This window comes from Exiguobacterium sp. s143, from assembly GCF_018618895.1.
Classification (GTDB): domain Bacteria; phylum Bacillota; class Bacilli; order Exiguobacteriales; family Exiguobacteriaceae; genus Exiguobacterium_A; species Exiguobacterium_A abrahamii.
This window is the reverse complement of the sequence record NZ_JACSMX010000002.1, coordinates 344943-575628: the sequence shown is the minus strand read 5'-3', so window position 1 is coordinate 575628 and position 230686 is coordinate 344943. Positions and strand designations below refer to the sequence as shown.

Annotated in this window: 233 protein-coding genes, 1 riboswitch and 1 other annotated feature (2 of these 235 only partly in view); of the genes, 60 read left to right on the top strand and 173 right to left on the bottom strand. The window is 48.1% G+C overall.

Annotation, left to right across the window (positions count from 1 at the left end; translation table 11 throughout):
• The 8 genes from KNQ03_RS11170 to KNQ03_RS11135 all read right to left on the bottom strand — a co-directional run.
• Positions 1 to 549: the 5' end (the start) of a glycoside hydrolase family 31 protein gene (locus tag KNQ03_RS11170; RefSeq protein WP_214724707.1), read on the bottom strand. 1827 nt of this gene lie to the left of the window's left edge; only the first 549 of its 2376 coding nucleotides appear in the window; it begins with the start codon at positions 547 to 549; the stop codon falls past the left edge of the window.
• Positions 550 to 702: 153 nt separating this feature from the next.
• Entirely contained in the window at positions 703 to 2226 is a 1524-nt protein-coding gene (locus tag KNQ03_RS11165) for a cardiolipin synthase (protein WP_214724705.1), read from the bottom strand.
• A gap of 111 nt (positions 2227 to 2337) precedes the next feature.
• Positions 2338 to 3459, bottom strand: coding sequence for a GTP-binding protein (locus tag KNQ03_RS11160; RefSeq protein ID WP_214724765.1), 1122 nt, complete (start codon positions 3457 to 3459; stop codon positions 2338 to 2340).
• A gap of 476 nt (positions 3460 to 3935) precedes the next feature.
• Positions 3936 to 4820 (bottom strand): alpha/beta fold hydrolase, encoded by an 885-nt coding sequence (locus KNQ03_RS11155; protein WP_214724703.1) that lies wholly within the window; start codon positions 4818 to 4820, stop codon positions 3936 to 3938.
• Positions 4821 to 4839: 19 nt separating this feature from the next.
• Positions 4840 to 5286 carry a DinB family protein gene (locus KNQ03_RS11150; RefSeq protein ID WP_214724701.1) on the bottom strand — a complete coding sequence of 149 codons (447 nt, stop codon included), beginning with the start codon at positions 5284 to 5286 and terminating at the stop codon, positions 4840 to 4842.
• Positions 5279 to 5797: a GrpB family protein gene (locus KNQ03_RS11145; protein ID WP_214724699.1), complete on the bottom strand. Its 519-nt coding sequence runs from the start codon at positions 5795 to 5797 to the stop codon at positions 5279 to 5281. Before KNQ03_RS11145 ends, KNQ03_RS11150 begins: the two co-directional genes overlap by 8 nt.
• Positions 5798 to 5887: 90 nt before the next feature.
• Positions 5888 to 6625: an acetoacetate decarboxylase gene (locus KNQ03_RS11140; protein ID WP_133208109.1), complete on the bottom strand. Its 738-nt coding sequence runs from the start codon at positions 6623 to 6625 to the stop codon at positions 5888 to 5890.
• 13 nt (positions 6626 to 6638) lie between these two features.
• The gene (locus KNQ03_RS11135; protein ID WP_214724697.1) at positions 6639 to 7658 is read right to left on the bottom strand and encodes a ketopantoate reductase family protein; all 1020 of its coding nucleotides are present in this window, start codon (positions 7656 to 7658) and stop codon (positions 6639 to 6641) included.
• Between the two features lie 101 nt (positions 7659 to 7759).
• On the opposite strand from KNQ03_RS11135, the gene KNQ03_RS11130 reads away from it, so the two are divergent.
• Complete coding sequence (locus KNQ03_RS11130) at positions 7760 to 8641, top strand: LysR family transcriptional regulator (protein WP_133208107.1); 882 nt, start codon at positions 7760 to 7762, stop codon at positions 8639 to 8641.
• Between the two features lie 38 nt (positions 8642 to 8679).
• Here KNQ03_RS11130 and KNQ03_RS11125 read toward each other — a convergent pair whose 3' ends face one another.
• From KNQ03_RS11125 to KNQ03_RS11110, 4 genes are all read right to left on the bottom strand, one after another.
• Complete coding sequence (locus KNQ03_RS11125) at positions 8680 to 11394, bottom strand: bifunctional 2',3'-cyclic-nucleotide 2'-phosphodiesterase/3'-nucleotidase (protein WP_214724695.1); 2715 nt, start codon at positions 11392 to 11394, stop codon at positions 8680 to 8682.
• A gap of 473 nt (positions 11395 to 11867) precedes the next feature.
• A complete protein-coding gene (locus KNQ03_RS11120; RefSeq protein WP_214724693.1) occupies positions 11868 to 13268 on the bottom strand; it encodes a hypothetical protein in 1401 nt (466 codons plus the stop codon).
• 191 nt (positions 13269 to 13459) lie between these two features.
• Positions 13460 to 16054 carry a bifunctional acetaldehyde-CoA/alcohol dehydrogenase gene (gene adhE / locus KNQ03_RS11115; protein WP_214724691.1) on the bottom strand — a complete coding sequence of 865 codons (2595 nt, stop codon included), beginning with the start codon at positions 16052 to 16054 and terminating at the stop codon, positions 13460 to 13462.
• A 97-nt stretch (positions 16055 to 16151) separates the two neighbouring features.
• Positions 16152 to 16334, bottom strand: coding sequence for a hypothetical protein (locus KNQ03_RS11110; RefSeq protein ID WP_214724689.1), 183 nt, complete (start codon positions 16332 to 16334; stop codon positions 16152 to 16154).
• Positions 16335 to 16390: 56 nt separating this feature from the next.
• Here KNQ03_RS11110 and KNQ03_RS11105 point away from each other — a divergent pair, with 56 nt between their 5' ends.
• From KNQ03_RS11105 to KNQ03_RS11070, 8 genes are all read left to right on the top strand, one after another.
• Positions 16391 to 16942: a beta-class carbonic anhydrase gene (locus KNQ03_RS11105; RefSeq protein ID WP_035397969.1), complete on the top strand. Its 552-nt coding sequence runs from the start codon at positions 16391 to 16393 to the stop codon at positions 16940 to 16942.
• A 314-nt stretch (positions 16943 to 17256) separates the two neighbouring features.
• A complete protein-coding gene (locus KNQ03_RS11100; protein ID WP_214724763.1) occupies positions 17257 to 18576 on the top strand; it encodes a Na+/H+ antiporter family protein in 1320 nt (439 codons plus the stop codon).
• Between the two features lie 123 nt (positions 18577 to 18699).
• The gene (gene uptA, locus KNQ03_RS11095) at positions 18700 to 19293 is read left to right on the top strand and encodes an undecaprenyl phosphate transporter UptA (RefSeq protein WP_214724688.1); all 594 of its coding nucleotides are present in this window, start codon (positions 18700 to 18702) and stop codon (positions 19291 to 19293) included.
• Positions 19294 to 19351: 58 nt separating this feature from the next.
• The gene (locus KNQ03_RS11090; protein ID WP_214724687.1) at positions 19352 to 20236 is read left to right on the top strand and encodes a hypothetical protein; all 885 of its coding nucleotides are present in this window, start codon (positions 19352 to 19354) and stop codon (positions 20234 to 20236) included.
• A gap of 163 nt (positions 20237 to 20399) precedes the next feature.
• Positions 20400 to 21770: an amino acid permease gene (locus KNQ03_RS11085; RefSeq protein WP_214724686.1), complete on the top strand. Its 1371-nt coding sequence runs from the start codon at positions 20400 to 20402 to the stop codon at positions 21768 to 21770.
• A 336-nt stretch (positions 21771 to 22106) separates the two neighbouring features.
• Positions 22107 to 22649 (top strand): alkaline shock response membrane anchor protein AmaP, encoded by a 543-nt coding sequence (amaP, locus tag KNQ03_RS11080; RefSeq protein WP_214724685.1) that lies wholly within the window; start codon positions 22107 to 22109, stop codon positions 22647 to 22649.
• A 20-nt stretch (positions 22650 to 22669) separates the two neighbouring features.
• Positions 22670 to 22876: a DUF2273 domain-containing protein gene (locus KNQ03_RS11075; protein ID WP_023467890.1), complete on the top strand. Its 207-nt coding sequence runs from the start codon at positions 22670 to 22672 to the stop codon at positions 22874 to 22876.
• Between the two features lie 52 nt (positions 22877 to 22928).
• Complete coding sequence (locus KNQ03_RS11070; protein WP_214724684.1) at positions 22929 to 23366, top strand: Asp23/Gls24 family envelope stress response protein; 438 nt, start codon at positions 22929 to 22931, stop codon at positions 23364 to 23366.
• 56 nt (positions 23367 to 23422) lie between these two features.
• On the opposite strand, the gene KNQ03_RS11065 is transcribed toward KNQ03_RS11070, so the two are convergent.
• From KNQ03_RS11065 to KNQ03_RS11045, 5 genes are all read right to left on the bottom strand, one after another.
• Positions 23423 to 24190 (bottom strand): ABC transporter permease, encoded by a 768-nt coding sequence (locus tag KNQ03_RS11065; protein ID WP_023467885.1) that lies wholly within the window; start codon positions 24188 to 24190, stop codon positions 23423 to 23425.
• 1 nt (position 24191) lies between these two features.
• Positions 24192 to 25115, bottom strand: coding sequence for an ATP-binding cassette domain-containing protein (locus KNQ03_RS11060; RefSeq protein WP_251140287.1), 924 nt, complete (start codon positions 25113 to 25115; stop codon positions 24192 to 24194).
• Positions 25116 to 25222: 107 nt separating this feature from the next.
• On the bottom strand, positions 25223 to 25504 hold the full coding sequence (locus tag KNQ03_RS11055) for a hypothetical protein (RefSeq protein WP_214724683.1): 282 nt from the start codon (positions 25502 to 25504) through the stop codon (positions 25223 to 25225).
• A gap of 102 nt (positions 25505 to 25606) precedes the next feature.
• Positions 25607 to 26404, bottom strand: coding sequence for a transporter substrate-binding domain-containing protein (locus KNQ03_RS11050; protein ID WP_023467882.1), 798 nt, complete (start codon positions 26402 to 26404; stop codon positions 25607 to 25609).
• The gene (locus KNQ03_RS11045) at positions 26397 to 27227 is read right to left on the bottom strand and encodes a transporter substrate-binding domain-containing protein (protein WP_214724682.1); all 831 of its coding nucleotides are present in this window, start codon (positions 27225 to 27227) and stop codon (positions 26397 to 26399) included. The genes KNQ03_RS11050 and KNQ03_RS11045 overlap by 8 nt, the downstream gene beginning before the upstream one ends.
• Positions 27228 to 27491: 264 nt before the next feature.
• Between KNQ03_RS11045 and KNQ03_RS11040 the strand changes: the two genes are divergently transcribed.
• Positions 27492 to 28130, top strand: coding sequence for an SDR family oxidoreductase (locus KNQ03_RS11040; RefSeq protein ID WP_214724681.1), 639 nt, complete (start codon positions 27492 to 27494; stop codon positions 28128 to 28130).
• A 53-nt stretch (positions 28131 to 28183) separates the two neighbouring features.
• Here the strand turns inward: KNQ03_RS11040 and KNQ03_RS11035 are convergent, their stop codons facing one another.
• The 14 genes from KNQ03_RS11035 to KNQ03_RS10970 all read right to left on the bottom strand — a co-directional run bounded on the left by KNQ03_RS11035 (position 28184) and on the right by KNQ03_RS10970 (position 40029).
• Positions 28184 to 28801, bottom strand: a complete 618-nt coding sequence (locus tag KNQ03_RS11035) for a hypothetical protein (protein ID WP_214724680.1) — start codon at positions 28799 to 28801, stop codon at positions 28184 to 28186.
• A gap of 18 nt (positions 28802 to 28819) precedes the next feature.
• Entirely contained in the window at positions 28820 to 29953 is a 1134-nt protein-coding gene (locus KNQ03_RS11030; protein WP_214724679.1) for a hypothetical protein, read from the bottom strand.
• Between the two features lie 284 nt (positions 29954 to 30237).
• Positions 30238 to 30765 carry a DUF2812 domain-containing protein gene (locus KNQ03_RS11025; RefSeq protein ID WP_214724678.1) on the bottom strand — a complete coding sequence of 176 codons (528 nt, stop codon included), beginning with the start codon at positions 30763 to 30765 and terminating at the stop codon, positions 30238 to 30240.
• A complete protein-coding gene (locus KNQ03_RS11020) occupies positions 30758 to 31087 on the bottom strand; it encodes a PadR family transcriptional regulator (RefSeq protein ID WP_214724677.1) in 330 nt (109 codons plus the stop codon). Before KNQ03_RS11020 ends, KNQ03_RS11025 begins: the two co-directional genes overlap by 8 nt.
• 134 nt (positions 31088 to 31221) lie before the next feature.
• A complete protein-coding gene (locus tag KNQ03_RS11015; protein WP_214724676.1) occupies positions 31222 to 32880 on the bottom strand; it encodes an FAD-dependent oxidoreductase in 1659 nt (552 codons plus the stop codon).
• A 19-nt stretch (positions 32881 to 32899) separates the two neighbouring features.
• On the bottom strand, positions 32900 to 34204 hold the full coding sequence (locus KNQ03_RS11010) for an arsenic transporter (RefSeq protein ID WP_064300132.1): 1305 nt from the start codon (positions 34202 to 34204) through the stop codon (positions 32900 to 32902).
• A 32-nt stretch (positions 34205 to 34236) separates the two neighbouring features.
• The gene (locus KNQ03_RS11005; RefSeq protein WP_058705128.1) at positions 34237 to 34515 is read right to left on the bottom strand and encodes a hypothetical protein; all 279 of its coding nucleotides are present in this window, start codon (positions 34513 to 34515) and stop codon (positions 34237 to 34239) included.
• A gap of 5 nt (positions 34516 to 34520) precedes the next feature.
• Positions 34521 to 36278 carry an arsenical pump-driving ATPase gene (arsA, locus tag KNQ03_RS11000; protein ID WP_214724675.1) on the bottom strand — a complete coding sequence of 586 codons (1758 nt, stop codon included), beginning with the start codon at positions 36276 to 36278 and terminating at the stop codon, positions 34521 to 34523.
• Positions 36279 to 36291: 13 nt separating this feature from the next.
• Positions 36292 to 36651, bottom strand: coding sequence for an arsenite efflux transporter metallochaperone ArsD (gene arsD / locus KNQ03_RS10995; RefSeq protein ID WP_058705163.1), 360 nt, complete (start codon positions 36649 to 36651; stop codon positions 36292 to 36294).
• Between the two features lie 106 nt (positions 36652 to 36757).
• Positions 36758 to 37072: an ArsR/SmtB family transcription factor gene (locus KNQ03_RS10990; protein ID WP_214724673.1), complete on the bottom strand. Its 315-nt coding sequence runs from the start codon at positions 37070 to 37072 to the stop codon at positions 36758 to 36760.
• Between the two features lie 20 nt (positions 37073 to 37092).
• Positions 37093 to 37515 carry an arsenate reductase (thioredoxin) gene (gene arsC / locus KNQ03_RS10985; protein ID WP_214724671.1) on the bottom strand — a complete coding sequence of 141 codons (423 nt, stop codon included), beginning with the start codon at positions 37513 to 37515 and terminating at the stop codon, positions 37093 to 37095.
• A 193-nt stretch (positions 37516 to 37708) separates the two neighbouring features.
• The gene (locus KNQ03_RS10980; protein WP_214724669.1) at positions 37709 to 38728 is read right to left on the bottom strand and encodes an ABC-2 transporter permease; all 1020 of its coding nucleotides are present in this window, start codon (positions 38726 to 38728) and stop codon (positions 37709 to 37711) included.
• A 68-nt stretch (positions 38729 to 38796) separates the two neighbouring features.
• On the bottom strand, positions 38797 to 39219 hold the full coding sequence (locus KNQ03_RS10975; RefSeq protein WP_023467873.1) for a MarR family winged helix-turn-helix transcriptional regulator: 423 nt from the start codon (positions 39217 to 39219) through the stop codon (positions 38797 to 38799).
• Positions 39220 to 39294: 75 nt separating this feature from the next.
• On the bottom strand, positions 39295 to 40029 hold the full coding sequence (locus tag KNQ03_RS10970; RefSeq protein ID WP_035398000.1) for a nuclease-related domain-containing protein: 735 nt from the start codon (positions 40027 to 40029) through the stop codon (positions 39295 to 39297).
• 130 nt (positions 40030 to 40159) lie between these two features.
• On the opposite strand from KNQ03_RS10970, the gene KNQ03_RS10965 reads away from it, so the two are divergent.
• Positions 40160 to 40465 carry a hypothetical protein gene (locus KNQ03_RS10965; protein ID WP_035398001.1) on the top strand — a complete coding sequence of 102 codons (306 nt, stop codon included), beginning with the start codon at positions 40160 to 40162 and terminating at the stop codon, positions 40463 to 40465.
• Positions 40466 to 40615: 150 nt separating this feature from the next.
• Here the strand turns inward: KNQ03_RS10965 and KNQ03_RS10960 are convergent, their stop codons facing one another.
• Entirely contained in the window at positions 40616 to 41476 is an 861-nt protein-coding gene (locus KNQ03_RS10960; protein WP_251140286.1) for a MerR family transcriptional regulator, read from the bottom strand.
• A gap of 136 nt (positions 41477 to 41612) precedes the next feature.
• Between KNQ03_RS10960 and pssA the strand changes: the two genes are divergently transcribed.
• From pssA to KNQ03_RS10945, 3 genes are read left to right on the top strand one after another with little or no spacing between them, the layout of a single operon-like run.
• Positions 41613 to 42143, top strand: a complete 531-nt coding sequence (gene pssA / locus KNQ03_RS10955) for a CDP-diacylglycerol--serine O-phosphatidyltransferase (RefSeq protein WP_214724667.1) — start codon at positions 41613 to 41615, stop codon at positions 42141 to 42143.
• Between the two features lie 17 nt (positions 42144 to 42160).
• Positions 42161 to 42616, top strand: coding sequence for a DedA family protein (locus KNQ03_RS10950; protein WP_251140285.1), 456 nt, complete (start codon positions 42161 to 42163; stop codon positions 42614 to 42616).
• A gap of 25 nt (positions 42617 to 42641) precedes the next feature.
• Positions 42642 to 43184 carry a GNAT family N-acetyltransferase gene (locus KNQ03_RS10945; protein ID WP_214724663.1) on the top strand — a complete coding sequence of 181 codons (543 nt, stop codon included), beginning with the start codon at positions 42642 to 42644 and terminating at the stop codon, positions 43182 to 43184.
• Positions 43185 to 43226: 42 nt separating this feature from the next.
• Here KNQ03_RS10945 and KNQ03_RS10940 read toward each other — a convergent pair whose 3' ends face one another.
• The 12 genes from KNQ03_RS10940 to KNQ03_RS10885 all read right to left on the bottom strand — a co-directional run bounded on the left by KNQ03_RS10940 (position 43227) and on the right by KNQ03_RS10885 (position 54936).
• A complete protein-coding gene (locus KNQ03_RS10940) occupies positions 43227 to 43964 on the bottom strand; it encodes a Bax inhibitor-1/YccA family protein (RefSeq protein ID WP_214724661.1) in 738 nt (245 codons plus the stop codon).
• A 57-nt stretch (positions 43965 to 44021) separates the two neighbouring features.
• Positions 44022 to 44813: an AAC(3) family N-acetyltransferase gene (locus tag KNQ03_RS10935; protein WP_214724659.1), complete on the bottom strand. Its 792-nt coding sequence runs from the start codon at positions 44811 to 44813 to the stop codon at positions 44022 to 44024.
• Positions 44814 to 44826: 13 nt separating this feature from the next.
• The gene (locus KNQ03_RS10930; RefSeq protein WP_214724657.1) at positions 44827 to 47832 is read right to left on the bottom strand and encodes an AAA family ATPase; all 3006 of its coding nucleotides are present in this window, start codon (positions 47830 to 47832) and stop codon (positions 44827 to 44829) included.
• Positions 47814 to 48935: an exonuclease SbcCD subunit D gene (locus tag KNQ03_RS10925; protein ID WP_149427098.1), complete on the bottom strand. Its 1122-nt coding sequence runs from the start codon at positions 48933 to 48935 to the stop codon at positions 47814 to 47816. Before KNQ03_RS10925 ends, KNQ03_RS10930 begins: the two co-directional genes overlap by 19 nt.
• Before the next feature lie 136 nt (positions 48936 to 49071).
• The gene (locus KNQ03_RS10920; RefSeq protein ID WP_050677014.1) at positions 49072 to 49428 is read right to left on the bottom strand and encodes a hypothetical protein; all 357 of its coding nucleotides are present in this window, start codon (positions 49426 to 49428) and stop codon (positions 49072 to 49074) included.
• Between the two features lie 121 nt (positions 49429 to 49549).
• Positions 49550 to 50557, bottom strand: a complete 1008-nt coding sequence (locus tag KNQ03_RS10915) for a ThiF family adenylyltransferase (RefSeq protein WP_214724655.1) — start codon at positions 50555 to 50557, stop codon at positions 49550 to 49552.
• A complete protein-coding gene (locus KNQ03_RS10910) occupies positions 50554 to 51318 on the bottom strand; it encodes a thiazole synthase (RefSeq protein ID WP_133208085.1) in 765 nt (254 codons plus the stop codon). Before KNQ03_RS10910 ends, KNQ03_RS10915 begins: the two co-directional genes overlap by 4 nt.
• 2 nt (positions 51319 to 51320) lie before the next feature.
• Positions 51321 to 51521, bottom strand: a complete 201-nt coding sequence (gene thiS, locus KNQ03_RS10905; RefSeq protein WP_214724653.1) for a sulfur carrier protein ThiS — start codon at positions 51519 to 51521, stop codon at positions 51321 to 51323.
• The gene (locus KNQ03_RS10900) at positions 51518 to 52462 is read right to left on the bottom strand and encodes an FAD-dependent oxidoreductase (protein WP_214724651.1); all 945 of its coding nucleotides are present in this window, start codon (positions 52460 to 52462) and stop codon (positions 51518 to 51520) included. The genes thiS and KNQ03_RS10900 overlap by 4 nt, the downstream gene beginning before the upstream one ends.
• Positions 52459 to 53052 carry a thiamine phosphate synthase gene (locus tag KNQ03_RS10895; RefSeq protein WP_214724649.1) on the bottom strand — a complete coding sequence of 198 codons (594 nt, stop codon included), beginning with the start codon at positions 53050 to 53052 and terminating at the stop codon, positions 52459 to 52461. Before KNQ03_RS10895 ends, KNQ03_RS10900 begins: the two co-directional genes overlap by 4 nt.
• Positions 53053 to 53134: 82 nt before the next feature.
• Positions 53135 to 53237, bottom strand: a riboswitch (TPP riboswitch).
• A 56-nt stretch (positions 53238 to 53293) separates the two neighbouring features.
• On the bottom strand, positions 53294 to 54514 hold the full coding sequence (gene nagZ, locus KNQ03_RS10890; protein ID WP_214724647.1) for a beta-N-acetylhexosaminidase: 1221 nt from the start codon (positions 54512 to 54514) through the stop codon (positions 53294 to 53296).
• Positions 54511 to 54936 (bottom strand): OsmC family protein, encoded by a 426-nt coding sequence (locus KNQ03_RS10885; protein WP_133208080.1) that lies wholly within the window; start codon positions 54934 to 54936, stop codon positions 54511 to 54513. Before KNQ03_RS10885 ends, nagZ begins: the two co-directional genes overlap by 4 nt.
• Positions 54937 to 55126: 190 nt before the next feature.
• Between KNQ03_RS10885 and KNQ03_RS10880 the strand changes: the two genes are divergently transcribed.
• A complete protein-coding gene (locus tag KNQ03_RS10880; protein ID WP_214724645.1) occupies positions 55127 to 56311 on the top strand; it encodes an MFS transporter in 1185 nt (394 codons plus the stop codon).
• Between the two features lie 127 nt (positions 56312 to 56438).
• Positions 56439 to 56927: a DoxX family membrane protein gene (locus KNQ03_RS10875; protein ID WP_214724643.1), complete on the top strand. Its 489-nt coding sequence runs from the start codon at positions 56439 to 56441 to the stop codon at positions 56925 to 56927.
• 29 nt (positions 56928 to 56956) lie between these two features.
• Here KNQ03_RS10875 and KNQ03_RS10870 read toward each other — a convergent pair whose 3' ends face one another.
• From KNQ03_RS10870 to KNQ03_RS10835, 8 genes are all read right to left on the bottom strand, one after another.
• Positions 56957 to 57250 (bottom strand): hypothetical protein, encoded by a 294-nt coding sequence (locus KNQ03_RS10870; RefSeq protein ID WP_214724641.1) that lies wholly within the window; start codon positions 57248 to 57250, stop codon positions 56957 to 56959.
• A gap of 82 nt (positions 57251 to 57332) precedes the next feature.
• The gene (locus KNQ03_RS10865) at positions 57333 to 58427 is read right to left on the bottom strand and encodes a hypothetical protein (RefSeq protein ID WP_214724639.1); all 1095 of its coding nucleotides are present in this window, start codon (positions 58425 to 58427) and stop codon (positions 57333 to 57335) included.
• Between the two features lie 10 nt (positions 58428 to 58437).
• Positions 58438 to 59253, bottom strand: a complete 816-nt coding sequence (locus KNQ03_RS10860; protein ID WP_214724636.1) for a hypothetical protein — start codon at positions 59251 to 59253, stop codon at positions 58438 to 58440.
• Positions 59250 to 59927, bottom strand: a complete 678-nt coding sequence (locus KNQ03_RS10855) for an ATP-binding cassette domain-containing protein (RefSeq protein ID WP_050677003.1) — start codon at positions 59925 to 59927, stop codon at positions 59250 to 59252. The genes KNQ03_RS10860 and KNQ03_RS10855 overlap by 4 nt, the downstream gene beginning before the upstream one ends.
• The gene (locus tag KNQ03_RS10850) at positions 59920 to 60300 is read right to left on the bottom strand and encodes a GntR family transcriptional regulator (protein WP_029341325.1); all 381 of its coding nucleotides are present in this window, start codon (positions 60298 to 60300) and stop codon (positions 59920 to 59922) included. The genes KNQ03_RS10855 and KNQ03_RS10850 overlap by 8 nt, the downstream gene beginning before the upstream one ends.
• Positions 60301 to 60452: 152 nt before the next feature.
• Positions 60453 to 60641 (bottom strand): hypothetical protein, encoded by a 189-nt coding sequence (locus tag KNQ03_RS10845; RefSeq protein WP_029341324.1) that lies wholly within the window; start codon positions 60639 to 60641, stop codon positions 60453 to 60455.
• A gap of 13 nt (positions 60642 to 60654) precedes the next feature.
• Positions 60655 to 61530 carry an SDR family oxidoreductase gene (locus KNQ03_RS10840; RefSeq protein WP_029341323.1) on the bottom strand — a complete coding sequence of 292 codons (876 nt, stop codon included), beginning with the start codon at positions 61528 to 61530 and terminating at the stop codon, positions 60655 to 60657.
• Positions 61531 to 61618: 88 nt separating this feature from the next.
• Complete coding sequence (locus tag KNQ03_RS10835) at positions 61619 to 62098, bottom strand: NUDIX hydrolase (RefSeq protein WP_251140283.1); 480 nt, start codon at positions 62096 to 62098, stop codon at positions 61619 to 61621.
• 308 nt (positions 62099 to 62406) lie between these two features.
• Here KNQ03_RS10835 and KNQ03_RS10830 point away from each other — a divergent pair, with 308 nt between their 5' ends.
• On the top strand, positions 62407 to 63144 hold the full coding sequence (locus KNQ03_RS10830; RefSeq protein ID WP_214724634.1) for a peptidoglycan DD-metalloendopeptidase family protein: 738 nt from the start codon (positions 62407 to 62409) through the stop codon (positions 63142 to 63144).
• Between the two features lie 258 nt (positions 63145 to 63402).
• Positions 63403 to 64347, top strand: coding sequence for a peptidoglycan DD-metalloendopeptidase family protein (locus tag KNQ03_RS10825; RefSeq protein ID WP_214724632.1), 945 nt, complete (start codon positions 63403 to 63405; stop codon positions 64345 to 64347).
• A gap of 61 nt (positions 64348 to 64408) precedes the next feature.
• On the opposite strand, the gene KNQ03_RS10820 is transcribed toward KNQ03_RS10825, so the two are convergent.
• The 10 genes from KNQ03_RS10820 to brnQ form a co-directional block, all read right to left on the bottom strand.
• A complete protein-coding gene (locus KNQ03_RS10820; RefSeq protein ID WP_214724630.1) occupies positions 64409 to 65560 on the bottom strand; it encodes an FAD/NAD(P)-binding protein in 1152 nt (383 codons plus the stop codon).
• Positions 65561 to 65707: 147 nt separating this feature from the next.
• A complete protein-coding gene (locus KNQ03_RS10815) occupies positions 65708 to 66820 on the bottom strand; it encodes a glycerol dehydrogenase (RefSeq protein ID WP_214724628.1) in 1113 nt (370 codons plus the stop codon).
• 94 nt (positions 66821 to 66914) lie between these two features.
• The gene (locus KNQ03_RS10810) at positions 66915 to 67742 is read right to left on the bottom strand and encodes a sugar phosphate isomerase/epimerase family protein (RefSeq protein ID WP_214724626.1); all 828 of its coding nucleotides are present in this window, start codon (positions 67740 to 67742) and stop codon (positions 66915 to 66917) included.
• Positions 67690 to 68688 (bottom strand): DUF6005 family protein, encoded by a 999-nt coding sequence (locus tag KNQ03_RS10805; protein WP_214724624.1) that lies wholly within the window; start codon positions 68686 to 68688, stop codon positions 67690 to 67692. Before KNQ03_RS10805 ends, KNQ03_RS10810 begins: the two co-directional genes overlap by 53 nt.
• Entirely contained in the window at positions 68681 to 68932 is a 252-nt protein-coding gene (locus tag KNQ03_RS10800) for a phosphopantetheine-binding protein (protein WP_064300160.1), read from the bottom strand. The genes KNQ03_RS10805 and KNQ03_RS10800 overlap by 8 nt, the downstream gene beginning before the upstream one ends.
• Entirely contained in the window at positions 68920 to 70116 is a 1197-nt protein-coding gene (locus KNQ03_RS10795; RefSeq protein ID WP_064300161.1) for an AMP-binding protein, read from the bottom strand. Before KNQ03_RS10795 ends, KNQ03_RS10800 begins: the two co-directional genes overlap by 13 nt.
• Positions 70103 to 71728, bottom strand: a complete 1626-nt coding sequence (locus KNQ03_RS10790) for an IucA/IucC family protein (protein WP_064300162.1) — start codon at positions 71726 to 71728, stop codon at positions 70103 to 70105. Before KNQ03_RS10790 ends, KNQ03_RS10795 begins: the two co-directional genes overlap by 14 nt.
• The gene (locus tag KNQ03_RS10780; RefSeq protein ID WP_214724622.1) at positions 71685 to 73379 is read right to left on the bottom strand and encodes an IucA/IucC family protein; all 1695 of its coding nucleotides are present in this window, start codon (positions 73377 to 73379) and stop codon (positions 71685 to 71687) included. The genes KNQ03_RS10790 and KNQ03_RS10780 overlap by 44 nt, the downstream gene beginning before the upstream one ends.
• Positions 73380 to 73706: 327 nt before the next feature.
• Complete coding sequence (locus KNQ03_RS10775) at positions 73707 to 75185, bottom strand: AraC family transcriptional regulator (protein ID WP_214724620.1); 1479 nt, start codon at positions 75183 to 75185, stop codon at positions 73707 to 73709.
• 237 nt (positions 75186 to 75422) lie between these two features.
• Positions 75423 to 76763: a branched-chain amino acid transport system II carrier protein gene (brnQ, locus tag KNQ03_RS10770; protein ID WP_058705093.1), complete on the bottom strand. Its 1341-nt coding sequence runs from the start codon at positions 76761 to 76763 to the stop codon at positions 75423 to 75425.
• A 368-nt stretch (positions 76764 to 77131) separates the two neighbouring features.
• Between brnQ and KNQ03_RS10765 the strand changes: the two genes are divergently transcribed.
• Positions 77132 to 78010 carry an AraC family transcriptional regulator gene (locus KNQ03_RS10765; protein ID WP_149427073.1) on the top strand — a complete coding sequence of 293 codons (879 nt, stop codon included), beginning with the start codon at positions 77132 to 77134 and terminating at the stop codon, positions 78008 to 78010.
• A 147-nt stretch (positions 78011 to 78157) separates the two neighbouring features.
• Here the strand turns inward: KNQ03_RS10765 and KNQ03_RS10760 are convergent, their stop codons facing one another.
• From KNQ03_RS10760 to KNQ03_RS10740, 5 genes are read right to left on the bottom strand one after another with little or no spacing between them, the layout of a single operon-like run.
• Complete coding sequence (locus KNQ03_RS10760; protein ID WP_214724618.1) at positions 78158 to 79348, bottom strand: acetyl-CoA C-acetyltransferase; 1191 nt, start codon at positions 79346 to 79348, stop codon at positions 78158 to 78160.
• 13 nt (positions 79349 to 79361) lie between these two features.
• Positions 79362 to 80138 carry a 3-hydroxybutyrate dehydrogenase gene (locus tag KNQ03_RS10755; protein ID WP_214724616.1) on the bottom strand — a complete coding sequence of 259 codons (777 nt, stop codon included), beginning with the start codon at positions 80136 to 80138 and terminating at the stop codon, positions 79362 to 79364.
• A gap of 5 nt (positions 80139 to 80143) precedes the next feature.
• A complete protein-coding gene (locus tag KNQ03_RS10750) occupies positions 80144 to 80806 on the bottom strand; it encodes a 3-oxoacid CoA-transferase subunit B (protein ID WP_064300169.1) in 663 nt (220 codons plus the stop codon).
• Between the two features lie 13 nt (positions 80807 to 80819).
• Complete coding sequence (locus KNQ03_RS10745; RefSeq protein WP_029341303.1) at positions 80820 to 81521, bottom strand: CoA transferase subunit A; 702 nt, start codon at positions 81519 to 81521, stop codon at positions 80820 to 80822.
• Between the two features lie 25 nt (positions 81522 to 81546).
• A complete protein-coding gene (locus KNQ03_RS10740) occupies positions 81547 to 82986 on the bottom strand; it encodes a GntP family permease (RefSeq protein ID WP_035398062.1) in 1440 nt (479 codons plus the stop codon).
• Between the two features lie 240 nt (positions 82987 to 83226).
• Here KNQ03_RS10740 and KNQ03_RS10735 point away from each other — a divergent pair, with 240 nt between their 5' ends.
• The 6 genes from KNQ03_RS10735 (at position 83227) to KNQ03_RS10710 (ending at position 89119) form a co-directional block, all read left to right on the top strand.
• On the top strand, positions 83227 to 84342 hold the full coding sequence (locus KNQ03_RS10735) for a GGDEF domain-containing protein (protein WP_214724614.1): 1116 nt from the start codon (positions 83227 to 83229) through the stop codon (positions 84340 to 84342).
• A gap of 55 nt (positions 84343 to 84397) precedes the next feature.
• Positions 84398 to 84565 (top strand): hypothetical protein, encoded by a 168-nt coding sequence (locus KNQ03_RS10730; protein WP_023467823.1) that lies wholly within the window; start codon positions 84398 to 84400, stop codon positions 84563 to 84565.
• A gap of 13 nt (positions 84566 to 84578) precedes the next feature.
• On the top strand, positions 84579 to 84983 hold the full coding sequence (locus KNQ03_RS10725) for a DUF350 domain-containing protein (protein WP_023467822.1): 405 nt from the start codon (positions 84579 to 84581) through the stop codon (positions 84981 to 84983).
• An 801-nt stretch (positions 84984 to 85784) separates the two neighbouring features.
• A complete protein-coding gene (locus tag KNQ03_RS10720; protein WP_214724612.1) occupies positions 85785 to 87617 on the top strand; it encodes a hypothetical protein in 1833 nt (610 codons plus the stop codon).
• A 21-nt stretch (positions 87618 to 87638) separates the two neighbouring features.
• Positions 87639 to 88499, top strand: a complete 861-nt coding sequence (locus KNQ03_RS10715) for an ATP-binding cassette domain-containing protein (RefSeq protein WP_214724610.1) — start codon at positions 87639 to 87641, stop codon at positions 88497 to 88499.
• Entirely contained in the window at positions 88496 to 89119 is a 624-nt protein-coding gene (locus tag KNQ03_RS10710; RefSeq protein WP_214724608.1) for a hypothetical protein, read from the top strand. The genes KNQ03_RS10715 and KNQ03_RS10710 overlap by 4 nt, the downstream gene beginning before the upstream one ends.
• Positions 89120 to 89243: 124 nt before the next feature.
• Here KNQ03_RS10710 and KNQ03_RS10705 read toward each other — a convergent pair whose 3' ends face one another.
• From KNQ03_RS10705 to trhA, 4 genes are all read right to left on the bottom strand, one after another.
• On the bottom strand, positions 89244 to 89504 hold the full coding sequence (locus KNQ03_RS10705; protein WP_064300174.1) for a hypothetical protein: 261 nt from the start codon (positions 89502 to 89504) through the stop codon (positions 89244 to 89246).
• Positions 89505 to 89524: 20 nt separating this feature from the next.
• A complete protein-coding gene (rpiA, locus tag KNQ03_RS10700) occupies positions 89525 to 90223 on the bottom strand; it encodes a ribose-5-phosphate isomerase RpiA (protein WP_064300175.1) in 699 nt (232 codons plus the stop codon).
• A 42-nt stretch (positions 90224 to 90265) separates the two neighbouring features.
• Positions 90266 to 91990: a M3 family oligoendopeptidase gene (locus KNQ03_RS10695; RefSeq protein WP_214724606.1), complete on the bottom strand. Its 1725-nt coding sequence runs from the start codon at positions 91988 to 91990 to the stop codon at positions 90266 to 90268.
• Between the two features lie 118 nt (positions 91991 to 92108).
• Complete coding sequence (gene trhA / locus KNQ03_RS10690) at positions 92109 to 92756, bottom strand: PAQR family membrane homeostasis protein TrhA (RefSeq protein ID WP_023467814.1); 648 nt, start codon at positions 92754 to 92756, stop codon at positions 92109 to 92111.
• A 112-nt stretch (positions 92757 to 92868) separates the two neighbouring features.
• On the opposite strand from trhA, the gene KNQ03_RS10685 reads away from it, so the two are divergent.
• Positions 92869 to 93384, top strand: coding sequence for a DUF1836 domain-containing protein (locus KNQ03_RS10685; protein ID WP_064300176.1), 516 nt, complete (start codon positions 92869 to 92871; stop codon positions 93382 to 93384).
• A 54-nt stretch (positions 93385 to 93438) separates the two neighbouring features.
• A complete protein-coding gene (locus KNQ03_RS10680; protein ID WP_064300177.1) occupies positions 93439 to 94404 on the top strand; it encodes a DUF4003 family protein in 966 nt (321 codons plus the stop codon).
• Positions 94405 to 94480: 76 nt separating this feature from the next.
• Here KNQ03_RS10680 and KNQ03_RS10675 read toward each other — a convergent pair whose 3' ends face one another.
• The 4 genes from KNQ03_RS10675 to KNQ03_RS10660 form a co-directional block, all read right to left on the bottom strand.
• A complete protein-coding gene (locus tag KNQ03_RS10675) occupies positions 94481 to 94747 on the bottom strand; it encodes a hypothetical protein (protein WP_214724604.1) in 267 nt (88 codons plus the stop codon).
• Positions 94748 to 94808: 61 nt separating this feature from the next.
• The gene (locus KNQ03_RS10670; protein ID WP_371743254.1) at positions 94809 to 96563 is read right to left on the bottom strand and encodes an EAL domain-containing protein; all 1755 of its coding nucleotides are present in this window, start codon (positions 96561 to 96563) and stop codon (positions 94809 to 94811) included.
• 32 nt (positions 96564 to 96595) lie between these two features.
• A complete protein-coding gene (locus KNQ03_RS10665) occupies positions 96596 to 98230 on the bottom strand; it encodes an ATP-binding protein (RefSeq protein WP_251133333.1) in 1635 nt (544 codons plus the stop codon).
• A gap of 83 nt (positions 98231 to 98313) precedes the next feature.
• Entirely contained in the window at positions 98314 to 98745 is a 432-nt protein-coding gene (locus tag KNQ03_RS10660) for a YaiI/YqxD family protein (protein WP_050678315.1), read from the bottom strand.
• Positions 98746 to 98869: 124 nt separating this feature from the next.
• On the opposite strand from KNQ03_RS10660, the gene KNQ03_RS10655 reads away from it, so the two are divergent.
• Together KNQ03_RS10655 and KNQ03_RS10650 are read left to right on the top strand one after the other, a co-directional pair.
• Positions 98870 to 100615: an ABC transporter ATP-binding protein gene (locus KNQ03_RS10655; protein WP_214724602.1), complete on the top strand. Its 1746-nt coding sequence runs from the start codon at positions 98870 to 98872 to the stop codon at positions 100613 to 100615.
• Positions 100612 to 101493: an NAD(P)-dependent oxidoreductase gene (locus KNQ03_RS10650; protein ID WP_023467807.1), complete on the top strand. Its 882-nt coding sequence runs from the start codon at positions 100612 to 100614 to the stop codon at positions 101491 to 101493. Before KNQ03_RS10655 ends, KNQ03_RS10650 begins: the two co-directional genes overlap by 4 nt.
• 52 nt (positions 101494 to 101545) lie before the next feature.
• Here the strand turns inward: KNQ03_RS10650 and KNQ03_RS10645 are convergent, their stop codons facing one another.
• The 10 genes from KNQ03_RS10645 to acnA all read right to left on the bottom strand — a co-directional run bounded on the left by KNQ03_RS10645 (position 101546) and on the right by acnA (position 112830).
• Positions 101546 to 102181: a DUF975 family protein gene (locus tag KNQ03_RS10645; RefSeq protein ID WP_050678317.1), complete on the bottom strand. Its 636-nt coding sequence runs from the start codon at positions 102179 to 102181 to the stop codon at positions 101546 to 101548.
• Between the two features lie 186 nt (positions 102182 to 102367).
• Complete coding sequence (locus tag KNQ03_RS10640; protein WP_214724600.1) at positions 102368 to 103030, bottom strand: copper homeostasis protein CutC; 663 nt, start codon at positions 103028 to 103030, stop codon at positions 102368 to 102370.
• A gap of 25 nt (positions 103031 to 103055) precedes the next feature.
• Positions 103056 to 103820 (bottom strand): DeoR/GlpR family DNA-binding transcription regulator, encoded by a 765-nt coding sequence (locus KNQ03_RS10635; RefSeq protein WP_047391234.1) that lies wholly within the window; start codon positions 103818 to 103820, stop codon positions 103056 to 103058.
• 191 nt (positions 103821 to 104011) lie between these two features.
• Complete coding sequence (gene plsY / locus KNQ03_RS10630) at positions 104012 to 104626, bottom strand: glycerol-3-phosphate 1-O-acyltransferase PlsY (RefSeq protein ID WP_214724598.1); 615 nt, start codon at positions 104624 to 104626, stop codon at positions 104012 to 104014.
• A gap of 17 nt (positions 104627 to 104643) precedes the next feature.
• On the bottom strand, positions 104644 to 105675 hold the full coding sequence (locus KNQ03_RS10625; protein ID WP_149427060.1) for a M15 family metallopeptidase: 1032 nt from the start codon (positions 105673 to 105675) through the stop codon (positions 104644 to 104646).
• A gap of 238 nt (positions 105676 to 105913) precedes the next feature.
• Entirely contained in the window at positions 105914 to 106351 is a 438-nt protein-coding gene (locus KNQ03_RS10620) for an acyl-CoA thioesterase (RefSeq protein ID WP_023467801.1), read from the bottom strand.
• A 12-nt stretch (positions 106352 to 106363) separates the two neighbouring features.
• The gene (locus tag KNQ03_RS10615) at positions 106364 to 108607 is read right to left on the bottom strand and encodes an AAA family ATPase (protein WP_023467800.1); all 2244 of its coding nucleotides are present in this window, start codon (positions 108605 to 108607) and stop codon (positions 106364 to 106366) included.
• Positions 108608 to 108683: 76 nt separating this feature from the next.
• A complete protein-coding gene (locus KNQ03_RS10610) occupies positions 108684 to 109391 on the bottom strand; it encodes a hypothetical protein (protein WP_214724596.1) in 708 nt (235 codons plus the stop codon).
• Between the two features lie 190 nt (positions 109392 to 109581).
• On the bottom strand, positions 109582 to 110046 hold the full coding sequence (locus KNQ03_RS10605) for a DUF3939 domain-containing protein (RefSeq protein ID WP_064300184.1): 465 nt from the start codon (positions 110044 to 110046) through the stop codon (positions 109582 to 109584).
• Positions 110047 to 110103: 57 nt separating this feature from the next.
• On the bottom strand, positions 110104 to 112830 hold the full coding sequence (acnA, locus tag KNQ03_RS10600; RefSeq protein ID WP_023467797.1) for an aconitate hydratase AcnA: 2727 nt from the start codon (positions 112828 to 112830) through the stop codon (positions 110104 to 110106).
• A gap of 257 nt (positions 112831 to 113087) precedes the next feature.
• Here acnA and KNQ03_RS10595 point away from each other — a divergent pair, with 257 nt between their 5' ends.
• Entirely contained in the window at positions 113088 to 113582 is a 495-nt protein-coding gene (locus KNQ03_RS10595; RefSeq protein ID WP_133208051.1) for a hypothetical protein, read from the top strand.
• A gap of 33 nt (positions 113583 to 113615) precedes the next feature.
• Here KNQ03_RS10595 and KNQ03_RS10590 read toward each other — a convergent pair whose 3' ends face one another.
• Genes KNQ03_RS10590 through KNQ03_RS10580 form a run of 3 tightly spaced genes read right to left on the bottom strand, consistent with a single transcriptional unit; the run spans position 113616 to position 116268 of the window.
• Positions 113616 to 114197 carry a hypothetical protein gene (locus KNQ03_RS10590; protein WP_214724594.1) on the bottom strand — a complete coding sequence of 194 codons (582 nt, stop codon included), beginning with the start codon at positions 114195 to 114197 and terminating at the stop codon, positions 113616 to 113618.
• Positions 114198 to 114230: 33 nt separating this feature from the next.
• Positions 114231 to 115415 carry an RtcB family protein gene (locus tag KNQ03_RS10585; RefSeq protein ID WP_214724593.1) on the bottom strand — a complete coding sequence of 395 codons (1185 nt, stop codon included), beginning with the start codon at positions 115413 to 115415 and terminating at the stop codon, positions 114231 to 114233.
• 31 nt (positions 115416 to 115446) lie between these two features.
• Positions 115447 to 116268: a LysR family transcriptional regulator gene (locus tag KNQ03_RS10580; protein WP_214724591.1), complete on the bottom strand. Its 822-nt coding sequence runs from the start codon at positions 116266 to 116268 to the stop codon at positions 115447 to 115449.
• Positions 116269 to 116375: 107 nt separating this feature from the next.
• Between KNQ03_RS10580 and KNQ03_RS10575 the strand changes: the two genes are divergently transcribed.
• Positions 116376 to 117614, top strand: coding sequence for a purine/pyrimidine permease (locus KNQ03_RS10575; protein ID WP_214724589.1), 1239 nt, complete (start codon positions 116376 to 116378; stop codon positions 117612 to 117614).
• 142 nt (positions 117615 to 117756) lie between these two features.
• On the opposite strand, the gene KNQ03_RS10570 is transcribed toward KNQ03_RS10575, so the two are convergent.
• The 4 genes from KNQ03_RS10570 to KNQ03_RS10555 all read right to left on the bottom strand — a co-directional run bounded on the left by KNQ03_RS10570 (position 117757) and on the right by KNQ03_RS10555 (position 121888).
• Positions 117757 to 118410: a hypothetical protein gene (locus tag KNQ03_RS10570; protein ID WP_214724587.1), complete on the bottom strand. Its 654-nt coding sequence runs from the start codon at positions 118408 to 118410 to the stop codon at positions 117757 to 117759.
• A gap of 94 nt (positions 118411 to 118504) precedes the next feature.
• A complete protein-coding gene (locus tag KNQ03_RS10565) occupies positions 118505 to 119593 on the bottom strand; it encodes an MBL fold metallo-hydrolase (protein ID WP_214724584.1) in 1089 nt (362 codons plus the stop codon).
• A gap of 122 nt (positions 119594 to 119715) precedes the next feature.
• The gene (locus KNQ03_RS10560) at positions 119716 to 120183 is read right to left on the bottom strand and encodes a YflT domain-containing protein (RefSeq protein ID WP_214724582.1); all 468 of its coding nucleotides are present in this window, start codon (positions 120181 to 120183) and stop codon (positions 119716 to 119718) included.
• Positions 120184 to 120307: 124 nt separating this feature from the next.
• Entirely contained in the window at positions 120308 to 121888 is a 1581-nt protein-coding gene (locus KNQ03_RS10555) for a peptide chain release factor 3 (protein ID WP_035408673.1), read from the bottom strand.
• A 402-nt stretch (positions 121889 to 122290) separates the two neighbouring features.
• On the opposite strand from KNQ03_RS10555, the gene KNQ03_RS10550 reads away from it, so the two are divergent.
• Positions 122291 to 123535 (top strand): MDR family MFS transporter, encoded by a 1245-nt coding sequence (locus KNQ03_RS10550; RefSeq protein WP_214724580.1) that lies wholly within the window; start codon positions 122291 to 122293, stop codon positions 123533 to 123535.
• Positions 123536 to 123595: 60 nt separating this feature from the next.
• On the opposite strand, the gene KNQ03_RS10545 is transcribed toward KNQ03_RS10550, so the two are convergent.
• On the bottom strand, positions 123596 to 124393 hold the full coding sequence (locus KNQ03_RS10545) for a hypothetical protein (protein WP_214724578.1): 798 nt from the start codon (positions 124391 to 124393) through the stop codon (positions 123596 to 123598).
• Between the two features lie 140 nt (positions 124394 to 124533).
• On the opposite strand from KNQ03_RS10545, the gene KNQ03_RS10540 reads away from it, so the two are divergent.
• The 3 genes from KNQ03_RS10540 (at position 124534) to KNQ03_RS10530 (ending at position 127411) form a co-directional block, all read left to right on the top strand.
• Positions 124534 to 124974, top strand: coding sequence for an RrF2 family transcriptional regulator (locus KNQ03_RS10540; RefSeq protein ID WP_023467786.1), 441 nt, complete (start codon positions 124534 to 124536; stop codon positions 124972 to 124974).
• Between the two features lie 92 nt (positions 124975 to 125066).
• Positions 125067 to 126080 (top strand): hypothetical protein, encoded by a 1014-nt coding sequence (locus KNQ03_RS10535; RefSeq protein WP_023467785.1) that lies wholly within the window; start codon positions 125067 to 125069, stop codon positions 126078 to 126080.
• A gap of 26 nt (positions 126081 to 126106) precedes the next feature.
• The gene (locus KNQ03_RS10530; protein ID WP_149427052.1) at positions 126107 to 127411 is read left to right on the top strand and encodes a VOC family protein; all 1305 of its coding nucleotides are present in this window, start codon (positions 126107 to 126109) and stop codon (positions 127409 to 127411) included.
• A 43-nt stretch (positions 127412 to 127454) separates the two neighbouring features.
• Here the strand turns inward: KNQ03_RS10530 and KNQ03_RS10525 are convergent, their stop codons facing one another.
• Complete coding sequence (locus tag KNQ03_RS10525) at positions 127455 to 127778, bottom strand: hypothetical protein (protein WP_023467783.1); 324 nt, start codon at positions 127776 to 127778, stop codon at positions 127455 to 127457.
• 91 nt (positions 127779 to 127869) lie between these two features.
• Between KNQ03_RS10525 and KNQ03_RS10520 the strand changes: the two genes are divergently transcribed.
• On the top strand, positions 127870 to 128295 hold the full coding sequence (locus KNQ03_RS10520; protein WP_023467782.1) for a DUF2621 family protein: 426 nt from the start codon (positions 127870 to 127872) through the stop codon (positions 128293 to 128295).
• 41 nt (positions 128296 to 128336) lie between these two features.
• Here the strand turns inward: KNQ03_RS10520 and KNQ03_RS10515 are convergent, their stop codons facing one another.
• Together KNQ03_RS10515 and KNQ03_RS10510 are read right to left on the bottom strand one after the other, a co-directional pair.
• On the bottom strand, positions 128337 to 128816 hold the full coding sequence (locus KNQ03_RS10515; RefSeq protein WP_149427051.1) for a CcdC family protein: 480 nt from the start codon (positions 128814 to 128816) through the stop codon (positions 128337 to 128339).
• 16 nt (positions 128817 to 128832) lie between these two features.
• Positions 128833 to 129531: a cytochrome c biogenesis CcdA family protein gene (locus KNQ03_RS10510; RefSeq protein ID WP_064300421.1), complete on the bottom strand. Its 699-nt coding sequence runs from the start codon at positions 129529 to 129531 to the stop codon at positions 128833 to 128835.
• A 222-nt stretch (positions 129532 to 129753) separates the two neighbouring features.
• Between KNQ03_RS10510 and KNQ03_RS10505 the strand changes: the two genes are divergently transcribed.
• The 3 genes from KNQ03_RS10505 to KNQ03_RS10495 all read left to right on the top strand — a co-directional run bounded on the left by KNQ03_RS10505 (position 129754) and on the right by KNQ03_RS10495 (position 131642).
• A complete protein-coding gene (locus KNQ03_RS10505; protein ID WP_029341257.1) occupies positions 129754 to 129948 on the top strand; it encodes an aspartyl-phosphate phosphatase Spo0E family protein in 195 nt (64 codons plus the stop codon).
• A gap of 196 nt (positions 129949 to 130144) precedes the next feature.
• Positions 130145 to 130441 (top strand): hypothetical protein, encoded by a 297-nt coding sequence (locus tag KNQ03_RS10500; RefSeq protein WP_133208041.1) that lies wholly within the window; start codon positions 130145 to 130147, stop codon positions 130439 to 130441.
• Between the two features lie 304 nt (positions 130442 to 130745).
• Entirely contained in the window at positions 130746 to 131642 is an 897-nt protein-coding gene (locus KNQ03_RS10495; protein WP_029341255.1) for an SH3 domain-containing protein, read from the top strand.
• Between the two features lie 57 nt (positions 131643 to 131699).
• On the opposite strand, the gene KNQ03_RS10490 is transcribed toward KNQ03_RS10495, so the two are convergent.
• The 7 genes from KNQ03_RS10490 to yneA all read right to left on the bottom strand — a co-directional run bounded on the left by KNQ03_RS10490 (position 131700) and on the right by yneA (position 139266).
• The gene (locus KNQ03_RS10490; protein ID WP_214724576.1) at positions 131700 to 133463 is read right to left on the bottom strand and encodes an ABC transporter ATP-binding protein; all 1764 of its coding nucleotides are present in this window, start codon (positions 133461 to 133463) and stop codon (positions 131700 to 131702) included.
• Positions 133460 to 135211 carry an ABC transporter transmembrane domain-containing protein gene (locus KNQ03_RS10485; RefSeq protein WP_214724574.1) on the bottom strand — a complete coding sequence of 584 codons (1752 nt, stop codon included), beginning with the start codon at positions 135209 to 135211 and terminating at the stop codon, positions 133460 to 133462. Before KNQ03_RS10485 ends, KNQ03_RS10490 begins: the two co-directional genes overlap by 4 nt.
• 120 nt (positions 135212 to 135331) lie before the next feature.
• Positions 135332 to 135562, bottom strand: coding sequence for a YneF family protein (locus tag KNQ03_RS10480; RefSeq protein WP_012370001.1), 231 nt, complete (start codon positions 135560 to 135562; stop codon positions 135332 to 135334).
• Positions 135563 to 135685: 123 nt separating this feature from the next.
• Positions 135686 to 137656 (bottom strand): transketolase, encoded by a 1971-nt coding sequence (gene tkt / locus KNQ03_RS10475; protein WP_241492656.1) that lies wholly within the window; start codon positions 137654 to 137656, stop codon positions 135686 to 135688.
• A 273-nt stretch (positions 137657 to 137929) separates the two neighbouring features.
• Positions 137930 to 138166 (bottom strand): DUF896 domain-containing protein, encoded by a 237-nt coding sequence (locus tag KNQ03_RS10470; protein WP_035398122.1) that lies wholly within the window; start codon positions 138164 to 138166, stop codon positions 137930 to 137932.
• A gap of 113 nt (positions 138167 to 138279) precedes the next feature.
• Complete coding sequence (locus KNQ03_RS10465; protein WP_029341251.1) at positions 138280 to 138933, bottom strand: YneB family resolvase-like protein; 654 nt, start codon at positions 138931 to 138933, stop codon at positions 138280 to 138282.
• Positions 138934 to 138978: 45 nt separating this feature from the next.
• Entirely contained in the window at positions 138979 to 139266 is a 288-nt protein-coding gene (gene yneA, locus KNQ03_RS10460) for a cell division suppressor protein YneA (protein ID WP_023467771.1), read from the bottom strand.
• A gap of 211 nt (positions 139267 to 139477) precedes the next feature.
• On the opposite strand from yneA, the gene lexA reads away from it, so the two are divergent.
• From lexA to KNQ03_RS10435, 5 genes are all read left to right on the top strand, one after another.
• Entirely contained in the window at positions 139478 to 140092 is a 615-nt protein-coding gene (gene lexA, locus KNQ03_RS10455) for a transcriptional repressor LexA (protein WP_023467770.1), read from the top strand.
• A 31-nt stretch (positions 140093 to 140123) separates the two neighbouring features.
• Positions 140124 to 140594, top strand: coding sequence for a metal-binding protein (locus tag KNQ03_RS10450; RefSeq protein ID WP_047391185.1), 471 nt, complete (start codon positions 140124 to 140126; stop codon positions 140592 to 140594).
• Between the two features lie 186 nt (positions 140595 to 140780).
• Positions 140781 to 141482 carry an MIP/aquaporin family protein gene (locus tag KNQ03_RS10445; protein WP_023467768.1) on the top strand — a complete coding sequence of 234 codons (702 nt, stop codon included), beginning with the start codon at positions 140781 to 140783 and terminating at the stop codon, positions 141480 to 141482.
• Between the two features lie 43 nt (positions 141483 to 141525).
• The gene (gene glpK, locus KNQ03_RS10440; protein WP_035398125.1) at positions 141526 to 143028 is read left to right on the top strand and encodes a glycerol kinase GlpK; all 1503 of its coding nucleotides are present in this window, start codon (positions 141526 to 141528) and stop codon (positions 143026 to 143028) included.
• Between the two features lie 74 nt (positions 143029 to 143102).
• Complete coding sequence (locus KNQ03_RS10435) at positions 143103 to 143423, top strand: hypothetical protein (protein WP_214724572.1); 321 nt, start codon at positions 143103 to 143105, stop codon at positions 143421 to 143423.
• A 78-nt stretch (positions 143424 to 143501) separates the two neighbouring features.
• Here the strand turns inward: KNQ03_RS10435 and dhaM are convergent, their stop codons facing one another.
• Genes dhaM through dhaK form a run of 3 tightly spaced genes read right to left on the bottom strand, consistent with a single transcriptional unit; the run spans position 143502 to position 145458 of the window.
• Positions 143502 to 143870, bottom strand: a complete 369-nt coding sequence (dhaM, locus tag KNQ03_RS10430; RefSeq protein ID WP_029341248.1) for a dihydroxyacetone kinase phosphoryl donor subunit DhaM — start codon at positions 143868 to 143870, stop codon at positions 143502 to 143504.
• Positions 143863 to 144465 (bottom strand): dihydroxyacetone kinase subunit DhaL, encoded by a 603-nt coding sequence (dhaL, locus tag KNQ03_RS10425; protein ID WP_214724570.1) that lies wholly within the window; start codon positions 144463 to 144465, stop codon positions 143863 to 143865. Before dhaL ends, dhaM begins: the two co-directional genes overlap by 8 nt.
• 24 nt (positions 144466 to 144489) lie before the next feature.
• Positions 144490 to 145458, bottom strand: coding sequence for a dihydroxyacetone kinase subunit DhaK (dhaK, locus tag KNQ03_RS10420; protein ID WP_023467763.1), 969 nt, complete (start codon positions 145456 to 145458; stop codon positions 144490 to 144492).
• Positions 145459 to 145613: 155 nt separating this feature from the next.
• Here dhaK and KNQ03_RS10415 point away from each other — a divergent pair, with 155 nt between their 5' ends.
• Positions 145614 to 146315, top strand: coding sequence for an AzlC family ABC transporter permease (locus KNQ03_RS10415; protein ID WP_214724568.1), 702 nt, complete (start codon positions 145614 to 145616; stop codon positions 146313 to 146315).
• Entirely contained in the window at positions 146294 to 146620 is a 327-nt protein-coding gene (locus tag KNQ03_RS10410) for an AzlD domain-containing protein (RefSeq protein ID WP_214724566.1), read from the top strand. The genes KNQ03_RS10415 and KNQ03_RS10410 overlap by 22 nt, the downstream gene beginning before the upstream one ends.
• A 313-nt stretch (positions 146621 to 146933) precedes the next feature.
• On the opposite strand, the gene KNQ03_RS10405 is transcribed toward KNQ03_RS10410, so the two are convergent.
• From KNQ03_RS10405 to hflX, 6 genes are all read right to left on the bottom strand, one after another.
• On the bottom strand, positions 146934 to 147209 hold the full coding sequence (locus KNQ03_RS10405; RefSeq protein WP_149427043.1) for a GNAT family N-acetyltransferase: 276 nt from the start codon (positions 147207 to 147209) through the stop codon (positions 146934 to 146936).
• On the bottom strand, positions 147184 to 147420 hold the full coding sequence (locus KNQ03_RS10400) for a (4Fe-4S)-binding protein (protein ID WP_058713286.1): 237 nt from the start codon (positions 147418 to 147420) through the stop codon (positions 147184 to 147186). Before KNQ03_RS10400 ends, KNQ03_RS10405 begins: the two co-directional genes overlap by 26 nt.
• Before the next feature lie 116 nt (positions 147421 to 147536).
• Positions 147537 to 148883: a type I glutamate--ammonia ligase gene (gene glnA, locus KNQ03_RS10395; RefSeq protein ID WP_023467759.1), complete on the bottom strand. Its 1347-nt coding sequence runs from the start codon at positions 148881 to 148883 to the stop codon at positions 147537 to 147539.
• A 45-nt stretch (positions 148884 to 148928) separates the two neighbouring features.
• Complete coding sequence (locus KNQ03_RS10390) at positions 148929 to 149327, bottom strand: MerR family transcriptional regulator (RefSeq protein WP_023467758.1); 399 nt, start codon at positions 149325 to 149327, stop codon at positions 148929 to 148931.
• A gap of 140 nt (positions 149328 to 149467) precedes the next feature.
• Positions 149468 to 150745: a methionine gamma-lyase family protein gene (locus tag KNQ03_RS10385; RefSeq protein ID WP_029341241.1), complete on the bottom strand. Its 1278-nt coding sequence runs from the start codon at positions 150743 to 150745 to the stop codon at positions 149468 to 149470.
• A gap of 2 nt (positions 150746 to 150747) precedes the next feature.
• Positions 150748 to 151989, bottom strand: coding sequence for a GTPase HflX (gene hflX, locus KNQ03_RS10380; RefSeq protein ID WP_034785946.1), 1242 nt, complete (start codon positions 151987 to 151989; stop codon positions 150748 to 150750).
• 138 nt (positions 151990 to 152127) lie between these two features.
• Between hflX and KNQ03_RS10375 the strand changes: the two genes are divergently transcribed.
• Positions 152128 to 153099: a site-specific integrase gene (locus KNQ03_RS10375; protein WP_214724564.1), complete on the top strand. Its 972-nt coding sequence runs from the start codon at positions 152128 to 152130 to the stop codon at positions 153097 to 153099.
• A 29-nt stretch (positions 153100 to 153128) separates the two neighbouring features.
• Entirely contained in the window at positions 153129 to 153536 is a 408-nt protein-coding gene (locus tag KNQ03_RS10370; RefSeq protein ID WP_214724562.1) for a DUF2283 domain-containing protein, read from the top strand.
• A gap of 43 nt (positions 153537 to 153579) precedes the next feature.
• Here KNQ03_RS10370 and hfq read toward each other — a convergent pair whose 3' ends face one another.
• Together hfq and miaA are read right to left on the bottom strand one after the other, a co-directional pair.
• Positions 153580 to 153828, bottom strand: coding sequence for an RNA chaperone Hfq (gene hfq, locus KNQ03_RS10365; protein WP_023467753.1), 249 nt, complete (start codon positions 153826 to 153828; stop codon positions 153580 to 153582).
• 48 nt (positions 153829 to 153876) lie between these two features.
• Positions 153877 to 154803 carry a tRNA (adenosine(37)-N6)-dimethylallyltransferase MiaA gene (miaA, locus tag KNQ03_RS10360; protein ID WP_214724560.1) on the bottom strand — a complete coding sequence of 309 codons (927 nt, stop codon included), beginning with the start codon at positions 154801 to 154803 and terminating at the stop codon, positions 153877 to 153879.
• A 506-nt stretch (positions 154804 to 155309) separates the two neighbouring features.
• On the opposite strand from miaA, the gene KNQ03_RS10355 reads away from it, so the two are divergent.
• The gene (locus KNQ03_RS10355; RefSeq protein WP_214724558.1) at positions 155310 to 155837 is read left to right on the top strand and encodes a P-loop NTPase family protein; all 528 of its coding nucleotides are present in this window, start codon (positions 155310 to 155312) and stop codon (positions 155835 to 155837) included.
• 36 nt (positions 155838 to 155873) lie between these two features.
• Here KNQ03_RS10355 and KNQ03_RS10350 read toward each other — a convergent pair whose 3' ends face one another.
• Both KNQ03_RS10350 and KNQ03_RS10345 read right to left on the bottom strand, forming a co-directional pair.
• A complete protein-coding gene (locus tag KNQ03_RS10350; protein WP_023467749.1) occupies positions 155874 to 156872 on the bottom strand; it encodes an ABC transporter permease in 999 nt (332 codons plus the stop codon).
• Positions 156865 to 157785, bottom strand: a complete 921-nt coding sequence (locus tag KNQ03_RS10345) for an ABC transporter ATP-binding protein (RefSeq protein ID WP_058704288.1) — start codon at positions 157783 to 157785, stop codon at positions 156865 to 156867. The genes KNQ03_RS10350 and KNQ03_RS10345 overlap by 8 nt, the downstream gene beginning before the upstream one ends.
• Positions 157786 to 157911: 126 nt before the next feature.
• Between KNQ03_RS10345 and KNQ03_RS10340 the strand changes: the two genes are divergently transcribed.
• A complete protein-coding gene (locus KNQ03_RS10340; RefSeq protein WP_214724556.1) occupies positions 157912 to 158676 on the top strand; it encodes an SGNH/GDSL hydrolase family protein in 765 nt (254 codons plus the stop codon).
• A gap of 38 nt (positions 158677 to 158714) precedes the next feature.
• Here the strand turns inward: KNQ03_RS10340 and KNQ03_RS10335 are convergent, their stop codons facing one another.
• Complete coding sequence (locus tag KNQ03_RS10335; protein ID WP_029341233.1) at positions 158715 to 159065, bottom strand: DoxX family protein; 351 nt, start codon at positions 159063 to 159065, stop codon at positions 158715 to 158717.
• Positions 159066 to 159272: 207 nt separating this feature from the next.
• Here KNQ03_RS10335 and KNQ03_RS10330 point away from each other — a divergent pair, with 207 nt between their 5' ends.
• Positions 159273 to 160403, top strand: a complete 1131-nt coding sequence (locus KNQ03_RS10330; protein ID WP_214724554.1) for a S1C family serine protease — start codon at positions 159273 to 159275, stop codon at positions 160401 to 160403.
• Positions 160404 to 160480: 77 nt separating this feature from the next.
• The gene (locus KNQ03_RS10325; protein WP_047391148.1) at positions 160481 to 161728 is read left to right on the top strand and encodes a lysine N(6)-hydroxylase/L-ornithine N(5)-oxygenase family protein; all 1248 of its coding nucleotides are present in this window, start codon (positions 160481 to 160483) and stop codon (positions 161726 to 161728) included.
• Positions 161729 to 161785: 57 nt separating this feature from the next.
• Here the strand turns inward: KNQ03_RS10325 and KNQ03_RS10320 are convergent, their stop codons facing one another.
• Together KNQ03_RS10320 and KNQ03_RS10315 are read right to left on the bottom strand one after the other, a co-directional pair.
• Entirely contained in the window at positions 161786 to 162646 is an 861-nt protein-coding gene (locus tag KNQ03_RS10320) for a DUF4003 family protein (protein ID WP_064300209.1), read from the bottom strand.
• Positions 162647 to 162770: 124 nt separating this feature from the next.
• Positions 162771 to 164483, bottom strand: coding sequence for an ABC transporter ATP-binding protein (locus KNQ03_RS10315; RefSeq protein ID WP_214724552.1), 1713 nt, complete (start codon positions 164481 to 164483; stop codon positions 162771 to 162773).
• 194 nt (positions 164484 to 164677) lie between these two features.
• Here KNQ03_RS10315 and KNQ03_RS10310 point away from each other — a divergent pair, with 194 nt between their 5' ends.
• Together KNQ03_RS10310 and KNQ03_RS10305 are read left to right on the top strand one after the other, a co-directional pair.
• The gene (locus KNQ03_RS10310; protein ID WP_214724550.1) at positions 164678 to 166111 is read left to right on the top strand and encodes an SH3 domain-containing protein; all 1434 of its coding nucleotides are present in this window, start codon (positions 164678 to 164680) and stop codon (positions 166109 to 166111) included.
• A gap of 88 nt (positions 166112 to 166199) precedes the next feature.
• A complete protein-coding gene (locus tag KNQ03_RS10305; protein WP_029341228.1) occupies positions 166200 to 166379 on the top strand; it encodes a hypothetical protein in 180 nt (59 codons plus the stop codon).
• 29 nt (positions 166380 to 166408) lie between these two features.
• Here the strand turns inward: KNQ03_RS10305 and KNQ03_RS10300 are convergent, their stop codons facing one another.
• A complete protein-coding gene (locus KNQ03_RS10300) occupies positions 166409 to 167599 on the bottom strand; it encodes a helix-turn-helix domain-containing protein (protein WP_167507531.1) in 1191 nt (396 codons plus the stop codon).
• Between the two features lie 120 nt (positions 167600 to 167719).
• Here KNQ03_RS10300 and KNQ03_RS10295 point away from each other — a divergent pair, with 120 nt between their 5' ends.
• Positions 167720 to 168988 carry an MFS transporter gene (locus KNQ03_RS10295; RefSeq protein ID WP_214724548.1) on the top strand — a complete coding sequence of 423 codons (1269 nt, stop codon included), beginning with the start codon at positions 167720 to 167722 and terminating at the stop codon, positions 168986 to 168988.
• Positions 168989 to 169007: 19 nt separating this feature from the next.
• Here the strand turns inward: KNQ03_RS10295 and KNQ03_RS10290 are convergent, their stop codons facing one another.
• The gene (locus tag KNQ03_RS10290) at positions 169008 to 170018 is read right to left on the bottom strand and encodes an LLM class flavin-dependent oxidoreductase (RefSeq protein WP_149427036.1); all 1011 of its coding nucleotides are present in this window, start codon (positions 170016 to 170018) and stop codon (positions 169008 to 169010) included.
• Positions 170019 to 170181: 163 nt separating this feature from the next.
• Between KNQ03_RS10290 and KNQ03_RS10285 the strand changes: the two genes are divergently transcribed.
• The 3 genes from KNQ03_RS10285 (at position 170182) to KNQ03_RS10275 (ending at position 172046) form a co-directional block, all read left to right on the top strand.
• Complete coding sequence (locus KNQ03_RS10285; protein WP_058265183.1) at positions 170182 to 170667, top strand: pyridoxamine 5'-phosphate oxidase family protein; 486 nt, start codon at positions 170182 to 170184, stop codon at positions 170665 to 170667.
• Positions 170668 to 170784: 117 nt separating this feature from the next.
• Entirely contained in the window at positions 170785 to 171753 is a 969-nt protein-coding gene (locus tag KNQ03_RS10280) for a cation diffusion facilitator family transporter (RefSeq protein WP_149427035.1), read from the top strand.
• Positions 171750 to 172046: an MGMT family protein gene (locus KNQ03_RS10275; RefSeq protein ID WP_149427034.1), complete on the top strand. Its 297-nt coding sequence runs from the start codon at positions 171750 to 171752 to the stop codon at positions 172044 to 172046. The genes KNQ03_RS10280 and KNQ03_RS10275 overlap by 4 nt, the downstream gene beginning before the upstream one ends.
• 63 nt (positions 172047 to 172109) lie before the next feature.
• Here the strand turns inward: KNQ03_RS10275 and KNQ03_RS10270 are convergent, their stop codons facing one another.
• From KNQ03_RS10270 to KNQ03_RS10230, 9 genes are all read right to left on the bottom strand, one after another.
• Complete coding sequence (locus tag KNQ03_RS10270; protein WP_064300216.1) at positions 172110 to 172631, bottom strand: pyrophosphohydrolase domain-containing protein; 522 nt, start codon at positions 172629 to 172631, stop codon at positions 172110 to 172112.
• A 61-nt stretch (positions 172632 to 172692) separates the two neighbouring features.
• Entirely contained in the window at positions 172693 to 174342 is a 1650-nt protein-coding gene (locus KNQ03_RS10265) for an aromatic amino acid hydroxylase (protein WP_214724546.1), read from the bottom strand.
• A gap of 60 nt (positions 174343 to 174402) precedes the next feature.
• Positions 174403 to 174607: a binding site (T-box leader), on the bottom strand.
• A gap of 70 nt (positions 174608 to 174677) precedes the next feature.
• Entirely contained in the window at positions 174678 to 175823 is a 1146-nt protein-coding gene (locus KNQ03_RS10260; RefSeq protein ID WP_023467731.1) for an FUSC family protein, read from the bottom strand.
• A gap of 105 nt (positions 175824 to 175928) precedes the next feature.
• Positions 175929 to 177863 carry a PTS fructose transporter subunit IIABC gene (locus KNQ03_RS10255; protein WP_214724544.1) on the bottom strand — a complete coding sequence of 645 codons (1935 nt, stop codon included), beginning with the start codon at positions 177861 to 177863 and terminating at the stop codon, positions 175929 to 175931.
• Positions 177864 to 177880: 17 nt separating this feature from the next.
• Positions 177881 to 178801, bottom strand: a complete 921-nt coding sequence (pfkB, locus tag KNQ03_RS10250) for a 1-phosphofructokinase (protein WP_149427031.1) — start codon at positions 178799 to 178801, stop codon at positions 177881 to 177883.
• Positions 178798 to 179544 carry a DeoR/GlpR family DNA-binding transcription regulator gene (locus tag KNQ03_RS10245; RefSeq protein WP_023467728.1) on the bottom strand — a complete coding sequence of 249 codons (747 nt, stop codon included), beginning with the start codon at positions 179542 to 179544 and terminating at the stop codon, positions 178798 to 178800. Before KNQ03_RS10245 ends, pfkB begins: the two co-directional genes overlap by 4 nt.
• Positions 179545 to 179831: 287 nt before the next feature.
• On the bottom strand, positions 179832 to 180656 hold the full coding sequence (locus tag KNQ03_RS10240; protein ID WP_214724542.1) for a fumarylacetoacetate hydrolase family protein: 825 nt from the start codon (positions 180654 to 180656) through the stop codon (positions 179832 to 179834).
• 132 nt (positions 180657 to 180788) lie between these two features.
• Entirely contained in the window at positions 180789 to 182231 is a 1443-nt protein-coding gene (locus KNQ03_RS10235) for a SulP family inorganic anion transporter (protein ID WP_149427029.1), read from the bottom strand.
• Between the two features lie 72 nt (positions 182232 to 182303).
• Positions 182304 to 183212, bottom strand: coding sequence for a TetR/AcrR family transcriptional regulator (locus tag KNQ03_RS10230; RefSeq protein ID WP_035398167.1), 909 nt, complete (start codon positions 183210 to 183212; stop codon positions 182304 to 182306).
• 169 nt (positions 183213 to 183381) lie between these two features.
• On the opposite strand from KNQ03_RS10230, the gene KNQ03_RS10225 reads away from it, so the two are divergent.
• The gene (locus tag KNQ03_RS10225; protein WP_029341214.1) at positions 183382 to 184854 is read left to right on the top strand and encodes a DHA2 family efflux MFS transporter permease subunit; all 1473 of its coding nucleotides are present in this window, start codon (positions 183382 to 183384) and stop codon (positions 184852 to 184854) included.
• A 20-nt stretch (positions 184855 to 184874) separates the two neighbouring features.
• Here the strand turns inward: KNQ03_RS10225 and KNQ03_RS10220 are convergent, their stop codons facing one another.
• The 38 genes from KNQ03_RS10220 to KNQ03_RS10035 all read right to left on the bottom strand — a co-directional run bounded on the left by KNQ03_RS10220 (position 184875) and on the right by KNQ03_RS10035 (position 227210).
• A complete protein-coding gene (locus tag KNQ03_RS10220; RefSeq protein ID WP_214724539.1) occupies positions 184875 to 185363 on the bottom strand; it encodes a 4Fe-4S single cluster domain-containing protein in 489 nt (162 codons plus the stop codon).
• Positions 185335 to 187164, bottom strand: a complete 1830-nt coding sequence (locus KNQ03_RS10215) for an anaerobic ribonucleoside triphosphate reductase (protein ID WP_214724537.1) — start codon at positions 187162 to 187164, stop codon at positions 185335 to 185337. Before KNQ03_RS10215 ends, KNQ03_RS10220 begins: the two co-directional genes overlap by 29 nt.
• 240 nt (positions 187165 to 187404) lie before the next feature.
• Positions 187405 to 189444, bottom strand: coding sequence for an ATP-binding protein (locus tag KNQ03_RS10210; protein WP_214724535.1), 2040 nt, complete (start codon positions 189442 to 189444; stop codon positions 187405 to 187407).
• 101 nt (positions 189445 to 189545) lie between these two features.
• Positions 189546 to 190070, bottom strand: coding sequence for an AAA family ATPase (locus KNQ03_RS10205; RefSeq protein ID WP_149427024.1), 525 nt, complete (start codon positions 190068 to 190070; stop codon positions 189546 to 189548).
• A gap of 101 nt (positions 190071 to 190171) precedes the next feature.
• Positions 190172 to 190855, bottom strand: a complete 684-nt coding sequence (locus tag KNQ03_RS10200; protein WP_055967125.1) for an LrgB family protein — start codon at positions 190853 to 190855, stop codon at positions 190172 to 190174.
• A complete protein-coding gene (locus KNQ03_RS10195) occupies positions 190848 to 191237 on the bottom strand; it encodes a CidA/LrgA family protein (protein ID WP_214724533.1) in 390 nt (129 codons plus the stop codon). Before KNQ03_RS10195 ends, KNQ03_RS10200 begins: the two co-directional genes overlap by 8 nt.
• A 260-nt stretch (positions 191238 to 191497) precedes the next feature.
• The gene (gene mutL / locus KNQ03_RS10190) at positions 191498 to 193330 is read right to left on the bottom strand and encodes a DNA mismatch repair endonuclease MutL (protein WP_149427022.1); all 1833 of its coding nucleotides are present in this window, start codon (positions 193328 to 193330) and stop codon (positions 191498 to 191500) included.
• A 10-nt stretch (positions 193331 to 193340) separates the two neighbouring features.
• Positions 193341 to 195872, bottom strand: coding sequence for a DNA mismatch repair protein MutS (gene mutS / locus KNQ03_RS10185; protein ID WP_149427021.1), 2532 nt, complete (start codon positions 195870 to 195872; stop codon positions 193341 to 193343).
• Between the two features lie 62 nt (positions 195873 to 195934).
• Complete coding sequence (locus KNQ03_RS10180; protein ID WP_023467714.1) at positions 195935 to 196372, bottom strand: YlbF/YmcA family competence regulator; 438 nt, start codon at positions 196370 to 196372, stop codon at positions 195935 to 195937.
• Between the two features lie 111 nt (positions 196373 to 196483).
• Positions 196484 to 197311 carry a DNA-3-methyladenine glycosylase family protein gene (locus KNQ03_RS10175; RefSeq protein WP_149427020.1) on the bottom strand — a complete coding sequence of 276 codons (828 nt, stop codon included), beginning with the start codon at positions 197309 to 197311 and terminating at the stop codon, positions 196484 to 196486.
• Complete coding sequence (locus tag KNQ03_RS10170; protein ID WP_371743253.1) at positions 197308 to 198576, bottom strand: DUF445 domain-containing protein; 1269 nt, start codon at positions 198574 to 198576, stop codon at positions 197308 to 197310. Before KNQ03_RS10170 ends, KNQ03_RS10175 begins: the two co-directional genes overlap by 4 nt.
• 105 nt (positions 198577 to 198681) lie before the next feature.
• The gene (locus KNQ03_RS10165; protein ID WP_029341204.1) at positions 198682 to 198969 is read right to left on the bottom strand and encodes a hypothetical protein; all 288 of its coding nucleotides are present in this window, start codon (positions 198967 to 198969) and stop codon (positions 198682 to 198684) included.
• Between the two features lie 124 nt (positions 198970 to 199093).
• On the bottom strand, positions 199094 to 200548 hold the full coding sequence (locus KNQ03_RS10160) for a phytoene desaturase family protein (protein WP_214724531.1): 1455 nt from the start codon (positions 200546 to 200548) through the stop codon (positions 199094 to 199096).
• Positions 200545 to 202161 (bottom strand): alpha/beta hydrolase, encoded by a 1617-nt coding sequence (locus KNQ03_RS10155; RefSeq protein WP_214724749.1) that lies wholly within the window; start codon positions 202159 to 202161, stop codon positions 200545 to 200547. Before KNQ03_RS10155 ends, KNQ03_RS10160 begins: the two co-directional genes overlap by 4 nt.
• Positions 202162 to 202307: 146 nt before the next feature.
• On the bottom strand, positions 202308 to 203483 hold the full coding sequence (locus KNQ03_RS10150) for a glycine C-acetyltransferase (protein WP_023467709.1): 1176 nt from the start codon (positions 203481 to 203483) through the stop codon (positions 202308 to 202310).
• Positions 203483 to 204571, bottom strand: a complete 1089-nt coding sequence (gene tdh, locus KNQ03_RS10145) for an L-threonine 3-dehydrogenase (RefSeq protein ID WP_149427018.1) — start codon at positions 204569 to 204571, stop codon at positions 203483 to 203485. The genes KNQ03_RS10150 and tdh overlap by 1 nt, the downstream gene beginning before the upstream one ends.
• A gap of 98 nt (positions 204572 to 204669) precedes the next feature.
• A complete protein-coding gene (locus tag KNQ03_RS10140; protein WP_023467707.1) occupies positions 204670 to 205536 on the bottom strand; it encodes a 2-oxoacid:ferredoxin oxidoreductase subunit beta in 867 nt (288 codons plus the stop codon).
• Complete coding sequence (locus KNQ03_RS10135) at positions 205523 to 207271, bottom strand: 2-oxoacid:acceptor oxidoreductase subunit alpha (protein ID WP_035398188.1); 1749 nt, start codon at positions 207269 to 207271, stop codon at positions 205523 to 205525. The genes KNQ03_RS10140 and KNQ03_RS10135 overlap by 14 nt, the downstream gene beginning before the upstream one ends.
• Positions 207272 to 207460: 189 nt before the next feature.
• Positions 207461 to 207721 carry a stage V sporulation protein S gene (locus KNQ03_RS10130; protein WP_023467705.1) on the bottom strand — a complete coding sequence of 87 codons (261 nt, stop codon included), beginning with the start codon at positions 207719 to 207721 and terminating at the stop codon, positions 207461 to 207463.
• A gap of 29 nt (positions 207722 to 207750) precedes the next feature.
• On the bottom strand, positions 207751 to 208545 hold the full coding sequence (locus tag KNQ03_RS10125) for a TIGR00282 family metallophosphoesterase (protein ID WP_023467704.1): 795 nt from the start codon (positions 208543 to 208545) through the stop codon (positions 207751 to 207753).
• Between the two features lie 49 nt (positions 208546 to 208594).
• Positions 208595 to 210157, bottom strand: coding sequence for a ribonuclease Y (gene rny / locus KNQ03_RS10120; protein WP_023467703.1), 1563 nt, complete (start codon positions 210155 to 210157; stop codon positions 208595 to 208597).
• Between the two features lie 194 nt (positions 210158 to 210351).
• On the bottom strand, positions 210352 to 211395 hold the full coding sequence (gene recA, locus KNQ03_RS10115; protein ID WP_023467702.1) for a recombinase RecA: 1044 nt from the start codon (positions 211393 to 211395) through the stop codon (positions 210352 to 210354).
• A gap of 111 nt (positions 211396 to 211506) precedes the next feature.
• Positions 211507 to 212739, bottom strand: coding sequence for a competence/damage-inducible protein A (locus KNQ03_RS10110; RefSeq protein WP_214724529.1), 1233 nt, complete (start codon positions 212737 to 212739; stop codon positions 211507 to 211509).
• 71 nt (positions 212740 to 212810) lie between these two features.
• The gene (gene pgsA, locus KNQ03_RS10105) at positions 212811 to 213389 is read right to left on the bottom strand and encodes a CDP-diacylglycerol--glycerol-3-phosphate 3-phosphatidyltransferase (RefSeq protein ID WP_023467700.1); all 579 of its coding nucleotides are present in this window, start codon (positions 213387 to 213389) and stop codon (positions 212811 to 212813) included.
• 63 nt (positions 213390 to 213452) lie between these two features.
• Positions 213453 to 214370 carry a helix-turn-helix domain-containing protein gene (locus KNQ03_RS10100; protein WP_244290109.1) on the bottom strand — a complete coding sequence of 306 codons (918 nt, stop codon included), beginning with the start codon at positions 214368 to 214370 and terminating at the stop codon, positions 213453 to 213455.
• Positions 214371 to 214379: 9 nt separating this feature from the next.
• Entirely contained in the window at positions 214380 to 215162 is a 783-nt protein-coding gene (locus KNQ03_RS10095; protein ID WP_023467698.1) for a DUF3388 domain-containing protein, read from the bottom strand.
• A 94-nt stretch (positions 215163 to 215256) separates the two neighbouring features.
• Positions 215257 to 215961, bottom strand: a complete 705-nt coding sequence (gene ymfI, locus KNQ03_RS10090) for an elongation factor P 5-aminopentanone reductase (RefSeq protein ID WP_149427016.1) — start codon at positions 215959 to 215961, stop codon at positions 215257 to 215259.
• Positions 215961 to 217232, bottom strand: coding sequence for an EF-P 5-aminopentanol modification-associated protein YfmH (gene yfmH / locus KNQ03_RS10085; RefSeq protein WP_235147631.1), 1272 nt, complete (start codon positions 217230 to 217232; stop codon positions 215961 to 215963). Before yfmH ends, ymfI begins: the two co-directional genes overlap by 1 nt.
• Positions 217229 to 218482, bottom strand: a complete 1254-nt coding sequence (gene yfmF / locus KNQ03_RS10080; protein WP_023467695.1) for an EF-P 5-aminopentanol modification-associated protein YfmF — start codon at positions 218480 to 218482, stop codon at positions 217229 to 217231. Before yfmF ends, yfmH begins: the two co-directional genes overlap by 4 nt.
• Positions 218479 to 219030: a cob(I)yrinic acid a,c-diamide adenosyltransferase gene (locus KNQ03_RS10075; protein ID WP_029341191.1), complete on the bottom strand. Its 552-nt coding sequence runs from the start codon at positions 219028 to 219030 to the stop codon at positions 218479 to 218481. The genes yfmF and KNQ03_RS10075 overlap by 4 nt, the downstream gene beginning before the upstream one ends.
• Positions 219031 to 219063: 33 nt before the next feature.
• Entirely contained in the window at positions 219064 to 220791 is a 1728-nt protein-coding gene (locus KNQ03_RS10070; RefSeq protein WP_023467693.1) for an ATP-binding protein, read from the bottom strand.
• Positions 220792 to 220793: 2 nt separating this feature from the next.
• Positions 220794 to 221510 carry a response regulator transcription factor gene (locus KNQ03_RS10065; protein WP_023467692.1) on the bottom strand — a complete coding sequence of 239 codons (717 nt, stop codon included), beginning with the start codon at positions 221508 to 221510 and terminating at the stop codon, positions 220794 to 220796.
• A 171-nt stretch (positions 221511 to 221681) separates the two neighbouring features.
• Positions 221682 to 222848, bottom strand: coding sequence for a c-type cytochrome biogenesis protein CcsB (gene ccsB / locus KNQ03_RS10060; RefSeq protein ID WP_029341189.1), 1167 nt, complete (start codon positions 222846 to 222848; stop codon positions 221682 to 221684).
• The gene (resB, locus tag KNQ03_RS10055) at positions 222845 to 224392 is read right to left on the bottom strand and encodes a cytochrome c biogenesis protein ResB (RefSeq protein WP_149427015.1); all 1548 of its coding nucleotides are present in this window, start codon (positions 224390 to 224392) and stop codon (positions 222845 to 222847) included. The genes ccsB and resB overlap by 4 nt, the downstream gene beginning before the upstream one ends.
• A gap of 22 nt (positions 224393 to 224414) precedes the next feature.
• Complete coding sequence (gene resA, locus KNQ03_RS10050) at positions 224415 to 225005, bottom strand: thiol-disulfide oxidoreductase ResA (RefSeq protein ID WP_023467689.1); 591 nt, start codon at positions 225003 to 225005, stop codon at positions 224415 to 224417.
• 126 nt (positions 225006 to 225131) lie between these two features.
• Positions 225132 to 225893 (bottom strand): pseudouridine synthase, encoded by a 762-nt coding sequence (locus KNQ03_RS10045; protein ID WP_023467688.1) that lies wholly within the window; start codon positions 225891 to 225893, stop codon positions 225132 to 225134.
• On the bottom strand, positions 225893 to 226465 hold the full coding sequence (gene scpB, locus KNQ03_RS10040; protein ID WP_023467687.1) for an SMC-Scp complex subunit ScpB: 573 nt from the start codon (positions 226463 to 226465) through the stop codon (positions 225893 to 225895). Before scpB ends, KNQ03_RS10045 begins: the two co-directional genes overlap by 1 nt.
• On the bottom strand, positions 226455 to 227210 hold the full coding sequence (locus KNQ03_RS10035; RefSeq protein WP_023467686.1) for a segregation/condensation protein A: 756 nt from the start codon (positions 227208 to 227210) through the stop codon (positions 226455 to 226457). Before KNQ03_RS10035 ends, scpB begins: the two co-directional genes overlap by 11 nt.
• A gap of 92 nt (positions 227211 to 227302) precedes the next feature.
• Between KNQ03_RS10035 and KNQ03_RS10030 the strand changes: the two genes are divergently transcribed.
• On the top strand, positions 227303 to 227767 hold the full coding sequence (locus KNQ03_RS10030; protein ID WP_133208018.1) for a DUF309 domain-containing protein: 465 nt from the start codon (positions 227303 to 227305) through the stop codon (positions 227765 to 227767).
• A 17-nt stretch (positions 227768 to 227784) separates the two neighbouring features.
• On the opposite strand, the gene KNQ03_RS10025 is transcribed toward KNQ03_RS10030, so the two are convergent.
• From KNQ03_RS10025 to KNQ03_RS10005, 5 genes are all read right to left on the bottom strand, one after another.
• Positions 227785 to 228132 carry a GNAT family N-acetyltransferase gene (locus KNQ03_RS10025; protein WP_023467684.1) on the bottom strand — a complete coding sequence of 116 codons (348 nt, stop codon included), beginning with the start codon at positions 228130 to 228132 and terminating at the stop codon, positions 227785 to 227787.
• 151 nt (positions 228133 to 228283) lie between these two features.
• The gene (locus tag KNQ03_RS10020) at positions 228284 to 228811 is read right to left on the bottom strand and encodes a type 1 glutamine amidotransferase domain-containing protein (RefSeq protein WP_035398198.1); all 528 of its coding nucleotides are present in this window, start codon (positions 228809 to 228811) and stop codon (positions 228284 to 228286) included.
• A gap of 98 nt (positions 228812 to 228909) precedes the next feature.
• The gene (locus KNQ03_RS10015) at positions 228910 to 229347 is read right to left on the bottom strand and encodes a peptidylprolyl isomerase (protein ID WP_149427014.1); all 438 of its coding nucleotides are present in this window, start codon (positions 229345 to 229347) and stop codon (positions 228910 to 228912) included.
• Between the two features lie 103 nt (positions 229348 to 229450).
• On the bottom strand, positions 229451 to 230455 hold the full coding sequence (locus KNQ03_RS10010; protein ID WP_149427013.1) for a S66 family peptidase: 1005 nt from the start codon (positions 230453 to 230455) through the stop codon (positions 229451 to 229453).
• An 83-nt stretch (positions 230456 to 230538) separates the two neighbouring features.
• Positions 230539 to 230686: the final stretch of a hypothetical protein gene (locus KNQ03_RS10005; RefSeq protein ID WP_064300236.1), read on the bottom strand. Its footprint extends 497 nt past the window's final position; the window shows 148 of its 645 coding nt (coding positions 498-645); its start codon lies beyond the right edge, outside the window; its stop codon occupies positions 230539 to 230541.

Below are 230686 nucleotides of genomic sequence, written 5' to 3'. Positions count from 1 at the left end.
GTAGTCGTGACCGTATCCGAAGTAATAGATGTCATGCGTACCGGAGCGTCGCGGTTCGACGAAGTGGTCTTCCGTCAGGACGAAAGCGTTCGAGTCGTCGATCGCCGCGTATCCTTGTCGTGAAAGAATCCCTTCTTCGAGTGGGATGACGCCGTCCGCATGGTCAAGCGTCCGTGCCGTTCCTTTTAACGTCCGGAGCGGTCCGCCGAACGTATAGCGGCTGTAGTAGGTACTGAAGTTCCCTAAGACATCGATATAGAGTGTGTTCGCAGCGAACGGTCCCTTCGTATAATGCAGATGGACGTGCTCGGTGATGATTTGCAATTCTTCCTCGTTTTCGACGATACGGTAAGCAGGTACCGGAAAATCACGATTGAAGACCGTTTGGGTCGGTCGATCCTCGAACTGTCCATCCGCCGCGTACTCGAGTCGAATCATGCGACTCGTCAAGACCGTGAAACGGTAGACATCTCCTTGGATGATGGCGTCTGGTCGTGCTTGTGGTTTCATGTCGCGCGTGTAGAAATGGGATTCATCAATTGTTCGCATACGGGTTCGGGACTTACGCCCCTTTCACTTCCTTCCAGGCTAAGTAGTGTGCAACCGATTACACATCTAGTGTATAAGAGTTCATGTTCCCACTTCAAGGAAGAATGAACCAAAAAAACGTCCCACACCTGAAAATCGATGCGGGACGTTGCGTCATAATAAGGGTGAAATCAAGCGTGAGAGCGACTCAAAAATGCGGAAGCGGAGCGGACGTTTGACGTAATCATTCGATGATAACTGAATTGAGACATCGAAATCAGCGATGAAGTCACGCTCGAGCTGTTCCGTACTTTCTGTGTCATACAGGAACGCCATTAGTTCATAATTGAGAACAAAACTGCGAATGTCCATGTTTGCTGTTCCGACGGCACCGATCTTCCCGTCGACGAGAAACAGTTTCGCATGGATGAAGTGACGGTTGTACGTGTAAATCTTGACGCCGTCCTTCAGAAGTGGTCCGAAGTAGGACCGGGTCCCGTAATAAGACGTAAAACTATCGCCTTTACCCGGTGTCAGGATGCGGACGTCGAGTCCGGCACGTGCCGCGAGTCGGAGTAGCGTCATCGTCTCATTGTCCGGAATCAAGTACGGTGTCGCAATCCAGATCGAACGTTGCGCTGCGATGATCGCGGCAATCAACGCATTGCGAATCGCGGGATCCTTCGAGGTCGGTCCGCTCGTGACGATTTGAATCGCCCCGTCTGACGCCACATCATGTTTCGGGAAGTACTGGTGGATTGACTCATCCCCCGCAAACGTCTCCCATGTGTCATCCGATTCGATTTGGGCATAGATCCAGTCGTCGAGGAACGTCGCTTGTAATTCCTTGACGGCCCGTCCTTCGAGCCGCAAATGCGTATCACGCCAAAATCCGAACTTCTTACTCTTGCCGTCGTACTCATCACCGACATTTAGTCCACCGGTGAAGCCAACTCTTCCATCAACGACGACGATTTTTCGGTGATTGCGGAAGTTCGCCGTGAAGATGAACAAGGGACTCGAGATCGGATCATAGGCTGCGATATGCGCTCCAGCGTCGCGTAGCGGATGCAGGAAGTTCTCACCGAGCATATAGCTTCCGAGTCCGTCATACATGAACCGCACCGTTACTCCGGCTTCGAGTCGCTCCATCAACGCTTCACGAATTGCCTTGCCTGTCTCATCGTTCCGATAAATGTAGTACTGGATGTGGACATGATGCTGCGCTTGACGAATCGCGTCCAAAATCGCCGGGAACGTCTCTTCCCCGTTCGTCAGGATGTCACTTGCTGTATGAACGTCCACCCCGCCGCCACCGAAGTTACGAATCGTGTTCGCAAGCTTCAAGTGATTCGGTGGCAACTCACTGACAGCAAGCGACCGAACTGGACGAATCGCTTGCTTGAGCAATTTCCGTTCGTCATGCGAACGACGATTCCGACGGCGACGCCGTGGATTCCGACCGAACATCAACCAGATGATGACTCCGAGAATTGGTAAGAAAATCAGAACGAGGAACCAAGCGATCGTTGATTCTGCCGTCCGGTTTTCGATGAAAATGATCATGATGACGGCGAGCGGCACGACCGTCGCTGAAATCGTTAAGACATAAAATAAATAGCCGAGTTGATATAGTCCCCAAATGATGCCACCGGCGACTAAAAATACGAGTGCGAATTGTAAAATCCGGTTGCGCACATATTTTCCTCCTTCAATTAACATACCTTCACTAGTATTCTTTCCCCATTCACTATGAAAATATAACAAAAAAGAGAAACCGCAGATACGGTTTCTCGAAAGATTGACCTCTTATAAAAATGTTTCTTCGTACATCTCGCGACCAGGAATTGGATCATTCAATGACGCCCAGTCCGTTTCGTCTGCTTGGACGAGACACGCATCGAATAGCGCTTCGAGCTTCTCTTGTTCTAGTCCGATGCCGATCAAGACGAGTTCGGTCCGTCGATCCTCATCTGATGCAAAACGACCAGCGTATTCCATGTTCGACGCATATCCTGCCTGATGGAACAGCAATGCCATCTCGGGACGTGTCGCAAGGAACAAGAATCCCTTCGCCCGGACGACTTCTTGCGGCCAGTCTTCGATCAAGGCAAGCAAACGCTCCGGGTGGAACGGCACCTCGCGCTTGTAGACGAACGAGCTGATCCCATACTCTTCCGTTTCCGGAATATGTTCTTCCGCATTCAACTCACGGATCCAACCAGCACTCGCTGCCGCTTGTTCAAAATCAAATAGATCAACATCTAAGATGTCTGCCGGATCGACTTGACCATACGTCGTCTCGATCAAACGGCCAACTGGATTTAATGCCTTTAGATAACCGATGACGGTATGGCGCTCTTCCGGTGTCAGGCGATCGACTTTGTTCAAGACGATGATGTCCGCGAACTCGACTTGATCGACGAGTAGATCGACGACTTCGCGCACGTCTGTTTCATCGACTGCCTGTTTCCGTTCAATCAACGATTCACCGGATTCAAAGTCCTTCAGGAAGCGATACCCATCGATGACCGTGACCATCGCATTGATTTTCGTGACTTGTGATAAGTCGATTGCACTGTCCGGATCTTCGTACGTGAAAGTCTGGGCGACCGGAATTGGTTCCGAGATACCACTCGATTCGATGACGATACCGTCAATATCTCCTTGGTCGACGAGGCGTTTGACTTCAAGCAAAAGATCATCGCGTAACGTGCAGCAAATGCAGCCGTTCGAAAGCGTGACGAACGACTCTTCCGTTCGCGAGAATCCGCCTTGCTCAATCAATGCCGCGTCAATGTTGACCTCACTCATGTCGTTGACGATGATCGCGAGGCGGCGCCCTTCGCGATTATGTAGTAAATGGTTCAATAGTGTCGTTTTACCGGATCCAAGATATCCAGATAAAACGGTGATCGATATCGGTTGCATCATCATTCATCTCCTAAAACGTAATCGTTACGTTTTATAGAGTAACCGACTTTTTACCTGACGTCAATCGTAATGATTTCGATTTATTTTGTTCCCTAAAAAAGCCGATAAGCATCGACTCAAGGAGTAGACCAGGCTGACTCCAAAAAAATGACGCATCTTCTCACGCCCTTTCCTCAGGTGAGACACAAGCCAGTTTTCCTGCTTCCTTCAAGCAGGAAAGCGGGTCTTGTTTGTCTCTGACAGCGCATAATGCGCTTTTTCCTGTAGGAGTGGCGTGTGACGCGTCATTCTTTGTAGATACTGGCTTTAGAGTCAGCTCCGTCAGATATTCCGAAGCACAAGAAAAGAAACTTTTTTTCGCTCGGAATCTCTTCTTAGGGAAATACAAGCAGGAGCGACCCTACAACAAAGTGAAGCGGCGCGATGCTTGTCCCAAGAAAACGATTCGAGCGAAACGAAAAAACGTAACCTTACTACTGACTTTGAATCGGTAAATCCCATGTTGCCCCGATCAAATCCGTGATCCGCTCCGCCGCCTCGTGCGAAAACCCGGCAATCGTGTAATGATTCGTATCCGCAATCACATGATACATCCCGTTCGGTAAACTGTCGGCGAACGCAGCGTGAGCCGCATTGATTTGTTCGGTCAATGCCGGGTTCAACCAACTTTCCGGCATGCCCCCTGCCCAGTTCGAAGCGGACAGGACGAGGACCGGCTGTGTCACGTCTTCAAGCAACGAAAGAATCATCTGATTGTTCTCTTCGACCGATTGCCATTCATCGAGCGTCCCCCGCCAATGCCCGGGTGCTGCAAAATGCCGCCACATCGGTAATTGATCAGCTTCCGGTAAGACACTGAACATCTTTTTGCCCAGATGGTCAGGAATCATCCAGGCGATCGGTCGGACGTGACTAAGGAAATAGAGGAATCGATTCCACTCCTCTTGTGTTCGTTCGTACCAGTTCGGTAATGCTGCGTCGACATCCGGATGCGACGGATCAAGCAAGACGATGCCGCGTGTCTCGTCTGCAAACAATCGTCCACTTGCGAGCGAGATATAGGCGCCGAGCGAGTGCCCGATGAAGACGTACGGTCCTTCGACACGAAGCATCCGTAAGACGTCCGCGAGCTCATCTGCTTGATGCGTAAAGAGTCGTTTGTTTTTACCACGACTCGACCGACCATACCCGAGACGTGAATATTCAAAGACCCGTCCCCGCTTCAACAATTCGGTCCGTAGCCAGCCCCACTGGTGTCGGTTCGACATCATCCCGTGGTCGAGGACGAATGTGACGTCCCCACTTCCTGTCAGCCGGGTATCAAAGCGACCGGCTGATGTTTCAACGATATATTCCATACACTACCCCTACTTCCATTCATTCAAATAACGAAATCTCTAGCTCGTACCCAAGGATGTTCAAGTAATCAAATAACTGGGATCGATGATGATAGAGATGCACGGCTGCTTCGATTGCCCAGCCGTTCATCGAGTCGGTAACGCCCCAGTACGTCGGACGGGTCGTAAATCCGGTCGTGACTTTCTTCTGATAGATAGAAAACGCACGATTGATTCGTTCATTTAACTGATCGCGCGGGACCGGTTCCGTATAAAACGCCTGCATCGCTTCAGCCGTCGCCCCTTCTGCCAGCATCAAATCGGCTTCGAGTAACACAGCGAGATGGACGGCGACTTCACCGACGGTCCGTTTCCCGGGGATTGGCCGCGCGTCCCAGTCCTGCACCTCGATCTTCTCAAACAACGATTTCGCCGTCTTTACACCAACACCGACATGGCGAATGAGGGCATGTTCCCACTCAGTCATGCGCATTCCCCCAAGCGATTGCGCGGTGTTCGAGTTCCTTGACGAACGCATCCTTGCCGGCGATATAGGCTTCGATATCAAGCGGATATGTCGCCGCTAATTGTTCCTTTAATGCTCCGTAAGCAGTGGCTTCTTCTGGATGCGCACGCAAATAGTCCCGAAAGACGAGATGACGCTTGATTTCTGGATTTCCCGCCGCATAGAGATGGATGTGATGCGTCCGTTCGTCGCCGCCTTTTCGATAATAGCGGCGTCCCGGCATCCCGAACTCACCCTTCGCTTCGTAACCGAGCGCTTCCATCTGTGCGTCAAACTGCTCGATTCCCTCGAGTGTATCGACGACGGGTAAGATATCGATGATCGGTTTTGCTGCGAGTCCCGGAACTGATGTACTCCCCATATGATGGATCTGCTTAAGACGTGCTCCGAACACCTCTCGTAAACGGTCCGCTTCTCGTGAGTATGCACTCGCCCATTCTGATTGATACGGTAACACATTGACTTGTCGCATGGTCGTTTCCCCCTCTCAATTCAGTATGCCAGTTTTTGGGGTAAAACAAAACGACCATCCATTTTGGAGGTCGTTAATGTTAGAGAGTCTTTAATCCGTTAAATAATCATACAGTTTCGCAGGTCCACCAAGTCGAAGATCAGCGATGATATGCTGGGCATCGACGATCTTCCGAACAGGGAAGTCAGCGAGTGGTGCCATGACATGTTCGAATAACTGAAGTCGCGCCGGTCCACGGTATGCTTCTTTAATCTCAAGATCCGTGATTTGACTCCGCGTCAGCTCGGAGATGATCAACTCGCCTTGATAACCGCGATGCTGTTTGAGCATGAACTGCGGCGCACCGATGATCGATTGTGCTTCTTCGACCGCCATCGGAACATACTTGTATCCCATCGTCGCTTGGGCGACACGGAGTGAATGGTAGTCAAGCGTTCCAACGAGTACATCATTGTCGAGATAAAGCCGGGGTGAACCATACTTCTTCGGAAACGCAGCCACTTCACGACCAGAGGCGATCGCCGGCTGATTGTTGACATACATCGAGAGGTAAAACTCACCGACCTCTCCTTGATACCGAACCGGAATGACTTGCCCGCACTCGAGATAACTCCCAAGACCTGTGCTATCCGGCATGTTGATGATCTCAAACTTGATCTGATTACTCAGCACCTCGAGCGGTTCCGGAACGACTGCTTGTAACGCTTCGATGTCCGTCTCATAGATGATGTTCAAGTATTCCCGATTCCGAAAGAAGATATCGACCGCCGGAAAGACCGGTGCATTGATCGGTGTCGCGACGATATTTTTTACATCTTCCTGTCTCATCTGAATCCCTCCTTTATGCGTTTAACAATGCGGCAAAGCGTGCGACACTTGTTTCAAAATCTGGAACCGTCTTCGCTGCTTGCGCTTCTTCGACGATTTCTTGAATGAGTGAGTTGAACGGCGTTTTGATATCGTACGTGTTGCCGTACATCGTGACGATCCCATTAATGAAACGAATTTCGGTCGGTTGCCCTTTTTGTAAGTCCTGCAACATGCTCGCTTCTAAGTCACGCGACCCGTGCATCAATTGTGGCACGGTGATCAGTTTTTCATCGATATCGTCTAGTGTTGCGTAGGCTACCGGCTCAAACGTACTCATCGGCGCGAATGTGATGCCGTGGGCGTGACCGACTTCAACGACTTCCTGCATCGTATGGATCGCTGCCCGTAGCAAGACCGGATGATCGAGAACGTCGCCATACGTACCGTTACACGCAGCGGATAACCCACTGAACGTACTATTGATGACGAGTTTTGACCATTTCGTTCCCGGTAGATTATCAGAGATTTCCGTCCCACCGATGTGATCAAGGATTTCCTTCAAGTGAATGATCCGGTCCGTCTTCTTACCGTCCAGTTCACCGATTTGCATCGCATATGTCTTGAAGTGCTCGTAATCCGATGTCAGACGTGACTCACCTGGTCCGACGTACGTCGCTCCGAACTCGACGGATCCCGCGATGATACGTTCGCGCGGAATCTGTTGTTGAATGAATTCTTCTGGTACACCGTTCTGCAAGGAGACGAGAATACCGTCTTCCTTCAAGATCGTCCGGACTTTCGCCAGAACCGGTTCATTGTAGACCTGTTTCGTCAGCAACAATACGATATCGTACATCTCCGTGATGTCATCCGGATGCATCGCATGGACGGCTTGCGTCAAATCTGGTCCAATGACATGCGCGCCTGTTGTGTTTAGCGCTTCGATATGTGCGCGATTCGTATCGATCAGATCGACACCCGCATACTGTTGACTCAAATAAGCTCCCATGATGGTTCCTAGTGATCCTGCTCCGTAAATTCCGATTTTCATATCTATCACCTCTGGTATTTACGATATACTGGTTTCATCATAAACAGAAATATATATATTTATATATTTTAATAACCTATAGGTTATGTTAGGAGGATATCATGGAACTCTTACATTTGAATTATTTTCGTCACGTCGCGGAGGAATTGAACGTGACGCGTGCTGCCGAACGATTATTCATCAGCCAACCCGCCCTCAGTGCGACGATCAAAAAACTAGAACGTGAATTGAACACGACGTTGTTTCATCGAAAAGGCAGAACGATCAGCTTGACCGACAATGGACGACTTCTGTTGCAATCAGTCGAAAAAATCGAACACGAGCTGACACGGGTCCAGGAACGCATGGCGCGAAATGATGCCTCTACCGAAACACCACTCAGTCTTGCCAGTTCGCACGGTCGCTTCATCCAATTAATCCTACGGGAATTTCTCTTGCCGCAGACTGCGCCTTTGTTCAACTCGGACATCCTCTCAAATCGCGACATTTTAAGCGGCTTACTCCATCAAGAATTCCATTTCTCGATCAGCTTCATGGAACTCAAGCATCCGCTCATTACGAGCGAACCGATCGTGGAAGAGGAGATTGTCATCACCTATCCTGCTTCCTATTCAGAGAAAGAAGCGATCACGGCGCTCTATGCGGACGCAACGGAGACTGCCTTTTTATTTCCCTCTCACAATAAGGATTACAACCGCTTCATCCAATTGAAGATGGCGGAACTGAACATTTATGCCGATACCACGCACTATATTGATGACGTCTCGCTGCAACTCGCCTTACGTCAGCAACGGTATTTCAGCTTCGTTCCCGTCTCCGTCTGCCGCGAGATGGGACTCCCTTTCATCACAGACGATGTGTTTACCGTTACGTCACGACTCTACATGTCGCACGCGACGGATCAATTGACGGTCGAGCAAGCAATCATCTACGAACGCATTAAACGGTTTCTGCTCTCGCAACGCACGTATCTAATCAAATAAAAACGGATGTCTGCATGTGCAGACATCCGTGTGACATATTACTTCGTGATGAAGTAGCGTGACTGATCGAGATGATCTTTCGCTGTATAGATGTTGAGTTTGTACGAGCCGTTCGTCAATGCTTGACGCATCTTCAAGACATAGTTCCCGTGCTGATCCGCCACGTCTTGAGCAATCAATTGATAACCAGATTCTGTTTTTTGGTAGAGGCGGACGATTTGTCGTTTTTCGACTTTACCTGTCAACGTCTTTTTACCTGACCATTTTTTGACCGGATACGTGTTCTTGATCGTGAACGACGCCTTTTTCGTGATCTTTTTCGAGATGTCTGTCGACTTGACCGTGTACGTACCTGTCGTTAGACCATTTTTGACCGCAATCTTGAAGCCGCTTGCCGTCGTTTTCGCTTTTGCAATTTTCGTTGATCCTTTATAGAGCGTCACGTCAAGACCTTCCGTTGCTTTACCGCGAAGGACCGTCGATCCGTATACTGCCGACTTTTTATCGATCGCTGGTGTCGCAACGACACCTGTTCCGACTGTGACGTTCGTTTCTGTCTTCATGAAGCTGAGTTCAGAGACAATCGTCAACTTGTCACGCAATTTGAGCGGTCGTGTCACGACTTCGTATTGACCCGCTTCGTTTGCTGTTGCTGTTCCAAGGACTTTATCGCCAAGTTTAACTGTGATTGTTGCGCCCGGAACTGCCTGACCAGTAACGACTTTCGCACCCGGTTTAACTGCTTTTGTCGAGACCGTGAAGTCTTTCATCGGCACGTTCATATTGAATTTGAGGAACGTACCTGTCTCACCTGGACGTGTTTCACCTGTGTTCGTGATGCCTTCGTACCGCTTGACGTACGGTGCAGCTGCAACCGCTGAATCAAAGCTGACCGTCGTCGGCTTACTTGCGACGAGTGACCAGTTGTCATCGGCTTTATAATCAACCGGTTGTTTCGCTTTAATGAAGTCCGAAATGACGTTACGTGTTTCGTAGGCTGATTTGTAGACGATGTTCTTTCCGCCACCAAGACCTGGGAACGTCGCACTGCCTGCGCGGTAGTTGTTCGTCGCAACAAGGAATTCTTGGTCGTCGGCGATCGCTTTGCCTTGATACTTGATGTTTTGAACACGGTTTGCGTCTTTGTTGACGACGACACCGTTATAGTCAAACTTCGCTGGTTTCGTGATATCGATTTCATACGTCAATCCATCGAGGATATCGAAGTTGTAGCTACGGAAATCTTTGTTCAACAAATTCGTTTGCTCACCGCCGACTTGGTTGAACTGACCGGCTGACATTTCGAGCCAGTCTTTGACGTCAGCACCTGTTACTTTGACGACTTCGAGTGTATTCGGATAAACATAGAGATCGGCGACGTTCTTGAGTGCGATTGGTCCTTTTTTGATCAATGTATAATCGGATGCGTTGACTTGGTTACGACCACCAGTCTTGAATGGTGCACCTGCTGACAACAATGGAAGATCTTTATATTTCGCGAGATCGGCATTTTCTTTGAGTTGTTTCTCGACATACCATTTCTGAGCGTTCGTTACGAACTGAACTGAATCATCGTCTTGCGCGAGAGCGAAGAAACTTTGGATGTCGTCATTAATCGTTCCGACTTCTTGACGAATGTACGCGAGTGTTCCTTCATGTGCTTTTTCAATCAACTTGACGGCACCGGCATCTGCTGTCGTGTCTTTCGTGACGTCCGCTAGTTTCGCACCTGACGTATCAACGACCCATTTCCCGTCGACTTGCTTCAACTCAAGATCGATGACACCGACGTTCTTTCCTTGTGTGTTTGCCATGACGACCGGTTTACCATTGATTAGACCTTTTTCTTTATCAACATTCGGCAATTTATTGAACGCTGAATCGACTGCCGGGAACTTTCCGTGCTGATGACCTGTCATCAAGACATCGATGTCTGCAACTTTTGTCAATGCGTAGCCGACATTCTCATCGCCGTCTTTTTGATCCGTCGTATCCCCGATACCTGTGTGTGCGAGTGCAACGACGACGTCTGCGCCAGCATCTTTTAATTTCTTCGCTGTTGCTTTCGCAGTCGGGATGATATCTTCAGCCGTGACTTTCCCCGTCAGGTTCCCCGCATCCCATGCCATGATTTGTGGCGTGACGACTCCGAACACACCCACCTTGACTGTTTTCATGTCACCGTTCTGGTCCTTGACTTGACGTTCGATGATTTGATAGTCTTTTCCATCTTTGTTGTAGTCCGCGACGATCGGCTTTTTCGTGACTGCATCCAATACGTTCGAGTTGACGAACTTGATTGAACCGCTCGAAGCACTCATCGCTGACTTGAGGAAATCAAGACCGAAGTTGAATTCATGGTTTCCGAGCGTGACCGCATCATAACCGAGGTATTCCATCAATTCGTACATCGGATGTTTGCCTTTGTTTCCTTTGTCGTACTGGTTCTTGACGTAATCGCCAAACGGCGTTCCTTGAAGTGTATCCCCGTTATCGAATAAGAAACTGTTCGTTGCGCCCACTTCAGTTTGTTGCTGTTTAATGACCGTAGCGGCTTTGACGAGACCAATCGTTTCGTCCTGCGCATCCTTGAAGTAATCGTAGTTCATTGAGTTCGTATGTAAATCCGTTGTTTCTAAGAAGCGTAACTTGACGACACTGTTGTCGGCAGCAAGTGTCTTGACTTGAACGACTGGTACGAGCATCGGTGCGATCAATGTCGACGCGATGACGAGTTTCGTTGCTTTTTTCATATGGATTTTCCCCCCAGGATGTTTTGACTGCTTCATTAATTTAGCATGGTTCGATTATAGCTAATAGTCCTTTCAAATAGGTCGGACATCCGTCTTATTTAACCTACTTAACTAATTCCAAATACTGGCTTAACATTGTTGATTTTACCTTTACAAACCAAGTTTGAATGGTAAAAAAAGGGGGTGGTGAAAATGAGATGAACCACGTAAAAAAACGATACGTTTTCAGGACATGAACCTGAAAACGTATCGTTTATGCTTGATGTAGAACGTAACTGTTCATTCTCGACTCCTACAGGGAAAGAAAGCATGTTTTTCGCTTGCGTCAGGGTCAAGTGAGACCCGGTAGACGAAACGTAGTTTAGGATACCGCGGCTTACCTCCCGCCTGTGGAAAGCGAGAATGACAGCAACGTTCGTCGTCCCCATTCAGGGTACATCTCCTAGTGGAGGAGCTTCATCACTCCACGTTCCTTAAACCGCTTTGTCTGGCTTCCGTCGGACGACATAACCAAGAATTCCACCAAGTAACGCAAGCCCTGCGGCGTATAGTACCGTCCAGCCTGCTGTCTGTTGAGCGAACTCGAATAAGACGTCACTGCGCCATTTCATTGCGAACTGAACGTATGAAGCTTGACTGACGATGAAGCTGATGACACCGATCGCGATCGCAAAGACGAACGGATCGATGATCGATTTGAAGCTTCGGATACTACAGACGAAGTAGATCGCAAACGTTACGAGCAACAACACCCAATACGCACTCTCACTGGAGACATTCGGTGGCGTCGCTCCTGCCGATTCCGCATCAATCACTTGAATCGTCTGCCGCGCGACGCCGTAATCAACAGGATCGAGCTTCAATTGTGTTGCTGACAAATCAGGACGTTCTCCACCGAGTAACGTCAACAATTGTTCTGTCACCCGGTCCGTGTCGATCCCATCGACGACTTTTTGGATCGAGTCATTGAGCTGATCCGTTGAGGTCTCCCCGTTCAACATCGAGACGGGGATTTCCGCATTCGCTCCAAGGACGTCTGCTTGATACACGACTTGACCGCCGTGGATCCAGTCGTACATCCCGCCACTTCCGGCGTTCAGACTCGCGACGGTCAATGCCGTCCGTAGTGAAGAATCGCCGTCATATTCCGCTTCGTCCTGTACCGTAAAGACGAGTTGAAGCGTACTTGCGAGCATCAAAATCAGTAAGCTGGCACGTCCAGCAGCTGTCAGACCAGATAACTTTTGCGGGAAGAACGCCATCCAACCAAGCAAACTGACGACGAGAAGCGGTAGGATCCCACTCATCGCATAGCCGTCTTGTAACGAGAGGAATGGCACGTCGTTTCCGCGTCCGGCAAGGATGAACCAGATGATCCCGACCGTTAAGAAGAAGCTGATCGATCGAATCGTCCACCCGAGACGACTTGCCTTAATCCGTAATACTAAAAATAACAGGACGATTAAACCGATGCCAAAGACAGAATAAAGTAACGTGCCGTAAGAGACATCAAACGTAAGTGGTGCAAGAACTTGCTTTAAGTCAATCCCAAACAACGATAAGACATCACCGGCAGAACTCGCATCGAGCACCTGATTGATGATTCCTTCTCGGACCGCGCTCGGCATCGTGATCGATAGCCCACCGACGAACAGAAGTATCAATGACACCGTGATGTCTGCATCTTTCCAGGAGACGTCCGCCTGTTGCATCTGCGTCACAAGATCCTGATAGTCTGAGGATGAGGTGATTTGTGAAGTCAAAAATGCCATCACACCATAGATGACACCGAAAAAGATGAGACCGATGAGGACGCCAAACAGGACATCCCAGACGGAAAACCGTCGTTGTTTCCTTTCTTGCCTTGACTCCATCCCATTTCCTCCTTTTAATGTCTGATGTTTGAATATTCCTGCTACAGCGAAACCAAAAACATCAATTTCATTCAACAGCCATTATATCCCACCTTTTCTCTGACTGTCTCCACTGATTTCCAAAATAAAAACCGACTTCTCACAGTGAGAAGCCGGTTGAACGATCAGGTGCCATGGTATTTTTTTCTCTATTAGATGCCTTCGTATGCTTGTTCCATGATCGTCCGTAACTCAGCGACAAGCGGCATCTTCGGATTCGCCGTCGTACATTGATCCTCGAAGGCATCGACTGCCATCTTATCGAGTTTTGCCTCGAAGTCTGCTTTTTGAATGCCTTGCGCCTTGAATGACATCTTGATGTTGAGACGTTGTCCAAGATCAGCAACGGCTTGGATGAGGGATTCGACCCCTTGCTCCGTCGTTGCTGCCGGAAGACCGAGGTAGCGTGCGATGTCGGCATACCGTTCATCCGCAACGAATGATTCGTATTTCGGGAATGCTGCTAGTTTCGTTGGACGTGATGCGTTATAGCGAATGACGTGTGGCATCAGGATCGCGTTCGTCCGTCCGTGTGGCGTATGGAACTCGCCACCGATTTTGTGCGCGATCGAGTGGTTGATGCCGAGGAAGGCGTTCGCGAATGCCATCCCTGCCATCGTTGACGCATTGTGCACTTTTTCGCGTGCTTCAGCGTCTGATCCGTTAGCATATGCTCGTGGCAAGTAGTCGAAGATCATCTTGATTGCTTTGAGTGCCAGTCCATCCGTGTAGTCGTTCGCAAGCACCGAGACGTATGCTTCTGTCGCATGCGTCAAGACATCCATTCCGGTATCAGCAGTGATTGAAGCTGGGACGGTCATGACGAATTCTGGATCAACGATTGCGACGTCTGGTGTCAATGCATAGTCAGCAATCGGGTATTTGACGTTTTTCTCTTTATCCGTGATGACGGTAAACGGTGTTACTTCTGAACCCGTACCAGAAGTCGTCGGAATCGCGACGAACTTCGCTTGACGACCGAGTGTCGGGAATTGATACGCCCGTTTGCGGATATCGAGGAATTTTTGACGTAAGTTTGAGAACGTTTCGTTCGGTTGTTCATAGAAGAGCCACATTCCTTTTGCAGCATCCATCGCTGAACCACCACCGAGGGCGATAATCAAGTCAGGCTTGAAATCACGCATCGCTTGAGCACCTGTCTGAACAGTCGTCACCGATGGATCTGGTTCGACTTGGTCGAAGATCCGGTAACTGACGGACTGTGGTAAGTTTTGAATTACTTTATCGGCATACCCGAACTGTACCATCGTTGGATCCGTCACGATCATGACACGTGAGACGTCAGTCATCGACCGCAAGTACTGAACGGAGTTCTTTTCGAAGTAGATTTTTTCAGGGACCTTGAACCATTGCATGTTCACGCGTCGTCTCGCCACCTTTTTGACGTTGAGTAAGTGCTTCGCTGTCACGTTTTCAGAAACAGAGTTTTTCCCGTATGATCCACAACCGAGTGTCAGTGATGGTGTCAACTCGTTGTACAGATCACCGATTCCGCCATGAGCAGATGGGCTGTTGACGAGGATCCGGCAGGCTTTCATGCGGAGTCCGAACGCTGTCATCAAGTCATCGTTCGTCGTATGAATGACGGCTGTATGACCGAGACCACCGATTTCAAGCATCTGTTCGGCAATCGTAAACGCTTCTTCGGTTGAAGCGACGCGGTACGCACCGAGGACGGGACTGAGTTTTTCATGAGACAGTGGTTCTGCTGCTCCGACGTGCTCGAGTTCCGCGACGAGCATGACCGTTGTTTCCGGAACATCGATTCCGGCTTTTTCTGCGATCCATGTCGCAGGTTTCCCGACGATGTCCGCGTTGACGGCACACGTATCGGTTTTGATGACGAGTGATTCGAGGCGTTGTTTTTCTTCCGGTGTACAGAAGTAACAACCGAGTGCTTCCATTTCCGCACGAACCGTCGCATAAATCTCTTGGTCGACGATGACGGCTTGCTCAGACGCACAAATCATCCCGTTATCAAACGTTTTTGAAAGAACAAGATCGCTGACTGCCCGTTTGACTTTCGCAGACTGTTCGATGTAACACGGAACGTTCCCTGGTCCAACACCAAGTGCCGGTTTACCTGTTGAATACGCCGATTTGACCATTCCTGCTCCACCTGTCGCAAGGACCATGGCGATTTTTTCATGGTTCATCAAGACTTTCGTTGCTTCAAGTGATGGTTCTTCGACCCATTGAATACAGTCTTTCGGTGCCCCTGCTTTGATGGCTGCGTCGCGGAGTGTTTTCGCTGCTTCAACGGAACAACGTTGTGCCGATGGGTGGAACGCGAAGACGATCGGGTTGCGCGTCTTGATCGCAATCAATGCTTTGAACATCGTCGTTGATGTCGGGTTCGTGACCGGTGTGACACCACAGACGACACCGACGGGTTCAGCGATATATGTGATGCCGTTTTGGACATCTTCTTCTAAAATCCCGACCGTTTTTTCATGACGTAGACTGTTGTAGATGTATTCTGTCGCAAACATGTTTTTAATCATCTTATCTTCAAAGACACCGCGTCCCGTCTCTTCTGACGCGAGACGAGCGAGTTCGACGTGCCGTTCAAGTCCGGCAAGTGCCATATCCCGGACGATCGTGTCGATTTTTTCTTGATCGAATGTCAGTAATTCTTGTAATGCGCGTTGCCCTTTTTCAACGATTTGTCCAACTGCTTGTTCGACCGGCGTTGCCGTCGATTTTGTTTTTTCTTTCACAGCCATGAGTGGTTTCCTCCCTGTCGTGGAACGAATCTGAGTTTGATTTGCTAACCATTATGTCAGGAATGCCAAGCTGTTTTTCAATAGTTTGTGCTTTCCTTCACAAATCAATCATAACCCCTTTTTCCTGTTTTGTGCATGACCATCCTGTGAATTCCATCACACCTTTGATAGCGTTTACAACTGTTGTGAATTCCTCTTTTTCATCGTTTTGCTTCATGTACATAGATGTGTGCGATTTGTCACACCTCGCATTTTCGTGACTTGATAGCCGTTTCATCATCTTGTATTCTGATATGGGGTACATATTAAGAGCTACCACTAAAGGAGGACACTTGAATGTCAGTTGTACAGGAAATGCTAGCCTTCAACGAGCGATTCGTCGCCGAAAAACAGTATGAACAGTTCGTCTCGGATAAGTTCCCAGACAAAAAGGTCGTCATCCTGACGTGTATGGATGCCCGCTTGACGGAGCTCCTCCCACACGCACTTGGTCTTAAGAACGGGGATGCGAAGATCATCAAAAATGCCGGTGCTATCCTATCGCACCCATTCGGTTCCGTCATGCGCTCGATTCTCGTCGCGTTGTATGCTCTTGGTGCTGAAGAAGTCGTCGTCATCGGTCACCACGACTGCGGCATGAGCACGATTGATCCTAACCACATGATCAACGAGATGAAGGATCGGGGCATCGACCAACAGATTCTTCACACGCTCGAAGTATCTGGCGTTGATTTGAATCAATGGTTGCGTGGTTTCACGTCAGTTCAAGAAAGCGTCGCTCACTCGGTCAGCCTCGTGAAGAACCACCCATTACTACCACCTGGGACGAACGTTCACGGACTCGTCATCGATCCAGGGACTGGTAAGCTCGACGTCGTCGATTGCTGATCACTCTCTATAGAAGAAACGCAAATAGATTCGGATATTCTACTCCGTCTTAATTTAAAAATAACGTGCCATATTTTCTCGTAACGGAGAAGGATGGCACGTTTTTTGTATGAGTCATTTTCAGTGATCAAAACGCTTCTCACTTCATGCTTCGGGGTATAACAGAATGTAACTTCTTGTGGAGAGCTAAAAAGCGTATCATTCATCTTTTGATTACGAGGTCAGACTTTTACTCTTGACAGCATTCCAACATGGCTGTAAGATACTTTAGTATAGTACAGTGATAACAAAAGAAAGTGTGGTTTTACTGAATGATAAACGCCGTATTGTTTGCCGTCTTTTTACTATTTATTTTAGCGATCTTCCGCGTCCACATCGTGCTCGCGATGGTCATCAGTGCGTTTGCCGGTGGTCTTGTCGGTGGTCTTGACCTGACTGCGACGACAAAAGCATTCTCCGGTGGTCTTGGTGACGGAGCAGAAATCGCCCTTAGCTACGCGATGCTCGGTGCATTTGCCGTCGCCCTCTCGAAAACAGGTTTACCGGATGCACTTGCTCACTCTTTGATTGCGCGTTCGCGTGGTAACGCAAGTGCCGCTTCCGTCAAAAAATTAAAAGGATTCATCTTGTTCGCGATTCTCTTGCTTGCGATCAGTTCACAAAACGTGTTGCCGATCCACATCGCATTCATTCCAATCATCATTCCGCCGTTGCTCGGTCTCTTTTCTCAGCTTAAGATCGATCGACGCCGGATAGCGATCATCATGACGTTCGGTCTTGTGACACCGTACATGTTCTTACCGGTTGGATTCGGAGACATTTACCTCAATCAGATTTTGCTGAAGAACCTGAAGGCAAATGGTCTCGATACTGCTGGAGCTTCCGTCATCGAAGCAATGGCGATTCCAGCACTCGGAATGGTCGTTGGTCTCTTGATCGGTTTGTACACCTACCGGAAAGAGCGGACGTATGAGATTCGCGACATCGCACCGGACGATTATGAAATTCCGGTCATCACGAAAACGAAGCTTGTCTTAAGTGGAGTCGTCGTCATCGCGACCTTGATCGTACAACTACAGACCGGATCAATGATTCTCGCTGCGACGACGGGGTTGATTCTCTTCTTGCTGCTTCGTCTCGTTCGCTTCAGTGAAGCCGATGACGTCATTACACGCGGTATGCGCATGATGTCATTCATCGGTTTCGTCATGATTTCAGCGAACGGTTTCTCAAACGTCTTGCGTAAGACGGGCGATATCGAGCCACTCGTCGAGAATTCGAAAGCGTTGATGGGCGATTCACAACTCGTTGCCGCCTTCGTCATGCTCTTGATTGGTCTTCTCGTCACGATGGGGATCGGCTCGAGTTTCTCGACCGTTCCGATCATCGCTGCCATCTTCGTTCCACTTTGTATCCAGTACGGATTCAGCTTAGAAGCGACGATTGCCATCATCGGAACATCCGGTGCTCTCGGTGACGCGGGTAGCCCGGCGTCTGACTCGACACTCGGACCAACGAGTGGTTTGAATGCTGATGGTCAGCACGATCACATGCGAGAAACGGTCATTCCGACGTTCCTGCACTACAACATTCCATTACTCATCTTCGGTACGATCGCTGCGGTCGTATTGTAAAAACAAGGCGGATTCGCTGTCATCGCGAATCCGTCTTTTGAATTGTCTCCGTTTTTTTCCTTTTCATTTCGTCCTCGGTTCTCTAAAATAAAGGAATGAACTGATACAAAGGAGTTGTCTAACGTGTTATCTCAAGTCGTCAACCAGATTTTGCTTTCGCTTGCCGATCTCGGATATTTCGGCATCGCCCTCGGGTTGATGATTGAAATCATACCGAGTGAAATCGTCCTCTCTTACGGTGGATTCATGATTTCCCAAGGAACGATCGGCTGGCCGCTCGCCATCGTCGCTGCCGTCATCGGTGGATTATTCTCGCAATTATTCTTATATTGGTTCGCTCGCTACGGCGGTCGTCCCCTTATTCTGAAATATGGAAAGTATGTTTTGATCTCAGAGCATCACTTGGATTTAGCCGAGCGTTGGTTCTTAAAGTACGGACAAGGCGTCATCTTTGGCGCCCGTTTCATCCCGGTCGTCCGTCATGCCATCTCGATTCCGGCAGGTCTTGCTAAGATGGATCAATCGAAGTTTTCTCTTTATACGGTGCTTGCGATCATTCCATGGTCGATCTTATTCCTCTATCTTGGTGAAACGCTCGGAACGAACTGGCGCTCGATCAAGGAAGTCGCTGCACCGTATACGAACGGTGTCTTAATCGCTGCTGTCGTCTTGATCATCTTCTACGTCATCTACAAACGCCGTCAACGAACGGTTTGAACGACTAGCAGTCTGTCTGACGACGGACTGTTTTTTTAAACAAACAGGAGGTCCTGCCATGCTCACATCCCCGCTTGCCCATTTTCCACTCCGTCGTTTGACTGCATCCTACCGGTCGGGTCGTTCTGTCGCGACTGGGATCACCGTCGACGGACATATTTTGATCGTCGAAGAAACCCTCGACGAAGCACGCAATGAACACGTCCTTTCCATTCATCAATTGAAGGATGATTGGCGTAAGACGACGATCGTTAAAAAAAGCGAAATTGATTTTTCGCTCGTCGATCGATTTCCGGATGGACGTTTGTTACTCGTCGCTTCCCGTTGCGATGATGACGTAGACGGAACGTGGTTGCCGAATGCCTTTATTTATGATGTTCAGGGAAATCTAGTCAATCAATTTTGTTTAGATGATGGGATTCAAAACATGCAAATCGATGAACGAGGGTGGATTTGGGTCAGTTATTTTGACGAAGGTGTCTATGCTGACGCCGTAACCAGTTCAAATGGTGCCTTTGGTCTCGTCGCTTTTGACGATACGGGCGAAGTAAAATATAAAAACCGTCAATACCCGATTGATGATTGTTACGCCTTAAACGTCTGTTCATCAAAAGAAGTCTGGTTCTTCTACTACTCTGATTACCGTTTCATTCGTATCGATCAAGAGGAAGATCTCGTCTGTGAGGCACCTACGATCGCCTTTTCTCAGTTCGCTCGGTACGACGATTTTCTGCTTGCCGCAAATTCTGATGAAGCACATTTACTCGAACGGAAAGGTACGCTCTTTGAAAGTGTTCGTTCGATTCGATTCATGACAGAACAGGGAAATACCCTGTCAGGTGACCTTACAATGCGTAATGACTTGATCGTACTAGCGACCTCGGAACACCTATATTTCGGGAGACTCGGTCAGCGACTTGTCTCTCTCTTAGCAGGCAAATGAAAGCCATTACACAGTTGTTTCATAATCTTTTTACTTTTGAAAACCTCTAACCCAAATTTTCAAAAAGACTAGCGAGTTCTATCTGAGGATAGTATACTCAGCGTTATAGTTATTCGGACAAATTGTCTGAACATTATGACGTCACAGAATTTTTTTGGGGGAAATGATGAGTTCGAATTTGAAACGAGATTTAACAGCACGACAGGTACAAATGATTGCACTCGGAGGAACGATCGGGGTCGGTCTTTTCCTTGGAGCATCTAGTACGATTGCTTGGACGGGACCATCTGTCTTACTCGCGTACATGCTAGCAGGAGTCTTTATCTTTTTTATCATGCGGGCACTTGGTGAGATGGTCTACACCCATCCTCACAGTGGTTCGTACGCAAAGTTCGCAAACGACTATATCCATCCAGCAGCTGGCTTCTTGACAGCAAGCAGTAATATCTTCAACTGGGTCGTCGTCGGGATGAGTGAAGTCATCGCTGTCGGGACATATTTACGCTTCTGGTGGCCGGAGCTACCGACTTGGATTCCAGGCGTCGTCGTCATCATTCTCTTGACGCTTGCGAACCTTGCTTCCGTCAAGATGTTCGGTGAACTCGAGTTTTGGTTCGCCTCAATCAAGGTAATAACGATTCTTCTAATGATCGTCGCTGGACTTGGAATCATCTTCTTTGGTTTAGGGAATGACGGAAACCCGGTCGGCTTCTCGAATCTTTGGGCGAACGGTGGATTCTTCACGAATGGTTTCACCGGCTTCTTCTTTGCGCTCTCGATCGTTTTCGCCTCTTACATCGGTGTTGAGTTGATCGGCGTGACAGCTGGAGAAACGAAAGATCCAGAAAAGAACATCACGAAGGCGATCAATGGTGTCGTCTGGCGAATCTTGATTTTCTACGTCGGATCCATCTTCATCATCGTCACGGTGTATCCATGGAATGAGTTGTCGGATCTCGGCAGTCCGTTCGTTGCGACATTCGCCAAGGTCGGTGTCACGATTGCTGCCGGGATCATCAACTTCGTCGTCATCACGGCCGCTTTATCCGGTTGTAACTCCGGGATCTTCAGCGCAAGCCGGATGATCTATTCATTGGCTGAAAAAGGACAAGTGCCGTCCTTCTTCTTGAAAGTCAATAAACGCGGCATTCCATTCTACACGGTCTTCGCGATTTCAATCGGGATTTTCTTCGGTGTCATTCTCGATATCACCTTGCCACTCATTCTCGGGAAGGATACGAACATCTTCGTGTATGTCTACAGTGCTTCGGTACTACCAGGGATGGTACCGTGGTTCGCGATTTTAATCAGTCATATCCGGTATCGTAAACTCGAAAGTGAACGGACAGCCTCACATCCGTTCAAGATGCCCGGTGCGCCGGTGACGAACTATCTGTCGATCGTCGCGCTGGTGACAGTGCTAGTCGGGATGTTGTTCAACGATGAGACACGCGTCTCGATCTTAATCGGAGTCGCTTTCTTGATCTTAAGTACGGTCTATTACATCGTAAAAGTACCGAAAGTCGAAAAATAAACGTCTGTCTCTCCTCTCATGACCGCATGAGAGGAGTTTTTTGATGGAGATTATTTTCTATATTGACATTGAATAATATTCATGATAGATATTTTTTCACGAACGCTTAAACCCTTAAGACGTCGTAACATTCTTGATTACAATGCGTAATACCGTATTTCATCTACTATTTTTCTAATAAATAGATAAATTTTCAGAATAAATAGTCTTTTCATCCTAAGTGCATTTTCATGTTTCGAGTTCGTTTGAGCGGGAATGTTCTCACCATACACATAATATTTCATGTGTAGAACAATCACGTTAAAACAATTTAACGGCAGAAAGGAGAGATGTAATATGAACGGATTCAATCGTTTCCTACTCGTTCTGATCGGCATTCTCGGTTTAGTCAGCGTCGGTCTTCTTGTACTTGGCGTCTATGATGTTCCACGACTCAGTCCTTTGATTGAACAGTGGCAAGATCAACAATGGTATAGCTACACGATTTTATCACTTGGTGGCTTCCTAGCATTCGTATTGGTCATTCTATTATTCACTGGACTACTCAGTCGTTCAAAAGGACAACGTCTCCTGATTCAAACGGGTGACGGGAATATCACGATCTCTAAGCAAACGATCGAACGAACGGCACTCGAGTCGATTCGCGGTATCAACGGCGTACGTTCGCCACGCGTCAACGCAGACATTCACTCGAAAAAAGAAACCATCGCGCTTGAAGTCGACTGTTCCGTCTTCGGTCAAGAAGGCTTGCCGACAATCGGAAAAGACATTCAAGAACGCGCCAAGAACGCGGTCGAATCGTTGCTCGAACTACCTGTCACAAAAACACGCGTCCGGATCAGTGACACGAAGACAAAAACGTCTGAACGCGTCGTCTAAGATACGAGAGGAGGAAGATCATGAAAACGAGCGAAGCACTTCGTCCGTATCGCTACCGTCTACTCGGCGGACTAGTCGGACTGATCCTCGCCACCTTGTTCTTGACGATCGGTTTTGGACCGACGTTGTTGATCATCGTATTCGCAACAATCGGTTACTTGATCGGTCAGTGGCGGGATAACGCGCTCGATGTCGAAGGATGGATTCAGTTCTTTCAACGGGATTGAGCATACAGAAAATAAAAAATCATTCAACTTACACTAAAAGGAGAGATTTCTCATGGCTAACGAAATCAACACTAAACAAAACGAAAACGAAGTAGTACACGAAAATAAACTCACATTCGAAGATCAAGTCATTAAGAAAATCGCCGGTATCGCATCAAATGATGTCAAAGGCATCCTCTCAATGAGTGGTGGCTTCATGAGTGGATTGACAGATCGTTTCCGGAGCACGGAAGATATCACAAAAGGCATCGACGCGGAAGTCGGCGAACGACAAGTCGCACTCGACTTAAAAGTCATCGTCGAGTACGGCAAAAACATCCCGTCCATCTTCCAAGACGCTGTAACGAAAATCAAAAAATCAGTCCATGATATGACAGGACTCGATGTCATCGAAATCAACATGCATGTCGAAGATGTCATGACACGTTCTGAGTTCGACGCAAAAAGTAAATCGTCGAAAGAAGAGGAAGAAAAACGCGATTTGAAATAAGACAGTCAACTAGATAGCCGCATAAAATGGACCCGCTTAAAAACGGGTCCATTTTTTTACTTTTTCAATGCCCCGCGTGCGTTCAACGCAGCAAAGATCACCATCGCAATACTGAGAACAGCAGCGACGATCAAACCTTGCCAGTAGACCGACCAATCAATTTCCGGACGAGTCAGTACACTACGCATCCCTTCCATGATATAGGTCGTCGGATTGATTGTCGCGGCAATCTTGAGCCATTCGGCTTCAATCAAGTCTTTCGGCACGAATGTCGTCGACAGGAAAATCAACGGGAAGAACAAAAGTGTTCCGGCTTGCGCGGCTTGGGCGTTCCGTGTCTTCAAAGCGACACCGACCGAGTAACCGGCAAAGGCGAGACCGAAGCCAAGCGCGAGTAAGATCGTCAAGAAAAAGCCACTGACACCGACTGGAATCGATAGACCAAGCAAGAATGCCATTCCGAAGATGAGTAATGTTTGAACGAATAATTGCAGCATCCCGGCAAGCATCGGTCCGAGGACGATTGCGGTCCGGGAGACCGGTGTCAATAAGAGTCGAGCGAAATAACCACTCTCGATGTCCTTGACGAGTGCTTGCCCCGCTCCCCCTGCTCCGCCGACAGCACCCGAGACGATCGAAACAGGCAAAATGAAGTTCAAATAATCGACGCCGTCGAACTGCGGTAAATTCGAGATTCCGGACAAACCACTCGTGTAGACGAGCAGGAAGAAGACACTGATGATCAAGTTCGGAATGAAGGAAAACGGATTACGTAACGTGACGAGGAGACTCCGACGCATCAAAAACCACGTTTCACGTATCATGTCACGATTCCTCCTTATAAGCTTGTCCCGTCAAACGAATGAAGACATCATCAAGCGACGGTTGTTTGACGACCAGTGACGTAGCGACCATTTTTCGTTCATCAAGAAAACGGACGACCGCGCGCAATGTCTCCGTTCCCCGCGAAGGAATGACGAGGCGATCTTTTTCCTGACGACCGGCAAACGTCTCTAAGACGATCCGTTCGTTCTCTTTTTCAGCTAGCGTCAATTCGATCCGCTCTTCTCCATTTGCTGCTTTCAGCTCAGCTGCCGTTCCTTCCGCAATCAATTGTCCCTCATTGATGATCGCGATTCGGTCGGCTAGCTGATCGGCTTCTTCCAAGTACTGTGTCGTCAAAAAGATCGTTGTTCCGAACTCTTCGTTTAATCGTCGGACCTCGTTCCAGATTTGTACACGGCTCGCGGGGTCGAGTCCTGTCGTTGGTTCGTCAAGGAACAAAACAGTCGGTTGATGGACGAGCGTCAATGCCAGATCAAGCCGTCGTTTCATCCCGCCGGAGTAAGTACCCGATCTGCGCTGACCGTCTTGATCGAGTCCGACGAGCTGCAACAATTCCTCTGCCCGTGTTTTTGCTTCCGTCTGACTTAATCCAAATAATTTCCCTTGTAGGACGAGTAATTCAAGCCCAGTCAAATCCTCATCGATGCCGGTATCTTGTAAGGCGACCCCAATCTGCAATCGGACCTGTTTTTCCTGTTTGACGACATCAAATTCCTGAATCGTCGCTCGACCACCGGAAATTGGAATCAACGTCGTCAGCATCTGGACGGTCGTCGACTTTCCAGCCCCGTTCGGTCCTAGAAAAGCAAAGATTTCTCCTGCCTCTACATCAAACGAGATGCCTTTGACGACATCTTTCCCATTATACGTCTTCGTCAAGTTCTCGACATGAATCATCTTCATTCCTTCTTTCCTTGAATTCAAAGTCATGTCCAAGATTTTCCCGTTTTTTCTGTTCTCGAATCAAAAAAAAGACACCTGATTCGGTGCCTTGATTCAAGCTTTAACGATTATGCTACAATCTGATACACACCATACAAGACACCGGCGGATACCACAAGCGTCGTACCGATTGACACCAGCATCATCGTTAATCCGATTCCTTTTAATCGAACGAATCGTGCCAACGCGAGACTAAACGAGAGCACTGCACCACTTGTAAATATAAGCGCCCCTCCAAATAACAACGTAGAATTAATCCATGACTCTCCGATGACGATCCATGCGTAAGTGACACAGCCTAGAAGAACAGTCATGATGAGCCATTGCCTCGCTGACACGCTTTTCAACACATTGATTCCTCCTAATTTGCTTCTACATACTTGTTCGCCCTTTTCCATTAGATTCCTGTTACTAAAAAATCGTGCCTCCTGCTGTCAGGAGACACGATCCACTTAAGACGCTACTTGCCATTTCTCTTTTAATTGCTCCATCTCTTCTTGACCTTCGTGCGATTGCATCCACAGATTGAATACATCAACAACGTCCCCTTCCGACTCTCGGACGAGGTAGCTCTTCTCCGCCGGAATCCATTTTTCTTGAATTCTTGGTGCCGCGAGTCGTTTGTCGAGCGCTTCATAATGAATCGCCTCGACCGTATCGGTGATCATGACATCGACTTCGCCCGATGCGACCGCATGCGGGATGTCGAGATTTTGTTCATACATAACGATGTTCGCCTTCGTGAACGTCTTACGGACGAACTGTTCATTCGTTCCCCCTGGATTTAGACCAATCGTCACGTCTGGACGATTGATTTGTTCGATCGAAGCAAGACGCTTAGCATCTTCTTTACGGACGAGCGGTGTCTTTTGGAACGACAGATAACTCGACGTGAAGTCGCCGATGATCTCGCGCTCGATGTTTTTCGTCACACCCCCGACGACCATATCGAATTTCCCGCTAGCAAGATCAGCAGATAGCGTGGGCCATGTCGTCGGAACGAACTCGACATCGATACCGGTCGTCTTCGCGAAAGAACGGATCACTTCGATATCGAATCCTTCGTACTCGTTCGTCTTTCGGTTCAAGTACGTGAATGGTTTGTAATCCCCAGTCGTTCCGACGACGATTTTTTTCGTCGCAAAGACATTCTTCGCTTGTACACGTCGTGGTTGCTCCGCTTGCCATAGCGTCAGTAAGCTTGCAAACAAGACTCCACCTCCGACGACGATCCATCCCCATTTACTCATGTGCTCCCGCTCCTTTCGCTCCGACCGTCTCACGTGTCGAGACGATGTTCCATTTTTTCTTCAATTTTTGAACTTGTTCTTGCCCCTCTGCACTTTCAATCCAGACCCGGAAAACGTCTCCAAGCTTTTTTTGGTCCGGTTTCATCAAATACGCCATCTCGGCTGGTTCCCATGCCTCTGTCAGTTTCGGCACCGCAAGATCGAGTTCTGTCGCGTAATGCAACGCCTCGATGTCGTCCGTCACCATGACATCGACTTGTCCGCTTTGGACGGCTTTTGGAATGTCCAAGTTGTTCTCAAAGACGGTCACATCTGCTTTCGGAAAATGCTTCTTCACGAACGCTTCGTTCGTGCCACCCGGATTGACGCCGATTTTGACTGCTGGATCATTGATTGCAGCGAGCGAATTCAAGCGTTCGACATCTTTCTTCTTTACGAGCGGTGCTTTTTGAAAGGAGAAATACGACGATGTAAAGTCTCCGACGACCTCGCGCTCGACTTTCTTCGTGATGCCACCGACAGCGATATCAAACTTTCCTGATTTCGTATCCTCCGATAATGTCGGCCATGTCGTCTTGACGAACGTCACATCAAGATTTGCTACTTTGGCGAACGCTTGGATGACATCGATATCAAAGCCTTGATAACGATTCCGGTCCTCGTTCCAGTATGTAAAGGGCTTATAATCCCCCGTCGTTCCGACGACCAGCTTGTGGTCTTCGAAGATGTCATGTGCTTCGGCATCCGTCTGTTGATTCCAGATCATCCAAGCGGCAACGCCTGTCAAAACAAGTCCTGCCAGTAGCCATGGTTTTTTTCTCATCGTATCTCTCCTTTCTGTTTCGTCGTTGCCCATTCACCGAATATTGCTACAATTTAACCTAAATGATTTTCGGTGTGGGTAATAGTCATTATCCTACCACACTTACACGTGATTTCAAGATAATTTGACGATTTTATGCATAAAAGCATTAAAAAGATGTTTTGATGAAGGTTACAGTTCTACAAGTCGTCTCTCTTTACAGAAACCCCTCATCTTTTCCATACTGAAACAGAATCATCAAATCGTGAAATGGAGGAATGGAACATGAGTCAGATTTTCATCATTGGTGCAAATGGTAAAGTAGGTCGTCACGCTGCTCGCTTACTGCAGGATTCGGAGCACGATGTCAAAGTAGGATTACGTTCCAAGGACCAGTTCAGTGATTTTGAGAAATTAGGTCATACCCCGGTCCATCTCGATCTTGAAGCGGACGTCGCGACGATCACTGATGCATTACAAGGATCAGATGTCGTCATCTTTACGGCAGGATCCGGCGGTCACACAGGAGCGGACAAGACGATGCTGATCGACTTCGATGGTGCCGTCAAATCGATTGAAGCAGCGGAAGCAATACGTGCAAAACAGTTCATCATGGTCAGTGCCTTGAATGCCGATTCGCCGGAAACATGGTCTGACAGCATGAAGCCGTATTACATTGCAAAACGCTACGCGGATCGTGTCCTGAAGGAATCGTCACTCAACTACACGATTCTTCGCCCAGGCGGACTATCAGATGAAGCCGGCACAGGAAACGTCACAACGGATCCGTCCGAACAAGCAACTAAAAAAATTCCGCGCGAGGATGTCGCACGCGTCATATTGGCAGCAATCGGTCATGACAAGGCGTCGAAGCAAGTCGTCACACTACTCGAAGGTGACACACCGATCAACGAGTTATTCTAATACAAAAGCTCACGTCTCGATTTCCGAGACGTGAGCTTTTTTGATCAAATGAATCATTCGTATAATTGGCGATACATCACGAGCATCGTCTCACCAATGATGGGTAACGACGCCGGAATGTCGATCCAGCGCTGGCTATCGTGATCAAAATACAGCCCTTCCGTACGCATCTTCTCTTTTGTGTTGATCTCATCGAACTCGAGAAACATATCCAGCTCATCATCCGCCTTTTGAAAGTCGTCCCACGGTCCGGGACCATAATAAAAGAGTAGTCCTTCCGCATCGTAGCCAGCAAGCTCGTTCAACGCCCATTCCAAATGTGCTTCAGACTTGGCAGATGTCCTGACGGAGTCGGCTAGTGTTTGATGAATTCCAAATCCGTTTCCACTAAGCAAGTGACGTTGCTGATTCCATTCCCAGATATTTTTCCAGCGTTGCATGAAAATGCCAAACCGATATGCTTGTGTTACTTCATCCCGTTCACGCACGTCATATGACCAGGAAATCTTCTCTCCACTGATCCACATACTTACGTGAAAATTTCCCTCACGCGCTTCATCATCTTGTAAAGAAGACCAACCTGATTGCTGTTGCTCTAGATACGTGAACAACGGAAGTCGGTCTCCCGCTTTTTCTTCAAACTCAAATTCAAATCGCTCGATACGGTTCAAAACATCTTCCCCCCTGCCTCACTCAATCACAAAGTCGATTCCAATCGGTCCTTCAACCGGCATCTCGTGAAGCAACTCATACCTTTGATTCGTAATGAGCAGTTTCCCTTTATCCGGGTGTTCAGGGTCAAATTCGATGAAGTATGATTTTTTCGTCTTGGGATGAATATATAAGTACTTGTACCATTTGTCTGCTTTCCAAAAATTCGGTTTGATTTCCTGAACCGAGAATGATTGACCGAACGTCCATTTGACTAAAATGTGGCGATCCCGATTTTGATTATCACGAGAAAATTGCTGAACGACTTGAACCCCTTGTGTTGCATCAATCATTCGAATCGGATCGGTACTATCAAAATTCGTATTCTGAAGAAACGGATAATATTGCTCGGTTTGTTCACCTGCCTCATTGATCCGAATCATCCAGCCATCCGTACTAGCGAAGTATGCCGTATCATCCTTTCCATAAAGTGCTGAGTATGCATATGGTTCATCTCTTTTCCGATATACGACTGGTTTTTCAGTCCGCTTATCCAAAAAAATCATCGCTGCTTTTTCTTCTTGTTCATGATCGCTACCAATACTGGCATACGCTAAATGATGCTTTAATTCAATCATCATCGAGTTTCCTGGTTCGAATCTCGCAGGCGTCTCATAGTTTTCTTTCGTATCAAAATTAGAAAAGGTGTGCGAGAATCCTGTTCCTTGAGACGAGCGCTGCGTCCCGGTTTTATATGAATTCAACGTCTTGAACCATGTATTCGTACCAAAGTGTTTGATCGATTCCATCATGGGATCGTGCTTGAAATACGTCACATTATGTTGAACAAACCGTCGTTTCGTAAAATCGAATGTATGGAAGTGATTCAGATATCCTGCGGAAGAGGCATACAACACATTCGGCGTACTCAGTTTTTGCACAAGCGTCATGTTCGTGATTGCAGGATCATGGACCTGACGTTCGTTTAATACCTGTTCTTTCATGTTGATCGTGACAATCGAACTATAAGCAAGTTCAGGATCATTCGTTTTCCCTTGTCCCTGTCCTGGATAGACCAACATCACGGTGTCTTGTTGAGGACTAAAATCGATGGCTGTAATCGAAGAACGTGGTATGACAGTTGCGTTTGCGCGATCCTGTTGCACTTTCATCCAGGTCGCTAAAAGGATACTTCCACTGACAAAAAACACTAGACTAAAAAAGATCCGCTTTTTACGGATAGACTTATCCATTCGATTCATGACTCCTTGACTTGTTTATTTAAACAGTTATTTCTACCTAGTTATACACTGTTTGATCGATGTATTACGTCTTTCTTACAACACTGTTAGACGAATTGACCAACTTTACAACATCCTCCTGAACTCTAACCACTAAAAAAATCCTCACGTTTCATTTAGAGACGTGAGGATTTTTGAAATCAGGTTATATTATTTTAATCTTGCTCCGCAATGGCACGCAATCCACGTAACGTTTGAATTTTACGTTCGTGGCGTTGCATCACGAATGAGAGACCCGTCACGATTGCGAGATTGAACCAGATCATCGTGTCGGTAATCGGATTAAACAAATTAATGAGTACTGCAATGATATTAACCAAAAAAACGACTTTGTAGAGTTGCAAAATCCGGTGTTCGTGATGGATCTGTGAATCAAAGTCCGAGTACAAATGAAATGGTTCATCCGAGGTCCGTTTTCTTAAGAAGACCCAGCGGAACGATGTATCCACGACTTCGATATCCATCTCTTCCAAAAACGCAAAGTAATCCTGCGACTTCGGATGCTTTGGCATGTTTTCTAATAACTCAATTCGATACGTGTACATACCAGGTTCACCTTTTATGAATACATAACATCCGAGTCGAAACTGCTGTAAGTACCAGCCGTTGTTTGCCATCTCATTTAACCACACTTCTTCTTTTGCATAATCAGCGTAAAAGCGATAGACCGTTTTACTACTCACCTTGATCCACTCCCATCGTTTCTTGTCCATGTCGCACGAGTTCTTTTAATCGATCTAGCTCTACCTGTAATCTCTCCCGCCCCTGATTCGTCATGATGTACTCTTTCTTTCGCCCTGTTTCTTGCTCGATCGCTTCAATCCACCCTTTATCGACCAGACTGCTGAGTGCGCCGTACAACGTACCAGCAGCTAACTTGACCCGGTTGTTGCTCAATTCCTGGACGAATTGCATGATGCCATAGCCATGACGGGGTTGTTGAAGTGACAGTAAAATATAATAGACAGCCTCAGTTAATGCCGTCTCTTGGATTGTCCGTGCCATTTTCTCACTCCCTTATTTCGTCTTCCGTTATATCGTCTCCCGATATACTAAAAATATCCTATTTCTAACGATTTGACAACAAAAAACGTGATGATTCCTAAGTGAATAGGATCATCACGCTACATGGATCAACATTATGACAAACATTTTTTGATATGTTGATAGTTCTTATTGCCACCTGATAAGTTGCATACATCCGTAAATCCAAGATTTTTCAAGACGTTTTGCGCAGCATTCCCCGTCACGCCTTTGTTGCAGTAGACGATCGTCGGTAACGTCGGATCCAATTCCTTCGCGCGTGTCCGCAGTTCACCAAGCGGAATATGGATCGCTCCATCAACATGATTTTTTTCAAATTGTGCTTTCGAGCGTGTATCGATGATTTGGAACGACTTCCCATTCGCGACTTGGTCAATTAATTCGTTCGGTGTCATCAAACGCGCTGTTTTTTTGATGGCATTATCGAGTGCCATTCCCGTATAGAGAACGGGATCCTTCGTCGTCGCGAACGGTGGAGCGTAAGCTAAGTCGAGATGGAATAAATCCTCTGCCTTCGCTTTAAAGGTGATCGCTGTCGCTAGGACATCAATCCGTTTGTCGACACCTTGCGGACCTACGATCTGGGCTCCGAGAACTCGCCCTGTTGCCCGATCGGCAATCGCTTTGATCGTCATCTCTTTCCCGCCCATGTATTCCGGACGATCTGGTTTGATGTTATGCAAGACTTCGATGTCATAGCCTGACTCACGCGCTTCTTTTTCCGTCAACCCCGTTTGAGCGACAGTCAAATCGAACGCCTTAAAGATTCCTGTCCCTAAAATACCACGGTGCTCCGCTTCTTCTCCGGTAATGACCATTCCGGCAATCCGTCCCATCTTGTTTGCTGTTGAACCAAGCGGACGATAAAGTGCCTCACCCGTGATGACGGAGAAACTCTCTGCGACATCGCCGACTGCGTAGACATCGGCTACATTCGTCTGCATGTGACGGTTGACTGCGATCGCCCCTGTTTTACCGAGCTCCACACCGATCTGTTTCGCAAGACCCGTGTTCGGCTTGACGCCAACAGATAAAATGACAAGATCCGTCTCGATCGTTTTTCCACTCTCAAGCGCGACCTCAGAAATACGTTCTTCTCCGTTGAACGCTGTCACGGATTCGCCAAGCAAGAGGGATACCCCTTTATCTTTCAAATGATCCGCTACACGTTCTGCCATATCGCGATCAAGTGGCGGCATGACTTGCGGCAAGCGTTCGACGAGCGTGACTTGAATACCGCGATACGTCAATTGCTCTGCCATCTCGAGTCCGATGAATCCTCCGCCGACGATCGTTGCCGTTTTCGGATCATGGGCATCAATATAGGACCGGATCGCGTCGGCATTGCGGACATTTCGAACCGTAAAGACATTCTCATGCTCGATTCCCGGAAGTGGTGGAACGATACTTGAAGCACCGGTTGCCAGCACTAACGTATCATATGTGTCCGTGAATCGATCCCCTGTCTTAAGATTGACGATGGTAGCTGTTTTTGTCGCATGATCAATCGATTCAACTTCGTGTTGTGTATGAATATCGATGTTATACCGTTTTTTAAAGAAAGCGGCATCTCGCGGTGTCAATTCATCAATGTCAGCGATTTCGCCACCAACGAAGTAGGGAATCCCACAACCTGAGTAAGAGATGTCCTGATCCCGATCATAAATCGTGATTTGCAACTCTTCACTATTTCGACGTGCTTTTGCTCCTACTGATGTTCCCGCGGCCACTGAGCCAATAATCAATAATTTCATAACTGTTTCCTCCTAGAAATCAATAAAGTATCAAGCTGATATACAAGCCAAGTAATGTGATCGCAAGTGTCGGGATCGTCAGAATCGTTCCGATCTTAAAGTATTGACCCCAACCAATCTTCACGCCTTTCGTCCGAAGCACGTGCAACCAAAGTAATGTCGCTAAACTACCAATCGGCGTGATCTTCGGTCCTAAATCGGATCCGATGACGTTCGCATAGATGAGCGCTTCTCGAATCGTTCCGGTTGCCTGACTTAAATCAATCGCGAGCGCATCAATCATGACGGTCGGCATGTTATTCATGATGGACGACAAGATGGCAGCCAAGAAGCCCATACCAAATGTCGCGGCTGCTAAATTCGTCGCAAAGCCATCAATGATGTCAGCGAGAACTTGTGTCAATCCTGCATTTTGAAGTCCGTAGACGACGATGTACATTCCAAGTGAGAAGAAGACGATCGCCCACGGTGCACCACCGATGACCTTTTTCGTCGGTACGCTCGGTGAACGACGTGCCATCAATAAGAAGAACAAGGCGATGATTCCAGCGACAAGACTGACTGGAATGCCGATGACGTCACTCGTAAAGTATCCGACGACAAGCAAGATGAGTACGAACCAAGATAACTTGAACATCCGTTGATCCTTGATCGCTGTCGCGGGTGCGACGAGTTGCGCTACATCGTAATTCTTTGGGATACTCTTTCGGAAATAGAGATACAAGACAATCAGACTGCCTACGACAGAAAAGAGATTAACGAATACCATCCGTGACGCATACTCCGTAAACCCGATGTTAAAGAAGTCTGCTGAGACGATGTTGACGAGGTTCGAGACGACGAACGGTAAACTGGCCGTATCGGCAATGAATCCGGAAGCGAATACGTAGGCTAACACGACATAATCCGGAAGTTTCAAGTGACGAACCATCGCGAGGACGATCGGTGTCAGAATCAAGGCTGCCCCATCGTTCGCGAATAAAGCCGCAACGACAGCACCGAGCAATGTCATATATACGAATAGTTTGACACCACCACCTCGTGCGATGCGTGCCATGTGGAGTGCCGCCCATTCGAAGAATCCGATCTCATCAAGAATCAGCGAGATAATGATCAGAGCGATGAATGTAAAGGTGGCATTCCAGATGATGCCCCAGACAGTTGAAACATCATCGAGATTGACGACTCCCGTCAATAGCGCAACGAGCGCCATCCCCATCGCGGAGTAACCGATGCCGAGTCCTTTCGGTTGTTTGATGATTAAGAATAAGGTGATCAGAAAAATTCCGATCGCTAGTAAATGTGTACCGGTCAATGCGTTCACTTCATTTCTGTATTAAATTTCGTTTTTACCGATTAACAATTTGATGCTCCAAGAAGAACGATTTGCTGTCCTTCAGGTGTTTCTTCCAACGCAAGCGTAATATTTTCACTGACGCTCTCCAAATCACGATCAATCGCAAGTAATAAGCCATCAAAGTCTTTCACTTGATCACCGTCTTCACCTATACCGAATCCAAGTCCGAAACTCGGTCCACAACATCCTTGTCCGGCTTGATATAAACGGATGCCAGGTGCTTGTTCATGCTCGACTTGTTCTTTTAAGTACGTAACTGCTTCGGGTGTAATGTGCATAGTGTTCATCCTTTCGAAAGTGTGAGTAATTGTTCGTATCCTGAGACCGGTCGGGGTTGCCATGCGACGACAGCCAACTGTCGACTTAGACGAACGACTTCTTCCAACCAAACACGTTCTGATTCTGCTTTATGACTTAAAATCGGATCACGTGTAGCCGTTGCAGCGAACGATTGATTGATAATCCATGCCATTGGTTCAATTCCGGCGCGTCGTAAGTCCTCTTGTAACCGATTGGCCTCAAAAACGGGTGTTGCCTCTGCAAGTGTCGTAATGATGACATGTGTTTTCTTTTCGTCTCGTAGTTGCGGTAGCAATGTTTTGATTGATTCTGGTACTTCACCTGTCGCCCGTTCCATTTCTTGATGGTAACTTTCTGTTGCATCAAGTAATAGCAACGTATGACCCGTCGGTGCCGTATCAATGATGACGTAACGATCCTTTGCTTGCGCAACGGTATCGGCAAAGGCACGAAAGACCGCAATTTCTTCCGTACAAGGAGACTTCAAATCTTCCTCTAATAAAGCATGCGCTTCCTCTGTTAGGTTACCTGCCGCTGCATACACTTGTTCCCTATAACGATTGATTTCGATCTTTGGATCAATTTTACTGATCTCAAGACGTGGATTTTGGTTTGTTTCAATTGTTAATTCAAGATGGGCAGCAGGATCTGTTGTCGTCAAAAGAACATCGTGTCCACGTTCTGACAAGGAAATTGCAAGCATGGATGCCATTGTCGTTTTCCCTACCCCGCCTTTCCCCATCGTCATAACGACGCCGGGACCGGCAACTTCTAGTTGTTCGACCAGATGAGATAAAGAGGGTAGATCGAGTTGCTTACGTTCTACTGTTAGATCTGGATAATTTGTTTCTTTCAACCAGTTACGAAGCTGATCGACTCCAATCAAACTCGAAGTGGCATAAGGTAAGCTAAACACTGGAACATCATGTAAAAAGATTGCTGGCAATGTATCAAGCGCCTCTTTTTGTCGACTTAAGAAAGCTTGATAATACATATCTGGACTGACTGTCATTGGCAATATACCATTGACGACTAAACGTGCGTTTTGAATGCCGATGGCTTTTAGTTCCTTATATGCGTGAGCCGCTTCCATCAGCGTCACGGGTTCCGCCCGAGCGACTAATATTAACGTTGTCTCCGCCGGATTTTCCAATAGTGTCATTGCTTGTTCATACTGCGATTTTTTTTCATTTAAACCCGCAAGTGGACCAAGACACGATGTACCCGTCGTATTTTCATCCAAATAAACATTCCATGCATTCGGCAAACTGAGTAAACGTAATGTATGTCCCGTCGGTGCCGTATCAAAGATGATATGGTCATATGTTTTTTCAGCTTCAGGCGCCGCCAGTAATCCTGTAAATTGATCAAAAGCCGCAATTTCGACAGTGCAGGCACCAGATAATTGTTCTTCCATGGAACGTATTGCGTTATCCGGTAAAATTCCCCGATAAGGACCAACGACCGTTTCTTTGTATGCTTCAGCTGCTTGTTCCGGATCAAAATTCGCAACGTGTAAGTGATCGACACCAGGAACAGCGGTCGGTTCTTCTGTTAGCTTCATTTTGAAGACATCCTGTAGATTACTCGCCGGATCTGTCGAGACAAGCAACACTTCTTTTCCGGTATCTGCAAGTTCGACCGCGAGAAGCGAGGCAGTCGACGTCTTTCCAACTCCACCTTTGCCAGTCAAAAACAAATATCGCGTCAAATGCAGTCCTTCTAACGTTAGCGGTTCCATTCTCGTCACGTCCTTACTTTAATGTCAGGCGAATTTTTGGTTTCCGTTCATCTTCGACAGCGAATCTTTTTTCATCTAATCCCGTTAATTTTGCGAATTCCGCATTAGATAGGTAACCACGGCGACGAACGATGGCACCATCCACGAGAGTGATCGGTAAGATATCAACACCCTCCGCAATGGCCTCTTTGATGAGATTATTCGTAACGAACGCCGTTGGCTCATTTGCTAAGTTGAATCGTTCTATCGGATAACCTTCTTGTTTTAAAGCGTGGACCACCATCGATATCCGTGTTAATTCAGGATCAATCGACGGTCCACATAAACCGGTCGGACAACACATCGCCGGATCATAGATTTCAATCTTTTTCATTTTCATCATAATCTACTCCTCTATATAACTAAATGGTTATAAAATATATAACGTTTTCGTTATATAATCCACAAGGGAGGTTTCCCTTTTTTTTAACGCGGCTAATTCAGCAATTTTTTGCTGGAATCGACGGCAACTCCATCGCATTCAAAATAGTCAATAGTAAATCATATTGAGGATGGTTCGGGTTGATTCGAAAATGTATCCATTGTCGTTCACGTCGCTCTAAAATGAGTTGTGATTGACGTAATAACTTCAAATGGCGACTGATTGCGGGTTGTGAGATATCAAACATCTCGACGAAATCACAGACACAATGTTCACGGACGTACAACCTTCGTAAAATTTCAAGACGTGTTCCGTCGCTAAGTAGCTTTAAGAATTGACTCATCTCTTCAACACGATTTGTGGTTTCAATCACGAAAATACCCTCCTTTCGTATCAGACAGTCGTTTCCTCTTTTGCAAATCGTTCGATCCGTTTCTTGATTTGTTCACAGACACGTTGGAAGACGCTCCATTTCTCCTCTTCTGACCCTGTCGCACGTGCTGGATCATCAAACCCCCAGTGCTCATGACGGACATTCGGTGAGAGGACAGGACAATTATCACGGGCATCACCACACAATGTGACAACAATCGTCGCCCGCTTTAGTAATTCTCGATCGATCAGGTCGGAAGTTTGTTTGGAAATATCAACGCCCTGTTCTTGCATGACACGAACTGCCTTTGGATTTAATCCATGTTGTTCAATACCTGCTGAATAGACATCCCAATCCTTCAGGTATTGTTTAGCCCAACCTTCAGCGATCTGACTACGACATGAATTCCCTGTACATAAAAAATAAATTATCGGCTTTGACATATTAGGATGCCCCCTTTTTCATATAACCACAATATTATATAACACTTCGGTTATGCAACCCCTCTTTAGAAACTTTTTATCAAGCTCACAGATAATAAGACGTTCTCCCTCACTTTTTGCTGTGGAATAAAAAAAGATCGTCCGCTACATTGGTGGACGATCTTTTAGTCACATTACTTTTCTCTTTTAGAAATTAACTGTTTTCAACTAACCGATTACTTTTTACCCGTACCTCTTTCCAATAGAGAAAAAGGAACGTCAACATGAAGCTACTTACACAAAGCAGTGATAAATGAAGCACTTGTGGTCCTACTGAACCATCCATGAACAGCAGACGGCTGAAACCGGAGACTGCATTCGGAACGGGCAGGAACGTTCCAAGCGATTGATAAAACGGTGCCAGCATCTTCGCCGGCACGATGTTTCCGGCAGTCATCAACTGGAACGGAATCAATGCGACGTTGACAAGCGGCGCAATCGGTCCAAATATCGCAAAGTTCATCTGCGTGACAGCGATACAGGTCGCAACAACGAGGAGTTCGAACGCCCACAGTTTGATGAACGGTGTCGTGATGTCCGTTAATACATGTGCCATGGAAACGAGCAGTAATGGAACGACCAGAAGGACGATCCCGTGCAACAGTTGGCGACTCCAAAATAGTGACCAGATCGAATGACGCTTACTTAAGATCGTGCTGACGAGATTGAATTGAATCCCCATCGTCATCGTCGCGATATAGATGACGAACCCGAGGACGAGTGGCAGCATCGACAAGGCAAAATCTGAGACGGCATGCTCCGTGACGACCGACGTCGTGAACGCCGGCTCACCATTCAACTGTTTGCCGATCGTTTCCGTTGCCCGCTCGAGAATCGCATTCGCAAATTCGGCATTCGTCTGGCTGACGTGTGCCGTTAGTTGACGCGTTGTATCATCCTTTTGTAGGACGAGATCGACTTCATTGGCATCGAGTGCTTCCAACCCTTTCGCTTCGGTCGGAACTGCTTGGACCGTGAACGGTGCTTCCTTTAGTGATGTGACGAACGGGTCGTTCACTTCGCCAACGACACCGACGTTCAATTGATCGAGCCGTTCCGTCGTTCCTTCGTAACCAGTCATCCAGACGACGAGGAACAAGAGCGGGACGACGATCGCGAAGACGAGCCCCACTTTCGTTTGTGTCATTGACCAGACATCTTTCCATGCTTTCATATTACAATCTCCTTTTATATGCATTACTTATAATATCATGTGCAACTATATGTCCGAAGGAAAACCATTCACGTCACATTCCGGTGAATGGTCTCAAGTGTTTCCTTTAATTGCTCGATTTGCTCTCGCGATAGTCCACGGAACGCTTCGAGTTGTAGCTGATCGAGCTCTGGTCCGAGGCGATCGACGATGTCGCGTCCTTCTCGTGTCATCAAGAGCAGAACCGCTCGTCGGTCCCGGGGGTCCGGCGTCCGAACGATCAGTTCTTTTTTACCGAGCTTATCCAGAATCTTACCAATCGTCGTTTGATCACGTTCTGTCACGAGTGCCAGCTGCTTTTGCGAAACACCATCTTGTTTAGCGAGTTCGCTCAGGACAGAAAACTGCTCTGGTGTCAGACCGAACGCTTCCATCCGTTTAGCAGCAGCACGTTTGAACGCATAATAACTACGGGATAATTGCATGCCCAGCGACCATTCCGATTCTTTCATCCCATCATCTCCATATAGTTGCACTACTTATTATTTATCCACTATACCTGAAGAAGAATAAGTCCGTCAACGGTCTCATTTTGCCTGGCGTTGGCGAATCCCTTCGATATGCGCTTGTTGCGTGGCACGATCGACTTGTGAATGAACCCCGAGTTTCCCTGCAATCGTATCAACTTGACTCGGTGTCAATGGTTTTCCTGTCGCGAGTTGCTCGATCGTCTTGCGAAGGACATTTCGTTTCAAGACACGGACATGCGCTGAATCGACGGTGATCTTTTTCAGTTCACAGCGTTCGCTGAAAACGATCAAGGAGTGAAAGAGCGCGGGATCCGTTCCTTCTAAGAAGCGTTGCATGCTTTTGAGATGCCCTTCATTTTGTTTGATCGGATTATAGAACCGTTGCTTGAAGCGATTCTGGAACTGCTGCGTCCACTGACGGTCCTGCTCGCGTCCGAAAATCCACCCGCTGTAGTTTTTCGATTCGAGTACATAGATGCCACTTTCATGAATGAACGTCACATCGATCTCCGTCGTTCCTTCTCCACGCGCACGTGGTAAGTATGTATTAAAGACATAAGTGCCGTATCCGGAAACTTGATCGAGTTGACGTGTCGTCAAGTATTCGCCCCATTTCCCTTTATCACGAACGATCCGTAAAAACGGTTCGCGCGTTAAACGATAATAACGACTACTGTGATACGAACTGCGCTTTACAAAGAAAAACAGACCAAACGTTCCGAAGAAGAATAGCACCATGATCAGTCCGATTTGAATCAAGAATGGTAAAAATGTCACTAACACATTGTCCACTAGATTTATCTCCTTTCCATATTAACCCTTTATTTTCCACTATATCAGCATAATCAATTCCCACCTCATTTTCCACTATTTGTTATAGAGACTGTCCTATGGTACGGTGAAACAAAGGAAGGTGTTCACTATGGATTCTGTCGTCACGTTCGCACCACTGATCGTCTTATTCTTCATCTGGATGTCCTTATCACAAAAAGCGGACGAAGCGAAACGCCGCCAACAAACGATTCTGAAGAAGCTACAACGGATCGAGGAGCACCTCGGTCTGAATGAGGTGTCACTAGAAGAAGCAGCGTTACAAGTCGAATTAGTTCAGTTGCTTCATGAAGGAAAGACGGTTGAAGCTGTCAAACGCGTTCGAGAGACTCTCGGATCGTCTTTGCTCGAGGCAAAACAATACGTCGATCAACTGAAAAGCGAGCACGGACTATGATCAAAAAGACCATCGGCGATATATGCTGAATGGTCTTTTTATTACTTACTTTTTACGCAATCTTTTTCAAATGATTGAATCCTTAGTTCCTCAAGGGAAGAAGTGAGACATATCAAAATCTCTTAAAAACGATTCTTAGAAAATACATAATCAAGATGTCGAAACGATTTCTTTTACTTTCACACTAATCTTCGTGATGAACTCCTCTTCCTCTAGAGACGCAATGGAATGAAGTAGATACTCCTCATACACATCTCCGTCTATTTCAAAATTTTGCTTCACTAATGAATCCATAAGCTGTGTATAAGCCGTATCGATATTGTCAAAAGTCCCTTTGAAATAGAGGACAGCGTATAATCCGGCCGGTTTTTTCTTCGAATGACTTGTTTCTACGTGACAAAACAAATGATGTAGATTACCTTCCTCCTGCAAGAATTTCTCTTTTTCATACACGATTCCATGTGCAGCTGTACTTTTCACACCAAGTTTTTTTAAAAATACACTAGAGTGCTGATACAACTCTTCAATTGACAATGACCAATCTAATTTTTCCTCACTCAGTACAATCGATTCTTCAGCTAGCTCTCTAAAACGCACTTCTCCGAACGAAATCGCTTGCATTTCATCTGTCAGTTCTACGACGCGATGTAAAAAAAGCTGGATATCCTGCAATTTTTTTAATTCAAGCGCGACTTGTTCCCTTTGTTTTAATGCCAGTTGTCGTAACGAACGTATCGTCGGTGTTTCAAAATATGTTTTTAATTCTTTAATCGGTACTTCTACTTGTCGTAATGAATGGATCGCCATAAATTGATCGAATTGCTCAAACGTATAGTAGCGATACCCGTTCGGATGAGTACCAGCCGGTTTAAATAAATTGATTTTATCGTAATACAAAAGTGTGTCTTTGTTGATATCAAGAAGTTTTGCAAATTCACCGGTTGTAAATTTTTTTTGCAAATAATTTTTCATCTTTCCTTTTTTGCCCCCTTTACCCTGGAGTGACTCCATAGTTTATGCTCTTTTTGTGAGAGTAACATATACCTGCACAAACGACCATCGTGTACTCTGACTAAAAATTATTTTGAATGAGTCGCTTAGGGATTCACATCCGCTCATTTATATCAGGAAAGGAAGACCTCATATTATGCCGAAATCTGCTATCCCCGTAATCTTAACGATTAGTAACTTCGTCTGTGGAACGTTGTCTATCTTTGCCGTACTCGAGGAGAACTTTAGTGCAGCAATTGGATTTATTTTATTCGGGTTATTGTTTGATCTGTTTGACGGTAGGATCGCTAGAAAACTAGGAACTGTATCCGAATTCGGAAAAGAACTCGATTCTTTTTCAGATTTAGTAACGTTCGGAATTGCTCCAGCGCTTTTTACTTATCATGTTTTACTAAGTGATTTTGGACAAATCGGTCTTTTCCTCGCTGTGTCATACAATGTCTGTGCATTACTTCGCTTAGCACGATTTAATACGACGCAAAGTGAGTTACCGATTTTTATTGGGTTACCCGTACCAGCTGCTGCTGTCAGTCTACTCATATCTACGATTTTCCTATCACCTATGTTCGTCGCCGGAATCATGTGCCTGCTTTCTTATTTAATGATCAGTCATGTGAAGATTCCACATGCTAAAAAAATCAGCACAGAAAAAGAACAAACAATATGATGGCTTTATTTGAAGCTATGATTACAGACTATGGATATGTCGCTATTTTTCTCGTACTAGCCTTAGGTCTATTCAGCCTTCCGATTCCAGATGAATTGATGATTTTACTCGTTGGTTATTTCACAAAAATTGGTTTTCTTCGTTATGATTTAACGTTTGTCGTCGTATGTATTGGGTCATTCGTCGGAATGATATTTAGTTATTTCATTGGACAACGAGCAGGTCGTCCTTTACTTGATTGGCTGGGACGTTGGATGAGCGCTCCTCGAAAATGGAGTAGTAAAGCTGAAACGTGGATTGGGAAGTATGGAGCAGTAGCGCTTGTCGTGAGTTATTTCGTACCGGGAATGCGTCATTTCGCTGGTTACTTCTGCGGGATGTCGCATATGTCGATAAAAACGTATTCGTTCTATACCAGTATTAGTATTGGCATATGGAGTTTAATATTTTTAACCATTGGACGCTTTTTTTAATTTTTTAGGATGAGGTGAAAACAACATGGATTCAAAAATTGAGCTATTACCCGTAACAACAAAAGACTTACCAAAATTTAAAAAGGCATTACAAGATGCCTTTATGAAAGGTTGGCAAGATAGCTGTCAACATGAAGACTTAACAGAAATGGGACCTATTCCTTCAGAGGAAGACATACAGCATTCGTTGTGTGCGAAGGGCGCTACTATTCTTCATATCGTCCTAGATGGTGAAATAGTCGGAGGTGTGGTGCTACGGATTGATGAAAAAACACAGCATAATGAAGTCGATTTTATATATATAAGTGCAGATGGAAAAGGGATTGGCATGAAAGCATGGAAAGCAATTGAAGCCACCTTTCCACAAACAAAAGTATGGGAGTTGCATACCCCATACTTTGAAAAACGTAATATTCATTTCTATGTGAATAAGTGCGGTTTCCACATCGTCGAATTCAATCATAAAGGGAACCCTGGCCCGAATGTAGAGGGCGAAGTGCCCACGTCCGATGAAGAATACGAATTCTTTCGTTTTGAAAAAGTAATGTCATCCTCAAAAACAAATTAACGATAAAAAAACAGACGACGGATTCTCCGTCGTCTGTTGCTGTTAATCCCGTGCCGCAAGACGGTACAGGAGATCGAGTAATTCGATATAGAGCCAGATGATCGTCACGATCAATCCGAATGCTGCAACCCACTCCATCGATTTCGGAGCACCCGCACGAACTTGTTGCGAGATAAAATCGAAGTCCATCACGAGTGACAGGGATGCCACGATGACGATGACGAACTGAATACCAATCGCAAGCGGTGAGCTACCTGTCATGAATGGGAGGTCGACACCAAATAACGAGAGAATCAAGTTGACTGCATACAAGACGAAGATCGAGAGAATCGCTGCTGTTACCGCAGAACGGAAACGTTGCGTCACTTTTATCATGCCTGTCGAGTAGACGAACCACATCGCGAACGCAACGACGAAAGTCGCAACCACTGCTTTTCCGACGATACCTGGGTACATGCTTTCAAAGACGAGCGACAATGCTCCGACGGCGACACCTTCTGCCAACGCATATACCGGTGAAAGGACCGGTGCTGTTGCTGGTTTGAATGTGATGATCAAGGCAAGAATCAGACCGATGACGAATCCACCGATTAATGCCGGGAATAGGAACGCTTGGTTTTCTGCGAGGAAGAACCAACTTCCCCCTGCTGCTGCCGTGACGAGAGCGAGCATCAAGAAAATCTTGCTCATCGTCCCGCTTTTTGTCATTGGTCGTTCTCCGACACGTGCCGTATCGAATCCGCGACGCAATGCCGGGTTTACTTTAAAACGTGAAGCCATTGCTTTCACTCCTTTTTATGATTCTGTTTTCTACTACGAAGGTTTCCCGAAAAAGTTTCAAAATAACCATTGATCGAGCGCTTTTAATTGCAACATGACGACTGGGATCGAGGCTTTGGCATCGATGCGGTAAGATTTCGCTTGTCCGATCAGACCGGACGTGACGAAATTGGCACTTTCTAACGCTTCGCCAATCGGTCCAAACGCGTCACTATCGATTTGACGATGTCGGTAATGAATGAATCGTTCCGTCGTTCCTTCTTTGACTTTACAACCATCCTCGACGTCCGGACGATTCAACCCGTATTCCGCGTAATGCCAGACGGTCGTCGTATCCCAAGGAGAACCGATATGCAGAATTTGACCGTCCGCCTCGATGAAGCGTTCAATCGGTGAACCAGGACCGAAGCCATTTTCTAATGTATGATCGGCAACGAATGTCGCCGCATCTTTCCCCCAGGCGGTCACGGACCACATCGGATGGTTGCTTCGAACGACACCCGGATACGTCCGGAAGACTTCCGGGACGCGACCGATGCCGCGTGTAACCGTTTTTGCCGGTTCATATGCCGGCATTTCCCGGCGGATCGTTTCCCACCATTCTTCAGGCACAGCCGGTTGGCTCCAGTTCTTCGGATCCGAATTATCGGTACTTTGCGCCGGCATCATGATTAACCCTTCCGTCGTGACGACTTCCTGTAAGGCCTCAATCAATGCTTGTACACCGCCGGGAATCCAGCCGATTTGTTTGAGAGACGAATGGACGAACAGCTTCATGCCGGGAGCCACACCTAATTCGCGTAACGCCTCTTTGATTTGTGATTTCGTGACCATGTTTCGTGTTTCCATCGATCTTATCTCCTTACTCGACGACTAGTGCAATCGTCGACCCCGTTTTTCCTTGTTTGACTTCGATTTTTGCGTCAACTCGTGACTTCAGTTCCTGGACGTGACTGATGATTCCGACCATGCGACCGCTCGCTTGAATCGAGAGCAACGTCTCGATCGCTTGTTCGAGTGATTCCGGGTCAAGTGTTCCAAATCCTTCATCGATGAACATCGTTTCAAGTGACACGCCACCACTTGCTTCTTGAACGACTTCCGACAATCCGAGCGCAAGCGCAAGGGATGCTTTGAAGCTTTCGCCACCGGATAACGTCTTGACGTGACGTGTTTGCGACGTGTACGCGTCAAAGACATTTAAATCAAGCCCGTATTTCTTGAGTCCTTTTCCCGCCTCCGTTTTCCGTTCAAGCTGGAAACGACCAGAGGTCATCTCGTGCAGATGCCGGTTTGCGGCGAACAAGATCTCATCGAAGTATGCCGTCTGGACGTACGTCTCGAACGTCATCCGTTGCGAATTCTCCCCGACACCAACGCGAGCGAGTTCGCCGATGACTCCGTATCTCGCATCCTCGTCCTCGATTTGGCGTTGCAAGTTTTCCCAAGCCGCGATCAATTGATTGATGTGTGCGCGTTCCTTCTCAAGCCCGACACGTCGGTCGGTCCGCTCCGTCAGTTCGAGCGACGACGTCTTCACATCCATCCGCAACTGTTCGAGATCCGGACGCACTTGACCTTCTGTCTTCAAACGGGCTTGTTCCTGTTTCAGCTTCAATTCCTGCCGCGCTAGACGGTCTTGTTCCAAACGTTCTTGGAGATGACGGAGTTCGTCACGAGAACGTCTCGCATCGCGGAAGGCTTCAATCGTCGGAAACGCTTCTTCTGCCAGGACTGCGTGTAATTCGTTTTCGCGGTTCGTTAATCGGTCGTTTTGTTCAGCAGATGCCTCAGTCAATTGACGGAATCGTCCTTGGTGTTCCGCGAAGTCACGATCGAGCTGTTCCTTCTCGCGTAGCTGGCGTTGTTTGTCTTGTTTGAACTGCTCAATACGTGTTTCTGCCTGTTGTTGTTCCTCACGGAGTGCTGGTAGCGATTTCGCGGACTCTCCTGATTGACTTAGGCGACCAGACAAGTGTGCCAATTCCGATTCGATGACGGTCCGGTCTTTGATCATTGCATCGATCTTCAGTTGTAGCTGGTCCATGGATTGCTCGAGTTGTTGCAGACGAGTCTCAAGACGCGCTTTTTCCGTCTGCGCTGCCGCTAATCGGGCTTCCGTCTGTTCGACTTCCTGAAGCTGTGCTGAAACATCCGCATGAGATGACTCGTTTTCACTCGTCTTTTGCATTTCGGTCGTCAGTTGCTGCAGACGTTCGGCAACCGTCCGGTACGAGGCTTGCAATTCTTGATGCGCTTGTTGGGCTTCAAGGAACCGCTGTTGTGCTACATCGACGGATCGTTCCTTTGCGACGGCGACAGCATGCTGTGGATGCGATGTACTGCCGCAAACCGGACAAGCCGTCCCGTCCGTCAAACCTTTGGCAAGTTCAGCAGCCAGTTGTTCTCGTTCGTGTTTGCGGGCTTCTTCATACTGGCGCGCTGCAGCCTCTTTTTGATCCCGGACGCTCGTACCGCGGACGATCAGCTGTTGTCGTTCTGCTTCCAATTTGTCGTGTTCCGCTATCTTCGTCGCCAGTTGTTGCAGGATGAAGCGCCGTTCTTGCACCTGTAAGCGCTCTGCTCCGACGTTTTGCAATGGATGCAGTTGTTCTTGAACGTTCTTTCGATCCGTCCGTGCTTGTTCGAGTTGCTTCCGTAATGACTCTGGGTCAAGAAGCTTCAAACGTTCTACTAGTTGTTGCTGTTGTTGTCGTAAAGCCGTTTCTGCTTCCAAGCGTTCGCGCTCTTCTTGAATCTTTTCGAGACGACGACTGAGTTGCTCAATCTGTGGTTCCTCCGCTAGCAATCGATCCACTTTTGCTTGAACGATCTCTTGTTGCTCTTTCAAGCGAGCGATGTGCTGTTCAGTTTCCTGTTTTCGATGCGTGAGTTGCGTCAATTGTTCTTGATCCTGTTGCCACTGGTCATAGATCGGTCCGACGATTTGAGCGCGTTCAGCCGCCATCGCTTCTTCTTGCATCTGTTTGATTTCCGGTAAGCGGTCAATTAGCAACTGTTCCGTCTGTTGAAGTCGCTCCTGCTCTTGGAAAACCGCTTCAAGTTGCTCGCCTTGTTGCAATTGTGTCGTTTTCTTCTCGACGATCGCACGGGTCTCTATTTCAGCTTGACGTGCAGCCGTTAACCATTCGTCCCGTTCCGTCGTCAACGCCTCCATCCGTAACCGGATGTCGCCTTCCGTCAGTTCACTCCAGTTCGCTTGCAGAGGTAGTTCCTCAAGCTTGGCCCATTGTTTCGTCTTTGTTTCCTTGATGCGTGCCGCAAGATCGAGCGCTTGTCGGTGCAAACGTTGCTGGAACTCACCATAGTGTTCCGTCTTAAACAGCTGCTTGAGAATCTGGAGTTTGTCTTTTGACTCTGCCATCAACAGTTCGCGGAACTTATTTTGCGGCAACAGGAGAATTTGTGAAAACTGTTTATGGTCGAGCTGGATCAACTCTTGAACGCGTTGTTTGATTTCTGGAATCTTGACCGCAAGCGGCTTCCACGTCGTTCCGTCGAACCGAGCAAGCTCGGCTTCATGCGAGTAACCGGTTTTATTGACTGGATGCGGTTGACTCGGTTGGCGGATGATCCGGTACCGTTCTCCTTTCAGCGTAAACTCCAGTTCAACTTCCGTCTTTTGCTCGGGCACGGCAAAATGACTTCGCAGTTCGCTCATTTCCCGTTCGCCACCTGACGTTTCGCCATACAGGGCGAACGTCAATGCGTCAAAGATCGTCGTTTTCCCTGCTCCGGTATTCCCGGAGATGACGAACATCGTCCGTCCGGCAAGTGCCGTGAAATCAATCGTCTCTTCACCAGCAAACGGACCAAAGGCGCGTAATGTCAGTCGTTCTGGGCGCATGTCGCTTCCTCCTTCAGGACGGCTTGCATCGCTTCCGTCGGTTTCTTTTCACGGACTGCTTCATAAAACTCACTGAATAGATCTGCAACGGATGCATCCTTGACTTGCTCCCGCGACGCCTTGACTGCCCGCGTACTCTCGCGGACGAATCCAATTCGCTCGAGGTGCAGGATATTCGGGTAGATTTTTTTCAGCTTGCCCATCGGATCCATCAAGGCTTCGCCGTCCGTTAGATTGATCTTTAAGTAATCGTCCGTGTCTTGTGTCGCGACGAATGCCGGGTCTGTCAGTACACTGAGACTTCCAGTCAGTTCCCGCAAGTCACGTTTTGGTGCAAGTGGTTCGAACCGACGATCGAACGTACCCGCGTCGTTCAACGTCAACACATCGACCCCTTTGACATGATGGGCTTCCGAGAATGAATATTTCAAGAGCGATCCGCTGTAGCGAACCGTCTCGGATTGAATCGCAAGTGGATTATGCAAATGACCGAGTGCCGTATACGTAAACGGTGCAAACTGGCTTGCGCTAACTTGCCCTGCCGTTCCGACGGACAATTGCCGCTCCGAATCCGTCTCGAGTCCACCAATCACAAAGGCATGACCGACGAGGACACTCGGTCCGTCCGGAATACATCCGGCAAGAATCGTCCGCATCGCATCATCATGTGTCTTGATCGTTTCGTCCTTGTGCACGTACCGAACGGTCGCAGGATCCGCAAATGGCACCGGATAAAATGACACCCCTTTAATCGTGACCGGAGTAATGACCGGCGTTAGTTTTCCGACGAGGTGCAAACCAGCCCGTTGGAGTAACGTCGTTCCGAAACTTAACCGTTCGGCCGAATCGTGATTTCCGCTGATCGCAACGACCGGGATGTCTCGATCGAGAATCAAAGCAGCGAGCGTCTCGTCAAGCAGTTCGACGGCTTCCGTTGGTGGTACGGCGCGGTCGTATAAGTCACCCGCAATGACGATTGCATCCGGTTGTTCGCGGTCGACGAGTGTCAAAAAATCCGCTAAGACCGCCCGCTGGTTCTCGAGCATCGACTCGCCATGAACGATTTTGCCGAGATGCCAATCGGCAGTATGTATCCATTTCATCTTCATCACACTCACTTTTTGAATATAGTAGCTTAAGTGTAGCATGCAAGCGTTCGTTCTGCGACGAACATCCGTTTGGAACACAAAAAGCAGAAGGCGAATGCCTCCTGCTTTTTTCACTCTTGCGACGAATGTGTTATTTCGTCCGTTGTTTTCTAAAGCGTTGAACGGAACGAATCACAGAAACCGATCCGCCGATGATCGCACCGACACCGACAACGATGCCTGTCTTGAATTTTTTGCCCGATTGTTCTGATTTATGCGTTGCTTGATTGTGTTCAAAAAGTTGTTGGAGGGGCGACGACGTCTCGACTTCGAGAATTTTCGATGCATCCTGATGCACGTCTTCTCTACGTTCGACACTACAAGGTGACAGATAGAATGGGTTCAAGTTCGTCCGGTACCGATCCGGATTCCAGTTGGGTTGCTGAACAACTGCTTGGGCGTCTTCCGTCTGTGCCTGATCCTTGATTGGATCGAATTCTTGTTTCATCTGAATCACTCCTCTTCACGTTCAAAACCTGTAGACCGATTTATGTCTGAAGTCTTATTTACCTGTTTTTCAAACATTTAAAACATATATATTTAAAATTAGTTTTACTGTTTTGTGAACGTTACCCGAAATAGGCATGATAGAGCCGTTTCGCTTTGACGAGATCCGCCTCGCCATGAATCAGAACGCGTCCATCTCGGAAAGCGACCATCCGATGTTCGTCCGTCGTAAACGCCAGCAAATATGGATTATGGGCGGAAATCGCAGCGACCGGCTGGAGACGTTGTTTCAACTGTTCCAGATCCCGCTGTCCGTCTCCGCGGATTTGAATGGCATCCCGACCGCAGAGTGCCGTGAAACGAACCGTTTGATCCGATAAGTAAGGGTAGGACGGATCGATGCCGCACGACGGGCACTCCGTTTGCTTCAGTGACTGAACGTTAATTTGTTGAAACGTATTCGACCAGACATCAAACGCAAGCAAGCGCGTCCGCATGGCGTCCGTCTTTCCGCTCAACCACTTCAACGCTTCCGTCACCTGTAAGGAAGCGACCATCTGTACAGCTGGTCCGATAATCCCCGCCGTATCACACGTCTCCTGATCCCGTGGTAATTGATCGAGCAGACAATGCAGACACGGCGTCTCCCCGGGACGGACGGTAAACGTGATCCCATAACTGCCGACGCAGCCACCATAAATCCACGGAATCGAACGCATCAACGCCATGTCGTTCATCAGCAAACGAATATCGAAATTGTCCGTCGCGTCGATGATTAGATCGATATCATTGAGAAGCCACGTCAGCGCTGCCCGGTCGACGTCTCCTACATGCGCTTCGATCGTCACCGTCGAATTGATCGCTTCAAGCCGTGCTTTTGCGGCAATCGCTTTTGGTACGATGTGACGCGCATCGTCTTCGGTATAAAGCTGTTGTCGTTGTAGATTACTCCACTCGACATAATCACGGTCAACGATTCGGACGACGCCGACACCGGCGCGGACGAGTTGCTCTGCCGACGCCGTTCCGAGCGCTCCCATACCGATGATCAGTATCTTCGCTGATGCCAAGCGTGCTTGTCCCGCTTCCCCGATCGGTTGAAATCGAGTTTGCCGTGAGTAACGGTTCATCGAATCAATCCACTCGTTGGACTACTCGCGACCGCATACTGTTTCTTCTCGATACGTCCCGCTTCGTATCCGAAGCGCCCTGCTTCGACAGCCAGTCGCATGGCGTGCGCCATCTTGACCGGATCTTGAGCATGGGCGACAGCGGAGTTCAATAAGACACCATCCGCTCCCAGTTCCATCGCATAGGCGACGTCGGTCGGTGAACCGATCCCGGCGTCGACGATGACCGGGACCGTCGTCTGCTCGATGATGAATCGCAAATGGAGCGGATTGAGGATACCTTGTCCGGAACCAATCGGTGACGCTGCCGGCATGATGGCGTGACAACCGAGTTCCTCGAGTCGTCGTGCGAGCACGACATCGTCCGACGTATACGGTAAGACGATGAAACCTTCTTTGAGTAATTCTTCAGAAGCCCGTAACGTCTCGATCGGATCAGGTAGTAACGTCTTATCGCAACCAATCACTTCAACCTTGACCATGTCACACATACCGGATGCCCGCGCAAGCTTCGCAAGTCGGACAGCTTCTTCCGCTGTCTTCGCTCCGGCCGTGTTCGGTAGTAGATCGTACTTCGCTAAATCAAGTGACTCCAAGAAATTCGCTTGTTGTTTGTCGAAAATATCGAGCCGACGGACGGCGAATGTCAAAATTTGTGAAGCGGACGCATCGATTGCTTCTTGCTGTACCGTAGCATCCGTATATTTCCCTGTTCCGAGTAATAACCGTGATTCAAATGTCTTTTCTCCAATTTTCAGCATGTTTATCCTCCTCCTACGAAATGAACGATTTCAAATGTGTCATTGTCCCGAACGACTGTCTGACCATACGCCATGCGATCGATAATTTGTCGATTCTGTTCGACGATGACGAGCTTTTCCCCTAAGCCGAGTTGTGTGAGCATGTCCTCGATCGTTTCAATCTGATCGATCGTGTGGTCATTGCCGTTAATCGTAATGTTCATCGGACTTCCTCCTTCTGAATCAACCGTAATGTATTTGCCAAGACTTCCGCTGTCGCCGGTGCGAGTAATATGCCATGCCGATGATGCCCCGTCGCTAGGAAGATCCGACGGGATGAATCGGCGACTCCGATATATGGCAAGCCGGACGCCGTTTGTGGTCGTATACCGGACCAGACTTCTTCGATGACCGCGTCACGAATCGGTGGATACAGTCGTTCTGCTGCTTGAAGCAATGACGTGACCCCTGCGACACTGACACCGATCGTCTCGTCGTGCGGCAGTTCGGTCGCACCGATCAAAATCCGACCGTCTGCTTTCGGAACGAGGTAGACGGCGTCATCAAACAGGATCGAGCGTAACGGCTGACCCGCGAGACGGACGGCGAGACATTCCCCTTTGACCCCATATGTCGCGATCGAAATGCCGGCTGTATCGAGCAAGGCTTGCGACCCGCGTCCGGCAGCGACCGTCACTGTTCGTCCGGTCCACGTTCCCGCGTTCGACTCGACCTTGATGAAGTCATCGCTCTCTTCGATGCGTGTGACATCTACCTGTTCTTCAATCGATATGCCACGTGCGTGTAAGGCATACATCAATGCAGTCGTCAGTCGTCGTGGATCGATTTGACCGACAGCTGGAAACAGATGCTCGCGTCCTTTACGTTTTAACAAAAACGGTTGTTCCCGGTACCCACAATCGATGCCTGTCTCTCGCTCGAGACGACGTGCAAGCAGTGGATACAGACGACGACTTCGCGCGGCAAGTGCATGCAATTCTGCTCTCAGCTCGATGTCCGTCGCAAGCATCCCGGCAGCCGCTCGGCTTGTCCCTTGTCCGCATGTTCCACGTTCTAAGACGACGACGGATTCATTCTGACAGGCGAGACCGTAAGCAAGCGTCAACCCGATGACTCCGCCGCCGATGATGATGTGATCCGTCATACGCGAACCCCCTGGTAACGCTTGACGGCGGCGAGTGGATCCGATTGACCGAGAATACCCGATAAGACAGCGATTCCGGTTGCCCTGGTCGCTGCGATTTCAGGCATGCGTTCTGGTGTGATCCCGCCGATTGCAATGACTGGTTTCGTCGTGAAGGTGACGACTTGCTTCAAGGCGTCAATCCCTCGTGGTGGCATGTTCGGCTTCGACGCTGTCGAATAAATATGACCGTACAGCAGTCGGTCGGCTCCTTCCGCTTCTGCTGCTAGTGCCTCTGCTAGTGAATGAACGGATTTCCCGATGACGAGGTCCGGAAAATGACGTCGCACATCGCGGACACGCAAGGAACGGCGCGTCAACTGCACACCGATGCCGGCGACATGGGCGACATCGACCCGGTCATGAACGGTTAACTGATCAAGCGAATAACCATGCGCAAGGAGTGCGTCAATCAGATCAAGTAATTCTGCTGCTGACAAGTTCGGTTCACGTAGATGTAGCTGATCCGTATAAGGTTGAAGCGATTGAAAAGTCTTTATTTCGTCAATCGGATGGATGGATCCTGTCGAAATCAGATGTAGACGCATCATGTTCTTCCTTTCCATACGAAAAAGGACCACTCCCGATGTTGAAGGGAGTGGTCCGAAAATGCGCTGAAGCGCTAAGGATATCTAAGGTTTCGAGCCACTTCCCTCCGCTAGTACGAACTAGATCAGGTTCAAAGGGTCCGGATACTTCCGTCTCAGTCTGCTGGGAGACTCCCCTAGTGTCTTTTCGTGTTTAATTGGCTTGCCCCATTAGTCTAGCATGAGTCGCTTTGCTTCGCTAGTCCTAGTTGAGCGCTTCCACTTGCTGAATCAGTTCCGATTTCGTTGGTCGCTGTTGCTCTTGGCTGTCGGCATACGTCTGCTTCAGCTTCAGGATGCGCATTACTTTGGCATCGAGCATCTCCGGCGTCAGCGTTTTGTCTTTGACGGCTTGCATCACTTCAGCATGGACCTTTGTGTAAGCACCTGCCTCTGAAAACATCGCCATATCAGCTCCATTGACGAGCGACTGACGTGCCGCTTCTGCGAGACCATATTGTTTCGTGATCGCCCCCATGACGAGATCATCCGTGATGATGACACCGTTGAATCCGAGTTGTTGACGCAAGAGGTCAGTCAAGATCGGCTTTGAGAGCGAGGACGGATTCATATCGTCATACGCGGGATAGAGAATATGGGCGACCATCACCATCTCGGCGCCCTCTTGAATCGCTTCTTGGAACGGTAACAGCTCCGTCCGCTTCAATTCTTCCTTTGATGCCGTCACTTTCGGTAGCCCGACATGGGAATCGACACTCGTATTGCCGTGACCGGGAAAATGTTTGACGACCGGAATCGTTCCCGTCTCCTGCATCCCGTGCATCAGTGCCGTACCAAGCGTCGCGACGGTATTCGGATCAGCACTTAACGCACGGTCGCCGATGATCGGATTGTTCGGATTACTGTTGACGTCAAGGACCGGCGCGAAGTCCATGTTGAAGCCATAAAAACGTGACAAATGTCCGAGCGTACGTCCGACGTCTTCCATTTTCACTTCATCTGCTCCTTGCGCCATCCGTTGACTCGTCGGTAGACGTAATCGTTGATCCGGTACCCGGCTGACGCGTCCGCCTTCTTCATCAATCCCGACGAACGCATACGGTTTTTGGTTCGTCTCTTGAATCGCACGCGTGAACGTCAAGAGTTGCTCTTCCGACGTGATGTTTCCGCCGAGCAGTAAGACCCCACCAATCGCATGCGTCTTTAACAGTTTCCGGTCAGCTGCTGAAAGTTCCGTGCCGGCGACTCCGATGTAGAGCAGTTGATCGATCTTTTCTGACGTCGACATCGCTTCAAGTTGCTGCTTTAATCGTGCTTGTTGTCGTTCTTCTTTCGTCGGCTCAGGCTTCGGTTTCTTTTCTTCTGTCGGATGCTTCGTTTCCGGTTGTGATGGTTTCGTTGGTTCCGTCGTCTCCTGTGCACACCCTGCAAGCAACAGACAACCGATCAGTACGGTTTTCTTCACAAAGGATCCTCGCTTCGCACACCATTAATCGAATAATAGACGGAAATCTCAGCGTTCAGGGATTGCGAGACCGAACAATATTTATCCTTTGATAAAGAGATGGCACGACGGACCTTATCTTCCGGGAGATCACCTTCAAGCCGGTAATGAATCGAGATCGACGTAAAACGCCGCGGATGATCCTCTGCCCGTTCTCCTTCGATATCCATTTCGAAATAGGTGATCGTCAAGCGCATCTTCTCTAAAATCGAGACGATATCAATTCCAGTACAGCCGGCAACGGCATGTAGCAAGAGTTCGGTCGGTCGTGGTGCTTGGTTTTCACCACCGTTTTCGGGTGCTGCGTCCATCGCAAGATGATGCCCTGATTCCGTCTGTCCACTAAACCCCATCTGTTTGTTCCATGTCACTGTCGCTTGCATCGTTTCCACTCCTTTATAAGTAGTCTTCTTCTGTAGTATACGCAAAAAACAGCAAGCCTGGAAATTCACACGCTATTTCGAATAATGGTTCTTTTCCCGAAATCTCGCTTTGCGATACCCGACGAAATCGTTTCATGCTATCCTGTTACTCATAGTTTCGCGCGTAAGCGCTAGAATTGAGGAATCATCCATGTCACCTACTACTCGTTTAAGTCGACACGATTGGCTCTTGATTGCTACGTTGTCGCTCCTGACATTCGTTCTCGGAACAAGCGAATTCGTCATCGTCGGGATCCTCGCTGAAATCTCCTCAGCCCTTGATATCACGATCGCAACAGCCGGTACGCTCGTCTCGGCATTTGCCATCTCCTTTGCGATTGGTACGCCGATCGTCATGTCGATGACCGGTCATCTGGAACGGCGTCGCCTGATCCTACGTCTCTTACTAGCCTGGGTCTTACTGAATCTTGCCAGTAGTTTTGCACCAAGTTACGAAGTATTGCTCGCAACCCGCATTCTGACAGCCATCCTGACTGGTGTCTTGATCTCACTCGCAATGGTCGTCGCAAGTGACGGTGTACCTGTCGCGAAGCGCGGTGTTGCCGTCTCGTTCATTTTCGGTGGTTTCACACTCGCGAACGTCCTCGGTGTCCCGATTGGAACGTTCATTGGTCAACACGCTGGCTTCGAAGCCACGTTCTGGCTGACGACGGTCATGGGAATAATCGCGTTCCTCGCTGTTTTAAAGATCGTTCCGGTCCAGCAATCGACGGGTTCTGGTTCGATTAAGGAACAGCTCGGATTGCTCGCCAACCCACGGATCCTGATCGCCTTCTTCATTCCGTCATTTGGGTTTGGGGCAACCTACGTCGTCTACACGTACCTCGTACCAATTCTGCAAACAGAACTTGGGATTGCGAAAACGTGGATCAGTCCGATCTTGCTCGCTTACGGCGTCGTCTCGATCTTCAGTAACATCCTTGCCGGAAAGATTGCTAGCAAAAATCCGATGGGACGCTTACGGTTCGTCTTCGTCGTGCAAGCAGTCGTTCTTGCTGCGTTATACTTCACGACAGCATCCCTTCCGCTTGGTCTGTTCAACATCGCCTTGATGTCGTTGATGTCGATTTTACTGACGACTTCGACACAGATCTACTTGATCGACCTTGCTGAAAAGTTCAATCCGGAAGCAAAAGGACTCGCTGCTTCATTGATGCCGGTTGCGAGTAACGTCGGGATTGCTTTTGGTTCGGCACTCGGTGGCATCGTCTATGCAAAAGGTCCGATGATGAACACGGCACTCGTCGGTGGACTGGTTGCGCTCGTTGCTGCTTTATTGACTGCAATCAGTCATCGCCTCGATCAACGCTCATGAAACCGCTACCTTATCCTTTTTTGTAACAGGTCGATGACGGTTCGATGACGTTATGATGATAGTCCCCATCTCGCTGATGATTTTTCAGTATGATGGGGACTATGTTGTAGTAGAGGAGTGTCTGAAAGTGAAAGCATTACACATCATCGGTCTCGGTCTGTTGACGATCATCCGACTCTGGCTCGGAATCCAGTGGTTCATCGCTGGAATCGGTAAGTACATCAATGGCTTTGATGCACGGCCGTTTCTTGAAGGAGCACTCGCGAAGTCAACTGGCGAAGACGCACTCGTCAGTTCGTGGTACGCGACGTGGATTGAGCAACTTGCCTTACCGAACGTCGGGCTGATCAACGCCTTGATTCCGTTCGCGGAACTCGTCGTCGGGATCCTGTTGATTCTTAGTCTGTTGACGGTTCCTGCACTGGTCGTCGGAAGCATCATGAATCTCAATTACTTACTCGCTGGGACGATTGCGTTGAACCCAGTGTTCTTAGCAGCGTCAATCGCCTTACTGGCTGCAGGACGCTTTACGTATCAAATCGGCATCGATCACTGGATCATCCGTTGGTATCGCTCGTCGCAGCAACCGCATCCCCTGGATCGGATTCCCGTCTAACGAAAATAACTCTCCCGCACGCGGGAGAGTTATTTTTTTTGCTGCTCGAGAATCGTCTGCTGTGTCGGAACCCCACCGACTGAGACTGTCCGCTCGAGGAACAGATAAGGTTTACCATCGACTTCAAAGTGACGGTCACCGAGATAACGTGCCGAGTGCCCATCCGTTGCGAGCTTTTGTTCGATGGCTGCAACATGTTCGTCGAGTGAATAAAACCGATCGTCGAACGTCATTGTGATGTTTTTCTTACGGTACCCGAGTAAGAAATTGTAGTAGAACCAATACATGGCACCTGCAAAGACGACAAAAATCAAGAATTGCATGTGAGTTCCCCCTTTGTATAGTCTTTATACGTTGGAAGAAAACGGAAGGTTTCAAATTAGGAGTGGAAAGTGGTTACTTTTATTAATTTGTAATAATTTGTTCAAGCATAAGTTTATTCTTCGATCCCTTATTTTTAATTTCTGTTTCAAATACTGTTTCGGCTGTTAATGGATTGACGACAATCGCTTTGACTGCTCCATTTTCCATCCGATATGCAATATATATATGGTCGTTTTCTGCATTAACAACTGAGTATGAAATAACTTCGTTTTTAGCAAACGATTTTAATTTTATCGTTTTAACGAACTGTCGATCAGACTCAATATCATAGATGTGCCATCTTAACTGTACTTGCTCAGAAGATTCATCCGACTCTTCAATTCCTACCAAATATCTTCCTTCTTTCATGATATAAGTACCGTTAGGAAAGTCTGCAAATCGATTTAGTTGTTTTGTTTTCTGTCCATCTTTTACAACGATTTTTACTTCCATTGTATCTGAATCTTTTAATTGGTGCATTTGTTCCACAATCATTTTTCCGTCATAAAAAGATCGAATAACATCGCCTTTCTCTAAACGACTTGGCAACTTAATTTTTGATACTGTCTCATCATTTAAATCTATACTAAAGATATTTTCTCTCACTGATTCTCGGTTAGGAATATACGATTCAATTAGCAGCATATTACCCATTCGTTGAAACGGAGAGAAACGAATGGATCGATTTTGTTGAATTTCAGAAATATCAAATGTTTTCCGAGTCAACTTTTTCGTCGATACATCCCAATATTGAAGTTCGATTTCCCCATCACCTGTAGCACGTAAGCCATACGTCACTAAATCTTGAGTGTACAAATGGGTATCGTGTTTAAAAATAAATTGACGAAATTCACGAGGAGACTCTTCCCATCTATTTTCGTCTTGAAAAATATAAAATAGGATAGATTTATCAATCCTCTGTACGTTACCTTCAATATCAATAGAATATCCGTTCGGATTACGACTCCACTCATTTAAAATAAGTCTCATGTTTTGAACAGCATCTTGCTTCGGATTACCTTTTATTGTTTCAACTACAAAATTAGTTTTATCTACTGATAACACTTGTCCTACATAGATTCCTATAGATACGATACTGACTATTCCCAGAATCAAAAAATATTTTATTGAACGCATAGTGTCCTCCTTAAACAGCAACTTTCCATTTTAGTAAACGTAGACTTCTCCAAATTACATAAGCAAAATAGAGGACAAATAAACTCACTAATAAAATAGTTTTCTCCAGATTTAATAATAAGTCTGTTCGTTCTAAGAAATATAAACTAGAAAACGTATAGGCAATTACAAAAAGAATTTCGATTCCAATTCGAATAAATCCACTCCATTTTCGATACGACCGTTCAATTAATACAAGTAAAAAAATTAAACTAACAATGAGAAAAGAAACTGAAAGAATGACTAACAAATTCGTCAGATTCATTGAGTAAATTTCGCCTAGAGTGCTTCCAAGCGTCCCAGTTCCCTCTTTTCCCATATACTCATCTTGAATGACCCATCTAAAAATAGATCGACTACCTTGAATTAAGAGCCATTGAATACCAAGGAAACTCATGATGATAAGAAATACAGATGTTAGTTTTGAAAAGAAAATACTTGCTCGATTCCCTGGAAGCATCAGCAAACGGTACATATATTTCGTCTCACCGAACCAATCCCGATACCATATTTGAATTGAATATATGATGACTAACGCCATTCCAATTAATATGACGTAACTAAACCATGAGGTTGCATCAGGAAAAGATAGTTTACCGATTTGATCAAACGTTTCATATAGAGTCACTGTATTAGACTTCATATAATCTTCGATTCTGCGCTCATGTAGTTTGACTTTTACAACGACCGACACCAGCTCAATCGCAGCCATTACAAGGACCGCAATTACATATATCTTAAAACTCCGCTTAATTTCTTCGTTCGTCAATTGTATGTATTGTTTCATCGCAAATAGACCTCCCGCATCCGGTCCTGAACCGATTTCCCGTACAGTTCTCGCATCTCTTCTGTCTCATGTTCATCGATGATCCGACCGTCCTGTAAGAAGACGACCCGGTCGATCAAGTGCTCGATTTCCTGAATTTCGTGTGTCGTCATCAGGATGCCGCGTCCTTCCATGAAGTGACTCGAGAATAGTCCTGCAATCTGTTCCTTCGTAAACAGATCGATCCCAGCGAATGGTTCATCGAGTAGTAAGTACGGACGATCGAGCGCAAATCCGAGGATCAAGCTAACCTTCGCCTGATTCCCTTTTGATAAGTCCGTGATCTTATCTGTCGAGAGTAGCTGGAAGATCCGCATCAGCTCATCCGCTGTCGCTTGGTTCCAGTCGGAATAATAATCCGCCATGTACGTCAGCGCATCACCAACCGTCATGTAACCGGGCATCGTCTGGATATCTGGAACGAAGGCAATCTTGTTTCGGTTGATCTCGCCATCGACGAGAACTGTTCCCGCGTTGACTGGGACGAGACCTGCGATTGCCTTCAGGATCGTTGATTTCCCCTCACCGTTCAAACCGATCAGACACGTCAATTGATCCATCGGAACAGAAAACGAGACGCCTTGAAGAACTGGTTTTTTCCCGTATTTCTTTTGTAAGCCATGGACTTCAAGCATCGATCTTCCTCCGTTCTGTTTCCTGATACACCGTCTCGATCTTCGAGACGACCTCATCGAGTGGAATTTGAATTGCCTTGACGGCATCGATGAATTCAGAGACGGCTTCTTCTAGCATCTCAGCACGTACTTTTTGGACGACTTGTGGATCGCGTGTAATCTTACTCGGGACATTCCGTTCTGTCGTAATCAATTGCTGCTCCTCCATCTCTTTGTATGCTTTTTGTGCGGTATTCGGATTGATTCCGAGCTGTGCGGCGATTTCGCGGCGGGACGGGATCTCTTGCCCGCTTTGCAATTCCTCGGTCGCGATTCGTTGTTTGAACCAACGGACGACCTGCAGATACACCGGGCTTCTTTGGTCGAACTGCATCGGTAGACCTCCCTTTCCTGTTTAATGTATTAAAACAATAATACACTTCTCTTCTGTATCATACTCACCATACAGTTTGACTGTCAAGATAGTTTGTCTTCTTTATCACGAAAAAACCACCATCCAATTTTGGATAGTGGTCACTTCACTCATTAATAGGGATTCGGATCCTCCTGCGGTGTATCCGGAATCTCGGTCGGTTCTGGAAACGTATCCGGTTCCGGCTGACGGACCGGGTCTTCCTGTGGCGTATCTGGCACCTCACTCGGTGGTGTCTGCGGTATCTCGTCCGGTTGATGATCCGGTTCGCGTTCTGGCACTTCATTCGGATTTTTCTTCATCTTGATCTCCCCCTTAAGACGTGATGTAATCGCCGCCATTGATATGAATCGTCTGACCCGTGATGTAACTTGAATCGCGAGAAGCCAGATAGACATAAGCCGGTGCATTTTCCGACGGTTGTCCCCGGCGTTTCATTAATGTATCTTCCCCATGCGACTCGACTTTCTCCTTCGAGAACGTCGCCGGAATGAGTGGCGTCCAAATCGGACCGGGTGCGACGGCATTAACGCGGATTCCCTTCTCAATCAAGCTCGAGGCGAGTGAACGTGTTAATGTCGTAATTGCCCCTTTTGTCGCTGAGTAATCGATCAACGTCGGTGCCCCACGATAAGCCGTCACCGATGAGGTATTGATGATTGCATCTTCTTTATGCAGATGCGGAAGCGCCGCTTGAATCAAATAGAACATCGAAAAGACATTCGTCTCGAACGTTTCCTTCAATTGATCTGGTGTAATCGAAAGAAAATCATCCTGCGGGAATTGTTTCCCGGCATTATTGACGACAATGTTCAATTGACCGAATTCTGCAATGACCGTATCGATGATCTCTTGTGCATTTTCCGGTTGACTGACATCTTTTGCGATTTTTAAGGCTTTGACCCCGTAGCCTTCAATCAACGATTTCGTCTTTTCCGCGTCTTTCCCCTCATTTAAGTAAACGATCGCGACGTTTGCCCCTTCTTTCGCATAAGCGACAGCAACGGCACGACCGATTCCACTATCCCCGCCCGTGATCAGCGCGACCTTCCCCGTCAGTTTTCCTGAACCGACATAGTCCGGATCATCGTAAATCGGTTCTGGTTTCATGGCGTACTCGACACCGGGTTGTTGTTCCTGCGTCTGCCCTCGTGCTTCTTGATGCATCGCTTCGAACTGTTCTTCTCTCATGAACGATCAGCTCCCTTATCACTGTTGGAATGAACTACATGATTAACCATTCCCTTGCGATACATCTATAAACGTTTTTCTGGAAAAGTCAGATGTCATTCGTCAACAGTGTTGGGAATACATTCGTTTGGAGCATGTTTGATAGTTCGCTTGGATACAATGTATACTGATCCAGTTTGTTGAACGGAACGAAGCGATACGTCAACCCTTCACCTTCTGGACCGTAAAAATCCTCTGTTAATAAAGGCAGCGTTTTTTTGCAAACGACTTCATAAAACATTCCTAGTTCATGAAACTCGTGATCAGCGTACTTAAAGAAATTTTCATGCAGGAAACGGAAGACCGGTGGCTCAATCAACTGACCTAGTTCTTCTAATATTTCACGTTCAATCGCTTTGGCACCACTTTCACCGAACTGGACGCGTCCTCCCGGTAATGACCAAAAATCATCTTCTCCTTGGCGATGAATCAACAGATGTCCATCTTGAATCAACAGCGCTACTGCGCGAATATTAAGCTTTTTTTGATTTACTGTAAACGTCAAATCCATTCCATTACCTACTCTCATCTTATTAGACTCCCATACTTTCTCATCATTTCCCACGATTGCGTTTTGTCATCAAATTCATCTCGTTGTAACACGGATTCATCTTGATTTTAAGGGATTTTGAGATTGAATATGTATTCAATATTACAACAATTGTTATTAGAATATATTTAAGCAATCAAATTGAAACACAACCGTCTGATGTTTGAATGCTATACTCTCGTTAGTCAAATGACCGCATCACTCACTTCAACACACACTAAACGCATCCACTTCTATAGATGTCATTCCGACGACAACACTAGATATTCAACTTAGGAGGAACATTCATGAAACGAACAATCACGACGTTAGCAATGAGCGCCCTCGTTGTTTCAGGTTTTGCAGCTACGGGTACAGGTAAGGTTGAAGCCGCTTCTGGCTCATCGTATAAAGTTAAAATCAAAGCAGACGGACTCCGCGTCCGGACTGGTCCATCGTTAAAACACCGCATCGTCGACGGCGTCAATGCGGGTCAAACATTCAAATACCTTGGTCGGACAGGAAACTGGACGAAGATCATGCATAAAGGCGAAAAACGCTTCGTTTATTCTGGTTACGTCAAGAAGTATAGCGCTTCTAGTAAATCAGCGAAAAAAGCATCATTCTCTTCGTCTACTGGATTCATGCGTCCAACAAGCGGATCAATCACACAAGGATACGGAAATGCTAGCGGGAAATACGGCTACACGTTCCATAACGGAATCGATTTCGGAGCACCTACTGGAACACCAGTTAAAGCAGCCGTTGCCGGAAAAGTCATCAAGTCGTCATATCAGGGAGCTTATGGTAACCATGTCATGGTCGAACATAAAGTGAACAGTATTTCGTACACAACGGTGTATGCTCACTTAAGCAAACGTTCTGTCTTCGTCGGTCAATCGATCCCGAAAGGCGCGAACATTGGAGCTGTCGGGAGCACTGGTAACTCTTCGGGATCACACTTACACTTCGAAATCCACCGTGGAAACTATGTCTACAGCGGTTCTTCAGCAGCAAGCAGTGTCAACCCACTCGCTTTCTTATAAGCATTTCCAGGTACCTCATCTGAGGTACCTTTTTTGATTTTCAGTGGGCATTTCATCTTATCCAATTCCATCCAATCTTGTCAAAGAATTTTATGGATTATTGGAAAAAGAATAAAATTAAGTCCGTTTAATATAATTTATTGAAATAATATCGAAATGTGAATGTAACATTTAAACAAATTCGTAAATGTTATACTCATCTATGAAATTTACATAACGGTTTAGTCATACAGATTACATATTCAGGAGGAATGAATCATGCATGGTTTTTGGAAAGGTGTCTCGGCGACAGCAATCGCTGTTGCAAGTTTTGCATCGTTTGCCATCCCGCGTGCGGATGCTGCAACGACGTTCTATAAGGTGAAGGTCATGGAGGACGGCTTACGCGCTCGGACGGGTCCTTCGACATCTTACGGTACGGTCACGAGCTTTGAAAAAGGTGACACATACAAGTATCTCGGACGGACAGGGAACTGGACGAAAATCCTCTATGGTTCAAAAAAAGTCTACGTCTCTTCTACATATGTTAAGAAATATTCTGTAACACGTATCTATAAGATTAAAATCAACGTCGACAATCTTCGCGTTCGTAGCAGCAACTCGACGAGCAGTGTAGTCGTCGGAAGTGTCGATAAAGGCGAAACATTCCGCTACCTCGGTCGTACAGGTGACTGGATCAAGTTCCTATACGGTGGCGACAAACGATTCGTTCACGCTGACTACGTCTCGAAATATGCTGTCTTGACACTGACAAACAGCAGTGGTGCATCAAAAGCCTCGACGTCGACGTCAAAAAGCTTCGCGACACCAACGAGTGGTCCGATCACGCAAGGATATGGTAAGGCAAGCGGTGCTTACGGCTATACGTTCCATAACGGTATCGATTATGGCGCAGCAAAAGGTACTCCAGTCTATGCGACAGCAAGCGGTAAGGTCATTACGTCTCAGTTCAAAGGCGCATACGGCAACTACGTCATGGTCTCACACACTGTCAACGGATCGCCGTTCATCAGTCTGTATGCACATATGAATAGCCGCTCCGTCTCGGTCGGTCAAACCGTCGCCCAAGGTCAAAAAGTCGGTACAGTCGGCGAGACAGGTAACGCTTTCGGAACACACTTACATTTTGAACTCCATAAGGGATCGTACGTCTACAGCGCAACATCAGCTGGTAGCAGCGTCAATCCACTCGATTACCTCTAAAAAAAGGCCCGACCCCATGACTTATCAATGACGTCATATGGTCGGACCTTTTTTTATCCTTTTAGACGGAAGCAAGTGAAGTCTGCTCCTCTTCAATCGTCGAGACGATCGCACGTGCTGCGGCTTGTCCCCCGTAAATCGACCGAGCGAACGGTCCGACCGTCAAGTCAGCGAGGCTGCCTGTCGCGAATAAGTTCTCTCCCCATTCAAAGGTTTCTTCATCTAATAACGGTGTCCGGCAAGGAGACAATGGCAGATTCAACTCTTGCTGTACCGCTTCAAGCCAAGATCCTTCGACGACCATCGGACGGATACCCGTTGCGCAAATAATCGATTCAGCGGTGATGATGCGACCATCTGTCAGCTTCACTCCGCTTCCGATTTCCTGCTCGACTTCACCGATCTCATGAGTGATGATTCCTTCCCGAATCAGATGACGAACACGTTGAATCAAGTCCTGTGTTGCCGTTCCGGGGCGACGCTCCTGTACGATCAATGCTCGTTTTTCACTAGCCGACAAGGACTTGAATGGTGTCAATCCTTTTGGTCCCATGAACTTCCGATCGGCATCGAACGCACTTTTTTCGAGCGGACGTCGTGAAAGGAGAGTCACCTGCCCGGGATAGCGCTCGGCACATTGAATCGTATGATGCAAGGCACTGATTCCACCTCCAATGATGACGACCGGTGGTGTATCGTGCTTCGATAAGAAAACGTGACGCGCCGATTTCGCCCACTCTGGCATGACGTGATGCTCCGATTGTCCGAGGGCGAGAACGACACGGTTTGCTCGTAACTCACCTTCGTCTGTCGAGACGATCCACGTTCCGCTCTCTCGTCTTAGTCCTGTGACTTCCCCTTGGACCCAGCTCGCCTCCACTTCATTTCGTTGCGCCAATTGAAGGGCATGGTCGTTGAATAATTCCAAGGATGGTCGCCCGTATGTATCCTTGAAGGCTTGATGTGTATAATCCTGTTCTTCCGCATGATGCCTGAGACTCGTCGGATTCGTCGAAGTGTGGTGCACCCGAGTTGAACGTAGGTAAGGCATGCCGATCCGTTCGGTTTGTTTACGCCAGTTCATCAATGGTTGCCGATGACGGTCGATGATCCGTATCATCTCCCGATCGATTCCTTTTTCACGTAAGGCATTGAATACCGTCATTCCATGAATTCCTCCGCCAACAATCACCCATTCATATCGATCCGTCATCACAAAAACTCCTTTATCTGAATTAAATCGTAATCATTACGTTTTATAACGATAGCGTGTTTTTAAGAAGAATTCAAGCGTCATTCGACGAAAGCCCATAAAAAATCCGCTTCCTCTCGGTAGAGGAAGCGGATTTAAACGCATCAATCAGGAAGAAGCATGTTTCGCTAGATACGCTTTCGAATAGCGGTCAGCTGCGATGATCGCATCCGCGACTTCGTCCGCCGTGACGTTGAAACCGCTGTGGATCGTCTCGCCTTCAGCAGTCGCTGCCTCGCCGACCTTGACGATGTCTTCACGCGACGCATCTTTTAGCTTGACGTCTTCGAGCGTCACCGGTAAGTCAAGATCCGTGTAGAGCGCGATGTACCGCTCGATTTCTTCTTGTGGATGTTCTTCGAGCGCCAGTTGAACGAGTGTACCAAAGGCAACTTTCTCACCGTGCGTTAAGTGGTGAATCTCACCGTCAAGCGCTGTGAACCCGTTATGGATCGCATGCGCTGCAGCTAGCCCACCACTCTCGAAACCGAGTCCACTTAAGAGCGTATTCGCCTCGACGACGGCTTCAAGTGCCGGTGTGACGACTTGCGCTTGAACGGATTCATACGCCAAGCGACCATGCTCGAACAAGACTTCCTCACACCGTTTGGCGATCGCTTGTGCCGCAATCGTCGGTCGTCCCCCTGCCATCGTTTGTCCACCAAAAGCGACGACACTCCGTACCTCAACCCACGTCGCAAGCGCATCGGCGATTCCGGACGCGAAGAAGCGCGCTGGTGCTTGGGCGATCAATTTTGTATCGACGAGAACGAGATCGGGATTCTTCTTATAGAAGCGATAACTTTCGAAAATCCCTTCGTCGGAATAGATGACGGACAGGGCACTCGTCGGTGCGTCGGTCGAAGCAAGCGTCGGAACGATGACGACGGAGACGTTCAGCTCATCCGAGACGGCTTTTGCCGTATCAAGCGTCTTTCCGCCTCCCACACCCATGACGAACCGGACATCTGCTGCTTTTGCTTGCTCAGCGATTCGTTTCACTTCATGCCGTGAGGCTTCACCACTAAAGTCCGCTTTCTCGATGCCGACATTTTCGCCGGACAACGAATGCTCAACACGTTCCTTGACGATTTTCCAAACGACATCATCCGCGATGACGAGCGCTTTTTCACCGAACGGGCTCACATATGTACCGAGCCGGTCAATGACATCCTTTCCTTGGACATACTTTGAGGGACTAATGAAGACACGTTCTGACATGTTTCAACATCCTTTCTGTAAGGGACACGATGGTCAATGACATACAATAGAGGAATTGCCTTTTCTGCTGACGTTTAAACCCCATCAAGTCGAATCATCTTGACAAAACGGGTACTCTTTCAAGAGCTTGTGTGATGAGACTCCGATCTTCTCTTAATCGCTCGTCCGGATCAGGACCGAACCATTCGAGGCTTGCCGTCAAGTGATCGAGATGAGCCGATACGTCTTCAAAGAACCGGTGATAATCGACGATACCTTCGAATAATGGAACCATCCCTTCCCGTGATCCGCTTGCCGCATAGACATTTGCTGGTTCAAAGACTGAAAATTGTTCAACATTCGCCACTGTTTTTAAATGAAGGTGATCCACACACGATGCAAGTCTGAAGTATGCTTCGACGGGATCTGCCTTTGATTCGATGACATGCAAGACGTCAAAGTTGATCCGACATGCCGGATGGTTGATCGCTTGTAGCAAACGAACCGTTGCCTCTACCGTATCTGTTGCAGTGTTCGGATGAAATTCAAGTAATAATCGCTGTCCTGCAGGATCAAGGACACGGCAAATCCCGTTCAATCGATAAACGAGTTGATCCCATTTGGCATCGGATAAGGTATGGCTCGCCTCATTACCAGCAAAGATGCGGATACGCTCAGTTCCGATTCGTGTCGCTAATTGCGAGAGTCGTTTTGTCTCCGCAAGTAGTTCTGACATCGGTGCGTTTAAATTTAAATAATGACTCAACATACTGACGTTCAGATGGGACGACTTCAGCCGATCGACTTCTTCTGTTCTTAAATGTTCAGCATGAACTCCCCAAATATCAATGGCGTCAAAGTGTTCTTCTGAAGCAAAATCGATCAAATCATTAAATGAACGCAGATGATGCCGATAGCTGATCGTACAGAGTGCGAGTTTCATGTTCAATTCCCTCCTGTCGTTGATACGCATGGAACGTGTCGACGAGTTGCCGTTTGATTGCACTCTCCCGTGCCCATTGTTCTTCGATCAATCGTTCGATTTCTAAGTACACTTCCGGTTGACGCGTTACAGCGTATTTGACAGCCCGATGCTGGATGACAGAGTATTGATTGACTAATGTTTCAACCTCATCCGTCCATTCTTCAAAATCAGATGTCTGCAAGTCGCGTCCAATCGCTTCATATAAATAAGCAAATGCATGCTCATAGGCATATTTTCGAATGGCAATCACAGGTAACTGCTTTAAGGCATTCGGTAATCCCTCAGGTTTTTCACGATAGTGATGCACAACACGTTTGACCGACTCAGTCAATGGATGATGTACGTTTAGACAACTCATGAAATACGCACTTACCGTCGTCGCATTCGGTATTCGAACATCCGTACTTCGAAACGCAAACCCACCAGCGACAGCACGATGGCGTACTGCTGCAAGAATACGTTCTCTTTCTATTTCACCTTCATACCGGAAATCAGGATCAAGCATGTGCCATATTTCCGGATCTTCTGTCGCCTCTAACATGACGTAGTGGGGAAACACATCATGGTGAAATTTATTTTCGCGCTCAGGTAGACTAGCTAAATCCAACATGACGATCACTGACTCGTCCTCGTTTTTCTGTTCGATTCGTTGAATCAGCTGAGCGATGTTTTCGTCTTTTGACTGTTCGTGGTCGTACCATTCTTCGACTGGGATTCCGTAAAGACGTTCATACCAATCAAGCATCTCCTGATGGTTGATCTTCTCATCATGATGTGAGAGGACATAATCGGCTGACAAGGAAAACGAAGAATCCCATACGCCAAAGTAATAGGGACGATGGTCAGCGGCCGATCGTTTGATCGTCTCGCAGACGCAACTGACGAGACAGTGTACTTTAATCATGTATGACCTCCTGTAAAACAGACATTAACTCTTCTACTCGCATTTTGGGGAGGGCTGACATGTGCTCATCTGGAATCACTAACCCGTGTTCCAATTCAAGGTGAAGCAACAGATGAATCAAACGCATCGAATCCAGTCCTAGATCATCTCGTAGAGAGTCTGTTGTCGAGACAGGGACAGATGATGACCATTCGAGCTGTTCGGTCAGTATATCTTCGAATTGCGCAATCGTTAAACGGGACATGTTTGTTCCCCCAATCGTTTTCTACTCACTTTCCCATTCGCAGACAGCTCGATTTGCTCAACGATTTGCCACTCCGTCGGTCGTTGATGAGGTGCGAGATGCTTCATACAATGTTGTTTCAGTTCTTCCTCCGATGCCGTCGTCACGAGTTGAGCGCAGACGCGCTCTCCTTGGAACGCATCCATTCGTTTAAAGACGACGACAGCCTCGACGGTTGGAAGCTGATACAAGACATCTTCGACTTCCCCGGGATAGACGGATAAGCCAGACACATTGATCATCTCATCGAGTCGGCTAAGAAAGTGCAGCCCGTCTTCAACGTACATTAAATCCTTCGTACCAATCCGTACGCCTTGTTGCGAAACGACTAATTCTGCTGGTTTCCCCTTCGTTCCAGTTTCAATTTCAAGGTGTTCTAACGGAAATCCGATCGCTTGCGGACTCGGCGGATTCGGATGTAGTGCGATACAACCGATTTCTGAACAGCCATATTGTTGAAGCAAATGATGTGTCTTCCGTTCAATCGAACGGAACCATTTTTCTGGTAATGTCATCCCGGAAATCATCACTGCGTGAACTGTTTCCGGGAACAAACTCATTGCATACGCCAGTCCCGGTGCCATATAGATGATAGCGTCCGGATGCAAACGATGAATTGCTAGCACATGACGTGGTGAGAAGTCTTGTAGGATGACTGGTGTTGCTCCGCGTCTTAAAGTCGCAAACACTCCACACAGTAATCCGAATGAGTGCGTCGTCGGACAAGCAATGATCGTCGCTTTGGTCGTCAGCGGAAAACTGTTCGTATAAGCAGTCAGTTCCGTCTCGATCGACTCCCATGTCCGGTGAATGATTTTGGGTTGCCCCGTCGTACCGGAACTGAATTGAATCAATCCACCCGCACGTTTTTCCGCTTCCGGAAGCGGAATGATGGTCTCTTGATAAATCAAATAGCCACATCCGGCTTGTATCGCTAGACGCTCAGCACCAGAAACAGGCGTCTCCGGATGAATGGGAAGGATTGTTCCATTCATACGTCGCATCGCAAGACAGAGGGCTAACCATGCTTTTGTATCTAACGTACAGATGGCTACGGTCTTCCCTTCCGTTATGAACGATTGCTTCACCAGTTCGTGTGTCGTCAATTCTTCTTCTGTCACCCATTCTTTCTCAATCCATAGCATGATCGTCTTCCTCTCCTCGTTGAACTAGTGAATTTTTTACATCGATTTGATTCGTCAAACCAAACCGTGGTGCCAGTAAGGCTTCTGCCGTTACTCTTTGTTCGTACCATCCGATTCGTTCTAGTCGGTCTCGATCAATCGGCAACCCCTCGATCGTCTGATGCATCCAATCAAAGAACGTCGCTTCATTCAAGTTCTCCGTCAGTTCAAGTTGATACGCTAGTTCCGTCAAATGATAGACGAATAATGTATCGTACAGCAGCTCGCGTAAGGCAAGCGGGTGTGACATTTCATAATAGGTATTGAGCGGTGCATCAAAATCAGGATGTAGCCTCTTAAAATCGGGTACATCCGATGGATCATCGAGCAACTCGGTGACGAACTCGACGCTATCATGAAAATCGCGGAGAATGATCCGTTCCGGCCATCCATCCCGTAAGACAAGTAACGTATTTTGTGCGTGAGCTTCCACACCGATTCCTTTCTCGGTCACAAGTCGGATGACTGGTTCGAGATAGACGCCGAAGAATCGACGGAGCCACCGTTCATGACCATATCGTTCCAACCACGGACCTAGAAAATGTCTTCCGTCGACCTCGATTTGAGCAAGTGCCGTCAAAGGCATGACTTGCTCGCCCGGTTGAGCATACGTCAAGACATTTTCTCGAAAGACACAGCCGACCCGACCCGCAAGTGGACCGCTCGAAACGACAGATGAAGCAAATTCAGATAACAGCGTCACCGGCAATTCACTCGCCTGTTTTTTCAACCAATCCGATACCGCAGGAGCTGCCACGACATTCGGAACGGAAAAAGTCCGAACGGCTGACGTTTGCTTCAAGTCTAGCGGCAATTTGATATGCGGTAGTTCGGGGTGACCTGGACAAAAAACGGTTCGAATCGACTGCGTCGCTTGTACGAAGACACCACCTTCTCCTAAGTCGACACCTCCGACTTGTGCCACTTCCTGTTGGATACGTGACCACTGCCACGGATGGACCGGAAGAATCTGATAATCGGTTTGATTGAGCTCTTCCAGTTTGACTAAAAACATATGTAGAAGCGATTCTCCAAGAATCAGTGGAATAGGTAAGATTCCATTCCCTTGAACGAGCGTAGAAGGTAAGGCAATCCAATGTAACTGGAAGCGATTGCCCGCTTCAGGTCCATATGCCTCGTGATCAGCTCGCGAAAAACCAATCCTTGATTTATAACAAGGATGATAGGGATGCCCTTCGATGATGGTCTGTTCCAACTCTTCATAATCCAAGCCTGCTCGGTGGATTGGTAGACGATGTTGCTGCGACAAGTCATCAAAATCATGTGTACGTCGCAACTCTTCCTGAAAGTCGTCCGAGATCGGCAACTGCGTCAAAAGATGCTCAAACCAGTCGTTGACGCCAGATGACTTCGATGAGCGTAACGTCTTGATGTCGAGCCGAATCCGGTCGAACGGACCGCGTTTGCCCTCGACTGTCACTTCACTATCTTTTATGTGGAATGTAAAACGATGCTTCATTCCGACAATCATTTCAGTAAAAGGAAGAATCCGTTCGAATAACAAACTCTCAAGAAGTTGTTTGCAGATACGTGTTTTGCTGTCGTAAAGCATAGTTGTCCTCCCGTAACGGATTATCCAACTCGACGAAACAAACTCGTTCTCCCTCGACTTCGAGTTCATCGAGTCCTTGTAGGCGTGTTAGTAAATTCGCCTTATATGGAAGTGTCGGCGATTCTAACAACATCAAAAGCCAAGCTCTGCCTCGCCCTTCTAGACTTTCAACTCGTACCTGACACCATTCGTGCAGTAACGCGATAGCAACTTCTTCGTTCAATAATGTGTCTGCTGCCAATCGGTCGATGACACTCGCCAGATGGTTCCAAATCATGTAGTACGTCAAACGCTCAGCAATGACTTCTTCTGGGTAGAACAACGTCGTATGCTTCAATTCCGGTTCCAGCAGGATGAAGGAATCTCGATTCGTGTCTGCTAAGTAATAGCCTTGATTATCCCGGACGTGATATTGAACCGGCCATCCGTCTTCGAATGTGATGAGACTATTTTGCTGATGTGCCTCGAGACCGATTCCTTGTTCCTCATACAGTGTAACGATCGCTCCTAACGTCAACTCTAAGTACTGTTTCCACCACCGAGTGACGTGTTCCGGTTCGATTAATCCTGACTGCCGAATGAGCCGCAGCAGGAGAGATTCCGAATTCGGTAATGCCGGTTGGACGAGTGCTGCAACATTTACCGCGTGGGGTGCTGGCTCTCGCAAAATAACTTCGAATCCGGTTTCTTCTCTAGTCCGGATCGCCAAATACGCAGGATCATGAATGAGGTCAAATGTATCAGGAAGAGACAGATGATGAAACAATCGATGCATCAAATAACCGGCCTCTAATTCGTGCCGCTTGTTGACGCGTCTTGAGTTCGTCACTTGGACAGGTATGGATAACTTCAACATATGACTTCGGTCGAGTGCTTCGACGGTCCGTATCGACGAAGTCGCGTTATAGAGTGGTCCAGTTGCGCCATGATAACGGAGAATACTTTGCTCGATCCGTTGCTTGATTGTCGGCTGACGTAACAAATACTCGGCTTGAAGCGGATGAATTGGAATGACTCGCTCTTGCGCCGTCGCTTGGATTGAGTTACCCAGTTGATTTTTCATCAGCTGACTAATCGTCTCGTTGCTACCTGAACGTTCCTCGAGCAATGTCTCATGTACTGTGAAATAGTGAAGTTGAAACGGCTGACGGAATTCAGGGGCATACGCCTTTTGTTGCCAGTCGGTCATACCGACTCTACTTTTCGGGGTCGGATGAAACCAATGGCCACACCACAAGCGTTGTTCATAATCGATGAACGTCTGTTGCTCTTGTGCGTTCAGTTGTTCCTCCAAAATCAATTGCACAGTCCGGTGACTGTCAAGAACGCGAAAGAGTAAGTCCGTTTGATCCGGATGTTGATCTTGAAGCTTGATGCAACAGGTGATGATACAAGACATGGCTGAAACTTCCCGCCATCCGTTCTTTGTCTCTTCACGGATCATTCCAATCTCGTGGCGTCCGATGATGGAACGACGTTTGATTTCAATGAGATATGGCTTCATCCAATAAAAAGAGGATGTCTCGGATGCATCAAACGGTCTCTCGTTGACCCATTCGCCCGGGTTCACTTCTCTGATGTAGCTGTTCATGAACGATTGAAGCGTCACCTCGGTCGCTAATCGCTCGATTTGTTCTTCGCATGTTCGCACGCTCTGTTCCTCCCCTTATTGAAAATCATTCTCATTCCATATCAATAGAAAAACGGGTTTCCCCGTTTTTGATGGTGCGTATACGCACTTATTTTAAGTAAAACGTTTTCAAGTTTCTTCAATCCGTTTTCACAATCGATTAAATGCCAGAAGTCACATATCGTCGTGAGATTTAACACAAATCAAACAAACGATCCTCCCTAACATTCGTACGACAAGGTGACGACTTTTTAGGTTCATTTATCAGCCTTCTCTGCCTCATTGTGAACTCCATCTGTAATGATAATCATTATCAATGACGAATGACATGGATTTTCTTTTCATTCTTCATGGACAAACAAAACAGTTACTATCGCTGATATATGTATGCAATTGACGTAACATATGCATCCTCCCAAGTGGTCCCCACGGATCCCAATCTACACTGTCTGGGTGAAATATACGCCCCGTCCTAACGGCACGAAGCGTTTTCCACTCCTTCGTTCCTCGAATTCGTTCCACATCTGCAGGTTGACTCCACAGTATGAACAGACCATCCGGATCTAACTGCTGTAATGTTTCTAGGCTGATCGTCATGTAGACGGTATGCGGAAGTCCTTCCACTGCTCGTAGACCGATTTCATTGAACAGAAAATCCAACATCGTATGCCCTGTTCGTCCGTACAGTCTGATTTCTGAGTCTCTGATCCAAATGACGGCCCATGTCACATTCCGATTGAATTCGAATTGTTGCTTCACAACTGATTCAAGTGTCTCGACTTCGTTGATGATATCAGTCGCTCGCTCAAGCATATCGGTTGCCTTAGCAACATCATACAAGTAATCCTTCCAGCAAGTTTGTTTCGAAATATCGATGATCGGACAAGAGGTCAACATAGGTGGTAGTTCACCTCGTATCGGTGTCCGTAAAACGAGATCAAGATTTGATGTCTCAAACCATTCCGGTAAAATCGTTGCTGACGCGTCGTATAGTCGCGTACCTTCGATTTCACTTAAATAGTCTGGCACCCCGTTCGAACGATATTGTGTCGGAAAAGACGGTGCGATGACCGGTTGAATGCCAAGTGCCAATAAGTGATCTTGTAACAACTCTTGACTCCAGATTCCGACCCGTGGAATCAACCGTTTTCGGTACTGACTTGGTGATAGTCCCTCACGTTTTTTAAAGAGACGGCTGAAATAAAATTCATCATTGATTGATACACGTTCTGCGATCTCGGCAATCGTCCAATCTGGATGTGCAATCATCCACTCCTTCGCCCGTTGCATCCGCAATTGATGAAGCAGTTCCTTTGGTGATTGATCGTAGTACTTTTTGAATTGGCGGGAAAACGTCGGCAGTGACATGTTCAACTCACTTGCCAAGTCACTGACTGTTCTTGATCTCCCGAGTTCTTCTAACCACTGGGACGTCACTTCCTCAAACGTCTGCTCATGACGACGTTCACTTAATTGCTCCAGCAGTTGATACAGATAGCGATGCTGTCTAAGAGAACCGGTCATTGTTTCTGGACACCCTTGCATTCGTTCTAAACACTCCACTAGTTCATTCGTTGGTTGTCGGAAGATTGGAAATGCCGTCAGGTCAACCTCTAACTGATACAAGAGACAATGTCCCTCCTGAACGATGAAACGTTCACCTGATTTCTTGACGAAACAGGCTTCTCCCGCCTCTAGACGTTTTCTTTCCGTGTAGGTAATACCAGCCCCTTGTATGACGACGATCAAACTCGGACGTAACGCCAATTGTCCTCCTGTTTGTAACGCATGTTTTCTCACGCGAAATGTATGTAGTGCTTCTGTCATTTTCAACTCACTCCTAAAAAACATTTGCTATCAGATGCTTTTTCCGTATATCAGCTTTGAATGTTTTCAACTGGATGAACATCACCTATCACCCCTTCTAATTGATAATGAATATCATTTTCGTTAACACTATAGCATCATGCTACCGCTTTTTGTCAACAACTGTTGTTAGACTATGTTTCATCGTTACAACAAAAAATCCCTTCACCCAGTGTAATCTGAGTGAAAGGATTTAATTTAAGCCACACGCGACGACGAGTGTGTCTGTGCTGTTTTCTTACCAACGACTGCTCCGATCACTCCGCCAATAATGGCTGGAACGACCCATCCGAGACTGACGGAAGCAAACGGTAATACCACGTCGAACACGTTTGTGACAGCTGAAACGTTGATCTTCGCTGTCTTTAATCCATCAAATAAGCTGACAACGAATGTCATCCACAGCGCCCCTTGATAAACGGCAGGTTTGCCTTTAAAGAGTGGATGCAAGAATGTCAGGAAGATGAGACAGATCGCCAGTGGATAAAGCGTCATCAAGACTGGTTTTGAGACAGCAAGTAATTGATTCAGACCGATGTTCGCGACGAGTGCGCTGAAGACCGATAGACCAATCGTCCATTTGACGTACGAGATTTTTGGCACGAGTGCCGAGAAGAACGCGGCACAGGCCGTAATCAACCCAACACTTGTCGTCATACAGGCGACTGTGATCATCAGACCGAGTAAGATCGCACCGTATTCACCAAAGTAATGATCCGACACAGCCGACAAGATCTCTGCTCCGTTCGCTAGTTGTCCGATTTCCGAGACACTCGAAGCACCCATGAAGGCAAGCGCCGAGTATGTGATTGCAAGCAAGGCTGCTGCGATCAATGACGCTTTCGTACAAATCAAGAGTAACTGTCGCTTCGATGTGACACCTTTTTCCTTGATCGCTGCGATGATGATGATTCCGAAGACGAAAGCACCAAGTGCATCGAGCGTCATATATCCTTCCTGGAAACCGTTAAAGAAAGCATTCGACTGATATGTCTTCAAAGGATTCTGAAAACTTCCGATCGGATGGAGGACAGCGACGACGATCAACAGACCGATGAACGTGATCTTAATCGGTGTCAGTACTTTCCCGACGACATCGACGATTTTCGTCGGATTCAATGATAAGAGACACGCAACCGTGTAGAACAAGACCGTGAAGATGAGCAACGGCCAGTGGCTCGTCGATTCACTGAAGAAAGGCTTGATTCCGATCTCATACGAGACCGTTCCGGCACGAGGAATCGCGAAGAAGGGACCGATCGCAAGATACAAAATGACCGAGAACCCGATTCCGAACGCAGGATGAACGCGTGACGCCATCGCTTGTAAATCGCGTTCCCCTGAAAACGCGAATGCAAGAATCGCAAGCAATGGTAGACCGACACCGGTGACGAGGAATCCGGCATTGGCGACCCAGACATGCTCCCCTGCGAGCTGTCCGAGCATCGGCGGAAAGATGAGATTTCCTGCCCCGAAAAATAAGGCGAAGAGCATCATGCCGATGACGATGATAAATGATGTTGGAACAGTTTTAGACATAATAAACCCCCACTGATGATGATCGACTTCATCTCGCTCCCTAAGCAGATGAAGTACTTCGTTCGAAAGGATAACATACGTTTAAGAGCTCGTGCTAGGAGTTTATCTGGAGAATATTCTGAAAATTGCGCAGAAAGTTTGGTGGAGCTACGGTCCATAGAATTTGTTACGTTTGTGCATCGAAGCATGAAACCGAATTCATAAGTTCATATGACGTAGTAGAACTTCACTTCTTGTCCCAAAAAAGATATTATAATCTAAAATCTTTACAATAATGATTTTTATCAATCGACTTAATTAGTATGTAAAATATCAAGTCTTCTTTGTCAGCAACACTTATATTGAATAGAGAAAGGAGGAGATAAATATTGCTTGAACAATTAAATCAATTGATGCACTATATCGATGAACATTTGACAGAAGAACTATCACCTGAAGATGTGACTCGATTGACAGGGCTATCCGATTATCATTTTCGAAGAATGTTTTCTTATATGTCAGGGATCACATTAACAGATTATATTAAACAACGACGTTTATCAGAAGCGAATCGCGACTTGATTCAAGGCACTTCTGTAACTACGGTCGCCTTCCAGTATGGTTTTCGTTCTGTAGAAGGGTTTTCAAGAGCTTTTCGTAACTGGTCAGGCTATTTACCATCATTTGCCATAAAAAATAAAATTCAAAAAACCTTTCCTCCTTTCACATTTTATTTAGAGATTAAAGGAGGAACTTCAATGGAATTTAAAATCGAGGAAAAAAGTTCATTTTTTATAACAGGTGTTTCTAAACGTGTACCAATACAATTTGAAGGAGTTAATGAATCCATTCTAGAGCTTGCCCAATCCATCACAACGGATCAACGAGAAAAAATGAAAGCAATGGCTGATTTTTATCCTCACCATATATTGAATGTATCTTATGATCATGAGGAACATTTTCAGGAAGAAACCGGTTCACTAACCCATATGTTAGGATATGCTACATCACAAAAATTGAGGGATTCTGATATCGGACTCGAACAACTGTATGTTGATGCTTCGACATGGGTCATTTTCCCGAATCGTGGACCTTTCCCGGCGACTTTACAAGAAACAATGGCTCGTTCATACTCCGAATGGTTACCTTCCTCTGGTTATGAATTGGTTGACTTGCCTGCCATATCCTTTACGATTCATGGTAATGACCCAGAGCAGGTATACAGTGAAGTATGGGTGGCAGTTTCAAAAAAAAATAGCGAAAATTAAGTCTAACACTATATCTAACACTATAATTGTTGGTAAACGAAAAAGCTGTCTTCTCAGTAAACGAAGACAGCTCAAATCTTATATACTCTCTTAAGTCATGAAAAACAAAAGGAGTGTTTTCATTTCTCTGAATTGATCCTATTTTAATTATCCTCTTACAGATTTTACAATTGTCGCAACCCCTTGACCGCCACCGACGCATAACGTCGCAAGACCATGCATCTCACCCGTCCGCTCGAGTTCATGGATCAGCGTAACGAGAATCCGCGCACCACTCGCACCAATCGGATGACCGAGCGCGATTGCGCCACCGTTGCGGTTGAGCTTCTCGTGCGGGAACTGTAGCTCCGCATCGACCGCGAGAGATTGTGCCGCGAATGCTTCGTTCGCTTCGATGACATCGATCTCGTCAAGCGTCAGTCCCGCTTTATCGAGTGCCTTTTGGACCGCTTGGACGGGACCGATTCCCATGATGCTCGGATCGACACCGGACGTTCCATTTGAGACGATCTCAACGAGTGGTGTCACACCGAGTTCTTTTGCCTTTGTCGCGGACATGATGACAAGTGCGGCAGCCCCGTCATTGATGCCAGATGCATTGCCTGCCGTAACCGTTCCGTCCTTTTTGAATGCCGGGCGCAAACGACTGAGTGTTTCGACAGATGTTCCGGCACGTGGAAACTCATCTTGATCAAAACGGATCGGGTCGCCTTTTCGTTGTGGAATTAACACTGGCGTGATTTCCGAGACGAACCGTTCTTCCGCTAATGCCGTCTGCGCTTTTTGCTGACTCGTCGCAGCGAACTGATCCTGGGCTTCGCGGGAGAGTTCATAGGCGTCGGCTAAATTCTCTGCCGTGATTCCCATGTGATAGTCATTAAACGCACACTCAAGTCCATCCTGGATGATCGTATCGACGAGCGGTTGGTCACCCATCTTCAGTCCAGACCGTGCGCCCGATAAGACATACGGCGCTTGGCTCATGTTCTCCATCCCACCGGCAACGATGACATCGGCTTCGCCCGACTTGATCGCCTGATACGCGAGATGGACGGCTGAGAGACCGGATCCGCAGACCTTGTTAACGGTCATCGCTGGACATGTCTCCGGTAATCCGGCAGCGAGTGCCGCCTGCCGTGCTGGATTTTGACCAAGTCCTGCTGAGAGGACGTTACCGAAAAAGACTTCGTCGACGTGATCTCCTGCGACACCAGCTTTTTCAAGTGCTGCGCGGATGACTGTCGCTCCAAGTTCCGTTGCTTTGACGTCTTTCAAACTCCCATTGAAATTCCCGATCGCCGTGCGCGTCGCACTGACGATGACGACTGCTTCACTCATCTGCTCCATCTCCTTATTGAATCGTATATCCTCCATCGAGTACGTTCGCTTGTCCCGTGATGCCTTTTGCTTTGCGGCTCGCGAGGAACAATGCATAATCCGCGATTTCCTCGACGGCGAGCAACCGTTTTTGTGGAACGAGCGGATAGATGACTTCCTCGAGTACCTTCTCAAGCTCGACGTGACGCGTCTTCGCCAAGTCTTCCATCTGATTCCGGACAAGTGGTGTATCGACGTACCCCGGGCAAATCGCGTTGACGGTGATTCCGTGTTCTGCTCCTTCAAGGGCTGCGACTTTCGTCAGACCGAGCAATCCATGCTTCGCCGAGTTATACGCCGCTTTCCCAGCAAAACCGATTAAACCATTGATCGATGCCATGTTAAGAATCCGTCCGTAGCCTTGTTCCTTCATGATTGGAAAGGCATGTTTGATAGCGATGAACGGCGCCGTCAACATGATCTTGATCATCAATTCGAACTTCTCTGTTGGAAACTCTTCAATTGGTGAGACGTGTTGAAGACCCGCGTTATTGATCAAGACGTCGAGTCGACCAAACTGTTCGACCGTCTGCTTCAAGACGGCTTCGACCTGTGCTTCATCAGTGACGTTGAGCGTCATGCCAACCGCTTCATGACCGTCTGCGCGAATCGCTGCCGCAGCCTCTTCTGCTGCTTCTGCGCGAACGTCCGTTACGACGACCTTTGCTCCTGCCGCAGCAAACGCCTTTGAGATTTCAAGACCAATTCCGCTTCCTGCACCTGTGACGAGTACGATATCTTCTTGGACCATCTGCTTCACTCCCCTACCGTCACGCGCTCGAGTTCCGGACTGACCGTGAATCGTGCTTCCGTGACTTGTTTGACGTCTTCGACCGTATGACCATTCAGCGTCTCGATCAAGACCATTCCGTCCGGTGTGAAATCAAAGACGGCCCGGTCCGTAATCAAACGGTTGACGACGGCGCGTCCTGTCAACGGCAAGGTACACGCCTGTTTGACTTTCGATTCGCCGTGTTTGTTGACATGCTCCATGATGATGACGACGCGTTTTGCTCCGTTGACGAGATCCATCGCCCCGCCCATGCCTTTGACCATTTTGCCCGGAATCATCCAGTTCGCGAGGTCACCGTTTTGATCGACCTCCATCCCGCCGAGGATCGCGAGGTCGATGTGCCCACCGCGAATCATCGCGAACGATTCGGCACTGTCGAAGTAAGATGCTCCGGATTGTGCCGTGACCGTTTCTTTGCCGGCATTGATTTCATCGGCATCGACTTCATGATCAAGCGGATACGGTCCGATGCCAAGCAGTCCATTTTCGGATTGCAGCATGACATGCATATCGTCCGGAATCGCATTGGCGATCAATGTCGGAATTCCGATCCCGAGGTTAACGTACATCCCGTCTTCGATTTCCTGAAGTGCGCGTTCAATGATGATCTCTCGTGTCGTTTTCATATCCGTCTCCTCCTCAAGCTTCCCGGACAGTCCGGCGTTCGATGCGTTTTTCATAATCCGTTCCGACGACGATGCGCTGGACGTAGACAGCAGGTGTATGAATCTCATTCGGGTCGAGTTCACCGACTTCGACCAGTTCTTCGACTTCAACGATCGTTACTTTTCCGGCTGTCGCGACGATCGGGTTAAAGTTGCGTGACGTCTTCCGGAAGACAAGATTCCCGAGTCGATCTGCTTTCCATGCCTTGACGATCGCAAAATCACCGACGATTCCTTCTTCGAGCAGATACGTTTTTCCATCGAACTCTTTTTGTTCCTTCCCTTCAGCAATCGGTGTCCCGACGCCAGTTGGTGTATAGAAACCGGGAATGCCAGCTCCACCGGCACGGATACGTTCCGCAAGTGTACCTTGTGGGACGAGATCGACTTCAATCTCGCCACTGAGGTATTGTTGCTCGAACGTCTTGTTTTCCCCGACATACGATGAAATCATCTTCTTGATTTGTCGCGTCTGCAAGAGGAGACCGAGTCCGAAGTCATCGACGCCACAGTTATTACTGACGACCGTCAAATCCTTGACGCCCTTCTCTTGCAACGCGGTAATTGATTTTTCCGGGATTCCGCAGAGTCCGAAGCCCCCTACGACTAGCGTCGCCCCGTCAAAGATGTCTGCTGTCGCTTCCGCGAATGATGCGTATACTTTCCCCTGTTTCATCTGATGATGCCCCCTTTAAAAATCCTTAGTACAAACCAGTCAAACTATACAATCCAATCATCAAGAAGACCGTCACTGTCTTGAGGATCGTAATCATGAAGATGTCCTTATACGACTGACGATGCGTCAGCCCCGTAACGGCAAGTAACGTGATGACGGCACCGTTATGCGGTAACGTATCCATTCCGCCGGACGCCATCGAGATGACGCGATGCATGACTTCCGGTGGCACGCCGCCTGATGTGATGGCTTGCGTATATTTATCCGACATCGCACTTAACGCGATTCCCATCCCGCCTGATGCGGAACCAGTAACGCCGGCAAGCGTCGTCGTCGTGACGGCTCCATTGACGAGCGGATTCGTAAATGTCTCTGAGATCCCGCTTGAGACGGACTTGAATCCTGGTAACGCTGCGATAACGCCTCCGAAACCATACTCAGCACCTGTATTCATGACCGCTAGAAGCGCGCCACCGATACTGACGTTCAAACCAGCTTGGAAGTTCGTCTTGATCTTCGGGAAGTCATAGAGCATCGCTGCGAGAATTCCGATCAATAATGCCATTTGGACGGACCAGATCGCAAGAACGGCCGGCGTCTCAATCTTTCCGAATGCCTCTAAACCGATTGCTGAAAAATCAAATCCTTCCGGATACCATTTCGGAATCGAGAGTGTGAAGACTTTGTTCATGACGGCAACGAGGACGAGTGGGACGAAGGCAAGGACTTGCCGATAGACCGGTTGACGATCCGTCTCGAGCGTCATTTCTGGTTCATTCTTCAACTCCATCTGCGGTGCGGCACTTGCCGCCGTTGCTTCAAATCCAGCGTAGCCTTCCCCTGCTTGATGGGCTTTTTTCTTGCGTGACTCGAGATACCACATACCGACGACTAGGATGAACAATCCACCGACCGTTCCCATGATTGGCGCAGCGTAGATATCTGTTTTGAAGAACGTCGTTGGGATGACGTTTTGAATCTGAGGTGTTCCTGGTAAGGCATCCATCGTGAACGTGAATGCACCAAGGGCGATCGTTCCCGGGATGAGGCGTTTCGGGATGTTCGCTTCGCGGAATAAGTTCGCTGCGAACGGATACACAGCGAAGACGACAACGAATAAGCTGACGCCGCTATATGTAAGAATGGCGCCAAGTAAGACGATAGCAAGAATGGCACGCTTCGCACCGATCATACGGATGATCGTCTTTGCGATCGACTCCGCGATACCGGACATCTCAACGACTTTTCCGAAAATCGCCCCGAGGAGGAAGACCGGGAAGTACGCCTTGATGAAGCCGACCATCTTTTCCATGAAGATATTCGAGAAGAAAGGTAACACCCAATCCGGGTTCGTCAGTAGGACGGCGAACAAGGCACAGATTGGCGCAAATAGGATGACCGAAAAACCACGATAGGCAACGAACATCAATAAGGATAAGGCAAGAAGAATGATGACAAGTTCCATAAGTAGATCTCCTTCGATTTTAGTAAGCGCTTTCATATCGCTTCTTCATCATTTAACAACGCAGTGTCGAAGAGGTCAATTAAATTCCGCCAAACTATAAGTACAGCTTATAGAAATCATAAGTTCACATTATAGACACAATTGCATCAGATAGATTATTTTTTCATGGAACAGGAGTTAGTCCTTTTATGGCGTATGTCTTTTAAGTAACGTACTTTTAATTGAAAGGATGGACATTTCATGAAAAGCATCCTTTTTGACGTCTTGCATAACGTGACGCTATTAATGGCTGGTTTCTATCTGCTCGGAAAATTATCACCGCTCCCGATCACCCGTGAATCACCACTTCTGACCCGCGTCCTGTATGGTCTTGCCTTAAGTGTCATCTCATTACTACTCATGCAGATGACGATTGAAGCAGCACCTGGCGTCATGGTTGATTTGCGTCATATTCCGGTCGTCGTCGCTGCCTACTTTGGTGGCGCCATCCCGACAACGATCGTGACGATTGCAATCATCATCTATCGTTTCAGTTTAGGAACGAATCTAGCAGCCTTCACCGCATTCGGCTTCATTGTCGCCATTGCTTTAGGAACGAGCTTAATCGTTCGCGAAATGCCACCTTATGCAAAACGAACATTCACACTCGTGACGCTCTACGCGACGGCTTTACACGCTCTTGTCTTATGGATTGTCTTACCGAAACAGATTCTTCTACTTGAAGTGATGGCAGTCGTCATTCCTGCATCGTTCGTCAGTAGCTGGCTCGCCCTACTGATCATCCGCGATATTCGGTTGACCAAACAATCATTACGGATGCTTCGGCAAAAAGCGCAACTCGACTTTTTGACAGGATTGAACAATTCACGCGCCTTCAATGAATACTTTACGGATGTCAAACAGCGATTGATTCTAACCAAACAGTCGGTCGTGTTGTTGACGATCGACATCGATCATTTTAAACAGGTCAACGATACGTATGGACATGAGGCGGGCGACGAGGTGCTGCGGCAGTTCGCCAATCGACTGCGCGATGGAGTGGCAGAAAGCGGGTATTTATCCCGTAACGGCGGTGAGGAGTTTTCAGTCCTGTTTGAGAGTGTTCCGCTTGCTGAAGTCTTGCCTTTAGCAGAGCAATTACGCGAACGGGTCGCTTCTAGTCCGTTCCGACTAGCGACGACAGAGCTACCGCTCACGGCATCGTTTGGTTTAGCCGCATACGATGAGACGACACTGCAAATCGACGATCTTCTACTGGATGCGGATGCTGCTCTCTATCAGGCAAAGCAACAAGGGCGGAATCAAGTCGTCCTGTTTTCTCCTAATGCAGAATCTGCCGTCAGCTTTCAAGAATAACGATGGACGCCACCTCTGAAATCCGCTACCTTTAAAGAAGAGGTAGGTGATTGGCATGAAGTTAGCAAAAGGTCCCTATATCCTGATCGGCCTCATTTTAGGTCTCTTGTTCGGATTCATTGGTGACAACTTCTATTTGTATGTATCAGCAGGTATTCTCGTCGGAGCACTGCTTGAATTGTATGTTGCATACGAACAACGCAAAAAAAATAAAAAATCATGATGGAGGTACCAGCATGACATTCAGTGATCTATTTCTTTCAACGCTCTCGTATATCGGTGTCGCGACCGTACTACTAGCAATCGGTGTCGTCTTGTTCGAGGTGACGACGAAATCGAAGGAGCTCGAACTCATCCGTAACGGAAAGAAAGCGGCCGTCTACGCTTTCGGTGGACGTATTCTTGGTCTTGCCATCGTCCTCTATTCGAGTATCTCGAACTCTGTCAGCATTCTCGATATGGTGTTATGGGGCGCACTCGCGATCGTCTTACAAATCGTCTTATTCTATCTCGCGGATTTACTAATCCCACGTCTGAGCATGACGAAAGAGATTGATGCGAACAATGAAGCAGTCGGCTTGCTGCTCCTCTTCTTATCGATTTCGATTGGTTTGATCATTGCAGGATCGCTTACATATTAAGACACATGAAAACAGCCCTGGATCATTAGGATTCAGGGCTGTTTAGATTAAAACTCCACTTCGTAATTAGGTATCGCTAGCTGTTACGATTACTTCAAGAACGAAGCCAAAATGATCATATGATGTATAGCATAAATATCCAAATTACTTTTCCTTTGCTTCTCAACAACTACTCTCCGAATCTGTCGTATTATCTTTAAATTCGTGTTATTCGTCTCTTTTTATTTTTGAGTTATGAGCTTTTCTCTAGTCAAAACCTGATCCCTGTCGATTCTTTGATTAAAGCTCTTTGTTTGTAGTGTTACGCACTATTTCGAAAATGTCTTTTTGTAATTCCAATTTATTACGTTCAATTTGGTGTGGATAGATTTGATGACTAAGACTGAAGGGACTATGAACTCCGCTTCTTCTTTACCTAAAGTAATGGATTGTTTAAAAATACACTCAAATACGTGTCAACCTTGAAAAGGATAGACGTATTTCTTTGCAAAGCTGTAGAATTGTCTCTCTCATTCAGTATTAGTTTGAGAGAATAATGGTTTTCCCCATTGTTCTTAGTTTTTTGTTGATGAACTACAAAGAAGATAGTAGCACTACTATTAAAACTTACTTGTGATAATACCCAACTATCACAAGTAAAATAAAGAGGTGAAAAAAGTGAAGAAAATCATTGTAAAAGATCTACTAAAATTTTACGGATTACAAATGATTAAAAGTTATTTTTACGTATTCTCCTTACTTCTGTTTCCTTTTAGTATTGGAATGAAGATCATCGCCGACATTCGGGAGGAGTATGTGTACATGGATTATGCAAGCCTCTTGAATGGGTTTGTTATTCCTGTACAAGGAATGATGTTACTAGTCGCCGTCTATATGTATCGACTTGTCTCTGAAGAAGTGCAGTATCGACAAAGCATACTCTTCCCGGATATCGTCACCATACAATATCAGCGAATTTTTTCAATCCTTCTCAATCATGTCATTTTTGTAGGGACAACTCTCTTGATAGGTCTATTAGGTTTGTTCATCTACTATCAGAATCAAGAGATTCCATGGTCTACGTTTCAACTTGATATTGTAGAGCATGCTGTGATTTTTTACTTCTTACCGCTCACTCTAACAGCATTATGGGGAATCAACTGTGCACTGATATTTGGAAAGAAAAAGACTGGCATGTTGGCACTCTTTCTCGTATGGGTATTGATTGGTCCATTAAATACCGAATTCTTCTCTGACTATTTCTACAAAGGTGGATTCGAGGGAATACGTAGTCTATTGTTTATTGGTCCTATTCAACCAGGGCATATCCATGCACAACTCAGTGGTTTTCTCGGAAATGAAGCTCTTTTTATAAAGAATATCCTTCATATATCACTGCAATGCGTCTTGTTATTTCTTTTAGTTGGACAATGGCACTTGAGAGCTTCTAAAAGAATTTTGACAGTAGTTTTCTCCATACTTGGATTAGGAGTCCTTGTTTTTGTATCTCCCTTTGCACTCGCGAACAATCAATTGAGTTTTGATCGCAGTTTTGATTCTGATTTATCGAAGCACTATAAACCCCCGTATACCTTTGTTCCTGAAAAGGGTGCTCTTGATTATATGATTCAAAAGATGAACTTAAATATGGTACAAGAAACCAACGCATTAAAAGTAGAAGCTGATATGTTAATGAAAGTTTCTCAGAAACAATCTATCAGTCTTTCTTTGTGGCATGAATACGACGTAAACGCTGTAATAGTAAACAACAGGAAAGTTAAATTTAAGCGTCAAGGCGACTTTATCTCTTTTCCGATTTCGTCAGATGGTTCTACTACGAATGTTAAAGTTCGTTACGACATAAAAAATAGCCCATATTTTGCTCTTACAAAAGATACATGGTATTTGCCTGCTACATTAAACTGGTATCCTGTTCGACAGTCTCAGCCAATCAATCGTTTAGGTGTTGGAACGTTAGATCTTATCGGAGATCGACAAAAAATGAGTGATATTAAAATCTCGGGAGATATCCCGAAAGATATCACAACGAACTTAAAAAGACAGGGAGAGCGATCTTTAATAGGTCGTGTAGCTGGTGTAACGATGATGCAAGGACATCTTGCAGTTTTTGAGTATAAAGATCATGAACTCGTTACAGATGACTCGTGGTCAATGCCACAAACTTACTGGCAATCGGTCCAAAAAACATTAGAACAAACTAACGCTGTATTGCAGCGAACATTTGATAAACAAACGGTAGTACCTAAAAAAATTATCCTTGTTTCTCCAAACGAAGAACGAAACAGTTATCTTGATGATGCGCATCTCTTGTTGCAGATTGGAACGACACTTCGTTTGGATCAAAGCTTAAGTGAAGTAGTGGCAACTTATGTGCCAGGAATTCTTTGGTCAAATAGTTCAAGTGAAGTGAAGGTACAACCCAAATGGAAAGTATTCAACGCTGCCTTCTCTTATTGGATTCAAACAGAATTAAAACTAGAGCCAATAGAGGTGGATCCATTTTTCCTCCAACAATCTAACTTAGATATGAAGGAAGTAGAGCGTTGGATTAAAGAATTTATGGACTATGACCATAAGCAACAATTAATATTGTTGAAAAAATGGTACTCAGAATTAAACGAGACGGAAAAATAGAGTGCAAAGGAGTATGGAGTCATGATCCAGTTACAACATCTCTCAAAATCCTATCGAAAGAAACAAATTTTACACCATGTTTCGCTTGAAATCGAAGGGATTTTTGGTCTATTAGGTCCAAACGGAGCAGGGAAAACGACTTTGATGAAAGTACTATGTGGACTGACTTCCGTTTCTGGAGGACAAATTAGTATCGACGGAAAGTCCGTTGTGAAGAGAAAATATGCGGATGTTTCGAGAGAAGTCGGATTTTTACCACAAGACTTTAATATCTATCCTAGTCTCAAAGTGGAAGATGTACTTCTTCATCTTGCTTTATTACAAGGTATTACTACAGAATCAGAGCGTCAAGAAAAAGTAGACGAAGCCCTTCACCGCGTGAATCTTCAAGATAAGAGAGACATGCGAATGAATGATTTATCTGGTGGAATGCGTCGGCGTGTGGGTATCGCACAGCTTTTATTACGCAAGCCTAAAATCCTTGTGTTTGATGAACCAACAGCTGGACTAGATATCGAAGAACGAATTCGTTTCAGAAATTTACTACGTGAATTAGGCAAAGATCACACTATCATCATTTCTTCGCATATTGTCGAAGACATTGAGTTTTTGTGTACTAAAATCGGAATTCTACAAAATGGAATCGTTCGATTTGAAGGAACACCGTTAGAACTGAAGAATTTAGCTAGAGGTCATCTTTCGAGCGTAAAGGTCTCCCTTGAGGAACTTGGTGGATGGATGCAGGACGAACGAGTCGTTGATCTTAATGAACACGGTGAGCAAATCGAGGTTCGCTATTTAGAAGAAGCCGCAGCCTCTTCGTCGGACATTGAACCCAAACTGATGGACGGTTACTTGATGGTAATGCGAGGTTCGAAATGAAAAGAAGCCTAGCGTTCAAAAGATTATTTTGGTTTGATTGGAGACTTCATGGAATCGCAATGCTTCTTCCTCTAATTATGTTTGTTGCACTAGAATCATATGTTTTGTTCAATCCGATGCAATATGGCATTCAAGTTATCCAGACAGCATTTATTCCTTGGATTGCTTGGACGGTCATCTTACATTTTCAGCCGATTTTTGATGAAGGTGCATACGATACATTAGTTCCCTACTACCGTAAGTGGCTTGTAATGGATATTCTTCGCTTTCTATTACTCTATTTCGTTGGTTATTTAGTTTTAACCGGGACACTATTGTTCAATGATGTCGATATACCAACAATCGTTTTTCTACACCATATAGAGTTGATATTGCTCTTTCTATTTTTCGGTATGACACTTATACTTTGGACAAAACGGTTTGAATATGCACTCTCCCTTCTACTTATGTACACCTTGCTCGAGATCGTCACAAAAGGACAGTTCATGCCCTGGCCACACGTGTTTCAATTCGAAACAAATTATTTTGATCCTCTTTATCATGTAAAGGTGCAATTTGTTGGCATTTTAGTAATTTTGTTTAGCTTTATGTCGATAGCAAAGATTAGTAAGCGTAACTAAATGCTCAGTTCTAATATGATTCAGGATAAGATTTCAAATTGGCATGGTGAGCTTCTCCTCTTTTCAATTACCTCTAAGTCAAACAGCCTTGATTCATTGAATTCAAGGCTGTTTTCAAGTTCTTTTATTTTTCAAGCTCCTCTAGCTCCGTCCGCGAACGCGGGAACCCGTTCGCTTGCCACTCCGACCGATAGATCGAATCCAGTTTCGTCAATCCGACTTCATCCGGGTCTTTCGCAGCATCGGGACTCGGATCCTGATCGAGATGCGCTAAATAGTCACGTAGCGCATCGGTCTGTGTGCCCTGTTCCCGCTTCCTGAACAACAGTAGACTCGCACCGGCAATGACACCTGCTCCGAATAAATACCGTTTTTTCAAGCCCATACGGTTTCCTTCTTTCTTTCTTAAACCAATCCACCACCATCACGCAGTCGTGGATGCGCGATACGTTTGACCTTTCCCTCTTCGACCGTCAGGACATGATCGGGCTGTCGCTCGAAGTAACCGGTCTCGAGTACACCCGACCAACTCTTTACTTCTTTTGCGAATACTCGGACGTCCGAGATGGCTGATACATCCACGTCAAGAATCACGTGACCTCCATCTGTAACGAAGGGACGATCGTCTTTCAGCCGCAACGTTGCGGAGACATGCTTATCACGCAACCGTTGTCGTACATACGGTAAGGCAAACGGATCCAGTTCAACCGGTAACGGTCCGCTTAAATGATGGACGAACTTCGAGGAATCGGTCAGATAGAGCAATTCTCGACTCATCAGTGCGACAATTTTCTCGCGAAATAGTGCACCGCCACCACCTTTGATTGTTTGGAAGTGTCCGTCAATTTGATCGATCCCATCGATCGTCACATCGATTTCCATTCCCTCTTCCAAGTCGATCAACGGAATGTGTAACTGTTCCGCGAGTCGGACCGTCGCAAGTGACGTCGCCACACCTTGAATTTGTAGTCCCGCCTGCACAAGTGGACCGAGCGCCTCGATGAACCGTTCCGTCGTCGAACCCGTCCCAAGACCCACTATCATCCCATCTTTCACGTAAGTTAGTGCTGCCTCAGCGACTAATTGTTTCTCCTGTTCATACATCCGCATCCCTCCCTACATTTCTGTTCCCGTTTCGATTCGTCTTCAATCGACGGAGAGAGATGATTCCGTTAACGTCAGGTACTGCTCAATTGCCTGGACGAGCGGTTGCTGAGCTTCCATCCAAAACGCGACAGATGTCGGATCAGCGTCGAGATGACGTGTAACGATCTCATCAATCGTCGCTTGACCGGAATCATGCATGACGGCTTCAAAGACTGCCGAAAATTGACTCGGATTCGCTTGAACCGTCTGATACAGACTATTGCTGAGCAGATAACCGATCGTGTAGGGAATGTTGTAGAACGCAAGATTCGGATTGAACAAGTGACTGATGTACATCCATTTATAGCGCGCCGGTTCAGGCAATACTGGACCATAGGCTAACCGTTCTTCCTCTTGCAGGAGTTCACTTAACCGTTCGGCACTGACCGTCCCTTGCTGACGTTCCGCATAAAAACGTTGCTCGAACCGGAACATGCCGGGAACGATGCTGGCATATTTCAGCCCTTCTCGGATCTTGACCTCTAGAAGAGCGAGCACTTCCTCCCGTTCCGTCGTCTCTTTGATGGCAGCATCGAGGACGAGATTCTCCATGAACGTCGAAGCCGTCTCCGCGATGCTCGTTCCTTTGACTTGATTTAAATACGGTTCGTCTTGCAGTAAATAATTATGATAAGCATGACCGAATTCATGAGCGAGCGTCGCGACGTCCGGATAACTATCACGGTACGTCATGAAAATTCGACTCTCTTTTGCAATCGGGAATGCGGCACAGAATCCACCTTCCGCTTTTCCAGGACGATTCTCTGCATCGACCCATCCCTCACTAAACACGTTTTCCGCGAAGGCGCCGAGCTGCGGATTCAATCGTTTGAATTGTGTCGTGACGATTGTCTCTGCCATCTCAAACGGAACGTGACGCGCGGAGCGATAGGTGTTCGTCTCAAAATCATGCCATTCTCCCGTCACCCGCTCCGCCTGGGCAATCTTCCGAGCGTAATAGGCGTGAAAGAGGTCGCGGTGTTGATCGAGTGCTTCCATCATCGCTTTTAGGCTCGCTTCCGAGATCCGGTTCTGCTCAAGCAACTCGGTCAACGGTTGCTCCCAGTTCCGCATCTTGTAGGATTGCAGTCTGAAGCCAGCAATCCGGTTCAGAATCGTCGCAAACAAGTCAGCTTCTTTTGCACAAGCGGTGTCAACTGCTGTCGCTGCCGCTAAACGAGCCGAACGGTCAGGTGCGAACATCGCTTCGTGTAGCCCTTGACCAATCGTGACCTGCTTTTTGTCCAAGTCAACGCGCAATGCCATGAAGCGCTGTTTGTAGAGCTGCCCCCAGCCTTGGAACCCGTCCACACCGAGATCCTGCAACAATTGTTCCTGAACTAGTGGTGCACGACGGGACTGGATGTCACGGCGTTCGTTCAAGAAAAAGGCGTATGGTGAACCCGTGACGAGCTCCTCCCACTCTTCTTGTGACAGTGCGGCGATCTTCGTATCGAGTGCTGCTGCCTCACTGCGCACCATCGCTTGCACGATTTCGATCTCTTCGAGCAATGGATGGACTTCTGAGCGCGTGACATCTTCAGCGTACAGACAATAAATGAAGTCGCTCCATTCCTCGACGTCGCTCGCGACTTGCTGATAACGTTCGACCTGTTCTGCCACATTAGTCGGACGTTTTGTCAACGCCGCTTGTATCGTAGTAATTCCTGCTTTGACGTCATCTATCGTGTAGAGTGTCTCTAACTGCCATCGTGTGTGTTTCATGTTTTTCCCCCTATGCGTGATCTATTCGTTCTTTCATTCGTGAGGACACTCGACTTCTCCTGTATTTTCCATCAGACACAAAAAAACTCCTTCAGCCATTGACTGAAGGAGGACATCCTCACAAGACGAAGAAGTAGACACATAGGAAATGCGCTAGGCTACCCAGTAGTACGAAGATATGGAAGATTTCATGGAATCCAAGATGTTTGAACGATAAAATACGTGGCTTCAGCCCATAGATGATGCCACCGATCGTATAGAAGATACCACCAAGGAACAACAATCCGATGCCGAGCGGTGATAAGACTTGCGCGAGTGGTGTGATCGCAAATACCATGATCCAGCCCATTCCGATGTAGAGCGTCGTTGATAACCAACGCGGACTGTTGAACCAAACCAATTTAAAGGTGATTCCAGAGACTGCAATCAACATGACAATGCTGAACAAGACCCAACCGGTCGGACCGTTCAGACTGACGAGACAAAACGGTGCGTAAGACCCGGCGATCAACAGATAAATCATCGAATGATCCAACCGACGCCAGATCGCGATCGCCCGGTCGCTCGCAAGCACCATATGATACGTTGCCGAAACAGCATAAAGCGCCATCATACTGACACCAAAAATAATCGCTGCAACGATCGCAAGTGATGCCCCCCGTTCTAACGATGCCTTGATGACAAGTGCCAGTAACCCGACAAAAGCAAAGACAGCCCCTCCAAGATGCGTTAATCCATTAATCGGTTCTCTCATATAAGCTTTCACTTTCGTTCCTCCTCTGATATGTAGTTTTGAATACTACATGGCGTTATATACGTATTCTATCATATGATGGAGAAGTAGAAAGTCCTATTTTAGCGATTTTGGAGGTTTTTTTATGACACATTCTGACGACACGAGACACGATCGTCAATTACAGCTCGAAGATATCCCGAATATCGATCTCTATATGGATCAAGTCATCCAACTGTTCGAGCGGACATTCGAGGAAACGACGCGAAGTGCAGACGAGACGATTTTGACGAAGACGATGATCAACAATTATGCCAAAAAGAAATTATTCTTTCCGGTCACGAATAAAAAGTATACGAAGGAACACTTGATTCTGATCAGCTTGATTTATCAATTGAAAAGTTCGTTTTCGATTAATGATATCAAGACGATTCTCTCGCCCTTGAACGCAGGGATCGAACAGGACCAACTCGATCTTGAAGGGTTTTATCGTAATTACCTCGAACTGACGGAACGAAATACAGCGCGCTTCGTAACGGAACAAGACGCTCTGACCGCCTCGACGACTGATCCACTGGAACAGATTCTCGCTATGGCTCACATGAGTAACTTGTACCGGCGCGCAGCAGAACGATTGATTGACACCCAACTGAAAAAATAAGAGAACGCTTTCACTGCGTGATACACTATAAGAAAAGGCAGAGGAGGAACAGTCATGGAGATCGCGACGACTTTCTTGCGACAGCTGGATCACATTGGACCAGAATTCAGAACCTATCAGGATGGCATTCTGATCGAACTGGCATTCGACCGGACGATTGGAACGGAGCAGGTTTCCGCAAGTGTGTTGCTTGAGACAGCAGACGATTTGAAAATACGGTTGCGTACACAAACGACCCAGGCATTATTACTTGCTTCGAAGATTCATGCCTTTGACGCCCACACACCGAGTCGGATTGCTGAGATGATGTCGATTCATGGCTATTTAAAATCGCATCGCTTGTCGCATCCCTTGAATGCCTACTCTACTGCCCTGTTCATCAGCCGTCTAACTCCACAGGACGCGGTACTCGAACGAACGGTACAATTATATACACGCCTCAAAAAACAACATCGGTTCATCGTGTCACCGCTATTGATCTCTTTCGTCTACTTTCACGCTACGACACGCGGTGAGTTAGACGAACTCGCCTCGCGTATCGAGATGGTTTATCAACGACTCAAACGACGATTCGGACGCGCTCAACAGACGTATGTCGTCGCCTTGATATTCGCTTTATTGCCTGAAGACGATTGGGATCGCTATATCGCACAAGTGGAGTCATCCCGTAAGATACATCGTAAACACCATGTTCCGCTGTCGTTCCACGGCATGCTTGCGTTACTCGGTGACCCAAACGTTCACGCTTCGTCACTCGAACGAATGGCAGAGGCGTTACGCTCCGATTTACATTTTAAGTACCGGAAAGACTTAGTCTATTTGACAGCGATCCGATTGTATTTAAGTCAACAAACGATCTTGCAACAACTCTTCCCATCTTCGATTCTCCCACCGGACGGCGCCGACGCGATTCCGTTCTTACTCTTCCCTGTTGATTTGACCGACACGTCCCATGCGACAGACGGCGGGATCGACGGAGGATTTGATGGTGGGGGTGACGGCGGTGGGGGTGGCGAGTAACCATTCAATAACAATACAGCAAAAAGGGCAATCGACGCGTGGCATTACTGCCGAACGTCGATTGCCCTTATTTTAGTCATTCTTTATCTTGTTGGTTGTCATCATCAGACGGCTGGACATCCCCATCTTCATCTGAAGCATGGGACAAATCGGGAGCCTCTTCACTTGAAGCTTCTTCACTTGATTTGTCTGCTTCTTGATCTGGATGCTTCGATTCTTTTTCATCCTTCGATTTTTCCGAAACCTCCGCATGGTTCTGCGGATCACGCCCCGCAATCTCATCCTTCGTCATTCGGTTACCTGAAGTAATTGGATCCGTTTCTTTATCGTGTTGATCAGCCATTTGGCATCCCCCTTAAAATGTACTTGTTCCACCTTTTAAGGTATTCCCGACTGAAGAACGGTTAAACCTCAGCACGTCCTCGCATGATGTCTTCGACGAGCAGTTGATCGATGGGCTGAGGATGATGGACCTCGTATCCTTGCACATACAATAACTCATCTAACGTTTGAATGTGTTGCAGCTGTGACGGTGTTTCGACTTCCTGAATCACGAGCGCGATGTTCAACGTCGACGTCAAGGAATGGACAGAGCGAATCATCGAGCGCTCCAACTGATTTTGAACGAGTCGACGTGTAAAAATCGGATCGAGTTTGACCGCTTGAACAGGTAAGCGTAACAACGAATTGAGCGACGCATAATGACTGCCGAAATGATCGACGGTCAGACGATAGCCTGCTTGGCGTAACTGTTCCAAGCGTTTGATGGCAAAACGACGACGTGTTTGCAGTACTTCCTCACGAATTTCAAGTATGAGACGCTCATTCAGGAAGTAAGACTCTTCTGTTAGTCGAATTAACTCGGAAAATAGTTGATCCGACTCGAACTGATTTGCCGATAGATTGACGGCGACGGAAATCTTACGACCAAACGTTTCTTCTAACCGGCGTTGATCCAAGATTGCCTGACAGATCGTAAATCGACCAATGTCCGGAAAAATCTCCATCTTCTCAGCAATCGGAATGAAATCCGTCGGACTGACGAAGCCAAGCACTGGGTGGTTCCAGCGCAAAAGTGCTTCAACCGCGACATAATGTTCTTGTTTCGCATCGACGATCCATTGGTAATAAAGTTCGAACTGCCCCCGTTCCAGTGCATGCGACAGCTCTGATTCAAGGACCGATGCAAACGGGTGCTGTTCCGCATGCCGGTTTGGATTGACGAACGAGGTCCGTCGTTTTCCGTCGTGTTTCACTTGTTGCATCAAAGCTTCCGCTGCATAAATCTGCGTCTGACGACTCGCCATGTCACCCGTCAAGAGACTGACACCAGACGATGCCGTCACGTGAATCGGTTCGTCCGCGACACCAACGATTGGTTGCTCGATCGCTTCCGTGACGATGCGGGCATAGTCTATTGCATGCTGTTCGAATTCTTGCTCTTGCTCAAGTTCTGCCAATACGACGAACTCATTACCATCCATCCGTCCGACGACATGATTCGGTAACGGTACATATTTTAGACGACTTGCAATTTCACGCAACACTTCATTCCCTATCCGGTAACCGTGCGTAGCATTGATCGCATGAAAACGGTCGAGGTTCAAGACCATCAAGAAAGCTGGATGAATCGTCACACTCGAAATTAAACGATTCATATAGCGTTCGTTATAGACATCTGTCAAAGCGTCTTTGATGACATACGTTTCAACGTTGATTGATTTACTAATGATGTCAGCGTAATGTTCCACAAGTGCAATATCCTGCTCCTTGAAGTCGAATGGTTGATCGTCGAAGGCGCACAACGTCCCGATCTTCTCATTCTCAGCATTCTTGATTGCCACTCCCATGAAACTTCCGTTCCCCAGCGCTTTCGTGACCGGATGATTGACCGTCAACGGATCGTTGAGCAATTCACTGATTGAAACCTTTCCATCCGTTTCATCGACGACCAGCTTACAGAGAACGTGTTGGAAGACATGGGTCGAGCCTTCTTCGATCAACCGTCGCTCTTGATTGATCGCCTTGACGACAAAGTTGCTATATGAATCATTTAATGCAAAAAACAACGTGTTGACGCCAATCCGTTCACTCAGTTTTTCAAGAATCTCTTCGACGAGCGGATGCAATGCTTCATAACGAATGTGTGAATTATTCACCGTGTCTTCCTCCTTTCTCAGTCGATTGTCGGTCATGCGTCGAGCGGGAGTTGAATGATGAATGTACTGCCCTCTCCTTCCGTTGATTGGACGGAAATAGCTCCACCATGATCAAGCACGATCATGCGACAAATCGCGAGTCCTAAGCCGGTTCCACCGATTTTACGTGTATCCGAGTTATCTGCTCGGTAAAACTTATCAAAGATATAAGGTAGGGCTTTCTCTGGTATACCGAGCCCTTCGTCCGAAATCTCAATCCGTAATTGATCCGACTGGTTTGACCCTTTGATCCGGATTGCGCCACCTTCAGGTGAATATTTAATCGCGTTCATGATCAAGTTCGTGAACAGCTGTTTCATCTTTTCACTGCTTGCTGAAATCGTATAGGTGCCTGGATCGAACTGGACACTGATGCGATGCGCGCGACTCGCGAGATCAAACATCGGTTTCATCTCGAACATCAATTGTTTCACATCAAGCGGTTCTTTTTGCGTCCCATGCGTCGAATCTTCTCCTTTTTGAATTTCCAAGATGTCATTGATCAATTCCGCCAAACGAACGGTTTCTGAATGAATCGTCTGCAAATATCGCTTTTGGCGCTTCGGATCCACTTCTCGTTTCATCAATAATTCCGTGAAGCCCATGATGGAAGAGAGCGGTGTCCGCAACTCGTGCGACACGATCGAGACGAATTCTGCCTGCTTGAGATCAAGTTCCTTATCTTTCGTCACGTCCCGTAAGACGAGCATCATGCCCCACTCGACGTTTGCGATCGCAATCCGCTCGGCGTAAGCACTGAGTAGCAAGTTCCCCCGAAACGCTGATAGTTCGATCGTTTCTCCCGGAATATCTCCATTCATCAGTTGACCGATGTAGTCATGGAGTGCGTCTGGCTGATCGACATGTTCAAACAGCGACGTCGCCCGTTCGTAGGCGTGGCGGAATCCTTGCGCTTGATTGACGAGCTTCGGTGGAAACATGTTCAACAAAGCTTGGTTCGCATAGATCTGTTCCCCACTACTCTCGATGTATAGGACAGCTTCCCGAATCGAGTCCAGTAGCTGATACGTCTTGATCTTTTCATGCTCCATCTGATGGAATAACAGATGGCGCTCAAGCGTCATTCCGAGTTTTCGTGATAGATCAAGTAAGTCCCCGACTTGCTCTAGATTGAACTGAGGAAAAGCATGACGAATATAAAGTAACCCGACGACTTGTCCATTACTTGGAGATTGGACGGGAATCGCCGATTCGAACTGATCGCCAATCGGTAATTGAACCGATTTACGCATGACGAACGCCCGACGTAAGACCGAATATTGATCAAGATCTTTTTCAATCAGCTCCATCTCGTCGATGCCTTGCGCGACGAAATGATTCAACTGTTCACGACGGTACAAGAGGATGGCACCTTCTTTTACATCGAGCAGTTGCAACAGGATCGTCAGGACGGTCTCACAGGCCGCTTCGACATTTTGCGTCGCTAACGCTTCCATGATTTCATTGCGTTGCTTCAATTTCAGTTCGACTTCTAGTAAATTCTGTTGTAATCGATTGATTTCACGTTGATCGAGTGATGTGAGTCGTGCCTCAGCTGATGCTGGAACCGTTCCTTGGCGCAATCGGTAAGGACGGTCCTTCGAGTGGTCGCGTAAGATTCGTTTCAACGTGTATCCTCCTTTCAAAATTCATTCCTGTTACAAATTATAGCATGGTCCCTATTTGATCGACAGTTCGAGTACTGTCTTCCTTATATGCTGCTTTGCAATAATGCACGAAATGCCTCTTCAAAGGCCCGGTCCGCATCGCGCGTCCGTTTTTTCGGTCCTTTCGTCCGTCCACCCGCTCGTCGGATTTGTTGTCCGACATGGCGTGTATGAAGCAATAGATCGATATTCTCGTTCGTAAACTGACGACCATTTTGGTCCATCGCGAAGCCTCCTCGCGCTAAGACGAGTGCTGCTAAACCGTAGTCTTGGGTCACGACGAGATCGCCACGTTTCATCCGATTGACGATCGCGTAATCGACGGCATCTGGTCCTTGTCCGACCGTGATCGTCGTCGCCCCCTCCCGCATCATCTGGTGTGCTGTATCACAAACTAAAAAGACGTCACGTCCCTGTCGGTGTCGAACGACGAGATCGACAACGGGACATCCGTCTGCATCTACGAAAATAGACATCTGAATCCTCCCTTGTTGTTTCCACTATCAGTGTCACAAACCAAAAGATTTCTTGTCAAGTCGCGTTTTCCATTTGACCGTTTCTTCGTTCTTTCGGACAATGGAAAAGAGAGGATGTGTTGAAATGAACGCTGCGACGTTCCAATCTTTTTACCTGTTATTGAAAAAAACGAAACCCCCGGTCGGATTATTATCCGCTGCCGTTTCCGTCTCCGTCATCCAAGCGCTGGCTGCACTCGCCATTCCTTGGTTCTTAAAGACGTTGATTGATGGTTTTACAGTCGATCGACTGACTCCGCAGCTGATCAGTTTGTTCGTGATTGTCTTCGTCGTCCAAGTCGTCGCGAACGCCTTGTCCATCTATTGGTTACAGATCGTCGGTCAACGAATCGTCGCTAATTTGCGGACGCTCTTATGGAAACACCTGTTGACCTTATCGATTCCGTTCTATGATGAGACGAAATCTGGTGAGCTCGTCTCTCGGCTCAATAGTGACGCTACGACACTCCAGCAATTGCTGTCGGAGCAACTCGTCCGCCTGCTGACATCGCTCGTCTCGATCATCGGAGCAATCACGATCCTGTTCTTCCTCGACTGGCAGATGACACTCGTCATGGTCATCGCTGTACCCGTGACGTTACTAATCATCATTCCACTCGTGCGGAAGCTTCATAAGATATCCCGTGAGACTCAGAAGGAACTCGCAGGATTATCCGGTTTTTTTGCCGAGATGCTCGGCGAAGTCCGACTCGTCAAATCGCAAGCGACAGAACCCTATGAGTTGGACCGTGGGAAAACTCGCATTGAGAATCTTTATGGCTATGGCGTCAAGGAAGGACGAATTCAAGCCCTCTTGTTGCCAATATTCAACGTCACCTTAACGACGATGTTGATCTTGATCATTGGCTTTGGTGCCTACCGCGTCGCGACGAACCAGATTACGGCGGGTGAACTCGTCGCCTTCTCACTCTATTTGTTCCAAATCATGACGCCACTCGTGACGATGACTGAATTCATCACGAAGTTACAGAAGGCTCGCGGGGCGACAGAACGGATCATCGAGCTTCTCGATGAGACACCGGAAGCACCTGGAGCGCTTGTTGCGCCGCGTCCGTTCACGGACGTCACGGTCGATCACCTATCATTCGGATACAATGAGACGCCCATCCTACAGGATGTCAGCTTTACGTTACCACGCGGCAAGACGACAGCGATCGTCGGTCCGAGTGGATCCGGGAAGACGACATTATTCGCGATACTGGAGCGATTCTATCAACCGACGTCCGGGCAGATTCGACTCGGAGATCAATCCATCTCTGATTTGACACTATCGTCTTGGCGCCAAGCGATCGGTTATGTCGCCCAAGACTCCCCTGTTTTGTCAGGAACGATCCGTGACAATCTCGTCTATGGTCTTGCGGAAGACGTCAGTGAAGACAAAATCCGGGAGGCTGCACGGATGGCGAATGCCGATACGTTCATTGAACGTTTTCCGGAGGGGTATGCAACTGAAATCGGAGAACGGGGTGTCAAGTTGTCCGGTGGTCAACGCCAACGGATCGCGATCGCACGTGCACTCCTCCGAGATCCGGAAATTCTATTACTGGATGAAGCCACGTCAAGCCTCGATTCCGAGTCAGAGCGGGTCGTTCAGGAAGCACTCGAGCGATTGATGGTCGGACGGACGACGTTCGTCATCGCCCATCGTCTCGCGACAGTTCGTCATGCCGATCAAATCATCGTCCTTGAAGATGGTCGGATTTCCGGCATCGGGACACATGATCGTCTTGTCGTCGACAATCCATTGTATAATAAGCTCGTAACGCAACAATTCATCGGCACGGAACGTGCAAGGGGGAATCACGTATGAAGACAGTCGGTTTCATCGGATTAGGTGTCATGGGACAAGGCATGGTCCGCAATCTGCGCAAGGCAGGTTTTACAGTCAAAGGATATAATCGCACGAAAGAAAAAGGACTCGTCCTTGAAGCAGATGGTGTCGAGATCGTCGATACGATTCAAGACGTCGTCACCGATGTCGACGTCGTCATCTCGATCGTCGGTTATCCGCAAGACGTCGAGCAGATCTACTTCGAAGACGGAATCCTCGATCATGCGGCACCAGGAACGATTCTGATTGACATGACGACATCCAGTCCGGCTCTTGCAGAACGAATCGCGAAGGAAGCGGCAGCACGCGGTCTTCAGGCACTTGACGCACCTGTCACAGGTGGTGACCTCGGCGCGAAGAACGGAACACTCGCCATTCTCGTCGGTGGGGAAGAAGCGGCTTTCGCACAAGCGAAGCCCTTATTCGAAGCGATGGGAAAATCGATTTCACTCTTCGGTGGTCCTGGTAAAGGACAATCGGCGAAACTCGCGAACCAAATCGCGATTGCCGGCTCGATGATCGGAACAGCGGAGATGCTGTTGTTCGTCACGCGGTCCGGGATTGACCCGACGCAATTCATCGAGACGATCAAATCTGGTTCTGCCGGTAGCTGGAGTCTTGAGAACTTGATTCCGCGCGTCATCGCTGAAAACTACTCACCTGGTTTCTTCGTCAAACACTTCATCAAGGATATGCGCCTTGCCCTTGAGCGAGGAGCTGAGATGGGCATCGCGACACCTGGTCTCGCACTGACGAAGGATTTATATGAACAACTTGCTGAGCTGGGTCACGCCGATTCCGGTACACAAGCGCTTTATCTGTTGCTCGCCGAACGTTCACGCGCTTCGGTAGAATGAGCAAAAAGCCTGTACATTACGTCAGTCGACGTAGCGTACAGGCTTTTTTGATTCATCCCTCGACGGATGATTGACGTGTTGGTTTCAAGCGTTCATAGAAGTGTGCCATCGTCGTATCGAAATATGGCGTCAAGAAGATGACACCCACAGTACTAAGTAGTGCGAGGATACCCCAGCCGATGAAACTCAAGTAAAGCATGATCAATTCACGCTTATGCCCTTTCATCATCCGACGGCTCTCGCCAAGTACTTGCCAAAACGACAATTCTGGTCGGTCGACCAAAATGTACGGGACGAGGCGATACGCTAGATAAAAGTACAATGCCGGTAAAATCAAAAATGATCCGACATACACCAATACCGTCACAATCGCGTAAGCGGCAATCGTTCGAAAAGCACGTCGAAACGAAGAAAATCCTTCGAATAACGTTCCGATACCGGCAGACTCCCCGCGTGTGAAGCGTAAGTAAGCGATTGTTCGTCCAACCGTCACCGGAGCAAGGACGATCGTTACGACCATATTCAGTCCGATGAAACGGACCATGCTGTCGATGTCATCTTGGTCAAAGGACATCCGGCTTGCTGCAAGCGCAAAGATAAGGAAGTAGATGATCGAGATGCTTAGCCCGACCAGCCAACGTCCTTTTAGTGTACCAAGGGCGTCTTGTTTTAATTGTTTAGGGTTCATGTCGTACTCCTTCATTTCCACTATTTCCATCTTTGATTCTAGCGTAGTCCCGTTGAAAAACCTAGTTATCCCGCTCTGCTTTTCAAACGCGTCACGGAATCGTCGAAAATCCGTCACGAACACATACAAAAAAATCCATTTCTCTCATCTCATCAGATTTGAAAAATGGATTCGTGCGGTATAGGATTAGCGCAGAAGTCGCGTCAATGCCTCAACACGTTCTTTTTGAATGATACCGTCTTGTAAGACAGCGGATCCCACATGTAGTTCCGATGCCTTCGTCGCCTCAAGAAGTGCTTCCGCATTCTCAAGCGTAATCCCGGAACCTGGTAAGATGATCAAGTCCGGATGGTCCTCGATCAAGCGCGCGATTGTCTCTTTTCCTTCTACCGCCGTCGCTTGACCACCCGACGTCAAGATCCGGTCGACTTCTGGAAAATCAGCAAGCACTTCTGCCGCTTCGAGAATATCGCGACTACTGTCGATTGCTCGGTGGAACGTCAATGACAGTTCCCCTTTATGTTTGATGATTCGACCAAGGAAGCCTTCGTCGACGCGACCGTCTGCGGTCAATGAGCCGACGACGATCCCGGCAGCACCGAGTTCTCGGATCAAGTCGATATCCGTGATGATCGTTTCTTCGTCTGATTTCGAATAGACGAACGACTTACTATGTGGTCGAACGAGGACGTGAACTGGAATCTCGACCGTCGAGACGACTTGACGAATCAGTCCATAGCTCGGCGTCAACCCACCTTCGGATAATGCGGAAACGAGCTCGATCCGGTCCGCTCCGGCTTGTTCTGCTGCGACCGCTTCTTCTACGGTCGATGCGATGATTTCTAACATGATACATCCCTCCCGCATCAGTGTATCATGAGACGACCATCCAGTTCACGCGTTCGTTGAACAGTTTCATCTCCCACGATGGTGGATAGGAGGCTGGACTGAGGACGATCTTCGCACGTCGGAACTCTGCCACCTTATATTTACGATTGCCCTGGAATTCATCATTCGCCAAGAAGGCATAAACGTCTTTCGTACAACTAATGACGGCTTTTTGAATCAGCGAGGATTCAATATCATCGCTGACAAAGCCACGCTCGATTTCGGCACCGTCAAACGATAGAAAACAGGCATCAAAAGCGTAGGCATCGAGCGCCTGCAAGACTTCGACTCCGACCGTCTGCCCATAGGCATCGACCGTCCCACCAAGTAACCGAATTTCACCTTTGAACGGTCCCGTCTTGCGGCACTGCTCCAAGTGACTAGCGACCACTAGTGAATTCGTGACGATCGTCGCGTTCCCCGTTAAATACGGCAACAGATGCTCGACCGGCTCGCCTCGACCAAGAAAGATACAGGAATAATCGCTGAGCCATCCTTTCGCATAACGCGCTAAACGGCGAGACAACTGATCCGTCCGACGCGAGATCGGTGTTTCTCGTTTTCCTCCTTGATAGATGGCACCGCCATAGACGCGCTTCAACTGCCGTTCCCGTTCGAGCTCCTCTAAGTAGCGTCGTACCGTTTCTCCCGAGACATCGAGACGTTCGATCAAATCCTTCGTCATGACTTTCCCTTCCTCTTCCAGCCATTCCATGATGCGTGATTTCCGCTCTTCTCCTAACAACGACACGTGCGCTTCCCCCTTCACAGACAAGTTCTAGTTCTAGTGTATCGAACATCTGTAAAGGTCTTGTAAATCCGATGTAAATAAACGTGTAGTTCCTATGAAATGTCGTTGAATTCGTCCGTTATCCGACTTTTTCCACAAACAAAAGACGCATCCGCATCTCAATGAACGAGATGTAGATGCGTCTTAATGACTCATTCAGACGGTTTCTTTGCAAAGAGTGGAATCTTAGACTCTGTACCTTGGCGAATCCGTTGGATGTTCTCGCGGTGCTTGAAGATGACGAACAAGGCAAGAACCGTAAAGAACGTCGGAACGATCCAGTCGTTCGTCAAGACACCAATCGTGATGGAAACAACGATTCCGACACTTGCTGCCACGATTGAACTGAGCGACACCATCCGGCTCAGACGAAGTGTCGTCAAAAAGGAAACGAGCAGGAAGATGAACAGAACAGGGCTCGTCACGAGCAACATCCCTCCGGACGTCGCAACTGCCTTTCCGCCTTTGAACTTCGCGAAGATCGGATAGATGTGACCGATGACAGCTGCTAGTCCAGCAAACAACGGATGTATATCTGCTCCCATCAAGATTGGAACGAGACTTGCGACGACTCCTTTTCCGAAATCACCGATCAATACGATGATTCCCGCCTTTTTTCCCAAGACACGGAACGTATTCGTCGTTCCGAGATTCCCGCTACCGTGTTGGCGAATATCCATCCCATGTCCCCACTTCCCGACAAGAAGTGCGAACGGTATCGAACCAAGCAGATAGCCAAGAACTAAAATCCCTATGATTTCAATCATAGTCAACCTCCAACCTCTTAGTGACCGACTTTCATATATTCCTCAAGAGTCTGTCCGTTATTTTTAATTTGTGTCGCGGCATCGACACCGACATAACGAATGTGCCATGGCTCATACGTATAGCCTGTCCGTGATTGGAAGCCACGATCGTAGCGCACGATGAAACCATATTTAGCTGCGTTATTCGCAATCCATTTTCCTTCTTTCGTATCACCAAGGGCAGCCGTCAACCCGTTACCAACGCTTGGTGCCGAAATATCAAAAGCAAGACCTGTTTGGTGTTCACTGTTACCAGGGCGCGCTGAATATTGATCAGCAGCTGCCTTGCCATCACGTGCGACATAATTATTATACAATACTTTTTGACGTTCGCCTGAACGGAATCCACTAACTGCGTTCAATGTCACGCCTTCTTTTTTAGCAGCGGCAAACATCTTCTCCATCTGTTTCGCAGCTGGCGCCCGCATGTAGCTCTGCTCAAGTACACCTGAGTATGAGAAGCTGACGTCTGGGACGACGAGATCCGATGGTTTGTAGTCGATTGGCAAGCTGTATTTCTTATTGACGACGACGAGATTACCAAGTGATAGATCTGCTTTGGCATCTGCTGATTTATCGACGTCTGGTGTCTCATCTTCTGGTTTCGACGGTTTCTCTTGTTCTGGATCCTGAGATGAACTATCCGGTTTATCCGTCGATTCGTCTTTTTTGTCCTCTGTTTTGTTCTCTGAAGCTGGTGTATCGTCTTTTTGTTCTTCTTCTTTTTTCGTCTCATCTGAAGATTCTTGATCTTCTTGCGTTGCCGCATCAGACGAATTGTCTTCTTGTTTTGCTTCTTCTGACGTATCGTCTTTTGCTGTTTCGTCTGTTTTGTTTGTTTCTTCTTTGTTCGTGTCTTTTGCTGTGTCTTCTTTTTTCGTTTCGTCGTTTGATTGTTTTGTCTCATCTGATTTCTGTTCCGTTTTCGTTGTATCATCCGCTTGTTGATCCCCAGGATTACATCCTGCAAGGAGAAGCGCTAACGTACTGACGGTTACGATTTTTTTCATGAGTAAGACCCCTCTTCTTTTTATGCTTCTCTATGTTACCGCTAATCGTTCCATCCGTCGAGTCTACTTCCGACAGATGGAGTAAGTCCCTACCTTACTTCAGCTTCTTTATTTTCGCAAATGATCCTGACTTTGTCATCGGTCGTTAGTACCAAGTGCTAATTTTTACTGTTCAGACTGAAAAAAAGAAAAAAAGCGGAATCGATTCAAAAATCGATCCCGCTTTTGATGTATCTCTTCACGCTTCCGTTAAGAGTGCTGCGTCCGTCTCGCTCATCTTCTCATAAATTTCGTGCCAGTTCGGGAACACCTTCGGCAAGCGAATCGGTCGGAAGTTTTCCTTCTTGACGACGACATGTGTCGTCTTCGCAGATACCGCAAGCTTCCCGTCCGGATGTTTGACCGTATAGCCATAAATCGTCCGTAGTCCATCGTAATGATCAATCCAGACTGTGACGACCGCTGTATCACCGTACGTCAACGAGCGTTTGTAATCGAGATTGACATTCGTGACCGGGGAGACATACCCCGCATCTTCCATTTCCTTATAGTCAAGACCTAAGGACTGGATCAATTCCGTCCGTGCGAGTTCCAAATAGACGAGATAATTCGAATGATAGACGATGCCCATCATGTCCGTCTCGGCGTAGCGGACAGGTATTTCAATCGTGTGCATGTAGCTTCCCCCTTAAAAATCCTCTTTTTCAAGATAGGACCATTCTGAACCGGATAAGCTAACTTTGTCAATTAATCGCATCGACTGCTTCGCGATCGCCTGTTCGACGATCGTGATCGCCGCCCGTGCGTTTCCGTTTGGAACGACATCAATCTTCTCGGTAAGCGTCAATCGTGCGTCCTCCGTCAGCTCGTATCCGAACCGCGCTGCGTATCCTTCAATGATTTGAATCAACTCGTCTGGCGAGTAATTCGGGAAGTGGAATGACCGTTTGAAGCGTGATTTCAATCCTGGGTTACTCGCAAGCAAAGCGTTCATCTGTTGCTCGTAACCCGCAAGGACGACGACGAGATTATCTTGATGTTTCGTCATCTCATCCACGAGCGTATCAATCGCTTCCTTCCCGAAGTCGTTCGCTCCACCGTTTAACGCATACGCTTCATCGATGAATAAGACACCACCCAGCGCATCGCGAATTGCGTCTCGCGTCTTTTGCGCCGTTTGTCCGACGTAACCAGAGACAAGATCCGCCCGGCTGACGACTTTCAAGTGTCCCCGTTTTAAATAACCGCATTGTCGTAAGACATCGGCATAGAGCTGCGCGACGGTCGTCTTTCCGGTTCCGCTATTGCCGCTAAAGACCGCATGTAGTTCGACCGGTAAGACTTTATAACCAGCTTCCCGGCGACGTTTTTGCATCGACAACAGAGCTTCAATCTGTTTGAGTTCATCTTTAAGATCAGACAATCCGACGAGCGAAGCGATCCGCTCCTCAACGGTTGCATCCGGTTCTTGCACCATCTCGAAGTCTTCTTGTTCAAGTAAGGCAAAGTCTTCGTGACTGGCACTCTCTCCAAGGCTTGATCCCTTCTTGAAGATCGCATCAAGCACGATATTACGGACGGCGCGTCCATTTCCGAAACTGGCGTCAACCCGTTCTCGTTCCAGACGACCGAGCAACGCCCGCTCTGCTTGTTCCGTCAAGACGTAATCGTTCGCAGTCGCGATCGACCGTCCGATGGCGAGCAGCTCCTGATCCGTATAGTCGGCGAGTAGATAATGATTTGATTCCGGGAAACGGCTCCGGAGTCCAGGATTCGCCTTCAGGAAATCACGCATCTCTTCTGGGTATCCAGCAAGCACGACCGCAAATCGCCCTGCATATTCCCCACTCGTCATCGCTGCGACGAGCGTATCAATCGCGGCCTGACCATAATCGTTCCCACTTTGTCCGGCACGTTTTAAGGCATAGGCTTCATCGATGAAGAGCACCCCTCCGACGGCTTCGCGGACTTTACTCATGACCTGTTCTTCCGTCTGACCGACGAACGCACCGACGAGTGACGAACGATCCGTCTCGACGACTTCCGGTCGTTCGAGAAGTCCGAGCTCGTGATAGATCTTTGCCATCAGACGGGCAAGGGTTGTTTTCCCGGTTCCGGGATTACCCATGAAGATCATGTGTAGCGATGGTTGATCGCTTGAACGGTAGCCATCTTCCGATCGCTTCTGTTGATACTTCAAGAAGCGATACATATGATGGACCCGTTGTTTGATGTCTTCGAGACCAATCATCGCGTCAAGTTCCTCGAGTGCTGAGCGTTCGACTTGTTTGCTTTCGACAGGGAGCAAAGCGACGACACGTTTGAGATCCTGGATCGTCGTCGCTTTCAGTTCCGTCATCTCGCGAAACGCTTCCCGGGAATAGAAACGCTCTTGTAGGCTGTCGACGAATGTCTGCGCTGTCTGTTCAAGCGTGGCACTCGAACGTAGTAATGCCGTTCCAGCCTCGAACAGTTCTGTCCAGCGTCCGGCATCCAACCGACGCAGTCGTTCCGTCAGTTCGACGATTTGTTCCGTCTCCTCGACGATTTGGCTTGCCTGGAGAATCAGTTCCTTCGTCGCTGATCGTTTGGCGTTCGCATTGTCCGTCTCGCGAATCGTCGGAAACGTATGCGCAACAAGGCGCTGATACGTACTTTGTAATTGTTGTTCCGTCAACAACTGCTCAAGACGGGCTGGCAAACGACCATGCTGACGGATTTCTTGCATCCAGCTCTCAGCTAAGGCGTCCAGTCGTCCCGTCATGATATAGCGATGTTCGACGAGTAACGCCAAGATGCGGACGAGTGCTTCCGTCTCTCCAAGCAAGCGGCTACTTTGAGCATAACGTAGCGCAAGCACCTCCTCGACCTTCGCGCCCTCTTCCCACGCTTTGATTTGATTGAACATCTCCTCTTTCGAGAATGCTTCCATGTTGAACCTCCTGCGTCTCGAAAAAACCGACTTTGTCCGCTACCGTTTCGTAGCGTCATCGCCGGCCGTTTCTTGTTTATTTTGCTTTTAACCAATCCGGATCGAACGAATCGATCGTTTCAAAACTCTTCATCTTGACAGAGTAGAACAATTTACCGTTATTGCGTGACTCCGCACCGAGTACTTTCGAACGGTCGGAAGCGACATAATACGTTGCTTGTTCTTGGTTGTTTTCTTTATCGAAGATCGATGGATATTGTTTGATCCATTCTTCTGGTACCGTGCTGGACGGTTCTTTTTTCACGTACACGTCCGCTGCCATTCCGGCGATGTCCGCTTCTCCCTCGACTTGTCCAAAGTCACCTTTGTTGATGAAAGCGAGGATCTGTTCGTTGAAGCCACGTGAGAGGAATGGGCGCGGCGCACTGACACTTTTGCCCGCTTTCGTCTCATTGACTAACTTCCCTGTCGCATCATACTCACGGAACATCGTCCCGTTCCAGATCGCAAGCGATCCTTTTGACGGACCGTCTACGACTTCTGTCCGGAAATGACCTTTGTCATTAAAGACGACTTCATACGTGCGTGATTCAAGTTCATCTTTTTTCGTCGCGAGCTTCTTCTCAACATATTGGATGCGTGTCATCGTATAAAACGGTTTGACCGTCGCGGCTTTTTCATCGCTTGCGGTCTGCGTCTTGTTCAAGAGATAAAAATTGTAGGCAAGGAGGATCGCCATTGCCACGATTGCTACTGCAATCCACGTGCTCGTTCGTTTCGTCATGCCATGTACACCTTCCTAGCTCAAGTCTCTATTCCTTATCATCGTATCGGTTTTATAAGGAGAATACAAAGGGTTTGTCCGAGATTTCACGATTTCTGACTAAATTCGTCAGACTTTTGAACAAATCTGAAAACGGTCAGGACGACAAAAAAAGGCGAACCGAATGAATTCGGTCCACCCTTGATTACGTTTATGCTTCCTTCGGCGTCAGCGAGACGATCATCGACTCATCGACCAAGTAATAGCTATGATGCGGCATTTCACGCAAATAGCCATCTTGAAACAACATCGCGCAGTCGACTTGGAACGTTTTGCTATACGGTTTCAACGGGAGTTTCTTCACCCGGTCAAAATAGCGATCGACGGCAACCTGGACATGATCCATCTCATAGACAAGTTCCCGGTCTTTTGCCTCCATGATGGTGAATGTCTCACGCGACATGTAAAACACTTGTGTCGAACGTGCTTTCAAATACGGCTCCAGCTGCTTTAAGTCGATGCGTTGCTCATTATCTAGAAGCACTGTCCGATTCGTTCCTTTCGGTAGTTCGGATTCAAAGGCATGCGTCGCTTGTTTGACTTCATCAAGCGTCACGTCACGCATCGGCAACGGCTGATCGTCCTTCGGTTGAAACCACTTCTTGAATCGGTTCACCTTTTTCCTCCTCTCGTCAAAAAAAGGTGGGGTTTCCCCCACCTTTGATTAGACAACTTATGCTTGTTGGAGACGCTCACGAAGGACCATTGGAAGGATCCCGCCGTGACGGTAGTAATCGATGTCGACTTCTGAATCGAAGCGAGCGATCGCTTCAAACTCAGTGACTTTTCCATCTGCCGCTGTCGCTGTGACTTTAACGATGTCACGTGGACGAACAGACTCATCGATTGCGATGCTGATTGCTTCTTCACCTGTTAAACCAAGTGTTTCAGCTGTCGTACCTGCCACGTATTGTAGTGGAAGAACACCCATCATGACGAGGTTTGAACGGTGAATCCGCTCGAAGCTCTCCGCGATGACGGCTTTGACGCCGAGCAAGTTCGTTCCTTTTGCTGCCCAGTCACGTGAAGAACCCATACCGTAATCTTTACCAGCGAGGATGACGAGACCTGTGCCATCTTCTTTGTACTTCATCGCAGCATCGTACATCGCCATCGTTTCGCCTGTTGGCCAGTACGTCGTGAAGCCACCTTCTGTACCTGGTGCGACTTGGTTACGGATGCGGATGTTCGCGAACGTTCCGCGCATCATGATTTCGTGGTTACCACGACGTGAACCGTATGAGTTGAAGTCTTTTGGTGCAACCCCTTTATTGACGAGGTATTGACCGGCTGGTGTCGTTTTCGAGAATGAACCAGCTGGTGAGATGTGGTCCGTCGTGACCGAATCAGCGAACTTACCGAAGACACGGAGTCCGTTGAGGGCTTCGACTTGACCAGCTTCCTTCGCCAAGTTCTCGAAGAACGGTGGGTTTTGGATGTACGTCGACTCACCGTCGAAGTCGTACTGATCCCCTGTTGGCACGTCAAGGTTGTTCCAACGTTCGTTTCCTGTGAAGACTGAATCGTATTCTGCACGGAAGCTTTCTGGTGTGACGACCGTGTTGATGATCGTTTGGATCTCATCACGTGAAGGCCAGATGTCAGCGAAGAAGACTTCTTGTCCGTCTTTGCCTGTTCCGAGTGACGCGTTCATGATATCGACGTCGACTGTTCCTGCAAGTGCATACGCGACGACGAGTGGCGGTGAAGCCAAGTAGTTCGCTTTGACGAGCGGGTGGACACGACCTTCGAAGTTACGGTTACCGGAGAGGACAGACGAAACGAGTAAGTCTGAACCGAGGATCGCGTCTTCGACAGCGCGGTCGAGCGGACCGGAGTTACCGATACATGTCGTACAGCCGTAACCGACCGTGTTGAAGCCGAGTTCGTCAAGGTACGTTTGGAGTCCTGATTTCTCGAGGTAATCCGTAACGACCTTCGATCCTGGCGCAAGTGATGTCTTGACGTATTTTGGAACCGAAAGACCGAGTTCGATCGCTTTTTTCGCGACGAGTCCAGCACCGATCATGACGTATGGGTTTGATGTGTTCGTACAGCTCGTGATCGCAGCGATTGCCACGTCACCAGTACGCATTTCAACTGCTTCGTCTTCGAACTGAACGACAGCGACTTTGTTCGCTTCTTCTTCGGCTAAACCGAATCCAGCGTTTCCTTGTGGAGCCGTCAACGCTTTTTTGAATGATGTATGAACATCCGTCAAATCGATCCGGTCTTGTGGACGTTTTGGTCCAGCAAGGGCAGGAACGATCGTCGAAAGATCGAGTTCGACTGTTTTCGTGAATGTTGGATCTTCGTTTTGTGGCGTGTAGAACAAACCGTTTGCTTTCGAGTAGTTCTCGACTTTTTCGATCAATTCTTCATCGCGACCTGTCAGACGAAGGTACGTCAATGTTTCTGTGTCGACTGGGAAGAATCCACATGTTGCACCGTATTCTGGCGCCATGTTCGCGATTGTTGCCCGGTCAGAAAGTGACATCAAGTGGAGTGATGGACCGAAGAACTCGACGAATTTACCGACGACGTTCTCTTGACGGAGCATTTCCGTTACACGAAGTGCAACGTCTGTTGCTGTCGTTCCTGGGTGCATCTCACCTGTGATGCGTACACCGATGACTTCAGGTACTGGGAAGAACGATGGCTGTCCGAGCATGCCCGCTTCCGCTTCGATCCCACCGACTCCCCAACCGAGGACGCCAAGACCGTTGATCATCGTCGTGTGTGAGTCCGTTCCGACGAGTGTATCCGGGTACACATCAACTGTACCGTCTGCTGTTTCCTTTTCGAGGACGACAGATGCCAAGTACTCGAGGTTAACTTGGTGGACGATCCCTGTCGCTGGTGGTACAGCACGGTAGTTATCGAATGCCGATGTCGCCCAGCGAAGTAATTTGTAACGCTCTTCGTTACGTTCGAATTCGAGATCCATGTTTTCTGCAAGTGCTCCAGCAAAACCGTAAGCATCGACTTGAACCGAGTGGTCAACGACGAGGTCGACTGGTACTTCTGGGTTGATGACCGATGGATCTCCACCGAGATCTTGCATGGCTTTACGAAGTGACGCGAGGTCAACGACCGTTGGAACACCTGTGAAATCCTGAAGGATAACGCGTGACGGTTTGAACGGAACATCGACATCGTTCGAAACTTGAGCTGTTCCCCATTTCGCCAAGTTCTCGACGTGTTCACGTGTGATCGAACGACCATCTTGTTGACGAAGTACTGACTCGAGTAGGACACGAATCGAGTATGGAAGACGTTTGACTTCCGTCAATCCGAGTTCTTCCAATTTTTCAAGACTATAGTACTGATAATTCTTACCGTTTGCTTCAAACGAACGGCGTGCGCCAAAGACATCTTGCGACACATCTGTTTGCTTCATGGTGATTCCCCCTTTAAGTGTTCACGACATCAAGCCCCTGATACCGCTTACTTGTACAGTTCTATCATAGTATAATATGGATTCCGTTACAATTTGAAAGAACAAAAGACTTTCGATAAGTTTTACTTATTGCCGATATTAGAAAATTATTCTGTTGTCCTGTTTTTCTCATATTTCCAGTCATGCGTTTCCATTTAGAATGTTCAGGGTACTTAAAAAGTGTAGTACGATATCCGATTCTTGTGGAGGCGTTTATTATGGCGAAATATAAAAGCGATGCAACGCACGTCATTACGACAATCATTTTCAGTGATTTAGAAAAAGCAAAAACAGGCTTTGCGATGATTAAGGATCTCGAAGCAATCAAGGAAATCGAGATGGATCAGATGGTTCTCGCAAAACGTGACGAAGCAGAGGGCTTCTCTTTCATCGATGCCATCGACTTCACGCAACAGGACCAATCCTTTAAAGGCTCATTGATCGGCATGGCGATTGGTGTCGTCGGAGGTCCGTTCGGTATGCTCGTCGGTTCCGTTGCTGGTTATTTAATCGGTGCGAACCGGGATGAAAAGAATGAACGGGAATCGTTTGATTTATTCAACCGGACGCTGAATCAGATTGATCCCGACCATTACGGTGTCATCTTGATCAGTGAAGTCAACGAAGATTCAGAAGCCGTCAATGCGATCGCTGCTGAACTCGGAGCGACGATTCGCCGGACAGGTGAGACATTACCGGATGGTGCAGTCTAATCAAATCAGAGTTGTCTTCTTTACGTTCTCGTTTTAAACGGGAACGTTTTTTAATTCCTGGATCACCTGTTTTGCTGCTTCCTGTGTCGTGTCAGAATCTACTTTGTTTAATGAATTTTGTTGTACGGATATGAGGATGTTTTTGTAGCTAATGATAATGAGCTCGCCGTAACCACCGTTTGATTGATACTGAACCAGATCATTTCCTATGTATCGATCCGTATACGCAAAATGAATCGCTAACTGCGTATCTTGTTTCTGGTTTTCAAAATAAAGTGTCTCCTGTGTCGACGGTGTGTCAATCGTTCCGTCAACCGTTAACCAACGTCTCTTACCAAAACTCAATGATTGGTCGACAGCCGTGAAGTCTGCACCGATCGTACTTTCCTTCAACTGAAACTGGTCCATCTTCAAGTGTTCATTCATATGCTTGAACAGCCTTTCATACTGAACTGGATTTAAGTTGTGGTGTTTCGTCTGATTCGTCTTCTGATTCGTATGCGTAGTGGTTTTGACTTCTACTTTTTTCTGTTCCGTCGTGACCGCCTCATCCGTGCATCCAGCGATCAAAAACAAACTTGAAAACAGAATCAACATAGTCCCCTTATAGTTCATAGAATATCCTCCCCAATTGATGATACCCTTCCATCATTTCGCCTTAAAGTTGTACAGCGGTTTAATGATCTCGACGACATCGACCGTTTCTTTCGTGTTACGGATGATTTCGTCCATCGGTTTATAGACGAACGGCGACTCGTCACGTGTCGATGCGACGACTGAGCTTGACCAGACATCGGTCATCGTCTTTTCGAACGCATCCAGTTCCACTGTTTTGAATGCTTTTGACCGCGACATGATACGACCTGCTCCATGTGGCGCGGAATAGTTCCAATCGGGATTGCCTTTTCCGACGACGATTAAGGAGCCGTCACGCATGTTCATCGGAATGATTGCCCGCTCGCCGGCTTTTGCAGAGATGGCACCTTTTCTTAGAATCATTGCGTCAAGATCGATATAGTTGTGGATCGTATCGAATTGATCCGCTACCGTCCATCCCATCGCCTCGAAAATGACCTCGGTCATCGCCTGACGGTTCAATGCTGCGTATCGTTGGGCAATCTTAAGATCATGGAGGTAACGCTCCATCGCTTCGCCGGAAACAGATGCTAAATCTTTGTTAAACGTAGACCGTTTTTCCTTCAATTGCTGTAAGGTCGTCTGTATATCCGACTCGCGTCCGTGTTGTTTTAATTCGGCGATGACTCGGTCCGCGTCAAATTGGAAGCGGGCCGTTTCCGCTTCTGCTTGATAATGTTCGGCAATCGTCTTTCCAAGATTGCGACTACCAGAATGAATGACGAGATAGCGCTGTCCTGCTGCATCCTGGTTCAGTTCGATGAAATGATTCCCTCCACCAAGCGTACCGATCGATAATCGTGCCCGTGTTTCGTTAAACGGTGCAAGCACTTGATCAAACGGTACCTGTTCGGACAATGGATGAGCTTGCTGACGTACCGACATGCCACTTGGAACGAGACGCTGAATCGTCGCGTCAAGTTCCGCATAATCGATTGGTTCTTGTTCAGCAAGTCGTGTACATAACATGCCGCAACCGATATCAACACCGACGAGGTTCGGTACGACCTCGTCCGTCACATGCATCGTCGTTCCGATGACAGATCCTTTTCCAGCATGACAATCCGGCATGATCCGGACGCGACTGTCTGTCGCAAATTGTTCCTCTAACATAGCTGTGACTTGCTTAATTGTCAGGTCGTCGACGTTATCCGTGAAAATCTTTGCTTCCCCATACGTGCCTTGAATCGTTTTCATACGATCGTTCCTTTCTTTCCTATCCATTTAATTATTCTGCTGTTTCTTTCATGATTTCAATGAATTGTTTTGTCAGTGTCGTCGGTCCCGTCTCTGTCAACCAGACGAAGGCTGTCGTACTCGCGGCACCGGATAGGTATGTCTGGTGCAGCCCTGTCATATCCAGTTCCCGCAACGTACTCTCCGGCAAAACGGTCACCGCCTGTCCACTGCGTACGAGTCCAATCAGCGTCAAGACATCGGAACACGTCTCTTGCGATACGACACCGAGCCGTTGACTTAACGTCTGAAAGACACCGAGTCCTTCTTGACTCGGAATGATGAGATCCGCAGTCGGGTGATCCGGATGCCAGACTTGATGAAACGGTTCTTCTTCCATCCATTCGATCGAAATCCCTTGCGCATCAATCGGCAGACGGACGAACGCCGCATCAAGCGACCGCTCTTTCAACCGTTCGATGAGCGCACTCGATTCTCCTTGGTGGACTTGCAAGATGATGCCGGGATGTCGTCGTTTCATCTGCTCGATCCAGTCGACAAGCCGACTAGCTGATAACGTGTTGACACCAATCCGCAAAATCCCTGTTCGCCCGGCTTCGATGTCGCTCACTTCCATCCGTGTCTCCTGCTCGAACTGCAGCAAAGAAACCGCTCGTTCATATAAGCGGTTGCCGCTCGGTGTAATCCGGATCCCGCGTCCTGCCCGCTCAATCAGACGAACGCCTAGCTCTTCTTCCATCCGCCGGATTTGCTGCGTCAAGGCAGGTTGTGCCATCCGTAAGCGCTCCGCTGCCCGCGTGACGGATTGTTCCTCGACGACCGCACAAAAATAGCGGTACTGGCGTAAATCCATATTCATCATCTCTTTCATATGTTTTCATGTATAAAGATATATGAATCATAACATCAATCATATGCTATGATGCAGGAATATCTGAAGTTTAAGAAAGGAGCTTTTTCATGAAACAAACGACTTCTACCTTCCAGTGGATCGTCTTTTTACTCGCGAACACGATTGCTTTACCAATCGTCGTCGCCAGTCTGTTCGACCTCTCATCAGTTGAGACTGCTGCCCTTGTCCAACGGTCGTTCTTTGTAGGCGGGATTGCCTGTTTCCTACACGGAGCCTTCGGCCACCGGCTTCCGATCGTATCGGGACCTGCCGGATCATGGGTCAGCATCTTCGTCGTCATCGCCGCACTACCAGTCGATTCAAAAACAGCATTTACGATCGCGATGGCAGCCGTCGTCATTGCCGGCGTCGTTCTCATCATTCTCGGTTTGACAGGATGGACGAAATACTTATTACCCGTCTTCACACCGCTCGTCAGCGGAACGTTTTTGCTCTTATTATGTATTCAATTGACAGGTGTTATGCTCGGTGCCGTTCTCGCCGTCGAAGCAACACGTCTCGCCGGTATCATCACGTTCTTTCTCGTGCTCGGACTCAGCCAATTTGGACCGAGTCGCTTACGCCCGTTTGCCTTGATGATCGGAATCATCGTCGGTTGGCTCGTCAGCCGTCCGTCGCTTCCTACGTCGTCTAGTTTGTTCGCACCACCACAAGCGTTACCGTTCGGATGGCCACAGTTTGACGGCAGTGCATTTCTTGTCGCGATTCCATTCGCAATCTTGCTCGTCGTCAATTTAATTGCCGCTTTAAGCGCCGTCGAAGCGACGCTTCAAAAACAAGGACGTCTGCACCAAGGGTTATCCATCGAAGGTGTCATTCATTTACTCGCTGCTACGTTCTCGACGCTTGTGCCAGTTCCTTTACCCATTACGAGCGGGTTCATCGCGCAAACGGGAAGCCGGAAACGTCGCCCGTTCTTGATTGCCTCACTCGTCATTGCACTAATCGGGTTCTTCCCAAGCTTGATTGGGATCATCGCGACCTTACCGCGTAGCGTCGCGAGTGCCGCGTTGCTTGCGACATTGCCGCACATGTTCCTGATTGCTTGGCAGTCTGCGGAAAGTAACATGGAGAATAGCCGTCGCCGCCATGCGTTTGCGATCAGTGCTGTCATCGGCATCAGTATCTTGTTGCAATCGACCGTCATCGCGGAAGTCCTGCCTTTGACGCTTCGTCCGTTCCTCAGTAACGGATTACTCGTCGGAACGATGCTTGTGCTCGGTTTCGAAATCATCGAAAAAGTTCGCTCACGTCGCGCGAAACAAGCGGATCGATTGGCGAGCTAAATGGTATTGTACGACCGGACGATGTCATCATCCTCGCTTTCCTGTAAGGGTCAAGGATGAACATCTCGTCCTGAATCATTCAAACAGCAAGGGAGTTCGATTCCGAATATGTTTCGGTTATCGAGCTCCCTTGCTGTTTGCTTTATTTAATTCGAATGACACGATCATCTATCGATTCCGTTTTTCCTCCGTCATCGATTATTAAAAATACTTCCTTAGCATTAAAGGTTGTCTCTTGAAGATACTCTCTCACTTTATCCTGCAGACGATAGTCATGATGTTCTGGAATTTGTTCTAGTTCAATGATGTGAATACTAAAAACTAAACTTACATCACTGTAATTTTTTGTAGCTTTTTTATCGATGTTCTTTTTTGTTTCTTCTAAAAAATGTGTCCGTTTCTCCTCTAATGTTTCCAAACTATTTAATCGAGATCTCCACATCCCCTTTTCGTTCAAGGATTTAGCAACTTCAACTTCTTTTAGACCATTTATGTACGATGTAAATTCAAGCTTTTCGATTGAACCATCTTCTAACTTCATTAATGCATCATATCCTTGGTTCCCAATGATAATCTTAATTTGAGCACCTTCAGGAAAATAAGCTGATTTCGAAAAAGTATAAGCTGGAATGAATTCCTCGATGAACTCTTTAAATCGTCCTTTTTTCAATCTGATTAACTCAGTGATATGACGATTTTTACTAGATTCTTTTTTTATGTAATTATAGTATTCATCCACCTGTTTTTTATTTCGAAAACTTGATAAGTCATCTAGCACTTTGAAATATTCTTGCAATCCTCTCACTCCTATACTAGATATAACAAAGAGCACGATTTTAAAACCGCGCTCTTTCGTAAAGACATATGAATTAGATTGAAAAATTAACTACTCAACGCACTTCCCGCCACCATTTTCGTGTCGTGCTCTCGGGTGTCACACTCTCCCCGATCATTGGTGTCAGAACCGGAATCTCATCGCGTTTCGCTTCCTTGAGCAACCGTTCGACCGGTTCGAACCAGGCATGAAACGCGAGGATGAAGGCAGACCAGTGAATCGGCATCAGGACACGACCTTTTACATCTCGATGAGCTTGAACTGTTTGTTCCGGTAACATATGCGAATTGGACCACCGGACATCGTACTGCCCACATTCCATCATCGTCAGATCAAACGGACCATATTGTTCGCCGATTGCTTTAAAGTGTGGACCATATCCACTATCGCCACTAAAGAAGACCTTTTGCGAGCCTTCGATGACCCATGACGCCCATAGCGTTGAAAATTGATCAAGACCATTTCGCCCTGAATAATGGCGCGACGGAGCCGCTGTCAGTTTGATGCCACCGACTTGTGTCGATTCATGCCAGTCGAGTTCCGTGATTCGCTCAGCTGAGACGCCCCATCCACGGAGACGACTCCCGACACCGAGCGGCACGATGAAGCGACCGACTCGATTTTTCAAGGCGAGGACGGATGGATAATCCAGATGATCATAATGATCATGCGAATAGACGACGACATCAATCAACGGTAAACGTTCGAGATCAACCGTCTGCGTCGTTTGAAAACGTCCTCCCCCCAGTTTCGGGAACGGTGATGGTGCGCGCCCGAGCATCGGGTCAAAGAAAATCGTTTGCCCATCGAGTTCGAGTAAAAATGCCGAATGTCCGAACCATGTGACACGTGGTGTTTCACTATCGTCTTGACGTCGCTGATACGGAAGCGTCGGTAACGCTTTGACAGGACGCAGATTCGGAATGTTTCGCCCGTAATCCTTTAAGATACTTTTCATCGAGTCCCATTCCATCTTCAACTGGAAATCCATCTCATTTTTGAACTTCCCGTCGACAAAACGATCTGATCGTTCGAAACTCCGCCGCTCTGCACGGCTTGGTCGTTTCCCGAACACCGGGTATCGGTTGATGAACCAAGCACTTGCAAGACCAATTCCTGCTAAAGCTGTCACTATTTTTTTCATGTCATATCACCTCTTCGATGCTCTCAGTATAGCACCTCGATTCCCCACACATCTCGCTTTGCGACTCCGGACGCGAGAAAAAAAGTGAAGATCACCGATATCGGTGCCTTCACTTCTAGGTATTAGTCGAGATCGTCCGCTTTCCACTTCGCCCGGTCGCTCTTCTCACCGTCCCCGCGGTGATTGGATTCATAGGCGTTGTTCCCCGGATTTTCGACCTTGTTATCATCGTGCCGATGGTCATGGTCATGATCATGATCGTGGTCATGGTGATGATGGTGCTCATGGTCGTGGTCATGATCTCGATCCTTGACGAACAATGCAAGACCGCCACGCTCGACTTCTGCGTAATGCCGTTCTGCCTCATCGTCCGAATGTCCGACACGTTTTAATGTCTCGCGGAGCGGTGGTTCTTTAGAAAATTTTGATTTGACCTGATCAATCCAACTTGCACCCGATGCTTCGTCTGCCGCGTCATCTCGACCGACGACAGATAAATCCGAATCATGATGCCCCTGTTGTTTCAATTCCTCGATTTTTCGTTCCAGACTCGATTGATCCTGATAGATTCCAACAAACCGTTTCGCCATCACATGACACCTTCCTTTTTCATATGAATTCAAACTCGCTCTGTTTTTACCCTTGTTCGCTTGCCATCAAACGAGATTTCAGGAACGAAAAAACGGACCACTTCGAAAAGTAGTCCGTCAAAGCTTAGAGTTGTTGCGGTGAATCGACCAATGTGATCGTTCCTTCGTTTTTCTGAACGAACCGCTCGTAGACGAAATCATTCGCAAATAATAGAACAGCATTCTCCCAACGGTCGTAGACGAGAACCGTCCGAGAATCCGTCAATTGTTTGACGGCAGCGACTTCTGCTGGCTTGATCCATTTTGCGACTTGGAAGTTCGCGGCATCCTTCAAGATGTCAACGCCATATTCACCTTTGAGCCGGTGCTCGAAGACTTCGAATTGGAGTTGTCCGATCGCTCCAAGGATGATTTCGTTGTATTCCGTTTTGTAGACCTGGATCGCACCTTCTTGCGCGAGCTGTTCGACACCTTTTTGGAACTGTTTCGACTTTAAGGCGTTTTTCGTGTAGACCTTCAAGAAGAGTTCTGGTGCGAACGTTGGGAGTGCTTCATATTGCAATGATGGATCACCGTTCGTGATCGTATCACCGATTTGATAGTTGCCTGAATCGTACAACCCGATGACGTCTCCTGCGAACGCTTCATTGACCGTTTCCCGCTCATCCGCCATGAATTGTGTCGATTGAGATAACTTCATCTTCTTGCCTGTCCGTGTCAAGACGACGTCCATTCCACGATCAAATTTACCCGTACAAATACGGACGAACGCAATCCGGTCACGGTGATTCGGGTTCATGTTCGCTTGAATCTTGAAGACGAAACCGCTGAAGAAGTCTTGTGCCGGTTCGACTTTCCCTTTGTTCGACTCACGTGGTGTCGGTGAAGGAGACAAGTTCAAGTAATGCTCGAGAAGTGGTGTGACGCCGAAATCGACGAGGGCTGATCCGAAGAAGACCGGAGTCAACTCACCTTTTGCGATCAATTCTTCATCGTATTCGTTACCTGCGCCGTCGAGTAAGTCGACTTCATCCATCAACGTCTCGTACATTTCCGAGTTGATCGTCGTCGCGAGTTCTTCGTTCGCGAGACCTTCCTCGCCGAGTTCGATCGTCTTACGATCATTTTTAAAGCAGTGGAATTGTCCTTTGACGCGGTCATAGACCCCTTCGAACTGTTGACCTGAACCAGCTGGCCACGTCACAGCAACAGACGGGATGCCGAGGACTTCTTCGAGTTCTTCCATCAATTCGAGTGGGTCACGCGCTTGACGGTCCATCTTGTTGATGAACGTAAAGATTGGAATCCCGCGCATCCGACAGACTTGGAACAGTTTCTTCGTTTGTGACTCGATCCCTTTCGCCGCATCGATGACCATGATCGCTGAGTCAACCGCTGTCAGGATTCGGTACGTATCTTCACCGAAGTCCGAGTGACCTGGTGTATCCATGATCGAGACGATCTTTTTGTCGTATTCGAATTGCATGACCGAAGACGTAACGGAGATTCCGCGTTGTTTTTCGATTTCCATCCAGTCGGATTTCGCAAATTTCGAGTTTTTCCGTGCTTTGACAGAACCTGCCTCACGGATTGCCCCTCCGTGCAGGAGGAATTTTTCAGTTAATGTCGTCTTACCCGCATCCGGGTGGGAAATGATGCCGAAAATCCGACGCTTTTCGACTTCCGTTTGTAGAATGTTTGTCATGTATGGTAGTTCCTTTCACCGATATATTCAAAAGTCCGATCAATCTTTTTCGCAACTAGTCTATCATACCGAATTTTCAAGGTCTCGTCCATTTCACTTCATTGACTCAATTTTCAGATTTAAAGTTGACAATTCATCACGATCTTCTTTACGATGACAAGGAAGTTCACTATTACAGAAGGAGGAGACGTACAATGGTATTCCATCAAGCCCGGACATCTGTCCACACTGTCTTTGTATCGGCTACAACTGTACGTCACCCAATCGTTTAATTTTTAATTAAGCAGGGTGTACGTATGCGTATACGTACATGCTGCCCTCTTATATTAGGACGGGTATGCCCATATTTGTGCGTATCCGTCTTTTCTATTGTCTAAAAACGGAATATAAGGGGTTTTCACTATGTTTAACGCACTCAAACAGCTTGATCGCAACATCTGGATCCGGTTCGTCGGGGAAACGATCACGGGGATCATGATGTTCATGATTGCACCATTTTTAGTTCTTTATTATGCGGATCGACTCGATTCCTACTTCTTGGTTGGTGTCATCATGGCGACCGGACCGATCATGTCACTCGTCGGCGCCGTCCTTGGTGGTCACTTCGCTGATAAATTCGGTCGAAAACCACTGATGGTCCTCTCGATCATCGGTGACGTCATTGCTTTAATCGGTTTCTCGTTCGCTGATTCATTCGGACCACTTCTCGCGTTGAACGCGTTGCTCGGTTTATCGAGTTCACTGTTCCATCCCGCGGCAAGCGCGATGGTCGCTGACGTCACGCCACCAGAACGCCTGAACGAATCGTTCGGTCTGCTGCGGATGGGACATAACGTCGGGGCCGCATTCGGTCCACTTCTCGGAAGTGCCGTCTTGTTCGTCGACCGTTCACTCATCTTCTACTCTGCCGCTTTCGTCTTTTTCCTGTACGGAATCGTTCTCTACTTCTTCATCGAAGAGACGAAGCCAGACTATATCGAAAAGACGGACGAAGTCAAAGTATCACCGCTCACTGTATTGCGGAAGGATCATGTCTTTTTAATCTTCATCGGGGCGGGTGTCTTCATCTCGATGGGATTTGCCCTCGTCGAGAGTATGTTACCGGTCTTCTTGAAGGAAGCACTACCGGGATTACCGACAAAACAAAATCCGTTCCCTTATCTGATGGCTCTGAACGGAATCATGGTCGTCTTGTTCCAGTTCCCGATCGCTGCTCGCTTGTCTGGCAAAGCATTCGGAAAAGTCATGTTGCTCGGGGCCTCGATTTTCGGAATCGGCATGATTTTCCTCGCATTCGTGCCGTCTTACCTGTTCTCACTCGGAACGAGTTATGTCGTGCTCGTGACGGTATTGCTTGCGATTTATGCGTTCTATACGCTCGGTGAGATGATCATGTCCCCTGTGCAGATGACGTTCATCGCTTTGATTGCACCAGAACATCTCCGCGGAACGTACAACGGTGCTGCGAGTCTCCAGTGGTTGATTGGCGGCGTCACCGCACCGCTTCTCGGATCGTTATTCCTTGATACTGGAAAAGGTGACTTTGCGCTCGGATTCGTCGGACTGCTCTGCTGTGTATCAGGTGGGGTCTATCTCGCACTAGACCGGTCGATCCAACGCGCGAAACGCTTAACGAAATCCGCCTAAAAAAAAAAGCGATGTGTCATGCTCCGACTTTTGTCAGAGCGTTACACATCGCTTTTCTCGTTAAGAGGGTAATTGATTTGCCGCTACGAACGGACCGAACAGGACCGGTAACGGATCAAGTCGTTGCTGGATTTCTTCAATGAAATTCGTCGATCCACTGACGAAGACGATCGGATCATTTACCGTGATCATCGTCAAGAATTCGTGCATCTGTTGTTCCCATCCTTCTTGACGAATGTGATGAACGACCATCCCTTTCGTCGTCAAGGATACGACATTCGCTAACATTCGTTCTGCCAGTTCCTCAGCTGAGACATGTAACAATGTCGTTTTTCGACCGGTCAGGAGTGCATGCCGAGCTTCGTCGATGACGGCTCCAAGATGATGCTCTTCTGCAATCAACAAGATATCTTGTTGGCGCCAGTTTTCAGCACGGCGGTATTTACAAAAATGGCGACACGTATCGACGAGTTGATGGTGAACAATTGCCCATGCTTGAAGTAAAGGTGCATCTTCTTTAAGGTCATATTCGATTTGAATAGCTTGAAGAATTTCACGACTGATGATGTCAGGGTACGTCAACAGAAACGATTTCGTCTGATCGATTTCATTCAGTAAAATCAATTTAAACAGTTCACTCGATTCATGCTGGTTTGTAATCTGATTCAATAATTGACTCAGGCGTAAAATCCGTAATGCGCGAGTTCCGTCCTGAGCTCCCGCTTCTCGAAGCGCGCGCAATTCTTCTTCGTACGTCGCCTCGAGCGAGTCATAGAAGCGCGTCGCGATCCGCAATCCCTTTTGCTCCATCGATGGACCGAGCTGTTGCAAAAGGTGTAATGCCTGATCGAAATGCATAATTTAACCTACCTTTCACCGTCCATTATGCGTGAATCCACTCTCAAAAACAATCTCTAAAATGCATCTTATTTTTTGCACATTGAAAGTTGTAAATGCTTGCGTCCCCCCCTAGTATGTGTGGTAAGTAGGTGATGAAAATGCGCATGACACGTTATACGGATTACGCGATTCGGTCTCTGCTGTTCGCAGCAGCTCATCCCGATCGTTTAGTCCGAATCCAGGAAGTAGCGGATTGTTACGACATTTCTAAGAATCATTTGATGAAAGTAGTCTATCGTTTAGGACAGAGTGGTCTGATTGAATCTGTCCGTGGTCGTGGAGGTGGTTTTCGATTAGCGAGCCCTCCGGATGCAATTCATATCGGTGACGTCGTACAACTGTTTGAACCAACCGTTCATTTTCTCGATCCGCAAGAAGGCATTCACGAGATTCCTTCGCTCAATCCAGCACGTGATGCTTTCGATGATGCCATTGCGGCGTTCCATCAAGTACTCAATGGTTACACAGTACATGATTTGCTACATCCGACAGCTGAAACTCATCCACAAATACTTGAAATGATTCCGAACCGCGATTGAGCGGGTTCGGAATCTTTTTTTATTCCGTCCTCGCTCAATTGCGATTTCTCAAAACGCTCGTGGTATACTTATATAAGAAAGGAGGGGTACAGATGAACCCTCAAGAAGAACTCCATCTCTTATATCTTCGCTTAAAGGAAGAAGAACCCTCCGTTGCACGCGGTGAGGCCTTATGGGCCATCTTTGAGGAAACAGCTGATGATTCACTCCGCTTCCTCTCCTTATGGACATTTTCACAAAATCAATTTGATTTAGGACACTTCCGATCGTTTCTTGTGTCCTTCACGCTCTTGATGGAATGGATCCGAAAAGATGAGATGACACTAACTCCAAAACAAGAACTTGATTTGTACTGGAACTACAAGTCCTACTTGATCTATATGGCAGAACAAGAAGACGTGACGGTCTCGCTTCTCGAAGAAGATCTTGATCGCTTCATCGATTTCTGTGACGCGCATGGCTTTATTCGGACGCGCGACTATATCAGCTTCATGGTCTATAGCAAACTCGGTGACGAGGAACAAGCCGATCATTATCTCTCGGAATGGGTTGACGCGCCAAGTGACGAACTTAGTGATTGCCCATCCTGTGAAGCATTTAGCCGGATGACGTATGCGATTGAACGTGGCTTCGAAGATCGTGCCTTGCTACTTTATGCAGCACTTCGGCATGAACGCGGTTGTTCACGGATGCCGGATCAGGCACATCCATATATCCTACCGTTGTTCCTTAGTCGCAAAAAAGAACGCTTTGACTGGAGTGAACGCTTAATCGAAGAAGTTAAGCGTGGCGAAACCTTGTTCACAGGTGGCGACGAGCCGTACCACCTATATGCGAAGATGTATTACGATACGAACTATACCTGGTCGATGGAAGAGAAAAAACAATTGATTCCATTCTTGACCGACCGTGGATATCTCCAGTTCCTACTCGCTCACTATGCGTTCGCCCATCGTCAATCTCTTGGTGAGGAAGCGTCGTATCTCGCAGCGCTTCGGACGAATCTATACGAGATCGCACAATCTCTCGATCGCCGGATTGAAGGTGTCTTCTACTTGAACCTCGTCGAACGTGAACTGAAACGGATCACCCAGTTCGTTGCCTGAATCTAATTCGTAAAGGAAGTGTCTTCATGTTAGATCATGTCCAGCTCGCTATGCCAAAAAACGAAGAAGATCGCGCCCGTGCATTTTATGCCGGGCTTTTACATATGAAGGAAGTCGAAAAACCGGCTGGTGTTCAAGCCAGTGGTGGTGTCTGGTTCGAAGATCATGGTGCAGCACTTCATCTCGGCATCGAGGAGCCATTCTCCCCTGCTAAAAAAGCGCATCCTGGATTAACCGTCGCTGCGTTCGAAGCTTTGAGCGATGTTCTTCAAGCTGCCGGTTATCCGGTTGAGCATGACACACGCCTTGCGCCACGTCGTCGTTTCTTCACAGCTGATCCCTTCGGTAACCGTTTGGAGATCATCGCTGCCCACCTGCCGAAGTTAACGCCGAAGAAGTTGACGGATGGTTCTCATGTCCGCTTAATCGCACCAGCCTCAAGCCTCTCGACGGTCGAGATGAAGATCATCGATGGTGCGATCCAGACCCTCGAATCACTTGGATTACGTGTCTCGATCAGTCAACATGCGCGTGCCGTCAATCCGTTCGGTTCCAGTGATCCTGAGTTACGCGTCGCAGACCTCCATGCCGCGTTCGCTGATCCAAATGTTGATGCGATTCTGTGCGTTCGCGGTGGGTTCAGTACGAATGAACTTGTCGACTTACTTGACTACGAATTGATTCGGACACATCCGAAAATCCTTTGTGGCTTCTCCGATATCACAGCACTCAGTCACGCCATTCTAACGAATACCGGCTTAGTGACGTACTCGGGCCCAATGTTACGGGCTTTCCGTGATCGCGACGCCTATACGATCGATTACTTCAAGCAAGTGTTGTTTGGAACGGATCCCGTTACGATCAAGCCTTCGGTGCATTGGCGTGATACCGATCGCGGACACGTCATTACGTTACCAAACAAAGGTCCACTTCTCTTATCTCCGGGACAAGCAAGTGGTCGACTACTCGGTGGGAATCTTTGTACGTTAAATCTCCTGCAAGGCACACCGCACTTCCCTGATTTACGGGATACGATTTTATTCCTTGAAGACGATTACGAAGTCCATCCAGCGACGTTCGCCCGTGATTTCGCCTCTTTGATGGCGCAACCGGGTGCCGAAACGATTCGCGGGATCGTCTTCGGGCGCTTCCAGCTCGCAACGAAGATGACGGAAGAGCATCTGCGATATCTGATCTCACTCTATCCAGTCCTAGAGCACGTACCGGTTCTTGCGAATGTCGACTTCGGACATACGAGTCCTTTGTTCACGTTTCCGATTGGTGGTCAGGTTGAACTGCATGACGAGGTCATCCGACTTCATATTTCTTGAATATCAAAAGAAGGAGACGCGGCAATCCGCATCTCCTTCTTTTTTAGTAGTCGAGCAATCTCGAAGCGTCGATTTGACGTTTCGACCCATCCGCGAACATCTCGAGTGTTGCGAAAATCTGGTCATTTGCCCATTCATAGTGAAGTAACGTGAAGTCTTCGAGTGTCGAGACCGTCTTGAACGTTTTCCCGACCGTAAACGCACGCTTCCGGCTCGCATCTTCTGCCGGAACGGTGACGAAGATGACTGTGATCTCCTCACCTTTCGTATCATAATAGAATTCAACGATCCGACCGTCCGCTGTTTCAGGTAAGACACCTTTACGGGGCTGTCCGGTCTCGTCCAATTGTACGTATGGTTGCAGCATTCTTTCGCCTCACTTTCTCCGTCATTCATCATAGCACGTCCACCTGATTTATGCTAATCTATATTTGATGTGAAAGGGGGATGAGTCGCGCATGGAATGGTTCATGAACGGGATTCTGCTCTGGGGCTTTATCATGATTACACTCATGGCGATTGGCGGGTTTTTCATGTTCCGGAAGTTCCTCAAGAAGTTACCGAAAGAAGACGGTAAATCGATGATGGACTGGGAAGATGAGTACATCGACCAAACACGACACCTTTGGACGGATGAGACGATGGAGTTATTGAATGCTCTCGTCATGCCGGTTCCATCGGCATTTCGTGATGTCGCACGCCGCAAGATTGCCGGGCGGATCGGACAGTTCGCACTTGAAGAACGGGCGACAGAGATGACATCCGAACTGGTCGTCAAAGGGTATATTTCTGCGACACCGAAACGCGATCATAAATTCTTGAAAAAAGCACTAACGGAGCACGCCATCGACTGGCGAGACTACGCATTATACTTCCAAAATTGAAGGATGCACGAAAAACCGCCGAAGTCGCCTTCAGCGGTTTTTTAGTGAGGTAAGTGAGCAACCGGTACGGTGCCCGACTTGACTCGTTTGTATTTCATATACATCGCGAAGCGCCAAGGGACGATCATTCCGAATGCGACGAGATAAAAAATGCCGCCCGTTTCGAAAATATCAATCTGCCCGCCGATGAAGAACTTCGCAACCGTCCGAATGAATAAGATACCGAATAAGACGATGAAAAAAGCTTTCGAACGTTGCAAATAAATCTGCCCTTCTGCTTCATAAAAATTGGATGTCTTGATCAAAAAGATGCTGAAGATGGCTCCAATGAGCAATGCTTCTGCCACTTCCGTCCATGTCAGACGGGATGCTGGATATAAAAACTGTAGCATCCCCGTCGACATCGCAAAGGGAGGGATCAAGATTTTTTTAGCATTCGTCGGTTTTGCTGATGCCTTCACACGAATGAAGCTGATCAGCAATCCCATGACGAGCGCTACCCCAGTTGATATCCAAATCATCCGATCACTTCCTTGATTAAAATCCAGTGAATCCGACGATGTCACTCATCCATGCTGCGAATTTACTTAAGCCATCAAAATACAACATGACTCCGAACACCATCATCAAGGCTCCCCCGAATTTCGTTAATTTCAGACTATACTGCACGAACAAGCGCGAACGACCGACGAAGAACGCCATCAATAAGAACGGAATCGAGAAGCCAAGGACATACGCGAGCATGTAGAACATGCCTTGACTCGGATTGGTCGCAGCTAATCCGATGACTCCTGCGAGAATCGGACCTGTACACGGTGTCCAACCGGCTGCAAAACCGATTCCGACGAGTACCGTCCCGACGTATCCCCCTTTTCGTTCCCCGAGATTCAGTTTCTTTTCACGCATCAAGAATGTTGGTTGCCATAATCCGACGAGAACAATCCCAAATACGAAGATGACGAGTGCCCCAATCATCCGTAACGTATCCCGATATGTGATAAAGACATCTGCGAATAACGATGTCGATAACCCGAGCACAACGAATACCATCGCAAAACCAACGAGGAACGCTAACGTATGAAACAAGGATCGCTTTTCTCGTACGCCCCGTTCTTTTAAATCCGTTACCGACACGCCTGTGATGTATGAGAGAAACACAGGATACAGTGGTAGCGTACATGGAGAGACGAAAGATAATAATCCTGCTCCAAACGCTAACCATAACGAGAGCTCCATCATGAGCATCCCCTTTCCTTTACTACTATAGAAGAAGTTCCTCCTCTATTTTGCCAAACTCCTCTGCATTTAGCACCTATTATCTCACAGAAAGTTGCAAAAGATTCGTGTCTGCCAAAATTACAAAAAAATTACATTTCGTCGATTTTACTGAAATCTCGTTGCGCCTCGTAAATGGACTTGCTAGAATATGGATACGACACCAATGTAAGGGAGACTGCTATGACGACACAACAACTATTGACGTTAGCCATCGAAGCCAAACGTAGCGAACTATATCATCAAGCTGACCAGTCCAGCTTCACCTCCCCGCGTGTTCTACAACTTAGTCATGAACTCGATGTCCTGCTTTTAGAATATTCACGCATCGTCCAAAACTATACCATTCACGGTTCGAATGAACCGCTTTTATCTTAATGCACGATCTGGTCAGCATTCGAGTGCGAATGCTGACTTTTTTATGGTTTCTTATTTCTGATGGAGGTGCTTTATGTCCGCTCTTACATTCATTGCTAGTTCTCGTCCTCTCTATATACCTGACGATCTCCCCCAATTATACGTACATGAAGTCGAAGCGATTGAATACGTATCATTGAAGCGAGGAAGGTTCACGATGCCTTACTTGTACACGATCGAAGGTGCTGATCAGTGGGAGTTCATGATTTACTTACAGCGTTATATGGAAGAAGGAGATGTCCTCGAGTTGCTTTATATTGAAAATCAAAATGACAGCATGCATGACCATCTACCATCCGCCCCCTTACTAGAGCCGATTGAAATCAATATTCGACAGCGAACGTACCAAACGATTCACGGCACGTTTCAGCTTTCCGCTAACGATTGGATGCAGGAATTGTTCCATCGTTCTTACCTGACAGCGTTCGGCGTGACGACGATCGTCAAGTATTGATCTGCGTATCCTCCATTTCACTTTTTCATCACTAGACGATAGAAGGATGACATAGTTTCTATTTTTAAGACTTTTTTCTGTTGAATTGTGCGAATCTTTCAGCAAAAGTAATCCAAAAGACCTACAAACATCCGTTTTTCATAATCAGTATGTCCTATCGATGACAAAAACCGACCTTTTGCAATCTCGTTGTCACAATAGCCCGGTTTGTAACTCGAATGACATTGACCTGTAAACGCACAGGTCAGTTTTGCCGTGTAAAGTAGGAACAGTAAACACAGCATATGTCAGGAGGACATCAATAATGAAAAAAGCAGTTTTCGCTGCCGGTCTTGCAGCAACAGCTCTATCAGTAGGATTTGCCCAAGAGACAGAGGCTGCCTCAGAAACGGTAACAGTAAATACACCAGTACTCAACGTACGCACAGCACCTACAACTGCATCAGCAGACGTAGGCAATGTATATAAAGGTCAAACATTAAATGTCGAAGGACGTTCTGGCGCATGGATCCAAACACACATTAACGGTCAAAAACGTTATGTTCATGGCGCGTATACGTCTGCAGCAGGCTCATTCGACTTTAAAAAAGCGACAGTTACTACGGCAGTACTAAACGTCCGCACACAACCAACGACAAGCTCGAAAGATGTCGGTAACCTCTACAAAGGCGAAAAAGTCAACGTAGAAGGTAAAGTCGGTGCATGGATCAAAACAACAATCGATGGTAAAACACGCTACGTACACAGCGACTACACTTCACTCGCTGGCGTATCGAAAGCACCAGCAGCACAAGCACAACCAGCTGCTAAACCAGCTGCGAAGCCAGCACCAAAAGCAGCTGCTAAACCAGCAACTGCAACAAAACAATCGACACCTGCAAAATCAGGTACGAAAGTGACAATGAACGTCACTGCTTACACGAACGACCCGTCTAACAACGGTAGCCAACTCTACAACGGTCGTGCGTTGACAGCAAGCGGTTATGACGTTACAAATACGATCACGTACAATGGTATGCGTATCGTAGCAGCTTCTTCACAATACCCAATCGGTACACGTATGCACATCGAAGGCATTGGTGAAGCAATCGTACTCGACCGTGGTGGCGCAATCCAAGGTAACAAACTTGACCTTCTCGTTGGTTCACAACAAGAAGCACTTAACTGGGGACGCCAAAACGTCACAGTCACAGTCTACTAATCAGAACAAACAACCTGCCGGGCGAGGCCGCCTGGCAGGCTTTTTTTATGTCTTTTTTTAAGAGACCGTGACATGACCGGATTGCAGTTGATACATCTTCTTATACAGACCATCTTGTGCGATCAATTCTTGGTGATTTCCTTGCTCGATCACTTCCCCTTGATGCAATACAAGAATCAAATCTGCATCTTGAATCGTCGATAAACGGTGGGCAATGGCAATCGTCGTCCGCCCTTGACGCATCCGTTCAAGTGCGACTTGCACTTTCTCCTCTGTCTCCGTATCAATCGAACTCGTCGCTTCATCGAGGATCAGAATTTTCGGATCCCGCGCCATCGTGCGTGCGAAGGAGATCAACTGACGTTCCCCAGCTGAGAACGTCGCCCCCCGTTCCGCAACGGGACTGTCATATTGCTGGTCGAGTTGATTGATGAATCCGTCCGCTTGTACAAATTTAGCAGCTGCTTCGACACGATCAAAGGAAATCGAACTATCGAATAATCGAATGTTATCAGCGACCGTTCCCGTGAACAAGAATGAATCCTGCAACACGAGTCCGACATGCTGTCGTAGTTCTTCTTCTGATAACTGCTCAAGCGGTTGACCATCGATCAAGATCCGACCCGATTGGTACGCGTAAAAACGCATCAAGATATTGATGATCGAACTTTTTCCACTTCCCGTATGACCAACGAGGGCAATCGTCTGTCCTTTTTTCGCCTCGAACGAAATCCCTTTCAAGACATCTTTCTCTCCGTCATAACTAAAGCGCACGTCTTCAAAGACGATATGTCCTTCCGATACTCGTGCATCCCCTTCGAGTTGTTTCGTTGGTTCCGGCTCATCCGTATCGAGGACCTTGAATACACGGTCTGCTGAGACGACAGCTTGCTGGAACTCGGATAACCGTTGCATGATTTGCTGAACCGGTTGGAAGATCCGCTCCATGTAGCTGATGAAGGCATAGACGACACCGACTTGGACCGTTTGTGAGAACGATAGGACACCGAAATACGTCACGAGTGTCGCAATTGAAATGGCGAGTAACAATTCAATGATTGGTCGCAGTAACCAACTATCGAGCTTCAAGTTCTTATAACGTCCATTCTGGTGGGCGACGTTCGTCTCCTCGAATTCTGCCATCAAGCGTTTTTCTTGGCGGAATTGTTGAATGATCGCCATCCCGTTAATGGATTCGTTCAGTTGGGCATTGATTTTCGATAGTAAATCGCGGACTTCCGCGTAATACTTCGTCGAATACTTTCGGTAAATCCAAATGATGAAATAAAACAATGGTAACAACAGTAATGCAATCGTCGCGAGTCGCGGCTCTAGTAGATAGAGGAAGATATATGTTCCAATCAACTGGACACCACTTTGTACGAATGTCGACAAGACACCGATGTAGAGCTCCTTGATCGCTTCCGTATCGTTCGTGATCCGGGACACGAGCACTCCGGCAGGCGTCCGGTCAAAATAGGCAAGCCGTAAGTGCATGACGTGCCGGAACACGTCAATGCGTAAGCGTTGAATGACTTGCAAGGCAATCTTTTGGAATTCGAACGCCTGCAAGTAATCGACGATGATCCCTGTCGTATGCAGTAACAAGTACGCTGTAAACAAAAGTGCGACTTCCTGTACCGGATACGTTTCCGGTGCGACGTATTCATCAATGAAAATCTTGACGAGATACGGTCCCCCGAGTTTTGCCGCTGTCGTAATGAACAGCAGGATGAAGGCGATACTGACCTGCTTTTTGAACGGTTTGACGAAATCAAGCAATCGCTTCAGGACGGCTTTTTCATTGATATCATGATTCATTCGGAACGCCCTCCTTGTTCGACAAGTGATTCTAGTTGCTGGCGATCGTACGTCTCTTTATACCAACCGTCATGAGCGAGTAATTGCTCATGTGTGCCTCGTTCGATGATCCGACCGTCTTCAAGGACGATGATCTCATCGGTATGCGACACAGCCGATAACCGGTGGGCGACGATGATTTGTGCCTGATCGTGATCCGCCGTGCGGAAGTGGTGGATGATCGCTTCCTCGGTTTTGGCATCGACCGCAGACAAGGCGTCATCGAGCACTAAAATCGGACAGTCTGCTAATAATGCCCGGGCAATCGAGATCCGTTGTTTTTGACCACCGGATAACGTCACCCCACGCTCCCCGACCATCGTCGCATACCCTTCCTTAAACCCAAGAATATCATCATGAACCGCTGCGATCCGAGCTGCTTCCATGATGTCTTCCATTGATGCGTCCGGTTTTGCAAAGGCAATATTGTCAGCAATCGACGCGGAGAATAAGAAATGATCCTGTGGAACGATCGCTACTTGACGACGGACGGTGTCACGCGTCAATTGTTTGATGTCTCGTCCACCAATCGTGATTGCGCCTTGTTTGACGTCGTATTCGCGAGACAATAAGCGAACGAACGTCGATTTCCCGGCACCTGTCTTCCCGACGATTCCGAGCGATTTACCAGGCTTCAACGTCACATCGATGTCTTGTAAGACCGGTTGTGTATCATAGATGAAACGCTCAATCCCAACGTGGAGTTCTGGTGATGAAACACGCGTCGCTGCTTCCTTCGCGTCTTTAATTTCCGGTTCGATCGCAAGCATCCGCTCGATCCGATCGTAAGAAGCACGACCACGTTCGACGATGTTGAACAACCAACCGAATGCGAGCATCGGCCACGTCAATAAACCAAGATATGTAGTGAATGAGACGATGTCACCGATTCGGATCTCACCTTGTTGTAACAAGTACGCACCATATCCGACAGCGATGATGTACGATAGACCAACTAATCCAAAAATCGTCGGGTCAAACAGCGCGTCGATTTTTGCGACACGACGGTTCTTTTGGACGACGTCATCCGATAGATCGGTGAACGTCTGTACATCAGATTCAACTTCTCCTGTTGCTTTTAAGACACGGACACCACTAATGCTTTCCGCGACCTTATCATTCAAATCGGAGAAGGCTTCCTGCGCGTCATGAAAACGCGAATGTAACATTTTCCCGTAGCGTGACGTCAAGTAGACCATCAGCGGCATCGGTAGAAGTGATACAAGCGTCAATTTCCAACTGATCGTCGTGACCATCGTGATGATGACGAAGCTCCCCATCGTCACCGAGTCGACGAGCGTTAGAATACCGGCACCCGCTGTCATCGATACCGCCTGTACATCGTTTGTCGCATGCGCCATCAAATCTCCGCTCCGATATTTCTTATAAAACGATTGATCCAAATCTGAAAAATGACCATACAGTTGACTGCGTAACAATCGACCGAGACGAATCGATGCCCCAAAGATATGAAAACGCCAAAAATAACGAATGAAATACGTCGCGACCCCAATGAGCAACAATGTACCTGCTAGACGAATCAAATCATTCTTCGTCAAGCTCCCCTCACTTAGACCATTGACTGTCGTCCCGATGATCTTCGGTGGAATGAGTTCTAACGCTGCTACAAAAATCAAGCAGACGACCCCAAGACTATATGCTTTCCATTCTCGTCGGAAAAACCAACTGAGTTTCCTGAAGACTCCCATTCAAGTCTCCCCCCTTTTTTAAATCCTATGATTATTTGAAATAGTCTCACATTTTAGATTAGTTCTCTTTCTAAAAAATAGCAAATAAAAAGGAGACCATTTGGTCCCCTTTCGTACAGCTTATTTTTTAGGTGATTTCATTGAACCACTCATTGAACGCATCACTTGGTTGACTTTCTTTTGTGATGGCTTTTGACCCATTTGCATCATCAATGTCTTAATCATATCTTCGTTGATTGGTGGGTTTTGCTCCAAGTAGTTCATCATGTATCGACGAGCGATATAGAAACCAAGGGCGACACCTGCTACCAAGCAAAGAAGGGCAATTAAAATCCAAATCCATGTAGCCAAGTTGCTTCCTCCTCTAACTTAAAACGTCGCTTTTTACTATACTATAATTCCAATTGTTTGCATAGATGATAATAGATGAAAAACGAGCCCGACGTAAGATCGGACCCGTTTTTCCGGAAATGATTATCCGAGTTGCTTGACTGTCGCTAAAACGTTCTCAACAGACATGCCGTATTCTTTCAAGAGGAAGTCTCCAGGAGCAGATGCGCCGAAACGATCGATTCCGATGACTTGTCCTTCTGTTCCTACGTATTTGTACCAACCGAGTGAAGCCCCTGCTTCGATCGCTACACGTTTCGTGATGTGCTTCGGAAGAACTGATTCTTTGTACTCTGCTGACTGTGCTTCGAATACTTCCCATGATGGAAGCGAAACGACAGCTACTGATTCACCAAGTTCTTTTTGTGCTTCAACAAGAAGGTGCACTTCTGAACCCGTACCGAGCAAGAGTGTATCAGCTTTCGTGACGTCACCAGCGATGACATAACCACCTTTTTCAGCGCCTTCCGTCGTCGTGCCTTCAAGTTCAGGAAGACCTTGACGTGTCAAGACGAGAAGTGTTGGTTTGTCTTTTGCTTGTACCGCTGTTTTCCATGCTGCGATTGTCTCTTTTCCGTCTGCTGGGCGGTAGATCGTGACGTTCGGCATTGCACGGAAGCTCATCAAGTGTTCGACTGGCTCGTGTGTTGGACCATCTTCACCGACAGCGATCGAGTCGTGTGTCAGAACGAAGATTGATGGAAGTCCCATTAATGCTGCTAAACGAACAGCTGGACGGAGGTAATCCGAGAAGACGAAGAATGTCGCACCGTAAGGAATGACGCCGCCGTGAAGTGCCATACCGTTGACAGCTGCTGCCATTGCGAATTCACGTACACCGAACCAGATGTTACGACCGCTTGGGTCGATATCGAAGTCTGCTTCGCCTTTGAGCATCGTGTTGTTCGATCCTGCAAGGTCAGCTGAACCACCGAACAATGTCGGAACGTTCTTCGCAAGACCGTTCAAGACCTCACCACTCGTTTGACGTGTCGCTTTTTTCGATGACAAGTCGTACGTCGGAAGATCTGCTTCCCAGTTGCTTGGCAATTCGTTTGCGATTGCGCGAACGAGTTCCGCATGCAATTCTGGATGCGCTGCTTCGTATTGTTTCATCGTTTCGTTCCATGCGTCTTCCGCAGAAGCACCACGTTGGACGATCCGCTCGTCGAACAATGATTTGACTTCTTCAGGGACGTAGAACTCTTCGTGATCCCAAATGTAGCTAGCTTTCGTCAATTTAATTTCCGCTTCACCGAGTGGTGCACCGTGAGAAGCCGATTTCCCTGACTTGTTCGGTGAACCGAAGCCGATGACTGTCTTGACTTCGATCAACGTTGGTTTTGTCGTCTCTGCTTGTGCCGCCGCGATTGCTTTCGAAATCGAATCGATATCCGTTCCGTCTTCTACGCGAATGACTTGCCAGTTGTACGCTTCGAAGCGCTTCTGGACGTTTTCAGAGAATGATTTATCGAGATCGCCATCAAGTGAGATATCGTTTGAATCGTACAATACGACCAATTTACCAAGACCAAGGTGACCTGCGAGTGAAGCCGCCTCAGCTGAGACACCTTCCATTAAGTCTCCATCTCCACAAATTCCGTATGTGAAGTGATCGACGACGTTGAGATCGTCACGGTTGTATTTTGCTTCAAGATGACGTTCTGCCATCGCCATACCAACTGCCATTGCAATCCCTTGACCAAGTGGACCTGTTGTCGCATCTACACCAGCCGTGTGACGGTATTCCGGGTGACCTGGTGTTTTTGATCCCCATTGACGGAATGATTTAAGATCATCCATTGATAGATCATATCCCGATAGGTGGAGGAGTGAGTAGAGAAGCATCGAACCGTGTCCGGCTGAAAGTACAAAACGGTCGCGGTTGAACCATTCTGGATTTTTAGGGTTGTGGTTCATATGATCCGCCCAAAGCGAGAATGCCATCGGCGCTGCTCCCATTGGCATACCTGGGTGACCCGAGTTCGCCTTTTGTACGGCATCAATCGATAAGGTACGAATCGTATTAATTGCTAATTGTTCTACTGTCGTCATGTTCGTCAAAACAATCATCCTCTCTCTTTTTCACAAATTCCTACTCATTTTAGCATACTCTTAAATGTGATACAACTTTTCTAAATAGTATGTCACATTAAAATGAATGCGCTATCTATAGCCGTTCTATCGACTCATACAGGATGTCTGAATCGATGAATGCCCTCTATTAAGATGTATTGCTATCGTACAATGTTTCCTATCTAACCAATCTAACAAAAAAAGAGATCCACCGATTGGGGACCTCTTCCTTACTATAGAAGAAATAAACGATTATTGTTTATTCCGTTCTTCTTCTTGTGCTTGTTTCAATTTCTCTGGTGTTACGTCCGTTCCTTCTTCATCGACGATTTTCATGCCCATGAGTTGGTTTTTGAACGATCCACGGAATGCTGCGAGATACGCTGCACGTAACTCTTTTTGCTCTGCCGTTTCGGCTTCTGATAACGGTTCGACTTTTGATTTATTCGCTAATGCATTGATTCGATCTAATTGTTCTTGTGATAACATGGAATCCCTCTTTCTGTACGACTCAAACTTGAGTTGTTCAATTGTATCCTTACTTTAAAAGAGGCTATAAAAAAAAGCAAGTTAACCGCGTCAGTCGACGGGTAACTTGCTCTTCATTCCGGGCTAGGTGTCAGTTCGCGGTATTCAAGATATCGACGATTGACCGTTGCCTTTGAAATATCATGTCCCATCCCACGCAAGGTGATGGCGATATCTGAAAACGTCAGTCCGAGCTCTCGAAGACGTACGATTTCTTCGATCGGTACGTCCTTTCGACTACGCCCAGCGTTCTCTCCTTGGCGATTCAGATTTCGTTCCGGGCGAAAGCCTTGTTCAACAGCTCGCCGCATGCCGCGCGCGATTTTTGCGTTATGCAGTTTCCGTTGATATTCTTCCACCAGTGAGACAATCTCAAGGACCATTGCTTCTGCATCCGCAAGCTGGTATTCTCCATCAGAATCAAGTGTCATCAACCGAACACCGTGCTTCTTAAACGTGTGCAAAATAGCGATTTTCGCATTCCCTCGACCAATCCGTGTGTCATCTGTCACGAGGACCGCATCTACCGCATCACGTGTTACATGATCAAGAACCGTCAGCATCCCTTCCCGATCGACGTCATATCCACTCTCTTTTTCAGAGACGACATCCACGACATCAAAACCCTTTTGAGACGCGACCTTCGAAAGCTCCATCCGTTGGCGTTCAATCGAACTATCTTGTGCTTCTTTTTCGGTCGACACTCGACAATAAATCACGACCTTCATCGTACCTCACATCCCTGTTCGTTCTTTCACAACTTTTCCATTTTGTCATTGTTGTGCGATTGGTACAACGATTTTGCTTTTTGAGATGACGTGTTTTGTTTCAACATCATTATTTTTAATCAACCAATTGACGTACTCTTCATCTGACATCGAACCATCATTGTAGACTTCAGCGATTTGTTCGACTGTAGCGTTCTCATCGACCGTAACGGAAGCTGTCATCAGTTGCGCCACTTTTTCATCCGGGCGTGGTGTGAGTAAAAAGATCACGAAGGCAATACTTAATGCATAGAAGAGAATTGAAAAAGCATGAGTACGAATCGTATGAATCATCATGAATCCCTCCAAATATGAAATGAATGAGTTAGAATAAATGTTCGCGGAACAATTGTTCGCATAACTCATAATAAACACAGAACCCGTGTTCGGTCAATACAAAATGTCGAACAATTGTTTGTACGCTCATTTGTTCTATGTTATAGTGAATCTAGAAACATATATTCTTACATTTCAAACTTCAATCCAGAAAGAGGTGGCAATTCGTATGCGGAAAATGTCTAAGCGCCAACAAGAGATTCTCGACTACATCGTCTCTGAAGTGAAACTGAAGGGGTATCCACCATCAGTTCGTGAAATCGGAGAAGCAGTCGGACTCGCGTCTAGCTCGACGGTACACGGTCATTTGGATCGACTCGAGAAGCGGGGAATGATTCGCCGTGACCCGACGAAACCACGTGCGATTGAGATATTGCTTGATAAGCCTGAAGAAATCACGGAAGCCATCGTCCATGTTCCCGTCATCGGGAAAGTCACAGCAGGTCTTCCGATTACAGCGATTGAAAACATCGAAGAACAGTTCCCGCTCCCTGCACATTATGTAGGAAACGAAACGGTCTTCATGTTGACGATCGATGGTGAATCGATGATTAACGCAGGTATTCTTGACGGCGATCGTGTCATCGTGCGCCAACAAAACACAGCAGAAAACGGAGAAATCGTCGTAGCTATGACCGAAGATAGCGAAGCGACGGTGAAACGGTTCTTCTTAGAAGATCAACAGGTACGTCTACAACCAGAAAATGACTCGATGGATCCGATGTATTTCGATAATGTCTCCATTCTTGGTAAGGTAATCGGCGTGTATCGGACGATTCATTGACGGAGGGACCAGTTACGACTGGTCTTTTTTCATGCCTTCAGGAAATGTACATGATACCGTCAATACCGTCGCACTGACGGGTTACGTTGCGTATTCGGTCGCAACGCAACAAACCGATTGGTTACCGACTGCCATCGGTATCGCTGTCGGTACCCTTTGGTTGTCACCCGACCTCGATTTAAAGTCAGAACCGTATTATCGCTTTGGACCATTTCGAGTCTTGTGGATGCCGTATGTCAAGATCATGCCTCACCGATCGATCTGGTCGCATGGACTGATCATCGGAGACATCATTCGGCTTCTGTACAGTGCTGCGATTCTGATTCCCCTACTATTTTTAAGTCTATATTTTCAGGTTCTTGATTCTGCTACGATTGATTCGTGGTTCGCTTCCTTGCCTGCATTCGTCGTCGGTATCATGGTGGCGAGTACGATTCATATCCTACTAGATTATTCCAGCAGTTGGTTTCGACCTAAAAAAAGAAAAAAACGTCGTCGGTAACACCTCTTTTGCTTGCTCGCAGGCAGGAAGAGGTGTTTTCTTATCCACTTTTTCGTATCTTTAAACATCAAAATAAAAAATTTCCATTCCTATATTTCAATTATATGTATTGAAAACGTTCTCAAATCAGAGTAATTTAAAGTAGAAAGGCCATTATCTGCTTTAATCCAAAGGGAGGGTTTTTGCATGAATAACTTTGTACTAGAAATGATCGGTACGATGATTCTCATCCTGCTCGGGGATGGAGTCGTCGCCGGTGTCGTCTTGAAAAAGACGAAATCGGAAAACAGCGGATGGATCGTCATCACGTTCGCTTGGGGTCTTGCCGTCATGACAGCAGCATTCGTCGCTGCTGAGAGTGGAGCACACTTGAACCCCGCATTGACGATTGCACTTGCTTTGAACTCTGACCTACCGTGGGCAGACGTTCCGATCTACATTGCCGGACAACTTGTCGGAGCTTTCATCGGCGCCATTCTCGTTTGGCTTCATTACATGAAACATTTTGAAGCGACTGATGATCAAGCCGCAAAACTCGGTGTGTTCGCAACAGGTCCAGCGATTCGTCATACGCCGTCGAACTTGATTTCTGAGATCATCGGGACATTCGTTCTCGTCTTCGGTATCTTGGCACTCGGTTTAACGACGTTCGGAGACGGCTTAAAACCACTCATCGTCGGTTTACTCGTCGTCGTCATCGGTCTATCGCTCGGTGGTACAACAGGGTATGCCATCAACCCGGCTCGTGACCTTGGACCGCGTATCGCGCACGCTATCCTACCGATTCCGAATAAAGGTTCATCTGACTGGGGCTATTCATGGATTCCTGTCGTCGGTCCAATCATCGGTGGAGCGATTGCCGTGTTCATCTATCAATTGATCTACTAAGATCACGTCTCACTAACACATACCGCTCAAGGGGGATTTCGAAATGGAAAACAAGTATATCCTAGCACTCGACCAAGGTACGACAAGCTCACGTGCGATCATCTTCGATCACGATGGGAAAATCGTCAACTCGGCACAACGGGAATTCAAGCAATACTTCCCACAACCAGGCTGGGTCGAGCATGATGCAAACGAAATCTGGGGTTCGATTCTTGCTGTCATGGCAGAAGCACTCGGGACAGCAGATATCAAACCTGAGCAAATCGCTGGAATCGGCATCACGAACCAACGTGAAACGACGGTCGTCTGGAACAAAGAAACAGGTAAACCGGTCTATCACGCACTCGTTTGGCAATCGCGTCAAACGTCTGGTATCTGTGACGACTTAAAAGAACAAGGTTTGAACCAGAAGTTCCGCGACAAAACAGGACTTCTGATTGATGCCTACTTCTCTGGCACAAAAGTTAAATGGATCCTCGACAATGTCGAAGGTGCACGTGAGCAAGCAGAGAATGGTGAATTGCTCTTCGGTACGATCGATACGTGGCTCGTTTGGAAACTGTCTGGTGGAAAAACGCACATCACGGACTACACGAACGCTTCACGAACATTGATGTATAACATCTACGAACAAAAATGGGATGAAGAGTTACTCGATATCCTAGGTGTTCCTGCTTCCATGTTGCCAGAAGTTCGTCAGTCGAGTGAAGTCTACGACAAAACGGTACCGTATCACTTCTTCGGTTACGAAGTGCCAATCGCTGGTATTGCGGGTGACCAACAAGCAGCACTCTTCGGTCAAACGTGCTTCGAAGCGGGTGAAGGGAAAAACACATACGGAACAGGTTGCTTCATGCTCATGAACACAGGTGAGAAAGCCGTTTCTTCTGATCATGGACTCTTGACGACGATCGCTTGGGGCGTCGATGGAAAAGTGGAATATGCGCTGGAAGGTTCTATCTTCGTCGCTGGTTCTGCGATCCAGTGGCTCCGTGATGGACTCCGGATGCTGAAAAATGCGAAAGATTCAGAAGGTTACGCAACGAAAGTCGACTCAACAGACGGTGTTTATGTCGTTCCTGCCTTCGTTGGTCTTGGTGCGCCATACTGGGATTCAGATGTACGCGGGGCAATCTTCGGATTAACACGCGGAACAGATAAGGAACACTTCGTTCGTGCAACGCTTGAATCACTCGCTTATCAAACACGCGATGTGTTAACAGCGATGGAACAAGATTCTGGTATCGAACTGAAGACACTTCGTGTCGACGGTGGTGCAGTAGCGAACAACTTCTTGATGCAGTTCCAATCGGACATCCTCGGCGTTCCTGTCGATCGTCCAGAAATCAATGAAACGACAGCACTTGGTGCAGCCTACCTTGCTGGATTAGCTGTTGGTTACTGGAAAGATAAAGCGGAGATCAAAAAACAATGGAAGCTGGATCACCAGTTCAAACCAGAGATGAAAGAAGACGATCGTGAGCAACGCTATGCCGGATGGCAAAAAGCAGTGGAAGCGACAATGGTCTTCAAACCATCAAAATAAAACAATTGACCCGGTCCCTTTTGCAGAGGGACCGGTTTTTGATATCTTATAAAAAATATAGCGAGAGGTGTGTCATGAATTCTACTTATTCTGATCAACAGCTAAAAGAACACATTCAGGCCGCGCTGGATGGCAACATCACGCATGAAGAACTAGCAGATTGGTGTTATCGCTACATGACAAACCTGTACCAGAACGATCTTTATCATATTGCAACCGACGGACGTAGGAGCTATCCGTTAAGTGAGCAAGCGACTGAAGTAGTAAACGATATTGATGCACAATGGGATCTTTATCTTGCTAACAGTTATTCTCTAAATGAATTACAGACCATTGATTTATCTACAATTAATTTGCCTAGAGAGTGGTTAGCAAAATGGCTTCAGTCGTTTTGATTCATGAAACACTTATTTAAGTTTTAATACGAATAGAAAAAATGCCCCTTCGCCTACTCGCAAAGGGGCATTTACTACTTATTTGCTAAACTCTTTTTTCAAGCCGTCTTCAATCTCATCAACGGATTTCGACTGACCACTCAAGACTGCCGCTAAAAACGCGCCTTCGACGAGTGGTGCGTCGATAAACCGAACCGTCCGTTCGCCACTGTATAGTTCAAGTGCCAGTTCCGTGTTCATCGTCGCAGAACCGATATCCGTTAAGACAACTCCATCATCGTCCAGTGTATTCAATGTTTCTTCGATTCGTGTCGCGTCCGTTCCGATGCTACCGTCCTCAAGACCTGCTGCTACTAAGACTGGCGTATCCGGTGCCATCTCTGCCAACAATTCCTTTAGTCCAGTCGCAAGTTTTTCACTATGAGAAACAAGCACAAGATTAACCATGAAGCACCTCCGCGATTTCGCCGAGTAACAAAGCACTCGATAGACTACCTGGGTCCTGGACGCCTTCCGTCGCTTCACCGAAGTAAGACGCGCGTCCTTTCGTTGCGATACGCGCTTTCGTATCAGCAAGCGCTTGATCGATTGCCGCTTTCAAATTTTCTTCTTGAGAAAGTGCCTCTTGGAACGGTGTCCAGATATCGACCATCGTCTTTTGACCGAATTCCGATTTCCCACGCGACTTGATGCCTTCCGTCGCTTCATGGAAAGCATCCGCAAGCGCTGCACCTTCGACTTCTGTTTTTCCTTTAAATGCGCCGGCAAACTTGACGAATGCCGTCCCGTATAAAGGACCGGACGCTCCACCGACCGTCTTGATCAGCGTCATCCCGACCTCTTTCGATAAAGCTCCTAAGTCCTCATACTCGCCGTGTTCTTCTAACGTCTTTTGGACTGCTTGGAAGCCACGTGACATATTGATCCCGTGGTCCCCATCGCCGATTTCCCGGTCAAGGTCCGTCAATTCATCCTTGTGCTGTTCAATCTGTTCCGCTGCTTTGATGAGCGCGCTTCGTAACTGTTCCGTCGTCAACTTCATCTTTGTACACCCCGTTTATCTAAATTAGAATCCAATCGCTTTCGTTTCTGCATCGAGATACCCAAGCAGTTCATCATCCACTGGTAAGAGCGTGATTGAGAATCCGTGCATCTCGAGCGACGTCATATAGTTTCCAACGAACGAACGGGCAATCTCGTAACCGTGTGCCTGAAGTTCTTCCGCGACGTATTTATACGTGATATACAGTTCGGATTCTGGCGTTCCACCCATCCCATTCACCATGACGGCGACTTTTTTGTCTGGTACCTCTTTCGTCAGACGATCGAGCAACTCTTTGACGATCGCATCAACGGAAGCGACCGCTTTTCGTTCAAGTCCTTTTTCACCATGGATGCCGATTCCGATTTCCATCTCGTCGTCATGCAACTCAAAGCCTGGTTTGCCACTCTCTGGCATGTAACATGGTGAGAGTGCCATTCCGATCGAACGAACGCCCTGGATGACTTTTTCCGCAACAGCTTTGACTTCACTCAGTGATTTCCCTTCTGCAGCCGCAGCTCCGGCAATCTTATGGACGAAGACCGTTCCCGCAACCCCACGACGATCCTCTTCCTTTTTGATCGCGATGTCATCATTGACGACGACCGTGTCGACTTCGATGTCCTCGAGTTCAGCGAGTTCCTTCGCCATATCAAAGTTCATGACATCACCCGAGTAGTTCTTGACGACGAGTAAGACACCTTTTCCACCATGGGCTGCCTTGATGCCTTCGAGCACCATATCAGGCGTTGGTGACGTGAAGACTTCCCCACATACAGCTGCAGCAAGCATACCGTCCCCAACGAATCCGGCATGTGCGGGTTCATGACCACTTCCTCCACCAGAGACAAGACCGACTTTTCCATCGAGCGGTACTTTCCGTGCGACGACATTAACACCTTCGACCTTCTTATACAAATCAGGGTGAGCTAGTACGAGTCCGTCGACCATGTCTGACACGAACCGGTTTGAATCTTTCATTAATTTGTGCATGAAAAACGCTCCTTTACCAATCTGATTTTTGCCGTACCACTTACTCTTTACCACTAAATCAAGCCGAGTATGTCGAAAAAAACGATGAAAATATTGACCAGTTGGTGACGATATTCCGCATGAGTGCTATGCTCTTTAAAAAGAGGAGGAATCGAATGTCATCAGCCTTTCAAACAGGTGTCCGTGCCTGTCTACCTACCGTCCTCGGATATATCGGCATCGGCTTCTCAGCCGGGATCGTCGGTCGTGCCTCTGGCTTATCCCCTCTCGAAGTCGGATTCATGTCCGTCTTCATCTATGCCGGCGCCGCCCAGTTCATCATCACGAGTCTCTTACTCTTAAATAGTCCTGCTTCTGCCATCATTCTGACGACATTCATCGTCAATCTCAGGCACTTGTTAATGAGTCTGACGCTCGCTCCGCATGTAGAGACACGTCACCTCCGCGACCGCCTCGGTACCGGAACGCTACTAACGGATGAGTCGTTCGCTGTCGCGATGAACACTGCCCAAAAAGGGAAGCTCTCTCCGTCTTTCATGCATGGCTTGAATCTGACTGCGTATCTCAGCTGGATCGTCGCAACCGTTCTCGGCGCCCTTGTCGGCAGCTGGTTCCCTGATCCCGAGCGCTTCGGTCTCGATTTTGCCCTGACAGCGATGTTCATCGGCTTATTATACTTACAGTTTGAAGGGGAACGTTCCCGTATTGCCGTGAATAGTTGCCTCCTACTGATTGTCTTACTATTGCTTTACATAACCATGCGCTACTTTTCTCCAGAAGTCGCCGTTCTTTGCGCGACGCTCGGTGGCGCAAGTATAGGAGTCGTGATCACACGATGGAAATCCGCCCAGAATTAATTGCTCTTTTTTTAGCTTGTGGACTCGTCACTTGGATTCCACGCGTCTTACCGTTTCTCGTCCTTCATGGACTGACGTTACCGCGCCTCGTAACAGAATGGCTCTCGTTCATTCCTGTCTGCCTGCTTGGTGCCCTCTTTTTTCAGAATCTCCTCATCGCTCAAGATGAGGCGTTTCCGACGGTTTCGACGCTTCATGTCTTCGCCGCCCTCCCGACCATGGCGATCGCGATTTTCAGTAAAAGTCTATCCTGGACGGTCGTGATTGGTGTCGTCACGATGGCGTTTCTACGATTGTATCTGTAAGCAACTCATTCATCTTTAGCCTATTTCGATGTATCTCTTGTGTTATCCTTATAATAGAAATAAATGGATAGTGAAGGAGGTTCTGATATGCCAAATAAGCAGTTTATACCCTATTTGATATTGTTGTGCGCCATTTTTCTAATCGCGAGTCAAATGGATCTACCTTATATGCTAAAACAAGGACTGGTCGTGCTGTACGTCGTCGCCTATTTCGGTACGATGATTGTTTCTCGCAAAATGAAGGTCAGGGATCATAAACAATGACTCGAAAAAATCTCCTCTGGTCTTAAGAGACTAGAGGAGATTTTTGTGTTCACGTATTTGCTTGTACGTCCTGATAATCCGATTGATGTTCAAACTCTTTTTTCGCAAACGGACATAACGGTAACAGCTTGACGTTTGCTTCTCGTGCCCAGTTGACGATCTCGGCAACGAGTTGTTCCCCAATCTGTTGATTGCGGTGCGCGGGATCGACGTATGTGTGATCAATGATCCACATGCCGTTGTTCGTGTCGCTGTAAGTGATTTCCCCAATCACTTCACCTTCCTGATGGACTTCGATTTTACGTTCCGCTCGTTTCAGCTCCATTTGCTTCCCTCCGTTCGTAAGATAAGGCGCCGCTCGGACAACCGTCGACGACCCGCATGACGTCTTCGACCGGCGCCCCGTCCGCTTCAATCCACGGACGCCGCTTGACATCAAAGACAGTTGGTAGACTTTGTACACAATGACCAGAGTGAATGCAGACTTCCGAATCAAAATAGACCGTAATCTCTTTGCCTTCATATCCTTTTTTCATGATGTATCGTCTCCCTTTCTTTGTACTCTTGTATCTTTCCACATCCTTGACTCAATCCCTGTCGACGCTATGAAAAAAGCACTTCCGGACAGAAGTCCAGAAGTGCTTGAGTTGGATTAGAACAAGACCATGTACTGATCGCGTTCCCATTCCGTGACTTGCGTCCGGAACATATCCCATTCGATTTCTTTCAATTCAACGAAGTGTTCTGCGATGTGATCGCCGAGAGCGTGCATGACGACGTCATCCGCTTTCAAGACTTCGAGTGCGTGGCTGAGTGTTGATGGAAGATCATCAATTCCGTTTGCAACACGTTCCGGTTTGTCCATGACGTAGATGTTACGGTCGATTGGAGCCGGTGCTTTCAAGTTGTTCTTGATTCCGTCAAGACCTGAAGCGAGCAATGTCGCAAGCGCAAGGTACGGGTTCGCTGCTGGGTCGACTGAACGAACTTCGATACGAGTCGAGAGTCCACGTGCTGCAGGAACACGGACGAGTGGTGAACGGTTACGTGCTGACCATGCGACGTAGCAAGGTGCTTCGTAGCCAGGAACAAGACGTTTGTATGAGTTGACTGTCGGGTTACAAACCGCTGTGAACGCACGAGCGTGTTTGAGAATACCTGCCGTGAAAGCACGTGCATCATCCGACAATTGCATGTCTTCGTTGCCTTCATCGAAGAAGACGTTCTCGTTGCCTTTGAAGAGCGACATGTTCGCGTGCATGCCTGATCCGTTGACACCGAAGAGTGGTTTCGGCATGAATGTCGCGTGCAAGTTGTGCTTCGCAGCAATCGTCTTGACGACGAGTTTGAACGTTTGGATGTTATCCGCTGTCGTGATCGCATCTGCATATTTGAAGTCGATTTCGTGCTGACCTGGAGCGACTTCGTGGTGTGATGCTTCGATTTCAAAGCCCATGTTCTCGAGCTCGATGACGATCTCTTTACGGCAGTTTTCACCGAGGTCGACTGGTGCGAGGTCGAAGTATCCACCTTGGTCGTTCAATTCAAGTGTCGGACGACCTTTTTCATCTTTCTTGAAGAGGAAGAATTCTGGCTCTGGTCCAACGTTGAATGATGAGAAACCGAGCTCTTCCATCTCTTTAAGTACCCGTTTGAGCTGACCACGTGGGTCTCCTGCGAACGGCGTGCCATCCGGATTGTGGATGTCACAGATTAAACGTGCAACTTTCCCTGTTCCATCTTCTGTCCATGGGAAGACGACCCATGTGTTCAAGTCTGGGAAGAGATACATATCTGATTCTTCGATCCGGACGAATCCTTCGATCGATGAACCATCGAACATCATTTTGTTATCAAGTGCTTTTTCCAATTGGCTTACTGGAATCTCAACGTTCTTGATCGTTCCGAGGATATCTGTGAACTGTAAGCGAATGAAGCGTACATCCTCAGCTTTAGCGATTTTCAAAATGTCTTCTCGTGTAATGTTGCGACGTGTCATGTGACAAATCCCCTCTCCGATTCGTTTTTATATGGTTACAGGTCCTTACTTGAAGAAACGCCCGAGCTCACCTTGGATGAGCGACGTCTTTCCATGTCGTCCTGCTTCCTTCAATTCATTTTTCAGGAGTTTATACAATTCGCCGTCAGATAGTTCCGGGCGCGTCTCGACGACGCTCTCCGCAACGCGTTCGCGTTTGACGAGATCGTTTTCAAAAATCAATTTGATCCCTGCGATATTCAGTCCCTGATCCAGGTATTCCTTGATCGACAACAGACGATCGACATCGTTGAACGAATAGAGGCGACGCTTCGTCTCTGTCCGCTCCGGTTTGATCAGTCCTTGTTCTTCGTAGTATCGGATCTGGCGGGCAGATAACGCGGTCAACTCTTGAACGACTCCGATGGGAAATAGTGGCTTGGACTGGCGTGATGAGTCTGCCATGTGGTTCCTCCTTTTTCCTTACTCCATGAGAATAAACCTCTGTCAGGCAACTTGTCAAGCGATGTAAGAAAAGTTAACACAACTTTTTTAATCACTTTACATGAAGTCGTTCAGAGGTCTTTTCACGAGATATTCTAGTATTAAACGTTTTTTTCTGGAATTAATTGTTTTTCCATCAAGTGATTGACGGCTGAGATGATGGCAATCTTGACGTGGCTATACGTCAAACCACCTTGGACGTACGCGGTATAGGGCGCACGGATTGGACCATCCGCTGACAACTCAATCGATGAGCCTTGTACAAAAGTCCCTGCTGCCATGATAACATCGTCCGCATATCCTGGCATATAATCCGGAATCGGTAGCGCATGTGCATTGACCGGTGAAGCAGCTTGAATCGCCTGACAGAAGGCAATCATCGGCTCCGGCGCATGGAACGAAACCGATTGAATCAAATCCGTCCGTTCTGCCGTATGGTGAGGTGCCGTGTCAAACCCGAACTGACCGAGCATGCTCGACGTGAACATCGCGCCCATCAACGCTTGGCTCACCGTATGTGGTGCCATATAGAAACCTTGATACATATCCGGAAGTGCCGATAACGATGGACCGGCTTCGGCGCCAATCCCTGGCGTCGTCATCCGGAACGATGCCCGTTCGATCAAGTCCGTTCGACCGACGAGATAACCGCCAGTCTTCGCAAGACCACCACCCGGATTCTTAATCAACGACCCTGCCATCAAGTCTGCCCCGACGTGCGTCGGTTCGATTGTCTCGACGAATTCACCGTAGCAGTTATCGACGAAGATCAGTACGTGCGGATGGACAGCTTTGATGGTGGCGATCGCTTCTCCGATCTCGTTGACCGGCAGACTACGTCGCGTCGCATAGCCTTTTGAACGCTGAATCCCGACGACCTTCGTCTGCGGTGTGATCCGTTCGAGAACGGCCGGTACGTCGATCGTCTCGGCGTTTTTCATCTCGACGACATCATACTGGACGCCCAGTTCCTTTAATGAACCGCGTCCGTCACCACGAATTCCGACGATCTCTTCAAGCGTATCGTATGGTTTTCCTGTGATATAGAGCAATTCGTCTCCTGGCAATAACAAACCGAACAACGCGATACCGATCGCATGGGTTCCGCTGATGATTTGCGGACGACAAAGACCGGCTTCCGCACCGAAGACATCGGCATAGATCCGTTCGAGCGTATCGCGTCCTTCATCGTTGTAGCCGTAACCTGTTGACGGCATGAAGTGAAAATCACTGACCTTGTGACGTCGGAACGCATCGAGGACACGGAATTGATTGTATTCCGCGACCTCTTGCGCTTTCTTGACGTACGGGGCGATTTGTTCCTCCGCCCGGTCAATGAGCGGACGGAGCGTTTCGTAATGGGTTAATTCTGAAAACATGTTTACACCTCGTATTGTTTCAATGTCGCGTATAGACGCGTATCTTTACGCAAGTAACCTTTTAGAATGACGGAACCATCTTCTTCGAACGATTCCTTCAAATTCATCATGACTTCTTTCGCCGGATTGTAATGGGCAAATCCGTCAACTGGAATGCGAATCTCGAGATACTCGAGGATTTCGCTGATCGAACGTTCGATCTCTTCGATCAAGCGCTCGATATCCTGCGGGTCAAGCGCAGAAATCAGCAGTTTTCCACCTGTGAACAAGCGGTTCAATTGATCCTTCTTGTTGTAGACTTCCAGTTGCGGAATGTCACCGGCACCGAGTTCATCGAGGACATCGTTCGTCGTCTGCATCTGATTCAAGTAATGCTCACTCGACGCATCAACGACATGGAGGATCAAGTCGGCTTCCAGCACTTCCTCGAGTGTCGAACGGAACGCCGCGATCAACTTCGTCGGGAGATCTTGAATGAAACCGACCGTATCCGTCAGGAGGATTTGACCACCTTCCGGCAAATCGACTTGACGTGTCAACGGATCAAGCGTCGCGAACAACTCATCCTTCTCGTATGTGTCGGCTTGTGTCAACCGGTTGAAGATCGTTGATTTGCCGGCATTCGTATAACCGACGAGCGCGATTTGGAATGTCTGGTTCTCTTTGCGACGTTCCCGGTAACGGGCACGGTGCGCGACGGATGTCTCGAGTTGTTTCGAGATCTCATCGACCCGACGCCGGATATGACGGCGGTCCGTCTCGAGTTTCGATTCACCTGGTCCACGCGTCCCGATTCCGCCACCAAGACGTGACAGTTGTGTTCCCTGCCCGGCAAGACGTGGTAAGAGATAACTCATCTGTGCCAGTTCGACCTGCAATTTCCCTTCGCGTGACTGGGCTCGGCCAGCGAAGATATCGAGGATCAACTGCGTCCGGTCAATCAATTTGATGGCTTCCGGGTCCGACAAGGCGATCCGGATATTCTTCATCTGACCGGGCGTGACCTCGGCATTGAATATGATTAAATCAGGTTCAAGTTCGTCTGCTAAAGCAACGAGTTCTTCAACCTTTCCTTTTCCGATGAACGTACGGCGATCAATCGCTTGTCGTTTTTGATCCAGACGACCGACGACGACACCATGCGCAGTCGTTACGAGTGCTTCGAGCTCCGCGACCGATTCTTCATAGACATGGTCCGGGACACCGGGGAGCTGGCAACCAACGACGATGACGCGTTCTGACATAATATCATTCCTTTCACGAGTAAAGACGTACTGCGCCCTTTATCATACCACAGGCACCGGTTCGTCTGAACTTTTTTGGACAGGAAACATCCGTTCGGTTTATGATGGAAGAAAGATTACGATAAGGGGAGGAAAACCATGGCACGCGAACAGTCGTATACGCTTCCAGAGTTCATTGAACGCTATTTGTTTTATCTAACGACAAGTGGACGGCAACTTTCGACCGTCCGCCGCTATCGCTATGATTTAATCGAAGTCCATCGCTACATGACCGATGTCGACCAACCACTCGAGACGATCGACGATTTCAAGACGATTTCGATCGAGACGTGGAAGACGTTCATCAATGAATACTTGATCGAAGAGAAACTCTACCAGCAAGCAACGGTTGCCCGGATCGTCACCGTCATCAATCAAGTCAATTATCAGATCCGGCAAACGAAGGCGAAGCTGATTGAATACGCACAACCGACGCACGAATTGACGGCAAAACACGTCGCTTCCTTCAAGGAATATGAACAATTGGTCCGGACGAATCAATCCGATCGCGGCTTGACGGAACATCAATTGAAGGCACGTCCGTATTTGATCGATCGAAACGAATTGATTCTCCGTCTGTTTTATCGTTACGGTCTACGTGTCCATCACATCATTGGTTTGAAGATGCACGATCTCAATTTCGCCCAACAAGAGATGACCGTTCATGACCGACTCGGCAACCGTTACCTGCTTCACCTCGAGCGGGAAGATCAAGACATCATGTTGCGTTACTTGAAGACGATTCCGGAGCCGGTCCGCCCCCGTTATAACAGTACCGACCCCTTTTTCGTCGCCTTCGACTTCGCTCGGATGACATTCCGCTGGGTCTACAGCAAAAATGCACCGAAGCAACTATCGATCGTTATGATCACGAAGATGATGCGTCAGCTGAATGAACGGTCCGATAACAAGCGGATCTTGACACCGTCGATGTTACGCAACAGTTTCATCTTAAAAACGTATCAGGACGAGATGACGAAGGAAGAACGTCTGCAGAAGACATGCCTCTATAAGGATGTCTCGCTTCGACGTTATGAAGAGGCGGTCGAGGAACTGACACCGTTGTTGTAAAAAAATCATTAGGCTTGGATGTGACATAGATGACGATTCGAATGACTTATGATCAAGAAGCAGAAATGGGATATCTATATCTCTTCCCAGAAACATTTACTCCCGCAATTGAAGAAACGGACGAGCTAGAAGAAAATGAATTCCTCAACGTAGACGTTGATCAAGAGGGACGCATCGTCGGAATCGAATTTTTCAATGAAGAAGCGAATGTGATCCGCGCCGTCCATTCACAAGCATTCTTATACGCAGAACATACAGATCGTTTCTCGCTCCGATTGCAAAACACGATTCCGAAAAGTTCGTGTCACCTCCAAGGAGGAGTTACGTTCTACTTTGCTGAAACCAATCATACCGGATTCATCGGACTTGATATCCTTGACTTAGAACGATATCCTGTCGACGTTCTTCGTACGCCTGCTCAGTCAGTGTATAGATAATGAAGTAAACAAAAAAAGACGACCCCCCGGTCGTCTTTTTTACTTAGCGAGAGACTTCTTGTGTCTCTTCTTGCTCATATAACGTCACGTTGCGCGCTGGTGCGAACGTCGAGATCGCGTGCTTGTAGATCAACTGCTGTTTGCCTTCCGACTCCAAGATGACCGTGAAGTTATCGAATGACTTGATCAGCCCCCGTAATTGATACCCGCTGATTAAGAAAACCGTTGTCGGGACTGCATCTTTCCGTAATTGATTTAAAAAGACGTCCTGAATGTTGTATGTCGCTTTCATGATTCCCCGTGCCCCCTCTTTTTATCTGTTTCTGTCTTCGGGCAACTCTTATTTAACCGCTTTCAGAAACTCTACAGTTCTATCATAGATAATTTTGAACGTTTCTTCAAATGAAAACTTTCCCATATCCACCCAAACGCCATCAAATTGGTGCCGGAACCACGTCAATTGACGTTTCGCGAAGCGTCGCGTGTTCCGTTTTAGCATGTCGACGGCAGGATCGAGTGGTGCCCCGTCAAGGACCGGTAGCATCTCTTTATAACCAATCGCTTGTAGCGCCTTCGTGTGTCGATACCCGGCAGCGTCAAGACGCGCCACTTCCTCAAGAAGTCCACTTTCGACCATCATATCTACTCGCTGATCGATCCGATCATACAAGCGATCCCGGTCTTCCATGTGTAGGACGAACAGTAGACTCTCGTAAAGTGCAGGCTTACTACCGGTCGTTTGTGTCTGACCCGTCCGCGCGACCTCGATCGCCCGCACGACCCGCTGAATGTTATTCGGATGAATCGCTTCGGCACGCACCGGATCAAGTTCCTTCAACTGATCATGTAGCGCATTCGCTCCATGTGTCGCTGCATACGCTTCGAGTTCAGCCCGTAAGGCTGGATCTTCTGCCTGCTCGGTGAACTGATAATCATATAAAATCGAACGAATATAAAGCCCTGTTCCACCGACGATGATCGGTAACTTCCCCCGACTTGCGATCTCATCGATCGTCGCTCGGGCAACCGTCTGGAAACGCGCTACACTCATCTCATCATCCGGTGTAACGAGATCAAGCAGATGATGCGGCACCCCTTCCATCTCTTCGGTCGTCACTTTTGCCGATCCGATATCCATCCCTTGATAGACTTGGACAGAGTCTCCAGATAAGACTTCTCCGTTTAATCGCTTGGCTAGTTCAATGCCCGTCTTCGTTTTTCCGACTGCCGTCGGTCCGACGATGACGATGACTGGTTGTTTCTTCATTTTTCTTCACCCATTCTCTATCTTTTCATTCTGATTCGAGTGTACCACAGCCACTTACTCGGATTAAAAAAATCAACAAAAAAACCGCCCTCCTTGGACGGTTACGTTTGCTCGTCTTATACGCGACGGATAAAATCGTCATAGATGGCACTAAAGATGCACCACCCACAAATGACGACGCCTGTCAGCATGATGCCCCAATCTGCCATGGTCGTTCCTCCTCTAGTCATCGTTATTCTCTCTTTTGACGGTTTGAACGGTTTGTAAACCCTTTCGAGCAGGTTTGACACCAATTCTTGGAATCAGTATGATAAAAGTACGATTGGTACGTAGCGCGGAAGCTGACCTGCATCGGCTTCCTATTTAGAGGCACTGCCTCTCGATTCCATGTCTTGTGCTTGCACGAGGCGACATAGGAAGAATTCGTTCTTCCAAGCGACAGGTCCGGCATCATGCCCGGGCCTGTTCTGCGTGCCGATACATTATTTCGAAAGGAGCCGATTATCGTGCGTATTCAAATCATTGGTGGATCAGGTACCGGAAAAAGTACACTGGGCGCCTTCATCGGGCAAGCTGAACAGATTCCCTGGATTGATACAGACCATTATCTTTGGAAAGATACGACGTTCACTGAAAAGCGAGACGTCTCCGAGCGATTTTCCATGTATGAAGCAGATCTTATGTCTTATAACGATTACATCGTCTCCGGTTCTGTCTTCGCCTGGCATCCGGACGGTTTCATCAATCGGAATTTACTCGTCTTCCTATCGCTTGACGAATCGGTTCGGATGGAGCGTCTCATCGCACGCGAAGCAGCACGGTACCCAGATTTTACGGGCTCTAATGAATTCCTCGACTGGTGCCGGACGTATCACACAGCGACGGACCCATCGATGATCGGTACGTTCGCAGAACACCAGTATCAGATGGACCGGTCGATTTCCCCGATTCTCATAGTAGATGCTTCGTTATCGACACAACTTCAGTATCAAAAGATAATCGAGACATACGATCGTTTGTCGCTTCAGCCATGAAAAACGGGTCCCCCTCTTTAGGTGGACCCGTTCGTCTTAATACATATCTTTTTGTGTGAAGTTCCAGAACGCAACGATTAGCGCTGCGACTGTCCAACAGCCAAGGACAGCGAGTGAGAACGGAAGCGTCATCCCCTCGATTGGTGGCGCTTGTCCATCGAGGTAATTGATCAGTCCGAAGTTGACGTTGACGAGATATTTCGAGCTCGTCCAACTTGAACCGAGCGTCGTCAGTAACGTACCGGAAATCAAGACTGCCATCATGATCCCGATCCCTGTCGCTGTGTTTTTAACGAGAACAGAGACCATCAAGGCGATCGTTCCGACGACAGCTGTGACGATCCACGCTAGACCGACTGCCATCAAGAGGTACTCCCACATCGGTAACGTATGCACGAACTCGGTCGAGAACGTACCGCTCGGTGAGGCTTGGAACCCGGTCAAGATCGGTGCGGTCCATCCGTCATAGCCGAGGACGATCCCGGATATCGCATAACAGACGGCGACGGTCAATGCCATCAGCATCGACGTATAGAGTAACACCGTCAACCATTTCGCCATCAAGATCTTCCAGCGCCGAACTGGTCGCGACAGTAATGTCTTGATCGTTCCGTCATTTTGCTCCCCACTGACGATATCCGCCATGATGACAATGATGAACAGCGGTAAGATCAGCGTCAATCCTTGCGAGAAGAAGATTCGGATGAACGTCGGGGCTCCAGGATAGTTCGGGTTGATGTCATTATCGAGATAGTATTGATTCTGTTTTAGGTCAAACTCAAGGAACTGACGGAACTCATCTTGAATACTGCTGGAAGCAAGACGGTTCTGCGTGTCGACGATGTCTTGTTGTAACTCAACCCGCCAATCGAGCGTTCCCTGCTTTTTGATTTGTTCTTGGATGTCTCGGTACTGTGCGTACGTAAACATCGAGACAAGGACGACGAGAATGATCGCAACGACAGCAAAACGACGTTTTGAAGCGATTTTCGTCACTTCATTTCGAACGAGACCGATCATGTTCGGATTACGCAATGTGATCGCCTCCCGTTAACGTGATGAACAGATCTTCGAGCGTTTGGACTTTCCGTTCAATCGTCCAGACTTCGACACCTGCTTCGAGCAGCTGCTTATTGAGTGCTGGTGTCTTGCTTGCATCCATCAAAGTATGAACCGTATTGGCATCGACGACTTCGGACACTTGGACTTGATCCGATGCTGATAAAATCTCATTTGCCTTAAAGGCATCATCAACACGCCAGTCAACGCCTGGTGCGAGCGACTCGACCAGTTCCTTGACCGTTCCGACTTGAACGATTTTGCCATAACTCATGATCGCAACTCGATCGGCAAGCATTTCGATCTCAGCCAAGATATGACTCGAGACGAGGACCGACAGTCCCGTTTCCTCGACGAGCCGGCGGATGAATTGACGTAAATCCCGAATCCCCATCGGATCGAGACCATTCGTCGGTTCGTCGAGAATCAAGACGCTTGGTCGTCCGAGTAATGCTTGTGCGATGCCGAGACGCTGACGCATCCCGAGCGAGTATGTCCGGACTTGATCGTCTACGCGCGCTGTCAAATCAACGAGATCGATGACTTCCTGAATCCGTGCCTCATCGACATCTGGTAACATCCGGGCAAAGACTTGCAGATTTTCGCGCCCTGTCAAATACTTATACAATTCTGGATTCTCGACGATCGAGCCGATTCGCTCCATCGCTTGGACGAACTGTTTGCGGACGTCGAAATCACAGACCGTGATTTTACCGGATGTCGGTTTGATCAAGCCGACGAGCATCCGGATCGTCGTCGTTTTTCCTGCCCCGTTCGGTCCAAGGAAGCCAAAGACTTCACCTGGTTGAATCTCAAACGAGATATTATCGATGATCGTCTTTTTTCCGATCACCTTTGTTACACCTTCTAATTTCACTGTTGGTTTCACGTCTCTCACCTCTTATTGTCTATTCTAGCGGAATAATGAATCATTTGACTTGTCAGAACACTTCATTTCCGCACATTCTTTCAAATTTTGCTACAATCATGTTAGAACCTAGAAGGAGGAACGTTCATGAAGCGATTACGCTGGCCCCTGTTTTTAACCGTCTCACTCGTTTTAACGGCAATCTTTGGATACGGCTTCGTCAGTGCCTATAGTGACGTCGTCAACCCACCAAAACGTGCCGTCCTGACACCTACGAAGGAAGAACCTGTCAAAAAAGGCGGGACGTACGTTGCGCTTGGTGATTCCTTGACACGTGGTGTCGGAGCATCAAACGGCAATAGTTACGCTGCAATCGTCGGTCGCGATCTTGTTAAAGATAAAACCGTCGAGCGTTTCCAGAATCTTGCCGTCAGTGGTGCTCGGACGGAAGATTTACTGAAACAACTAGAACAAAAAGAAGTCTTACGCTCAATCGAACAAGCAAAAGTCATCTCGGTGACGATTGGCGGAAATGACTTATTCAACCGTGGTGAAGGCGTCGCGAACTTCAATGCGAAGAAGACAGCCGAAACCGTCACGACGGCACAAGCGAACTTGAAAAAGACGTTCAGTATCCTACGAGAACAAAATCCGGATGCTGTCATTTTCTACGTCGGGCTCTATAATCCTTTCCGTGCAACGGAAAACGGTGAAGCATTCGATGCCATCGTACAAGATTGGAACGCAAAATCACGGACGCTCGGTATCGAGTACGATGTCGAGATCATCGACACATTCAATCTCGTGCGTGACGTCAAACGTGATTTATCGAGTGACCAATTCCACCCGAACGATTCTACCTACGAAGAGATCGCAAAAGCTTCCTTACTTGCTGTCAACAAACGTTTCTAACAATAAAAGCCGCCATTTAGGCGGCTTTTTGTTCCGATTCATTTCAGACGTTTCGCAAGAGAGACGAGCCCCCATTGGAGCGGCAACCGTGTCCAAAGCAACCAAGACGGAAGACGTTTCCCATTAATCGGCTTCGGATTGACTGCCATGTTGACGTTTGCGGGTAAGACAGCATATAAGAAGGCAGGAAGAGTCTTACGAACGAGGTGCACCCCTTTTCCTGTCAACAACATGACACCGTAAGCGATTTCGATGACCCCTGTCACTTGGACGAAGAAGCGCTTGAACGGAATGAACGACGGCATGATGCTGACGAACCCTTTTTCATTGCGGAAATGACCAACTCCCGCAAACAGTAATCCTGCTCCATAGACTAGACGCAATAGCATTATGTTCCACACTCTCTTTCTGTTAATGAAATATATGTTCGAGACAGCTTCAGTGTATCGAAATGACCTGATTATCTCAACTTTTAGAAATTGTCGTCGAATTATGGGGAATGATGAGTCATTTCGGAATGTCTCCCGTAATCAGAGAAGAGGTTGCTTCATTTGCTATGATGAAGTCAGAAATCATACAGAGAGGAATGATGACTTATGGCTGGAAAAACGAAAGCACTTTTACCTGGATTGACTGGAGGCATCATCGGCGCGGTCTTGACGGCTACGGTTGCCTTTCCGATCCTACTCGATCAAGAACAACAGGTCGCTGATACACCACTTTCAAATGGTATGCCAAAACAAGTCTCAACGACGACGAATGATCCGGTGACGAACGCAGTCGCCACGGCTCAAAAATCAGTCGTGACCGTAACGAACTATCAAACGGGCAACTCGATGTCGCAACAAGAAGCAGCGGCTGGTTCAGGGTCCGGTGTCATCTATAAGAAAGAGGACGGCAAAGCATACATCATTACGAACCATCACGTCGTCGATGGAGCATCAAAACTCGATGTAACGTTGAATGACGGCAAGACGCTCTCGGCTAAACTGCTTGGTAGCGACGAAACCTATGACTTAGCAGTGCTTGAAGTTGACGCAAGCGATGTTCCGGGCGTCATCACACTTGGGAAATCAGCGGACTTAAAAGCCGGACAAACGGTCCTTGCAATCGGTAACCCGCTCGGTGAGTTCCAAAACTCCGTCACACGCGGAATCGTCAGTTCGAAAGACCGGACCGTACCGGTCGATACGAACAGTGATGGACAAGACGATTTCAATACGACAGTCATTCAAACGGACGCTGCCATCAACCCAGGGAACTCGGGTGGTGCCTTGATCAATGAACAAGGACAACTCGTCGGAATCAACTCGATGAAAATCGCTGAGTCTGGTGTCGAAGGTGTCGGCTTCAGTATCCCGATCGATGATGCATTACCAATCCTCAAACAGCTTGAAACAAACGGTAAAGTCGAGCATCCGACGCTCGGTGTGTCCTTACAAGACGTCGCGGCGTTCCCTGCCGGTTATCTTAAAGATCAAGTCAAACTACCAGACAGTCAAAAAACAGGTGTCGTCGTCATGTCAGTCGAACCGAACAGTCCAGCTGCTGCGGCTAAACTGAAAACAGGTGATGTCATCACGAAAATCAATGACTCCGAAATCAAAGCATTCGTTGACATCAAAACGGCACTGATCAAATCAGATGGACCGCTCTCCTTGACGATCATCCGTGATGGGAAAACGATGACGGTCGAAACCAAAACAACGACGACCGACCAGCTGTAAAGCTTCAGCCTGACGTTTCGTCCGCCTTCCTTTTCGGGTATTGTTTTAGAACAATATCGAATTGGGAGGCTTTTTCTATGTATGACTTAATCGGCATTGGCATTGGTCCGATGAATTTAGGATTGAGCGCACTTGCGCATCCGACAGATTTAAAGACGTTATTTTTTGACGAAAGCGAACAATTTTCATGGCATCCCGGCATGATGATCCAGGACTCGATGATGCAGACGAGCTTCATCTCCGATCTCGTCACACTCGCCGATCCGACAAGTTCGTTTTCCTATCTCAATTACTTACGATCGATTCACCGTCTCCACACGTTTTACTTCTATGAAAAACTTCTGATTTCAAGACAAGGTTACAACGATTACTTACGTTGGGTCGCAACACAACTTGAAGATCTCCGCTTTTCGACACGTGTCATCGACGTGCAAGACACCGGTGATAGTTTTGAAGTCCTCGTCGAAGATGTCTCGACCGGTAAACGCGAAACGTTCGAAGCACGAAACGTCGTCATCGGCACTGGTTCAAAACCCGCCATCCCAGATACGTTTGACGAACGCGTCATCCACAATACGCAATATGTCATGAACAAGGCAGATTTACTTCAGCGCAACAAAATCAGCATCGTCGGCTCCGGTCAAAGTGCCGCCGAGATTTTCCTTGATCTCTTGACGACGCCTGCTCCAGAGCGTCCTGAACTCGAGTGGATCGCGCGTTCGACACTTTTTGAGACACTTGAGACCGGCAAACTCGGAGAAGAAATTTTTTCACCGAGCTACGTCACGTATTTCAACCAGCTTCCACTCGAAGTACGACAAGAGTCGGTCAAGAAGTTTGCCCGCTCTCAGAACGGTATCAGTCCGGAGACACTTCAATCAATCTATGCCCATCTCTATGATTTGACGGAAGAGGAACAACGACAGGTCGCGATCCGCGCGAATCTCGAAGTAAAAGAAATCACCTATGATGAGCGGTTCACGATTGCGATGCAACATCAAGAACTTGAGGACGAGCGCTCGTCTGTAACAGATGCCGTCATTGCGGCAACTGGTTTTTCGCCATCCCTTCCGAGCTTCATCGACCGACTTGATATTGTATTCGAAGCACCGAATGCCTGGAAAGTCGATGCCGACTACCAAATCGTGCGTTCGGTCGAGACAGCCCATCATCTTTACGCAACTGCTAATTTAGAGCTGTCACACGGTCCGGCTGCGGATAATCTCGGGATGTCCGTCTCGCGGAACCAGTTGATCTTGAACGCTGTCGCCGGTACGGAACTGTATCCGGTCGAACGACATGCGACGTTTACGACGTTCGATTGAGTCACTAAACCAAACGAACGAGGAATGGCGCGCGCCACTCCTCGTTCGTTTTTCGTTTTACGGTTTTTTCGTCAACTCTAGTGCAGCCAGCAATAGCAACGTGGCTTGAACTCGTGTCACACCTGTTTTAGCGAGCAACAAATGAAAGGCAATCAACCAGTTGACCTCGTCTGAAAATCGATTCCGTGCCCGCTCCCGGTCGACGATCCGGGTCACGTAAATCCAGTCGACACGTTCCATTGTAGGCAGTAACGCAAGAATCGGCATTAAACGATCCCAGATGATGATTTCTCTTCGCTCTAACAGTTCCCGCCACGCAATGATTCGTTCCTGTTGCGCTGAAGGATCTGGATGCGCCGCTAAGATTTGCGCCGTAATGACACGTTCACTCGTCCGTTCCATATATTGCGCGAGCCATTCTTCCGATGTATCGACACGCTCTAAAAATTCCTCTGGTAATGGCTGCTGTTCAAGCAAGGTCGATGTCACGACGTACTGTTTCGCGGCATTCAAATGAGGTCGTGTCGCATGTAATCGTTCCATATAAGGGAACGCATCAATTCCTTGTCGACGGTTCAGCACTTCGTTGAGTGCAAAAAATGGGCGAACTCCTTTATCACGAATCAAGCGATGTTTAATCTTCTTTTCCGCAACGATGATTTCTTCGATGAGAACATCGGGATCTGTGCTATTTAATTGAACATGGGCAACGAGCAACGGTGTATAGCGGCTCCGAAGTGCTGAAAAACGCGACGTCTTATGTTTGATCGTCCGCATCAGCCGTTCGTAGACAGTTTGTTCAAAAACGGTATCATGAATCGTGTAGGACAGTGCAAAAAAACGATGGAAATCATGTGACGATTCCTCCCGCAAGACGGGATAACTCTCATCATAGTTCTCACAGAATTGACCGTACATCCTTCCACCTCGCCTTCTTTTCTATAAATCGTTTTCCCTAAAATTGTCTTGTACAACCTTATTTTTAGACGAACAAAAAAAGGCGACAGAACATGTCCGTCGCCTCTCATTCTTTCAATTCGATTCAAACTCGTTGTCTCTCTAACAGACGGGAGAAGTAACCACCTTGATCCATTAGTTCATCATGCGAGCCTTCTTCGACGATGCCGTCCTTCGTGACGACGAAAATCTTATCGGCATTTCGAATCGTTGCTAAACGGTGGGCGATAACGAGCGTCGTCCGGTTCTCAGACAGCTCGGCAAGCGATTCTTGAATCAGTGCTTCCGTTTCTGTATCAAGCGCAGACGTCGCTTCATCAAGAATCAGAATCGGTGGGTTCTTGAGGAACATCCGCGCAATCGCGAGTCGTTGCTTTTGTCCACCCGACAATTTGAGTCCCCGTTCGCCGATTTGTGTCGTATACCCATCAGGTAGATCCGCGATCATCGGACCGAGATGGGCACGTTCCGCCGCTTGCACGATGTCTTCGTGCGTCGCATTCAGGTCACCGTAGGCGATATTTTCAGCGATCGTCCCTGAGAACAAGAAGACATCCTGCTGGACGATCCCGATTTGTTGTCGCAGAGACTCCTTCGTCATCTGCCGGATATCGATTCCGTCAATCGTGATTGCGCCATCTAGAACATCGTAAAAACGTGGAATCAACGAACAGATCGTCGTCTTCCCTGCCCCTGATGTTCCGACGAACGCGACTGTCTGACCCGGTTCGACCGTCAGATTGATATTCTCTAGAATGAGACGATCGGCTTCATAACCGAACGCCACATCCTTGAATGTAATGCCACCGTTCAACCGATCAACGACGAGTGCGTCTGGCGCATCCGGAATCGATGCATCCTCATCAATCATCGAGAGGAAGCGTTTGAAGCCAGCCATCCCTTTTGGATACATCTCAAGTAATGCGGTGATTTTGTCGATTGGCTTCAGCAGGATGTTCATATAAAGAATGAATCCGACGAGTTCCCCTGCCGTTAAAGCTTCGCGATACGTCAAGTAGGCACCGACGACTAAGACGGCAAGCGTCATCACACGGGTCGTCAAGTAGATGCCGGATAGACTCTTACTCATGACCTTGTAGGCATTGATCTTCGACTGCCTGAACGTCGCGTTGTCTTTTTCAAAACGCTCGATTTCGTAAGCTTCGTTTGTGAATGACTGAACGACACGGACACCAGAGACACTGTCCTCGACGCGTGAATTGACTTCCGCGATGTTGCCATACATCCGGTCCCATGATTTATTCATCCGGACGTTCGCATAACTGATCAGCCAGATCAGGAATGGTACGGCGATGATTGTCACGAGCGCGAGTGGTACGTTGATTGTCAACATGATCGAGAATGCACCAAGCAATGTCATGACGGCAATGAAGGCATCTTCCGGACCGTGATGGGCAAGTTCCCCGATATCAAACAAATCATTCGTGATCCGACTCATGATATGACCCGTCTTCGTATTATCGAAGAAGCGGAACGACTGTTTCTGCACATGGCTGAACAGTTGACGACGCATATCGGTCTCGATATTGATCCCGAGCTTATGTCCAAAATAGTTGACGACGAACTGCATCAACGTGCTGATGATGTAGAGTGCTAATAGTCCGACGCTGACGAGGATGATCCAGTTCATCTCACCGTTTGGCAACAATGAGTCGATGAACCATTGGACAGCGAGTGGAAAAGCAAGTTCTAAAACCCCGACGAATAAGGCAGATATGAAATCGAGCCAGAATAATCGTTTGTGCGGGATATAATACTGATAAAAACGGCGTAACATGTGTAGCCTCCTTCCTAATACTCCTAGTGTACTTGAACTTTTTTGAAAATACTCATTCTACCTATTCGTTTTTTGAAAAACGGTATTACAGTTTTCCAGACAAAAATTATATTTTTAAATCAGGGGAATCAGCACTTTTTATGACAAAATGGTAACAACGATTTTCACCTATCTATTGGAAGGAGCTATGTCACGTGAAAAAGACTGTTCTCGCACTCACGACGCTCGCTTTGATCGGTACCACGGTTCCGGTTTCAGCCGCGTCAACGACACTGACTTTGACGGATAACGTCAACATTCGCACGGCTGCCTCGACTTCCGCGAAGGTCATCACGACGCTAAAAAAAGGTACGAAGCTGACAGCTGTCAAGAAAGTCAACAGCTGGTATGAAATCCGCTATCAGTCCAAACCAGCCTTCATCACTTCAGCATATGTCAAAACGACGACGGAAAAGGCTCCAACAACTACGACCTACATAACGAACACCGATGCCGTCAACATTCGCCAAAAAGCAACGACGAGTTCGAAATCACTCGGAAAACTGGCAAAGAACACAATCTTATCTGTTAAGAAAAAAACAGGAGATTGGTACCAAATCACGTATAAAAAGCAAACGGCTTACGTCCATGCGACGTTAGTCAGCAAAAAGACGTCGAACGTCACGACAGACTCCAAGCCACCAGCGACGACTCCCGTCAAAAAAGTCGTTAAAGCGGTTGATCGATCGAAAGTCTACACGGTCAATGCGAAGGAAGGCTTGAACGCACGGACTGCTGCAGCGACGAACGCAAAAATCTACAAGACATTACCGCATCAGACGGTGCTCGATGTCACAGGTGCCGTTGATTCGTGGTACCAAGTCAAGCTTGACGGAAAAGAAGCATATGTCGCTTCGACCTATGTCAAAGCTTCAACAAAAGCATCACCACCAACAACACCGACGACTCCCGGAGTCTCTTTGACGCCAGTTGATGCCTCGAAGACGTATCGCGTCAATGCACCAACCGGGCTGAACGTCCGCACATTGCCTTCGACGTCGTCTAAAGTCTTCACACAAGTCGGACACGGTTCGACAGTCAATGTCACAGGTGAAACGACAGGTAAAGATAGCGGCTGGTACCAGATCAAGATCGGAACGGGTCTCTACTATGTCGCGAAGAGTTACATCACGACGGGATCCGTCACGACGACGCCTCCGGTCACTCCGACGACACCTCCTGTGACGACCGTTCCTGGTTCGACATTGATGGAACGTGCCATCTCGATTGGTCAACAATATCTCGGTACACCATACGTCTGGGGATCAAGTAACCCCGTTAATGGTGGATTCGACTGCTCTGGATTCATTAACTATACGTTGAATGCCGCTGGCTATGCAGTCGGACGAACGAACGTCAACGGCTACTGGAACGATGATCGGTACCTCGGAGCGAAGTTATCAAAATTACGTCAACCGAAGCGCGGCGATATCATCTTCTTCGAAAACACATATGCTGCTGGTCCGACGCATATCGGAATCATGCTGAACAACGATCAGTTCATTCATGCCAATACACCGGCACTCGGCATCAGCCGTGTATCGGAACGTTACTGGACACAAAAACTGTTAGGGTTTAAATCACTTTAAACATTTCCTCATCCATCCCTTAGGATGGATGTTTTTTGTCTTCTCACTTTACTTTGGGATATACTGGATATGGAAAGGATGTGTCTGCATGTCTTATAAAACACTTTATGTTCGGCTCCTCTTTCTTGCCTTATTGATTTTTGGTGGCTCGATGATCTTGCATTATATCCAGACGGGAGACGTCTATGTCGGTCACTTGATTGTTTCCGTCGTCGCATGCGTCTTATTGATCTTCAGAAGAACGACATCCTCACACGAACAGGCATGAAGCGCACTCGCTTCATGCCTGTTTTTTCGTCATTGAATATTAACCAATGTTTGTATCTCTCGCTCAAGATCGCCTTTGAGGCGTTCACTTTGAAGATCATCCTTCAATCGTAAGACATCATTCAGCCGTTCCTGACCGACACCTTGTTGCATCGCCAGTACGAGCGTCCGCAACATCATCGCTTGGTCGAACCCACTCGCCGCAAGCCAGTCATCTTGCATCTCCCATATCTTATCGACGCTCTGCTGAAGCGTCTGATTCGGTAATTCGATGCCGTTCACAAGGAGATGGACTTCGAGTTGTCCGATGTAATGTTTCGCGTCGTCGATCGCCACAGTAACGAGTTTTTCCCACGCCATCTGCATGCCGGTCGTATCGTTTTCAAAAATCGCGATGAGTCCTTTCGTCAAATCGACTTCAATCCGTCCAACGGCAGTCGTTTCACTAAATGCAAAAAACTGCTCCAATCGATCAAACTCTTGCTGTGATTGTTCGATTTCCCCTTCTAGATATAAAAACAGTCCGAGAAAACGTTGAAACGAAATGACATGATAATAGACATCTTGCTCCCGCATATACTGAACCCCTTCACGCAATAAGGCGATCGCTTCTGTGTAGTGATCATCGAACAAACTTGCTCGAAGTGCACGCAAGATTTGGAAATTTAAATAGGTTTTCGGTGCAAGTGGAATCTCGCGTGGTACATCCATTGCTTCGATCAGCTCGTATGCTTCCTTTGTCCGTTTGAGATTGAATAAAAAATAGACTTTCGAGATCTGAACGAGCAACTGCTCATCTTGACGACCGAGCTGTCGAAAAATCTGCTCCGCTTGGTCGTAATACGTCAAACCAAGCTCCGGATTCTTCGTTCGGAGGGCATCGCCGTATTTATGGTAGACCTGCCCTTGCCAATAAGAAGTCGTTTCCGGAACCAAGTAAGGTTTTAGCAGTTCCTGAATTTTTTCGTCTGAAAAATATGGGGTATGCCGCGAACGGATTGTTTCGATGAGTTCCCGCATCTGAACATCCCGCGGATCAAGCATCAATTCTTCGACCGTCACCTGTAATCGCCTAGCAATCGCCTGTAGTGCGGGTACAGACGGTGTCGCTTTCCCATTCTCGACCATACTGAGCATTGACTTCGTGATGATGCCGGTCGCAACATCCGTTTGCGTCATTTTTTTCTGTTTTCGGATCTGTTTGATACGTTCCCCTAACACACTAGTCACTCCTTTTATCATAAAAGTTAAATTATATTGAACTTTATCTTTACATTTTTCTTCCACTCCTTTATTCTACACTAAAGTTCAATAAAATTTAACTCTGAAGGAGTGAACAGGATGTCATTTAATTTAAAGCGTGTCTTATTCGGAAAGTTTTGTTCATTATTCGCAGCTAGTCTCTTTACGTTCGTCGCCGGATTAACCGTCTTACGGGAAACATCGTCTGGTTTTCAGTTTGCGCTCGTCCTGCTTGCAGGATCAGTGCCACGGATTTTGCTCTCACCGGTTGCTGGTGTCCTCGCTGATCGTTGGAACCGGAAACGAATCATCGTCATGACCGAAAGCTTAAGTGCACTCGTCTTGTTTGGACTTTTGTTCTATTCGCTACTAGCCCCTCTACATACCGTTCATTACATCGTTGCTAGTGTCCTCTTGACGAGCCTGTCGACGTTCCTGTCCGTTACCTTATCAAGCTCGTTACCGCGACTCGTAGAAGAAGAGGAGTTACAACGCGGGAACGCACTCTTCTCGACGATTCAATCGACCTCAACGATCACTGCTCCACTCGTTGCGGGATTGCTCATCGCCACTGTCTCCATCACGCAATTCTTGATCTTACCGTTTCTCTTGTTTGCCTCTGCTGCCTGGTGGAATAGCCGCCTCCGCTTTCTTGCAGTGGATACCTCTCCTCTAGCTACTACCGATACTCCGTCTTTCGTCTCGGAGTTTAAAGAGGGCTACCGCTATCTGTTCCGTCAACCAGTATTGACGACACTCGTCCTGATGGCGATCGTCCTGAACTTCTTTTTTGTCGCTTTCGAAATCTTGTTACCGATCATCTTGCTCGATCGACTGCAATTCACACCATTTCGGTTTGGAATGGTCGAGTCCGCACTAGGTGCCGGTCTTCTTGTCGCTTCGTTGCTTCTTGCTTTACCTCGCTTTACGGTGAAACGTTCGTTACGCACGATATTCGAGTCGCTCTTTTTAATCGCCTCTTGTTATGCGCTTCCTGCACTTGCTCTACTCGGCTATGTTCCATCTGCTCTACTACTACCTTTTTTCATGATTCTATTATTCATCGACGGCATGCTCGTCTTACGGATGAACATTCCACTACAGCTCATCGTTCAAAAACAGACCGATCCGGCTTACCTCGGACGTGTCATCGGTGTGCTGGAATCGATTGCAATGGCGATGATGCCGATCGGTACCCTATTGTTTGGTTTACTCAGTGATCATGTATCTATCATCGTGCTACTTGGAGTCGGTACAGTCGGCTTATTCGGTGCAGCATCATTCGGATTCCTCCGACTTCGTAAAGACATCTTATCCGAGAGCATTCCTGTAGCAGAAGCAAAAAACACGTCCTCCCTCACTTCGTGAGAAAGGACGTGCGTATCGGTCAGACCGTCGCTTTGACGGCATCCATGATTAATTTCAATGATTGTTGTTTTGCTTCCTTGTCAGCGATCATCGAAGCGATCATTACTTCGTCTGTGCCATAGGAATCAGCGAGCTCTTGCAATTGTTTTGCAACGGATTCCGGGTTACCAACGATCATCCGCTTCCGGTTTTCAGCGATCCGGAATTGGTCTTGGAACGTATACGGATACGCCGCTGCCTCTTCTGGAGTTGGCGTTCCTGTCGACGAGACCCCTTTTTCAAGTAGGAGGAGTGACAGATCCAGGCTTGAAGCTAACCGTTCTGCTTCTTCCGTCGTTTCAGCACACGTCACGAAGATCGAGACGAGCGTTTGTGGTGTCTCATTGAACGACGTCGCCATGAAGTTATGACGGTAGTAGTCCATCACTTCTTGTCCACCTTGTCCATTGATGAAGTGAGCAAAGGCAAATCCGAATCCGCGTTGTGCGGCGTTCAAGGCACTACCACCACTTGATCCAAGCAACCAGCCTTCTGGTGTCGTATCGACTTCTGGTGTTGCGACGAGTCCCGCGAACCGGTGTCCGGCAGGCGCTCCGTCTTTCAAGTAATCGACGAGATCATCGAGTTGTTCGCCGTAATCGGCTCCACCAAAACGTGGCGACGATCCTTCTTGCAACGCACGTGTAGCAAGCGGCATACCGCCCGGTGCCCGACCGAGGCCAAGGTCGATCCGGTTTGGTGCAAGCCCTTCAAGGACACGGAAGTTCTCTGCGACTTTATAGGCACTGTAATGCGGCAACATGACACCCCCTGAACCGAGGCGAATCTGTTTCGTCACTGCCGCCATGTAGGCGATCAAGACTTCCGGGCTTGAACCAGCCAGTGTTTTAGCGAAGTGGTGCTCAGATACCCACAAGCGATGATAGCCGAGTTCGTCCGCGATTTTCGCGAGCTCGACCGTTTCGTGTAAGGCAGCAGATGGGGATTGTCCTTTAGAGACCGGGGATTGGTCTAAAATACTAAGTTTCATGTATGTCTCTCCTTTTTCTTTCGAATGCGTACCTACACTGTACGCCTCCTCGTTGTACGGTGCAACGAAACTGCTTCTTTCTGTCATGGGGACGTTTTCATTTTGAAATTCAGGGAACAATGCCTAAGTGAGCATAAAAATCTAACGAATGAGGTGGAGTTACATGTCAACCCATACTACAAATCAAGAAGCAGTCGAAACGGTCAAGAAACTGATTGATAAAATCGAAACAGCGATGCTGACGACGATTTCAACAGAAGGGCTCGTATCGCGTCCGATGCAAACGCAGGATATCGAATTTGATGGCGACCTCTGGTTCCTCACTTCAAAAGAAACAGACAAGTATCAAGAACTACTTAAGAATCCGAGTGTTAACGTCGCATACGTCGACAAATCATACGTCTCGATCCGTGGGACAGCAGAACTCGTCGAAGACATCGAACGAAAAAAAGAGCTCTGGAGCCCACGCTACGAAGCATACCTTGGAACGACATACGAAGATCCGAAAGTCGTCTTGATCAAGGTCAACACGGAAGCTGCTGAATACTGGGAAACGGGAAACACGACGAAGTCCGTCAAACAAGTCTTGAAGAAAGTCGTCGGCAAAGACGATGAGAACGAAATCAATAAAACAGTCGACTTGTCTTGACGAGTTAAACCCGCGCAGCTTGCGTGGGTTTTTTCGTGTGAAGATAGTCGTTTTTCTCAAAATGATGTAACATAATAAAGTGAACTAATACGTAACTTAACTAAAAGGAGTACAATCATGGGAGAATTTTTTACATTATTACGCCGGGGAAACCGGTCGGCGCTGACGGCAGGCATCGTTAACTCCGTCATCGCTATCATCAAGGCAATTGCCTACGTCCTGACGGGAAATGTCGCGATGTTCGCGGAGATGATGCATACGCTCGGGGACGCTGCCAACCAATTTTTTGTCTTCATCGGTTCTGCCCTCAGTAAAAAGGCACCGACGAAACGATTCCCGAACGGCTTCGGTCGTCTCGTCAATCTCGTCTTGCTCGGTGCCATCCTCTTCGTCGGTATCATGGCGTACGAGACAATTCATGAAGGGATCGCCCACATCATCGAACCGACGGAATCAACTGGCTTTTGGATCACGTTGTCTGTCTTGTTCGTCGGTGTCGTCTTAGAGAGTGGCGTTTTCGTGAAAGCGATGCAAGAGATCGCACACGATGCGAAGTTAGACTCGAAAGGACCACGCTTGATTCTTGACAGCTTTCGCTCACTCAAACAAGCAAAACCCGCCACACGCCTTGTGTTTCTGGAAGATTTGGTCGCAACGGCCGGTGGCATCGTCGCAATGATTGCCGTCATCATCTCGCATGTAACACCGTTTCATCAGGCAGAAGGAATTGCTTCGATCCTCATCGGACTGATGATGTTTTACGTCGTTGGGAATGTCTTCCTGCAAAACGCAGCTGGTGCACTAGGTGAAGCCGATGAGACGATGGCAGCACGTCTCGGTGGACTAATCATGAAGGACCCTGACGTCAAGGACATCAGTAAACTCGAAGTCATTAAGGAAGGCGATCATTTCCACGTCGAAGTCGAGATTGAAGTCGACCCGACGTTGACAATCGCACAAGCGGACGACATCAAGGACCGTCTCGAACTCCAGATTCGCCTGCAACAAGGTATCATCGATGTGACGATTGGATTTGATGAAGACGATAAGATTCAACAGTATGTCGTTGCTACGGACGAAACATGACACCATTCACGCAAGATGTCCTGATTATCATTCGTTCGATCCCTGCTGGTCGGGTCATGACGTACGGGCAAGTCGCTCGACTCGCCGGTCATCCGCGTAGCGCCCGACAAGTAGCGCGGATTCTTCACAGTATGAGTAAGACGGAACGTCTACCGTGGCACCGCGTGCTTGCTGCTGGCGGAAAACTATCGCTTGAAGGCGATGAACAGCGACTGGCACTTGAAGCAGAGGGGGTCGAGTTCCTGACCGCCCGTCAACTCGATTTATCGCGTTATCAAGTCAAAAGTGAATAGATACAACAAGAGAGGGATGACCGGTTCGCAGACCAGTCATCCCTCTCTTTTTATCGTCATGAATCACGCTTTCGACGTACTCGAAGCTACAGCGATTTGCCGACGTACTTCTGCTTCTAATTGTGGTTCCGGTGGTTGCCAGCCTTCCGGTTTCATGACCTTTTGGTCCGATTCCCGGAAGATTGGTTTTCCGTCCGGTCCAAGCTTCGCCATGTTCGCACGCTGGACGATCTCGAACAATGGAGCCGGATCAAGCCCGATCTCAACGAAGCTTCCCATGATGAAGTAGAGGGCGTCCGTCAAGGCATCCCCTTGTCCGACGAGCCGTTCGACATCTGTTTCGGGTTGTTTCATCTGAAGCGATTTTTCGACCGCTGTATCAAGTCCTGACTTGAAACGTTCGATCGCTTCGAGAAATTCTGCTTCACTCGTCGCCGATTGATGTAGGAACTCAACGACCGCTTCTTCTGCCGTCCAGGTCGAGCGTTTGATTCCACGATCGACCGTCATAGGTGTTGGCGTCGTTGCGCCAGGGTGTGAAAACACACGGTGGAATTCCTTTACGTCTTGATAATAATTTGTCATAACCGATCATCCCCTTTTACCGAATGTCTCCATTCTAACAGGTTCAGAACCGGAGTTCGACTCATTGATGAACGACGTCGAGTAAGGCCATCCCACGCGTGATCAATTCATCTCGCTGCTCAGATGTCGCTTTTAAGCGCTCGAGATCTGCAATCAGACGTGGTTGATCGACTTCATCCGCTAACTCAAGTAATTCAAGACGGAGTAACCAAGCGTCCGGTAACTGGACGAGTGTCTGATCGATCAGTTGCGGTAACCGTTCTCGTCCGGCACGACCTTCGCGAATCTCGCGGACGACTTCGAAGATCGGATCAGCCGCTGTCAACGGACGTTCGATTCGTTCGAACTCGACCGTTTCCGGAATCGGCTTCAGTGCTTCAACTTCCGTTCCCGGGAATGCTGACGTGATGTCACCGACGATCAATTCCATCCGGTCCATCGTCATCGTTTTCCCGTCGTTTGCAAGCGTCGCTGCTTCTAAGACGACGAGCGCCCGATTTCCATTGACGTTTTGAATCGCTGTGATGTCTCCTGTGACATGAACATTTCCTTCCGCCCAGTCGAGACGTTCACCGACTTTGACTTGCATCAATACTTCGTTCAATTCCTTGCCGTGAAGGAGTGTAAAGCCTTCCGGATGATCTGCAAGTCCTTGACCTGTCAACACTTCACCGTTCGCAGCAAGCGCTGTCGGTCCAGTTAGTTTGACGAGATGCAGCGAATCGTGAATCTCTTGCGTTTCAGGAACACCGACAAGCGAGAGACCACTGTCGAAGACGAGCGTCGATAGGTTACCTGATTCGACCGCTTTCGTCAGTCCGTGGATACCACCGCGGATGTAAGACATCGACTGTGCGAATTCTTCGAGTGCATCGCGGAGCTGTTCGAACGATTCACAGACGAAGAGTTCTTTTTGCATGCTCGTCACGTCATGTTTCGTCGCAAGTGCTTTCTCAAGCGAGAATGGATGTTTAACGACCGCGTCCGTCAAACAGTGGCGACTTTCACCGACGGATGATAAAAGACCTGCCCCGTAGATTTGTGGGTTGTCGATATCACCAATCAGACCGAATTCAACCGTCCACCAGAACAGACGTGAGATTTCGTTCGCTTCCGAAATCCCTTTGACGTGTGTCCGTGTCTCCGCGAGTTCGACTTCAGCTTGTTCGATATCGGCTGGCGTCGAGAACGGGCTCTCTTTGACGATCGTCAATTTCTTTAGTGCCTTGAACACGTCATGCTCGGCTTTATGGTTAAAGGCATGTGCTCCGATCTCACCGAAGCGTCGAACGAATTCCGCGTAGACCGGATTCATCAAGATTGGCGCATGCCCTGCTGCTTCATGCAAGATATCTGGCGCTGGTGTGTAAAGGATGTTATCGACCTTCCGAATGTCGGTCGCAATCGGCAAGAGACCGTGCCCTTGAAAATCGAAGAAGGCGACACCAGGAATGAGACCATCAACAGCGACTGTTCCCCAGCCACCACGGCTTAGGTTCGCTGTCATCTCACGCACGTCTGGAATCCGTTCCGGGCTGATGCCCGATGCAGCAAGCCCTTCGAGGTATGCCGGATGTGCTGTATCTTGTAATGTATTTAAATTCAGTCGCATGACGTATCTCCAAACGGCATGATCCGTTGGTGTGTAGTCTTCGTAGTGCTGTGGTGCGACGTGTGGACGTAAATGACTTGGAATGATTGGTGTAGACATATGAGTTCCCCCTTGAATGAATGATAGATAACAAAAAAGCCCCTGCCGAACATATTGTTCGACAGGGGCGACGAAAGCCGCGGTACCACCCTGATTACCCAGTCATCGACTGAGTCACTCATGATCGGGATAACGGTTTGCTCCGCTCGCTTACGCAAGAAGCTCAGAAACTGTAATTCAACACCATCTGTGTACACGTTCGCAGCGCCACGTGCTCTCTGAAACAGGGAGATGGTCTTTACTTCGGTTTCATCATCGCTTAATCTTTCGTTCTGTTATGCTGTTATACTGTTATGCTTTTAGCAAGTAAAGTATCGTTAAGGAGGACTATACGCTTACTTTTTACTTTCGTCAATGGCTTTTTTACGTTTAAATCGATTAAATGTTTTATCGCGGACTGATTTTTGTTCGATCGTCAGTGATGTGATATGACGACGAAGCGCACCGTTGAGCCGTTTTTCGAATGCTTCAAGCTCTTGGATCCACTCATTCATCGAGACGACGATCGGTAAGATTTCCATGATGACTTCTTCCTCGAGTTCATCGCGGTCAAGGAAAGAGTGCTTGACGAAGGCGATGTTCTCTTTGACGAGATCCTCCATCGCGAGTGGTTCTTCCGTCAACAAGAGATCATATGTCAGCAAGACCTTCTCTTGTCGCTGTGCGATATGCATCAAGTGATAAAACAATTCACTCCGAAGATCGTCCGCAATCGAGTCAAGGGCCTTCTCTCGCTCTCTGAAGCGCTCTGCCGTCGCGACACCACGTTCGAGGCACGATTGCATATGTTTGAGAATCAAGAGGTTCCGTAAGAGCGAGGCGTGCTTCTGACGCGTTCCTCGAATCTCTTCCTTGTGTAGGTTGAACAAGTTTTGTGTCTCAAGGAGCGAATTTGACATTTTATCAATCGCTGCCCGGTATGGAGCAACTTTTCCTTCGAAGGCAATCGCTCGCGTGACGACGAGCAGCTTTTCGAAGAGTTTCGTCGCTTTTTGATAGTAGACATTGCCATAGCGCGGCGGGAAGATCAGCGCATTGATGCCAAGCGCACAGCCGATCCCGAGCATGACGAGCAAGTAACGGATCAAGACGACTTGCCAAAGTGGCTCGGTCGCTGTCGCCACACTTTCGAGAATGACGATGATCATCAAAACGACGTGTGGAATCGTCCGCCCGAAACCAAAGGCTAGCAAGATCGAGATCGCTGCCATGATGACGATTCCGATCGCAAGCGGATTCGCTGGATTATCCCCTAAAATCCAAAGTGCGAGTAAAGTCAAAAAGGCACCAATCAAGTTGGCTTCTGCTTCCTCGAGAAATTGTTTCCATGTCTGATAGACCGAAGGCAGGAGTGTCGTCGCTGCCGAGATTGCAGGCAGGATCGGGCTGAGGTTGAACAGATTACTGATCAACAGCGCCAAGATGACCGCAAGACCTGTCTTGATGGTCCGTGGTCCGATTTGTAAGGATTGTCCACCCATGTCCATCCCTCCTTCTTATTCAGTATGCCCTCTATTCTTCACCGTTAGCCGTCAAAATTCAACAAAAAATCCCCTCCGCTTGAAAACGGAGAGGATTTAGATGAATTATGATGCTTTCGTACCTGTTCCTTCTGTCATTTCCGCTTTCGCGACCGATTGGTCAACAAGCGGTTTTTTAAGGAAGGATAGGATTGCCGCACCGACGAGTGAACCGATGAGGATCGCACCCGCGTAACCGACGATCGCCATGACCGTACCTGATGGACCATCAAGTAACGGGAAGACGAAGATACCGCCGTGTGGTGCCGGGAGCAAGACGCCGAAGACGATCGTCAACGCACCAGCGATCGCTGAACCAATGACACTTGACGGAATGACACGGAGTGGATCGGCTGCTGCGAATGGAATCGCACCTTCTGTGACGAACGATGCACCCATTGCGTAAGCAGCGATACCTGCTTCACGTTCTTGCGGCGTGAATTTCTTACGTGCGAACAATGTTGATGAGAAGGCCACGATGAGTGGTGGAACCATCCCACCTGCCATGACGGCTGCCATGACTTCCGTGTTACCTGCTGTAAGAGCAGCTGTACCGAAAACGTATGCTGTTTTGTTGATCGGACCACCCATGTCGATTGCCATCATACCTGCGACGAGCATACCGAGGAGGATTGCGTTCCCACCACTGAGTCCGTTCAGTGAATCCGTGAGCCATGTCATGAACTTCGCGATCGGCTCATTGATGACGAGTAACATGATCATCCCTGTGATGAATGAACCAAACAGTGGATAGAGCAAGACTGGTTTGATTCCTTCAAGAGCTGCCGGGAGACCTTTGAAGACTTTAACGAGTAAGAGCACAACGTAACCAGCAAGGAAACCGGCAATCAATCCACCGAGGAAACCAGCATTACCACTGCTTGCAAGGAAACCAGCGATCAGACCAGGAGCAAGACCTGGTTTATCAGCGATCGACATCGCAATGAATCCAGCGAGAATCGGAATCAAGAGACCGAACGCGGCTTGTCCGATCGTCATTAACTGAGCAGCGAACTCGTTGTATGACGGATCATCCGGGTTCGCAGAGTTGATTCCCCAGAAGAAGCTGATCGCGATCAAGAGACCACCAGCGACGACGAGTGGCAACATTGCGGATACCCCACTCATTAAGTGTTTGTAGAATCCACCACGAGCTGGTTTTGAACTTTCGCTTGAACCGCTCGCTTTATAAACAGGTGCGTCCTGTTTGACGGCACGGTTGATTAATTCTTGTGGTTTACGAATTCCTTGTGCGACCGGTACTTCAACGACGTGTTTCCCGTTGAAGCGATCCATCTCAACCGCTTTATCCGCAGCGACGATGATCGCTGTCGCATCGTTGATGTCTTGTTGTGTCAAACCGTTCTTGACGCCTGTCGAGCCGTTCGTCTCGACTTTGATGCGGACACCCATCTCTTCTGCTTTTTGGCGAAGGGCATCAGCCGCCATATACGTGTGTGCAATCCCTGTCGGACAAGCTGTGACAGCAAGGATATACGGTGCGTCTTGGTCAACATTGTCGCTTGAGACGTCAACTGGACCTTCTTCTTCACGTTCCTTCGCTTCGATTGCTGCGATGACTTCGTCTTTCGTTTTAGCCGCAAGGATCGTATCGCGGAAGTTCATATCCATCAGATAAACCGATAGCTTCGAAAGTGTTTCAAGGTGCGCATTATCTGCGTTCTCACCCGCTGCGATCATGAAGAACAACCGACTTGGTTGACCATCGAGTGCTTCGTAGTCAACACCTGCCGAACGACCGAAAGCGATCGCTGGTGTTTTGACTGCTGCTGTTTTTGCGTGTGGAATGGCAATGCCTTCCCCTAAACCTGTCGTACTTTGCGCTTCCCGTGCGAGAATCGCTTCTTTATATGCCGAGCGATCGTTCAGTTTTCCTGCCCGATCGAGGACGTTGACGAGTTCGTCGATGACAGCGGCTTTAGATGACGCTTGTAAATCGAGCTGAATCGTATCACGTGTCAAGAGATCAGTAATTTTCATGAGTAGTCACACTCCTTTTAGGATTGAATGAGTTCAACGACGTTGACGTCTTTGATGAGACGATCGATATCTTCCTTCGTACAAAGACCAAAGGAATAAGCAGACGCGCTACCAGTCGTCACCGCATAGCGGAACGCTTCTTCTGGTGATTTACCGAGCGCGTGGCTGGCGACGAATCCAGCAACGAGTGAATCTCCGGCACCGACGGAATTGACGAGCTTCCCTGCCGGTGTGTTTGCCGTATAGGCACCTTGACGATTGACAAGTAGTGCTCCGTCTCCTGCAAATGAGATGACGACGTTCTCGGCACCACGCTCGACGAGCTGCTGGGCGTATGGAACGGCCATCTCCTTCGACGTAATCTCGACGTCGAAGATTTCACCGAGTTCATGGTGATTCGGCTTGATTAAAAATGGACCGAGCGGTAAGACTTCAAGCATCGCTTCCTTCGTCGTATCGACAGCGAAGCGGACGTTCCGTTCATTCAGGATCGTCGCGATATGACGATAGAGATCATGCGGCAGACTGCTTGGGATACTACCTGCGAAGACGACGATGTCACCGGCTTCCATCGTCTTGAATCGGGATAATAAATGCTCCAGCTCTTCCGGTTGAATCTTCGGTCCCGCTGCATTCAACTCAGATTCTTGATCGGCGCGAATCTTTACGTTGATCCGCGTCTCATCTTGAATCGGTGTGAAGTCCGTCAACACGCCTCGTTTCTCGAGTTCCGTCCGGATGAATTGTCCGGTACTTCCTCCAAGAAATCCGAGTGCTTGTGTTTCCACCTCATAGTTTTTTAGGACGAGAGAGACGTTGATCCCTTTCCCTCCGGCCACTTTTTCCGCCTGTTCGACACGATTGACTTGTCCTGCCTCAAATACCGGTAACGTGACATAATAGTCGATTGATGGGTTGAGTGTCAGTGTATAAATCATTTCGCGTTCACCACCTCTGTGTATTGACTGTATTTCGCTTCTTGCTCACTGGATGTCGTCGTGATGATCGTCGCCGCTTGCAAGGACGCCACACGACTGAAACTGATCGCATCCAGCTTCGTCTCATCGACGAGTACATACGATTGTTTTGCTAATTCGATCGCTGTCTTCTTTACGAGTGCCTCTTCCGGATCTGGTGTCGTGAAGCCTTGTGCCGGATGAACACCGTTCATCCCAAGGAACGCGACATCAAAATGGTAAATCAACATTCCTTCACGTGCGTTGTAACCGACGAGTGCTTGCGTTGAATGCTTGAGTTGCCCTCCGACGACGAACGTCGGGATACGGTGATAGAGTAACGTGTTCGCTAGAGGAAGACTGTTCGTTACGACCGTAATCGCCTTCTCTTCGAGATACGGAACGATGGCAAGCGTCGTCGTTCCGGCATCGAGATAGACATACATCCCGTCTTCGATCAGATCGGCAGCCGCTCGCGCGATCCGTTCCTTCTCTTCGACGTGTTGGTCACTCTTCTCGAAATAACTCGGTTCTTCAATTTGCAAATGGTTCGCTGTCGCTCCCCCGTGCACCCGACGCAGATGACCTGCTGTCTCGAGTTGTGATAAATCCCGACGAATCGTGGATTCACTCGCACCGGTTTGTTCGACGATCTTTTGCATCTTGACGACTTCTTCTCGGGCTAAAAGCTCAAGGATGAGTTGATGGCGTTTTTTGGTTAACATAAGGTTTCCCTCCGCATCTTTAATATAAAGCGTTTACATCTAAAAATCAATCAAAAACGTTCAAAATTTATATAAATTCTTTATAAAACGTTCAAAATACGACTTTTTTCGACATGAAAACGTTCTTATAGTTTCATTATACATCAAAAACGGTCATTTTATGACTGTTTTATTGGTTAGAATCAATCATTTTTTAAATTTTTGATGATTTTCACAAAATAAAAAACCACTTTCCAAAGCAACTTGGAAAGTGGTGAATGAAAATCGGTCATTTCAGTCATCTTCGTTCACTGGACTTCATTTTGCAAGCGACCGATTCCTTCAATCGATACTTCGACGACATCCCCTGTCTGAAGGTAGACCGGTAGTTTCATGCCGTGACCCACACCAGCCGGAGTGCCTGTCGCAATGATGTCCCCTGCTTCAAGTGTCATCCCGCGTGACACTTCAACTAAAATCGTTACGACATCACGCAACATCAAGGCCGTTGATCCCGATTGACGGAGTTCCCCGTTCACACGCGTCTCGACAAGGACGTCACGCGGATCAAAGCTGTCCGCTGAGACGATGACCGGTCCGAACGGACAGAACCCATCGAGTGATTTGCCACGGAAGAACTGGACGTGTTCTTTTTGTAAGTCCCGCGCTGTCACATCATTGACGATACTGTAGCCAAACACGTGATCAAGTGCATTCTCAGGTGTCAGATCACGCCCCGTCGTGCCGATGATGATGGCGAGTTCACCTTCATAATCCAGTTGCTGTGTCAAATCCGCATGCCGCTCAATCGATTCGAACGGACCAACGATCGATGTCGGTGCTTTCGTGAACAAGACGAATTTCCCCGCTCCCGCCGTATCCATCTCCTTGATATGATCGGCGTAGTTCTTGCCGACACAGATGACGTTTCGTGCCGGAATATACGGTGCCAGTTTTCGAACATCCCCTTTAAGTAGTGGCGCGATATCTAAATCAAGATCAACATCGAACTCACGTGAAATCACTTCAAACAATGAATCCGTATAGACTTGTGCCGTCACATCATATGTAGAACCATCCCGTTCAACCCCGATCCCTACTTTTCCTTCTTGCTCAAATCGAAACCATTTCATCTTAACTGCCCCCTTTTGTTTTTAGTATAGCGAAACCAATCAACGGACGCACTTCTCATCGTCAATCTGAAGGAAACAAAAAAAGCGGTCGACATCGTGTCGACCGCTTCTTCCTATCCTCTTCCTTTTTCCTTATGCGATTCGCTGCGCTAATCGATCGACGAGCGCTTGCGACTCTTCGTTCAATCCAACGAGTTCAACTTTTTTGCCAAGTCGTTCGTATTTCAAGACGACGTTTTCGATTGCTTCGATAGCGGAATCATCAAACAAGTGACACGCTGAGAAATCAAGCGTGATGACGGATGATGGATCAGTTTCGAGCTGAAACTGTTCTGCAAATGCTGTCGTCGATGCGAAGAACAACGGTCCACGAATCGTATAACGGACTCGATCTGTTTGCTCCTTGCGCTCGACTTGAATACGAGAAATTTTGGACGCAAATAATAACGCAGCAAGTAAGATCCCGACAAGAACGCCCATTGATAAATCGTTCGTCAATACGGTGACGAGAACGGTTGCGAGCATGACAGCAGAATCACTCTTCGGTGACGTCTTGAGCATCTTAAATGAGCCCCAGTCAAACGTCGCATACGAGACGAAGAACATGACACCGACGAGCGCTCCCATTGGAATCGTCATCAATAGATCGTTCATCGTGAACATCAACAGCATCAGGAACACACCTGCTGTCAACGTCGACAAGCGACCACGCCCACCAGACGTGACATTGATGACCGACTGACCGATCATTGCACAGCCCGGCATGCCACCGAACACACCTGCGATGATATTCGCAATTCCTTGTCCGCGTGATTCCATCGCTTTGTTCGACGTCGTATCCGTCATCTCATCGACAATTCGTGCTGTCAGCAACGATTCGATCAACCCGACGAATGCAAGTGACAATGCATACGGGAAGATGATTTGGAGCGTCTCAAGCGAGAACGGAACATCCGGCAAGAAGAAGCTTGGTAACGCCGCTTCGATTTGCCCCATGTCCCCGATGACTCGTGTATCGAGTGAGAAGACGACCGTCAACACTGTCATGATCGTGATCGCAACGAGTGGTGCCGGGATCGCTTTCGTCACGCGTGGGAATAACAAGATGATGGCGAGTGATGCGGCGACCATTGCGTACATGATCCAGTTCTGTCCTTCGAATTGCGGCAGTTGTGCCGAGAAAATCAAAATCGCTAAAGCATTGACGAATCCGACCATGACGGATCGAGGAATGAACCGTAATAACTTAGCAATTCCTAAAAATCCGAACGCGATTTGTAGAATTCCGGCAAGGATACCGGCAGCTAGTAAATAATCGACACCATGGTCCTTGACGAGCTGGACGACGACGAGTGCCATCGCACCGGTCGCAGCTGAAATCATTCCGGGACGACCGCCGGCAATCGAGATGACGATCGCAATGATGACGGAAGCGTATAAACCGACCATCGGATTAACGCCAGCGATCAGCGAAAACGCGATTGCTTCCGGAACGAGTGCCAAGGCAACGACGATTCCGGATAGCAAATCCGCTTTTGGTTGCAGGAACCACTCTTTTTTCCATTGAGTAAACATATGATGATTGAGACCCCTTTTCTAACATGAATGGTCTCAGTGTAATCCGATTAGTTTCAAAAAGCAACCTTTTTAGGAAGTTTTGGTCCGCACACGGGCAATCTCATCGACCATCGCCTTATAGGTCGCCATGATTTCCTGACCCGCAAAGACCGGATCTTCGTCCATCGTCTCGAGTGCACGGCGTAGAAGATGAATTTTCGGTTTCTTACGTTCGAGTAGTTCTTCATAGATGAAATCAAGAACCTCTTCATGGGCTTCCTTTGATTCATCGGAAATCGATGACAAGGTAATCAAGCGCTTCATATGCGCACTCGTCTTCTCGAACAAATCCTTCCGAATGACGACTTCATCTTGTGGACGATCGAGCCAAACGGATAGGAAACGCGGGGGAATCAACTGTTCTTCTGTCCGACTGACGTCTTCGACGAGATGCGTCAATCGATTGAATACGTAACGGACGACCCGTTCCGGTTGTGTGTTCGGTTCGGATTGACGGAAGAAGTACATCGCATATTGCAACATCCCTGTATAAATGACCGCTAAATCTAGAAGATACGGTTCCTTCGTCTGACCGAATAAATCACGTAATCGTTCGAACGTCCATTCGATCTCGAGAAGACGGTTATTCTCCATGAACGTCTTCAGTTCTTTTTCATTCGAAGCAATCGCCTCTTCGAACAACGTATACAATTTATATTTTTGCATCAGTTCCAAGTAACAGTTACCTTGTTGGATGAACGTCTCATAATCCGAAACATCTCGTCCGACGAGAATTTCTTTGCGTGCCGTCCGCATCTTTTCAAAGACGGTATTAAATACATCAATGAATAATTCATTTTTAGAGGAGAAGTAGTTATAGAACGTTCCCTTGGAAACGTTACTGTGCTCAAGAATGTCCTGGATGGACGTCGATTGATAACCTTTTTCGACGAATAGCTGATAGGCAGCATCTAGTAGTTGTTTCTTTTTTGGATTCATGGTCTTGTCCTTTTCTGTTCAAATGATTGCAATGGTTTAACAATCACTTATTTTAGTGTATGAAGCAAATAATTTGAATTCATTCGACTTAGCCTGGTAAGATAGCCAAGTTAGTCATAGAATTCAAGTCTAACATTTTAGACTCGTAGTACAAAAGGAGCATAACGAAATGCAATCAAGCAAGCAATCATCACGACTTTATTTAATTTTAACTGTCCTTATGGCAGGTGCGTTCGTTGCGGTCCTGAACTCAACGTTACTTAATATCGCCTTACCGTCGATCATGGGATCCTTCGGTATTCAGGCAAGCACCGCCCAGTGGTTGACGACGGGCTATATGCTCGTCAACGGAATCATGATTCCGACGTCAGCCTTCCTTGTCCAGAAGTTCTCGACACGTCAACTGTTCTTGACGGCGATGACGCTGTTCTCACTCGGTACAATCATCGCTGGACAAGCACACGTCTTCCCGCTTCTACTCGGTGCGCGGATGATGCAGGCATCTGGTTCTGCGATCATGATGCCACTATTAATGAACGTTCTTTTGACCGGTTTCCCGATCGAGAAACGCGGACAAGCAATGGGCATCTTCGGACTTGTCATCACGTTCGCCCCAGCCATCGGACCTACATTGTCCGGCTGGATTCTTGAACATTATGAATGGCGGATGTTGTTCCATCTCGTTACACCGATCGCATTACTCGTACTGTTCACGGGTGCCTTCTTATTGAAGAAAGAGACGGTTCGTAGCACACTCAAACTCGATTTATTTTCACTCGTTCTCTCAAGCTTTGGTTTCGGTGGTTTGCTGTATGGATTTAGTTCCGCTGGTTCTGCCGGATGGGGATCTTGGACGGTCATCGGATCATTGATCATCGGTGTGATTAGTCTGACTTCCTTTATTATACGTCAATTCATGCTCGAAGAACCGATGCTTGAGTTCGGGATTTTCCGTTATCCGATGTTCGCCTTATCGCAAGGAATTTCGATGGTCTTGAACATGTCGATGTTCTCCGCAATGATCTTGATGCCGATCTATATCCAGACGATTCGCGGTATCTCACCGTTTCACTCCGGTCTCTTGATGTTACCGGGTGCGATCGTCATGGCGATCATGTCACCAATCACAGGTCGTCTGTTCGACCGATTCGGTGCTCGGATCCTTGCGATCATCGGCTTATCACTGACGGTCTTAACGACGTTCTCGTTTAGTCAATTAGCGGCGGATACGTCATACGCGTTCCTCGTCATCATGTATACGCTACGTTTCCTTGGAATCTCGATGGTCATGATGCCCGTCATGACGAACGGGTTGAACCATATTCCGCAACACTTGACGCCACACGGTACGGCATTGAACAATACGTTGTCACAAGTATCGGGTGCGATCGGTTCAGGTCTTCTCGTGACGATCATGACGTCGCGGACGAAACATCACGTTCCGGAACTCGCTTCACAACCTGAAGCCGCTAATCCGGAATGGTTGCAAATGCAGGCGATGATCGAAGGAATCAACGATACGTTCTTCATCGCAACGTTACTTGCACTCGCGGCACTGATTTTATCGTTCTTCATCAAAAAACGACGGACGACGACACTCGCAGTCGTCGAATCCGTCGATCAAGAACAAAAATACGCATGACCTGATTCTCCCCTGTCTATTCAGACGGGGGAGTTTTTGTTTTCGTGTAACACTCTTTTTTGCAACTGCTGTCGATCATAAATTCGTTGATTCGTGCTGCCCCGAAAATGTGTCGTTCGGTCGAGTTTCGACAGGATGAACGGACCATCGATGAGTCCGTCTAGTCGCAGTATTAGTGGATGCCATCGTTGACGTCTTAAGATTTCCTCTAGTACATAACCAGTATATAAAATGACGTCATAGTCTGGTCCAAGTCGTTCAAGTAGTTGCACAAGTGCTGCCACTTGAAGCATCGGCTCCCCGCCGGACAATGTCAAACGACGATTTCCGATCGCCTGAATCCGTTCTACTGTTTCTTCAATCGTCCACTCCACTCCACCTGTCGGGTCCCAGGAGGATGGATTATGACAGCCGATACAGTGGTGTGGACAACCGGCAAGAAACAGGACCGTTCGCAAACCGGGACCGTCGACGACGGAGTCAGGAAGAAGGGAAAGAACGCGTAGCATCGTGCTTCACCCGATTTTTCTCTTCAGCCCGTTTGGCTTCATTCCAGCGGTCCAGCGTACCGACGAGATATCCTGTAATCCGTCGAATCCGTTCGATGGACTTACTCCCGCAAACCGGACACTGATCCTCAATCGTCTGCTCCGTTCGGCAATCAAGACAACGATCGACAGGATGATTGATTGATCCATAGCCGATTCCAGCTTCCGCCATTAAACGAACGATGTCTTCAATCGCTTGCGGATTTCCGGCAAGGGCGCCATCTGTCTCAACATAGGTGATATGTCCACCATTACATAATGCATGAAACGGAGCTTCGAGTTGAATCTTCTCACGGATCGTCACGGGCGCGTCGACAGGGATATGAAAGGAATTCGTGTAATACGGCTGATCGGTCACTCCTTTGATTTCACCGAAGTCACTGGCATCACGACGTGTGAACTTACCCGACAACCCTTCAGCTGGAGTTGCCAGCAAACTAAAGTTCAATCCCGTCATCTCGCTATAGTTGTCGACGACCGTTCGCATCGCTTGAATCAAGGCAAGACCAATCCGGTGCGCCAGTTCGGAATACCCATGATGACTCCCCGTCAGGACGGTCAAACATTCAGCGAGACCGATGAAGCCGACCGCTAACGTCCCATGCTTGAGGACCGGACCCACCTGATCCGTACTTTTTAGCGTCTCACCGTCTTTCCAGACATGTTGATATAAAAATGGAAACGCGTCAGCCGTTCGACTTGCCTGGAACTCATAACGCGCAATGAGTTGCCGGCATGCAAGTCTTGTCGTCTCTTGGACGGCTTCGAACATTTGATCGACGGTTTGACTTTGGAGTGCCAAACGGACAAGATTGATGCTCGTAAACGATAAGTTCCCTCGTCCTGTGACGGACGGGATATCTCCACGATCTTCAAACACACGGGTCCGGCATCCCATGTACGCGACTTCGGCTCCCCCCGGTTGCTCCTGACGGTTGAATGGTGCATCAAGAAACGCAAAGTTCGGAAACAGTCGTTTTCCTGTCACGCGGGTGGCAAGTTGAAACAAATCGTAGTTCGGGTCTGTCGGTGACAGGTTGATGCCTTGTTTGACTTTAAAGATTTGAATCGGAAAGATCGGCGTCTCCCCTCTTCCTAACCCGCGTTCCGTCGCTGTCAGCAAGGCGCGCTGGAAGAGCCGCCCTGCCTGCGTCGTATTCGTTCCATAATTGACGGATAAAAACGGTACCTGTCCCCCACCGCGTGAATGCATCGAATTCGTATTATGGATGAACGCTTCGCACGCCTGAAACGTCTTTTCATACGTCTCGTGCCATGCGCGCCGCTCCCGCTTGCGTCGCTTCCAATGCGGCACGAGGTCATTTAGTTTGGTCCATTCGCGTTGGTAGGTCTTTTCGACGAATGGTGCTACATCATCGTCAAAGGTTGCGAAGGCTTGTCCACCATGCTGCATGTTTTGATTCGCCTGAACGATGATTGCTGCAAGAGCAAGGGCCGAACGGATGTCTTGCGCTGGACGAATTGAACCGTGTGTCGTCTGAAATCCGTTTGAGAGTAGCTGACCGAGCGGAATCTGGGCACAAGTCGTCGTCCCGGTCACGTAATAATCGGCGTCGTGGATATACAAGATGTTGTCGTCAAGCGCCTGCAAGACATCTGCTTCGAGATGTTGTCGCATCATCTGCCGCGCTGCTTCCCCAGCAATCCGCTGTAATTTCGCTAGCGGTGTTTTGCCATCAATGTTTGCATTCTCTTGTTCGATATCTTGCGGTGGTGTGAGTAACGCTTCTAAGCTCTCCATGATTCTTCTTCCTCCCACGTTTTTTTGTAATCACTATAGCGAGAGTTCAGAAACGTTCGCAATCCCTGCACAACTTACGATTTTTTCAACTGTTTCAGTCGTTCTGTCATCAATCTGTTCGATTTATCGTTCAAATGTCTGCATCTTACTCGTTTTAGCCAAACTCAGGAATTTGGACGAATCTCACACGAGGCACGACAAAAAAGAAGAGGCGCATGATATCGCCTCTTCTTCGTCTCTTCATTCTGCTTCGAGTAACGCGTCTGTCGCACTCGGCAACTTGACCCGGAAGACCGTTCCTTCTCCAAGGATCGATTCGACTTCGATATTGCCATCATGTGCGCGAACGATTTCCTTACAGATCGATAATCCAAGACCTGTCCCGCCAATCTTTCGGCTGTCTGAGTTGTCGACCCGGTAAAACTTACTGAATAGATGCGGCATCGAGTGACTCGGAATCCCGATCCCGAAATCGCGAACGCTGAGTTCGATTTGATTGTGTTGGTGAGTCATCGTGACGACGACATCCCCGCCGTCCGGTGAGTACTTCACCGCGTTATTCAAGAGATTACCGAGTAACTGTTTTATGCTGTTCGCATCTGCCTCGACCATGAAGTCCTGTTCATCATTCAAATCAAGTTTCAGACTGTGTTGCTCCGTCGCTGCTTGATAAAACTGAATTTGTTCCTTGACGATTTCTTTCAGGTCAAAGATTTGTTTGTCATACTCTTGCTTTCCTGACTCCATCCGCTGAACGTTCAAGAAGTCGCTGACGAGATCGGTCAGACGCTTTGATTCATCGTGAATCGTCTGCAAGTATCGCTTGTTCCGCTCAGGATCCAAATCCCGTTTCAACATGAGCTCCGTAAAGCCATAAATCGAAGAGAGCGGTGTTCGAAGTTCATGCGAGACCGTTGAGACGAGTTCCGACTTCACGCGGTCGACTTCTGTCTCAGCCGTGACGTCACGGAAGACGAGAATCGTTCCTTTTGAATGTCCCCCGTGCGCAATGGCTTCGGCATAGACTTGAATGAAGTATTCCCCTTGGTCGATCGACAAGGAGAACATGCCCTCCGGAATCTCACCCGATAAGACTTCTTCAAAGTATGCTTCAAACGCTTCCTTTTGGTCCATCTGCTCGAACATCGTTTCCGGTCGGACTTCGAGGAAGGTCATCGAATCGTTGTCTTCTTCGACTTGTAACGACTGGAAGATATCGAATAACGCCTGATTTCCTAAGATCGTCTTCTCTTCGTGTTTGATGTAGAGAATCGCTTCCCGAACGGAATTCAGCAGTTGTGCCGTCTCTTTTCGTTCGTATTCCATCTGTTCGTAGAGTGACATTCGCATCAATGAGATCGCAATCTGTTTTGAGAACGATTCCAGTTCCGCTAAATCCTGTTGGTTGAATGGTGCGTCAAACCGTGCTAGATAAAGACAAGCAATCAATTCTTCTTTTGCCGGATCCATGATCGGAATGACACCTTCATAGACATGATACGGATACTTGATCAGATCGTCGTTCGCAACCTTTTTTGAGGAATGTGCGGTTTCCTTTGAAATCATGACTCGCTTTAGTAGTAACGACTCCGTCTTTAAACTCTCTTGTTGTTCTTCTGTCATTTCTTTTGGAACGACTTGCGCGATTTCATTATTCTTAATCAATAACAATGCACCGAACTCTGTCTTCGTCAACCGGACAATCGTACTGATGACAGACGAGTAATCGAATAAACTCTCCTTTGAAGCAAGCGTTTCGATCAGTTCATTCCGATCCTGCAAATGGAGTTCATTCGTCCGCGTCACTTCAAGAGCACGCTCAAGCTCATTCTGTTTTTGCTTCAATACTTCCTGATTGTGTTCCATTTCTTGATTCTTTGTTGACAATTCCGCATGTTGTGATGAGATCGACCGTGCCATCTGGTAAAACGATGCAGTCAATTGACCGACTTCATTATGGCTGTCGACATCATGTTCGAGCGAAATCGACTTGCCTTCTGCAAGGCGACGACTCTTGACGTTCAATTCGCGGAGTTGTGACGTCACACGATGAATTAAGGGACGGACGATGAACAATAGACAAAATAAAAAAATCATCAAGTTCAAGAACCAGAACCATTGTGTCTTTTGTAACTGGTCAAGTACTTGCTCCTTCGTCCGACCGTCTGCATTATCCACGTATAAATAACTGGCAACCGATGTGATGACACTTAGTGCAAAGACACTATAAAAAATCGCCATCAACTGTCTGCCCAATTTCTCAGTCATCCAGTGTTTCATATTCATAAATCCTCCTAGCAATAAGTTGCCCTTCGTTCAAGATTGTTTCCTCCTCATCTATTATCATCTAATGATTCCCGGAAACATCTCTCTTGAATCCTTTACGGTCGGGCAGGCGAGAGTCCGATCCCGGTCACGAGAGCAATCGCATCAATGACTTGCCCTTTCGTCAGATCATCCGTCTCGATCTGTTGACTGAACAGCGGATCGGATAATTGCCGTAGTCGTTGTTCCGCTTGTTGACCGCCCCACGAGTTTGGACGCTCAAAGCGGCTGATCAGGCGGCGTTTGACAGTCGTCTCCTTCGCCATCAGGGCGATATGACGGACATCATGTCCAGTCTCGCGTAACGTTCCGATGATTTCCTGAAAGTACGCTGGATTCGTCAAGGTCATCGGTACGATGATCCGCGCATCTTCCGTATCGAGCTGTTCGAGGAGCTGTCGATTAAACGTGCGCCACAACGGCTCATCCTGAAAATCATCCTTGTTTTCCGGCAGTTGCGCTCGTAAAAAATAGCCTGTCTCCTCTGGATCAAAGATGTGTGATCCGCTCCAGCGTTGTTGTAGCCCTTTTGCTGCCGTCGTCTTCCCGACGCCAAACGTACCGTTAATCCAAATGATCATCCTCTTCTCCTCCACCCTGTTTTCTGTTGTACTATACTGCAAAAGTGGTCGACAAGTTTCAATCGGTTACAAAAAAACACTCCGTTGAAAAAACAGAGTGTTTAGCCATATAACCATGTGATTAAAAACGGTGCGAGAATGCTGGCACAGACAGCCGTCAAGACCATCGTCAACAGACCGACCGCCCCTTCGCGCTGATCAAGACTCATCGATTTCGTCGCGCCCATGACGTGGGCAATCGATGCCAAGCCTACTCCACGGCTGACGAAGTGCCGAATTTTCAAGCCCGTCATTAATTTTGGTCCGACGATTGATCCCGTCAATCCGGTCAATAAAACGAAGGCAGCCGTCAACGTCGTCGTCCCGCCTGCTTTTTGTGAGATCGCTAAGGCAACGGGTAACGTGACCGATTTCGGTAACAAGGCAAGGTTCGTCGTCCGCTCGAGATGAAGCAGCAGACCGAGTAACAAATCTGAACTCATCGCAATACAGGTTCCAAGCAACACACCAAGTCCGATTTCCGGTAAAAAACGGCGGACGTGATGCCGGACCCGGTAGAGCGGAATCGCAAATGCCGTGATCGCTGGACCGAGCATCTTCGACAAGTATTGTCCCCCTTGCATGTATTCTGCATGTGAGACGCCGCTATAGACGAGAATCACGATCAAGACAGCCGTCACCGTCAGGATCGGTAACGTCCAGACACGAGGATGACGTTGATAAAGGAACATTGCGCCACTGAATAAAAGAATGGTCAGGATGATCCAAAAAAGTGTCTCACTCATGTCGGGTCACCGCCTCTTTTCGGTGTGCCAAGCGATCGACAATATACGCTGATCCGACTAACGTCAGCAGGCTGCTGACGACAACGATCAACACGACTTGAAGACCAGATGTTCGAAGGAATGCCGTATAATCCATGATTCCGGACAGTGCTGGGACAAAAAATAACGGCATGACGAACAGTAGAAAGGTTCCGCCCCGTTCAACAGCGACGAGAGGAAGCAGTCGACTTTTTAACGTCACGTACAGCAGAATCAAGCCGATGATGTTACCAGGTAATGGTAACTGGAAAGTTTCGCTCACCCAGTCCCCACTGAGTGAAAAACAAAAAATAAGTGCGATTTGAGCAATGATTTGAATGATACGCATAACGCGTGACAACATGATAAAGGTCCCCTTGTTAACAGTTTCGGGTCTTATTATCCGCCTCTTTCCTTCAACAATCAATGAAATCTAGTTAATCAACTGAAGTAACCGTTCTCATGAAAATTCTCACCTTTTTTTGTATTAGCACAAACAAAAACCAGTCAGTCGTGTATCAGTACAAAAAATGATTCGAGACGAACAAAAAGGAAACTGACTTTTGAGTCAGCTCCCTTTTTAATCTGAGACGACACCTGAATGGAATCGTCTCCTCATCTTGATCACATGACCCGTTTGAATAACTTCTCAAGTTCATACGTCGTCCATTCGATGATGACCGGACGTCCGTGCGGACACGTGAACGGCATTTCCGTTTTCGCTAGATCGTCAATCAACCGGCGCATCATCTCATCGTTCAACGGATGATTCGCCTTGATCGATTTCTTACACGCCATCATGATGGCGGCATCTTCCCGATACGTCTCGAGATCGATTTTTCGCTTCATCAAGGCTTCATCGAGTAATTCCTGAATCGTCTCTTCCTGCCGATGGGACGGGAACCACGTCGGAACTTCTCGGACGATGAAGCTTTGTGGACCGAATGCTTCGAACTCGATGCCAACGTCTTTTAGTAACGGAAGGACTTCCTCCATCCGTTTCATGTCATCCGACGAGATTTCAAACGTATACGGTAAGAGCAATTGCTGTCGTTGTTCCGGTGGTCGACCGAACATGACCTTATACGTCTCGTATTTGATTCGTTCCTGTGCTGCATGTTGATCAATCATATACATCCCGTCTTCCCCGGCACAGACGATATAGGATGAATGGAGTTGACCGATGACGTCGAGATGCGGAAAGCGCGGACGCGCGGGTGGTTCCTCAATCGATTCAGTAAACTCCTGCTTGACCGGCTCGATGGGCTCGAACAGATCATCCTCGTTGCTAAACGGTAATGATTTCTCTACAGGTGGTCGATCGTCCTCTTGCGGCTTTTTCGGAATCGGATAATTCCAGACCGCTCGCGATGACGTTTCTTCGACTGGTTCCGCGACGTAAGAAAAATCGAGTTTTTCCTGGCTACTCGGATCCTTTTTTGGTTTCGATGGCGTCACTTTCGGAATCAGCGTCTCCCGGCTGAGCGTCATCTTGATTGTCTCCTGAATCAACTGGCAGAGCTCCATCTCTTTTGAAAGACGGACTTCTCGTTTCGCCGGGTGAACGTTGACATCGATCAGGAGTGGATCCATCGTCACCTCGATGACTGCAATCGGATACCGCCCGATCGGTAAGAGCGTATGGTAACCGTTCAAGACCGCTTGCGTCAGGGCGAAGTTTTTGACCGAACGTCCATTGAGAATCAACGTGATGTAATTCTTCGAGGCACGGGTCACTTCCGGTTTGACGAGATGACACGTCAATTGATAATCGGCATTCGCACCTTTTGCGACCAACGTTCCTTGAATCGTTTGATGACCGTAGACACTCGCCAGCGCTTGCCGGACGTCTCCTGATCCATTCGTCTGAATCAACGTCTTCCCTTCATGGGTAGCCCGAAGTTTGACGTCTGGATGAGCAAACGCCATCCGGTTCAACACGTCCGTGATCGCCGCAAGCTCCGTATGCGTCGTCTTCAAATACTTCAATCGAGCCGGTGTGTTGAAGAAGAGATGCTCGACCGTCAATTCCGTTCCCCGGTTCATTGCTGCTGGTGTCCGTTCGACGACCGTCCCGTACTCAAGCGTCACTTGAATCCCTTCCGCGTCCTCACGTTTCGTCTTCAACGTCACTTTACTGACGGACGCGATCGAGGCAAGTGCCTCTCCACGAAAACCAAGTGTCTTGATTCGGAATAAGTCATGCTCATCCTTAATCTTACTCGTCGCGTGACGGACGAAAGCCAGTTCAGCGTCATCCGGGTAAAACCCGTGTCCGTTGTCGCGGATCGTCATCCGTTTCATTCCAGCTTCTTCGAGTTCGACATCGATTTGTGTCGCACCGGCATCAAGTGCGTTCTCGACCAGTTCCTTGACGACCGATGCTGGTCGTTCGACGACTTCTCCCGCCGCGATCCGGTTCGCTAAACTATCGGATAATTCACGAATGATTCCCACTGCATTCTCCTCACTTTCTCGCTTCGGCTTGTAGGCGGTACAGCGTATTCAATGCTTCGAGTGGCGTCATGTTGATTAAATCAAGACTCGCCATCGTCTCACGCAGCGGATCCGCTTCTGAGAACAGACTGAGTTGATCAACCGGCTCCTCCTGAACAGGAGCTTTGACAGGTGCTGCGACCGGAATAGGCTCTGCCTGCTCGAACTCGGACAAGAGGACTTGCGCCCGCTCAATCAAGCTGTCCGGTAAATCAGCTAACCGCGCGACATGGATTCCGTACGATTGGTCGGCTTTTCCGTCGCGTACTTCATGCAAGAAGACGACACGCCCATCTTGTTCAACGGCACGGACGTGAACGTTCGCTAATCGATCAATCGATTCTTCGAGCACCGTCAGTTCATGATAATGGGTCGAAAATAGCGTCTTCGCTCCAACGTGCCGGGCGATGTGTTCAACGATTGCTTGTGCGAGTGCCATCCCGTCGTACGTCGAGGTCCCGCGACCAATTTCATCTAGCAGGATCAAAGACCGGTCCGTCGCACGCGTCAAGGCTTCTTGTGTCTCGACCATCTCGACCATGAATGTCGACTGTCCACTGACGAGGTCGTCTGCCGCCCCGATCCGGGTGAAGATTTGATCGAAGATCGGCAGTTCCGCTTGAGCAGCTGGTACGAACGAGCCAATTTGATGCAATAAAGCAATCAAGGCGAACTGTCGCATATAGGTCGATTTACCGGACATGTTCGGTCCAGTAATCAACAGCATCTCGCGTCCTTCGTTTAAGGTAATCCCGTTCGCGACGTATTCACCGCGCGGTAAGACTGTCTCGATGACCGGGTGACGTCCTTGCTGAATATCAACCGTTCGTCCCGTCGTCGTGATTGGTCGGACATAGTCGTGCGTCTCGGCAATCTCAGCCAGTGCGACGAGGACGTCGAGTTCCGCGATCCGGCGACTGACCCGTTGTAAGCTTTCGATGTGTCCTTTGACTTCATCGCGCACTCCACAGAAGAGATCGTACTCGAGCGTGACACTCTTCTCTTCCGCACCAAGGATTAATGCTTCTTTTTCCTTCAGTTCCGGTGTGATATAACGCTCAGCATTGGCAAGTGTCTGCTTCCGTTCATACCGTCCTTCCGGCAACAGCTTGGCATTCGCACGTGAGACCTCGATGTAATAACCGAAGACGCGATTGTAGCCGATCTTCAACGTCTTGATACCGGTTGCTGCCCGTTCACTGGCTTCAAGTGTCGCAAGCCATGTCTTGCCGTCTTTTGAGGCGACGAGTAACTCGTCGAGGTCTGGGGAATAACCAGCCTTAATCATTCCGCCCTCTTTCGTTGAGATCGGTGGGGCTTCGACGAAAGCACGATCGAGTAGATCGCTCAACTCATCGTGCGGATCAAGTCCGAGACTGAGTTGACCGAGACGTTCACTCATCATCTCCTCAAGCGCTGATTGAATGCGGGGAATCAATCGCAACGTCGACTTCAATTGAACGAGGTCGCGCGCAGACGCTGTTCCATACCCGACTTTCGCGACGAGTCGCTCGAGATCATAGACTTCGCGTAACGTATCTTTTAGTTGTTGACGCTCGAAATAGTGTTGCAACAATTCCTCGACAGCGTCGAGCCGTTCCGTGATGACACGTTCCGATAACAACGGTTTTTCTAACCAGCGTTTCAGCATCCGTCCGCCCATCGCTGTACCTGTCACATCCAGTAGACCAAGCAACGAACCCTTTTTGTCTCCTGTCCGTGCCGAGCGAACGAGCTCGAGATTCTTGACCGTATTCGGCTCGAGTTGCATGAAGTCGCTCGCCTCATAGACGACAGCAGGTTGTAGATGTGTCAACGCTCGTTTTTGTGTATCGTGCATGTAGGCATAGAGGACCGCAAAGGCTTCCGCTTGGGCTGTATCAATCGCACGATCCCCGTGCGGATGCGATTCGCGCCGAGAACTACGCGTCAGTGGAATCCGTAAGTGCGCGAGCGCCGTCTCGTGTTCCTCTGTCGTGACGATGATTTCCCGTGGCAAAATGATGCTCAGTTCTTTGACTACACCGTCGAGTGTCGCAACGCTTGTCAAGGCACTCTCACCTGTTGAGACATCACCGCGGGCAATCCCAAAGCGACCGTCCTGTTCGACGACCGCGACTAAGTACCGATTCTCTTTTTCCGTCAAGGCGGACATCAACGTTCCCGGTGTGATGACTTGGATGACTTCGCGTTTGACGAGTCCTTTCGTCAACTTCGGATCCTCGACTTGATCACAAAGCGCCACTTTATAACCACGCTCGATCAACTGTTCGATGTAGCCGTTCGCTGCGTGATGGGGCACGCCACACATCGGAATCGGATGTTCCGCGTTCTTGCCGTTTTTCGCCGTCAGCGTCAACTCCAGTTCATGGGCGACTTTCTTGGCATCCTCAAAGAATAATTCGTAAAAATCACCGAGTCGATAAAACAAAAAGGCATCCGGATAATCCGCCTTGATTGAGAAGTATTGTTTCATCATCGGAGTGTTGTGTACTGCTTCCATTCTTCCACCTCATTCGTAGAAAAAGCCGACGGATGTCCGTCGGCTTTTCGTTCATTTCGTGATTAGTAGCCGCAACCGCCGCTTTTGTTTTCTGCTTCCATGCCGCTACCTGTCTTACCAGCGAGAACATCTCCGTCCGTCGCTTCGATGATTTGATCCGTAATCCCGTTCGAGATCGTCACCGTGATGTATTGGAGAAGTCCGTTGACTTCTTCTTGTGTTTCTTGGAACTGTTGGACGACAGGCATCTCATCGAGCTCAGCAAACAATTTATCGAGCTTCGCTTCGACACGTGCGAGTGCTTCTGTTTTGCCGTAATGCTGGCAGTTGACTGCCTCTTTTTGAAGGAACTTGATTTGTTTCATCATCTTTTGGACTTTTTCATTTCCATTGATGTTGGCTTCTGCCGCTTTAAATCGTTCTACTTCCGGTGTCTCTGAAATCATTTTAGCGATTTCATTGGCTTTTTCGATGATTTGTTCATCTGTATACATCCACATTCGTCCCCTCTATCGTTAGCGAACACGTCGCTTCCCTTAGCATTCTGAACGATTCCTCGTTCTGTCGCATTCATTATACCGTTCTCGCGATAGAGTGACAAGAATAGTTCCTTATTCAATCGAACGCCATAATAGATAGGCGGCGTGACTGCGGACAGGGGCAAATTCCTCTGCCAGTCGCGTCGCTTCTTCCACCGTCGGTCGGTAACCGAGTAACCGTTCGAAAGCCCGTAATATCCCGATGTCTGATGCCGGAAAAAGGTCCGGACGACCGTACCCGAACATCAGGACGTTTTGGACCGTCCATGGTCCGACGCCTTTCAGTGCAATCAACGTCTCGGCGATTTCTGCATCGTCGGCTGACGTCAATGCATCATAATCAATCGCTGCTGTCGCTACACCAAGCAGATAATCGACTTTACGTCCTGATAGTTGCAGAGCAAGCAAGTCCTCGCGACGCGCCGTTGCTAATTGACGCGGTGTCGGCGGAAGAATGATTCCGTCGTTGACCGTTCCGAATGTTCGAAAGACACGTTCCGTCAACGTATGGGCAAATGACAGATTGATTTGTTGATGAATGATCGAGCGAATCAAGGCCGTGAACGGTGAATGATCAAGCACGAGTCGTTCGTCACCGAACTGTTCGACGATCGCGTGTAACGACGTCGCCTTGAGACGCTGCGCAGGATTCGGCTCATTGAGTCGAAAGCGTCGATTGAGTTGCGTCAGCACCGCTGTTTGCGGTCCTGAACCGTCAATCCGTAACGTGTAACCATCGATGGCTTCCATCGTCGTGATGTATGCCTGATCGTTGATGAAGATCGGAACGACGAGTCGCCCATCCTGTTCGATTTGTAACGGGTCTCCCGTCAAACGAGACACGACTCCTTTAAAATCAAATGCTTCCGACAACGTCACATCATATGTCCACCGGCTCATCCGACGAACACCTTGATCGCACCGAGAATCAAACCGATGATGAATCCACACAATGCCCCGTTGACCCGAATCCATTGCAAGTCACTGCCGACCTTATCCTCGATCATATGAATCAGTGTCTCCGTATCGAACCGGTTTAAGTTCTCGCGGACGAGTCCACCGATTTTTTGATGATTTTGTTCGACGAAACGAACGAGTTGCTCCTTCATCCATTGATCACTGCTATCTTTGAACGTCGGATGCTGTTCCCAGTCGTCTAAAGCGCGCGAAAGCATTGGCATCGCCCGTTCCGTCCAGAAGGCATCTGACGTCAAGTAGCGTTCGAGTTCGATCAAACCAGCATCATACGCGCGTTCAATGACCGGAACGAAGTCAAACCGGTCGACCTCGCTTGCCTTCCAAGCATCGATTTTCGCTAGACGCTCTTCATCAATCGATAACTGTGCCAGATTACGACGCAAATGATCAAGAATCGCTAAACGATTCGGGTGATGGACGTGTCGCATATCTTGAATGACCGTCAACAAGACACCTTGAATGACTAGACTGAGTTTTTCTTCTGAATAGACTTTTTGGACGGTTCGCGCCGTCACCCGCAAGAACGTATTCTTTTCTTGATCGATCATCGCCGTATAGGCAAGGCGCCCAATCTGATCGCGGATGACGGGGTCTTCGAGCAGACGTTGCCCATAATCGAGTAACTGGTCCATCAGCCACTCGTCGAGACGACGTTCATCGTTCAATTGCATCGCTCGGACAGCTAGCCGTTTTGACGGATACGCTTTGATCGTCTCCGTCACCCGTGTATTCGCAAACTCAAGAATCGCCTCTTTCGGTAGTTTCCGAATTAAACCAATCAACAGCTCGGTGACGGTCGCTCGAAAAGCAGGTAGAACGAGAATCGAACGTAAGATTTTGATGACACGATCTGCGAGCGTCATATGCTGGAGTTTCGCGACGATACTCTCTTTATTGAGCAAGTCCGTCTCGAGCATATGAACGATTGATTCGATGACCCGTTCCCGATTTTTCGGCAACAGGTTCGTATGGGGAATCTTTAAGCCAAGCGGATGGCGAAACAACGCCGTGATCGCGAACCAGTCAGCAATCCCACCGACGAGTCCGGCTTCAAAACCACTCTGGAGCCAAAAGACCCACGCATTTTCTTTAAATGGCAATGAGACGATGAATCCGACCGCCATGAAAATCAACGAGACGGTCGCAAGCCGCCGTGTCGATGTTTTAGGTTGTTCAAGTGATGACACATCGTTTCCTCCTTCAACTGAGTCACTTATCTACCTTACGAACGGGACAAGGATTAGGTTTCGACACGAAAGAGCCCCAGTCATCGACTGGGACTCTCTATGTACTTAAAACGTGTATTCACCAAAACGGTCGCCATCCCATGTCGCGGTTGCCGTTGAGACAAAATAGACCAGTCCGTTGCCGAATGTATTTTCCATTAATGACACGAGTTGTTGACCATTCGTCTGCTCGACGAACGCTAATCGGACTTCCTCTTTCCCTTGATAAATCCGTTCGTAAACGCTTAAACCGCGTGCATTGAGAAACGTACGCGCCGACTCGAATTGAATCGGACCGACTTCAGGTCGTCGTTCCTGAATGAACGACTGACATTTTTGCTCGAATGTCTCCATGGTTCTTCACTCCTTCTCTCTTTCTGTTCATGGATATCATGTTCCCGACTCTTCCTCATCATAATCCTCAAATGTGAAAAAAGCGACAGATGCGTCGCTTCTTTCATCATTTTACGACGATTTCTCATAATCTGACGTCAAACTGTCGGGCAACATGAATCGCAGACGTCGTCGCCCCAACCGTCCCGGCACCCGGAAAGATCGTGTCCCCGATTGCAAAGAAGTGATCGATGCCCGTACGAAACGGTGCTGCGAACAAGAGACTTGTACTCGGACGTTGCGGATATCCCCCGACTCCACCGTCCGGACGGAACGTATAGCGTACCCACGCACCGGGTCCACCCGGATAACGTTCGATTGCCTGTTGACGGAAACCTGGAAACTGTTGTTCAAGAATGGCTTCGAAGATTGCCGACATCTTCTCGACCTGTTCGTCGTAGCGTTTCCGGTTCGTCTTATCGAACGTACCAATCGGAACATGGCATGACATCGTCAGCGTCCGCTGACCGGCTGGTGCACGTAACCGGTCATCTGGACGGGAGAGGGAGATGAAGGCATGACCTGAAGGTAGGGACGGATCATGGACTTGCCGGAATGCTTCAGCAGACAAAATGATCGACTCCGGTATCGCCGCATAATACGTAAAGGTCGCCCATTGCTGTAGCTTTTCCTGTCGCTGGTACGTCCGTCGTAACGTTCGTCGCATATCCGCGCTGACGACTTCCCGGATGCCTTCAAGCGGAACTGCACAGATGACAGCATCAGCAAGCATCAAGCGTCCGCGACGATCCTCGATCAAGAAACCATCCGGTGTCTTTCGAATCGACGTGACTTTTCTCCCAAGGAGACAGGTTGCCCCGCTCGCCTCGGCTATCTCTTTCAATTGCTCGGCCAGTCGGTATAATCCACCCGGGACATAATAAGCACCTTCATGGTAAATCGATAAGGCGACGGCTCCTAGTAAAGCTGACGCCTCCTGTCCTGTCTGCATGCTGTCGAGTAGGATCCCGTCGATCACTTGTGCGAACAACGTATCCGCTAGTCGATGTTTGCGTAACAGATGACCAATCGTCAGCGGAAAATATGGTAAGAGGACGACACTTTTCGTGTGACGAACTAACCGCCGGACGTCGGCTAAATCTTGAAGTGGCAATGCCGGCAGTTCTGCCATCAGTGGACGAATTGCCTCGTGTATCTGCTCGATTTCAGCAAAGAATGCCCGAATCGACGATGCCTGCTCCGGAAAATGTGAGGTCAATTCGGTTAGAAACGCATCACGATTTTGATAATAATGAATCAATCGTCCTTCGATGCGAATCGTCATGACGACGTCGAGTGGCTCGACTTGGTGCGTCACTCCGAGATGATCGAGCACACGGGCATGAATGCCACCCGGTTCAAATCCCATCCCAAGGGTCGCTCCAACTGGATACGTCAAGTCCCGGCGTGTGAACTTCCCGGCTGACCCTCCCCATTCACGGCTTCCTTCAAGTACCGTGACGGCATGTCCTTCTTGTGCAATCAATGCCGCAGCCGTTAGACCGGCAATTCCTCCGCCGACGATGACGACCTGTTTCATGATGGTTCCTCCTCCGTGACTCGATTTTCTTTAAACAGGAAATTGCGGATTTCGCGGAAGACCGGCTCCCGGCGATGAATCGTAAAGTGATCATACTTATAGGACTTCGTCTGGATGTTATCCGTGTAGTTCTCGAGTGCAAACGAACTCTTCAACGAAATCAGATTGAAGTCGCCTCCTTTGGCACCAAACGAATAGACGAGTACGTCGCGTGGCCACGTCTCGAGCCGTTGGGTCAGATTGTTCATCGCTGGAGAACCTTTCGCAAGATCACGTATCGCAGGACTGTTCGTATTCGTGCCGAGTGGCGCAAGTGTCAAGCCAAGCTTCGCGTAATCCGAACCGGCGATCGGTGAGTCGAGCGTCACGACTTTTCGGACGTGATACGGCATCTCCTCTTGGACCGTGTAGGCGACGACATCGACACCACCCATGCTGTGCCCAACGAGCTGAATATCGGCAAAGGTCGCTTTTTGTTTCGCATCGTAAGCTGCAATCGCCGCATTCAACCACTTTTGCTGATCGACAAGGCTTGCCTCATCATCTGCGAAGACGATTCGGACAAGTGGGTAGCCGGTCGATGATGGTTTGACGCTACAGGTCGCTTTCCCGGAACGGGTCACGTCACATCGACCGCCATCATCGGCGACTTTTTTATTCGTGAAGTTTTGAATCATCGGCACGAACGTCCGCTCCGTCCCGAATAACCCGTGGACGAGGAACGTCGGCACGATTTCACTCTTTCCTTGCGTGACGATCTGGCGCGTTGGTGGCGGCGCACTTGACGTATCCTCCGCGAACACCCACCACGCGCCTCCCCCGACGATCAAACAGACGAGGAGCGAGATGCTGATCGTCTTCAACTGTTGCCGGCGCAAACGACGGACACGGTGAAAGACCCAGTAGAGGAATAATCCGACACCGATCAATAACACGATACCGGTAATGATCCAACCTGTCGGATTCGGTACATACGCAATCAACTGTAGCTGGTTGGCTTTCGTTCCGTATAATTTCCATGACACATCATGGTAATTCGACCAGTCGATTTTTTCACCGTTTTGGAGACCGATCACTTCTGGGCCATGGAGCTTGATCTCGATATCGGCTTGACGGATATACCGGTCGGCGAGTTTCTTGACCTGTCCTGTCGGTTGATAGCCTTTGATATTCAAACGATCGATACTGAGATCGATGTTCGTATCCAGTCGATACGTATCAAACCAAAAACCGTCCGATTTTTTCATGTCGAACTTCGTATCAGGTGGAATGAGAATCCCTCCGATACCTGTCTTCCATTCGTCCTTGATCGACGTCATGTCCTTGAAGTTCGCGAATGTCTTCTGCATCCGGATTCCTTCATAGTCATCCTTCGTCTTAAACGTTTTCGCCGCATAACCGTTCTTTTCTGCCTGCTTAACATAACTATTCCAATTCGGATTTAGGTTCAGTAAACGCGCTACCGGGTGTTCCTTTGCGGCATATGTCGTCTTTAAGGTAACACTCTGATCGGTATGAATCGTCGCATCATATTGGATGCGAATACAACCCCCAAGGAGCAGCGTCAGCATCAAAAATGAGAGCAAAATCCCTTTCTTTTTCGTACTCATCAGGTCACATCCTTTCCTCATCTGTTATTCCCTATCTCGCAAAAGTAAAAACGGTCGACGTTGATTCTTTCGTCATGACGCACTTTCAGGCAGTGGGTCATCGACCCACTGCCTGAAAGTATGCGGACCTGGTTCGTCCGTGACCAGCATCAACCGATCAAGTTTAATTCACGACCGACTTTTTCGAAAGCTGCAAGCGCCGTCGTTAAATCTTCACGCGTATGTTCCGCCGTCACGATCGTCCGGACACGTGCTTTGCCTTTTGCGACCGTCGGGAAGGCGATGCCTTGAGCAAAGACACCTTCTTGACGTAAGCGGTCCGACAACTCGTGGCAACGTGCTTCATCCCCGACGATGACCGGTGTGATCGGCGTCGTCGATGTTCCGATGTCGAATCCAAGATCACGGAGTCCTTGTTTAAAGAATTCCGTGTTTTCCCATAGACGATCGAAGAGTTCCGTCTCTTCCTCCATGACACGGAGCGCTTCCCGGTTCGCTTCGACGACTGCTGGTGGATGTGATGTCGAGAACAAGAACGGACGTCCTTTATGGATCAGATAATCCTTGACGTGCTGTTCACACGCGACGTATCCACCGAGGACACCGATGGCTTTTGAGAGCGTACCGACCTGCAGGGCAACACGTCCGTCAAGACCGAAGTGATTGACCGTACCGCGTCCCGCTTTCCCAAGCACACCTGACGCATGGGCATCATCGACCATGACGAGTGCGTCATAACGCTCGGCTAATTCAACGATCTCTGGAAGTGGTGCAATGTTTCCGTCCATCGAGAAGACACCATCCGTGACGATGAGGCGCGTCCGCGCGTCTTGTGTTTCTTGTAAGGCCGCTTCAAGATCCGCCAAGTCGACATGTTTATAGATGCGGCGTTTCGCTTTCGTCAGACGAATCCCATCGATGATCGAAGCGTGGTTCAACTCATCCGAGATGACGACGTCTTCCGGACCGAGCAGTGCCGATAAGACACCGAGATTCGTTGCGAATCCAGACTGGAAGACAAGTGCTGCTTCCGTGTGCTTGAATGTCGCGAGTTCCCGTTCGAATGCTTGGTGCATCTCGAGTGTTCCGGCAATCGTCCGAACGGATCCTGTTCCAGCACCGAACGTGCGCGCTGCTTCCGCTGCTTGTTCAGCGAGACGCGGATGTGCGGCGAGTCCAAGGTAGTTGTTTGACGACAGTTGAATCAGTTCCTTCCCGTCAATCGTCACGCGGTTATGTTGCGCGCTCTCAAGTGCTACGAGGTTGCGGAACGTGCCCGCCTGTTTCATCTCTTCTAGTTCTGTCCGTAAGTGTTCAAATCCCATTAATTCGTCCCCCTTGGTTGTAATACGACTTTCCCGCATTTCCCTTGACGCATCAATTCAAATCCTTCTTCGAACCGCTCGAGCGGCAACGTGTGTGTGATTAATGGTCGGACATCGACTTTTTCGCTCGATAAGAAAGCAGAAACCTGGCTCCATGTCTCATACATCTTCCGACCGGTGATCCCTTGGACCCGGACACCTTTGAAGACGACGTGGTTCGTCAAATCGATTTCAACCGGTTTGACCGGCAGACTGAGGATGTTGACGTCTCCACCTGCTGTCACCATCTCGAAGGCTTGACGAATCGCAACCGGATGACCACTCATCTCACAGACGACATCAATTCCATCTCCGTCCGTCATGCGCTCGATCCGCTCTAACACATCGTCATGACGTGAATCGATGACGACATCCGCCCCCATCGTCCGCGCGAGTTCAAGACGATACGGATTGACGTCGATCGCAACGACTTCCGCCGCACCAGCTGCTTTAGCGACGGAGACCGCCATCAGACCAATCGGACCACAACCGACGATTGCGACCGTTTTCGCACTGACATCGCTCGCGAGAACCGTATGGACGGCATTGCCCATCGGCTCTTGGATCGAGGCGATCCCTGCTGGCATATCTTCCGGGTTGACCCAAAGGTTTTCTTCCGGCATGACGACGTATTCTGCAAAACATCCTTGTGTATCGACACCGATGATCTTCGTGTTCTTACAGATGTGATATTGTCCACGAAGACATTGTTTACATTGATGACAGACGATATGCGTCTCCGCCGAGACACGATCACCGAGCTTCAAGCGTTTCGTGCCTTCTCCGAGCTCGACGACTTCGCCTGAGAACTCGTGACCGAAGACATACGGCGGATTGACACGCGAGGCTGCCCACGCGTCCCACTCATAGATATGCACGTCCGTCCCACAGATCGATGTTGCCTCGACTCGAATCAAGACTTCTCCACGACTCGGTACGGGTACTGGTACTTCTTTCAGTGCCGCACCGAACCCGCGCTCTTCTTTGACGAGTGCACGCATCGTTTTTGTCGTTGTCGTCTCTTCTACCGTCGTTACTAATTTCGTCATCTTTCCCCGACTCCTTCGCGGAAGCTCACGTTTTTTATATGTGGCGAACTTCCAAATGTTTAGCATCCCCAAAAAACCAAACACATCTTTCCTCTATCTTACATGAATTCTGCTGCCAGTTTACCGAATGTTTCTTCGTTCAGCTCAAGATCCGCATACGCAAGACCCGATTCTTGATACCCATCGATTTGTGACTGGTAATCAGGACGTGTTTCATCCTGATAGATCAATCCCATGACGAGTCCGTCGTGAGCATGAACGGTCTGTTTCGCAAGATCCAAGTTCGACGGATCATATCCTTCGATGTCGGACAGCTTCGTCAAGTTCTGTTTGAACCAATCGTACGTATTGACCTTGTTGAACGTGACACATGGACTGAAGACGTTGATGAAGGCAAATCCTTTATGTGCCGTCGCTTGCTCGATCAGTTGCGTCAAGCCCTTCAAATCGTTCGAGAAGCTTTGGGCAACGAACGTCGCACCAGCCGTCAAGGCGAGTTCAACCGGTGAAACACTCTTTTCGATCGACCCTTTTGGCGTCGATTTCGTCTTGAATCCAGGTGCAGAAGTAGGTGACGTCTGTCCTTTCGTCAAGCCGTAAATCTGATTGTCCATGACGATATACGTCATGTCGACATTGCGCTTGAATGCATGAATCGTATGTCCCATGCCGATTGCAAATCCATCACCGTCGCCACCAGACGCGATGACCGTCAATTCGCGGTTCGCCATCTTGACACCTTGGGCGATCGGAAGGGACCGTCCATGAACACCGTGGAAGCCATACGTATTGATATAACCGGAAATCCGACCAGAACAGCCGATCCCGGAAATCAATGCCAACTCTTCTGGTTCGAGACCGACGTTCGCGACAGCACGCTGAATCGCTGCTTGAATCGAGAAGTCTCCACACCCTGGACACCAGTTTGGTTTGACATCGTTTCTAAAATCTTTAAAGGTTGCCATGATATACCCCTCCTACGACCTGCTCGACCACCTCTGCTGGGTAGAACGGGTCGCCATTGAATTTCAGGATATGCTCGATCTTCGATGCATGTCCACAGTTCATCTGGATCAGCTTCGCCAGTTGTCCCGTTGCGTTGTACTCGACGACGATGACTCGTTTTGCCCGCTCTAAGTGTGGCGTGACAAGCTCACTAGGGAACGGATGGACTTGACGGATATGCAAGTGATCAACCTTGATTCCTTGTGCTTCGAGTCGTGGCATGATCTCTTCGATTGTTCCACGTGTCGAGTTGAAACCGACGAATAAGATATCCGGTTCTGCATGATGCTCCGTTACGAGAACGGCATCCTGTAAGCGGAACGTGTTCAGCTTACGGAGTCGCTTCGTCATCTGATCGACTCGGTTCTTCGTCGCTTCCGACGGACGCCCTTCCTCATTGTGCTCAACACCCGTTACGTGATGAATCCCGTGCTTGACGCCTGGAATGACACGTGGGCTGATCCCATCTTCCGTCACTTCGTAGCGTTTGAAGTACGCTTTTCCTTCAAGTTCCGGTAAGTCTTCCTGGATCAACTTCCCGCGTCGGATCTCAACGCGTGACATATCCGGTGGTTCGACCGATTGTTTTCCAAGAGACAGCATCAAATCCGTCAATAGAATGACAGGACACTGGTATTCCTCTGCGATGTTGAATGCCTCTGCTGCATCGTAGAACGCTTCCTCGACCGTTGACGGTGCCAAAACGACCTTCGGAATTTCACCATGCGTGCTGTAGATCATCGCCATCAAGTCAGACTGTTCCTGTTTCGTCGGTAGACCGGTTGACGGACCACCTCGTTGTGTATCGACGATGACGAGCGGTGTTTCCGTCATCCCGGATAACCCGATCGCTTCCGCCATCAATGACAATCCTGGACCAGCAGATGCTGTCAAAGCACGGACACCTGCGTAGTTCGCCCCGATCGCCATCGTGACTGCCGCCAATTCGTCTTCCGTCTGGACGACCGTTCCGCCGAACTGCGGCAGTTTCTTGATTAAGTATTCCATGATCTCAGATGATGGTGTGATCGGGTAAGCTGCCATCAGACGCGCTCCACCGGCGATCGCACCAAGGGCGATCGCATCGTTTCCGATCATGAACATCCGTTGTTTTCCGTCAGCCGGTTCCAAGACGAACCGTTCGCCCTCTCCTGCAAGTGCTTCGAACGCTGCTGCGCCTTCACGGATTGCCGCTAAGTTTTTCTCGACCATGTCTGGACCTTTTCGGCCGAAAATCTGTTCGACGACGGCTTGGAAACGCTCCGGTGCAATGCCGAGAATCGCGCTCGATGCACCGATCGCGACCATGTTCTTCATCAAAGCCGTACCGAGATCAGCTGCAATCTCCGTAAATGGAATCGCATACAAGGAAGCGCGTGCTTCGTCCGGATTCGTCGGATTGAATTTCGCATCCGCGATGATGATGGCACCTTGACGCAATTCATGGAAGTTAACATCGATCGTCTCTTGATCGAATGCGACTAAAATATCGAGATCATCGGAAATCGTCCGGACTTCCTGTGTCGCGACACGAATCTTATTGTTCGTATGTCCTCCCTTGATACGTGACGAAAAGTGACGGTAACCATACAGGTAATAGCCGAGTCGATTCAAGGCAATCGCAAAGATTTCGCCTGTTGATTCGATCCCTTCTCCCTGCTGACCGCCAACTTTCCATGATAACTGATTATACATCGACGTTCGCTCCTTCTCTGTCCCCTGAAATGATAGTTCTCTCTATCCTCCCTCATGATACCGATTTACCGGAAGTAGTACAATGCTCCCTCGGTGGAAAGGTGAGAAAATTTCGCGGACGCAGCAAAAAGACCATCTACTCCAGTCGAGTAAATGGTCTACTTGCAAATAGGACCTATGTCCAATTCGTCATCGTGGTTCGATGATGAGTTTGATGGCGGTTCTCTCTTCCCCATCAATCAAAATGTCTGTGAAGGCTGGGATACAAATCAAGTCGATGCCAGAAGGCGCCACGAATCCGCGTGCGATGGCGACGGCTTTGACAGACTGATTGAGCGCTCCCGCACCAATGGCCTGAATCTCGACGGAACCTCTCTCTCGAATGACACCCGCGAGTGCACCTGCTACCGCGTTTGGATTCGACTTAGCTGATACTTTCAGGACGTCCATGCGTGTACCTCCCCATCCAGAAATGGCAATCAGTCGAAGAATACTGACTGATCCGTCAGATGAATCCGTTCAATCTTCGTTGCTTTTTTGGTTGTGTCATCGATATGAATCAAGACTCCATTAAGTTGTTCCCGTCCTTCGGCAACTTCAAACCGTGTTGGGAGCTGTGTCTTGAATTTTCGTAGGACATCTTCCTGGCGCATTCCGAGCACGCCGTTCAGCGGACCTGTCATCCCGACATCCGTGATGTAAGCCGTTCCTCCGTCAAGGACACGCTCATCTGCTGTCTGGACGTGCGTATGTGTGCCGACGACAGCTTGTACTCGACCATCGAGGTGATAGCCCATCGCAATTTTCTCACTCGTTGCTTCCGCATGGACATCAACGAAGATCGCATCGACTTTTCCTTCGACTTCCGCAATTAATGCATCGACGGTACGAAACGGGTCACCGAGCGGTGGTAAGAAGACTGTTCCTTGGACGTTGATGACGGCAATCTTTTTATTACCTGCTTTGACGATCATCATCCCACGACCTGGCGTACCTTCTGGATAGTTTGCCGGACGGACGATTCGATCCGCGTCGTCGATCCAGTCAAAGATGTCGCGGTTATCAAACGTGTGGTTCCCCATCGTGATCCCGTGGAATCCGAGTTCAAGGAATTGATGATAGATCGACTTCGTGATGCCGCGTCCGTGTGCTGCGTTTTCGCCGTTGACGAGCATGACGTTCGGGTTGTACTTCGCTTTCAAGCGTGCTGTGAATTGTTGTAGGATATGTCGACCGGGTGCACCGACGACGTCTCCGATGAATAAAATCTTCATTGCTGTTCCTCCGTTCATTAAAAAAAGTGGCGGTCGCCCGCCACTCCACTTATTTCGCGTATTCGACTGCTCGTGTTTCCCGAATGACCGTGACCTTGATGTGTCCCGGATAATCGAGTTCTTCTTCGATTTTTTTCCGGATGTCACTCGCCATCTTGTGAGCCAGTACGTCATCGACGACGTCAGGTCGAACGATGATACGGACTTCACGACCCGCTTGGATCGCAAATGATTTTTCGACACCGTCGAACGATTCCGAGATTTCCTCGAGGCGTTCGAGACGGCGGATATAACTTTCGAGTGTCTCTTGACGTGCACCTGGGCGAGCAGCAGATAATGCATCCGCAGCTGCGACCAAGACGGAAATGACAGATGTCGCTTCCGTATCCCCGTGGTGGGATGCGATCGCGTTGATGACGGTTGGATGCTCTTTGTACTTCGTACCGAGCTCGACACCAATCTCAACGTGACTGCCTTCGACTTCGTGGTCGATCGCTTTCCCGATATCATGCAGAAGACCCGCACGCTTCGCAAGCGTGACATCTTCTCCAAGTTCAGCTGCCATCATACCTGCAAGGTGGGCAACCTCAAGTGAGTGATACAGGACGTTCTGTCCGTAACTCGTACGGTACTTCAAGCGACCGAGAATTTTGACAAGGTCCGGATGAATGCCGTGGATCCCGACATCATACGTCGCTTCTTCCCCGATTTCTCGAATCCGCTCGTCGACTTCACGACGGGATTTGTCGACCATCTCTTCAATACGGGCCGGGTGAATCCGACCATCCTGAACCAATTTCTCGAGCGCCATTTTAGCGACTTCGCGACGAATTGGGTCAAAACCAGACAAAATGACGGCTTCCGGCGTATCATCGATAATCAAGTCGATCCCAGTCAAGGTCTCGAGCGTACGGATGTTGCGGCCTTCCCGTCCGATGATCCGACCTTTCATCTCATCGTTCGGTAAGTTGACGACCGATACAGTCGTCTCTGCGATATGTTCAGCGGCGAACCGTTGAATCGCAAGTGACAAGATGTTACGTGCTTTCTTGTCGGCTTCTTCTTTTGCTTTTTGTTCGATTTCTTTTTGAAGAATGGCTGCGTCATGTAAAGCAGCCTGTTTCGTCTCATCCATGATGATCGTTCTTGCCTCGTCTTGCGATAAATTCGCGACGCGGACAAGCTCTTGACGTCCCTGTTCATACAGGTCCTCTACTTTGCGCTCTAGTTCTTCAGCTTGATGCTTCCGTTTCGCGATCTCTGCATCACGTGTATTGATTTGATCTTCCTTACGGTCGATAGCGTCAACACGGCGATCGAGTGTCTCTTCTTTCTGGAGCAACCGGGCTTCTTGTTTCGCTAGCTCTTGGCGACGTTCACGCAATTCTTTTTCCACTTCGTTACGAAGTTTGAATGCTTCATCTTTCGCTTCGAGTACTGCTTCTTTTTTCGTTGCCTCAGCTGATTCACGCGCACGTTCGACGATTTTGTTCGCTTCCGTTTCTGCGCCTTGAATTTTCGCTTCTGCAATCGATTTCCGCAAGAAGTAGCCTACGATGAATGCGATCAGCAAAGTGAGGAGAAGTATGACAATCCAAGTCAGTGTACTCATGGGTTCACCTCCCCTTTGCAAGGTGTTTCTTAGTTCATTTCGGTATTTCATCGAAGCTGTCTAAAAAACGTACATCTATATTGTAAGGATAGCACTCGTTCATTGTCAACGAACGGACGGGAAAGAATTCCACTGTTTTCCTCTTTTACACTAAAAAAAGAGAGGATTCGCATGCGAATCCTCTCTAAAACGATTTATTCAGCAAATAGATCTTCTGGTTGTTCTGCTTCAAAATCAACTGGCTCTTCGCGATCGACGAGACCGTGGTGTTCACGAATCAAACGTTCGACCTCTGCTGCGACTTCCGGATGCTCGACCATGTATTGCTTCGCGTTCTCACGTCCTTGACCGAGACGCTCTGAGTTGTACGAGTACCATGCACCACTTTTTTGAACGATATCGAGGTCTGTTCCGATGTCGATCAACTCACCGACTTTCGAAATCCCGAGACCATACATGATGTCGACTTCCGCTTGTTTGAACGGAGGCGCGATCTTGTTTTTGACGACCTTAATCTTCGTTTTGTTACCGACGACGTCCGTACCGTTTTTCAACGCTTCCGCACGACGCACTTCTAAACGAACAGACGAGTAGAATTTGAGTGCGCGACCACCTGGAGTTGTTTCCGGGTTACCGAACATGACACCGATTTTTTCACGGATTTGGTTAATGAAGATGACGATCGTCTTCGATTTATTCGTTGCACCAGACAGTTTACGAAGCGCTTGGCTCATCAAACGTGCTTGAAGACCGACGTGTGAGTCACCCATCTCGCCTTCGATCTCTGCTTTTGGTACGAGTGCCGCAACGGAGTCGACGACAAGAATATCGACCGCACCAGAACGAACGAGTGCTTCCGCGATTTCAAGTGCTTGTTCCCCAGTGTCCGGTTGTGACAAGAGGAGCTCATCGATGTTGACACCGAGTTTGTTTGCATATGCTGGATCAAGCGCGTGCTCCGCATCGATGAACGCTGCTTGTCCGCCTTGTTTTTGAACTTCTGCGATTGCATGAAGCGCAACCGTTGTTTTACCTGACGATTCAGGTCCGTATACTTCGATGACCCGTCCACGTGGGTATCCACCTGCACCTAGGGCAATATCTAATGTAATCGATCCAGAAGAGATTACTGATACCTTCTGATCCGCATTTTCTCCGAGTTTCATGATAGAACCTTTACCGAACTGTTTCTCTATCTGGCGTAGCGCCATCTCAAGTGCTGCTTTACGATCACTCACGTAGCAGGCCTCCTTTTAATTATCTTACTGAGATTATTGTACTTCTTTTGAGACCGAATGACAAGCATTTTACGAACATTTATTCGTATACTTGCACTTTGATCATTTTTCTCACTCTGGTGCTTTTTCGAGATGTTTCAGTAGAAGGAAATAGGTATCCTTGACGGCGCGCAGTCGAATCATGCCTCTATCGAACGAAGGATATTGCCATTCGACGATCCGTGTTCCATGTGCGTCTGCAACAGCACAATAGACCGTTCCGACCGCTTTTCCGCTGTTGCTCGTCGGACCTGCTTCTCCCGTCAAGGCGACGGCGATATCGGATTGATACAGTTCCCGTGCCCCTTCAGCCATCGCGATCGCGACCTCTTTACTGACAGCAGTATGCTCTTGTAATAAATCCTCTGGTACCGATAACACGGCTTGTTTCGCTGCATCATCATAGACGACGGCGCTCCCGCGCAACACTTGACTCGCACCGCTGACATCAACGAGACCACTCGCGACGGCTCCTCCCGTCAGTGATTCGGCAAGTGAAAGTGTCAATCCTGCTTCTTGATACCGTTTTAGAACGACTTCCGGCAGACTCGTCTCCCCATATCCATAAAAGTACATGCCGACTTCAGCAAGGACGTGTTGTTCGAGTTCATCGAGCATACGATCGGCTTCCTGTTGATCGAGAGCTTTAGCCGTCAAGCGCAACCGAACTTCAGCGAGCTCCGCATACGGTGCGACCGATGGATTTGTTGCTTCCTTGATCAACGTTTCAAGACGGTCGTTTAAAGCCGACTCCCCGATTCCGAAGAATCGTAATGTCCGAGAACGGATCGTTTCTTGACCGAACAGATGACTGAAGTGATCTTTGAGGATTTGCTTCATCTCGCGTGGCACACCGGGTAAGACGATATATTGGTGATGCTCGGTCTGAACCGACATACCAGGAGCAAGTCCTGCATCATTGCGTAAAACCGTCGCACCATCGATGATGAGAGCTTGTTTTCGTTCGTTAATCGTCATCTCTCGTTGACGTGTCTTTAAAAACCCTTCGATTCGCTCGTACGCCGCTTGATCGAGAACGAGATCACGTCCGAGGAGATCAGCGAGCACCTCTTTCGTCAAATCGTCTTCCGTCGGTCCAAGACCTCCTGTGATGACGAGGAGATCTGCCCGCTGTTGTGCCTGACGGAATGTTTCTTGCATCCGTTCGCGATTGTCACCGACGACTGTATGATAATGAACGTCAATTCCGGCACTCGCTAACCATTCGGAAAGGTACTGTGCATTCGTGTTCGCGATTTCCCCAAGGAGGAGTTCGCTTCCGACTGCGATGATTTCTGCTTTCATGTTGATTCCTCACCTTCTTGAAGTATAAGAAAAGACTGTTCGGTATGACGAACAGTCTAAATTGATCCATCTTACATGGATTTCGTAATTAACTTAATGTTTTTCGAGAAATATTCAACGCCTGAGTAGATCGTCAAGATCAAAGCAAGCCACATCGTAATATCTGCGAACGGAATGTTCCACATCGCAAAGATGATATCGTGCAACAAGTATGCCGTAATTGATGTCAACTGGACCCATGTCTTGGCTTTGCCAGAGTTTCCGGCAGCAAGGACGATCCCTTCGTCAGATGCGACGAGACGAAGACCCGTGACTGCGAACTCTCGACAGAGAATGATGACGACGATCCACGCTGCGACGAATCCAAGTTCCACCAAGTAGACGAGAGCAGCTGCAACTAACATCTTGTCGGCAAGTGGATCCATGAATTTTCCAAAGTTCGTCACTAATTTTTGTTTGCGAGCGATATAACCATCGAGCCAGTCCGTCAGTGAAGCAACAAGGAAGATGATAGCTGCAACGAAGTGTGAGACGGGAAGCTCGGCTCCCAGTACATCCCACTGTCCCCAGTTCGGATCAATCGCAAGTACGATGACGAACACAGGAATTAATAAAACGCGTAATACTGTCAATTGATTCGGTAAGTTCATGTAACGCCCTCCTCCTTCATTTCGTATGTAAATGACATGCCATCTAAAAGAAGGCACGCCGAATTACGGCGTGGCTACTTTCTTTAGATAGATGTTTTGGACGAGAAGCGAACGGTTCAGTTTCAGTTCTTGGTCATTGACGACGATTTTATCAATCCCTTTAATCGAACCGATCCGGATGCGGATCAAGTCCGTCTTCGCGTCCTTCACGACGATCGGATTCGGATCCGATGCGTTGATGTGGTCTGGCGCGAGTGCTTCTCCTTCAAGTGATGTATCACGTACACCAACGAATGGCGACGGAGAGGCATCTTTCTTGATTTGAATCGAGACACTCATCGTATCTTTCGTTGCGACTTCATACGTGACATCTTGACCAGATGTCGACTTCGCAGCAAGTGCCTCTTTTTTAGGTTCTTCTTTTGTTTCTTCCTGTTTTGCCGGTTCTTCCTTCGGCTCTTCTTCCGTCTTCGCAGGCGCATCCGTCTCTTTACTTGGCGCGTCCCCTTGATCGATCGTGACATCATTTTGCTTCGGTGCGGACGTCTTCGCCTCTTCGTTACCGTCAAGGAACGTTTGCAGACCATAATACAAGGCAGCGCCGATCGCAAAGATTAGAACGATAATGATGATGTTCGGAATCCAGCGTTTTGCAACGCTTTTCTTCGGAGCACTGGATTTCGAATACGTCGCGCGCCGTGACAGTTCAACGACCGGTTGTGCTTCCGGTTCCGGAAGATCACGTTTATAGGTCGTAAAGACTTCATCGACGTCAAGACCGAGTGCTTCCGCATATGTCTTGATGAAGGCCCGGGCGTAAAAGGCTCCCGGCAATTGATCATAATTACCTTCTTCGATCGCGACGATGTAACGCTTTTGAATCTTCGTCGTCGTTTGAATTTGTTCGAGAGAGACACCAAGTGCCTCCCGTTGTTCTTTTAAGTAGGTTCCGAGCTCGGTCATCGGTAACACACCTTCCATTTTTCATACTTATTCAAAGTTGAACCAATCATTTCCACCATGGGAACGAGGCAGTTCAGTCACAATGATTTCTTCAGTCGTGTTGCGTAATTCAATGATGTAATCAAAATCATCCCACGTATACTCGCTGGATTTGACGAACGCATCCGGATGTTCGACGATTTTTGTCGCCGGTAGACGCATGACTTCACGCAGGATTTGCCAGTGTCGTTCATCGAAATTTCGTTGTGACACTAACGCATCGATGATGTAGACATAATCACCCGTCCGCTCGTCATCGAACAACGATGTTCGAACCGTCTGTTTAATCAACGTCGACGATAGGAACAGCCATTTCTTATTCGCACTGACGCTCGCTGCGACGATTGACTCCGTCTTGCCGACGCGTGGCATGCCGCGGACACCAATCAACAAGTGGCCATCCTGTTTACATAGCTCTGCCATGAAATCGACGAGAATCCCTAAGTCTTCCCGGACGAAGCGGAACGTCTTTCGTTCATCACTGCTTTGATCAATATAGCGCCCGTGACGAATCGCAATTCGGTCACGTAGTTTTGGTTTTCGTAGTTTGATGACCTCTATGGTTGACATCGTCTTGAGAATAGCGGCGAGTCGTGGAATTTGATCCGGTTGTTTCGTTTGGAGCAACATACCGCGTCGTTGATGATCGACACCATTGATCGTCACGATCGAAATATGTAACATTCCCATCAACGAAGCAATGTCCCCGAGTATACCGGGACGGTTGACCTTTAATTCATATTCGAGATACCATTGCTCGAACTCACTCACGCGCCCATCCTCCTCTATCAATACGATTATCCATTCCTCATGTTAAATGATTTTTTGAAAAATGAAAAGCATTCCTGAACTGAAATTCCATCGCCTACATCCATGCGCCATCTATTTTAAGGATGGCTCCCGACACATAACTTGATTCGGGTTGCACTAAGTAACGGATGGCAGAAGCCACTTCCTCTGCTTTTCCGAATCGACCGGCAGGGATTTCAGCGATCGCTTGTTCCTTTTCATCTCCCGAGAAAATCGCGTTCATCGGCGTATCGATCCACCCCGGCGTAATCGCGTTGATGCGTCCGTGCATCGGTCCAAGTTCCTTGCTGTATGCCTTGACGAATCCGAGCTGTGCCGCCTTGCACGTCGAATAGACGACCTCACCCGCGACACCTTGTTCCCCTAATACACTACTGATGACGACGATCGCAAGCTTCGACGTAAACGGTTTCGTCCGTGTTACGGTTTGGCTGATGCGCATCAACGCCTCGACATGGATTTTCCAAAGTTCGTGCATTGATGTTGCCGATTGATCGAGCAACAGACCACTATAACTCGTTCCGGCACAATGGACGAAGGCATCGACGACAGGTAATGCCGCACAGAATGCCTGCAAGTCCTCCTCGTCTGCTAAGTTCGCAGTCAGGATGTGGTGCTCGCCTTGCCACTCCTCTATCATCCGTTCTAAAACCGCTTGCTGTCGATACGTCTGAAGCACCAATTCATGTCCGGCGGCAGCGAGTTGTTTTGCTGCCGCAAGACCAATGGCGCCACTCGCACCGGTGATGAGGATTCGCATCACGCGTACGGTTTGACGATTGAGATCGCCCGGTTTTCAATGGCGAACAACTCGTCGAAACGGGCTTCAATCTCTTCTTTCGTAATCGAAGCAATCAACGTTGGAAGCGTGAACAGATTCGTACCGGCAAGTGCGTGACGCGAGAACTGATTCGCGATGAATTCCGGTGAATTCAAGGCACGGAGGAACTTCCCTTGCATCATGTTCCGCTTGCGTGTGACTTCGTCTTCCGTAAAGTCAGGACGTGTTTGCAGGAGCGTCTCATACGCTTGGATGAACTTGTCTGGATCTTCTGTCTCCATTCCAAACGTCGCAAAGGCGAACTCTTCCTCACTCGAGTAATCAAAGCTGAACGTATCGTCAATCAGACCGTCTTCATACAGTTCCAAATACGTCGATGATGTCTGATCGAACAAGAGATGTAACAGCAGTTCACTCGTTAACTCACGGCGGACTTGTGCCTCACCGCGAAGCGATTCGTCCTTGTAACCGATCAATACCTTAGGTGTCTTAACGTCGAGCTCGAGTTCAAAGCGTGGACGATGTACGCCATGCGGCTCTTGACCGTAATCTCGTTCGATTGCCGGGCGATCCGTATAGTCCTTCTTCGCCTGGTTCGCCTTGATCAATGCCAGTGTCTCTTCCGGGTCGATGTTTCCGACGACGAACAACACCATGTTCGATGGATGATAGAACGTACGGTAGCACGTGTACAAATCATCGGCTGTGATTTGATTGATCGATTCCGGTGTTCCCGCGATATCGATCCGGACTGGATGCGATGCATACATCGATTCGATCAGACCGAAGAACAGACGCCATCCCGGATTATCTTGGTACATCTGGATTTCTTGCGTGATGATCCCCTTCTCTTTTTCAACACTCTCCGGCGTGAAGTAGGGATCTTGTACGAAATCGATCAATGTCTCAAGGTTTTGTTCGATCAGCGACGTCGCTGAGAACAAGTACGCTGTCCGCGAGAACGAGGTAAAGGCATTCGCAGAGGCACCGAGACGACCAAACTCTTGGAAGACGTCCCCTTTTTCGGATTCGAACATCTTATGCTCGAGGAAATGGGCGATGCCGTCCGGTACCGTGATCCATTCCTCCCCTTTTTTGAATCGTTGATCAATCGAACCATAACGTGTCGTAAACGTCGCATACGTCTTTTCGTATCCTTTTTTTTGCAACAAATAGACGGATAAGCCGTTATCGAGCTGCTCGTGGTATACCGTTTCGTCTGTATCGTGATAAGTCAGTTGTTCCATCATGCTTCACCTCGCAATAGATATACGGCATCAAGATCGATTGCCGCTGCTAATCGAACGACGTCTTCACGTGTCGCCGTTTCAATGATATGAATCTCATCCTCCAGTGTCAGTCCACGCATCTTCGAACCATTCAACCAACCAATCAATTGACCTGGCTGATCAAGGATTTGACGGCGCGCATTGATCAACATCGCCTTCGTCTGTGTCAATTCTTCATCCGTGAACTGTCCTGCTTTTAAATCAACGAGTTGTTCCAAGATGATTTTCTCAGCACGTTCCGCTTCTTTCGTGTCGACCCCTGCATAAACATAGAGTGCACTGTTCAATGCCGCGTATCGTGAAGCCGCATAATACGCGAGACTCTCTTTTTCACGGACATTCATGAACAGTTTTGAATGCGGGAAGCCACCGAACAGACCATTGACGATTTGCATCCGAATCGAGTCAGCAGATGTCGGATCGACCGCTACCCGGTAACCAAGGTGCAATTTACCTTGTTTGATCGGTTGCGTTTCACTCGACCGTTTCACGCCATTGACTGCTTTTTGTGCCGGAATGTAATGACTGATTTTTTCAGAATGCGATGGCAAGAATGATAGAGCGTCTTCCATCTCCTCCTTCGTTACATGTCCGACGACGAAGACATCAATCCGGTCGTCTTCAATCATCGAACGGTATGTATCACGCAAGGATGACGGGGTGATCTGTTCGAGTTCTTCGAGTGTTCCAAGAGATGGCAACGCGACGGCTTCACCTGGTGCCATCAATTCGAGAAGACGTTGCTGTGCGTAGCGCATTTTATCGTCATATAGTGAACTGATCCGTAAGGCATGCAATCGTTTTTCTTGTTTGACGAACTGTTCACGGAAGCCACCTTCCGTCAAATCTGGATACAGCACCATTTGCTCGAGCAATTCGAGTGCTTCTTTTAACAACGACGGATGATGGACGAGTTCTCCCCGGACGACATCGAGTTGGAATGAGATGACATGCTCTTCTCCGAACTTCGACGCGTCCGCATAAAGTCCCGCATCATATAGTGTTTCAAGCGGCTCACGTAAAGCTTTCATCGACGGATAAGCGGCTGTCGATTTTTCCATGATGTACGGTAGGATTGCACGGCTTGTCAGCGTCTTCGCTTCTAACGGTGCTGAAAATGTGACGAGAATCGTCGTCGTCTTGAATTTGTCGGTCGGAACGAGATGGTAGCTCGTTCCTTCCTTTTTCCATGTGCTAAATGACTGACTCATTGCTCTCCATCCTTTCGTTTGAATACATGCGCACTGCGGACATATTCAATATCTGCTTTTTGTTTGACGGCATTCTCGTAACGGGCTGCTGTAAAGAAGAAGTCACTGAGTCGGTTGATGAACGGTAACAAATGAGCCGCTTGAGGGACATCGATCATCGAACGTTCCACGCGACGACAGACCGTCCGTGCCACGTGTAACGTTGCAGCTGCTTCCGTTCCACCAGGCAAGATGAACTTATCGAGCGGCGGTGATAACTCCGTTAACGTGTCAATCCAACTTTCTAAATCAACCGTCGCTTCTTGACTCAAACGTGACGGGCGCGGCTCGACATACATCAAGTCACTGCCACAATCGAATAACGCGTGCTGGATCACTGTCAGTTGCTCACGCACCTCGATTGACGATGCTTTCGTCCGGGCAAGTCCGACGAAACTGTTCAATTCGTCGAGTTCTCCCATCAAGCTAATCAAACGATCATTTTTTTTGACTCTTCCACCAACGAGAGATGTTTCTCCTTCGTCACCAGACTTCGTGTAAATTTTCATTTTTCATTCACTCCTATAGCGAAAGGAAGCGACTCATAATGTTCGCTTCCCTTGTTTTTTCGGTAATCGGATCCGGAAGGTCGCTCCCTCTCCCAAGCGGCTGTCGACTTCGACTTCACCACCATGAGCTCGGACGACATTCGCCACGATCGCAAGACCGATTCCTGTACCCGTCTTGCCACGTGTCCGCGCTTTATCCGCTTTATAAAAACGGTCAAAGACGAACGGTAGATCTTCTTCTGGAATTCCGTCACCCGAATCAATGACGGATAATGTAATGTTTTCCCTATCTTCGTCAATCTTAATCTTGATTTCACCGTTCTCCGTATAACGCAGGGCGTTACCGAGGAGGTTCGTCAAGACTTGCTCCATCTGATCAGGGTCTGCTTCAAACGCGATGTTCGGACCAGAAACCGAGAAGGTAACCTGTTTATCACGTCCCATCTGTTTGAACTTCTTGATCACCCGCTTCGCAAAAGGTATTGCTTCGACGGATTCAATTCGTAACTCCTGATATCCCGCTTCCATTCGCGCAAGATCAAGAAGATCGTTAACAAGTCTCGACAGTCTTTGGGACTCGTCGTAGATGATCGATGCGAATTCCTTCGTCGCCTCGTCACTTTCGGTCATGCCATCGACAATCGCTTCTGAGTACCCTTGCAACATGACGAGTGGTGTCCGCAGTTCATGACTGACGTTCGCGACGAAATCAGCGCGCATCTTCTCGAGTTGCTGCGCTTCCGTCATATCACGCAGGACGGCGACCGCTCCGATCTGTTCTTCTTGTTCGAGTAACGGACTAACGATGATGATGTAGAAGCGTCCCTCTCGTTCAAAGGAGACCGTCATCTCCGTCTCTTCACGCATGACCGTCTGGAATAACTCAATCAGTTCATCCGGTACGGGAGAACCCGCCAAAAAGGCTTCAGCCGGTGGATTCGTTGCAAGGAGCTCACCTGATTTCGAGAACGTCAACACGCCGTCTGCCATACAGCGCAGAATCGAGGAGAGTAAATGCCGCTCCTTGTCGAGATCCGTGACATATTGATTGAGTTGACTACTCATTTCATTGAACGCAAGCGCTAAGTCACCGATCTCATCACGCGAACGTTGCGTCAGGCTCTGATCAAACTTTCCTTCACCGGCCTCAACGACAGCTTGACGAATCGTCCGCAGTGGTGCCGTGATTCGTGTCGAGAGGAAGAAGGCAAAGACGGTCGTCCCGATAATCGCTAACAGGACACAGAGCTGAATGATTTGACGTGCTCCCTCATTTGCCTGTTCGATGTTCGTCAATTGCTCGATCAAGTAGATCGTTCCGTTGCCACTGTCCGTAATGAGCGGTGCCCGATACGCGAGTGCCGCCTTTCCATCGAAGGTCTCATAGTTACCAATCGCCGTCTCGCCTTCTTCACCGTCAATTGCTTTCCAGTTCTGACGTTCGAGTTCCTTGATGATTCGGTTCGCCTTCGCTTGTGAGATGTTCGCTTCGACGGAATCGTCCTGGGTCTTTGCGATCAGTGTCGCGCCATAGATATCCGTGATTTCAACAGCAGTACTCGACCCTTCCTCGATGCCGGAGTGCGCCTGAAAGACCGTCTCGACTTGTTGACCGAGCTTTGCTAGGTGCCCCCGTTCCTGTTCGATATGGAACGAGTTGAAAAATTCAAGTAACAAGATCGTCAAGGCGATCAAGACGACCGAAACGAGTAACAGAATCGTTCCCCATAGTTTGATGACAACGCTTTGCAACCATTTCATCGTCAGGTCGGACTATTCTCGAACTTGTATCCGACACCCCAGACCGTCGTGATCATTTGAGCGGCGTTTGGAGACAAACGATTCAGCTTTTCACGAAGACGTTTGACGTGTGTATCGACCGTCCTTAGATCTCCGAAAAATTCATAGTTCCAGACTTCCTTGAGTAATTGTTCCCGCGAGAATACCTTGTCCGTTTGTTTTGCTAAGAAATACAGGAGTTCGTATTCTTTTGGTGTTAAATTGACTTCTTGCGATTCGACCGTCACGCGGTGCGCATCATTGTCGATCGTCAAGTGTGGGAAGACGATGACATCTTTTGTTTTCGCATCCGTGTGGAGGAATTTCGTCGCACTTGCCCGGCGAAGGATCGCTTTGACACGCAAGACGACTTCGCGTGGACTGAATGGTTTGACGATATAATCATCTGCCCCCATCTCAAACCCATGGACGCGGTTCGTCTCTTCGCCTTTTGCCGTCAACATGACGATCGGCGTCGCTTTCGTTTTCCGCAGTTCTTCACAGACTTGCATCCCGTCCATCTTCGGCATCATCAAGTCGAGGAGAATGACATCGTATTCTGTCTCAAGCGCCATTTCAAGCGCCGTCTCTCCATTGTCTGCTTCCTCGATCGTGAAATTTTCCCGCTCCAGATACATCTTCAACAGGCGACGAATCCGTTCTTCATCGTCGACGACTAAAATACGTGCTTCTTCTGACATGCTGTCTCCTCCTATGAACTAAACTCTACTCCTCTATCCTACTACTCTTTTAGTATACTATGAAACGAAAAGAATGGCTTGCTCTGGCTGATTTCTCCGAAAAGGCACACTTCGGTCAGACGCACACGAAAAAGCAGCGGACCGTTTCCAGGTCCGCTGCTTGCTTTTTTCTTATGCGTACGAGTGTAATCCTGCTACGACAAGGTTAACGAAGACAAGGTTGAACATGATGACGGCAAATCCGCCGACACATAACCAAGCTGATTTTTTACCAATCCAACCACGCTGGATGCGCATATGGAGATAAAAGACGTAAAAGAGCATCGTAATGAGTGCCCACACCTCTTTTGGATCCCAGCCCCAGTATCGGCTCCATGCCATTTGCGCCCAGATCATCGCGAAGATCAGACCGCCCAGGATGAAGATTGGAAGACCAATCGCAACAGAACGATAGCTGATCTCATCTGCTGTCTCAAGATCAATCTTACGCGCAATCGGCTTCAAGCTCTCAGCAAGACGCTTGCGAAGAATGACGAAGCGAAGCAAGACGTATAAGACGACGCCACCAATGATCGACCATAAGACCGTATTGACTTTGTTCGCGTTCAAGAAGTTCGGTAATTCGATGACGGCACCTGAACCCGATAAGACTTTTCCGCCTTCAGGACCTGTCAAGACTGGCATGGCATAGTCATGCGTCATCGTTGCACCGTTTTTCGCAACGTATTCGATCGTCGACGCAGAACCTGTTGCTTTGAACAACAGCCCAACTAAGATGTAACCGACGACACATGCGAGTGAGAACATGACGACTTCGAGCCACGTCCGTGTTTTCGATTCCTTACTGAAATCCGTCGCGTGAATCAGATACAGTAATCCCGTCGCGAAGCTGACGGCAAGAATCCCTTCGCCGAGCGCTGCCGTCGTGACGTGGATTTTGAGCCAAACACTTTGTAGTGCTGGGATCAACGGTTGGACTTCATCCGGGAACATCGACGCATAGGCGATGACGAGCAATGCAACTGGCATCGCAACCAAACCGAGGACATTGTTTTTGTAGATGGCATAAACGATCAAGAAACCAAGTACCATCATCATGCCGAAGAATGTCGTGTATTCATATAAGTTCGAAACTGGAACGTGCCCAGCTCCAGCCCAGCGCGTGAAGAAATACCCGAGCTGCGCGAGGAAACCGATGATCGCGAGCGTAAAGGCGATTTTACCAGAACGCGTCGGTCCTTTTTTACCACTCGTCGCTACAGCGAAGAATCCTGTACTGACGAGGTAGACGATGAACGATGTAAGGAGCAGGTTACTGCTCAACTGAAGCAAATTCATTTAGCTTCCCCCTCTTCCCGCAACTTTTGTCGATCCTCAAGTTCTGGTAGACCGACTTCCGTCAACGCGAGATTAGCTTCTTTTTGAAGCCCCAATGCATTTTTGTTCGTAAATCCAGCAATCTGGATCCGACCGTTCTTCTCTTTGAGCCAGAGACGACGGTGTGGCCAGTACATTCCGATCAATAGACCTGCCATGAAGATGATACCACCTGCAAACAGGAACGGTAGCGTCAGATCTTTTTTAATCCGGACACCCGAGATGTTCGAGAGTTCTGTACCCGCGAATGCCATTTTGTACTGGTTCTCATCTCCACCGACGTTAAGTTTGATCCCAATCAAACTCCGTTCACCTTTCGGATGTTCCGGTGACTTGATACTAAAGACGAAGGCTGGATTGACCGGACGTCCCGAGTTCGTCGTTGGCTGACCATCTTTGACGACGAAGTCCGGAAGGAAGTCCTTCAGTTCGACTTCATACCCATCTTTTAAAGCATATGTTTCTTTCGGATCACGCAAGTCGACTTTGATCGTATCGACGACTTTGTCCGTCTTCTGGTTGACGATATTAAACGACATCGTCTTGAATTCCGGATCTGCCGCGTACTGTTCCTGGAAGACTTGATAATCATCGAATTCGAATGGGCGGTTGACTGCCGTCTCACCTGACTTGATTTCTTCAAGATCCGGTTTGAAATCGGACGTTTCGCCGACTTTCTTGTACAGCGTCATCTTCGTATCATAGTTCTTCGGTACGTTTCCGCCTGCTGCTTCAAGTGATTTCTTGAACTTCTCATCGACCTTCTCAGGATCATAGAACTCGATGTTGAACGCTTCATTTTTCAAGTAGTACTGATTGTCCGTCGCCTCGATCGGCAACGTCTCCCCTTCGCGGAGCCAAAGCAATTCATCTTCGTGCATCCCTGGTACGACTCGAAGCATCGCACCACCGAAGAATAAGACGAGTCCGATATGATTGATGTATGGACCCCATCGTCCGAAACGTTGCTTTTCCGCTAAGAGTGCCCCGTCTTGTCGACGGACTTTATAGCCTTTTTTCTCAAGCAACGGTGCGATCGCATCGATTTTTTTAACATCGCCAGTCGCTTCCGCGCCAAATCGCTGACCGTTCATGAAACGGTCCGACTGGATGACCGGTTGTTTCTTCAGTGCTCTGTAGAGCGGGAAGAATCGGTCAATCGACACGATGATGATCGAGAGTAATAAAAGCGTGATCAATCCGATATACCACCATGATTCAAATAGATTGTGGAATCCTAACGTATAGTAGATGTCACCTGCCGTGCCGTATTCTTTTTGATAAAACTCTTCCGGTGGTGTTGCCTGTGGAATATACATCTCTTGCGGGAAGATCGTTCCGACCCCACTCGCGATGATGATCAAGGCAATCAACCATAACCCGACCTTGACGGACGAGAAGAACGTCCATGCCCGGTCGATCCAAGATGGATTCTTACGTTTCGATCGAAGCTCCGCTTCTTCGTAACGCATGTCCAGTTGTTTGAAATCTTCTTGCTCCTGCATCCTTAAATCCCCCTTCGATGCGTTACTCGTTCGCCTTCTTCACCATCTCTTCGAGCTTCGCTTGATCAATCTCACCTTCGTATTTCTCGACGACTTCACCTTTTTTATTGATGATGAACGTCACAGGTAAGTTGTAGATCCCGTAAGCCTTCTCGACCGAACTGTTCGTATCCATAAGAATCGGATAGTCCGTTCCGCCAATATCCTTGATGAAGCTTGAGACACGAACTGGTGTTTCACCGACATTGACCGCTACGAAATTGACGCCTTGGTCTTGCATCATCTGATAGTTGTCATTGATCAATGGCATCTCTTTCTTACATGGTTCACAGAATGTTCCCCAGAAATTGAGTAAAAGTCCTTTTCCTTTGTACTCGTCCATCGAGTGCTGTTTCTCACCATATAGATCGACGAGTGCGAAACCAGGGGCATCATCGCCTGCCATGACACGACCGTTTTTATCACGTGTCGCTTGATCGACGAATTGCATGATGACGACTGCTCCGGCGAACAAGACAATCGTCATGATCATCAGACGCCAGAAGGAGCGTTTCTTCTTTTTTTGCTGGGCCGCTGCTAAGCGTTCTTCCGGATTTTGTTTCGTTTTTTTCATATTTTACCGCCTCCACCCATATTGTACTTGAAATCGCTTTACCGTTGACAAAATGTGAAATTCGTTAATCGTTTTGTCACAAAAAAAGAAAACTCAACCCGGAGGATGAGCTTCTCGCTTTACAAATTAACGTTTTTTTGTGTTCTTACGTCTTTTCGTAGGTGGAGCGGCTGGATCCGCTAGCTCACGCAATTGATTGACTTCTTTTTTTGAAAGTTCACGCCACTCGCCAGAAGTAAGACCTGCCAGTGTCAAGAAACCGAACTGTTCACGTTTCAACTTCAAGACTTCCGAACCGAGTGTCTCGACCATTTGACGGACTTGACGGTTATGTCCCTCGTAGATGACCATTTCAAGAATCGCTGTATTTTTCTTCTTATCGATATCGCGCATCTCGACACGTGCTTTACCTGTCTTGAAACCATCCGGTAAGACGACACCTTTTTCAAGACCTTTGACGTGGAAGTATTCTGGTACACCTTTGATTTTGACGATGTAACGCTTCGGTACCTTATATTTCGGGTGAAGCAAGAGGTTCGAGAATTCACCGTCATTCGTCATTAAAAGAAGACCGCTCGTATTGTAGTCGAGTCGACCGACTGGGAAGACACGGTGTCCGGGTGGTACGAGATCGACGACCGTCTTACGTCCTTTGTCGTCTTCAACCGTCGAAACGACACCTGTTGGTTTATAGAGCATGTAGTAGACGTGTTCTTCACGTTCGAGCTTCACACCGTCTACTTCGACTTCCGCACGTGCTCCGACTTTCGTTCCAAGCTCCGTAATGACTTTTCCGTTGACCTTGACACGACCTGCTGTGATCAATTCCTCTGCTTTACGCCGCGAAGCGACACCTGCTTGTGCGATGATTTTTTGTAACCGTTCCATTAATTCACTCTCTCCTCTAATGAAGGATCATTCCGGAAGAAGAGATCTCCATCCGATTCGAACGTTTCTTCGAACTCGAGTGGCGGTAACTCTTCAATACTGTTCAGACCAAAATGGTCCAGGAAATGATCCGTCGTTTTATACAATTTTGCGCGACCGACACCTTTGGCGCGTCCCGCCTCTTCAATCAAACCTTTTGCACTTAACGTATGGATGACACGCTCCGTCTTCACACCACGAACGACTTCGATGTCAGCACGTGTGACGGGTTGCTTGTATGCGATGATGACGAGTGTCTCCATCGCTGCTCGAGACAAGGAATCTTCTGCGAGCGAACCGGCATATGCCTGAATATATGGCGACATCTCTTTTCGTGTCACCATCTTAAAGACACCACCCGACTCCACGATTTGCAACACACGCTGCTCTGCTTCGAATGTCGTTTGAAGAGCCAGCAACTGTTCGCGTGCTGCCGCTTCACTGATCTCTAGCGCTTGACTGAGACCACGCGGATCGATCCCATCGTCTCCGACGACGAATAACAGGCTCTCAATGATTTGTTCATACGCCAATCTGACTCTCCTCCTTCACCATGCTCCGCAATAGGATATCATCGGTCATCTGTTCACAATCAATGACCCGTTGCTTCACGAGCTCAAGAACAGCGAGGAAGCTGACGACTAGTTCTTCGACCGTCGGTTGCTCCGCAAAAAAACCGAAGAATGTCGTACGCTCACGGGTCGCGACGTACCGGGCAACAGACTCCATCTGTTGCTCGAGTGAACGTTCTTCCCGTTTGACCGTCTTCGAACGGCGTACCTTCCAGGCTTCCCGTTGGCGCATTTTTTCGTAAGCACGTAATAAATCACTCAGTGATAACGTACCGTTATACTCTTGTGCATCCGTGTCGAGATAACGCATCAAATCCTCTGGTTGTTTCGAGAACAGCTCAAGGCGTGCCTCTTCCTTTTCTTTCAGGACGAGTGCTGCTTCCTTGTACGCTTTATACTCGATCAACTGTTGAATCAGACCTTCTCGCGTCGGTTCTTCCTCGAAATCGGGAATCTCATCGTATTCCGTCTGTTCGATCGGCAAGAGTTGTTTGCTTTTCAGTTGCAACAGCGTCGCTGCCATGACAAGATATTCACTAGCAACATCTAGTTCAAGATGCTGCATCGCACGGATATAGGACACATATTGATCCGTCACCATGGAAACGGATATATCATAAATATCGATTTCTAATTTACCAACCAAGTGTAACAGCAAGTCCAGCGGGCCTTCAAACGCATCCATCTTTACACTGTATGATTCCATGATTCTCCCTGCCCATCAACGTTTTTTGCGCCTTAGTATACCATACAACTGGTGGGTTCGACTATGTTATATTCCAAGGAAGAGGTGATTCCATGAATCCGATTGAACGATTTGTATTTGAATTCAACATCCGGCACGATTACTTCGAGTGCCATGAAATCTTAGAGGAAGTCTGGCAAGAAGGACAACGCCAGGACGAGGCGCTTGTCGGTCTGATCCAGCTGGCCGTCGCCCGCTATCATCACCGCCGCGGCAATACGACTGGGGCACAGCGGACATATGCGAAAGCATTCGATAAAATCGAACGCCACCGGGCAACACTGATTGCGTCCGGGATCGACGTCTCATATTTGCTCGATCATCGCGACCATTTTACGGATAAAGTCTATCGGCACATCCCGTTACCTGTCTTCCCGGACGTCATCCGAACCGTCGCACTTGAAGCGACAGCACCTGATCTCGACTATGTGACGCATAAACACCGTTTGCGCGATCGTACGGATGTCGTCACGGCACGACAAGAAGCGCTACAAAACCGAAGAGACCGGTCCATCTAAGCCATGGACCGGTCTTTTTATTGATTTTTCCATTTGTCGACGAGGCGTTGCGTCTCTTCGGTCGCACCCGTAATATCCGTTCGAAGAAGTTTGGCTGCTTCATCGAGTAGGAGATACGACATCCGTTCTCCACGGAACGATGGTGATAATGCGATATGTTTCAATTCAGCATGGCCATCCATTAATTGAAACCCGATGACACCGACGAAATCCTCATCTTGTTTGTACAAATACAAGCGTTGGTCTTCTTCCTGTTCATAGGCTTGAACCGTTTCAAGCAAATACTTCGGATCCTTCACTTCGCACGAAAAGGCAATCAGCCCCATCGCGGTCCGTTCATTCAACTTCTTATATTTTACTAGCATGTGATTCTACACCTTCCTAATTTCAACAACTCTCAGGAGTATGAACGACTGAGACTCATTCATTCTACACCTTCTCACACAGAATTACTGCATTTTTTTCATAATCCATGAAAATGCAGGAGTCCGTCTCGTGACGTCCCCTGCATCTGAATCACGCTTGTTCTTCCATCACTTGGATGAAGGCACGCATGTAGTCCGGTAGATCGGGCGGACGACGACTCGAGACGATATGTCCGTCGACGACGACTGCTTCATCATGCCAAATTGCACCCGCATTCGTCATGTCATCCTTGATTCCTGGCGTACTCGTGACGTTGACACCTTTTAAGATGCCGGCAGAGATCAGCACCCAACCAGCGTGGCAGATTTGACCGATCGGTTGTTTGTTCTGGTCAAAATGACGCACCATGTTCAGAACAGAGTCAAAGCGGCGTAATAGATCGGGCGACCAACCACCTGGAACAAGAATCGCATCGTATTCTGCTGGATTGATCTCATCGAACGTCTTATTCGATTTGATTGGGACACCGTACTTCCCGATATATGTTTCATCCGCTTTCTCACCGACGATGTCGACGATTGCGCCTTCTTCACGTAAGCGATGGACTGGATACCATAATTCTAAATCCTCGAAGTCATTGCTGACGACTTGGATGATTCGTTTTCCTTCTAAACGCATGACAAACACTCCTTTTTCGAGTTGAGTTCCCTTACTGATTGTACCCGGTTCTGAAAAAAGAAAAACTCCTCTTCGAACGTTCGAAGAGGAGCAAGAACTTACGCTTCGACGCGGATTTCTTTGATGCCAGCGCCTTGCTTCATTTTTTGTGCATGTTCGAGACCTGAAGTCACTTGTCCGAAGACCGTGTGTACGCCGTCGAGGTGCGGTTGTGGCTCGTGTACGATGAAGAATTGGCTTGATCCTGTGTTACGACCAGCGTGTGCCATCGAGAGTGAACCCGCCTTGTGTTTGTGTGGGTATGATGTTGACGTTTCACAAGGAATCGTTTTTCCTGAACCGCCTGTACCGTTTCCGATTGGGCATCCGCCTTGTGAGACGAAGCCTGGGATGACACGGTGGAAGTTCAATCCATCGTAGAAGTTCGAGTTCGCAAGGTTTTCGAAGTTTTCAGTCGTGATCGGTGCTTCATTGTTGAACAATTCGAATTCGATTTTATTTCCATCTTCTAATAAGATATGACCAGTTTTTTGCATGTTTGACCAACCTTTCGTGCTTTTCAGCAGGAGATTCGTCACGATTCAAGATCGTGATTCCATGGTACAGTGTACCAAATTTCAAGGCGTCGTGCAGACCTTTTTACTCGACGGCTGCCTCTAACACATCGAGTGTCACCGAATCCGTGGCTTCGACACGAATCCGCACCCCATTCGCGAGTGTTGTGACGGGATCAGTATGCCCGAAGTCCGCATCGAGAATGATCGGGAAATCATAGCCCCGCGTCGCGCGCAGAATGATGTCCTTGAGCGGGAAGTCCGGGTCAAAATCGACTTTGCGCGGGAAACGTCCGACGACGAGTGCCGCAATCTTGTCATACGCACCCATGTGTCGCAATTGCGTGAAATACCGGTCAATCGTTTCTGGTGTCTCACTTTCGTCATCCTCAAGCATCAAAACGACACCGTCAAACGATGGCAAGTATGGAGTTCCAGCAAGCAGTAAAAGTGTTCCCGTGTTCCCCGTCAGAATCGGACCTTCTGCGACACCGGTCTTAACGATTGTGTACCCTGCGTTCACTTGATGTTCTCGTCTTCGGTCGTCCGCGACATCCCAGCGTAAAACCTCATCTGTCCACTCCTCAGACGCTTCGATCCGACCGATCGGCTCCGTCTGCATGAACGTACGTTTGAACGATTCTTCTGTATACGGATCAAGACCATCGAATTGACCGAACTGCGTCAGCAATGCGGGTCCGACGAACGTCGTCAATCCTGTCTGCTGATAGATCCCAGCAAACAGTGCCGTGATATCGCTGTAACCTACGAAGATCTTCGGATTGTTCCGGATCAATTCATAATCGAGTTCGTCGAGTAGCTGGTGTGAATTAAACCCACCGATGGTCGAGATGATTGCCTTGATTGACGGATCTGCGAACGCCATATGTAAATCTTGCAGCCGTTCCCCGATCGTTCCTGCCGTATGACTATGAACAGCCGTTGCGTTCGGCATTAAGACGACCTCGAAGCCCATTTTTTCAAGTGTTGCGATACCGCGGGCGAGACGACGCGGTACGTATGCTGCGACAGCAGACGCCGGCGAGACGATGGCAATCTTATCCCCTTTTTGTAAGCGTGGTGGTTTCATGAGAGTTCCCCCTTTTTCATTACAAGTATTTCCAGTATAACAAATCGAAGAGGAACCGCGTACTCTCATTTTTTCCATCCATCTTACAGCTTCACGAAGAGCGAATCTCCGTTCTCAAGCAATTCTCCTTTTTCCGAAACATAATCGACCTTGACTGTCATATGTTGAAGAATCTTTTGTTCGCGCAACGACTTTGCCCACGCTGTGACCTGCGCTTTATCCTGTTCGTGT

Bases quoted from the DNA above. Each gene is read 5' to 3' on its own strand.
- KNQ03_RS10820 (WP_214724630.1), bottom strand. From the start codon at position 65,560: ATGACGGATCGATATGAATGGGTGATTGTTGGCGGAGGAATTCATGGA.
- KNQ03_RS10220 (WP_214724539.1), bottom strand. From the start codon at position 185,363: ATGCTACGCGTTCTTTCCCTTCTTCCTGACTCCGTCGTCGACGGTCCC.
- KNQ03_RS10135 (WP_035398188.1), bottom strand. From the start codon at position 207,271: ATGTATAATCAGTTATCATGGAAAGTTGGCGGTCAGCAGGGAGAAGGG.
- KNQ03_RS10330 (WP_214724554.1), top strand. From the start codon at position 159,273: ATGGCTGGAAAAACGAAAGCACTTTTACCTGGATTGACTGGAGGCATC.
- KNQ03_RS10935 (WP_214724659.1), bottom strand. From the start codon at position 44,813: ATGGAAACACGAAACATGGTCACGAAATCACAAATCAAAGAGGCGTTA.
- KNQ03_RS10565 (WP_214724584.1), bottom strand. From the start codon at position 119,593: ATGAAAAAAATAGTGACAGCTTTAGCAGGAATTGGTCTTGCAAGTGCT.
- adhE (WP_214724691.1), bottom strand. From the start codon at position 16,054: ATGGCTGTGAAAGAAAAAACAAAATCGACGGCAACGCCGGTCGAACAA.
- KNQ03_RS10795 (WP_064300161.1), bottom strand. From the start codon at position 70,116: ATGCTATGGATTGAGAAAGAATGGGTGACAGAAGAAGAATTGACGACA.
- KNQ03_RS10560 (WP_214724582.1), bottom strand. From the start codon at position 120,183: ATGGCGAAACGGTTTGTTGGAATCTATCAGGATCAATCGAGTCTGGAA.
- acnA (WP_023467797.1), bottom strand. From the start codon at position 112,830: ATGAAGCAAACAGATGTGTCGCAAGATGTCTTTGGCGCACGCCGTTCG.
- KNQ03_RS10245 (WP_023467728.1), bottom strand. From the start codon at position 179,544: ATGTTAACCAAAAAACGCCATCAACTCATCCTTGAGCTTTTAGCCCGA.
- KNQ03_RS10610 (WP_214724596.1), bottom strand. From the start codon at position 109,391: ATGACGAAACGAACGAGCACGTGGATTGCAGTAGCAATCGTGGCAATG.
- KNQ03_RS10165 (WP_029341204.1), bottom strand. From the start codon at position 198,969: ATGGAGACATTCGAGCAAAAATGTCAGTCGTTCATTCAGGAACGACGA.
- KNQ03_RS10920 (WP_050677014.1), bottom strand. From the start codon at position 49,428: ATGAAACAAGAATTCGATCCAATCAAGGATCAGGCACAGACGGAAGAC.
- KNQ03_RS11070 (WP_214724684.1), top strand. From the start codon at position 22,929: ATGGCTAACGAAATCAACACTAAACAAAACGAAAACGAAGTAGTACAC.
- KNQ03_RS11105 (WP_035397969.1), top strand. From the start codon at position 16,391: ATGTCAGTTGTACAGGAAATGCTAGCCTTCAACGAGCGATTCGTCGCC.
- yfmH (WP_235147631.1), bottom strand. From the start codon at position 217,232: ATGATGGAACAACTGACTTATCACGATACAGACGAAACGGTATACCAC.
- KNQ03_RS11020 (WP_214724677.1), bottom strand. From the start codon at position 31,087: ATGGCACGGACAATCCAAGAGACGGCATTAACTGAGGCTGTCTATTAT.
- KNQ03_RS10500 (WP_133208041.1), top strand. From the start codon at position 130,145: ATGCCTTACTTGTACACGATCGAAGGTGCTGATCAGTGGGAGTTCATG.
- KNQ03_RS10410 (WP_214724566.1), top strand. From the start codon at position 146,294: ATGGAAATCCGCCCAGAATTAATTGCTCTTTTTTTAGCTTGTGGACTC.
- KNQ03_RS10860 (WP_214724636.1), bottom strand. From the start codon at position 59,253: ATGAAACAATACATACAATTGACGAACGAAGAAATTAAGCGGAGTTTT.
- resB (WP_149427015.1), bottom strand. From the start codon at position 224,392: ATGCAGGAGCAAGAAGATTTCAAACAACTGGACATGCGTTACGAAGAA.
- KNQ03_RS11060 (WP_251140287.1), bottom strand. From the start codon at position 25,115: ATGAAGATGATTCATGTCGAGAACTTGACGAAGACGTATAATGGGAAA.
- KNQ03_RS11110 (WP_214724689.1), bottom strand. From the start codon at position 16,334: ATGATGAAACGGCTATCAAGTCACGAAAATGCGAGGTGTGACAAATCG.
- KNQ03_RS10035 (WP_023467686.1), bottom strand. From the start codon at position 227,210: ATGGAATCATACAGTGTAAAGATGGATGCGTTTGAAGGCCCGCTGGAC.
- KNQ03_RS10880 (WP_214724645.1), top strand. From the start codon at position 55,127: ATGTCACCTACTACTCGTTTAAGTCGACACGATTGGCTCTTGATTGCT.
- KNQ03_RS10840 (WP_029341323.1), bottom strand. From the start codon at position 61,530: ATGAGAGAAGAACAGTTCGAAGCGATGCATCAAGAAGCACGAGGGCAG.
- KNQ03_RS10710 (WP_214724608.1), top strand. From the start codon at position 88,496: ATGAAAAGAAGCCTAGCGTTCAAAAGATTATTTTGGTTTGATTGGAGA.
- KNQ03_RS10895 (WP_214724649.1), bottom strand. From the start codon at position 53,052: ATGATGCGTCTACATCTGATTTCGACAGGATCCATCCATCCGATTGAC.
- KNQ03_RS10870 (WP_214724641.1), bottom strand. From the start codon at position 57,250: ATGCAATTCTTGATTTTTGTCGTCTTTGCAGGTGCCATGTATTGGTTC.
- KNQ03_RS10655 (WP_214724602.1), top strand. From the start codon at position 98,870: ATGAACGCTGCGACGTTCCAATCTTTTTACCTGTTATTGAAAAAAACG.
- KNQ03_RS11050 (WP_023467882.1), bottom strand. From the start codon at position 26,404: ATGAGTAAATGGGGATGGATCGTCGTCGGAGGTGGAGTCTTGTTTGCA.
- KNQ03_RS11065 (WP_023467885.1), bottom strand. From the start codon at position 24,190: ATGATACGTGAAACGTGGTTTTTGATGCGTCGGAGTCTCCTCGTCACG.
- tdh (WP_149427018.1), bottom strand. From the start codon at position 204,571: ATGACGAAATTAGTAACGACGGTAGAAGAGACGACAACGACAAAAACG.
- mutS (WP_149427021.1), bottom strand. From the start codon at position 195,872: ATGGAAGCAGTACACAACACTCCGATGATGAAACAATACTTCTCAATC.
- KNQ03_RS10320 (WP_064300209.1), bottom strand. From the start codon at position 162,646: ATGTACGGTCAATTCTGTGAGAACTATGATGAGAGTTATCCCGTCTTG.
- KNQ03_RS10980 (WP_214724669.1), bottom strand. From the start codon at position 38,728: ATGAAAGCATGGAAAGATGTCTGGTCAATGACACAAACGAAAGTGGGG.
- KNQ03_RS11130 (WP_133208107.1), top strand. From the start codon at position 7,760: ATGGAACTCTTACATTTGAATTATTTTCGTCACGTCGCGGAGGAATTG.
- KNQ03_RS10275 (WP_149427034.1), top strand. From the start codon at position 171,750: ATGACACCATTCACGCAAGATGTCCTGATTATCATTCGTTCGATCCCT.
- KNQ03_RS10100 (WP_244290109.1), bottom strand. From the start codon at position 214,370: ATGGAAGGTGTGTTACCGATGACCGAGCTCGGAACCTACTTAAAAGAA.
- dhaK (WP_023467763.1), bottom strand. From the start codon at position 145,458: ATGCACAAATTAATGAAAGATTCAAACCGGTTCGTGTCAGACATGGTC.
- KNQ03_RS10530 (WP_149427052.1), top strand. From the start codon at position 126,107: ATGTTAGATCATGTCCAGCTCGCTATGCCAAAAAACGAAGAAGATCGC.
- KNQ03_RS10695 (WP_214724606.1), bottom strand. From the start codon at position 91,990: ATGAAACACACACGATGGCAGTTAGAGACACTCTACACGATAGATGAC.
- KNQ03_RS10760 (WP_214724618.1), bottom strand. From the start codon at position 79,348: ATGAGTGAAGCAGTCGTCATCGTCAGTGCGACGCGCACGGCGATCGGG.
- KNQ03_RS10025 (WP_023467684.1), bottom strand. From the start codon at position 228,132: ATGCTAGTAAAATATAAGAAGTTGAATGAACGGACCGCGATGGGGCTG.
- KNQ03_RS10805 (WP_214724624.1), bottom strand. From the start codon at position 68,688: ATGATTAAAGTACACTGTCTCGTCAGTTGCGTCTGCGAGACGATCAAA.
- KNQ03_RS10505 (WP_029341257.1), top strand. From the start codon at position 129,754: ATGACGACACAACAACTATTGACGTTAGCCATCGAAGCCAAACGTAGC.
- KNQ03_RS10595 (WP_133208051.1), top strand. From the start codon at position 113,088: ATGGCGAAATATAAAAGCGATGCAACGCACGTCATTACGACAATCATT.
- yfmF (WP_023467695.1), bottom strand. From the start codon at position 218,482: ATGAGTCAGTCATTTAGCACATGGAAAAAGGAAGGAACGAGCTACCAT.
- KNQ03_RS11090 (WP_214724687.1), top strand. From the start codon at position 19,352: ATGCTCACATCCCCGCTTGCCCATTTTCCACTCCGTCGTTTGACTGCA.
- KNQ03_RS10680 (WP_064300177.1), top strand. From the start codon at position 93,439: ATGGAGATCGCGACGACTTTCTTGCGACAGCTGGATCACATTGGACCA.
- KNQ03_RS11155 (WP_214724703.1), bottom strand. From the start codon at position 4,820: ATGGAATATATCGTTGAAACATCAGCCGGTCGCTTTGATACCCGGCTG.
- KNQ03_RS10745 (WP_029341303.1), bottom strand. From the start codon at position 81,521: ATGAAACAGGGGAAAGTATACGCATCATTCGCGGAAGCGACAGCAGAC.
- tkt (WP_241492656.1), bottom strand. From the start codon at position 137,656: ATGACGACAGTAGAACAATTAGCAATTAATACGATTCGTACCTTATCG.
- KNQ03_RS10555 (WP_035408673.1), bottom strand. From the start codon at position 121,888: ATGACAAACATTCTACAAACGGAAGTCGAAAAGCGTCGGATTTTCGGC.
- KNQ03_RS10750 (WP_064300169.1), bottom strand. From the start codon at position 80,806: ATGAAAACGACACGAGAGATCATCATTGAACGCGCACTTCAGGAAATC.
- KNQ03_RS10960 (WP_251140286.1), bottom strand. From the start codon at position 41,476: ATGGAGTCACTCCAGGGTAAAGGGGGCAAAAAAGGAAAGATGAAAAAT.
- KNQ03_RS10210 (WP_214724535.1), bottom strand. From the start codon at position 189,444: ATGAAACACTGGATGACTGAGAAATTGGGCAGACAGTTGATGGCGATT.
- pssA (WP_214724667.1), top strand. From the start codon at position 41,613: ATGCCGAAATCTGCTATCCCCGTAATCTTAACGATTAGTAACTTCGTC.
- KNQ03_RS10015 (WP_149427014.1), bottom strand. From the start codon at position 229,347: ATGCAAAAAACTGGTCATATCTTATTAGAAGATGGAAATAAAATCGAA.
- KNQ03_RS10545 (WP_214724578.1), bottom strand. From the start codon at position 124,393: ATGCATTTCGATCAGGCATTACACCTTTTGCAACAGCTCGGTCCATCG.
- ymfI (WP_149427016.1), bottom strand. From the start codon at position 215,961: ATGCGAATCCTCATCACCGGTGCGAGTGGCGCCATTGGTCTTGCGGCA.
- KNQ03_RS11145 (WP_214724699.1), bottom strand. From the start codon at position 5,797: ATGCGACAAGTCAATGTGTTACCGTATCAATCAGAATGGGCGAGTGCA.
- arsA (WP_214724675.1), bottom strand. From the start codon at position 36,278: ATGGAACCGCTAACGTTAGAAGGACTGCATTTGACGCGATATTTGTTT.
- KNQ03_RS11075 (WP_023467890.1), top strand. From the start codon at position 22,670: ATGAAAACGAGCGAAGCACTTCGTCCGTATCGCTACCGTCTACTCGGC.
- KNQ03_RS10315 (WP_214724552.1), bottom strand. From the start codon at position 164,483: ATGTTACGCCGTTTTTATCAGTATTATATCCCGCACAAACGATTATTC.
- KNQ03_RS11015 (WP_214724676.1), bottom strand. From the start codon at position 32,880: ATGAAATTATTGATTATTGGCTCAGTGGCCGCGGGAACATCAGTAGGA.
- KNQ03_RS11030 (WP_214724679.1), bottom strand. From the start codon at position 29,953: ATGAAAGTGCAACAGGATCGCGCAAACGCAACTGTCATACCACGTTCT.
- miaA (WP_214724560.1), bottom strand. From the start codon at position 154,803: ATGAAGAAACAACCAGTCATCGTCATCGTCGGACCGACGGCAGTCGGA.
- brnQ (WP_058705093.1), bottom strand. From the start codon at position 76,763: ATGTCTAAAACTGTTCCAACATCATTTATCATCGTCATCGGCATGATG.
- KNQ03_RS10240 (WP_214724542.1), bottom strand. From the start codon at position 180,656: ATGAAATGGTTTCGATTTGAGCAAGAAGGAAAAGTAGGGATCGGGGTT.
- KNQ03_RS10730 (WP_023467823.1), top strand. From the start codon at position 84,398: ATGAAGTTAGCAAAAGGTCCCTATATCCTGATCGGCCTCATTTTAGGT.
- KNQ03_RS10825 (WP_214724632.1), top strand. From the start codon at position 63,403: ATGCATGGTTTTTGGAAAGGTGTCTCGGCGACAGCAATCGCTGTTGCA.
- KNQ03_RS10230 (WP_035398167.1), bottom strand. From the start codon at position 183,212: ATGAATCCAAAAAAGAAACAACTACTAGATGCTGCCTATCAGCTATTC.
- KNQ03_RS10520 (WP_023467782.1), top strand. From the start codon at position 127,870: ATGGAATGGTTCATGAACGGGATTCTGCTCTGGGGCTTTATCATGATT.
- KNQ03_RS11045 (WP_214724682.1), bottom strand. From the start codon at position 27,227: ATGAGAAAAAAACCATGGCTACTGGCAGGACTTGTTTTGACAGGCGTT.
- KNQ03_RS10285 (WP_058265183.1), top strand. From the start codon at position 170,182: ATGTCAACCCATACTACAAATCAAGAAGCAGTCGAAACGGTCAAGAAA.
- KNQ03_RS10535 (WP_023467785.1), top strand. From the start codon at position 125,067: ATGAACCCTCAAGAAGAACTCCATCTCTTATATCTTCGCTTAAAGGAA.
- KNQ03_RS10215 (WP_214724537.1), bottom strand. From the start codon at position 187,164: ATGGAGAGCTTAGAAGCGTTACTCACACCACCGCAAGATATCGAACAA.
- KNQ03_RS10885 (WP_133208080.1), bottom strand. From the start codon at position 54,936: ATGCAAGCGACAGTGACATGGAACAAACAGATGGGGTTTAGTGGACAG.
- KNQ03_RS10470 (WP_035398122.1), bottom strand. From the start codon at position 138,166: ATGTTATCACAAGAACAATTAGATCGAATCAATGCATTAGCGAATAAA.
- KNQ03_RS10375 (WP_214724564.1), top strand. From the start codon at position 152,128: ATGGCACGCGAACAGTCGTATACGCTTCCAGAGTTCATTGAACGCTAT.
- KNQ03_RS10925 (WP_149427098.1), bottom strand. From the start codon at position 48,935: ATGAAATGGATACATACTGCCGATTGGCATCTCGGCAAAATCGTTCAT.
- KNQ03_RS10715 (WP_214724610.1), top strand. From the start codon at position 87,639: ATGATCCAGTTACAACATCTCTCAAAATCCTATCGAAAGAAACAAATT.
- KNQ03_RS11040 (WP_214724681.1), top strand. From the start codon at position 27,492: ATGAGTCAGATTTTCATCATTGGTGCAAATGGTAAAGTAGGTCGTCAC.
- KNQ03_RS10235 (WP_149427029.1), bottom strand. From the start codon at position 182,231: ATGTTTACTCAATGGAAAAAAGAGTGGTTCCTGCAACCAAAAGCGGAT.
- KNQ03_RS10830 (WP_214724634.1), top strand. From the start codon at position 62,407: ATGAAACGAACAATCACGACGTTAGCAATGAGCGCCCTCGTTGTTTCA.
- KNQ03_RS10735 (WP_214724614.1), top strand. From the start codon at position 83,227: ATGAAAAGCATCCTTTTTGACGTCTTGCATAACGTGACGCTATTAATG.
- KNQ03_RS10975 (WP_023467873.1), bottom strand. From the start codon at position 39,219: ATGAAAGAATCGGAATGGTCGCTGGGCATGCAATTATCCCGTAGTTAT.
- thiS (WP_214724653.1), bottom strand. From the start codon at position 51,521: ATGAACATTACGATTAACGGCAATGACCACACGATCGATCAGATTGAA.
- KNQ03_RS10900 (WP_214724651.1), bottom strand. From the start codon at position 52,462: ATGACGGATCACATCATCATCGGCGGCGGAGTCATCGGGTTGACGCTT.
- KNQ03_RS10720 (WP_214724612.1), top strand. From the start codon at position 85,785: ATGGATTATGCAAGCCTCTTGAATGGGTTTGTTATTCCTGTACAAGGA.
- amaP (WP_214724685.1), top strand. From the start codon at position 22,107: ATGAACGGATTCAATCGTTTCCTACTCGTTCTGATCGGCATTCTCGGT.
- KNQ03_RS10755 (WP_214724616.1), bottom strand. From the start codon at position 80,138: ATGGTCCAAGAAGATATCGTACTCGTCACAGGTGCAGGAAGCGGAATT.
- hfq (WP_023467753.1), bottom strand. From the start codon at position 153,828: ATGAAAGCGACATACAACATTCAGGACGTCTTTTTAAATCAATTACGG.
- glnA (WP_023467759.1), bottom strand. From the start codon at position 148,883: ATGACACGTCGCAACATTACACGAGAAGACATTTTGAAAATCGCTAAA.
- KNQ03_RS10725 (WP_023467822.1), top strand. From the start codon at position 84,579: ATGACATTCAGTGATCTATTTCTTTCAACGCTCTCGTATATCGGTGTC.
- KNQ03_RS10125 (WP_023467704.1), bottom strand. From the start codon at position 208,545: ATGAAGATTTTATTCATCGGAGACGTCGTCGGTGCACCCGGTCGACAT.
- KNQ03_RS10540 (WP_023467786.1), top strand. From the start codon at position 124,534: ATGCGCATGACACGTTATACGGATTACGCGATTCGGTCTCTGCTGTTC.
- KNQ03_RS10150 (WP_023467709.1), bottom strand. From the start codon at position 203,483: ATGGGATTTGAACACTTACGGACAGAACTAGAAGAGATGAAACAGGCG.
- KNQ03_RS11085 (WP_214724686.1), top strand. From the start codon at position 20,400: ATGATGAGTTCGAATTTGAAACGAGATTTAACAGCACGACAGGTACAA.
- KNQ03_RS10075 (WP_029341191.1), bottom strand. From the start codon at position 219,030: ATGAAAATTTACACGAAGTCTGGTGACGAAGGAGAAACATCTCTCGTT.
- KNQ03_RS10620 (WP_023467801.1), bottom strand. From the start codon at position 106,351: ATGCACACGATTGAAATACCTGTCCGCTACGCCGAGACGGACATGATG.
- KNQ03_RS10270 (WP_064300216.1), bottom strand. From the start codon at position 172,631: ATGACAAATTATTATCAAGACGTAAAGGAATTCCACCGTGTGTTTTCA.
- KNQ03_RS10640 (WP_214724600.1), bottom strand. From the start codon at position 103,030: ATGTTAGAAATCATCGCATCGACCGTAGAAGAAGCGGTCGCAGCAGAA.
- KNQ03_RS10515 (WP_149427051.1), bottom strand. From the start codon at position 128,816: ATGATTTGGATATCAACTGGGGTAGCGCTCGTCATGGGATTGCTGATC.
- KNQ03_RS10705 (WP_064300174.1), bottom strand. From the start codon at position 89,504: ATGGGCTTGAAAAAACGGTATTTATTCGGAGCAGGTGTCATTGCCGGT.
- hflX (WP_034785946.1), bottom strand. From the start codon at position 151,989: ATGTCAGAACGCGTCATCGTCGTTGGTTGCCAGCTCCCCGGTGTCCCG.
- yneA (WP_023467771.1), bottom strand. From the start codon at position 139,266: ATGATTCATACGATTCGTACTCATGCTTTTTCAATTCTCTTCTATGCA.
- KNQ03_RS10400 (WP_058713286.1), bottom strand. From the start codon at position 147,420: ATGAAAAAAGGATATGAAGGCAAAGAGATTACGGTCTATTTTGATTCG.
- KNQ03_RS10175 (WP_149427020.1), bottom strand. From the start codon at position 197,311: ATGAGCCGGTGGACATATGATGTGACGTTGTCGGAAGCATTTGATTTT.
- ccsB (WP_029341189.1), bottom strand. From the start codon at position 222,848: ATGAATTTGCTTCAGTTGAGCAGTAACCTGCTCCTTACATCGTTCATC.
- KNQ03_RS11150 (WP_214724701.1), bottom strand. From the start codon at position 5,286: ATGACTGAGTGGGAACATGCCCTCATTCGCCATGTCGGTGTTGGTGTA.
- KNQ03_RS10255 (WP_214724544.1), bottom strand. From the start codon at position 177,863: ATGAAAATTACTGATCTCTTGACACGTGATACGATTCAGCTCGATTTA.
- KNQ03_RS10295 (WP_214724548.1), top strand. From the start codon at position 167,720: ATGTCATTTAATTTAAAGCGTGTCTTATTCGGAAAGTTTTGTTCATTA.
- KNQ03_RS10855 (WP_050677003.1), bottom strand. From the start codon at position 59,927: ATGCTTGAAGTCCATGGCTTACAAAAGAAATACGGGAAAAAACCAGTT.
- KNQ03_RS10180 (WP_023467714.1), bottom strand. From the start codon at position 196,372: ATGTGGATGTATACAGATGAACAAATCATCGAAAAAGCCAATGAAATC.
- KNQ03_RS10160 (WP_214724531.1), bottom strand. From the start codon at position 200,548: ATGAAACAGGTCGTCATCGTCGGCGGAGGAATTGCCGGTCTAACGGCT.
- KNQ03_RS10915 (WP_214724655.1), bottom strand. From the start codon at position 50,557: ATGAACCGTTACTCACGGCAAACTCGATTTCAACCGATCGGGGAAGCG.
- KNQ03_RS10950 (WP_251140285.1), top strand. From the start codon at position 42,161: ATGATTACAGACTATGGATATGTCGCTATTTTTCTCGTACTAGCCTTA.
- KNQ03_RS11005 (WP_058705128.1), bottom strand. From the start codon at position 34,515: ATGCACATTACACCCGAAGCAGTTACGTACTTAAAAGAACAAGTCGAG.
- KNQ03_RS10405 (WP_149427043.1), bottom strand. From the start codon at position 147,209: ATGGAGCTGAAACGAGCGGAACGTAAAATCGAAGTCCATCAGGAAGGT.
- KNQ03_RS10965 (WP_035398001.1), top strand. From the start codon at position 40,160: ATGGATTCTGTCGTCACGTTCGCACCACTGATCGTCTTATTCTTCATC.
- KNQ03_RS10835 (WP_251140283.1), bottom strand. From the start codon at position 62,098: ATGAGAGTAGGTAATGGAATGGATTTGACGTTTACAGTAAATCAAAAA.
- KNQ03_RS10020 (WP_035398198.1), bottom strand. From the start codon at position 228,811: ATGCGTTTAGAAGGAAAACGAATCATCCAAGTCGTCAGCAATGACTTC.
- KNQ03_RS11135 (WP_214724697.1), bottom strand. From the start codon at position 7,658: ATGAAAATCGGAATTTACGGAGCAGGATCACTAGGAACCATCATGGGA.
- KNQ03_RS10450 (WP_047391185.1), top strand. From the start codon at position 140,124: ATGCCTTCAGGAAATGTACATGATACCGTCAATACCGTCGCACTGACG.
- KNQ03_RS10390 (WP_023467758.1), bottom strand. From the start codon at position 149,327: ATGGCAGACTCATCACGCCAGTCCAAGCCACTATTTCCCATCGGAGTC.
- KNQ03_RS10465 (WP_029341251.1), bottom strand. From the start codon at position 138,933: ATGAAGGTCGTGATTTATTGTCGAGTGTCGACCGAAAAAGAAGCACAA.
- KNQ03_RS10445 (WP_023467768.1), top strand. From the start codon at position 140,781: ATGAATAACTTTGTACTAGAAATGATCGGTACGATGATTCTCATCCTG.
- KNQ03_RS10260 (WP_023467731.1), bottom strand. From the start codon at position 175,823: ATGGGTGGACAATCCTTACAAATCGGACCACGGACCATCAAGACAGGT.
- KNQ03_RS10415 (WP_214724568.1), top strand. From the start codon at position 145,614: ATGTCATCAGCCTTTCAAACAGGTGTCCGTGCCTGTCTACCTACCGTC.
- KNQ03_RS10650 (WP_023467807.1), top strand. From the start codon at position 100,612: ATGAAGACAGTCGGTTTCATCGGATTAGGTGTCATGGGACAAGGCATG.
- KNQ03_RS10810 (WP_214724626.1), bottom strand. From the start codon at position 67,742: ATGAAACTCGCACTCTGTACGATCAGCTATCGGCATCATCTGCGTTCA.
- KNQ03_RS10435 (WP_214724572.1), top strand. From the start codon at position 143,103: ATGAATTCTACTTATTCTGATCAACAGCTAAAAGAACACATTCAGGCC.
- KNQ03_RS10845 (WP_029341324.1), bottom strand. From the start codon at position 60,641: ATGAAGAAAAATCCGAATGAAGTGCCAGAACGCGAACCGGATCATCAA.
- KNQ03_RS10140 (WP_023467707.1), bottom strand. From the start codon at position 205,536: ATGGCAACCTTTAAAGATTTTAGAAACGATGTCAAACCAAACTGGTGT.
- arsC (WP_214724671.1), bottom strand. From the start codon at position 37,515: ATGTCAAAGCCGATAATTTATTTTTTATGTACAGGGAATTCATGTCGT.
- dhaM (WP_029341248.1), bottom strand. From the start codon at position 143,870: ATGGTTAATCTTGTGCTTGTTTCTCATAGTGAAAAACTTGCGACTGGA.
- KNQ03_RS10010 (WP_149427013.1), bottom strand. From the start codon at position 230,455: ATGAAACCACCACGCTTACAAAAAGGGGATAAGATTGCCATCGTCTCG.
- KNQ03_RS10580 (WP_214724591.1), bottom strand. From the start codon at position 116,268: ATGGATTTACGCCAGTACCGCTATTTTTGTGCGGTCGTCGAGGAACAA.
- KNQ03_RS10305 (WP_029341228.1), top strand. From the start codon at position 166,200: ATGTCTTATAAAACACTTTATGTTCGGCTCCTCTTTCTTGCCTTATTG.
- KNQ03_RS10660 (WP_050678315.1), bottom strand. From the start codon at position 98,745: ATGTCTATTTTCGTAGATGCAGACGGATGTCCCGTTGTCGATCTCGTC.
- KNQ03_RS10740 (WP_035398062.1), bottom strand. From the start codon at position 82,986: ATGGAACTTGTCATCATTCTTCTTGCCTTATCCTTATTGATGTTCGTT.
- KNQ03_RS10625 (WP_149427060.1), bottom strand. From the start codon at position 105,675: ATGAAAAAAATCGTAACCGTCAGTACGTTAGCGCTTCTCCTTGCAGGA.
- KNQ03_RS10195 (WP_214724533.1), bottom strand. From the start codon at position 191,237: ATGTTGTCACGCGTTATGCGTATCATTCAAATCATTGCTCAAATCGCA.
- plsY (WP_214724598.1), bottom strand. From the start codon at position 104,626: ATGATTGAAATCATAGGGATTTTAGTTCTTGGCTATCTGCTTGGTTCG.
- KNQ03_RS10525 (WP_023467783.1), bottom strand. From the start codon at position 127,778: ATGCTGCAACCATACGTACAATTGGACGAGACCGGACAGCCCCGTAAA.
- KNQ03_RS10265 (WP_214724546.1), bottom strand. From the start codon at position 174,342: ATGTCTACACCAATCATTCCAAGTCATTTACGTCCACACGTCGCACCA.
- KNQ03_RS10070 (WP_023467693.1), bottom strand. From the start codon at position 220,791: ATGAAATGGTTGCAAAGCGTTGTCATCAAACTATGGGGAACGATTCTG.
- KNQ03_RS10645 (WP_050678317.1), bottom strand. From the start codon at position 102,181: ATGAACCCTAAACAATTAAAACAAGACGCCCTTGGTACACTAAAAGGA.
- KNQ03_RS10200 (WP_055967125.1), bottom strand. From the start codon at position 190,855: ATGAGTGAGACACTTTTTTGGATCATCCTGACCATTCTTTTATTCAGT.
- KNQ03_RS10110 (WP_214724529.1), bottom strand. From the start codon at position 212,739: ATGAAAGCAGAAATCATCGCAGTCGGAAGCGAACTCCTCCTTGGGGAA.
- resA (WP_023467689.1), bottom strand. From the start codon at position 225,005: ATGAAAAAAACGAAACAAAATCCGGAAGAACGCTTAGCAGCGGCCCAG.
- KNQ03_RS10575 (WP_214724589.1), top strand. From the start codon at position 116,376: ATGAAACAAACGACTTCTACCTTCCAGTGGATCGTCTTTTTACTCGCG.
- KNQ03_RS10590 (WP_214724594.1), bottom strand. From the start codon at position 114,197: ATGAACTATAAGGGGACTATGTTGATTCTGTTTTCAAGTTTGTTTTTG.
- KNQ03_RS10030 (WP_133208018.1), top strand. From the start codon at position 227,303: ATGAATCCGATTGAACGATTTGTATTTGAATTCAACATCCGGCACGAT.
- KNQ03_RS10340 (WP_214724556.1), top strand. From the start codon at position 157,912: ATGAAGCGATTACGCTGGCCCCTGTTTTTAACCGTCTCACTCGTTTTA.
- KNQ03_RS10790 (WP_064300162.1), bottom strand. From the start codon at position 71,728: ATGCTTTACGACAGCAAAACACGTATCTGCAAACAACTTCTTGAGAGT.
- KNQ03_RS10325 (WP_047391148.1), top strand. From the start codon at position 160,481: ATGTATGACTTAATCGGCATTGGCATTGGTCCGATGAATTTAGGATTG.
- KNQ03_RS10815 (WP_214724628.1), bottom strand. From the start codon at position 66,820: ATGTCAGAACGTGTCTTCATTAGTCCCTCAAAGTATGTCCAAGGAAAG.
- lexA (WP_023467770.1), top strand. From the start codon at position 139,478: ATGCGGAAAATGTCTAAGCGCCAACAAGAGATTCTCGACTACATCGTC.
- KNQ03_RS10945 (WP_214724663.1), top strand. From the start codon at position 42,642: ATGGATTCAAAAATTGAGCTATTACCCGTAACAACAAAAGACTTACCA.
- KNQ03_RS11140 (WP_133208109.1), bottom strand. From the start codon at position 6,625: ATGAGACAGGAAGATGTAAAAAATATCGTCGCGACACCGATCAATGCA.
- KNQ03_RS10850 (WP_029341325.1), bottom strand. From the start codon at position 60,300: ATGCAGTTCGACCAAAGAAGCCCGGTGTATCTGCAGGTCGTCCGTTGG.
- KNQ03_RS10685 (WP_064300176.1), top strand. From the start codon at position 92,869: ATGACACATTCTGACGACACGAGACACGATCGTCAATTACAGCTCGAA.
- KNQ03_RS10585 (WP_214724593.1), bottom strand. From the start codon at position 115,415: ATGAAAACGATTCAAGGCACGTATGGGGAAGCAAAGATTTTCACGGAT.
- KNQ03_RS10550 (WP_214724580.1), top strand. From the start codon at position 122,291: ATGTTTAACGCACTCAAACAGCTTGATCGCAACATCTGGATCCGGTTC.
- KNQ03_RS10280 (WP_149427035.1), top strand. From the start codon at position 170,785: ATGGGAGAATTTTTTACATTATTACGCCGGGGAAACCGGTCGGCGCTG.
- KNQ03_RS10370 (WP_214724562.1), top strand. From the start codon at position 153,129: ATGACGATTCGAATGACTTATGATCAAGAAGCAGAAATGGGATATCTA.
- KNQ03_RS10675 (WP_214724604.1), bottom strand. From the start codon at position 94,747: ATGGCTGATCAACACGATAAAGAAACGGATCCAATTACTTCAGGTAAC.
- KNQ03_RS10495 (WP_029341255.1), top strand. From the start codon at position 130,746: ATGAAAAAAGCAGTTTTCGCTGCCGGTCTTGCAGCAACAGCTCTATCA.
- KNQ03_RS10940 (WP_214724661.1), bottom strand. From the start codon at position 43,964: ATGGCTTCACGTTTTAAAGTAAACCCGGCATTGCGTCGCGGATTCGAT.
- KNQ03_RS11120 (WP_214724693.1), bottom strand. From the start codon at position 13,268: ATGGAGTCAAGGCAAGAAAGGAAACAACGACGGTTTTCCGTCTGGGAT.
- KNQ03_RS10385 (WP_029341241.1), bottom strand. From the start codon at position 150,745: ATGTTTTCAGAATTAACCCATTACGAAACGCTCCGTCCGCTCATTGAC.
- KNQ03_RS10800 (WP_064300160.1), bottom strand. From the start codon at position 68,932: ATGTCCCGTTTAACGATTGCGCAATTCGAAGATATACTGACCGAACAG.
- KNQ03_RS10130 (WP_023467705.1), bottom strand. From the start codon at position 207,721: ATGGACGTCCTGAAAGTATCAGCTAAGTCGAATCCAAACGCGGTAGCA.
- pgsA (WP_023467700.1), bottom strand. From the start codon at position 213,389: ATGAACTTACCGAATCAATTGACAGTATTACGCGTTTTATTAATTCCT.
- arsD (WP_058705163.1), bottom strand. From the start codon at position 36,651: ATGAAAAAGATTGAAATCTATGATCCGGCGATGTGTTGTCCGACCGGT.
- dhaL (WP_214724570.1), bottom strand. From the start codon at position 144,465: ATGAAGTTGACGACGGAACAGTTACGAAGCGCGCTCATCAAAGCAGCG.
- KNQ03_RS10290 (WP_149427036.1), bottom strand. From the start codon at position 170,018: ATGAAACTTAGTATTTTAGACCAATCCCCGGTCTCTAAAGGACAATCC.
- KNQ03_RS10910 (WP_133208085.1), bottom strand. From the start codon at position 51,318: ATGCTGAAAATTGGAGAAAAGACATTTGAATCACGGTTATTACTCGGA.
- KNQ03_RS10485 (WP_214724574.1), bottom strand. From the start codon at position 135,211: ATGGGAGTCTTCAGGAAACTCAGTTGGTTTTTCCGACGAGAATGGAAA.
- KNQ03_RS10490 (WP_214724576.1), bottom strand. From the start codon at position 133,463: ATGAATCATGATATCAATGAAAAAGCCGTCCTGAAGCGATTGCTTGAT.
- KNQ03_RS10065 (WP_023467692.1), bottom strand. From the start codon at position 221,510: ATGTCAGAAGAAGCACGTATTTTAGTCGTCGACGATGAAGAACGGATT.
- KNQ03_RS11160 (WP_214724765.1), bottom strand. From the start codon at position 3,459: ATGCAACCGATATCGATCACCGTTTTATCTGGATATCTTGGATCCGGT.
- KNQ03_RS10225 (WP_029341214.1), top strand. From the start codon at position 183,382: ATGCAATCAAGCAAGCAATCATCACGACTTTATTTAATTTTAACTGTC.
- KNQ03_RS10510 (WP_064300421.1), bottom strand. From the start codon at position 129,531: ATGGAGCTCTCGTTATGGTTAGCGTTTGGAGCAGGATTATTATCTTTC.
- KNQ03_RS10865 (WP_214724639.1), bottom strand. From the start codon at position 58,427: ATGCGTTCAATAAAATATTTTTTGATTCTGGGAATAGTCAGTATCGTA.
- KNQ03_RS10335 (WP_029341233.1), bottom strand. From the start codon at position 159,065: ATGCTATTGCGTCTAGTCTATGGAGCAGGATTACTGTTTGCGGGAGTT.
- rny (WP_023467703.1), bottom strand. From the start codon at position 210,157: ATGAGTACACTGACTTGGATTGTCATACTTCTCCTCACTTTGCTGATC.
- KNQ03_RS10615 (WP_023467800.1), bottom strand. From the start codon at position 108,607: ATGGAAGCATTCTCGAAAGAGGAGATGTTCAATCAAATCAAAGCGTGG.
- KNQ03_RS11125 (WP_214724695.1), bottom strand. From the start codon at position 11,394: ATGAAAAAAGCAACGAAACTCGTCATCGCGTCGACATTGATCGCACCG.
- KNQ03_RS10930 (WP_214724657.1), bottom strand. From the start codon at position 47,832: ATGCGCCCAGAACGACTGACATTACGCGCCTTTGGTCCGTTTGCTGGT.
- KNQ03_RS10205 (WP_149427024.1), bottom strand. From the start codon at position 190,070: ATGATCATTTGGATTAACGGTACGTTTGGCGTCGGGAAGACGACGGCA.
- KNQ03_RS10775 (WP_214724620.1), bottom strand. From the start codon at position 75,185: ATGACAGAAGCACTACATACATTTCGCGTGAGAAAACATGCGTTACAA.
- KNQ03_RS10045 (WP_023467688.1), bottom strand. From the start codon at position 225,893: ATGGAACGGTTACAAAAAATCATCGCACAAGCAGGTGTCGCTTCGCGG.
- glpK (WP_035398125.1), top strand. From the start codon at position 141,526: ATGGAAAACAAGTATATCCTAGCACTCGACCAAGGTACGACAAGCTCA.
- pfkB (WP_149427031.1), bottom strand. From the start codon at position 178,801: ATGATTTATACACTGACACTCAACCCATCAATCGACTATTATGTCACG.
- rpiA (WP_064300175.1), bottom strand. From the start codon at position 90,223: ATGTATGAACAGGAGAAACAATTAGTCGCTGAGGCAGCACTAACTTAC.